At 36.4% G+C, this 230,686-nt stretch carries 239 protein-coding genes, 1 tRNA gene, 3 pseudogenes, 2 riboswitches and 1 other annotated feature (2 of these 246 only partly in view); of the genes and pseudogenes, 170 read left to right on the top strand and 73 right to left on the bottom strand.

The features are described 5' to 3' along the window. A protein-coding gene (locus BN990_RS14300; RefSeq protein ID WP_031335773.1) for a DUF418 domain-containing protein crosses the window boundary here: on the top strand, positions 1 to 688 show its 3' portion. It extends 500 nt beyond the left edge of the window; only the last 688 of its 1,188 coding nucleotides appear in the window; its start codon lies off the left edge, out of view; its stop codon occupies positions 686 to 688. A gap of 16 nt (positions 689 to 704) precedes the next feature. Here BN990_RS14300 and BN990_RS14295 read toward each other — a convergent pair whose 3' ends face one another. Continuing rightward, positions 705 to 1,901 (bottom strand): ornithine--oxo-acid transaminase, encoded by a 1,197-nt coding sequence (locus BN990_RS14295; protein WP_021292250.1) that lies wholly within the window; start codon positions 1,899 to 1,901, stop codon positions 705 to 707. A 157-nt stretch (positions 1,902 to 2,058) separates the two neighbouring features. Here BN990_RS14295 and BN990_RS14290 point away from each other — a divergent pair, with 157 nt between their 5' ends. The 3 genes from BN990_RS14290 (at position 2,059) to BN990_RS14280 (ending at position 5,208) form a co-directional block, all read left to right on the top strand. Beyond that, positions 2,059 to 2,424, top strand: coding sequence for a YisL family protein (locus BN990_RS14290; RefSeq protein ID WP_021292251.1), 366 nt, complete (start codon positions 2,059 to 2,061; stop codon positions 2,422 to 2,424). A 242-nt stretch (positions 2,425 to 2,666) separates the two neighbouring features. Then, positions 2,667 to 4,157, top strand: coding sequence for an alpha-amylase family glycosyl hydrolase (locus tag BN990_RS14285; RefSeq protein ID WP_038246033.1), 1,491 nt, complete (start codon positions 2,667 to 2,669; stop codon positions 4,155 to 4,157). A gap of 208 nt (positions 4,158 to 4,365) precedes the next feature. Next, the gene (locus BN990_RS14280; RefSeq protein ID WP_038245632.1) at positions 4,366 to 5,208 is read left to right on the top strand and encodes a glycerophosphodiester phosphodiesterase; all 843 of its coding nucleotides are present in this window, start codon (positions 4,366 to 4,368) and stop codon (positions 5,206 to 5,208) included. Between the two features lie 165 nt (positions 5,209 to 5,373). Here BN990_RS14280 and BN990_RS14275 read toward each other — a convergent pair whose 3' ends face one another. The 3 genes from BN990_RS14275 to BN990_RS14265 form a co-directional block, all read right to left on the bottom strand. Then, on the bottom strand, positions 5,374 to 6,246 hold the full coding sequence (locus tag BN990_RS14275; protein ID WP_021292254.1) for an SDR family oxidoreductase: 873 nt from the start codon (positions 6,244 to 6,246) through the stop codon (positions 5,374 to 5,376). Positions 6,247 to 6,432: 186 nt separating this feature from the next. Continuing rightward, positions 6,433 to 6,657, bottom strand: coding sequence for a YppF family protein (yppF, locus tag BN990_RS14270; RefSeq protein ID WP_021292255.1), 225 nt, complete (start codon positions 6,655 to 6,657; stop codon positions 6,433 to 6,435). A 516-nt stretch (positions 6,658 to 7,173) separates the two neighbouring features. Then, complete coding sequence (locus BN990_RS14265; RefSeq protein ID WP_038245631.1) at positions 7,174 to 8,037, bottom strand: DegV family protein; 864 nt, start codon at positions 8,035 to 8,037, stop codon at positions 7,174 to 7,176. Between the two features lie 137 nt (positions 8,038 to 8,174). On the opposite strand from BN990_RS14265, the gene BN990_RS14260 reads away from it, so the two are divergent. Both BN990_RS14260 and BN990_RS14255 read left to right on the top strand, forming a co-directional pair. Further along, positions 8,175 to 9,017 (top strand): YitT family protein, encoded by an 843-nt coding sequence (locus BN990_RS14260; protein ID WP_021292257.1) that lies wholly within the window; start codon positions 8,175 to 8,177, stop codon positions 9,015 to 9,017. Positions 9,018 to 9,039: 22 nt separating this feature from the next. Beyond that, positions 9,040 to 9,456, top strand: a complete 417-nt coding sequence (locus tag BN990_RS14255) for a hypothetical protein (RefSeq protein ID WP_021292258.1) — start codon at positions 9,040 to 9,042, stop codon at positions 9,454 to 9,456. Between the two features lie 65 nt (positions 9,457 to 9,521). Here BN990_RS14255 and BN990_RS14250 read toward each other — a convergent pair whose 3' ends face one another. The 4 genes from BN990_RS14250 to BN990_RS14240 form a co-directional block, all read right to left on the bottom strand. Further along, a complete protein-coding gene (locus BN990_RS14250; protein WP_021292259.1) occupies positions 9,522 to 9,785 on the bottom strand; it encodes a NifU N-terminal domain-containing protein in 264 nt (87 codons plus the stop codon). Positions 9,786 to 9,971: 186 nt separating this feature from the next. Beyond that, positions 9,972 to 10,187 carry a DUF3813 family protein gene (locus BN990_RS14245; protein WP_021292260.1) on the bottom strand — a complete coding sequence of 72 codons (216 nt, stop codon included), beginning with the start codon at positions 10,185 to 10,187 and terminating at the stop codon, positions 9,972 to 9,974. A 1-nt stretch (position 10,188) separates the two neighbouring features. Further along, on the bottom strand, positions 10,189 to 10,338 hold the full coding sequence (locus BN990_RS22945) for a hypothetical protein (RefSeq protein ID WP_021292261.1): 150 nt from the start codon (positions 10,336 to 10,338) through the stop codon (positions 10,189 to 10,191). 187 nt (positions 10,339 to 10,525) lie between these two features. After that, a complete protein-coding gene (locus tag BN990_RS14240; RefSeq protein ID WP_187370471.1) occupies positions 10,526 to 11,359 on the bottom strand; it encodes a Cof-type HAD-IIB family hydrolase in 834 nt (277 codons plus the stop codon). Positions 11,360 to 11,502: 143 nt separating this feature from the next. Here BN990_RS14240 and BN990_RS14235 point away from each other — a divergent pair, with 143 nt between their 5' ends. Then, positions 11,503 to 12,264, top strand: coding sequence for an alpha/beta fold hydrolase (locus BN990_RS14235; RefSeq protein WP_021292263.1), 762 nt, complete (start codon positions 11,503 to 11,505; stop codon positions 12,262 to 12,264). A 76-nt stretch (positions 12,265 to 12,340) separates the two neighbouring features. Further along, positions 12,341 to 12,652: a metal-sulfur cluster assembly factor gene (locus tag BN990_RS14230; protein WP_021292264.1), complete on the top strand. Its 312-nt coding sequence runs from the start codon at positions 12,341 to 12,343 to the stop codon at positions 12,650 to 12,652. Positions 12,653 to 13,031: 379 nt separating this feature from the next. Here the strand turns inward: BN990_RS14230 and BN990_RS14225 are convergent, their stop codons facing one another. Continuing rightward, positions 13,032 to 13,859 carry an undecaprenyl-diphosphate phosphatase gene (locus BN990_RS14225; RefSeq protein WP_021292265.1) on the bottom strand — a complete coding sequence of 276 codons (828 nt, stop codon included), beginning with the start codon at positions 13,857 to 13,859 and terminating at the stop codon, positions 13,032 to 13,034. A gap of 87 nt (positions 13,860 to 13,946) precedes the next feature. Here BN990_RS14225 and BN990_RS14220 point away from each other — a divergent pair, with 87 nt between their 5' ends. Further along, a complete protein-coding gene (locus BN990_RS14220; RefSeq protein ID WP_021292266.1) occupies positions 13,947 to 14,264 on the top strand; it encodes a hypothetical protein in 318 nt (105 codons plus the stop codon). Between the two features lie 148 nt (positions 14,265 to 14,412). On the opposite strand, the gene BN990_RS14215 is transcribed toward BN990_RS14220, so the two are convergent. After that, entirely contained in the window at positions 14,413 to 14,595 is a 183-nt protein-coding gene (locus tag BN990_RS14215; RefSeq protein WP_021292267.1) for a DUF2929 family protein, read from the bottom strand. 112 nt (positions 14,596 to 14,707) lie between these two features. On the opposite strand from BN990_RS14215, the gene BN990_RS14210 reads away from it, so the two are divergent. The 6 genes from BN990_RS14210 to BN990_RS14185 all read left to right on the top strand — a co-directional run bounded on the left by BN990_RS14210 (position 14,708) and on the right by BN990_RS14185 (position 19,252). After that, positions 14,708 to 15,292 (top strand): hypothetical protein, encoded by a 585-nt coding sequence (locus BN990_RS14210; protein ID WP_021292268.1) that lies wholly within the window; start codon positions 14,708 to 14,710, stop codon positions 15,290 to 15,292. Positions 15,293 to 15,344: 52 nt separating this feature from the next. After that, positions 15,345 to 15,659 carry a hypothetical protein gene (locus tag BN990_RS14205; protein ID WP_038245629.1) on the top strand — a complete coding sequence of 105 codons (315 nt, stop codon included), beginning with the start codon at positions 15,345 to 15,347 and terminating at the stop codon, positions 15,657 to 15,659. Between the two features lie 101 nt (positions 15,660 to 15,760). Further along, positions 15,761 to 16,702 carry a beta-ketoacyl-ACP synthase III gene (locus tag BN990_RS14200; RefSeq protein ID WP_021292270.1) on the top strand — a complete coding sequence of 314 codons (942 nt, stop codon included), beginning with the start codon at positions 15,761 to 15,763 and terminating at the stop codon, positions 16,700 to 16,702. A 22-nt stretch (positions 16,703 to 16,724) separates the two neighbouring features. Next, positions 16,725 to 17,963, top strand: coding sequence for a beta-ketoacyl-ACP synthase II (gene fabF / locus BN990_RS14195; protein WP_038245628.1), 1,239 nt, complete (start codon positions 16,725 to 16,727; stop codon positions 17,961 to 17,963). A gap of 128 nt (positions 17,964 to 18,091) precedes the next feature. Next, positions 18,092 to 18,301: a hypothetical protein gene (locus BN990_RS14190; protein ID WP_021292272.1), complete on the top strand. Its 210-nt coding sequence runs from the start codon at positions 18,092 to 18,094 to the stop codon at positions 18,299 to 18,301. Positions 18,302 to 18,490: 189 nt separating this feature from the next. Continuing rightward, positions 18,491 to 19,252 carry a YjbA family protein gene (locus BN990_RS14185; RefSeq protein WP_021292273.1) on the top strand — a complete coding sequence of 254 codons (762 nt, stop codon included), beginning with the start codon at positions 18,491 to 18,493 and terminating at the stop codon, positions 19,250 to 19,252. Positions 19,253 to 19,312: 60 nt separating this feature from the next. Here the strand turns inward: BN990_RS14185 and trpS are convergent, their stop codons facing one another. Next, the gene (trpS, locus tag BN990_RS14180; RefSeq protein WP_021292274.1) at positions 19,313 to 20,311 is read right to left on the bottom strand and encodes a tryptophan--tRNA ligase; all 999 of its coding nucleotides are present in this window, start codon (positions 20,309 to 20,311) and stop codon (positions 19,313 to 19,315) included. 57 nt (positions 20,312 to 20,368) lie between these two features. Then, positions 20,369 to 20,549, bottom strand: a binding site (T-box leader). A gap of 140 nt (positions 20,550 to 20,689) precedes the next feature. Here trpS and BN990_RS14175 point away from each other — a divergent pair. Continuing rightward, a complete protein-coding gene (locus BN990_RS14175) occupies positions 20,690 to 21,640 on the top strand; it encodes a ketopantoate reductase family protein (RefSeq protein ID WP_038245627.1) in 951 nt (316 codons plus the stop codon). Positions 21,641 to 21,683: 43 nt separating this feature from the next. On the opposite strand, the gene panD is transcribed toward BN990_RS14175, so the two are convergent. Next, positions 21,684 to 22,073 carry an aspartate 1-decarboxylase gene (gene panD, locus BN990_RS14170; RefSeq protein ID WP_021292276.1) on the bottom strand — a complete coding sequence of 130 codons (390 nt, stop codon included), beginning with the start codon at positions 22,071 to 22,073 and terminating at the stop codon, positions 21,684 to 21,686. Between the two features lie 50 nt (positions 22,074 to 22,123). Further along, positions 22,124 to 22,948 carry a 3-methyl-2-oxobutanoate hydroxymethyltransferase gene (gene panB / locus BN990_RS14165; RefSeq protein ID WP_038245626.1) on the bottom strand — a complete coding sequence of 275 codons (825 nt, stop codon included), beginning with the start codon at positions 22,946 to 22,948 and terminating at the stop codon, positions 22,124 to 22,126. Positions 22,949 to 23,152: 204 nt separating this feature from the next. On the opposite strand from panB, the gene BN990_RS14160 reads away from it, so the two are divergent. Both BN990_RS14160 and BN990_RS14155 read left to right on the top strand, forming a co-directional pair. After that, complete coding sequence (locus tag BN990_RS14160; RefSeq protein WP_021292278.1) at positions 23,153 to 24,361, top strand: putative glycoside hydrolase; 1,209 nt, start codon at positions 23,153 to 23,155, stop codon at positions 24,359 to 24,361. A 286-nt stretch (positions 24,362 to 24,647) separates the two neighbouring features. Then, a complete protein-coding gene (locus BN990_RS14155) occupies positions 24,648 to 25,229 on the top strand; it encodes a GNAT family N-acetyltransferase (RefSeq protein ID WP_038245625.1) in 582 nt (193 codons plus the stop codon). A 56-nt stretch (positions 25,230 to 25,285) separates the two neighbouring features. Here BN990_RS14155 and BN990_RS14150 read toward each other — a convergent pair whose 3' ends face one another. Beyond that, a complete protein-coding gene (locus tag BN990_RS14150) occupies positions 25,286 to 26,659 on the bottom strand; it encodes an ammonium transporter (RefSeq protein ID WP_051739212.1) in 1,374 nt (457 codons plus the stop codon). Positions 26,660 to 26,682: 23 nt separating this feature from the next. Continuing rightward, positions 26,683 to 27,024 carry a P-II family nitrogen regulator gene (locus BN990_RS14145; RefSeq protein WP_038245624.1) on the bottom strand — a complete coding sequence of 114 codons (342 nt, stop codon included), beginning with the start codon at positions 27,022 to 27,024 and terminating at the stop codon, positions 26,683 to 26,685. Between the two features lie 395 nt (positions 27,025 to 27,419). On the opposite strand from BN990_RS14145, the gene spxA reads away from it, so the two are divergent. The 4 genes from spxA to pepF all read left to right on the top strand — a co-directional run bounded on the left by spxA (position 27,420) and on the right by pepF (position 32,375). Next, positions 27,420 to 27,815, top strand: coding sequence for a transcriptional regulator SpxA (spxA, locus tag BN990_RS14140; protein ID WP_021292282.1), 396 nt, complete (start codon positions 27,420 to 27,422; stop codon positions 27,813 to 27,815). A gap of 393 nt (positions 27,816 to 28,208) precedes the next feature. Beyond that, positions 28,209 to 28,895 carry an adaptor protein MecA gene (gene mecA / locus BN990_RS14135; RefSeq protein WP_021292283.1) on the top strand — a complete coding sequence of 229 codons (687 nt, stop codon included), beginning with the start codon at positions 28,209 to 28,211 and terminating at the stop codon, positions 28,893 to 28,895. A 358-nt stretch (positions 28,896 to 29,253) separates the two neighbouring features. Continuing rightward, positions 29,254 to 30,429 (top strand): competence protein CoiA, encoded by a 1,176-nt coding sequence (locus tag BN990_RS14125; RefSeq protein ID WP_038245622.1) that lies wholly within the window; start codon positions 29,254 to 29,256, stop codon positions 30,427 to 30,429. 134 nt (positions 30,430 to 30,563) lie between these two features. Then, positions 30,564 to 32,375: an oligoendopeptidase F gene (pepF, locus tag BN990_RS14120; RefSeq protein ID WP_038245621.1), complete on the top strand. Its 1,812-nt coding sequence runs from the start codon at positions 30,564 to 30,566 to the stop codon at positions 32,373 to 32,375. 48 nt (positions 32,376 to 32,423) lie between these two features. Here pepF and BN990_RS14115 read toward each other — a convergent pair whose 3' ends face one another. The 4 genes from BN990_RS14115 to BN990_RS14100 all read right to left on the bottom strand — a co-directional run bounded on the left by BN990_RS14115 (position 32,424) and on the right by BN990_RS14100 (position 34,978). After that, on the bottom strand, positions 32,424 to 32,603 hold the full coding sequence (locus BN990_RS14115; protein ID WP_021292287.1) for a hypothetical protein: 180 nt from the start codon (positions 32,601 to 32,603) through the stop codon (positions 32,424 to 32,426). Positions 32,604 to 32,928: 325 nt separating this feature from the next. After that, on the bottom strand, positions 32,929 to 33,819 hold the full coding sequence (locus BN990_RS14110; protein ID WP_051739210.1) for a ClpXP adapter SpxH family protein: 891 nt from the start codon (positions 33,817 to 33,819) through the stop codon (positions 32,929 to 32,931). Between the two features lie 17 nt (positions 33,820 to 33,836). Next, positions 33,837 to 34,217: a globin domain-containing protein gene (locus tag BN990_RS14105; protein WP_021292289.1), complete on the bottom strand. Its 381-nt coding sequence runs from the start codon at positions 34,215 to 34,217 to the stop codon at positions 33,837 to 33,839. Positions 34,218 to 34,411: 194 nt separating this feature from the next. Beyond that, complete coding sequence (locus tag BN990_RS14100) at positions 34,412 to 34,978, bottom strand: CYTH domain-containing protein (RefSeq protein WP_021292290.1); 567 nt, start codon at positions 34,976 to 34,978, stop codon at positions 34,412 to 34,414. Between the two features lie 145 nt (positions 34,979 to 35,123). On the opposite strand from BN990_RS14100, the gene BN990_RS14095 reads away from it, so the two are divergent. From BN990_RS14095 to BN990_RS14085, 3 genes are read left to right on the top strand one after another with little or no spacing between them, the layout of a single operon-like run. Then, positions 35,124 to 35,732 (top strand): GTP pyrophosphokinase, encoded by a 609-nt coding sequence (locus BN990_RS14095; RefSeq protein ID WP_021292291.1) that lies wholly within the window; start codon positions 35,124 to 35,126, stop codon positions 35,730 to 35,732. 49 nt (positions 35,733 to 35,781) lie between these two features. Beyond that, entirely contained in the window at positions 35,782 to 36,585 is an 804-nt protein-coding gene (locus tag BN990_RS14090) for an NAD kinase (RefSeq protein ID WP_021292292.1), read from the top strand. 26 nt (positions 36,586 to 36,611) lie between these two features. After that, complete coding sequence (locus BN990_RS14085; RefSeq protein WP_038245620.1) at positions 36,612 to 37,493, top strand: RluA family pseudouridine synthase; 882 nt, start codon at positions 36,612 to 36,614, stop codon at positions 37,491 to 37,493. Here the strand turns inward: BN990_RS14085 and prpE are convergent. Continuing rightward, the gene (gene prpE, locus BN990_RS14080) at positions 37,477 to 38,217 is read right to left on the bottom strand and encodes a bis(5'-nucleosyl)-tetraphosphatase PrpE (protein WP_021292294.1); all 741 of its coding nucleotides are present in this window, start codon (positions 38,215 to 38,217) and stop codon (positions 37,477 to 37,479) included. The two genes, BN990_RS14085 and prpE, sit on opposite strands and share 17 nt — an antisense overlap. A 180-nt stretch (positions 38,218 to 38,397) precedes the next feature. On the opposite strand from prpE, the gene mgtE reads away from it, so the two are divergent. Both mgtE and BN990_RS14070 read left to right on the top strand, forming a co-directional pair. Beyond that, positions 38,398 to 39,783: a magnesium transporter gene (mgtE, locus tag BN990_RS14075; protein ID WP_021292295.1), complete on the top strand. Its 1,386-nt coding sequence runs from the start codon at positions 38,398 to 38,400 to the stop codon at positions 39,781 to 39,783. Between the two features lie 401 nt (positions 39,784 to 40,184). Further along, positions 40,185 to 40,655 (top strand): CotO family spore coat protein, encoded by a 471-nt coding sequence (locus tag BN990_RS14070; RefSeq protein ID WP_038245619.1) that lies wholly within the window; start codon positions 40,185 to 40,187, stop codon positions 40,653 to 40,655. Positions 40,656 to 40,793: 138 nt separating this feature from the next. Here BN990_RS14070 and BN990_RS14065 read toward each other — a convergent pair whose 3' ends face one another. Beyond that, complete coding sequence (locus tag BN990_RS14065; protein ID WP_021292297.1) at positions 40,794 to 41,252, bottom strand: CotY/CotZ family spore coat protein; 459 nt, start codon at positions 41,250 to 41,252, stop codon at positions 40,794 to 40,796. A 228-nt stretch (positions 41,253 to 41,480) separates the two neighbouring features. Here BN990_RS14065 and BN990_RS14060 point away from each other — a divergent pair, with 228 nt between their 5' ends. The 3 genes from BN990_RS14060 (at position 41,481) to BN990_RS14050 (ending at position 42,368) form a co-directional block, all read left to right on the top strand. After that, positions 41,481 to 41,765, top strand: a complete 285-nt coding sequence (locus tag BN990_RS14060) for a hypothetical protein (protein WP_021292298.1) — start codon at positions 41,481 to 41,483, stop codon at positions 41,763 to 41,765. Between the two features lie 59 nt (positions 41,766 to 41,824). Beyond that, a complete protein-coding gene (locus BN990_RS14055; protein WP_021292299.1) occupies positions 41,825 to 42,028 on the top strand; it encodes a hypothetical protein in 204 nt (67 codons plus the stop codon). An 82-nt stretch (positions 42,029 to 42,110) separates the two neighbouring features. Beyond that, positions 42,111 to 42,368, top strand: a complete 258-nt coding sequence (locus BN990_RS14050; protein WP_021292300.1) for a hypothetical protein — start codon at positions 42,111 to 42,113, stop codon at positions 42,366 to 42,368. Positions 42,369 to 42,399: 31 nt separating this feature from the next. On the opposite strand, the gene BN990_RS14045 is transcribed toward BN990_RS14050, so the two are convergent. The 13 genes from BN990_RS14045 to BN990_RS13985 all read right to left on the bottom strand — a co-directional run bounded on the left by BN990_RS14045 (position 42,400) and on the right by BN990_RS13985 (position 57,072). Further along, complete coding sequence (locus BN990_RS14045; RefSeq protein WP_021292301.1) at positions 42,400 to 43,107, bottom strand: DUF421 domain-containing protein; 708 nt, start codon at positions 43,105 to 43,107, stop codon at positions 42,400 to 42,402. 125 nt (positions 43,108 to 43,232) lie between these two features. Further along, positions 43,233 to 43,658: a GNAT family N-acetyltransferase gene (locus tag BN990_RS14040; RefSeq protein WP_021292302.1), complete on the bottom strand. Its 426-nt coding sequence runs from the start codon at positions 43,656 to 43,658 to the stop codon at positions 43,233 to 43,235. Next, positions 43,655 to 44,173 carry a YjcG family protein gene (locus tag BN990_RS14035; protein ID WP_021292303.1) on the bottom strand — a complete coding sequence of 173 codons (519 nt, stop codon included), beginning with the start codon at positions 44,171 to 44,173 and terminating at the stop codon, positions 43,655 to 43,657. Before BN990_RS14035 ends, BN990_RS14040 begins: the two co-directional genes overlap by 4 nt. Before the next feature lie 206 nt (positions 44,174 to 44,379). Further along, a complete protein-coding gene (locus BN990_RS14030) occupies positions 44,380 to 45,105 on the bottom strand; it encodes an alpha/beta hydrolase (RefSeq protein ID WP_021292304.1) in 726 nt (241 codons plus the stop codon). Positions 45,106 to 45,158: 53 nt separating this feature from the next. Next, positions 45,159 to 46,982, bottom strand: coding sequence for an ABC transporter ATP-binding protein (locus BN990_RS14025; RefSeq protein WP_038245615.1), 1,824 nt, complete (start codon positions 46,980 to 46,982; stop codon positions 45,159 to 45,161). Continuing rightward, on the bottom strand, positions 46,972 to 48,702 hold the full coding sequence (locus tag BN990_RS14020) for an ABC transporter ATP-binding protein (protein WP_038245614.1): 1,731 nt from the start codon (positions 48,700 to 48,702) through the stop codon (positions 46,972 to 46,974). Before BN990_RS14020 ends, BN990_RS14025 begins: the two co-directional genes overlap by 11 nt. A 287-nt stretch (positions 48,703 to 48,989) precedes the next feature. Then, entirely contained in the window at positions 48,990 to 49,814 is an 825-nt protein-coding gene (locus BN990_RS14015) for a carbohydrate ABC transporter permease (RefSeq protein ID WP_021292307.1), read from the bottom strand. Continuing rightward, complete coding sequence (locus BN990_RS14010) at positions 49,814 to 50,722, bottom strand: carbohydrate ABC transporter permease (protein ID WP_038245613.1); 909 nt, start codon at positions 50,720 to 50,722, stop codon at positions 49,814 to 49,816. Before BN990_RS14010 ends, BN990_RS14015 begins: the two co-directional genes overlap by 1 nt. Positions 50,723 to 50,749: 27 nt before the next feature. After that, complete coding sequence (locus BN990_RS14005) at positions 50,750 to 52,006, bottom strand: ABC transporter substrate-binding protein (protein ID WP_038245612.1); 1,257 nt, start codon at positions 52,004 to 52,006, stop codon at positions 50,750 to 50,752. 43 nt (positions 52,007 to 52,049) lie between these two features. After that, positions 52,050 to 53,072 carry a LacI family DNA-binding transcriptional regulator gene (locus BN990_RS14000; RefSeq protein ID WP_021292310.1) on the bottom strand — a complete coding sequence of 341 codons (1,023 nt, stop codon included), beginning with the start codon at positions 53,070 to 53,072 and terminating at the stop codon, positions 52,050 to 52,052. A 207-nt stretch (positions 53,073 to 53,279) separates the two neighbouring features. After that, positions 53,280 to 54,578, bottom strand: a complete 1,299-nt coding sequence (gene melA, locus BN990_RS13995; RefSeq protein ID WP_021292311.1) for an alpha-glucosidase/alpha-galactosidase — start codon at positions 54,576 to 54,578, stop codon at positions 53,280 to 53,282. Between the two features lie 108 nt (positions 54,579 to 54,686). After that, on the bottom strand, positions 54,687 to 55,565 hold the full coding sequence (locus BN990_RS13990) for an AraC family transcriptional regulator (protein ID WP_021292312.1): 879 nt from the start codon (positions 55,563 to 55,565) through the stop codon (positions 54,687 to 54,689). 37 nt (positions 55,566 to 55,602) lie between these two features. Further along, positions 55,603 to 57,072 (bottom strand): flavin monoamine oxidase family protein, encoded by a 1,470-nt coding sequence (locus BN990_RS13985; RefSeq protein WP_038245611.1) that lies wholly within the window; start codon positions 57,070 to 57,072, stop codon positions 55,603 to 55,605. Positions 57,073 to 57,272: 200 nt separating this feature from the next. Between BN990_RS13985 and BN990_RS21575 the strand changes: the two genes are divergently transcribed. The 6 genes from BN990_RS21575 (at position 57,273) to BN990_RS13950 (ending at position 64,067) form a co-directional block, all read left to right on the top strand. Beyond that, positions 57,273 to 57,974 (top strand): hypothetical protein, encoded by a 702-nt coding sequence (locus BN990_RS21575; protein WP_051739208.1) that lies wholly within the window; start codon positions 57,273 to 57,275, stop codon positions 57,972 to 57,974. Positions 57,975 to 58,666: 692 nt separating this feature from the next. Then, the gene (locus BN990_RS13970) at positions 58,667 to 59,122 is read left to right on the top strand and encodes a YrvL family regulatory protein (protein WP_038245610.1); all 456 of its coding nucleotides are present in this window, start codon (positions 58,667 to 58,669) and stop codon (positions 59,120 to 59,122) included. Positions 59,123 to 59,607: 485 nt separating this feature from the next. Continuing rightward, a complete protein-coding gene (locus BN990_RS13965; RefSeq protein ID WP_021292318.1) occupies positions 59,608 to 60,294 on the top strand; it encodes a response regulator transcription factor in 687 nt (228 codons plus the stop codon). Continuing rightward, positions 60,291 to 62,075: a sensor histidine kinase gene (locus BN990_RS13960; RefSeq protein WP_021292319.1), complete on the top strand. Its 1,785-nt coding sequence runs from the start codon at positions 60,291 to 60,293 to the stop codon at positions 62,073 to 62,075. Before BN990_RS13965 ends, BN990_RS13960 begins: the two co-directional genes overlap by 4 nt. A 415-nt stretch (positions 62,076 to 62,490) precedes the next feature. Then, positions 62,491 to 63,342, top strand: coding sequence for a polysaccharide deacetylase family protein (locus tag BN990_RS13955; protein ID WP_051739205.1), 852 nt, complete (start codon positions 62,491 to 62,493; stop codon positions 63,340 to 63,342). Between the two features lie 38 nt (positions 63,343 to 63,380). Then, a complete protein-coding gene (locus BN990_RS13950; protein WP_038245609.1) occupies positions 63,381 to 64,067 on the top strand; it encodes an N-acetylmuramoyl-L-alanine amidase family protein in 687 nt (228 codons plus the stop codon). Between the two features lie 485 nt (positions 64,068 to 64,552). Here BN990_RS13950 and BN990_RS13945 read toward each other — a convergent pair whose 3' ends face one another. Next, a complete protein-coding gene (locus BN990_RS13945; protein ID WP_038245608.1) occupies positions 64,553 to 65,572 on the bottom strand; it encodes an alpha/beta fold hydrolase in 1,020 nt (339 codons plus the stop codon). Positions 65,573 to 65,715: 143 nt separating this feature from the next. On the opposite strand from BN990_RS13945, the gene BN990_RS13940 reads away from it, so the two are divergent. The 6 genes from BN990_RS13940 to BN990_RS13915 all read left to right on the top strand — a co-directional run bounded on the left by BN990_RS13940 (position 65,716) and on the right by BN990_RS13915 (position 69,985). Beyond that, complete coding sequence (locus tag BN990_RS13940) at positions 65,716 to 66,624, top strand: LysR family transcriptional regulator (protein ID WP_038245607.1); 909 nt, start codon at positions 65,716 to 65,718, stop codon at positions 66,622 to 66,624. Positions 66,625 to 67,168: 544 nt separating this feature from the next. Then, entirely contained in the window at positions 67,169 to 67,912 is a 744-nt protein-coding gene (gene map / locus BN990_RS13935) for a type I methionyl aminopeptidase (protein WP_038245605.1), read from the top strand. A 95-nt stretch (positions 67,913 to 68,007) separates the two neighbouring features. After that, positions 68,008 to 68,241: a hypothetical protein gene (locus BN990_RS13930; protein WP_021292325.1), complete on the top strand. Its 234-nt coding sequence runs from the start codon at positions 68,008 to 68,010 to the stop codon at positions 68,239 to 68,241. 128 nt (positions 68,242 to 68,369) lie between these two features. Next, positions 68,370 to 68,678, top strand: coding sequence for a DUF3784 domain-containing protein (locus tag BN990_RS13925; RefSeq protein WP_038245604.1), 309 nt, complete (start codon positions 68,370 to 68,372; stop codon positions 68,676 to 68,678). Positions 68,679 to 68,698: 20 nt separating this feature from the next. After that, a complete protein-coding gene (locus BN990_RS13920; RefSeq protein ID WP_337588258.1) occupies positions 68,699 to 69,337 on the top strand; it encodes a GNAT family N-acetyltransferase in 639 nt (212 codons plus the stop codon). Positions 69,338 to 69,445: 108 nt separating this feature from the next. Next, positions 69,446 to 69,985 carry a GNAT family N-acetyltransferase gene (locus BN990_RS13915; protein WP_038245603.1) on the top strand — a complete coding sequence of 180 codons (540 nt, stop codon included), beginning with the start codon at positions 69,446 to 69,448 and terminating at the stop codon, positions 69,983 to 69,985. 135 nt (positions 69,986 to 70,120) lie between these two features. Here BN990_RS13915 and BN990_RS13910 read toward each other — a convergent pair whose 3' ends face one another. Then, entirely contained in the window at positions 70,121 to 71,317 is a 1,197-nt protein-coding gene (locus tag BN990_RS13910; protein WP_038245602.1) for an IS110 family RNA-guided transposase, read from the bottom strand. Positions 71,318 to 71,790: 473 nt separating this feature from the next. On the opposite strand from BN990_RS13910, the pseudogene BN990_RS22010 reads away from it, so the two are divergent. The 4 genes and pseudogenes from BN990_RS22010 (at position 71,791) to BN990_RS23205 (ending at position 73,529) form a co-directional block, all read left to right on the top strand. After that, positions 71,791 to 72,178, top strand: a pseudogene (locus BN990_RS22010) (NUDIX hydrolase). Between the two features lie 84 nt (positions 72,179 to 72,262). Next, entirely contained in the window at positions 72,263 to 72,832 is a 570-nt protein-coding gene (locus BN990_RS13905; RefSeq protein ID WP_021292329.1) for a non-canonical purine NTP pyrophosphatase, read from the top strand. 188 nt (positions 72,833 to 73,020) lie between these two features. Continuing rightward, complete coding sequence (locus tag BN990_RS13900; RefSeq protein ID WP_021292330.1) at positions 73,021 to 73,329, top strand: TIGR04104 family putative zinc finger protein; 309 nt, start codon at positions 73,021 to 73,023, stop codon at positions 73,327 to 73,329. A 98-nt stretch (positions 73,330 to 73,427) separates the two neighbouring features. Beyond that, entirely contained in the window at positions 73,428 to 73,529 is a 102-nt protein-coding gene (locus BN990_RS23205; RefSeq protein WP_162178605.1) for a glycogen/starch/alpha-glucan phosphorylase, read from the top strand. A gap of 308 nt (positions 73,530 to 73,837) precedes the next feature. On the opposite strand, the gene BN990_RS13895 is transcribed toward BN990_RS23205, so the two are convergent. Beyond that, positions 73,838 to 75,076 (bottom strand): CynX/NimT family MFS transporter, encoded by a 1,239-nt coding sequence (locus BN990_RS13895; RefSeq protein WP_038245601.1) that lies wholly within the window; start codon positions 75,074 to 75,076, stop codon positions 73,838 to 73,840. A 225-nt stretch (positions 75,077 to 75,301) separates the two neighbouring features. Here BN990_RS13895 and BN990_RS13890 point away from each other — a divergent pair, with 225 nt between their 5' ends. From BN990_RS13890 to ppsA, 7 genes and pseudogenes are all read left to right on the top strand, one after another. Continuing rightward, complete coding sequence (locus BN990_RS13890; RefSeq protein ID WP_038245600.1) at positions 75,302 to 75,730, top strand: RDD family protein; 429 nt, start codon at positions 75,302 to 75,304, stop codon at positions 75,728 to 75,730. Positions 75,731 to 75,855: 125 nt separating this feature from the next. Next, positions 75,856 to 76,494 carry a hypothetical protein gene (locus BN990_RS13885; protein ID WP_021292334.1) on the top strand — a complete coding sequence of 213 codons (639 nt, stop codon included), beginning with the start codon at positions 75,856 to 75,858 and terminating at the stop codon, positions 76,492 to 76,494. A gap of 253 nt (positions 76,495 to 76,747) precedes the next feature. Beyond that, positions 76,748 to 77,536: a phosphotransferase gene (locus BN990_RS13880; protein WP_038245599.1), complete on the top strand. Its 789-nt coding sequence runs from the start codon at positions 76,748 to 76,750 to the stop codon at positions 77,534 to 77,536. Between the two features lie 61 nt (positions 77,537 to 77,597). Next, the gene (locus BN990_RS13875) at positions 77,598 to 78,035 is read left to right on the top strand and encodes a GNAT family N-acetyltransferase (protein ID WP_021292336.1); all 438 of its coding nucleotides are present in this window, start codon (positions 77,598 to 77,600) and stop codon (positions 78,033 to 78,035) included. Positions 78,036 to 78,514: 479 nt separating this feature from the next. Then, positions 78,515 to 79,102, top strand: a complete 588-nt coding sequence (locus BN990_RS13870) for a DUF1062 domain-containing protein (RefSeq protein WP_021292337.1) — start codon at positions 78,515 to 78,517, stop codon at positions 79,100 to 79,102. A 344-nt stretch (positions 79,103 to 79,446) separates the two neighbouring features. Next, a complete protein-coding gene (locus BN990_RS13865) occupies positions 79,447 to 80,709 on the top strand; it encodes an Nramp family divalent metal transporter (protein ID WP_021292338.1) in 1,263 nt (420 codons plus the stop codon). A 183-nt stretch (positions 80,710 to 80,892) separates the two neighbouring features. Beyond that, positions 80,893 to 83,519: pseudogene (gene ppsA / locus BN990_RS13860) on the top strand (phosphoenolpyruvate synthase). A 299-nt stretch (positions 83,520 to 83,818) separates the two neighbouring features. On the opposite strand, the gene BN990_RS13855 reads toward ppsA, so the two are convergent. After that, positions 83,819 to 83,891: transfer RNA gene (locus BN990_RS13855), tRNA-Val, on the bottom strand. A gap of 371 nt (positions 83,892 to 84,262) precedes the next feature. Here BN990_RS13855 and BN990_RS13850 point away from each other — a divergent pair. Both BN990_RS13850 and BN990_RS23630 read left to right on the top strand, forming a co-directional pair. Beyond that, positions 84,263 to 84,727 (top strand): GNAT family N-acetyltransferase, encoded by a 465-nt coding sequence (locus tag BN990_RS13850; RefSeq protein WP_021292363.1) that lies wholly within the window; start codon positions 84,263 to 84,265, stop codon positions 84,725 to 84,727. 289 nt (positions 84,728 to 85,016) lie between these two features. Next, the gene (locus BN990_RS23630) at positions 85,017 to 85,337 is read left to right on the top strand and encodes a TIGR04104 family putative zinc finger protein (protein ID WP_074436688.1); all 321 of its coding nucleotides are present in this window, start codon (positions 85,017 to 85,019) and stop codon (positions 85,335 to 85,337) included. Between the two features lie 86 nt (positions 85,338 to 85,423). On the opposite strand, the gene BN990_RS13840 is transcribed toward BN990_RS23630, so the two are convergent. Beyond that, positions 85,424 to 85,756 carry an MFS transporter gene (locus BN990_RS13840; protein ID WP_038245597.1) on the bottom strand — a complete coding sequence of 111 codons (333 nt, stop codon included), beginning with the start codon at positions 85,754 to 85,756 and terminating at the stop codon, positions 85,424 to 85,426. A gap of 243 nt (positions 85,757 to 85,999) precedes the next feature. On the opposite strand from BN990_RS13840, the gene BN990_RS13835 reads away from it, so the two are divergent. After that, positions 86,000 to 86,965 carry a nuclease-related domain-containing protein gene (locus tag BN990_RS13835; protein ID WP_021292366.1) on the top strand — a complete coding sequence of 322 codons (966 nt, stop codon included), beginning with the start codon at positions 86,000 to 86,002 and terminating at the stop codon, positions 86,963 to 86,965. Between the two features lie 391 nt (positions 86,966 to 87,356). Here the strand turns inward: BN990_RS13835 and BN990_RS13830 are convergent, their stop codons facing one another. Then, positions 87,357 to 88,229: a DMT family transporter gene (locus BN990_RS13830; RefSeq protein WP_187370475.1), complete on the bottom strand. Its 873-nt coding sequence runs from the start codon at positions 88,227 to 88,229 to the stop codon at positions 87,357 to 87,359. A 181-nt stretch (positions 88,230 to 88,410) separates the two neighbouring features. On the opposite strand from BN990_RS13830, the gene BN990_RS13825 reads away from it, so the two are divergent. Further along, positions 88,411 to 89,391, top strand: a complete 981-nt coding sequence (locus BN990_RS13825) for a M23 family metallopeptidase (RefSeq protein ID WP_021292368.1) — start codon at positions 88,411 to 88,413, stop codon at positions 89,389 to 89,391. A gap of 369 nt (positions 89,392 to 89,760) precedes the next feature. Next, entirely contained in the window at positions 89,761 to 90,114 is a 354-nt protein-coding gene (locus tag BN990_RS13820; RefSeq protein WP_021292369.1) for a SpoIIAA family protein, read from the top strand. A gap of 129 nt (positions 90,115 to 90,243) precedes the next feature. Here the strand turns inward: BN990_RS13820 and BN990_RS13815 are convergent, their stop codons facing one another. Both BN990_RS13815 and BN990_RS13810 read right to left on the bottom strand, forming a co-directional pair. Beyond that, a complete protein-coding gene (locus BN990_RS13815) occupies positions 90,244 to 91,110 on the bottom strand; it encodes a Cof-type HAD-IIB family hydrolase (protein WP_021292370.1) in 867 nt (288 codons plus the stop codon). A 13-nt stretch (positions 91,111 to 91,123) separates the two neighbouring features. Continuing rightward, complete coding sequence (locus BN990_RS13810; protein ID WP_021292371.1) at positions 91,124 to 91,882, bottom strand: DeoR/GlpR family DNA-binding transcription regulator; 759 nt, start codon at positions 91,880 to 91,882, stop codon at positions 91,124 to 91,126. Between the two features lie 157 nt (positions 91,883 to 92,039). Here BN990_RS13810 and BN990_RS13805 point away from each other — a divergent pair, with 157 nt between their 5' ends. The 4 genes from BN990_RS13805 (at position 92,040) to BN990_RS13790 (ending at position 95,203) form a co-directional block, all read left to right on the top strand. Then, the gene (locus BN990_RS13805; protein ID WP_021292372.1) at positions 92,040 to 92,345 is read left to right on the top strand and encodes a putative quinol monooxygenase; all 306 of its coding nucleotides are present in this window, start codon (positions 92,040 to 92,042) and stop codon (positions 92,343 to 92,345) included. 58 nt (positions 92,346 to 92,403) lie between these two features. Then, the gene (locus BN990_RS13800) at positions 92,404 to 92,760 is read left to right on the top strand and encodes a YqfO family protein (protein WP_021292373.1); all 357 of its coding nucleotides are present in this window, start codon (positions 92,404 to 92,406) and stop codon (positions 92,758 to 92,760) included. 231 nt (positions 92,761 to 92,991) lie between these two features. Continuing rightward, positions 92,992 to 94,557 (top strand): BCCT family transporter, encoded by a 1,566-nt coding sequence (locus tag BN990_RS13795; protein ID WP_038245596.1) that lies wholly within the window; start codon positions 92,992 to 92,994, stop codon positions 94,555 to 94,557. A gap of 211 nt (positions 94,558 to 94,768) precedes the next feature. Continuing rightward, complete coding sequence (locus tag BN990_RS13790; protein ID WP_021292375.1) at positions 94,769 to 95,203, top strand: VOC family protein; 435 nt, start codon at positions 94,769 to 94,771, stop codon at positions 95,201 to 95,203. A gap of 212 nt (positions 95,204 to 95,415) precedes the next feature. Here the strand turns inward: BN990_RS13790 and BN990_RS13785 are convergent, their stop codons facing one another. From BN990_RS13785 to ytvI, 3 genes are all read right to left on the bottom strand, one after another. Continuing rightward, positions 95,416 to 95,880, bottom strand: coding sequence for a hypothetical protein (locus BN990_RS13785; protein ID WP_038245595.1), 465 nt, complete (start codon positions 95,878 to 95,880; stop codon positions 95,416 to 95,418). A 104-nt stretch (positions 95,881 to 95,984) separates the two neighbouring features. Beyond that, positions 95,985 to 96,764 (bottom strand): 2-keto-4-pentenoate hydratase, encoded by a 780-nt coding sequence (locus BN990_RS13780; protein WP_038245594.1) that lies wholly within the window; start codon positions 96,762 to 96,764, stop codon positions 95,985 to 95,987. A 573-nt stretch (positions 96,765 to 97,337) separates the two neighbouring features. Further along, the gene (gene ytvI, locus BN990_RS13775; protein ID WP_038245592.1) at positions 97,338 to 98,459 is read right to left on the bottom strand and encodes a sporulation integral membrane protein YtvI; all 1,122 of its coding nucleotides are present in this window, start codon (positions 98,457 to 98,459) and stop codon (positions 97,338 to 97,340) included. Between the two features lie 175 nt (positions 98,460 to 98,634). On the opposite strand from ytvI, the gene trhA reads away from it, so the two are divergent. The 12 genes from trhA (at position 98,635) to BN990_RS13715 (ending at position 106,442) form a co-directional block, all read left to right on the top strand. Beyond that, positions 98,635 to 99,285, top strand: a complete 651-nt coding sequence (gene trhA, locus BN990_RS13770) for a PAQR family membrane homeostasis protein TrhA (protein WP_021292380.1) — start codon at positions 98,635 to 98,637, stop codon at positions 99,283 to 99,285. Positions 99,286 to 99,469: 184 nt separating this feature from the next. After that, positions 99,470 to 99,847: a steroid Delta-isomerase gene (locus BN990_RS13765; protein WP_038245590.1), complete on the top strand. Its 378-nt coding sequence runs from the start codon at positions 99,470 to 99,472 to the stop codon at positions 99,845 to 99,847. 229 nt (positions 99,848 to 100,076) lie between these two features. Beyond that, positions 100,077 to 100,889, top strand: coding sequence for a YihY/virulence factor BrkB family protein (locus BN990_RS13760; protein ID WP_021292382.1), 813 nt, complete (start codon positions 100,077 to 100,079; stop codon positions 100,887 to 100,889). 274 nt (positions 100,890 to 101,163) lie between these two features. Further along, complete coding sequence (locus BN990_RS13755) at positions 101,164 to 101,673, top strand: YfiT family bacillithiol transferase (RefSeq protein ID WP_031335794.1); 510 nt, start codon at positions 101,164 to 101,166, stop codon at positions 101,671 to 101,673. Between the two features lie 100 nt (positions 101,674 to 101,773). Further along, complete coding sequence (locus tag BN990_RS13750; protein ID WP_021292384.1) at positions 101,774 to 102,304, top strand: hypothetical protein; 531 nt, start codon at positions 101,774 to 101,776, stop codon at positions 102,302 to 102,304. Positions 102,305 to 102,458: 154 nt separating this feature from the next. Next, positions 102,459 to 102,944: a DinB family protein gene (locus tag BN990_RS13745; protein ID WP_031335795.1), complete on the top strand. Its 486-nt coding sequence runs from the start codon at positions 102,459 to 102,461 to the stop codon at positions 102,942 to 102,944. A 162-nt stretch (positions 102,945 to 103,106) separates the two neighbouring features. Further along, positions 103,107 to 104,087 (top strand): alpha/beta fold hydrolase, encoded by a 981-nt coding sequence (locus BN990_RS13740; RefSeq protein WP_021292386.1) that lies wholly within the window; start codon positions 103,107 to 103,109, stop codon positions 104,085 to 104,087. A 143-nt stretch (positions 104,088 to 104,230) separates the two neighbouring features. After that, a complete protein-coding gene (locus tag BN990_RS13735; protein WP_038246003.1) occupies positions 104,231 to 104,497 on the top strand; it encodes an SRPBCC family protein in 267 nt (88 codons plus the stop codon). A 241-nt stretch (positions 104,498 to 104,738) separates the two neighbouring features. Further along, the gene (locus BN990_RS13730) at positions 104,739 to 105,260 is read left to right on the top strand and encodes a hypothetical protein (RefSeq protein WP_232620935.1); all 522 of its coding nucleotides are present in this window, start codon (positions 104,739 to 104,741) and stop codon (positions 105,258 to 105,260) included. Continuing rightward, on the top strand, positions 105,261 to 105,854 hold the full coding sequence (locus tag BN990_RS13725; RefSeq protein ID WP_038245587.1) for a hypothetical protein: 594 nt from the start codon (positions 105,261 to 105,263) through the stop codon (positions 105,852 to 105,854). It begins immediately after the preceding gene. A gap of 121 nt (positions 105,855 to 105,975) precedes the next feature. Beyond that, positions 105,976 to 106,224 carry a hypothetical protein gene (locus tag BN990_RS13720; RefSeq protein ID WP_038245585.1) on the top strand — a complete coding sequence of 83 codons (249 nt, stop codon included), beginning with the start codon at positions 105,976 to 105,978 and terminating at the stop codon, positions 106,222 to 106,224. Between the two features lie 32 nt (positions 106,225 to 106,256). After that, positions 106,257 to 106,442 (top strand): hypothetical protein, encoded by a 186-nt coding sequence (locus BN990_RS13715; protein WP_021292390.1) that lies wholly within the window; start codon positions 106,257 to 106,259, stop codon positions 106,440 to 106,442. 243 nt (positions 106,443 to 106,685) lie between these two features. On the opposite strand, the gene BN990_RS13710 is transcribed toward BN990_RS13715, so the two are convergent. Beyond that, positions 106,686 to 107,108, bottom strand: a complete 423-nt coding sequence (locus BN990_RS13710) for an SgcJ/EcaC family oxidoreductase (RefSeq protein WP_021292392.1) — start codon at positions 107,106 to 107,108, stop codon at positions 106,686 to 106,688. 127 nt (positions 107,109 to 107,235) lie between these two features. Between BN990_RS13710 and BN990_RS13705 the strand changes: the two genes are divergently transcribed. The 8 genes from BN990_RS13705 to BN990_RS13670 all read left to right on the top strand — a co-directional run bounded on the left by BN990_RS13705 (position 107,236) and on the right by BN990_RS13670 (position 113,894). Then, complete coding sequence (locus tag BN990_RS13705) at positions 107,236 to 107,736, top strand: MarR family winged helix-turn-helix transcriptional regulator (protein ID WP_021292393.1); 501 nt, start codon at positions 107,236 to 107,238, stop codon at positions 107,734 to 107,736. A gap of 109 nt (positions 107,737 to 107,845) precedes the next feature. Beyond that, positions 107,846 to 108,658 (top strand): pentapeptide repeat-containing protein, encoded by an 813-nt coding sequence (locus tag BN990_RS13700; protein ID WP_038245584.1) that lies wholly within the window; start codon positions 107,846 to 107,848, stop codon positions 108,656 to 108,658. A gap of 175 nt (positions 108,659 to 108,833) precedes the next feature. After that, positions 108,834 to 109,055 carry a DUF3953 domain-containing protein gene (locus BN990_RS13695; protein WP_021292395.1) on the top strand — a complete coding sequence of 74 codons (222 nt, stop codon included), beginning with the start codon at positions 108,834 to 108,836 and terminating at the stop codon, positions 109,053 to 109,055. 78 nt (positions 109,056 to 109,133) lie between these two features. Continuing rightward, the gene (locus BN990_RS13690) at positions 109,134 to 110,387 is read left to right on the top strand and encodes an MFS transporter (RefSeq protein ID WP_038245583.1); all 1,254 of its coding nucleotides are present in this window, start codon (positions 109,134 to 109,136) and stop codon (positions 110,385 to 110,387) included. A 636-nt stretch (positions 110,388 to 111,023) separates the two neighbouring features. After that, the gene (locus BN990_RS13685) at positions 111,024 to 111,413 is read left to right on the top strand and encodes a YrhK family protein (RefSeq protein WP_021292397.1); all 390 of its coding nucleotides are present in this window, start codon (positions 111,024 to 111,026) and stop codon (positions 111,411 to 111,413) included. A gap of 231 nt (positions 111,414 to 111,644) precedes the next feature. Next, complete coding sequence (locus BN990_RS13680; RefSeq protein WP_038245582.1) at positions 111,645 to 112,361, top strand: ferredoxin reductase domain-containing protein; 717 nt, start codon at positions 111,645 to 111,647, stop codon at positions 112,359 to 112,361. Between the two features lie 266 nt (positions 112,362 to 112,627). Then, positions 112,628 to 113,224 carry a DJ-1/PfpI family protein gene (locus BN990_RS13675; RefSeq protein ID WP_021292399.1) on the top strand — a complete coding sequence of 199 codons (597 nt, stop codon included), beginning with the start codon at positions 112,628 to 112,630 and terminating at the stop codon, positions 113,222 to 113,224. Between the two features lie 130 nt (positions 113,225 to 113,354). Continuing rightward, complete coding sequence (locus BN990_RS13670; protein ID WP_038245581.1) at positions 113,355 to 113,894, top strand: GNAT family N-acetyltransferase; 540 nt, start codon at positions 113,355 to 113,357, stop codon at positions 113,892 to 113,894. A 265-nt stretch (positions 113,895 to 114,159) separates the two neighbouring features. On the opposite strand, the gene BN990_RS13665 is transcribed toward BN990_RS13670, so the two are convergent. Then, positions 114,160 to 115,263 (bottom strand): esterase-like activity of phytase family protein, encoded by a 1,104-nt coding sequence (locus tag BN990_RS13665; RefSeq protein WP_238323679.1) that lies wholly within the window; start codon positions 115,261 to 115,263, stop codon positions 114,160 to 114,162. 575 nt (positions 115,264 to 115,838) lie between these two features. Here BN990_RS13665 and BN990_RS13660 point away from each other — a divergent pair. The 3 genes from BN990_RS13660 to BN990_RS13650 all read left to right on the top strand — a co-directional run bounded on the left by BN990_RS13660 (position 115,839) and on the right by BN990_RS13650 (position 119,568). Beyond that, positions 115,839 to 117,668, top strand: coding sequence for a MotA/TolQ/ExbB proton channel family protein (locus tag BN990_RS13660; protein WP_038245580.1), 1,830 nt, complete (start codon positions 115,839 to 115,841; stop codon positions 117,666 to 117,668). Beyond that, positions 117,658 to 118,350, top strand: a complete 693-nt coding sequence (locus BN990_RS13655; RefSeq protein ID WP_021292403.1) for an OmpA family protein — start codon at positions 117,658 to 117,660, stop codon at positions 118,348 to 118,350. The genes BN990_RS13660 and BN990_RS13655 overlap by 11 nt, the downstream gene beginning before the upstream one ends. 84 nt (positions 118,351 to 118,434) lie before the next feature. Continuing rightward, complete coding sequence (locus BN990_RS13650) at positions 118,435 to 119,568, top strand: NAD(P)/FAD-dependent oxidoreductase (protein ID WP_038245579.1); 1,134 nt, start codon at positions 118,435 to 118,437, stop codon at positions 119,566 to 119,568. 70 nt (positions 119,569 to 119,638) lie between these two features. Here BN990_RS13650 and BN990_RS13645 read toward each other — a convergent pair whose 3' ends face one another. Then, positions 119,639 to 120,484 carry an aldo/keto reductase gene (locus BN990_RS13645; RefSeq protein ID WP_038245578.1) on the bottom strand — a complete coding sequence of 282 codons (846 nt, stop codon included), beginning with the start codon at positions 120,482 to 120,484 and terminating at the stop codon, positions 119,639 to 119,641. Positions 120,485 to 120,935: 451 nt separating this feature from the next. Here BN990_RS13645 and BN990_RS23400 point away from each other — a divergent pair, with 451 nt between their 5' ends. The 4 genes from BN990_RS23400 (at position 120,936) to BN990_RS13625 (ending at position 124,064) form a co-directional block, all read left to right on the top strand. Further along, positions 120,936 to 121,061, top strand: coding sequence for a hypothetical protein (locus BN990_RS23400; protein ID WP_267903319.1), 126 nt, complete (start codon positions 120,936 to 120,938; stop codon positions 121,059 to 121,061). Between the two features lie 251 nt (positions 121,062 to 121,312). Then, positions 121,313 to 122,323: a permease gene (locus tag BN990_RS13635; protein ID WP_021292408.1), complete on the top strand. Its 1,011-nt coding sequence runs from the start codon at positions 121,313 to 121,315 to the stop codon at positions 122,321 to 122,323. Positions 122,324 to 122,332: 9 nt separating this feature from the next. Next, positions 122,333 to 123,259, top strand: coding sequence for a TIGR03943 family putative permease subunit (locus tag BN990_RS13630; RefSeq protein WP_038245576.1), 927 nt, complete (start codon positions 122,333 to 122,335; stop codon positions 123,257 to 123,259). Between the two features lie 145 nt (positions 123,260 to 123,404). Further along, the gene (locus BN990_RS13625; RefSeq protein ID WP_038245572.1) at positions 123,405 to 124,064 is read left to right on the top strand and encodes a cyclase family protein; all 660 of its coding nucleotides are present in this window, start codon (positions 123,405 to 123,407) and stop codon (positions 124,062 to 124,064) included. A 269-nt stretch (positions 124,065 to 124,333) separates the two neighbouring features. Here BN990_RS13625 and BN990_RS13620 read toward each other — a convergent pair whose 3' ends face one another. Genes BN990_RS13620 through BN990_RS13610 form a run of 3 tightly spaced genes read right to left on the bottom strand, consistent with a single transcriptional unit; the run spans position 124,334 to position 126,295 of the window. Beyond that, positions 124,334 to 125,059 carry a hypothetical protein gene (locus BN990_RS13620; protein WP_021292411.1) on the bottom strand — a complete coding sequence of 242 codons (726 nt, stop codon included), beginning with the start codon at positions 125,057 to 125,059 and terminating at the stop codon, positions 124,334 to 124,336. Beyond that, on the bottom strand, positions 125,056 to 125,931 hold the full coding sequence (locus BN990_RS13615; RefSeq protein WP_038245570.1) for an ATP-binding cassette domain-containing protein: 876 nt from the start codon (positions 125,929 to 125,931) through the stop codon (positions 125,056 to 125,058). The genes BN990_RS13620 and BN990_RS13615 overlap by 4 nt, the downstream gene beginning before the upstream one ends. After that, positions 125,924 to 126,295, bottom strand: a complete 372-nt coding sequence (locus tag BN990_RS13610) for a GntR family transcriptional regulator (RefSeq protein WP_021292413.1) — start codon at positions 126,293 to 126,295, stop codon at positions 125,924 to 125,926. The genes BN990_RS13615 and BN990_RS13610 overlap by 8 nt, the downstream gene beginning before the upstream one ends. A 549-nt stretch (positions 126,296 to 126,844) precedes the next feature. Here BN990_RS13610 and araD point away from each other — a divergent pair. The 4 genes from araD to BN990_RS13590 all read left to right on the top strand — a co-directional run bounded on the left by araD (position 126,845) and on the right by BN990_RS13590 (position 132,393). Continuing rightward, positions 126,845 to 127,531, top strand: a complete 687-nt coding sequence (araD, locus tag BN990_RS13605; RefSeq protein ID WP_038245568.1) for an L-ribulose-5-phosphate 4-epimerase — start codon at positions 126,845 to 126,847, stop codon at positions 127,529 to 127,531. 21 nt (positions 127,532 to 127,552) lie between these two features. Further along, positions 127,553 to 129,235: a ribulokinase gene (locus BN990_RS13600; RefSeq protein WP_038245567.1), complete on the top strand. Its 1,683-nt coding sequence runs from the start codon at positions 127,553 to 127,555 to the stop codon at positions 129,233 to 129,235. 21 nt (positions 129,236 to 129,256) lie between these two features. Further along, the gene (gene araA, locus BN990_RS13595; protein WP_038245565.1) at positions 129,257 to 130,744 is read left to right on the top strand and encodes an L-arabinose isomerase; all 1,488 of its coding nucleotides are present in this window, start codon (positions 129,257 to 129,259) and stop codon (positions 130,742 to 130,744) included. A 248-nt stretch (positions 130,745 to 130,992) separates the two neighbouring features. Continuing rightward, the gene (locus tag BN990_RS13590) at positions 130,993 to 132,393 is read left to right on the top strand and encodes a sugar porter family MFS transporter (RefSeq protein WP_021292418.1); all 1,401 of its coding nucleotides are present in this window, start codon (positions 130,993 to 130,995) and stop codon (positions 132,391 to 132,393) included. Positions 132,394 to 132,457: 64 nt separating this feature from the next. Here the strand turns inward: BN990_RS13590 and BN990_RS13585 are convergent, their stop codons facing one another. Continuing rightward, a complete protein-coding gene (locus tag BN990_RS13585) occupies positions 132,458 to 133,078 on the bottom strand; it encodes a helix-turn-helix transcriptional regulator (RefSeq protein ID WP_038245564.1) in 621 nt (206 codons plus the stop codon). A gap of 256 nt (positions 133,079 to 133,334) precedes the next feature. On the opposite strand from BN990_RS13585, the gene BN990_RS13580 reads away from it, so the two are divergent. From BN990_RS13580 to BN990_RS13545, 9 genes are all read left to right on the top strand, one after another. Further along, complete coding sequence (locus tag BN990_RS13580) at positions 133,335 to 133,955, top strand: superoxide dismutase (protein ID WP_021292420.1); 621 nt, start codon at positions 133,335 to 133,337, stop codon at positions 133,953 to 133,955. A gap of 70 nt (positions 133,956 to 134,025) precedes the next feature. Then, positions 134,026 to 134,574 carry an NADPH-dependent FMN reductase gene (locus tag BN990_RS13575; RefSeq protein ID WP_021292421.1) on the top strand — a complete coding sequence of 183 codons (549 nt, stop codon included), beginning with the start codon at positions 134,026 to 134,028 and terminating at the stop codon, positions 134,572 to 134,574. 338 nt (positions 134,575 to 134,912) lie between these two features. Beyond that, positions 134,913 to 135,086, top strand: coding sequence for a hypothetical protein (locus tag BN990_RS22625; protein ID WP_158295242.1), 174 nt, complete (start codon positions 134,913 to 134,915; stop codon positions 135,084 to 135,086). Positions 135,087 to 135,462: 376 nt separating this feature from the next. Then, on the top strand, positions 135,463 to 136,527 hold the full coding sequence (locus tag BN990_RS13570; RefSeq protein ID WP_021292423.1) for a putative 2-aminoethylphosphonate ABC transporter substrate-binding protein: 1,065 nt from the start codon (positions 135,463 to 135,465) through the stop codon (positions 136,525 to 136,527). A 16-nt stretch (positions 136,528 to 136,543) separates the two neighbouring features. Beyond that, positions 136,544 to 137,548 (top strand): ATP-binding cassette domain-containing protein, encoded by a 1,005-nt coding sequence (locus BN990_RS13565; protein WP_021292424.1) that lies wholly within the window; start codon positions 136,544 to 136,546, stop codon positions 137,546 to 137,548. Positions 137,549 to 137,825: 277 nt separating this feature from the next. After that, positions 137,826 to 139,604 carry a putative 2-aminoethylphosphonate ABC transporter permease subunit gene (locus tag BN990_RS13560; RefSeq protein ID WP_074436686.1) on the top strand — a complete coding sequence of 593 codons (1,779 nt, stop codon included), beginning with the start codon at positions 137,826 to 137,828 and terminating at the stop codon, positions 139,602 to 139,604. Beyond that, entirely contained in the window at positions 139,597 to 140,409 is an 813-nt protein-coding gene (gene phnX / locus BN990_RS13555) for a phosphonoacetaldehyde hydrolase (RefSeq protein WP_038245563.1), read from the top strand. The genes BN990_RS13560 and phnX overlap by 8 nt, the downstream gene beginning before the upstream one ends. Next, the gene (gene phnW, locus BN990_RS13550; protein WP_038245562.1) at positions 140,406 to 141,521 is read left to right on the top strand and encodes a 2-aminoethylphosphonate--pyruvate transaminase; all 1,116 of its coding nucleotides are present in this window, start codon (positions 140,406 to 140,408) and stop codon (positions 141,519 to 141,521) included. The genes phnX and phnW overlap by 4 nt, the downstream gene beginning before the upstream one ends. Before the next feature lie 32 nt (positions 141,522 to 141,553). Continuing rightward, positions 141,554 to 142,324, top strand: coding sequence for a DeoR/GlpR family DNA-binding transcription regulator (locus BN990_RS13545; RefSeq protein ID WP_038245561.1), 771 nt, complete (start codon positions 141,554 to 141,556; stop codon positions 142,322 to 142,324). Between the two features lie 54 nt (positions 142,325 to 142,378). Here the strand turns inward: BN990_RS13545 and BN990_RS13540 are convergent, their stop codons facing one another. The 4 genes from BN990_RS13540 to BN990_RS13525 form a co-directional block, all read right to left on the bottom strand. Next, a complete protein-coding gene (locus tag BN990_RS13540; protein WP_021292429.1) occupies positions 142,379 to 143,005 on the bottom strand; it encodes a metal-dependent hydrolase in 627 nt (208 codons plus the stop codon). 120 nt (positions 143,006 to 143,125) lie between these two features. After that, entirely contained in the window at positions 143,126 to 143,713 is a 588-nt protein-coding gene (locus BN990_RS13535) for a class I SAM-dependent methyltransferase (protein ID WP_038245560.1), read from the bottom strand. A 31-nt stretch (positions 143,714 to 143,744) separates the two neighbouring features. After that, complete coding sequence (locus tag BN990_RS13530; RefSeq protein ID WP_038245559.1) at positions 143,745 to 144,161, bottom strand: RrF2 family transcriptional regulator; 417 nt, start codon at positions 144,159 to 144,161, stop codon at positions 143,745 to 143,747. A gap of 211 nt (positions 144,162 to 144,372) precedes the next feature. Then, positions 144,373 to 145,578 (bottom strand): MFS transporter, encoded by a 1,206-nt coding sequence (locus BN990_RS13525; RefSeq protein WP_038245558.1) that lies wholly within the window; start codon positions 145,576 to 145,578, stop codon positions 144,373 to 144,375. 154 nt (positions 145,579 to 145,732) lie between these two features. On the opposite strand from BN990_RS13525, the gene BN990_RS13520 reads away from it, so the two are divergent. The 5 genes from BN990_RS13520 (at position 145,733) to BN990_RS13500 (ending at position 150,486) form a co-directional block, all read left to right on the top strand. Next, on the top strand, positions 145,733 to 146,314 hold the full coding sequence (locus BN990_RS13520) for a TetR/AcrR family transcriptional regulator (RefSeq protein WP_021292433.1): 582 nt from the start codon (positions 145,733 to 145,735) through the stop codon (positions 146,312 to 146,314). A gap of 372 nt (positions 146,315 to 146,686) precedes the next feature. Further along, complete coding sequence (locus BN990_RS13515; RefSeq protein ID WP_101953558.1) at positions 146,687 to 147,883, top strand: iron-containing alcohol dehydrogenase; 1,197 nt, start codon at positions 146,687 to 146,689, stop codon at positions 147,881 to 147,883. 22 nt (positions 147,884 to 147,905) lie between these two features. Then, complete coding sequence (locus BN990_RS13510) at positions 147,906 to 149,249, top strand: GntP family permease (protein ID WP_038245557.1); 1,344 nt, start codon at positions 147,906 to 147,908, stop codon at positions 149,247 to 149,249. 127 nt (positions 149,250 to 149,376) lie between these two features. Beyond that, positions 149,377 to 149,973 carry a lysophospholipid acyltransferase family protein gene (locus tag BN990_RS13505; protein WP_038245555.1) on the top strand — a complete coding sequence of 199 codons (597 nt, stop codon included), beginning with the start codon at positions 149,377 to 149,379 and terminating at the stop codon, positions 149,971 to 149,973. 153 nt (positions 149,974 to 150,126) lie between these two features. Beyond that, positions 150,127 to 150,486: an MFS transporter gene (locus BN990_RS13500; RefSeq protein ID WP_038245549.1), complete on the top strand. Its 360-nt coding sequence runs from the start codon at positions 150,127 to 150,129 to the stop codon at positions 150,484 to 150,486. Positions 150,487 to 150,576: 90 nt separating this feature from the next. On the opposite strand, the gene BN990_RS13495 is transcribed toward BN990_RS13500, so the two are convergent. The 4 genes from BN990_RS13495 to BN990_RS13480 all read right to left on the bottom strand — a co-directional run bounded on the left by BN990_RS13495 (position 150,577) and on the right by BN990_RS13480 (position 155,712). After that, positions 150,577 to 151,458 carry a TetR/AcrR family transcriptional regulator gene (locus tag BN990_RS13495; RefSeq protein WP_021292438.1) on the bottom strand — a complete coding sequence of 294 codons (882 nt, stop codon included), beginning with the start codon at positions 151,456 to 151,458 and terminating at the stop codon, positions 150,577 to 150,579. Positions 151,459 to 151,798: 340 nt separating this feature from the next. Next, entirely contained in the window at positions 151,799 to 153,016 is a 1,218-nt protein-coding gene (locus BN990_RS13490; RefSeq protein ID WP_038245547.1) for an IS110 family RNA-guided transposase, read from the bottom strand. Positions 153,017 to 153,320: 304 nt separating this feature from the next. Then, a complete protein-coding gene (locus BN990_RS13485) occupies positions 153,321 to 154,565 on the bottom strand; it encodes a serpin family protein (protein ID WP_081856153.1) in 1,245 nt (414 codons plus the stop codon). A 244-nt stretch (positions 154,566 to 154,809) separates the two neighbouring features. Next, complete coding sequence (locus BN990_RS13480) at positions 154,810 to 155,712, bottom strand: LysR family transcriptional regulator (protein WP_021291962.1); 903 nt, start codon at positions 155,710 to 155,712, stop codon at positions 154,810 to 154,812. Between the two features lie 266 nt (positions 155,713 to 155,978). On the opposite strand from BN990_RS13480, the gene hpaB reads away from it, so the two are divergent. The 20 genes from hpaB to BN990_RS13380 all read left to right on the top strand — a co-directional run bounded on the left by hpaB (position 155,979) and on the right by BN990_RS13380 (position 176,656). Further along, on the top strand, positions 155,979 to 157,445 hold the full coding sequence (hpaB, locus tag BN990_RS13475; RefSeq protein WP_038245542.1) for a 4-hydroxyphenylacetate 3-monooxygenase, oxygenase component: 1,467 nt from the start codon (positions 155,979 to 155,981) through the stop codon (positions 157,443 to 157,445). Between the two features lie 132 nt (positions 157,446 to 157,577). Next, positions 157,578 to 158,396 (top strand): FAD synthetase family protein, encoded by an 819-nt coding sequence (locus tag BN990_RS13470; RefSeq protein ID WP_021291960.1) that lies wholly within the window; start codon positions 157,578 to 157,580, stop codon positions 158,394 to 158,396. A gap of 23 nt (positions 158,397 to 158,419) precedes the next feature. Further along, on the top strand, positions 158,420 to 158,893 hold the full coding sequence (locus BN990_RS13465; protein WP_031335678.1) for a flavin reductase family protein: 474 nt from the start codon (positions 158,420 to 158,422) through the stop codon (positions 158,891 to 158,893). A gap of 60 nt (positions 158,894 to 158,953) precedes the next feature. Next, entirely contained in the window at positions 158,954 to 160,456 is a 1,503-nt protein-coding gene (gene hpaE, locus BN990_RS13460; protein ID WP_021291958.1) for a 5-carboxymethyl-2-hydroxymuconate semialdehyde dehydrogenase, read from the top strand. Positions 160,457 to 160,504: 48 nt separating this feature from the next. Beyond that, positions 160,505 to 161,485, top strand: coding sequence for a 3,4-dihydroxyphenylacetate 2,3-dioxygenase (gene hpaD / locus BN990_RS13455; RefSeq protein ID WP_021291957.1), 981 nt, complete (start codon positions 160,505 to 160,507; stop codon positions 161,483 to 161,485). A 41-nt stretch (positions 161,486 to 161,526) separates the two neighbouring features. Next, entirely contained in the window at positions 161,527 to 162,447 is a 921-nt protein-coding gene (gene hpaI, locus BN990_RS13450) for a 2,4-dihydroxyhept-2-ene-1,7-dioic acid aldolase (protein ID WP_021291956.1), read from the top strand. A 251-nt stretch (positions 162,448 to 162,698) separates the two neighbouring features. Beyond that, a complete protein-coding gene (locus BN990_RS13445; protein ID WP_232620900.1) occupies positions 162,699 to 163,487 on the top strand; it encodes a fumarylacetoacetate hydrolase family protein in 789 nt (262 codons plus the stop codon). After that, entirely contained in the window at positions 163,484 to 164,245 is a 762-nt protein-coding gene (locus BN990_RS13440) for a fumarylacetoacetate hydrolase family protein (protein ID WP_021291954.1), read from the top strand. Before BN990_RS13445 ends, BN990_RS13440 begins: the two co-directional genes overlap by 4 nt. A 17-nt stretch (positions 164,246 to 164,262) precedes the next feature. Beyond that, complete coding sequence (locus tag BN990_RS13435; protein ID WP_021291953.1) at positions 164,263 to 164,646, top strand: 5-carboxymethyl-2-hydroxymuconate Delta-isomerase; 384 nt, start codon at positions 164,263 to 164,265, stop codon at positions 164,644 to 164,646. Positions 164,647 to 164,767: 121 nt separating this feature from the next. Next, positions 164,768 to 165,445, top strand: a complete 678-nt coding sequence (locus BN990_RS13430) for a GntR family transcriptional regulator (RefSeq protein ID WP_021291952.1) — start codon at positions 164,768 to 164,770, stop codon at positions 165,443 to 165,445. A 109-nt stretch (positions 165,446 to 165,554) separates the two neighbouring features. Beyond that, positions 165,555 to 167,459 carry a XylR N-terminal domain-containing protein gene (locus BN990_RS13425; RefSeq protein WP_038245538.1) on the top strand — a complete coding sequence of 635 codons (1,905 nt, stop codon included), beginning with the start codon at positions 165,555 to 165,557 and terminating at the stop codon, positions 167,457 to 167,459. 141 nt (positions 167,460 to 167,600) lie between these two features. After that, positions 167,601 to 169,118, top strand: a complete 1,518-nt coding sequence (locus BN990_RS13420; RefSeq protein ID WP_038245536.1) for a 4-hydroxyphenylacetate 3-hydroxylase family protein — start codon at positions 167,601 to 167,603, stop codon at positions 169,116 to 169,118. Positions 169,119 to 169,290: 172 nt separating this feature from the next. Beyond that, positions 169,291 to 170,325 carry a TRAP transporter substrate-binding protein gene (locus tag BN990_RS13415; RefSeq protein ID WP_021291949.1) on the top strand — a complete coding sequence of 345 codons (1,035 nt, stop codon included), beginning with the start codon at positions 169,291 to 169,293 and terminating at the stop codon, positions 170,323 to 170,325. A gap of 17 nt (positions 170,326 to 170,342) precedes the next feature. Then, positions 170,343 to 170,831 (top strand): TRAP transporter small permease, encoded by a 489-nt coding sequence (locus BN990_RS13410; RefSeq protein ID WP_021291948.1) that lies wholly within the window; start codon positions 170,343 to 170,345, stop codon positions 170,829 to 170,831. Next, complete coding sequence (locus BN990_RS13405) at positions 170,821 to 172,125, top strand: TRAP transporter large permease (RefSeq protein ID WP_021291947.1); 1,305 nt, start codon at positions 170,821 to 170,823, stop codon at positions 172,123 to 172,125. The genes BN990_RS13410 and BN990_RS13405 overlap by 11 nt, the downstream gene beginning before the upstream one ends. A gap of 336 nt (positions 172,126 to 172,461) precedes the next feature. Further along, complete coding sequence (locus BN990_RS13400; protein ID WP_021291946.1) at positions 172,462 to 173,253, top strand: STAS domain-containing protein; 792 nt, start codon at positions 172,462 to 172,464, stop codon at positions 173,251 to 173,253. Between the two features lie 60 nt (positions 173,254 to 173,313). After that, positions 173,314 to 173,360: riboswitch (PreQ1 riboswitch) on the top strand. Positions 173,361 to 173,451: 91 nt separating this feature from the next. After that, positions 173,452 to 174,114 carry a 7-cyano-7-deazaguanine synthase QueC gene (gene queC / locus BN990_RS13395; protein WP_038245533.1) on the top strand — a complete coding sequence of 221 codons (663 nt, stop codon included), beginning with the start codon at positions 173,452 to 173,454 and terminating at the stop codon, positions 174,112 to 174,114. Next, positions 174,114 to 174,548, top strand: coding sequence for a 6-carboxytetrahydropterin synthase QueD (gene queD, locus BN990_RS13390; protein ID WP_038245531.1), 435 nt, complete (start codon positions 174,114 to 174,116; stop codon positions 174,546 to 174,548). Before queC ends, queD begins: the two co-directional genes overlap by 1 nt. Next, a complete protein-coding gene (gene queE / locus BN990_RS13385) occupies positions 174,549 to 175,271 on the top strand; it encodes a 7-carboxy-7-deazaguanine synthase QueE (RefSeq protein WP_021291943.1) in 723 nt (240 codons plus the stop codon). 209 nt (positions 175,272 to 175,480) lie between these two features. Beyond that, a complete protein-coding gene (locus BN990_RS13380; protein WP_038245526.1) occupies positions 175,481 to 176,656 on the top strand; it encodes a hydroxymethylglutaryl-CoA synthase in 1,176 nt (391 codons plus the stop codon). Positions 176,657 to 176,709: 53 nt separating this feature from the next. On the opposite strand, the gene BN990_RS13375 is transcribed toward BN990_RS13380, so the two are convergent. Beyond that, positions 176,710 to 177,162 (bottom strand): CoxG family protein, encoded by a 453-nt coding sequence (locus BN990_RS13375; protein WP_021291941.1) that lies wholly within the window; start codon positions 177,160 to 177,162, stop codon positions 176,710 to 176,712. Between the two features lie 205 nt (positions 177,163 to 177,367). Here BN990_RS13375 and BN990_RS13370 point away from each other — a divergent pair. After that, positions 177,368 to 178,319, top strand: a pseudogene (locus BN990_RS13370) (ring-cleaving dioxygenase). Between the two features lie 157 nt (positions 178,320 to 178,476). Here BN990_RS13370 and BN990_RS13365 read toward each other — a convergent pair. From BN990_RS13365 to BN990_RS13355, 3 genes are all read right to left on the bottom strand, one after another. Further along, positions 178,477 to 179,835, bottom strand: a complete 1,359-nt coding sequence (locus tag BN990_RS13365; RefSeq protein WP_038245524.1) for an FAD-binding oxidoreductase — start codon at positions 179,833 to 179,835, stop codon at positions 178,477 to 178,479. An 89-nt stretch (positions 179,836 to 179,924) separates the two neighbouring features. Continuing rightward, positions 179,925 to 181,307, bottom strand: coding sequence for a YjiH family protein (locus BN990_RS13360; RefSeq protein ID WP_021291936.1), 1,383 nt, complete (start codon positions 181,305 to 181,307; stop codon positions 179,925 to 179,927). Positions 181,308 to 181,319: 12 nt separating this feature from the next. Then, positions 181,320 to 182,624, bottom strand: coding sequence for an aspartate aminotransferase family protein (locus BN990_RS13355; protein WP_021291935.1), 1,305 nt, complete (start codon positions 182,622 to 182,624; stop codon positions 181,320 to 181,322). Between the two features lie 574 nt (positions 182,625 to 183,198). On the opposite strand from BN990_RS13355, the gene BN990_RS13350 reads away from it, so the two are divergent. From BN990_RS13350 to BN990_RS13265, 20 genes are all read left to right on the top strand, one after another. Continuing rightward, positions 183,199 to 185,295, top strand: coding sequence for a BglG family transcription antiterminator (locus BN990_RS13350; RefSeq protein ID WP_038245522.1), 2,097 nt, complete (start codon positions 183,199 to 183,201; stop codon positions 185,293 to 185,295). An 11-nt stretch (positions 185,296 to 185,306) separates the two neighbouring features. Continuing rightward, positions 185,307 to 185,573, top strand: coding sequence for a PTS sugar transporter subunit IIB (locus BN990_RS13345; protein ID WP_021291932.1), 267 nt, complete (start codon positions 185,307 to 185,309; stop codon positions 185,571 to 185,573). Positions 185,574 to 185,605: 32 nt separating this feature from the next. Beyond that, positions 185,606 to 186,967 carry a PTS ascorbate transporter subunit IIC gene (locus tag BN990_RS13340; RefSeq protein WP_021291931.1) on the top strand — a complete coding sequence of 454 codons (1,362 nt, stop codon included), beginning with the start codon at positions 185,606 to 185,608 and terminating at the stop codon, positions 186,965 to 186,967. A gap of 149 nt (positions 186,968 to 187,116) precedes the next feature. Continuing rightward, entirely contained in the window at positions 187,117 to 187,281 is a 165-nt protein-coding gene (locus tag BN990_RS22620) for a hypothetical protein (protein WP_158295241.1), read from the top strand. Positions 187,282 to 187,797: 516 nt separating this feature from the next. Next, positions 187,798 to 188,451, top strand: a complete 654-nt coding sequence (locus BN990_RS13335; protein ID WP_038245519.1) for a YjbE family putative metal transport protein — start codon at positions 187,798 to 187,800, stop codon at positions 188,449 to 188,451. Between the two features lie 93 nt (positions 188,452 to 188,544). Further along, the gene (locus BN990_RS13330) at positions 188,545 to 189,291 is read left to right on the top strand and encodes a sulfite exporter TauE/SafE family protein (protein ID WP_021291928.1); all 747 of its coding nucleotides are present in this window, start codon (positions 188,545 to 188,547) and stop codon (positions 189,289 to 189,291) included. A 15-nt stretch (positions 189,292 to 189,306) separates the two neighbouring features. Next, complete coding sequence (locus tag BN990_RS23515; protein ID WP_021291927.1) at positions 189,307 to 189,657, top strand: nucleotidyltransferase domain-containing protein; 351 nt, start codon at positions 189,307 to 189,309, stop codon at positions 189,655 to 189,657. A gap of 160 nt (positions 189,658 to 189,817) precedes the next feature. Continuing rightward, complete coding sequence (locus tag BN990_RS23510) at positions 189,818 to 189,946, top strand: hypothetical protein (RefSeq protein WP_337588257.1); 129 nt, start codon at positions 189,818 to 189,820, stop codon at positions 189,944 to 189,946. Positions 189,947 to 190,241: 295 nt separating this feature from the next. Continuing rightward, on the top strand, positions 190,242 to 190,973 hold the full coding sequence (locus tag BN990_RS13320; RefSeq protein ID WP_038245516.1) for a ZIP family metal transporter: 732 nt from the start codon (positions 190,242 to 190,244) through the stop codon (positions 190,971 to 190,973). Positions 190,974 to 191,037: 64 nt separating this feature from the next. Then, positions 191,038 to 192,003, top strand: coding sequence for a bile acid:sodium symporter family protein (locus BN990_RS13315; protein WP_021291925.1), 966 nt, complete (start codon positions 191,038 to 191,040; stop codon positions 192,001 to 192,003). Between the two features lie 164 nt (positions 192,004 to 192,167). Continuing rightward, the gene (locus BN990_RS13310; RefSeq protein WP_038245515.1) at positions 192,168 to 194,207 is read left to right on the top strand and encodes a helix-turn-helix domain-containing protein; all 2,040 of its coding nucleotides are present in this window, start codon (positions 192,168 to 192,170) and stop codon (positions 194,205 to 194,207) included. A gap of 273 nt (positions 194,208 to 194,480) precedes the next feature. Next, entirely contained in the window at positions 194,481 to 196,646 is a 2,166-nt protein-coding gene (locus BN990_RS13305) for an acetate--CoA ligase family protein (RefSeq protein WP_038245514.1), read from the top strand. A 7-nt stretch (positions 196,647 to 196,653) separates the two neighbouring features. Then, complete coding sequence (locus BN990_RS13300) at positions 196,654 to 197,097, top strand: MaoC family dehydratase N-terminal domain-containing protein (protein WP_021291921.1); 444 nt, start codon at positions 196,654 to 196,656, stop codon at positions 197,095 to 197,097. A 20-nt stretch (positions 197,098 to 197,117) separates the two neighbouring features. Further along, complete coding sequence (locus BN990_RS13295; RefSeq protein ID WP_021291920.1) at positions 197,118 to 197,546, top strand: MaoC/PaaZ C-terminal domain-containing protein; 429 nt, start codon at positions 197,118 to 197,120, stop codon at positions 197,544 to 197,546. A 30-nt stretch (positions 197,547 to 197,576) separates the two neighbouring features. Next, complete coding sequence (locus BN990_RS13290; RefSeq protein ID WP_038245513.1) at positions 197,577 to 198,737, top strand: thiolase C-terminal domain-containing protein; 1,161 nt, start codon at positions 197,577 to 197,579, stop codon at positions 198,735 to 198,737. A 65-nt stretch (positions 198,738 to 198,802) separates the two neighbouring features. Further along, complete coding sequence (locus BN990_RS13285; protein ID WP_021291918.1) at positions 198,803 to 199,222, top strand: Zn-ribbon domain-containing OB-fold protein; 420 nt, start codon at positions 198,803 to 198,805, stop codon at positions 199,220 to 199,222. Between the two features lie 49 nt (positions 199,223 to 199,271). Then, positions 199,272 to 200,468: an acyl-CoA dehydrogenase family protein gene (locus BN990_RS13280; protein WP_038245512.1), complete on the top strand. Its 1,197-nt coding sequence runs from the start codon at positions 199,272 to 199,274 to the stop codon at positions 200,466 to 200,468. Positions 200,469 to 200,488: 20 nt separating this feature from the next. Further along, the gene (locus BN990_RS13275) at positions 200,489 to 201,619 is read left to right on the top strand and encodes an acyl-CoA dehydrogenase family protein (RefSeq protein ID WP_038245510.1); all 1,131 of its coding nucleotides are present in this window, start codon (positions 200,489 to 200,491) and stop codon (positions 201,617 to 201,619) included. A gap of 228 nt (positions 201,620 to 201,847) precedes the next feature. Beyond that, positions 201,848 to 203,332, top strand: coding sequence for an aldehyde dehydrogenase family protein (locus tag BN990_RS13270; protein WP_038245973.1), 1,485 nt, complete (start codon positions 201,848 to 201,850; stop codon positions 203,330 to 203,332). Between the two features lie 233 nt (positions 203,333 to 203,565). Beyond that, on the top strand, positions 203,566 to 204,999 hold the full coding sequence (locus BN990_RS13265) for an MFS transporter (RefSeq protein ID WP_021291914.1): 1,434 nt from the start codon (positions 203,566 to 203,568) through the stop codon (positions 204,997 to 204,999). Between the two features lie 207 nt (positions 205,000 to 205,206). Here the strand turns inward: BN990_RS13265 and BN990_RS13260 are convergent, their stop codons facing one another. Then, positions 205,207 to 205,626: an Hsp20/alpha crystallin family protein gene (locus tag BN990_RS13260; protein ID WP_051739199.1), complete on the bottom strand. Its 420-nt coding sequence runs from the start codon at positions 205,624 to 205,626 to the stop codon at positions 205,207 to 205,209. Positions 205,627 to 205,948: 322 nt separating this feature from the next. On the opposite strand from BN990_RS13260, the gene BN990_RS13255 reads away from it, so the two are divergent. The 5 genes from BN990_RS13255 (at position 205,949) to BN990_RS13235 (ending at position 211,030) form a co-directional block, all read left to right on the top strand. Further along, positions 205,949 to 207,109, top strand: coding sequence for a hypothetical protein (locus tag BN990_RS13255; RefSeq protein ID WP_038245508.1), 1,161 nt, complete (start codon positions 205,949 to 205,951; stop codon positions 207,107 to 207,109). A 12-nt stretch (positions 207,110 to 207,121) separates the two neighbouring features. After that, on the top strand, positions 207,122 to 208,390 hold the full coding sequence (locus BN990_RS13250; RefSeq protein WP_038245506.1) for a metal-dependent hydrolase family protein: 1,269 nt from the start codon (positions 207,122 to 207,124) through the stop codon (positions 208,388 to 208,390). A gap of 408 nt (positions 208,391 to 208,798) precedes the next feature. Next, positions 208,799 to 209,320 (top strand): diaminobutyrate acetyltransferase, encoded by a 522-nt coding sequence (ectA, locus tag BN990_RS13245; RefSeq protein ID WP_021291910.1) that lies wholly within the window; start codon positions 208,799 to 208,801, stop codon positions 209,318 to 209,320. 42 nt (positions 209,321 to 209,362) lie between these two features. Further along, complete coding sequence (gene ectB / locus BN990_RS13240) at positions 209,363 to 210,607, top strand: diaminobutyrate--2-oxoglutarate transaminase (protein ID WP_101953569.1); 1,245 nt, start codon at positions 209,363 to 209,365, stop codon at positions 210,605 to 210,607. Positions 210,608 to 210,643: 36 nt separating this feature from the next. Continuing rightward, positions 210,644 to 211,030: an ectoine synthase gene (locus tag BN990_RS13235; RefSeq protein WP_021291908.1), complete on the top strand. Its 387-nt coding sequence runs from the start codon at positions 210,644 to 210,646 to the stop codon at positions 211,028 to 211,030. 110 nt (positions 211,031 to 211,140) lie between these two features. Here BN990_RS13235 and BN990_RS13230 read toward each other — a convergent pair whose 3' ends face one another. The 3 genes from BN990_RS13230 to BN990_RS13220 are packed head-to-tail and all read right to left on the bottom strand — an operon-like array spanning position 211,141 to position 212,491. Then, entirely contained in the window at positions 211,141 to 211,488 is a 348-nt protein-coding gene (locus BN990_RS13230) for a DMT family transporter (RefSeq protein ID WP_021291907.1), read from the bottom strand. Between the two features lie 22 nt (positions 211,489 to 211,510). Then, positions 211,511 to 211,834: a DMT family transporter gene (locus tag BN990_RS13225; RefSeq protein WP_031335669.1), complete on the bottom strand. Its 324-nt coding sequence runs from the start codon at positions 211,832 to 211,834 to the stop codon at positions 211,511 to 211,513. A gap of 15 nt (positions 211,835 to 211,849) precedes the next feature. Further along, positions 211,850 to 212,491 (bottom strand): TetR/AcrR family transcriptional regulator, encoded by a 642-nt coding sequence (locus BN990_RS13220; RefSeq protein ID WP_306465033.1) that lies wholly within the window; start codon positions 212,489 to 212,491, stop codon positions 211,850 to 211,852. A 75-nt stretch (positions 212,492 to 212,566) separates the two neighbouring features. Between BN990_RS13220 and BN990_RS13215 the strand changes: the two genes are divergently transcribed. The 5 genes from BN990_RS13215 to splB all read left to right on the top strand — a co-directional run bounded on the left by BN990_RS13215 (position 212,567) and on the right by splB (position 217,094). Then, a complete protein-coding gene (locus tag BN990_RS13215; RefSeq protein ID WP_038245503.1) occupies positions 212,567 to 213,403 on the top strand; it encodes a metallophosphoesterase in 837 nt (278 codons plus the stop codon). 194 nt (positions 213,404 to 213,597) lie between these two features. Further along, positions 213,598 to 214,413, top strand: a complete 816-nt coding sequence (locus tag BN990_RS13210; RefSeq protein WP_038245498.1) for a lipid II flippase Amj family protein — start codon at positions 213,598 to 213,600, stop codon at positions 214,411 to 214,413. A gap of 76 nt (positions 214,414 to 214,489) precedes the next feature. After that, complete coding sequence (locus BN990_RS13205) at positions 214,490 to 215,701, top strand: DUF819 family protein (protein ID WP_021291902.1); 1,212 nt, start codon at positions 214,490 to 214,492, stop codon at positions 215,699 to 215,701. Between the two features lie 114 nt (positions 215,702 to 215,815). Next, a complete protein-coding gene (locus tag BN990_RS13200; protein WP_021291901.1) occupies positions 215,816 to 216,073 on the top strand; it encodes a transcriptional regulator SplA domain-containing protein in 258 nt (85 codons plus the stop codon). Beyond that, positions 216,066 to 217,094, top strand: coding sequence for a spore photoproduct lyase (gene splB, locus BN990_RS13195; RefSeq protein ID WP_038245497.1), 1,029 nt, complete (start codon positions 216,066 to 216,068; stop codon positions 217,092 to 217,094). The genes BN990_RS13200 and splB overlap by 8 nt, the downstream gene beginning before the upstream one ends. A gap of 37 nt (positions 217,095 to 217,131) precedes the next feature. On the opposite strand, the gene BN990_RS13190 is transcribed toward splB, so the two are convergent. Beyond that, positions 217,132 to 217,527 carry a TIGR02328 family protein gene (locus BN990_RS13190; RefSeq protein WP_021291900.1) on the bottom strand — a complete coding sequence of 132 codons (396 nt, stop codon included), beginning with the start codon at positions 217,525 to 217,527 and terminating at the stop codon, positions 217,132 to 217,134. 86 nt (positions 217,528 to 217,613) lie between these two features. Between BN990_RS13190 and BN990_RS13185 the strand changes: the two genes are divergently transcribed. The 10 genes from BN990_RS13185 to BN990_RS13140 all read left to right on the top strand — a co-directional run bounded on the left by BN990_RS13185 (position 217,614) and on the right by BN990_RS13140 (position 223,220). Next, positions 217,614 to 218,240: a DUF1361 domain-containing protein gene (locus BN990_RS13185; RefSeq protein WP_021291899.1), complete on the top strand. Its 627-nt coding sequence runs from the start codon at positions 217,614 to 217,616 to the stop codon at positions 218,238 to 218,240. Beyond that, positions 218,230 to 218,532, top strand: coding sequence for a hypothetical protein (locus BN990_RS13180; protein WP_021291898.1), 303 nt, complete (start codon positions 218,230 to 218,232; stop codon positions 218,530 to 218,532). The genes BN990_RS13185 and BN990_RS13180 overlap by 11 nt, the downstream gene beginning before the upstream one ends. An 83-nt stretch (positions 218,533 to 218,615) precedes the next feature. After that, positions 218,616 to 218,948 (top strand): hypothetical protein, encoded by a 333-nt coding sequence (locus tag BN990_RS13175; RefSeq protein WP_021291897.1) that lies wholly within the window; start codon positions 218,616 to 218,618, stop codon positions 218,946 to 218,948. Positions 218,949 to 218,964: 16 nt separating this feature from the next. Then, positions 218,965 to 219,225 carry a metal-sensitive transcriptional regulator gene (locus BN990_RS13170; protein WP_038245492.1) on the top strand — a complete coding sequence of 87 codons (261 nt, stop codon included), beginning with the start codon at positions 218,965 to 218,967 and terminating at the stop codon, positions 219,223 to 219,225. A 100-nt stretch (positions 219,226 to 219,325) separates the two neighbouring features. After that, positions 219,326 to 219,805: a DsrE/DsrF/DrsH-like family protein gene (locus BN990_RS13165; RefSeq protein WP_021291896.1), complete on the top strand. Its 480-nt coding sequence runs from the start codon at positions 219,326 to 219,328 to the stop codon at positions 219,803 to 219,805. Positions 219,806 to 219,865: 60 nt separating this feature from the next. Then, positions 219,866 to 220,165, top strand: a complete 300-nt coding sequence (locus tag BN990_RS13160) for a rhodanese-like domain-containing protein (protein WP_021291895.1) — start codon at positions 219,866 to 219,868, stop codon at positions 220,163 to 220,165. Between the two features lie 10 nt (positions 220,166 to 220,175). Beyond that, positions 220,176 to 220,748, top strand: coding sequence for a sulfurtransferase TusA family protein (locus BN990_RS13155; protein ID WP_021291894.1), 573 nt, complete (start codon positions 220,176 to 220,178; stop codon positions 220,746 to 220,748). 154 nt (positions 220,749 to 220,902) lie between these two features. Further along, a complete protein-coding gene (locus BN990_RS13150) occupies positions 220,903 to 222,033 on the top strand; it encodes an MBL fold metallo-hydrolase (RefSeq protein ID WP_021291892.1) in 1,131 nt (376 codons plus the stop codon). 124 nt (positions 222,034 to 222,157) lie between these two features. Beyond that, positions 222,158 to 222,385 carry a sulfurtransferase TusA family protein gene (locus BN990_RS13145; RefSeq protein ID WP_038245489.1) on the top strand — a complete coding sequence of 76 codons (228 nt, stop codon included), beginning with the start codon at positions 222,158 to 222,160 and terminating at the stop codon, positions 222,383 to 222,385. Between the two features lie 49 nt (positions 222,386 to 222,434). Beyond that, entirely contained in the window at positions 222,435 to 223,220 is a 786-nt protein-coding gene (locus tag BN990_RS13140) for a sulfite exporter TauE/SafE family protein (protein WP_021291890.1), read from the top strand. 33 nt (positions 223,221 to 223,253) lie between these two features. Here the strand turns inward: BN990_RS13140 and BN990_RS13135 are convergent, their stop codons facing one another. Then, positions 223,254 to 224,834: a catalase gene (locus BN990_RS13135; protein WP_021291889.1), complete on the bottom strand. Its 1,581-nt coding sequence runs from the start codon at positions 224,832 to 224,834 to the stop codon at positions 223,254 to 223,256. Positions 224,835 to 225,079: 245 nt separating this feature from the next. On the opposite strand from BN990_RS13135, the gene BN990_RS13130 reads away from it, so the two are divergent. Beyond that, positions 225,080 to 225,898 carry a ZIP family metal transporter gene (locus BN990_RS13130; protein ID WP_021291888.1) on the top strand — a complete coding sequence of 273 codons (819 nt, stop codon included), beginning with the start codon at positions 225,080 to 225,082 and terminating at the stop codon, positions 225,896 to 225,898. A gap of 268 nt (positions 225,899 to 226,166) precedes the next feature. Here BN990_RS13130 and pabB read toward each other — a convergent pair whose 3' ends face one another. From pabB to BN990_RS13115, 3 genes are read right to left on the bottom strand one after another with little or no spacing between them, the layout of a single operon-like run. Beyond that, positions 226,167 to 227,918 (bottom strand): aminodeoxychorismate synthase component I, encoded by a 1,752-nt coding sequence (gene pabB / locus BN990_RS13125; protein ID WP_038245486.1) that lies wholly within the window; start codon positions 227,916 to 227,918, stop codon positions 226,167 to 226,169. A 35-nt stretch (positions 227,919 to 227,953) separates the two neighbouring features. Continuing rightward, a complete protein-coding gene (locus tag BN990_RS13120) occupies positions 227,954 to 228,574 on the bottom strand; it encodes an anthranilate synthase component II (RefSeq protein ID WP_021291886.1) in 621 nt (206 codons plus the stop codon). A 56-nt stretch (positions 228,575 to 228,630) separates the two neighbouring features. Beyond that, on the bottom strand, positions 228,631 to 229,743 hold the full coding sequence (locus BN990_RS13115; protein ID WP_038245478.1) for a methionine biosynthesis PLP-dependent protein: 1,113 nt from the start codon (positions 229,741 to 229,743) through the stop codon (positions 228,631 to 228,633). A gap of 86 nt (positions 229,744 to 229,829) precedes the next feature. Further along, positions 229,830 to 229,929, bottom strand: a riboswitch (SAM riboswitch). A gap of 153 nt (positions 229,930 to 230,082) precedes the next feature. On the opposite strand from BN990_RS13115, the gene BN990_RS13110 reads away from it, so the two are divergent. After that, a protein-coding gene (locus tag BN990_RS13110) for a copper homeostasis protein CutC (protein ID WP_021291884.1) crosses the window boundary here: on the top strand, positions 230,083 to 230,686 show its 5' portion. It continues 107 nt past the right edge of the window; only the first 604 of its 711 coding nucleotides appear in the window; it begins with the start codon at positions 230,083 to 230,085; its stop codon lies off the right edge, out of view.

Here is a 230,686-nt window from a genome sequence, read left to right as displayed (position 1 = left end):
TCAGTTTTTAGATACGTATGATCAAATGTTAATAAGTCAAGCCTTTGAAAATTATCAAAGCTCATCTATGGCAGCCATCCTATCGCAAAACTACCAGGATTGGATGTATGCAAATGGAGGCATAGGCCTCATTCTTTCTATTTCAACTATCTTGCCGTTATTCTTATTTGGGATGTATGTAGCTAGAAAACGTTGGCTGCATCAACCAACACAGCATCGTTCGATATTATTTAAACTATGGTTTTATTCATCCATTTTATTTTTGATACTTAAATTGGGACCATACTTTTACGGGAATCCTGCTTGGTTCTCCATGATTCAAGATAATATCGGTGGAACCTTTTCGGCATTATTTTATATTACATCGGTTACCTTAATAGCTCAAACATCCGTAGGTGAATGGTGTATGAGACCTTTTGTTTATGTAGGGAGAATGGCACTATCCAATTATATTTCACAATCCGTTATTTGTTTTTTATTGTTTTATGGGATAGGAATTGGATTATATGGAAAAGTGTCACCTATTTTAGGGATTGTAATGGCTATAGTTATTTATAGCTTACAGGTAGTCTATAGCAAATGGTGGTTTACACACTATCAATTTGGTCCACTAGAATGGGTATGGCGAAGTCTTACGTATAAAAAGAAACAGACTTTTAGAAGACGAAATAAAAGCAGCTTGAAATAGTCAAGCTGCTTTACGTCTATGCGCTTAGTACTTCACGAATTTGGTCGATTGCCCAATCTAAATCTTCTTTATCAATGATTAGTGGTGGCGCAAAGCGAATCACATTTTCATGGGTTTCTTTACAAAGAAGTCCTTTTTCCTTTAATGCCTCACAATAAGGGCGAGCAGCCTCATGCAATTCTACTCCAATAAATAATCCTTTGCCACGTACCTCTTTAATTAATGGATTGGAAATTGCGTTTAATTCATCCATCATATAGTTTCCTAGTTCTAGTGAACGGTCGGCTAAATTTTCTTCTTCTAACACTTCTAAAGCAGCAATTGATACAGCGCACGCTAGTGGATTTCCGCCAAATGTTGAACCGTGTGAGCCGGGGTTAAATACACCAAGTATATCTTTATTAGCAACTACACAGGATATTGGAAATACGCCGCCACCTAATGCCTTTCCAAGTATTTGGACATCTGGGGTAACATGTTCCCAGTCACATGCGAACATTTTTCCAGTTCGAGCAAGTCCTGCTTGAATCTCATCAGCAATATATAATACATTATTTTCTTTACATACTTCGTAAGCTTCCTTCAAAAATCCCTCTGGTGGAATAATGATGCCAGCTTCTCCTTGAATTGGTTCAAAAAGAAAGCCTGCCGTATTTTCGGTAATAGCGCCCTTTAACGCCTCAATATCTCCATAAGGAATTGTCTTAATGCCTGGAAGCATTGGACCAAAGCCGCGCTTATATTCTGCCTCTGATGATAAAGATACTGCAGTCATCGTACGACCATGGAAATTACCTTCACAAGCGATAATTTCTGCTTTGTTTTCATCTACACCTTTTACATCATATGCCCAGCGTCTTGCTGCCTTAATTGCAGTTTCCACTGCTTCAGCCCCTGTATTCATAGGTAGGACCATGTCTTTATTCGTTAATTTACAAATCTTTTCAAACCAAGGGCCAAGTTGATCGTTATGGAAGGCACGTGAAGTTAATGTTAACTTATCAGCTTGTTTCTTTAGTGCTTCTATAATTTTAGGATGACGATGTCCTTGATTTACTGCAGAATAGGCACTGAGCATGTCCATAAATCGGTTTCCTTCTGGATCTTCTACCCAAACACCTTCCGCTTTTGAAATGACAACGGGAAGGGGATGATAGTTTTTTGCACCGTATTCCTGTGTCTGATCAATAATTTCTTGACTAGTCTGTACCATATGATCCCTCCGAATTTTAAAAATAATCTACAAAAACAGTATAACAGTTTTTATTCAGAAATTGATACAGAAATTTGTCACGATTTTTTCGAATGATTTATGAGATGTAACATGGTATGATAGCTGTAGTCACTGATATTGGACAGGAGGTAAAGAAATGAATACACATATGCATATCACTGCATGGGCTCTTGGATTTATTTTATTTACAATTGCATACGTCATGTACAAACAAGGAAAGATGAAACCTGGAAAAATTACGCACATGATTCTCCGATTAGATTACTTATTTATTCTGTATACGGGTGGAAGCCTAATCACTCCTTATTTCAACGGGAGTCCGCTTATGCCTGAGGCAATCGTTAAAGGATTAGCTGGAATTTGGATGATTGCCATAATGGAAATGCTGCTCGTTAGATTGCCAAAACAAAAACCATTAAAGGGGTTATGGGTGCAGTTTGTTATCGCAATTATTATTCTGCTAGCATTAGGTTTCTTTAGATTACCAATGGGGCTTAATTAAATGAACAAGAAGTGTAAGGTTGTCCGTAACAAGGGCAATCTTTTTTTCTATAGAACGAGGTATGACCGATTGCATTGCTACGATTTCTTATGATAGCAATTAATGAATAGCTATCATTGGAAGGAAGTGAAGGGCCTCAAAATTATGAATGATTTCTAACAAAGCTTTATTCCATGTTGACTAATTAGATGAAAGATTGATAATAGTACAAGAGGTATTATGGAATGATGGAGGAAGTAAATATGAAAAGAACAATTGGTATACTATTTATTGCTGTATTTGTGCTCTTCGTTCATTCACCAAGTTATGCTCAAGCTCAAACTAGTGAAATAGAAGAAGAAATCTTATATAGTATCATCATTGATCGGTATAATAACCTGAATCATGATCGTGACAAACAAGTTCAATTAGATGATCCAAACGCTTATCATGGTGGAGATTTGGAAGGGATTACAGCGAAACTCGATTCTTTTGAGGAACTTGGCTATACAACGTTGGTTCTTTCCCCGCTAATGAATAATGCGTCTGGAGGATATCATGGGTATTGGATTGAAGATTTTTATAGTGTGGAAGAGCAATTCGGAAATATGGAAGATTTACATACCCTAATTGAAGAAGCGCATAAACGGGATATAAAAGTAATTATGGAATTCGTAACAAATTATGTTGCAGAAAGTCACCCGATTATAGAAGATAGTGACAAAACAGATTGGGTCGACGAAGATAATCAAATAAATACAGCTTGGGGAGAAAAGGCAGTCAGATTAAATCAACGTAATGCTGCTGTTCAACAATACTTAATCGATGTAGCCAATTATTGGATGAGTGAAACAGATATTGATGGCTTTAAATTACATGCAGCTGATCAGTCATCTCAGGAATTTATTACGAACTTAACGCGGGCAATTAAAGCTAAAAATGAGGATTTTTATTTACTTGCAGATGTGCTACATCAACATGCTGATACGACGTCATTACAGGAAAATAATCATATCGATGCAGTTGATAATTACTCCTTGCAAGAGAAGATGGCGAAAGTTTTTTCTAAAGCAGGAACCCCTGTATCGGATTTAAACCAATCGTTGGGGACTGGGAATGCTTCTCAGATGATATTTATCGATGACAAGACAACAGAACGCTTTACCCAAGCCTTAGCCGAAAATGGGAGGAATGCACTGACTACGTGGAAGCTTGCATTAACCTATATGTATACATTGCCAGGCGTACCTGAAATATATCAAGGAACCGAACTACCTATGTATGGAACAGGTTTAGAAGAAGTCCAGCAACTTGTTCAATTTAATAGTGGAAATCCTGACTTAACAGAGTTTCATAATCGTATATCCTCTCTGCGCATCCAGTTTCCAGTACTGACGCATGGTGATTACCAAATGGTAGCTTCGAAGGGAGCCATGACGGTATTTAAACGTAGTTATGAAGGGGAATCCATGTATATTGCAATTAACAATGATGAGGAATCTCAATCTGTTTCTATATCTGATTTGCCATCGGGTGTAGAATTACGAGGATATTTAGGTGACAACACAGTTAGGGAAGACGAAGATGGAATATATAAACTTGGTTTGGCACGAGAAACTGCTGAAGTATATACTGTCGAAGAAGATAACGGTTTGAATTGGCTGTTTATCGGATTTGTTGTTGGGATATTTATTCTATTTATTATCGGAGTAATTGTACTTAGTGCCAAACAGAAACATCGAAAAACAAAATAATCGATAATCGATAAAAAATACTTGTGAAGAGATACCGCAAGTATTTTTTATTTTATCGCTCTTTTTATCGTGCCAATGGTAATGATGAAAATTTTCCCATTACTATCGATGTGTTTTTCCTTACAATCTCTTAATCTCGCCTTTAGTTCGAATTAATAATGTTTCCATACAATAGAATTAAATACATTGCAAAGGAGAGGGAGATTGAATGAAACGCATGTTTTTAATTTTTGTTATGGTATTGGTAATGATGGTGATGTACACCGTATCTACGTCTGCAGCTAGTAATTCAATGGGGAAGAGACATCATGTAGAAAACATCGCACATCGAGGAGCATCAGGGCATGCTCCAGAAAACACGATGGCTGCTTTTCATAAGGCTTTTTGGATGAAGGCAGACTACATCGAGGTAGATGTCCAAATGTCAAAAGACGGGGAATTAGTAATTATTCATGATACTACTTTAGATCGTACAACAGATGGATCTGGACTAGTTAGTGAGCATACGTTAGAAGAAATGAAGCAGTTAGATGCTGGAAGTTGGTTTAGTAATGAATATGCTGGAGAAAAAATTCCTACATTGGAAGAAGTGTTGGATGAATTTCGTGGGAAGATTGGAATTCTTATTGAATTGAAGTCACCTGAGCTTTATCCAGGTATTGAGGAAAAAGTAGCAGAAGCACTGAAAGATAGAAATATGGATAAACCTAGAAATAATAAAATTATTATTCAATCGTTTAACCATGACTCGGTAATCAAAACAAAATCACTTTTACCGAGGGTTCCTTTAGGTGTATTAGCAGGGATGAGTTGGCAGGATGTAACAGATGAAGAGCTAGAGGAGTTTGCTACATATGCGGATTATTTTAATCCAAATCAAAACATTTTAAACCCTGAGTTAGTTGAGCGAATTCATGATAAGAAACTAAAAATCTGGCCTTACACAGTAAGGGAACAGGAACAAGCTGACCGATTATTGAAGCTTGGGGTTGATGGGATAATTACAGACTTTCCAGAATATGTTTATCATCACCCACGTCCACGGAGATAACCATAAAAAGCTGCTGTCACGAAAGTCACGACAGCAGCTTTTTTTATTGTCTAGGAATTTATATTGTAGAGTAAAGAATGAAATAATTAATCAATTACAAAGTTTTATTAGAAAAAACTCCTAGGATTGGAAGCAAACATGTAAATTACAAAATTAAACGTATCATCAACCATTTATTATGGTTCCACCATTTACGTGAATCATTTGCCCCGTTACATAACTAGAGTCAGCACAAGCTAAATAGACATAAGCGGGAGCTAGTTCTTCTGGCTGTCCTGGACGCTTCATAGGTGTATCTCCCCCGAAATTGTCGACCTTGTCCTCTGTGAATGTAGAAGGAATAAGTGGTGTCCAAATTGGACCTGGCGCGACACCATTGACACGTATACCTTTGTCCGCAAGCTGTTCCGCTAATGAACGCGTGAATGAAGTAATCGCCCCTTTGGTTGCTGAATAATCAATTAAATCTTTATTTCCTTTATATGCGGTTATAGAAGATGTATTAATAATCGAATTGCCTTTTTTAAAGTTAGGGAGAACAGCTTTTGTAAGATAAAACATACTGAAAATATTGGTGCGGAATGTCTTTTCCAATTGAGTGCTTGTTATGTCTAAGAAGTTTGCCTGTGGGTGTTGTTCTGCAGCATTATTAACTAAAATATCAATTTTGCTGAATTTTTCTAAGGCCTCCGTGACAGCAGCTTCACAGAATGATTGATTCCCAACGTCGCCATCCATTAGAAGACACTTTTGCCCTTCTTGTTCTACGAGACGTTTGGTTGCTTGTGCATCTTCATGCTCATTTAGATAAATAATTGCGACATCTGCACCTTCCCGTGCAAAATGAACACTAACAGCTCGTCCTATTCCGCTATCTCCTCCTGTTATTAGCGCTACTTTGCCATGTAATTTATTACTTCCATTGTAATTCGGACGTATATATGTTGGTTCTGGCACCATTTTAGATTCTATCCCAGGTTGTTTAGTTTGGTGTTGGGCAGGGGGGGTTAACTTCCCATTTTCTTTGTCCATCTTCATTTTTCTCTTCCTCCTCAACAAGAAATGTTTGGTTTTATATTCCCCTAATGATGGAATTCAATCCTTTATAATTTAGATGGAAAGGAATAAAATTGACTGAACAGCAAGCAGACCTGTACTCACTTAGAAACAAAAAAAGAGCTTGTAGAAAATCAATCTCTACAAACTGATAAGCACTAGAATATGTTAGTGAAAAGAGGTAGGAAATATCTGTTTTGGTGACTCATACGAAAATTCGTGGGCAGATATTGCTCCTTGAATTTTTAAAAAAGAATAAATTTCCCGATATTTCACAATATCGATTTCACCCGTTATATACTTTTTTTGGTAATGATCTAGAATATCATTCATCGAATTGGGTAGTTGATTTTTTTCATGATGATACATTTGAATGAGCTGATCGATGTACATGTCATCCTCTCCTCATAATAAGTGTACAACCTACTAATATCAGTTTATGAGTTATTGTTAGAATTCATGTTAGAAAAAGTAAAACCAATAATTTCTATATCCATTTTCTATTTGCTTGGTTGGTTTTGAATGAAAACAGGCTTATGTTCAGTCCATCGGTTTGTACGAGTGGCTCTTACCCAGACTTATTTTCAATCCATTTTGTTGGAGGTATCAGCAATGAAAATGGAAGTACAACTGGAGTATAGGGCAGAATATTAAAAGTCCTTTTTCAATTTGCTTTACTTGATTTACGTATTGGTTTGGAACGATGGCCTATACTAATAAGGGATCGACCTTGTATGTATTTTGTTGGGGATGAATTTCTCTTTAGAAAATTGATGGATAATTCGAGGTTTATTTCGGTATAAACACGTATTTTTATAGAATCCTTCCAATTTTCATTTGCGTAGTCAGTTAGACGAAAAGGAAAGAAGTAGGTTACAATATCATAATAAAAAAGCTTAACCCAAATGGTTAAGCTTCGTATTGCTTATTAATAAAGAAAAGAGCGATTGTTCCAGGGCCGGAATGTGATCCAATCGCTGAACCTACCATTTCAATGACGACTTCATTTACATTCAATCGTTCCTTAATCATGGAGGCTAACTGTTCTGCTCGCTTGAGATCATCTCCATGGGAAATTCCAATGGTATGATTGGAAAAATCACCACCGCGTTCTTCCATGATTTCAAGCATACGATTAAACAATTTTTTTGAGCCCCGTATTTTTTCTAAGGGGATTAGTTTTCCATCTTCTACATGAAGAATTGGTTTGATTTTTAATAAGGATCCAACAAACGCTGCGGTACGACTGACACGTCCACCGCGATATAAGTATTCCAAATCATCAACAGTAAAGATGTGTTCCATCTTCGACGCATAGTTATGACTCGATGCAATGATTTCTTTGGGATCATCGCTTTGCTTAGCAAGTTCAGCAGCGTGTAAAACAACAAGACCATAACCTAGGGATGCACATTTTGTATCAACTACATGAATGGGGGCATCCGGATAACTTTCTTTTACTTCCTGTTCCATCATTTTAGCTGTTTGATATGTACCTGATAATTCGGATGAAAAAGCAAGATAAATAAGTGTTTGATTCGTTTCAGCGTATGATGTGAAAATAGATTTAAACGTTTGAGGGGAAACCTGTGAAGTTTTAGGGCTTTTCCCTTCACGCATTGCATGATAAACTGTTTTAGGGCTAATGGATTTTCCATCTTCATAGTCCTCGTTATCTAAATGAACAGTCAAAGATACCATTTCTATATCGTATTTGTTGTAATAATCTTTGGATAAATCACATGCGGAATCCGCAAGTATTTTAATCGCCATAAATTTCACCTGCATTTCATAAACTAGTCTTGTTTTTAGTTTAAAGCGATTTGTTAAGATAGTCAAAGTATATTGATGTAAAATTTCTAAAAATGGAAAAATAATTGATGATTGTCACAATCGAAGGAGGGACACCTTTGTTTATATTTGAAGCTAAACGGATAATTGTTGTAATTTTTGGTGCACTATTAAATGCATTATCTTTGAACTTTTTCTTAGAAGGAGCAAATGTTTATGCTAGTGGCTTTACTGGAGCTGCACAGTTAATTTCCAGTGTATTTAATGACTTTCTAGGCATTGGAGTCAGTACAGGTATTTTGCTAGCATTACTTAATATTCCAGTCGCTATCTTAGGTTGGTTTAAAGTCGGAAGAGGATTTACTGTTTACAGTATTATTTCGGTGCTCTTTACTACTATATTTCTAGAACTTACTCCAATGTTAGTCATTTCGGAAGATATTATATTAAATGCGGTGTTTGGTGGTGTTATTGCAGGTACAGGTGTCGGGCTTACATTAAAAGTCGGCGCATCTACTGGTGGGATGGATATTGTTGCCATGGTGCTGTCGAGAATGAAGGATAAACCAATTGGAACGTATTTCTTAATGCTAAACGCTGTTATTATTGCTATGGCTGGCGTTCTTTATCAACCGGAAAATGCGCTTTATACTCTATTAACATTATATGTAACGACAAGAGTAATTGATGCACTTCATACTCGACATGAGAAAGTGACAGCAATGATTATTACACATAAAGCAGATGAATTACAGGCTGAAATTCATAAAACAATGGTTCGGGGAATCACGATACTTCCAGCTAAGGGAGCTTACACAAAAACAGACAAGCATATGATGTATTTAGTTGTTACCAGATATGAATTATATGATTTGGAACGAATTATTAATGAAGTTGATCCAAATGCGTTTACAAATATCGTCCAAACTACAGGGATTTTTGGCTTTTTCCGTAGAGATTAAATGAAAGATAAAGGGGATTACAATGAAATATTTTGGTTTCGTAATAATATTGGCATGTATTATGGTGGCATGCAGTAACCAAGAATCAGAAAAGTCGACGCAGACGGAAAATCAACAAGATGAAACAATACAACATACAACGGCAGTTAGCTTACGTAATGTGGATGTAAAAGTGGAAAACGGCAATGCTGTCATTAATGGTGAAGTTCAAGCGAGCAATACGAATGTTTACTATATACTTGAATATAACAATCAAACAACGATAGAGGAGCAAGAAGTTGAGCTAGAGAATATGGATGAAAAATGGCAAGACTTCTCCATTAAAATGAAGCTTCCAGAGGATTCGACTTCGAGAGACGAGCCTCCTATTATTACATTTTATGGTAAGAATGATCAAGGAGAAAAAGTGAACGCGAACTATATTCCTGTGGATATGTGAAAATAAGCGATGTAAACAAAAAGGTCACGCATTTAAATTGCTGACCTTTTTTTATACATTATCTATTAATAACCATGTTTTTCTAAAACTTCAGTTACCTTAGGGGTCACATCATCCCATTCAGCATCGAATTGTTTGTTAACCGTAATGAAATTCTGATATCCAAATACATTATCGACACCTTCTAAGTGCATAAGATCGTTAAGAATTTCATGATCACTCGTTTGTCCTGGCATTACAGATACACTATTTGTTCCTTCAAAAATCAATTTGTCTGTAGTGAATTTCAGTGCATTTGGGTTTGGGGTGGCTTCTACTCGAATTCCCATTCGTCATCCCTCCTAGATCATACTTATCATCTATATTAGCAGAAATAGCAGGCATACAAAAGCATTTTGTCGAATAATCGTATTTAAAATAATTATGTAATAACCACTCCTAGCACATGAGGCTAGAAGTAGTTATTTGTTTCACATAGTTCTTTATAGAAATTACGTTGACAAAATTAGCAGAGGTTACTGTAATTGATTATGCTGCTTTAATTGATTTTCCAATTGCTGCAATTGCTGTTTTTCTTGAGCAGTTGCTTCATTATATGCAGCTTGAATCGCATTTTGGGCAGCTTGCTTATCTTGTGCATTCGCTGTATTTCCTTGCTGATTCATAAAATTGGATACAGCATTTTTAGCTTGTTGGAATAAATTGTTGTTATTATTTGTGTTATTTTGCAACCTAAAAACCTCCTACTGTATGGGTATCTGTTTCTGCACGCTTTCGTTCTGCTTCGGAGAATCGATCACGGTACGGAAAACGTTCATCATGTTTTTTTACTGAATCTGCACTTTGTTGACTAAAACGCTTCGATTTACTTCCTTTTCCCACGATACTTCCCCCTCAATTCGAAAGAATCATGCTGCATTATCGAAAGTTTAATTAGCATATTGGTCGGACTATGGCCATAATCCTTTGATTCATGCTCTTAATAAGAAGTTAAAAAAGCGAACGCATTTTGCGTTCACTTCTAGTATGGCAGCAATCGTTGAATTCTATAGTAGGAAAATTTTGCGAATCAAACGGATTTTGCTTCAAGGTTTAAGTAAGATTCTAAAAATTTTCCGATTCCATCAGCTTCATTTGTGTCTGTTATGTGATTACTTACTGCTTTAAGCTCGTCAATTGCATTGCCCATGGCTACACCCACTCCAGCATAATCAATCATTTCTAAATCATTATCCTCATCACCAAAAGCAATAATACGCTCTTTCGGAATATGATAATAATGTGCAATTTTTTGCAATCCAACTGCTTTGTTCATACCTTTACGGACGATTTCAATAATATTCCAAGGAGCTCCCCATTTCCGATGTTCAATTAAGTCGGCGTGGTAATCATCAAGATGATCACGTAATGTTAAAATATGATCTTCCTTTGGGTGTATTAGCAGAGAAGTAGGATCCTCTGTTAATTTGTTCTTGAGACTTCCAATAGTAAATGGAGGATCGTTTTCTGTCATATGAAAGATATCAATTATGGCTTGGTCGAACTGATCGAGATAAACCTCATCCATGACTTCTGCTAATACATTATGAACATTCAGTTCATAGCAAGCGTCAATAATTTTATGTGCTGTTCGAATGGACATGGGGCTATGTAATGCATCCCATCTTGAATCGGCTGGATGGTGAATTAATGCTCCATTAAAATTAACCATTGGCGTTGTTAATCGAAGCCGATGATAGTATTCAATGCTTGCTCGATGTGGTCTTCCTGTTGCGATAACAACAATATGACCTGCTTCTATCGCTGTTTCAACAAGTTTCTTCGTATGTGGACTGATGACTTTTTTATCCGTGAGAAGAGTTCCATCTAAATCTAAAGCAATTAAATGTCTGTTTGTTTGCATAATTATTTCACCTCATCTGTCAATAGTGTATAGTTGATATGTAGAGATGTAAAGTAAAAATTCCTTTGCATTAGTTGCAATTTATTTCTTATGGGTAGTAAAATAATTTACATGACTGAAAACGTACATAAGGAGATAATGGCATGATCGGAGTATATAAAGAAGAAATTAAAACCATTCCAAGCCTAATAGTTGTTGATGCCGAAAACGAAAATAAAGCTTTACCAGTAATCACCTTTTTCCATGGGTTTACGAGTGCAAAAGAACATAATTTGCCATTAGCATATTTACTTGCAGAAGAAGGGTATCGTGTTGTTCTCCCAGATAGTAAATACCATGGTGCAAGAGAAAATGAAATATCTGAGATGAGAAGGCAGGTTTCTTTTTGGGATATCGTCATGCAAAATGTTATCGAATTAAAGGATATAAAAGATTATTTGGATAGCACAGGTTTATTATTAGATAACCGTTTTGGAATTGCCGGTACTAGTATGGGAGGAATTACAACTTCAGCAGCTCTCACGCAATATCCTTGGATTAAGACAGCAGTAATATTAATGGGGTCTCCTAAGATAACCACTTATGCGAAGACACTTGTAAACAGTTTCAAGAAAATGGGGAATTTGCCTATAACTGATGAAGAAATTAGCCATTTGTACGATCAATTAAAACAATATGATTTATCTGAACAGCCGGAGAAACTGAATCAACGACCACTCATGTTCTGGCATGGAGAAGACGATCCAGTTGTGCCATTTGATCATTCTTATACATTCTATGAGAAAGTGGCATCGGAATATACAAATAAAGATAATATTTTCTTTATTAAAGAGGCTAATCGTGGCCACAAAGTAGGTCGGTTTGCTATATTAGAAACTGCGAAATGGTTTACCAAACATTTGTAAGTTTTAAAGCAGTGTTATTTAAAATCAATTAAAAATATGTTTAAATAGTAATAACAAGATAGAGGAGGTACAGGGTATGGATGAAGCGCTTAAGGAAAATCTAATGGGTGCCCTAGAGAATGTTATTGACCCTGAATTAGGCATTGATATTGTTAATTTAGGTTTAATATATGATGTTGATTTGAATGAAGAGGGCATTTGCAATGTCACCATGACATTAACCGCGATGGGATGCCCATTAGCTGCACATATTGAGCAAGATGTAAAACATGCGCTTGCGGATATTCCAGAAGTAAAAGAAACAGAAGTAAATATTGTATGGAATCCTCCTTGGGGAAAAGAAAGAATGTCTCGTTATGCTAAGATTGCATTAGGGATTCCAGATTAATCGGTAAAAGGTTCATTCATGAGGTTGTAATCATGAATGAACCTTTTGTACATTTAAATTGTACAAAGTTACATTGTTCACATTGATTGCATTTTTAAATGGTCGAAATCGTAAATAACAATCTTTCCGTGATGAATTGAAATAATCGATAGCCGATTGACTCACTAAGTAATCGGTTTACACTTTCTATTTTGTTATGGTTTGTAAGAGGCAGATGAATGCATACTCCTTGAGTCTTTCTAACCACTATAAATAATTAGGGTCTTTCAAAAATGGTTGCAGGTTAGCTGCATACGTTTGTTGATACAATCAAATTCCTCCAATATTTCCATTAAGCATTATAAAAACAGCAGTCATTGAGAACTGCTGTTTTAACTATTTATAGGAAAATAATAACAAGTATTCCGACGATAAAGCAATAAAAGGCAAAGTATTTTAAATTACCTTTCGCCATAATATTAGCAAACCATTTAAGAGCAAAATAGGATGCAATAATGGATGCTAAGAATGCAATAGCATATGGTATCATTAATGTGTCGAAATTAGGATCTGTAAATATGTCGGTTATTTTTAATACGGTTATTCCTAAGCTTACTGGAATATAAAGTAAAAAGGAAAAGCGAAAAGCTGTTTCGCGTTTCATGCCAACTAACATTGCTGCAACAATCGTTGCTCCAGAACGACTAATACCTGGAATTAACGCAATCGCTTGAGCAGCTCCGACAATCAAGGCATCTTTAATTGTTAATTCCCCATCATTTTTCTTCCCTCGTAAATTACGAATTATCCACAAGGCAGCCCCAGTAATAAGTAACGTGTAGCCGACAATGACAACTCCACTTAATCGCTCACTAATCATATCTTCAAATAGGAGTCCGAGGATACCTGTAGGGATTGTTGCAATGACTAAGAATAGGATAAATCGAAAATCTTCCTTCGCTTCTTCATCTCTATCCTTTTGAACAATGAATCGAAGGCCATTGCGAATTAAGCGTGCGATATCTTTACGGAATACGATAAAAACAGCAATCAATGAGCCAAAATTGACGAGTATCTCAAAAGATAACCCTTTAATTTCTAATCCAAACAGATCCCGTAAGATTACTAAATGACCACTTGAAGAAATTGGAATTGGTTCTGTAAAACCTTGAAATAAGCCAAGAATTAAATACTTAATTAACAAACCTAGTTCAGTTAATGTTTCCATAATGTATCTCCTTATAGAATTATTAATTTTTTATGTCACCAACCCATGGGCGAATGAATAGGCTAGCTGGTGAGGAGGTTGATAGGAATGACGGACCGAAATCAACAAATATACGATGTATGTAAAGATCATATGCATGCCTATGTGCTTATAGAATTAGTCGATGGCTCAAGTGTAGACGGAATTATTACTGGACTGGATAATGAATCCGTTTATCTTGCTGTACCACTTGAACCTCATGAACAACTTCAGGGTGGTGGGTCACATCATAGACAATTCGGTTATGGTTATCCTGGTTATGGTGGTCCAGGGTATGGATACGGCTATGGACCTGGACCACGATTTAGAAGGCTAATTCTGCCTTTAACTGCTTTAGCGGCATTGAGTATACTTCCATGGTATTAACATTATTACATTAACAGGGCCTAAAATGGGAAACCCTTGCCCTGTATAGTAAGAATGGGCAAGGGTTTATTTCAATCATACAGCTGGTCTCTGCCATAGAGAAATTGAGTTACCTAATATTATTACAGGTAGGATATATCAGTTCGGTTTAGTTCTCAGCGTTATCATCGTGGATAGCACTATCACCTAAAATGACAATAGCTATAAACATGATAACTGCGAAAACAATTGTACCCATCATACTAAAGCTGTCACCGCGCATACTTGATAAAACATAAGAAAGTACGCCACTTATTACAAGTGCCCAGATAATTGTTGCAATGTACCTCATGTATACACCTCATTTTTACATTTAACTCTAGTTTATCTTGTTTTAGTTTACCAAAACCAATCGTAAAAAAAAAGGATAATTTTATAACAAAGGGGAAGGGGGAATGTTATTGATGACATGTTTAGTTGTAAATTGTAATCATTGGATAGGATATCATATTGTAAATGGATTATTAGAGGATGATTGGCTGGTAGAAGGAGTAATCGATAAAGAAGAGAAGGATACACTAAGTATGTTTTTTGGTCGAAATAGCAATTTCTCATTTTGCGAGAATGTGGAAAAGAAAGTTTATGACACAGTGATTTCCGTTGGTGTTCCATTGAAAGAAATAGATCATGTACACACGAATCGTTCTGTTATCATTCATCCAACTGTTCCTGAAAACATGAAGGAAGATACAATATTAATAAAAGCTCCGCTATTGTTTGGAGAATGGATGCCAATGAACGAAAATGGAATGTATCGCAACCACCTGTTTATCCCTTTTGACTCGACATATTTTCTTACCGAAGCTGTTTATATTGAGGATTTTGTTTCTTATTTAGTGAAATGGTTAAACGACGATATTGCTGATAACAAGAAAAGTGCAATAATAAAACTTGAACATTCAACATATACTCGGGACAATAGACCTATTGAAAAGAAATTAGAGCAAGTAAAAGAACATTATCATCAATTTAAAAAGTATACGGAATAATACTCGCTTTGGTCTAGTTTATTTTCTCTTAAAGAAGCCGGGAGTGCCTACATTGCATAAATCGTATGTATCGTATACCCTAGTAATCCTTTTTGCAGCCATCTTTATAAGTGGTTGCAGTTCAATGATGGACGAGCCAAATCGAATTCATAGTGTAGGTATGGTACAAACGGATTCAAATACAGATCAAGCTTGGAATGATACAAATGTCTACTTTAGGGAACACCTAACCACTGAGCGAGCGATTACAGAGGCAGTGGAAGAATTTTTGAATCATGCAGCGATTAGGGAGATTCCACCAAGGCTTCGAAAAGAATTAAAAAAGATAATCAACGATTACCGAGGAGCTAATTTACTCCCACAGTGAAACTGCATAATGATTAGGTTCTTGCAAATTAGGGCTAAATGAATTAAAATTAGTACCAAGTCATAAGAATAGATATTAATACTTTTTAAGGAGATGGAAAAATGGATGTAGGTGTTCTAGGAGTCGGTCACTTTGTTCCAGAGAAAGTCGTGACTAATAAAGACTTAGAAAAAATTGTAGAGACGAATGACGAATGGATTCGTACTAGAACCGGTATCGAAGAGCGAAGAATTGCAGAAGACAACATGGATACCTCAGATATGGCATTTTTAGCTGCTAAGGATGCACTAGCAAATGCGGAAATGCATCCGGAAGAAATTGATCTTATTTTAGTTGCTACTGTAACACCAGACACCCCTTTTCCGTCTGTAGCATGTATAATTCAAGATAGATTAGGGGCAAAAAATGCAGCTGCAATGGATGTTAGCGCTGCTTGTGCTGGATTTATGTATGGAATGGTAACAGCAAAACAATTTATCGAAACAAATACGTATAAAAATGTACTTGTTGTTGGAGTAGAAAAACTTTCAAAAATTACAGATTGGTCCGATCGCAGTACTTGTGTTTTATTTGGTGATGGAGCAGGAGCAGCAGTTATGGGCGAGGTATCTGAAGGCAGAGGAATTCTTTCCTTTGAACTAGGTTCAAATGGCGCTGGTGGTAAGGAGCTATATCAAGATAAAGATAGTGGCTATATCTATATGAACGGACGTGAAGTATTTAAATTTGCTGTTCGGCAAATGCCAGAGTCTTCTGTCAATGTAATAAAAGCAGCTGGACATGATAAAGAGGATGTTGATTATTTAGTTCCACATCAAGCGAATATTCGAATTATGGAAGCTGCAAGAGAAAGACTTGAAATTTCTGATGAGAAGATGGCAAAGACGGTTAAAAAATACGGAAATAATTCCGCTGCTTCTATACCAATTGCTTTATCAGAATCGGTAAAAGATGGTAAAATAAATGACGAGGATTTGGTCGTTTTAGTAGGCTTTGGAGGCGGATTAACGTGGGGAGCCTTAGCATTACGTTGGGGAAGATAAATGTAAGTAGGAGGACAACCTTATGGAGCAAAGAAGAGTAGTTATTACTGGACTTGGGGCAGTAACCCCAGTAGGAAATAATGTAAATCAAATGTGGGAAAGTATAACTAACGGGAAATCCGGAATTGATTTTGTGACAAAAGTAGACAGTCAACAATTCACTGCAAAAGTAGCTGCAGAAGTAAAAGATTTTGATGCTACCAAGTATATAGAGAAAAAAGACGTACGTAAGATGGATTTATTCACGCAATACGCTGTAGCGGCATCCAAAATGGCAGTAGAAGATGCCAATTTGATTATCGATGAAACGAATACAAACCGTGTTGGTGTATGGATTGGTTCTGGGATTGGTGGTATGCAAACTTGGGAAGATCAACATCGTAAATTCATGGAAAAAGGACCGAAGCGTGTTAGTCCATTCTTTGTGCCGATGATGATTCCAGATATGGCTGCTGGTCAAGTATCTATTCAATTAGGAGCAAAAGGAATAAATTCTTGTACAACAACTGCATGTGCTTCAGGTGCAAACTCCATTGGAGATGCGTTTAAGGCTATTCAACGTGGAGATGCAGATTATATGATTACTGGGGGGGCAGAAGCTCCCATATCTAATATGGCATTTGCGGGCTTCTCTTCAGCCAAAGCGCTATCCTTGAATGAAGATCCACAAACCGCGAGTCGCCCTTTTGACAAAGAACGAGATGGTTTTGTAATGGGGGAAGGATCCGGTATTTTAGTCTTAGAAGATTTAGAGACTGCACTTGCTCGAGATGCCCATATATATGCAGAAATTGTTGGGTACGGAGCGACTGGAGACGCATACCATATAACAGCTCCAGCTGAAAACGGGGAAGGGGCAGCACGGGCAATGCAGCATGCGTTGGATGACGCTTCGATTACTGCTGGACAAATTGACTATATCAATGCGCATGGAACGAGTACGGCATTGAATGATAAATTTGAAACAGCTGCAATTAAAGCTGTAATGTCAGAAGATGCGTATAATGTTGCCATTTCATCTACCAAATCGATGACTGGACACTTGCTTGGAGCAGCTGGGGGAATTGAGTCTGTTATAGCTGTTAAATCAATAACAGATGGTATTATACCTCCGACAACCAATTATGAAACACCAGATGCTGATTGCGACTTAGATTATGTTCCAAATGAAGCTAGACAGCAAGATGTAAATGTTGTTCTCAGCAACTCACTAGGATTTGGCGGCCATAATGTTGCTTTAGTATTTAAAAAATATGAATAAATAGCAAATCGATCCCATGAAGGGGTCGATTTTTTGTTTATCAATTGTAAAAGCTTGTACAATTTTTTTCATGTAATAGGTAAGACAAGCATACTCTATTAAAAAGTGGACAAGGTAGGCGACAATTTATGGGGTATGTATTTCTGTTTTTAATGGGATTCGGTTTTGCTGTAATGGGTGGAGTAACTATCATTGCTTATATGAACTTTCTTCCAGCTGGTCTATCATGGGGAGAATATTTTAGTTTTATTTTGAGCCGAATTGAATGTTACTTTTTACCAATAGGAATTGTTATGATGAGTCTGGTTATCAGCCGTTTACCAAATAAACTTAAATGATAAGTGAAAGATAAAGGTTTTCAATTGAACCATTTCCATGCATGAATTACCTTGCTTGATAATTACTACCAAGAAGAATACTATATTTTGGAAAAAATATCATGCCGCAAATATGGCAGACTTAGAATATTTTTCTAAATCATGGTCATAATGTATGTTAAGTTCTGATTGAAAAGTGAGGGTTGTTTTATGCTATATATGCATGATGTATGGGTGAATTGGTTTGAAGGAGAAGAAAATGGCTATAATGTTTGTTATTTTCAAGAATGGCGCAAGGAGGACGGCATAGAATTACTCGATCAGGTGCCATTACTATACATAACAAAGGACTTGTATAACTTTATTGAAAATGATATGCATGAACTGCCAAAAGCTTTATTAGATGCTATTTATAAACGTGCTTATATGCGAAAAGGGCAAGAAAGAACCGTTTTAGACTATGCTTGTATTGTGACAGATGGTAATGACATGTTGGCATTTGATACAATCGGCTATAAAATTCCAGTTCGAAAAAGTCGTTTAATTCCCAGACAAGAACAGTTGGTGTACGACATGATTAAGAACACCAAACCTCAGTCATTTAAATATGATAATAAATATTATAAAAAGGAATACCATATGTTGTCGATGCCGCCCGAACTCGTTTTTGGGTTAACGAGAAGAGAAAGACAGCTGAAACAACTATTAATGATGGCACTTGATCAGCTACGGACGGCTAATCATTTAGAAGAACTTCGTTACTGGTTAACGGAATGGGACCCAAAAAATTATCCATATATCCGGTTTATGGATGAAGAGAAAGTTTGGACAGCTTTATATGAGGGTGTCAGACAAGGTTGGAGTACAAGGCATGAGGACCTGTGTGCGAAGTTAATAAAAGGACAGCCTTTCCTAGAAAAAATGTGGGAAATTGAAAACGGTCAAGAACAAAATACATCGAAGCAAAAATAAGGGATAGATATAATAAACAAGAGGAGGGTCTCATAACAAAGATCATCCTCTTGTTTACGTTTACTTTTTCTTCTTTTTAACTCTACCTAACCCCATTGCTTTTTTTGCTTTAGCAACGGTGCGATTTGCTGTCATTCCTGCCTTATCTGCTCCACGATCTAAAATATTATCAAGATCTTCAGAGTCAATCAATGCATAGTATTTGTTTTGAATTGGTTCTAATAAATGAATAACAGCATTAGCCACATCTTGCTTGAAAACACCATAGCCCTTACCTTCATATTTTTCTTCCAATACATCAATGGATTCACCTGAACAAATAGAGTAAATCGTAAGTAAGTTCGAAACACCAGGTTTATTTTCTTTATCGTACTTTACTTTTCCTTCCGAGTCGGTGACCGCACTTTTAATTTTCTTTTCAATTTTCTTTGGTTCATCAAGCATTGAAATAAATCCTTTTTCATTCGAATCGGATTTACTCATTTTCTTCGTTGGATCTTGTAAAGACATAATCCGAGCACCAACTTTTGGAATACTGACCTCTGGAACCGTAAAGATATCATTATATTTGTTATTAAACCGTTGGGCTAGGTTCCTTGTTAACTCTAAATGCTGCTTTTGATCTTCACCGACCGGGACGATATCGGTATTATATAAAAGAATGTCAGCAGCCATTAGTGTTGGATAGGTCAGTAAACCAGAAGAAATAGCTGTTTCTTTGTTTGATTTATCTTTAAATTGTGTCATTCGTTCAAGCTCACCCATATAACTAATAGATTGTAACATCCAACCTAACTGCGTATGTGCTGCAACTTCAGATTGAATAAACAGTGTTGATTTCTCTGGATCAATGCCAGAAGCTAAATAGAGAGCTGCTAAAGAACGTATATTGTTTCTTAGCTTTAATCGATCTTGTGGAACGGTAATAGCGTGCTCATCAACGATACAGAAAAAACAGTCATGATCCTCCTGTAATTGAGTGAAATGCTTTAATGCTCCTAAATAATTTCCTAATGTTAAAGTACCACTTGGTTGAATCCCTGAAAAAATCGTCTTCATCTTGCTCACTCCATTTCTTAGTAATACCCATATAAAAAAGTCCATTCATCCCCATACAACAGGGACGAATGAACCGCGGTACCACCCTTATTATCTTATTATATAAGATCACTTTTGATTATAAGCTCCAAAGGCCCAATTCCAATTATCCATAGTACTTGTTTCCACCTACCACAAGCTCTCTAATTAACCTAATCTAGTGAATAATTGTACTTTCATACTTTTTCATAGCTCATACGTATTTATTTGACACTATTATATAGGATTTGAAAGGTTAAAATCAAGTTTTGCTGTTGAAAGAATTACCGATTATACGTATGGTAAGGATAGTACAAGTGAATACGAAATGGTGAAAAAGCCGTAAAGGAGTAAATTCACATGAAAATATTAATTCTTGGTGCTGGTGCAATGGGGAGTCTTTTCGCTGGAAAATTAACGAAATGTGGATTCGATGTCACGCTGTATAATAGACCAAATAACCATGTAGAAATAATGAAGCAGCAAGGTGTGCAAATGGTTCATGAAAAAGGTGATTTTGCTACCCTCCATGTACCAGTTTATACGAACCCTGCCGATTTATCTGGAGATTACGAGCTTATGCTTGTATTGATAAAATCTTTTGCAACTAAGGCTGTATTAGAAAAGGTATTACCAATGGTCGATGACAAGACCCCAATCCTTACCTTGCAAAATGGAATAGGTAACCTTGAATTAATTCAACAATTAGCACCGACACATGAAGTTTTTGTTGGTGGAACTAGTGCTGGGGCAGGTTGGGTGAAGCGGGGAGTAATAGAACAACGGGCTTGGGGGAAAACATTTATTGGATCAACGAAACCGACTAATGAGAATGTCGATTTTTTAAAGAAGGTTGCTGCTACATTTTCCGAAAGTGGATTGGAAACGTTAGTGTCTGACAATGTACAATCTATAATTTGGAGTAAATTGGTAGTAAATATAGCTTATAATGGACTAACTGCTGTAACACGTTTGAAAAACGGGGAGGCTATTGAGTATAAGGAAGGGAAAGAACTTGTTTCAAAGCTAGTAGAGGAAGCTGTTGAGGTTGCACATGCAAAAGAAATATCCTTATTGTATAAAGATCCTGTTCAAGAATGTATACGCTTAGGGATTGAAGAGATTGGGAGAAATATATCATCTATGCTTACAGATGTTCTTCATCAGCGTAAAACAGAAATAGAAGTTATCAATGGTGCGATTGTTAAAGAAGGAAAAAGGCTACAAATTGCTACTCCATATAATAATATGATGTATAAATTAGTGAAAATGATAGATCAGAGTTATCCACGTACAATTCTACATCCTTAATATGTATAGAACAGTCTGATTCTAGATTCAGACTGTTCTTTGATTAAGAATTTATTGTTGTTAATGGCGGTTCTTGTTCCAATAGGTTTGTAACCTCGTTTTTGTCATTCATGATTGCAACTAATGGACGATGGGAATGAAGCTCTTCACCTGAAAGGAGTGCATAGGAGACAATAATGACGACATCATCTTTTTGAACAAGTCTTGCTGCAGCTCCATTTAAGCAAATTACGCCAGAGCCTCTTTGTCCTGCTATAACGTACGTTTCTAACCGAGCGCCATTGTTATTGTTTACAATTTGAACCTTTTCATGTGGCAATATATTTACTTTATCCAAAATATCTTGATCAATTGTAACACTACCTACATAGTTTAAATTAGCTTCTGTGACACGTGCACGATGTATCTTACTTTTCATCATTGTTCGGAACATGTGATTAACTCCTTTTCATTCATTGTTAATCAAAATTGAATAAGTGAACCTCATTCTGGGAGGAGGTCTTTACTTTTTATGAAGAAGGAATGTTCGTCCGACGGGAAGTTTTGAGTTTTTACATCGGATATATATCCTTTAATCGCTTCTAATCCAATTTGATTAACATCACTATAAGGTTTAACGAATCTTGGTAGGCGATCGACACCATATTTTAGAATATCGTGATAAACAAGGACTTGTCCATCACATTTCGAACCAGCACCTATTCCAATAGTTGGTATATCAATAGATGCTGTTATGATGTCAGCTAGTTCTTTTGGAACGCATTCCAAAACAAGTGCTACAGCACCAGACGCAGCCACTTTCTTAGCATCATGTAGTAGTTTAGCTGCAGCTGCTTTATCTTTCCCTTGAACTTTAAATCCTCCTAATACATTAACGGACTGCGGTGTTAAGCCCAAATGACCAATAGCCGGAATACCTGCCTCTGTTAATCGTTGGATAAATTCAATAATCCCTGCTGAGGCACCCTCAATTTTCAAGCTTTGTGCATTGGTTTCCTGAAAGATTTTGGCTGCCTGACGTAATGAATCTTCTGTGGAAATATGATAGGACATAAACGGCATATCGACGACAGCAAAAGTATTTGGTGCGCCTCTCTTTACAGCTTTTCCATGATGAATCATGTCTTCTACTGTTACTTGTACCGTTGAATCATATCCAAGTACGACCATTCCTAATGAGTCACCGACAAGTATCGTATCAATGCCTGCCTGTTCTGCTTGTTTAGCAGAAGGATAATCATAAGCAGTAACCATGGTGATTTTTTCATGATTTTGTTTCATTTTTTTTAAATCTAATATGGTAAGCATAAATAAACTCTCTCCTCAATTAAGTTATAGAGGCTATTCGTGTTTGTTTTTACTGGATTTGATGATGTTTATTATACAACAAAGGGGGAAAAGAATAAATCAAGCCTGATTATTTTCTTCAAAATCTTGTATTTTTCGTTCAAAATTGACATGTTTTCCTTTATACTAGACTCATATTAGAATGAAATTGGGGATTGATTGCTTATGCAGAGAAAGCGAGGATTAATTGTAGCCATACTTAGTACAGTGCTACTAAGCATTCCGGCAATTGTAAGTGGGGAAGACGCTCAGGAAATAAAGCCACATCATGAGAGGGAGATCAGCTTAAAGCCACTTGAACTAGAAAATACGATGAAACGATTTGTACATACCTCAAGTTATGATTTCGAATATCCTGATGCGGTAAGAGGAATATATGTGACTGGAAATTCTGCTGGTGGCAGTCGGTTTAATTCCTTGGTTGATTTTGTCGATGAAACCGATTTGAATACCATGGTAATTGATATTAAAGAAGATAATGGTCACTTAACGTTTAAACCAGAAGAAGGTTCCCCATATGAAGATATGGCAAAAAATTTAATTGATGATCCTGAACAAATGATGAAAGTATTAGAAGAAAAACAAATTTATCCAATTGCACGAATTGTAGTATTTAAGGATTCGGTTTTAGCAGAAAAACGTCCAGATTTATCGTTTACCAAAGATGGGGAAGTATGGAAAAATGGTAAAGGAGAAGCGTTTGTTAGTCCGTTTCAAACCGAAGTTTGGGAATATAACGTTGAGGTTGCCAAAATGGCAGCAGCAATGGGATTCCAAGAGATACAATTTGATTATGTTCGTTTTCCTGAAGGTTTTGAGACAAGAGATAAGGAATTGGAATATTCTTTAGGAGAATATGAAAACCTAGAAATGAACAATATTAAGAAACGAGTTAAAGCAGTAACTGACTTTGTGCATTTTGCAAGTGAAGAATTGTCTAATTATGATGTTGATGTCTCTGCTGATATATTTGGATATGCTGCTACTATCGAAGAAACGCCTGGTATAGGACAAAATTTCTCTAAGATTGCAGATAATGTTGATGTAATTTCGTCGATGATTTATCCAAGCCATTGGACACCTTATTTTGGAATTGAAAAACCAGATGAAGAACCATACAAATTAGTTAATGCGTATGCAAAGGTGGAAAATAAAGTCTTAGATAAATTAGATAACCCACCAGTTTCTAGACCTTGGATACAGGACTTCGAAGCTCCTTGGCTTTATTCAGGAGCAACAAAGCAGTATGGTAAAGCTGAGGTGGAAGCCCAAATTAAAGCCCTAGCAGAGAATGATATCCATGAATTCTTACTTTGGAATGCTGGTAATACGTATACGGAAAATGTAGATTATACAGTCGGAATGAGCAAATAACAAATAGAGCAGACCAATTAAAAGGTCTGCTTTTTTAAAGCTATTAATTTAGAAACCTACAACCATTTTTGGAGAGGATTGCGTATACTTTTTTGAAGCAAGAAACCCTCTGAGGGGACAAGCTCCTTGTTGGGAGAACGTAATCCTTCAAGGATCTTCTCTTTTTTTCTACATGATATATCCTATCTTGGGAAATCTAAAATAACACAATATTGTGGCTTCTATTTAACAAAATTTTATTTTTTCGTTATACTAAATAGGACTACTAAAAATAAGGAGTAGATCAATGAATTGGTATGAGAAATTGAATAAGTATTTTCCTGTAGAAGAGATGAAATCCAAAAAACATATGGAAATGCTCTTAGAGGAAAAAGGTGACGTCTATTACAAAGACGAGAGTGATAAGCATGTTTTGATGTATGCTGAATTTGACACATTTCTGTTTATCGACTATTTATGGGTATCAGCAAAAACAAGGGGTCAAGGTATTGGTCACAAATTAATTGAGAAATTAAAAGCCAAAAACAAACCAATTATTCTCGAAGTAGAGCCTGTTGATTATGAGGATTCAGATACAGAAAAACGACTACATTTTTACAATAGGGAAGGGTTTCGTCATGCCCAGGCTATCGGTTATACCCGTAGATCTTTAGCGACAAATGAAGATACACCGATGGAAATCCTATACTGGTCCCCGAATGATGAATCGGAAGACTTTATTTATGAACAAATGAAAAAGATGTATGAAGATATACACACGTATAAAGATGAAGAGATATACGGAAAAGCTTATCAGGGGGTTGATGAAGTATTAACCTATGATAAAAATCGATCCTCCGCTAACATCTTAGATAATTTGAAAAGTTAAACAAAAGCCTCTTATTCCTCGTAGAATAAGAGGCTTTTTAACAATTGTTTTGTTAATTACGAGGATTTTTGCTGTGGCTCCCCTGTAGTAGTCAAATTATTTAAACGATCTGCCAAGCCAAGGTTATTTAATAATGGTTCTTCATCATCAGAGATCAGAGCTTCTTTTAGTTCATATGCGTTCGAACCATGTTCAGCAAAGTCTAATCCTGCGATTTCTTCTTCTTCAGAAACACGTAATGATGTAAATTGTTTTACAATGAATAAGAATACACCTAATGTGATCATTGTCCAAGCAATAACTGCTGCGACACCAATCCCTTGAATAACGAGCTGTGTAAAACCATTCCCATAAAATAAACCAGTTGAAGTAGAGAATAAACCAATAGCTAGCGTACCCCAAATACCACAAATTCCGTGAACAGTTATTGCCCCCACTGGATCATCAATACGTAATTTCGTATCCAATAAGTGAATCCCTTCCACAAGGATAATTCCTGAAATAAGGCCAACGGCGATGGATCCACCTAAAGAAATTTCAGCACAGCCAGCCGTTATACCAACTAGTCCTCCTAAAACACCATTTAACGATAATGATGTATCTACCCGTTTAAAACGTAATTTTGTATATGCAGCAGACGACACCAGTGCGGCGGAAGTCGATAAGAGCGTTGTTCCAATTACCATTGGTACAAGTGCTGGATCGGCTACCAGCGTACTTCCCCCATTGAAGCCAAACCAGCCAAGCCATAAAATGAATACTCCTAGAGCACCAATTGGTATATTATGCCCCTGTATAACATTAACTTTTTTACTAGAGTACTTTCCAAGGCGTGGTCCTAAGAACAATACTGCTGTTAAGGCTCCGACTGCCCCGGTTAAATGAACCACTGTAGAACCTGCGAAATCGCTAAACCCTAGATCGGTCAGCCAGCCATCACCTTGCCATACCCAATGGCCAACTATTGGATACACAAATGCTGTCATAGCAACAACAATCAGTACGTAAACACCTAACTTCATTCGTTCAGCAACAGCACCAGAAATAATTGTTGCACAGGTTGCTATAAACATTGCCTGGAAAACAAAAAACCCGATATCTTCAACCCCGCTTAGCATGAAACCATCTGTGCCTATAAATGAACCTCCTGAAGTCCCAAACATAATTCCATAACCAACAACAAAAAATAGGATAGCAGCAACACTAATGGTTAAGAAATTTTTAATTAATATGTTTAGTGAGTTTTTGGCACGAGTAAATCCTGATTCCACCATAGCAAAACCTGCATGCATAAAAAATACAAGGAAAGCTCCAAGCATAACCCATACGAGATTAATGGATAATTCCAAGGAAGCGGTAGTTGGTGCAGCGTAAACAGGAGATGCGATGAGGAAAAGGATGAAAAATAACAGTAAACTCTTCTTAATCATGAATAAATCCTCCTTCAATTTTTTTACAAGACAGCCTCTTTGCCTCGTTCACCTGTACGTATTCGTATTGTTTCTTCAATTGGAGAAACAAAGATTTTACCGTCTCCAATGTTGCCAGTGCTGCAATTTTTAATGATGATATCTAGAATTTCATCCAGTCTCTGCTCTTCCACAATTGTCTCTACTTTAATTTTTGGAAGTAGCTGTAATTGAAAAGTAGTTCCTCGGAATATCCCTTTTTGCCCCTTTTGTTTTCCTGTACCAGCGGCCTCAGTAACAGTTAATCCACCAATTCCTGCTGCAGATAACGCCTTGCGTAGAGCTTGGAACTTTTCTGGACGAATAATAGCCTCGATTTTTTTCATTTATATCACCCCTTTTTATTATGTTAGGAAACCTTACATTATAAGTTATGTAAAATATCATAATAGGAAAATAGTTAAAAATCAAGAGGTTTTGGCTAATTTTTTAGAAAATTTTGAAGTAAACGCTTGCAAGAAATAATTGCTGTGATTTGAAAAATTTTTTCAAATAAAAGGTTTAATTAAAAATGATTAGGGGTAACTTACATATATAATGAAACAATTTACATTTCGTAAACATCTATAAAAAACTCGATTTTTTCTGAATATCCTCTACCTTTCGCTTGACAATTGTAGTATAATTTACATATAGGGTTATTTAAACTTATTTTAATTTGATAAGTACTCAATGTTTATGAAATGAATAAACCCATATTAGAATGAGGAGTGAAGTTTTAATGGTTACACTTTATACCTCACCAAGTTGTACATCTTGCAGAAAAGCAAAAGCATGGTTGGAAGAGCATGATATCCCGTTTACGGAGCGTAACATATTTTCCGAACCACTTACACTGGATGAAATAAAGGAAATTTTGCGTATGACGGAAGATGGTACGGATGAGATCATTTCAACTCGGTCAAAGGTTTTTCAGAAGTTAGATGTTAATATTGATCAATTACCGATGAAAGATCTTTTCAATTTAATTCAACAAAATCCAGGTCTTTTGAGAAGACCAATTATTTTGGATGAAAAGCGCCTGCAAGTAGGATATAACGAAGATGAGATTCGCCGTTTCTTACCGAGAACGGTGCGGACTTTTCAATTACGTGAGGCGCAACGAATGGTCAATTAAATCCATTTCATATATAAAAAAACGCAGATCGAAATTTCAAGATCTGCGTTTTTTTATCGCTTCGCTCCGTATCAAGAATACGACAAATCGTTACTAATTTCGTCACAAAAATATGGGTGACAAATCTTTAAGAATACGTTAAAATATGTTACTAATTAAATAGGCATATATGTTTCCAAGTTGATAAGTGCTATCATACAATAGAAATAGAATGATGTAACCACTCATTTCTGAAACATGAATTACAGGAAGGATAGCATCACCATTAATGTGGAAGCATAGATTAAATAATAATGATTATTGCATATCAATTTAGGGTACATGTTATAACAAGAAGTTATATTTGGTGAAGCTAATCTTCCACCTACCTAAAAAGAAGGGGGAGAAAACGTAATGGAAATTGAAAGAATTAATGAGAATACGATAAAGTTCTACATTTCATATATTGATATTGAAGATCGCGGTTTTGAACGTGAAGAAATTTGGTATAACCGTGAAAGAAGCGAGCAATTGTTCTGGCAAATGATGGACGAAGTTAATTATAAGGAAGATTTCAATGTGGAAGGTCCATTATGGATACAAGTCCAAGCATTAGAAAAAGGGCTAGAAATCATTGTTACAAAAGCCCAAATCTCTAAGAATGGAGAAAATATCGAACTACAGACGGAGGATGGAAATACCGTTGACTTTCCTGTAGATAAGAAAATTGAAAATATGTTAGAAGATAAATTCGGTAAACATGATGATGAAGAGACAGAACAGGAAGATGAAGAAGATAAATTGTGGATTATTGCTGATTTTAGTGACTTTGAAGATGTTATTCAATTAAGCCATTACTTTAGAGAAAATCATGAAGGTACAAAAGAAACACTATATCATTATAACGATAAGTATTATTTATATATGGAATTCTCAGAAGAAGAGCTTGATGAAAAAGAGCAAGAAGACATTATAAGTAAAGTATTTGAATTTGGTAATGATTCGGATATTACATTCCATTTGCTAGAAGAATATGGGAAAAAGATTTTTGTGAACGATACATTTGTTCAAATTAGATCACATTTCCCGGTACAAGTATAGACACTCTTTATGAAAGGGTGTCTTTTTATTTATCCATTATATTGACTTCTAAGTTTCTGCTTCAGCCTTTCTTTTATCAACAATTTTGATAAAATGGAGAAAATGAGGTGAACTTATGAAGAATCTTCCCTTATACGGTAAGGTGTATTGTGTTGCAGGTATTCTATTTTTCATTTTTGGCATTTTCTTATTTGTTCAGCGAATAGGTGATCCATTTCAATGGCGAGATCATTATCTTCCCATATCATTTATTTTCCTAGCATTATTTTTTATGTTAACTTCTTATATGACATCTCGCAAAAGGAATAAAGGAAATAACTAACCTCTGTCGAAATTATTCAGACGGAGGTGTTTTTTTATGTTGCAAGCGATTACCCATCAAGGCGATCAAATAATAATCGCTGCAAAATCACATGCAGCCATTCAGAAATTAAAAGCGAGCAATCAGAAGTACTATTGTCCTGTTTGTCATTCAGAAGTACGTATTCGTGCAGGAACAGAGGTAATTCCTCACTTCGCTCATCATGCTAATGCAAAATGTTTCTCAATAGAAGGTGGGGAAGGGGAATATCATGAACAAGGTAAGTTAATGATATATCAATGGTTAGAGAAGCAACAGCTAGATGTAAAGCTAGAACCATATCTTTCCCTAATTAAGCAGCGTCCTGATATGTTGGTAGAGATCGGAAACAAACAAATAGCAATTGAATTCCAATGCGCGACGATTCCAAAAGAGGTAATAAATAATAGAAGTAAAGGGTATCAATCTAGTGGTATCCAACCTATTTGGATTATTGGAGCTAACCAATTGAAAAGAATAACAGCAACAACGCTTCGTATTTCTCCTTTTTTATTATCAATGATGCATCAGTTTCCTTCTTCTACTTCTAATAAGCTCTTCTTCTTTTGCCCCGATACGAAACAGTTTGTAATTGCTCAACATGTATTTATTATCAATAAACGATCTGCTATAGCAAAATTCAGGGTAAGACAACTAATGAAAACAACCATAGTCGACCTGTTCCGTGAAAAATTACTTGCAGATCAAGAATTACTTAGCTTGTGGATGCGTGAAAAAGAAAAATTTCGAACAAAGCCAATCCATGTTTCAAGACTTGGCCATCTTTGGCAGCAGTGGTTATATCGTAACCAAACTTCTATTATATACCTCCCCTCAATCATACACTTACCAGTAGAATCTCAATACTTCATGAAAACTCCTCTTTGGATTTGGCAGAGTAAATTGGTCATGGAGTATTTAGTAAAAATTTCGGTCGGTTCCTACCTTGAACGTTCTCGCATTAATGATTTATTTCAATCGGAGGATCATTACTCAAAAAAGGATTTTCCGCTTATTTATCAAGTAAAAGACCCAATTAATCAATATTTACAACTTCTTTGTAAGCTTGGAATCATAAAGCAATACAATTTATCTTTGTACAAAAAGCAAAAGAACATTATCTTCCATGCAAATCTAGAACAAGCAATCAACGCAGATCGAATACTCTTAAAGCAGTTGATGAATGCAAAATAAGAGCATGTTTTAGAAAGAATAAGCTATACTAAATAATAGATGTTTCAAAAAAGAAGATTTTGTTTGCTATTTACAGGATTTTAATGCCATTATCAAGAAGTAGTAGTAAATGATAGAAAAAGGAGGAATTAGCTTTGGCAAAAGCAAAAAAAGAGTTACCAAAACGAGAAGAAATTCCGGTGGAATCCACATGGAAACTCGAAGATATATTCGAAACGGATGATGCATGGGAATCAGAATTAAAGAGTTTACAAGCAGATATTCCGGAGATAGAAAAATACCAAGGGACATTATCTGAATCAGCTACGACTTTATATGAACTTCTAAAACTCCAAGATAAGCTTTCTCAACGATTAGGAAAGCTGTTTACATATGCGCATATGCGTTATGACCAAGATACAACCAATTCTTTTTATCAACGGTTAAACGCACAGGCTGAGAGTGTATTAACTGTAGCATCAAGTAAGATGAGTTTTATTGTTCCGGAGATACTATCCATTGATGAAGAAAAACTAAATCGTTTTTTAGAAGAAGAGAAGGGATTACAGGATTATCAAAAGACATTAGATGAGATTACCAGGCAACGTCCACATATTCTAAGTGAGCGAGAAGAAGCAATTTTAGCAGAAGCATCTGAGCCTTTATCTGCGCCATCGCAAACATTTAGCATGCTAAATGACGCAGATCTCACGTTCCCTTCCATAAAGGATGAAAATGGAGAAGAAGTGGATGTGACACATGGTCGTTATATTCGTTTCTTAGAGTCGAAAGACCGCAATGTACGGGAAGCTGCGTTTAAGGCTGTTTATCAAACATATGGTAAATTTCAGAACACCTTTGCTTCAACATTAAGCGGAAACATTAAAAAAGATAATTTCGTTGCCAAGGTTAGAAACTATGATTCAGCAAGACAATCCGCATTGGATGATAATCATATTCCAGAGCAAGTACACGATAATTTGGTCGAAGCAGTAAATGAACGTTTGCCATTACTTCATCGTTATGTGAATCTGCGTAAGAAAGTTTTAGGCTTAGATGAGCTTCATATGTATGATTTGTACACACCGCTTGTTAAAGATGTAGATATGGAGATTACTTATGAAAAAGCACAGCAATATGTATTAGACGGGTTGAAGCCATTAGGTGACGAGTACTTGTCAAAAGTCAAGGAAGGTTATCAGAACCGTTGGATAGACGTAGAGGAAAACAAAGGTAAACGCAGCGGTGCTTATTCTTCTGGAGCATATGGTACGAATCCATATATTCTATTGAATTGGCAGGATAACGTAAATGATATGTTTACATTAGCCCATGAGCTTGGTCATTCCATTCATAGTTATTACACGAGGGAAAACCAACCATTTCGCTATGGAAATTATTCGATCTTCGTAGCTGAAGTTGCTTCAACGTGTAATGAGGCCTTACTAAATGATTATTTACTAAATAATCTAGATGATGAGAAACAAAAGCTATATTTACTCAACCATTTTCTTGAAGGGTTTAGAGGTACTGTATTCCGTCAAACCATGTTTGCTGAGTTTGAACATGTGATTCATGTAAAGCAACAAGAAGGAGAAGCATTAACGGCTGAGAAGTTAACGGAAATTTATTATGATTTAAATAAAAAATATTTTGGAGAAGAAGTTGTCTCAGATGAAGAAATTGGCTTAGAATGGGCAAGAATTCCCCATTTCTATTACAATTATTATGTATATCAGTATGCTACAGGTTATTCAGCTGCTACAGCGCTAGCAAGCCAGATTTTAGATGAAAAAGAAGGTGCGGTAGAGCGTTATATTGATTTCTTGAAAGCGGGAAGCAGTGATTACCCAATTGAAGTCTTGAAAAAAGCTGGTGTCGATATGACACAAAAGCAAGTGATTCTAGATGCTCTTGATGTATTTGAAGAAAAACTAACACAAATGGAGCAATTGCTTGCAGAGTAATCTCCAATAATAAAAGCAGGATGACCTCTATAAGGTTATCCTGCTTTTTTAACGCATGCCACGGTATAAACGTTTGTTTGTAAACGAATAAATGGTCAAATAGATCGATACAAATAAAAGTGGTAAGGTTATATATAAAGGGATAACTTGCATTAAACCTAGAATATTTAGAAAGAAAGCAAAAGCAGTCATTAGTAAGAATAGGAATGGTTGAACAAAATGTTGCACTTAATCACCTCTTATCAGAAAGAATGCTAGTATAGCTTATGAATGTCGTTATTCATTTAGAAGTGACATTTTTGTGAAATCATGAACATACTACTTGAATCTCAAAAAATAACTTGGTATATTATTATTGTAAGTTAAATACAAACAAAAACCCCTTTGTTTGATCATGAAACTTTCTCCCATCCCCCTTTGTTATTACAAAGAGAGACTAGAAGGATATACGCTGCCCCGTATATCCTTCTTTTTTATCCATGCGGCAAGTAAACGTGAAACATAGAATTGTTATTCTTAGGAAAATAAAAAAAGCCTCAAATAAGGCTTTGAATTAATCTTCATATTTCCAAAAATCACCGTACTTTACTGGAATTCTCTCTACTTTTTGTTTTAATTGAAGTTTTTTCATTTCTTTTTCGGCCTTTGCTATGGACCAATCATATACAACAGCAATTTCTTTTGTGCTAACTGTTTTAAAAACGGAGAGAAAATGTTCCAATGTCGGTTTTTCCGAAGGAATAGGTTGCTTCTCTAAAATTTCTCTTAGTACACGTACATAAATATCATATGGATAAAGACCAGAGATTTTAATACCTTGTTCCTCCGTTACTTGATTAAAAAACACAATGGTGGGAATGTAATCTACTTCCATTTCTTGTGTTAATTTCAAATCACATTGAAATGCTTTCTTTGCCGATGAAGAATAAAGGTCTGTTGAAAATTCCTCAATATCTAAGTTAGCAGCTTTTGCACAAGAATAAAGTATTTCTTCGTCCGAAATATCTTGTTTATATAGAAATGCACTCTCTTGAACTTTACGAAGGAAAATCCTTCCAGATTTTTTGCCCTGTAACTCTGCAGCTTTAATTGCCAAGGATGCGATCCAAGGAAATGAGACTGGGTTTTCTAGCCATAAATCACCATCACAACACATACCTGTTCGTTTTGAAGTTTTTTCCCATATATCTTTAATTTTTCTGGGGCGGTCAAATTGATCTTTGTTAAGTGTGTTTAAGTGACCACTTATAATCGGTCTGATTGTGAAGAAACGCCCATATTCCATCGATAATTTTTTTAGGAATGGCTCCAATGACCAGCATTCAGGACATAACGGATCTACAAAAACGTAAATCTCAATTGGTTTTTGAACAAGATTAAAGCTATATTTTTCAGATGTGTTTGATTGATAGATGGATTCAACTCCAGAATGTTCCCAATTCACACCGATTCTCCTTTCTCCTATTCTGGCGTGTTCATCATGTGGTTCGCAGTTAAGGTTAATTTCTCAAATATAGCTGTGCGATAAGGTTCATCGATTTCTGCTTCTACTAGTGCATGTGCCATACAATCAAGCCAAGCATCCCTGCGTGTAGGTGTAATTTCAAAAGGTAAATGTCTTCTACGTAACATTGGATGCCCTCGTTCTTCAGCGTATAGTGAAGGTCCCCCAAAGAATTGGGTGAGAAAAAGTTTCTGTTTGTGGATTGTCTCTGTTAAGTCTTCTGGAAAGATTGGAATTAAATCGGGATGGTTTCCTACGCGCTTATAAAAAGCATGAACAAGCTTTTCAATCGTAGTAAATCCACCAATTGCTTCAAACATTGTTCCAGTCTGTTTCATTGTTATCTTTCCCCTTGTTTGTTTCTATATATTGTAGCAACGTAATGGTTACTGGGCAAATAATCTGATTAGAAAGGCTGGGCTGAAAGTCCTGATAGTTGTAATTCAGTTACTGCCAGATGCACCTTCCCCACAATATTAATGCAAATAAATAAATGATTTAAATATCCTAGTCTGAATATTTTATAATGATTTTATAAACTAGTAAAAAAACGTTTAATCTTATTCGGTGTTTCCCGTTTCGGTATTTTATATTTAGACAGCAATTCATTGAATTTTGCTTTTCCGTTCTCGGTCGATGTAGCTTCCAATTCTAGTTCATAATCCGATTTCCCATTGTACGTACTATAATCCAGTACTAAAAGAATATCCTCTCTTTGAACCTCGCGTCGTTCGGTTGATAAACTTCCATAGCATACGAGTGAATCAACAGAAATTCCTAATTGTTCTAGTTGAGTAGCTGTATCTTCTTTCTTCAAAATAGTTCCGTTAATACTTTGCAGTGCTTCGTTTTTTGTTAAAAAATCATGTGTTTCTAAAAGTCCGTGTTCATGCGGTTCTTTTAATGTTAGACGATAATAACCATTTTTCTCTCTAATTCGCAGTGCACAGCCTAACTCTTGCAAAGCCAAATCCTTTGTTTCAAAATAATAATTGGTTTGAGTATCACTATATGCAGGAAAAGGTATTTGATTCAATAATCGATGATATTCTTTTTGTGTTAATAAATTTTTAAACTCAATTTCTATTTCTTGTCCCATCGTGACCCTCCACATAAAAAAAATTAGGCTATTACCGATTATCGCGAATTTGTAATTATTTTGCAAAGATTAGTCATTGAACGATTCTATGATACAATAATAGATGCTTCATACATAAGATGATTTCAATTAGGTGGTGTCGAATGTGAACTGGAAATCAATGCTTGCCCCATACGCGCAAGTGGTAGAAGAATTAAAAGTTAAATTAAAAGGAATACGAAAACAATTTGAATATGAATCCGAACATTCACCTATCGAATTTATTACTGGCCGTGTGAAGCCAGTACCAAGCATCTTAGAAAAAGCAGAAAATAGAAAAATTCCACTTGAAAACATTGATACGGAAATCCAAGATATAGCTGGAGTGAGAGTGGTATGCCAATTTGTGGATGATATATATGCGATTGTTGAAATGATTCGTGCAAGGAAAGATTTATTGATTGTGGAGGAGAAGGACTATGTCTCTAAGAAAAAAGATAGTGGATATCGCTCATATCATCTTATAATTGAATATCCTGTCGAGACCATTGATGGGATGAAGAAATTGCTAGCTGAGATACAAATTCGTACATTAGCTATGAATTTTTGGGCGACAAATGAACACTCGTTAAATTATAAATATAAAGGAAGTATACCTGCTGATATAAAGGAACGATTGCAAAAGGCAGCTGAGGCTGCTTTTAAATTAGATGAAGAAATGTCAATGATCAAACATGAGGTACAAGAAGCGCAACGTATATTTCACAGAAAATAGAATGTGATTGGAAGATAGGGAAATCATAGGTAATGGAAGGGGGAAAAGCATGAAGTTCGCAATTGTATCAAAAGGAGATAATCGCTCCGAACAAATTATGGCTACAATGAAGCAATATTTAACTGATTTTCAATTAGAATATAATGAAGTTGAACCGGACCTTGTAATATCTGTAGGAGGAGATGGGACTTTTTTAGAAGCATTCCACTCCTATGTACATCGACTTAATGAGACAGCCTTTATTGGGGTACATACTGGACATTTAGGTTTTTATGCAGACTGGGTACCGGACGAAGTAGAAAAATTAATAATAGAAATTGCTAAAACACCTTTTCAAATTGTTGAGTATCCTTTATTGGAAGTTACGATTCGTGCAAAATCAGGAGGTAGTGAGGATCGCTTCCTTGCGCTTAATGAAGCGACCATAAAAACTGCCGATGGATCTGTTGTTTTTGATGTGGAGATTAAAGGAGAACATTTTGAAACCTTTCGAGGGGACGGACTTTGTGTTTCCACTCCTTCCGGCAGTACAGCTTATAATAAAGCATTAGGCGGTGGAATTATCCATCCTTCTCTCGATGCTATTCAATTAACAGAGATGGCCTCAATAAATAATCGAGTTTTTCGTACAATTGGCTCTCCGTTAATTTTACCGAAACATCATACATGTTTATTAAAGCCAATTGTTGATCGCAGCTTTTTGATCGCAATTGATCACTTCACCACCAATTATACAAATGTAAAATCAATTCAATGTCGTGTTGCAGAAGAACGAATTCGATTCGCGAGATTTCGTCAGTTTCCATTTTGGAATCGAGTAAGAGAATCATTCGTTTCAGATGATAATAATTAGCAGAATAGAAAGAGAAGAAAAAGTATATGGAATGGACGATTAAGAAGGCACATGAAGGAATGCTTATACGTGAATTCTTACGCGAAGAACAAGGATTTTCGCGTAGGATTGTAAAATCCATCAAATTTGATGGTGGAAGAATTATGGTAAATGGAAAGACGCAGACGGTGCGTTATTCTTTAGTAGCAGGAGATAAGCTTACTGTCATTTTGCCAGAAGAACAACACGGCAATCATATGCAGCCAGAACAGCTTGATTTAGCCATTATGTATGAAGATGCAGATATTATAGTTATTAATAAAGCTGCTGGTATGGCTGTTATTCCTTCGCTTCATCATCCGACCGGAACCGTTGCTAATGGCTTATTGGCTCATTATAGCAAGCAGGATATTCACTTTACGATTCATATTGTGACAAGGTTAGATCGTGATACATCTGGATTAATGCTTGTTGCTAAACATCGATACAGTCACTCCATATTGGCTGAATCGCAAAAAATGGGGGAAGTGAAGCGGCATTATCAAGCAATTGTTCAAGGGAAAATGGAACAAAAAAAGGGAACGATAAATAAACCTATTGGTAGAAAACCAGGATCCATTATTGAACGGGAAATTAGAATGGATGGAAAATCAGCTATAACCCATTATTTAGTAGAGAAACAAGCGGATGCATTCGCATTAGCTGATGTTCGACTAGAAACGGGCAGGACGCATCAAATCCGTGTTCATTTCTCAGGTATTGGTCATCCCCTTTGTGGTGATACGTTGTATGGTGGGAGTAAACAATTCATCGATCGTCAGGCTTTACATTGTTATCAACTATCTTTTAACCATCCTATTACGAAGGAACCTTTCTACTTTTCTGCCAACATGCCAGCTGATATGACCGCAATTATGCAAAATAAGTAAACTTTTCTTCGATAAACGGTTGCTTCGATGGGACGGACGTTATTTTTTCCTCTGGAAGACGAAATGCTGTTAGTTTATTGCCAAATACACATCCTGTATCAATATTAATGGTCTGATGAACAATACGTGGCTGTAGAACAGGCGTGTGTCCATATATAATCCAAGTACCTCCGTAATATTCCTGTGCCCAATCCCGACGAATTGGTCGCCCATCGGGATGTATTTCTCCAGTAGTGTCTCCATACAAAACAAAGGATTTCACTTGTTTATCGGTTCTGCCAATGTACGCTTGCTTTATTCCTGCATGGGCAATAATTGCATTTGCTTGAGGAAGCTGTAAATAAAGTGGCGCTTGTTCATATAGATGCATAAATTGAGAACGAACGGTGTCTTGTTGATAGGAAGTAAGCTTTTCATATTCTGCAACTGTCGTTTCTAATCCATGGCGCTGTTGAACGGGATTGCCTGAAAAATAACGGTATAACTTATTGCAATGGTTTCCTGGTACATACAAGGCATTCTGATTTGCAATTACCATTTGATAAACAAGGTTGATAACATCTATAGAGTGCGGTCCACGATCGGTTATATCACCAACAAAAACAGGAATACGTCCATCAGGGTGAGTGAAATTTGAATGGACTTTAGTATATCCTAGTTTTTGGAATAAACGTTCTAGTTCCTCTAAACAGCCATGTACATCGCCGATTACATCAATTTTCATCAAATCGCTCCTTGATTTGTATCTTTTTTTTGGATATGATATGTTGCGGGAATTATCGTCTGCCTTTGAACGGAATTGTACTATATTATATAAAAGGAACTACCATAATCCAAGTAACTTTGTTTGATTGTACATGCGACGGGTAAACTTTAAGATAGGGAAGAAGAAGGATGTGATCATATGGAATCCAATAATCGTTTTGATAAAGAGTATGAAGTACAGTATGAGCATCATTGGGAGAAATTACAGCAAGCGCTGGCACAAGATCATATGGAAGGATTTCGTAGCGAGTTTCTTGATATGCATCCCTATGATCAAGCCATATTTTTCATGGAGCAGGAAAAGGAAGCACGTCTACAAATCTATACCTATTTATCACCAGAAGAAGTCGGAGACATCATGGAAAGCATGAATGAAGAGGATACGCAAGTTCTGATGGGTGAGATGGATCCACGATTTGCATCGATGGTGTTAGCTGAGATGTCTGCCGATAATGCAGTGGATATACTTAATGAGTTAGAGAAGGATCAAGTTGCCAGTTTTTTAACGATTATGGAGAAAGAATCGGCAGAAGAAATTAAACAATTACTCCATTATGAAGAAAAAACTGCTGGAAGTATTATGACGACAGAGTTTGTAGCTACGTATAAAAATTACATGGCCAAACAAACGATGCAAGCTTTAAAAGAAGAAGCGCCGGATGCTGAGACTATTTATTATTTATATGTACTGGACGAAGAAAAACGGTTAGTTGGTGTACTTTCGTTAAGGGATTTAATTGTAGCAGATGAAGAGACGTTAATTGAAGATATTATGAGTGAGAAGATTGTAGCTGTCTCAGTAGGCAAAGACCAAGAGGAAGTTGCCCAAATGATGCGGGATTATGATTTCCTCGCTTTGCCTGTTGTTGATTTTCAAGACCATTTACTAGGAATCATTACAGTTGATGATATTTTGGATGTTATGGAAGAAGAAGCGAGTGAAGATTATTCGAAATTAGCCGGGGTCTCCGACATGGATAAACCAGATGATAATGCATTTGTTTCCGCTCGTAAACGACTACCATGGCTCGTTATCCTCTTGTTTTTAGGGATGTTTACTGCAAGCCTAATTGGCCGCTTTGAAGAAACACTTAATCAAGTCGCAGTACTAGCTATTTTTATTCCATTAATTGCGGGGATGGCCGGTAATACAGGTACGCAAGCCTTAGCTGTTGCTGTCCGAGGTCTAGCAAATGGAGACTATGGAAAGCAAGGAAAGTGGAAATTAGTAATGCGAGAAGCTTGTACAGGCCTAATCAATGGTATTGTATGTGGCATTGTTATAACCATTGTGATTTATTTATGGAAAGATGATATTTATTTAGGGTTACTCGTTGGTATTTCGATTGCTGCTACTTTGTTAGTCGCTACATTAGCGGGAGCACTTGTACCTATGCTTATGGATCGTATGAAGATTGATCCAGCTGTTGCATCAGGACCGTTCATTACAACGATTAACGATATTATCTCTATTCTCATCTATTTTGGTATGGCAACTGCTTTTATGGGGTTTCTGATTCAATAGTGTTTTCGTAAGGCTGTCGAGGAGAAATACTCGACAGCCTTATTTTAGTTCTGACACTAAAACAACAAATTTGAAACATAATATTCTCACAGATGTTCATGTCACTTTGGAAAATGTGCACGATTCCAAGCCTTATCTATCCTTCACCTATCCAGGTTGAAGTCTTTTTCTGTGTTAAAGGAACTTCCAAGGCAAATCTGCGAGGCTTCTCTACAAGCTGAACTAAACCGCATAGTCTTTGTTATATGTATTCGAGATTTATCGCTCTTTTTTTTGATTATTTTAATCTCGCTATTTTTTTAGATATTAAAATAAACAAAGAAAATTAGTAGGGGCAACACATTTCCAAAAATGGGTTCATATAATGGTTTGAGGAAGACTGGAAGGAGGAGAGATAAAGGATGGGAAAGAAGTACGCAAAAAACCCATTGCTTTTTATTCATCAACCTAAGGAAGTCGATTTGCAAGCGCCTATGCAGCATATGTATGTAACCCCTAAAAACAAAAAAGAAACAGGAAATGAAAAAGTAGAAAACTTCGATAATAAAGGAACTCAAGAAGTCGTTAAAAAAGGGGGAAGGCATCCGGCATTTGATGAACAAAATGAAGTGAAACGAAATAATGATCCAAAAGAGGAAACGAAACAAACAAAATTCAAGGATATGTCCATTGAAGAAAAAGTGGACTATTTTGTTAATTCTCCAAGCTATGCACCAAAACTACGCTGTGAAATTAAAACAGAAGAAAGAACTTTTCGTGGAGTCATTACGGGTTCGGAAGGCAATTATGTGTATATAAGAGTCGGAAATCGATCATCAAGTACAAAGGTTTCACTTGATGATATAAAGCATATAAGATTACTAGGATTTTAATGTTATATTGAAAGTATCCGCCGGTGGTTGTACCGGCGGTTTTCGTTTATTTTATATGATTGGTGTCCTATGTTCTCTAACTATAAAATTGATAAAAAAACACTGAGGTGAAGCCACCCCAGTGTTTTGTTTATGCAATTAGTTTAGTGCATTAATTGCTGGTAAGCAAGTTACGTGACAGAAGCAGTTTAAGTCAGCAGTGATACAGATGCCTGTTGCGCAAAGTGGATCTGTTTCTTGGTCACAAGGATCTTTAGGACATGCATATTCATCTTCTGGATCTCTTAATAGTTCTAGAACTGCGCAGCAATCATCGGTTATTTTCTTAACTCGGAAGAAAAAGCTTCCAACTACATCGCCGATATCGCTTGGGTGAGCACCGAATCCTTTGAAAGGTTTGCAGTCCCCTTTGCAATAAAGTATTACTGGTACTGTATCAAGACCATTCCCGTTATCATTGTCTCCCAACAAATCATGAATGGATTGTTCGCAACTTGAGTCACAGCAATTCTCAACGATATCATTTTGTGCCTCTACAATTTCTTTTAAAATATCACATACACAGTTACCTGTATCAAAATCTTTTCCACAACCCATGAATTATTTCTCCTTTCGAATTGGAATTGACTCATTTGTCCTTAATAGAATATGTGCGTTTATAAGGATTGTGTGGGCGCTCACACTAATTATTGAGATTGATTCGTGATATTTATCCTGTGGGGCATGTATACTGTATTTTTGCTAAATTCCGGGCGGATGTCTATACCTCATCGGCATACATACATAGACTAATAACGATCATATGTATAGAAGGAGTGAAAGTGAATGTCGGAAGGTAAGAAACAGGTAATCCATGTGAAGGATCTTGTTATAAAGGCGGATAATGTTAGAATTGAACCATCTCGAGAGTCAAGACCTCAGCCCCGCCCACCTCGTCATCGAAGGGATCCATTTTTAGGAAGACGTCCGATGAACGAGGAAGATAGGGAAGAACATGAAGATAAAGAGTTTGAAAGTAGCAGTGAAGAACAGCATCATGAAGATGATCGTAGGGAGGAAGAACGTGACGACCATGACGATAGGAAACGGGGACCATTCTCTTTGTTTTAAATAATTGGGGGTTTGAAGCAGCTGTATTAAGCTGCTTTTTTGTCTCTGAGGGGGATAATATGAAAATTTCAGAACCAGAATGGATGAGACATTTTCATGCAATTGAGAAGCATTTAGGAAAAAACGAAAAGTGGCTTCAGTTTCCTGAAAAAAAGGTGAAAGCTTTTGAGGAAGAAATGGACCAATGGAATAGTGACTTTTTATCAATGATTACAAATGTTGAAGATCTAATAAAAGAATTAGAAAAAAAGATGGAAGAGTAGGATTAACTTTTTGAGAAAAAGGGTATATGAATAGTCGTAAACAAAATTTTCAGACGAATGGTATAAAAAGGAGCTGATGGTGATGGGGTATATTTTGCCAATTCAGCATTATCAATATCAACAATATCACCGTAGAACTGCTACAACAGATGAAAACGCATTTCATATTGAACGTCCTTTTAAAGTAATGCTTGAACAACAACATCAGCAGTTATCCAAGCAGTATGAACGATTCTATCCAGCTGGTTATGATCGTTATCTTATTACACCTGTTAAAGCTAGTGAAAACATATTTGCCTCATTAACGGGAAAGGGAAGACGAATTAACAGAACCATCTAATAATACCAATTGATGCTTAGCCTAATGTTTGCTAAGCATCAAATTTATGGTGTTCCCTATTAACAAATGGAAGAACGAACAAATCTTGCCCCTTCATATATTCGGCGTAAAATACATCTTTTATATGATCATAATCCTGTGCTTTCAATTGCTCTTGCAGCCATTCCTCTGTTAAATTTTTTTCTTTCAGATTATCGTAGACAATTTCACCATCATTAATTAATGTAGTCGCAAGATTAATTTCTTGAGGAGAGACATGAAGGTCTTGTTTATTCGGCATTTGATACTCGGGTTTACGAATAACGGATATCGTCCCGTTTGTTTCTATAAATGCAAATTCCACTTCACGTAAGGAAAATACGTCCTTTGTACGGAGTAAACTTTGTAATTGATTCACATCTAAGCTATTTTTTTTCATTACGTCACGAATTAATTTTCCTCTATAAATAACAAAGTCCGGTCCACCTTCAATAAGATGCCTAGTACGCTTGATTTTTTGGGTAATTACTTCAGTTATATAAATCAATGCTCCCCATAAAAGAATAACAAACGCAATTTCAGGAATACCGGCTTCTTTATCAAATAAGGCATTCCCAACTAATTCACCTAGAATTAGTGAAGAGATAAAGTCAAAGGGAGTTAACTGGGTGATTTGCGTTTTTCCTAATACTTTGGTTAATATAAATAAGGCAAAAAAGCCGAATACTGTATCACCAAACATTTGCAGGTATGGATCCATCAATTGTGCCCCCTTCAAACAAGATCACCATTTAGCATTGCCTGTAATGGGAAATTCATTCATGAAAAAGGATATGTTAAGAAAACGTAACATGAAAAAAGCATTTCTAAAAAGAAATGCTTTTTCTATGTTAATTGCTTAACCATGGTTACATGAGGGATACCTGCATCCATGAATTGTTCCGATATAGTCTGATAACCCAATCGTTGATAAAAAGCTTCTGCATGTGTTTGACCATTAAGCTTTGCATGCTGGTAACCTTCTTCAGCAATTACTGCTTCCATAGCTTTAATAAGCTGTTTGCCAATGGATTGCCCACGATACGCTTTTAGAACACATATTCGTTCAAGTTTCCCATATTGATCGACAAAACGAAGCCGGCTTGCTGCAATCGGCTTGTCCTGGTCATAAGCAACAAAATGAATGGCCGTTTCATCGTAGCTATCCAGTTCTTCTTCAGGGGAAACCTTTTGTTCGTCTACAAATACAACCGTACGAATGTGATAAGCTTGCTCAATTGCTTCTTTTGATGTAACGACTTTTATATTCACACAAATTCCTTCCCGAATACAAACGAATCATGAACCGTCCATGAGCCGTTGTCTAATTGATACATTAGTTGAAAACGATCAACGGTATCTTCAATTTGGATATCTTTCATTTTCATACTGCCAAAAATATCGGAGTATTCATCATGGGAAAGCTTTTGAGCAATTGTAATATGCGGGACAAACGCATACTCTTGATTTTCTGAAAAGGTACCAGAATGCATTTTTTTATATAAATCATTAAGTTCTTTAATTGGTTCAATCTTGAAGTATATCGTATTGGTAACTGGTGCAAACGTACTTACTTTGTTAATGTTTATTTTAAAAGGTTCTGTTTCATTTGCAATGTGCTTAAGCTCTGTAACTACTTCCTCCAATTGATCCCCATCTGCTTCAAATGCTTCTTTCAACGTAATATGTGGAGGAATTAACGCGTAATGCGGGTCATAACGTTTTCTGTATGAATTTGCTTCATCCTGTACGGCCTTCGTTGGAAAAATAACAATACCATATTTCATAATAAAACCTCCTATTTTATCAAACACTTTGATTCATTTGTAATGGTTTGGTTCATATGTTGCTAAAAGCTAGATAGGTTTTTTACTACTTTCCTATTGCGTTTGTTAACAATAAGTATAGTTTTTTAAGTTACCCTTTATTATAACAAAAAATATGGCAAAATAAGAGATTTTTTTGCACTATCTGAAAAATTAAATGTAATTACCTAATCAAACATTGTTGTCAGTGCACGCTTCATATCTTTTTGCCAGTATTTCCAAGTATGTTCACCTTGTAATAGCTCATGATATTCATAACTAAACCCCTTATTCGTTAAGATTTGATACAATGCACGATTTGGTGTTAAAAAGTCTTGCGTTTTTCCGTCAGTAGTAGTTACCTTTGTTTCTTCACTTCCGATTGTATGATAAATATCGATAGCATCTAAATTCGTTGCTTGATTGGCTGCTTCTAATACGGTTTCATCCACATAAGGGGACTGCATGATCACATTCCCGAATGTATGTGGGTATCGAATTGCAGTCATAAACGCCAATGTCCCTGCTAACGAATCGCCCATTAAGGTTCTTGATTGTCCCATATGAAAGGTGGGGAGCAGCTCATCTAAAAAAGGCACAACTTCGTTAACTAGGAATTTTGTATAGGATTGATTTTGTTCCCCTTGTGGGTGGTATTTTTTACGACGATCGAATTTGTCTTGATAGTGAATGCCAACAAAGATCGTATTTGTCATGTCTTCATTTTCATGAAGTCGATCGCTTAGCGTCGCAATTCGGCCCATTTGATAATAGTCATTGCCATCTTGCATAATGCAAATATGATACTTATAAAGCGATGAGAACGATTGAGGCTGATAGATCTTTAATGCTATCGTTTCATCTAAATAGTTGCTATTGATTTGTTTTTCTATCATGGAACCTTTTCTACCCAAGTTGATCTCCCTTTCTCTGTAAAAATTCCCCGTATTTACATAGATAAACCATTTTAATTAGCTTTGCTTTGTTGCATTTGGTTCTGGTTTAATTGGTAGTATTTCCCCTGCTGTGCTAGCAATTGATGATGGTTGCCTTGCTCAATAATCTCTCCGTGCTCTAGCATAATAATATGGTCCGCCTCTTGGATCGTATTCAATCGATGAGCGATTACAAAACTTGTGCGTCCTTCCATTAATCGTTTGAGTGCCTCTTGAATTTTTAATTCAGTAATCGTGTCAATATTACTGGTTGCCTCATCTAAAATCAAGATGGTAGGTTCTGCAAGTAAAGCACGAGCAATTGTTAATAATTGTTTTTGACCTTGGCTAATTCCACTCCCTGATTGATCTAACATCGTATTATAGCCATTTGGTAATTTCTCTATAAATTCATGAGCATTAGCATTTTTGGCTGCTTGCATTACCTCCTGATCAGTAGCTGCTAATTTCCCATATCGAATATTCTCACGGATAGTAGCATGGAATAAGAAAGCATCTTGTAGGACAAAAGCCATATGTTGACGCAAATTAGCTCGTTTAATGCTTTTTAAAGATGTTCCATCTATCCTGATATCCCCTTCGTCATAGTTATAAAACCGAGCAAGCAAATTAATGATGGTAGTTTTTCCTGCTCCAGTATGTCCTACTAGAGCAACGGTTTCTCCCGGGTTTGCTTCAAAGCTAATTCCTTTAAGAATGGCAGTATCCTCATATCCGAAGTAGACATGGTCAAAGATAATATGACCGGTTATTGAATGTAGTTCCTTGGCATCTTCTTCATCCGTTTCTTCTTGTTTCTCGTCGATCACACGAAAGACACGTTCTGCTCCTGCTACCGCAGATAAAAGAATGTTAAATTGATTAGATAGTTCATTTAGGGGGCGGGTAAATTGTCTCGCATACTCGGTAAAAATAACAATTACACCTACCGTCACAAAACCTTTAATAGCTAATAGTCCACCAACCAATGCGATGAGCCCGAAGCTTAAAAAATTAAGCATATTCATGACTTTAGGAATAAATCCAGAAATGGTTAGAGCCCAGAATCCAACATGATTTAAGTCTTTATTTCGTTGCTCAAATTCGCGCATGACCCGGTTTTCTTGAGAGAAGGTTTTTACAATATGCTGTCCGGATACAATTTCTTCTACATAGCCATTGACCTCGCCAAGGTTCCGCTGTTGCAATTTATATAATGGACCAGTGCGTTTCGTAATCCAACGTATACCTAGAAACATAACAGGAATAATGGTCATGGTTACAAGCGTTAAAAGGGGGCTAAGGTAAATCATCACGCCTATTGTCCCAATTAGTGTTAACACACTAGAGAATATCTGTATAACGGATTGATTAAGCGTGTTATTTACATTATCAATATCATTGGTAATTCTACTCATCAGTTCACCATGTTGGCGTTGATCAAAATAAGCGATAGGTAGTCGATGAAATTGAGAGAATAATTCCGATCTTAAAGAAAATACAGTTTGTTGTGCGATACCAATCATCCAATAATTTTGTAAAAATACCGAAAGGGAATGACCGAGATAAATGACGACTAACCAGATTAGTAAAGTAGTTAATCCTGCTGTTTCTTTAGTGACAATAAAGTCATCTATCGCCATACCGATCATAAAGGGACCAAGTAAGCTTAACCCAGAGCTTGCAATAACCATTAATATAACAAGGACTAATTTCATTTTCTCTCTTGCTAAATAAGACCATATGCGCTTAACTGTTCCTGTTGTATCTTTGGCACGTTTTTTTTTATCTACGTGAATCGAGTCGATTGGAATTTTCTCATATTGAAAAGGTTGTTTTAATGAATTACTCGACATTTGCATACTCCTTTCCAAATTGAGACGTAACGATTCGTTGATATAGAGAGGAGGAATGAAGCAATTCCTCATGCGTTCCAATTGCAAGTACTTTTCCTTCATCAATTAATAATATTCGATCAGCCCGCATTGCCGTCGAAATTTTTTGGGTAATAAGTAACGTTGTACATTCATAGGACTCCATTGCGTGTAGCAACTTTGATTCTGTCGTGAGGTCGAGGGCGCTCGTACTGTCATCCAACATTAGAATCTTCGGATTTCGAATAAGTGCTCTGGCAATGGAAATTCGCTGTTTCTGACCACCAGATAAGTTGACCCCTTTTTGCCCAACTTTCGTTTGATATTGGTTGTCAAGCTCCATAATCGCATCATGGATTTGTGCATCTTTGGCTGCGTGAATAATTTCCTTAGTAGAAGCATGTTCTTTCCCCCAAGCAATATTCTCAGCTACTGTACCGGTAAATAATAGCGGGCTTTGAGGTACGTATCCAATACTTCTCCGCAAATTATCTAATGTATAATCAGTCGTTGGTCGATGATCAATCCGTATTTCGCCTTCTGTTGCATCATAGAGGCGTGATATTAATTGAAATAACGATGTCTTACCTGATCCAGTAGAGCCAATAACTGCTAAACGTTCACCTGGATTCACAGAAAAACGAACATTACTTAAAACAGACTTCGTTGTTCCTGGATAAATAAATGAAACATGATCAAATGTAATAAAACCTTGCTTAACACGAAGAGAGCTATCTGCTTCATCATGATCTTTTAGATCCACATCAACGTTTAATACCTGATCCACACGATCAGCAGAAGCTTTCATTCGTGAGATTCCCATGATAATAAAGGTAAACATAGAAATAGACATTGCAACCCGCATCGCATAATTGATGATCGCAACTACATCTCCGACACTAGTTGTACCGGAAATCGTCTGAAGGTTACCAAACCAGATAATGAAAATTAAACTCAGGTTCATAACGAATAAAAGCACAGGCATCGACGACTCTATGAACCGAAAAGTATAGCGGGTACGATTTGCTAAGGTTTGGTTTGCTTCAGTAAACCGTGTTTCTTCATGGTTTCTTCGTGAAAAAGCTTTAATTAGCCGCATCCCGGAAAGGTTTTCTTGCATCACGCGATTTACTTTGTCAATACTATTTTGTATCTTATTGAATAAACCGCTGGCTCGTTTTAATACCCATAAGATAAACCCTACTAATATTGGAACAGTAATTAAAAAGATAAGTGCAAGTCTAGCATTAACGACAAAAGCCATGATTACACCACCGATCACTAATAATGGTGCTTTTGACATAATTCGCAATATCATATAAATCGTATTTTGAATTTGCCGTACGTCGTTGGTGAAGCGAGTCATTAACCCAGAAGTTGGATACTGATTTAAATTAGCGAAGGAGAATGCTTGAATCTTAGCAAATAATTTTTTGCGTATATCATGAGCAAAACCCCATCCGACATGGGATGAATAAAATGAATTGATAATTCCTGCAATGAAGGCTATAAAAGCAAGACCGATCATAATCACACCCCACATCATGATGGTGTCTATGTCTTGGTTTACCACCCCTTCATTGATCATTTTTCCTAGAAAGAAGGGAAGCATTAACTCTACCGTAAGCTCGATTAACATGAGTAAAAAAGCAACAACGGCCGGGAGCTTATACGGTTTTAAAAAAGCTAAGACTGTTTTCATGATGACCCTCCACCCAGCATACAGTTTTCTACTATTATAAATGGAATAAAATTTTTTATCCAACATCCTATTCCGCAAGTTATTACCATTTAAGGTTATACCCTATACCTTGCATAATAAGTAATCCAAGATCTTTAGAAGCAAGTCGAGGCCAGCTCTGGCATTTGCTTGTTTTAAAAAGAGAAGGGGAGCAAGCAAGAAGAAAAAGCTTGATGCAGTTGGTTCGCATCAAGCCAATAGAAGTGGAAAACAGGTAATAACTGCTAAGTTATCCTAAAAAATAACGGTTATTCTTTGACAGATCCTGATGCAAGACCTTTAATAAAGTACTTCTGTAAGAATAGAAACAGAACTACCATCGGCAGCATGGCAATAATTGCTGCTGCACCGACAAGGTTGAGATTATTCGCATTTTCGCCGAAAAAGCTTGATAATGCTACAGTCATCGTTTGAACATCTTTATCTTGTAGGAAGAAGATCGCAAATTGATAATCATTCCAAATGAAGACACAAGAAATTATTAAGATAGATGCCGTGACCGGTTTTAGTAATGGGAAGATAATCCGAAAGAAAATGGTTGCTGTACTTGCACCGTCTATTCGAGCTGCATCTTCTAACGATTTAGGTATTGTTGAGCGGATAAAGCCAGCATATAAGAAGATCGTTAAGGGTAGATATGCAGCTACGTTATTAAGAATGGCTACAAGATGGGTATTCATTAAGCCGATATTAACAACGAGCTGATAAAGCGGGACGAGTGCCGCTAATGGGGGCACTACCATAATAGCGATAAACAACATATACATCCATTTATTCAATTTCGTTTGCCGTCTAGCTAATGGATAAGCGGCTAGTGAGCCAATAAATATAAGCAATAATGCAGCGAAAAAAGTAATTATTGTTGTATTAAGGAGTGCATGACCTAAATTGGCTTGCTGCCAGGCAAGAGTAAAGTTCTCCCAGCTTATATCCCTTGGGAAAATCCATTTTGAACTGAAGTTTCCCCTTGCCTTTAAGGAGGTTGTCACAAGGATATAAAAGGGGAGAATATGCAATGCGACGATAAGGAGTGCTATGATCGTAAACAGTCTTTTTTTTACGATGGGATGCATTATGCCTCAACCTCCTTCCTACGAAAATACAATAATGCTGAAAGACTTAGTAGCAGGACAATTACCATCATTAACACCCCTTGTGTAGCTGCGTATCCAGCATCTTGTCTGGAAAAATATAGATTATACATAAAGGTAGACATAGACTGGGAGGCGTTACCAGGACCGCCGTTCGTTAACGAAATAATGACATCAAATAGCTTCAATCCCCCAATTATATTGATAACCATATTAATGGTTATGGATGGCATTAATAGTGGAAGTGTGATGTTTTTAAATCGTTGAAAGGGGCTTGCTCCATCTATTTCGGCGGCTTCATAGTAATCCTTCTGAATACTTTGTAATCCAGCCAAATAAATGATCATTGCGATTCCAACAAATTGAAATGTATTTACGAATACGATAATCCAAATATTCATGTCAGGGTTGCCTAATATATTAACTTTCTCCAATCCTAACCAAAGGAGCACATCATTAAATGCTCCGCCTTGGTAAGCAAAAAAGAAATACCAGATATACCCCATCACTAAGGGACTAATAATAACGGGCAAGTAAATAATCGTACGTGTCAATGTTCGAAAGTGGAAGCTCTGGTTTAATAATAGAGCATAAAGCAGTCCAATAATATTCTGCAACAATGTACTCCCAATTCCATAAATTAATGTATTTCGTACAACTAACCATGTATCGGGATCAGAAAGCATTCGCGTATATTGTTTGAATCCAATAAAATCATACATTTGAGAAAAACCATTCCAGTTTGTGAACGAGATGCGAATCCCATTGATAAATGGATAGATAATAAAAAGTCCAACAAATAACAATGCAGGTAGATACATCCACCATAATGAAGAAATCCGTTTCGTCTTAGTATTCGACTGTTGGAGAGAATGCGTGTATGCTTTCATTTAAATCAACTCCTATTAAGCGCAATTCTACTTCCCTTGATCCCGTAGTCGTTCAAATTCACTTCCTGTAGATTCGGACACTTGTTCAGGAGTTAAAGCACCGGATAGCAGTTCTTGTGCTGTATTTCCTAATACATCCCACATCCCACTTGGCAAATAAATTCGATCAAAATAAGGCTCTACTTGGACATCCGCGTACTTTTGATAATCGTCTGAGTAATAGACATCTGCTGTGGCATTGGTTAATCCGGCAGGTAGGGAGGTTCCTTCAGCTATCGCTTTAACTATATCTGGCTGTGCTAAGAATTCAATAAATTTGCGAGCCGCTTCAGGGTGTTCCGTATCTTTCCAGATTGCCATCGTATGACGTTCGCCTCCAATCCAACTTTGTTCCCCGCCTTCATGAATCGCAGGTACAGGAATAACTCCTAATTCTGCATCCGGGTTTAATTCCTTTACGGATTGAATCGGCGTTGTGGCCATAACAAACCCAATCTTATCTTGAGCAAGTAGTTGAGGTAGTTCATGAATTTGTGCGGTAAGCACGTCTTCATTTAATAGTTCTTTATTTTGCATTTCTTTTAGTTTTTTAGGTAAAAAAGTGTATTTCGACCAATCGAAGCTTCCTGTTTCTAATTCCTTACTGAAATTGTGTTCCGGATGTGTAATGAGTAAAGGAGTAGCGAATTCGTCAAGAAATTGCCCAAGCTGTGACTTTTCTGATCCTGCAAACCAAAGAGGAGTAACTTCTCCATTACTTTTTTCTTTTATTTTTTCAAGCGCATCCATGAATTGATCAAACGTTTCAGGAGGTTTAATACCATATTTATCCAAAACATGTTTATTGTAAGTTAAACCGTCTTTTGCTTGGTTGAGAGGATAGGCATAGACCTTTCCTTGATCATCGGTGAAAATAGATTCTAAGGCAGGATCTAAATCAGCTACCCAATCCATATCGGATAAGTCCATCACATATTCGCCATAACGTTGCTGTGCCCATCCGTGTGTGTCAAATAAATCAGGCATATCATTAGCTGCCATCTTCACTCGAAGCATGTCTTCATAATCACCACCAGGAAAATTATAATCAATCTGAATATCTGGGTTCGCTTCTTCGAATTTAGCTGCTGCATGTTCGATTGCTTGCTGATCTGATTCATTTGTGACAGTAGAAAATAACGATAAAGTGACCTTTCCGCTCTCTTTATTAGAACCGTCAGAGCACCCGATTAATACAATGATGCAAATGAGAAGTGTAAAGCTAATCTTTAAAAGCGCTTTCATAATATCAATCCTTCCGCTATTTTAATGGAAAACATCATTTAACTTACGTTGTCATCTTCGTGCTTTCACGTTGGATTAATGTTGTAGGTACTGTTACCTTTAATGGTAGATCACGCCCTTTTAGTCGTTCGACTAATAATTTCACACCGATTTTTCCCATCCATTCGGTTGGAACATGAATGGTAGAAAGAGGAGGGTTTGCAAATTGAGCCATTTCAATATCGTCAAAGCCAATAATTTTTATATCTTCTGGAACACGTAATCCGGATTCTCGTAGTGCACGTAATGCTCCAATCGCCATTGGATCACTTGCAATAAAGAAAGCATTTGGCAACCCGCCTTGTTCAATTGCTTGTTTCATAAGCCGATAACCTGTCGTCATTGTGAATTCCCCAATATGCACATGACGCTTGTCGTATTGCTTTATTTCACGCATACGTTGTTTGAATGTTAAATAGCGTTCGTCCTCATATGTGTGGGAAAGTTGATTATTCGTATATTCGGTTTGCCTCCCTCCGATAAACCCGATTGTATTGATATTACTCTCCAATAAATGATCCAATGCTAGATTCGTAGCTTTCTGAAAATCAATTACAACTGAATCATACGTATCTTCGTCTGGAGAGCAATCAATAAACGTGATACATTTCATTTTTCCTCGAATATACTGTATTAGTTCGGTATCTACTTTTCCAATTATGATCAAGCCATCCAAATTAGGATTTAATTGAGTAGTATTAAAATTATATTTTCGGTATATTTCCATGCTTTCAATTCCAAGTGCTTTACATTCCTGCTCAACTCCTTGCCGTATCGAAAGAAAATACGGATCATTTAATTCTTCTTCTTGCGATAAACATAAGAAAATACCAATTCGGTAGGGAGCTTGGCTATAAGTATGTTGTTTGCGAACACGGATCGTCTGATAGTTTAATTGTTTAGCTGCATCAACGATACGGTTTCTTGTATCCGCCGAGACAGATAGGGTATGATCATGATTTAATACACGGGAAACGGTAGCCTGTGATACGTTAGCTAAATTAGCGACATCTTTTATGGTTGCCATTGTCTTCACCTTTTCTTGTATTTAGTAAAAAATGAGGTGGTTGAATAAAAAAATAATGAAATAGAAGCGATGTAAATAGGATGATTTTTTACGAAAGTTTACTTGATTTGAGTTCATTTTATGTGTTCATGGGAGAAGATATAACTTAAAAAACTAATTATTTTACTAAAAAATCTCTCGCTGAACCTAAGCGAGAGATTTTGTTAATTACGTATAAGCTGGTAGCCAGCTGCCATGTGCTTCAATCAAGTCATCACAAAGAGAAACAATATCATCAATCGATAATTCAGCAGCGGTATGTGGATCTAAAAGTGCGGCCTGATAGATCTTTTCTTTCTTCTTCGTAAGAGCCGCTTCGATTGTTAATAATTGTGTATGGATATTTGTCCGGTTGAGTGCTGCGAGCTGCTCAGGAAGGTCGCCTACATGAGTTGGTGTAACCCCGGATGCGTCGACCAGGCATGGAACTTCCACTACAGCTTTTTCTGGTAAATTACGAATGAGGCCGCCAGTATTTAGGACATTACCGCCAATTTTAAATGGCTGATTCGTTTCCATTGCCTCGATAATATACGAACCATATTCCATGGTACGTTCATGATGTAAATGTTTATTATGAACAAGATCTTCTCGCATCTGTTTCCATCCTTCTATTTGATTCACACAACGACGAGGATACTCATCTAACGGAATATTATATTGTTCTATCAGTTCTGGATAGTTCTTTTTAATAAAGTATGGATGATATTCTGCATTATGCTCGGAAGACTCCGTAACATAATAGCCGAAGCGTTGCATTAATTCAAAACGGACCATATCATCATGTTTTTCAGATTGCTTTTGGCGGGCACGTTGTTTGATTTCTGGATAAAGGTCTTTGCCATTTCTTGTAATCTCCAAAAGCCAAGCCATATGATTAATTCCAGCAATCTTCCATTGAATATTATCGAAGGGCATATCTAATGATTCTAATAAATGGCTTGCACAGACTTGCACGCTATGACATAAGCCGACTGTCTTAATTCCTTCTTGGAGCAAAACATTGGTTAATACAGCCATTGGATTCGTGTAATTAAGAAACCATGCATCTGGACAAACTTCTTTCATGTCTTTAGCAAATGCTTGTATAACTGGTATGGTACGGAGGTTACGAAAGATTCCTCCAATTCCGATCGTGTCTGCGATTGTTTGGCGAAGTCCATACTTCTTTGGCATCTCAAAGTCGGTAATTGTACACGGATCATAACCGCCTACTTGAATAGCATTAATTACATAGGTTGCATTTCGCAGAGCTTCTTTTCGGTCATGATAGGTAATAATAGTTACATTGGATTGTAGGTTCTTTTTCATTGTATTTAACAATAACTCTGAATCTCGTAAACGTTCATGATCGACATCATACAATGCGAACTCAAACGATTGCAACGCATCGACAGTCATGCAGTCGCCTAGTAAATTTTTAGCAAACACCGTACTGCCTGCACCTAAAAAGGTAATCTTAGACATCAACATTCCCCCCTGATAAATAATTGCCTTCTTGAACTACATGTTATGCGAAGAAATGTAGCTTTACAATCGTAAAAAAAATAAAATGAGGTAAATTATTGCTTGTATTTAATCGATAAAAAAATGATCAACAGGCATATAGGATTGGTTTTTTCGATATTCACTAGGAGGGACATTGATCATGTTTTTAAAAACTTTACTAAAATAATTACCACTACGAAAGCCAACCGCTGTTGCAATTTCTGCAATGGTTAGATCACTATTCTTTAGTAAAAAGATGGATTGATGTATTCGTAATTTTGCAAGGTATTTCATCGGCGTCTCTTTTACTGTGTGATGGAAGAGTCTTGTAAAATGATACTTTGATAAACCAGTAACAGCAACAATATCATCCAAGACAAGATTTTCCGCAAACTTGCTTTGCATAAAGGAGATGGCTTTATAAATCGTGAGGGGGAACGGGCTTTGACTCTGCTCTTCATATTCTACGTATTGCAGATAATCCATTAGAAAGCTGTAGGCGTATTGCGATGCTTTATATGCTTGTTCAATTCCTGAAGTCGCAATTTCCTCTAATAAATGAAAGATGCGCTTAATAGGTTTCGCATGAAGGGGAAACGTAAATAGATGTCCATGTTTCGTGGTGATCTGTTCAAAGAAGCGGGTTACTTCATTTCCAAATAACGTAATAAAGATAAATTCCCAGCTAGAAGATTGATCAGGTAAATAATAACAGTGATCACTCGGGATCTGCACAAGAAATGCGTGTCCTTTTGATAAATCATACGTCTGCTCTCCAATTCGGATAGCACCTTGTCCATGTAATGTATATTGAAATACCCATCTTCCTTCTTCACTCCGTTCTAAGCCATTCCATTGATAAGAAGGGCACGTTCTTGTTTCTTTTCCAATGGAGTGAAGGCCGGCAATCCGCATTTGCAGATCGCCTTTGAATTTAAAACCAAAACTATTCGTTGAAGAAGTCATTTCGTATGCCACCTTATTTTATAATTAGTAGTAATGATTATTCTCTTGCATTGATCTCATACGCAGTACGAATACCAGACTCAATTGCTCCTTCTATCCAGCCGTGAAAGGAAGAAGTATGCTCTCCAGCGAAGTGTAATCGTCCCTCAGGTTGGCGAATAACCTCTGAAAATTCTTTTCCTTGTCCAGGGGTAAATAACGTAAATGCCCCTGCTGAGTATGGATTTAGGCTCCAATTATAGGATACAGCCTGAATATATTCTTGGAAGACGATATTGCCGTAGATTTTTGCTATGTCTTTTAACAATGCTCGAGCTAACTGCTGTGGTGGTAAACTCGCCCAGAGAATTGCATCTTCGCCCCAACTGTAGCTAGCTAACAAAATCGCTGGTCCTGGCTCACCTATTCCATGGCTTGGGATATAAGAAAAACGCGTAGGGATATCTGAAATAGCATTCCCGAGATGAAGTTTTTCCCAGAATCGGTGTTTAAATTCAATTCCAATTTTAACCGAGGGTACATTGATCAGTTCCCGAATAATTTGCCATTTTTCAAAGGAAATGGAGTTATAAGGAATAACATCGATAAACTGAAAAACAGGAAAGGGAATGGTGACAATCGTATAATCTCCATCAACCCATGTTGTTTTATGAGTTAGCGGATTCCACGACTGAACTCGTACGCCATGATTATGTTGATAGATTCGCTCTACTTTTTGATTGACGTACGTATGTGGTTGAAGCTGATTTAGAAAGGCATATGGAAGTCGATCATTACCACCATCTATTTCCAGAAACTCAACGGATTCACCAAATATAGGATACGTAATATCTGTCAGAATATCGACAAAGGAAGCTTGAGGAAAACCTTCGATTCCTAGCATAACACCAATGCTGCGAATGGCGGGTATAGATAGTGGTCGACCAATAGGATTATATTGTAGAAATTCGCCCATCGAGTATTCACTAAATTCCTCTTCTAGCCGTGCTTGTTCTTCAGGTGAACTATTATTATATAAGTCAAGAAATGGCTGTGTTGCCTCTAAAAATAACGCTGTTGCTGTTTTTCCCTTTTCATTTTCATTCACCGGAAATTGTAAAATATCAGGGTTTTCTTCATATACTGCTCTTGTTGTTAATACATTATTGACATAAATTATATCTTCGGGAGTCGTATTTAGAAAATGATTGACTGGTAGATGGAATCGTTTCATGTATTCAAGGACCAACGCATGATTATCCGGAATCCGCATTGCCCCCACATCTAAATAATTTCCTGCTGAAAAAGGTTCTCTCAGCGTATAAACCCTTCCACCAATGCGATCATTACCTTCCAGGATGGTTACTTGGTGTCCCGCTTGTTTTAATAAGGAAGCAGCAACAAGGCCCGCCATACCTGCACCAATAATAATTACACTCTTCGGATGTGAAGAAGTCGTTAATCCATTGCGAATAATGGATAGCATATCTTCTGGGTAACGGAGGGAAGCAAAATCAGAATTGTTCATGTCAGTAACCACCTTTCTTCCTTCCTATAACTATGTGAAAAGAAGGTGGGATATGTAAGGCTAAAGGAGAGCCCTCGGCTAAGTATGATGGATTCATACATTTTGCATGACGTAATTACCCTGTATCTTTAGTTATGTTTACTGTCTTGCTGTTAGGGAAAATGTTTCCTATAGAGGACTTCAGGAAAGGTGGAATGACGATGCATGTCAGAAGCATAATGATGGGAATCCTGGTTGTTAGCATCACCCTAGCTGGATGTAACACAAATCTTGAAGCAGCAGATGATGATCCGAATGCAACTACGAATGAAACAAATGAAGCTGCTAATGACAAGCAACCCAATGAAGCAGCTGGTACTAGCTCGGAATCCAATGTGGAACAATCACATAATGATGACAACTCTGCAGCCAATGAATCAAGTAGGAATAACGATGATAATTCAAGCAAACAACGTTCCATTCCGGATGAACTAGAAAAGCATACATTTAATACTTCGGAAGAAGCAGCTAATTACATGGAAGGCTATCGTAACATAAAACAAACAAACATTGACCTAGGTTTTGGTATTGAAGGATCTAGAGATGCAGGTGCAGGTCACCAGTATATCTCTTGGAATGAAGGCCGCTGGTTTATTGGATTGGATTATCCTACTGATACCCAATATGTAACAGAAAAATATCCTAATAATACAGCGCTTGCAAAACAAATGGTTAGCTATTTAGAAAGTCACTATTTACCTGCTCCTCAAGATAAAGGAGTCATAAAAGTTCGTGGTTTTAAAGATTCTCCTCAAGTGAAAATACAATGGCAGGTAGATAAAGTCGTCTATGAAATTAATTCAGATAAGAATAACCCAATAGAAGCCATTCAAAAAGCAATTGATGCTGGCAAATCACTTTAAGTCATTTGTAAGAGATGAAGGCAGAACGTAGTAATGGCATGTTCATTTACAGGAAGCTAAGTGAACATGCCTTTTTTAATTTCCAAGGGAAAATAGGAGGCCGCCTGTACAAGTTAGCCAACCATCACAGGTTGGATGAAAATTCCAGTATTATTATTTTTTTGTAGAGAAATTCTGATACAATATACTATTCAGATTAAGAAATTTATTATTATCAGGGGATTTTTTAGGGAGGTAAAAGATTAAGAGGTTATTGCTACTTACCGACGTTATGTTTGTATTGTCCCAATCGTTAACCTGCATAATGTTATTCAAGTATAGATAACATCAGATAAATTTATGTAAGTATCCGGTTTATAAAAATTTTTATAGGTTGGCATATTTGTCTTTTAATTGGAATGGTTCTTCTCAACCTAGATAGGGAGGCATAGGTAGCATTTTGAAATCTTATCATTTTCTGGTTATGGATTAATAACTGATTATATAAGTTCTTGCCACTTTGATGTTAGTGAGAGGATAGAAGAGATGAAGAAAAAACAAAAAGCATGTGGTTGGCTGTTTATAATTATTTTTGTTTTATATTATATGTATCAGCTTAAACCTTTTATTACGATACGTGGTAATTTACATATAGGGAGATTTTCTTTAATGGAGTTTGGAAGTTGGATTTTAACTGAAGGAGAAACAAATTTATGCCAGAACACAAAAATAATTTATTCCGTGATATGAATATAAGAGAAAAGACGGCAACAATTGTCGGAATTGGATCTCTTATTATTTTAGTTCTGAGCTTTGTAATAGGGCTTTATTTCTTTGGACTAGCAGGGATTTTTGAACTGCTTGGCGTTCAGTATAATTCAATTTGGTCTTTGGCTATTTTTGTTATAAGTTTTTTGATTCTAGGAATCATTGTTGAAATTTTTTTCAAAGTAATTTATAAGCTGTCGGTTCGTAATATAACGGGGAGAATCAAAGTGTTTTTCGTCCGAATTAGCGTTGCGGCCTTATCCAACTGGCTCGTTCTGTTTACAGTGGATGAATTTATGAAAAGTATGATACTCTCCATAAGATCAGAAATTATTATTGCGTTGTTGCTTGCGATACTAGAAGTTGTATTTGATGATGATAAATATAAAAGAAAAGAATGATTGGCTGATGCTTACAAATGAGAAAATGCTTATCATTAATGAAATGATAAATGTCTTGTCTCTTAAAATAGAGGAGAGTTAACACAATTTGATAAAAGGATGAGTAAAATGAAATTACCTTCTTTGAAGAAGGTAATGATTTTATCGTGGAGTTTAATACTATTAACATTTTCACTTTATGAATGTAAAACTACTGATATTGCTTCTTACGAAGACAATATCGAAAAGGCACAAGAAAAGGATATATCCCTATGCGGTTGGTGACAGCTTCGCTGGTATTACCCCAACTAAGGGTTGCAAATACGTTCATTTCTAATATTGCTTTTGTATGGATAAAATAAAAATGTGGGATGTGCAATTAATTGACAACGATCCTAAAGAGGGTTTATCAATTATGATATCAAGTTAACTTCTTTATCTCATCTTTATATCGTTATGATATTCTTTCATAGGTACTTACCTTTTTGACATTGCGAGGGAGAAAAATGCAAAAAACATTACTAATTGTAGAAGATGAAGACATTTTACGTGAAATAGTGAAAGATTATTTATTGAATGAAGGATATGAAGTATTAGAAGCAGTAGATGGAAATGAAGCTTTGGCTATATTTGAAGAACGTGAAGTACATTTAATAATTTTAGATATTATGCTGCCAGAGTTAGATGGATGGTCTGTTTGTAGACGAATTCGCAAATCATCGAATGTGCCTATTATTATATTGACAGCTCGTGTGGATGAAGACGATACGTTACTTGGTTTTGAATTAGGGGCTGATGATTATGTTACAAAACCTTACAGTCCACCAATTTTATTGGCGAGAGTGAAACGATTAATGGAAAGTCGATATGCTTATACAGGAGAGTTATCTAATGAAGATATCTTAACTAGAAATGGTATCCATGTCCATTTCCCTTCACGTACCGTGACAGTAGATGAAGAAAAGATAGGTTTAACACACACAGAATATGAAATATTAACATATTTAATGCAAAATCCAGGGATTATTATTACGAGAGAACAGCTAATCACTAAAATTTGGGGGTATGAATTTGCTGGTGATGATCGTACAGTCAATAGTCATATTCGTAATTTACGTCATAAATTAGGAAATAAAGCAAATAGTATTGTAACTGTTATTCGAGCTGGTTATAAATTTGAGGGTAAGGCATGAAAATAGGAATTGTATCAAAATTATTTATACTTACAACATTATTATGTATGCTCATTTTAACGACAATTTTTATTGGACAAACTATATTTTTTAAGCAATATTATGCAAACCAAAAGGTAAATGATATTGAAACAAGTATTCAATCTTTTAAAAAAGAGTACATAAAGGCAGGAGGAGATGTACAGAAAATTCAAAAGCTAGAGCAGGATTTCTACCAAGAAAATACGACGTGGATTACAACATTAGATAGTGTAGGAAATATAAAATATGCAAATGATTTTTCTGTAAAAGTTCAATTAGATCCTTCTCGAAATAAGGATTTCTCCAATCGTGTCATTAACATCCCATTGTATAGCTTCATTGGATTAGAAGATTTGCAAAGGGTAAGGTTTGAATTAGAACAGGGAAATCGTATTATGATTGATGGAGTAAAAAAAGATGATAAAGTGGTTCCTGCTATATTAACGGTCGAAAATAGGAATGTTGCATTGGATAATGGGCAACTATCAGAAAAGTTATATGGCAAAAAAGATGCACCAGAGCCTATTCCAAAGGGTAGCTCGCAGATATTCTTAAAGGGAGTCATTAAGAAATTACAATTACCAGTAGGGACCTTCGGTTCGAACATTTATACGAATCGTGTGTTTATAGATAGAGTAAAACAATTTCAAGTAAACCTACTATTAAATAAAAATCAAACTAGCGATGCTGAAACATTGGACTATGAGGAAAATAATATTAATTACAAAATATTTATTAGACCCATAAAAGATACTACAGGTAAAACTATTTATATTTTTGCTATGACATCATTACAACCAGTTGATGAGGCTGTACAAATGTTAGAAGGTTATTACCCATACTTAGTTATATTTGTACTACTTCTTATTGTTCTGGCATCATTTTATTATTCAAAAAAGATTGCGAAACCGTTGTTACAAATAAACGATACTACAAACAAGATGGCAAATCTGGACTTTTCAGAGACAATACCCATTACCTCTAAAGATGAAATTGGTACTCTATCACACAATATTAATACTCTCTCTACTACTTTGCATTCGTATATTAATCAATTGCAACAAGATATAGAGAAAGAAAAACAATTAGAAAATACACGTAAAGAATTTATTTCTAGTGTTTCACATGAATTAAAGACACCTTTAAGTATTATGAAGAGTTGCATCTCCATTTTGGAAGATGGTGTTGCTAGTAATAAAAAAGATTATTATTTTAAAGCAATGGCTAATGAAGTAGATAAAATGGATATGCTCATTGTTGATATGCTCGAATTAGCAAAATTTGAATCTGGTACGTATAAAATGAAAATGGATGTCTTCTATATTGACCAAGTCATTGAGTATATATGCGAGCAATTAGATTTAGACATAGCGAACAAGCAATTACATGTTCATAAACAACTTTCTAAGATTATGGTGGTTGCCAATCAACATCGAATAGAGCAAGTGATTACGAACTTTATTACCAATGCGATTCGCTACACGCCAGAAAATAAAAGCATTATTATTTCCGCGATAGAAGAGCCGGAGCGTGTAAAAGTAAGTGTGGAAAATAAAGGCGCTCATATTGCGCAGGAACATTTAGAGAAAATATGGGATCGTTTTTATCGCGGAGATACGTCTCGCAGGCGTTCGAATGGTGGAACAGGATTAGGGCTTGCTATTTCAAAAAATGTTTTAGAGCTGCATGAGTCGCAATATGGTGTATCGAATACTGAAGATGGAGTGCAGTTTTTCTTCTATTTAAACAAAAAAGGATAGATATTTTATTTAGTAACCTATTCAATTTGCCAAACTTAAGGGATAATATTGAGTTTTTAATTTATTTGAGCCATCCGATCAATAGGCCTTTACCAAAGGTATCGAACGGATGGCTTTTTTTCACAGACAAGCTCATAGACCATATTCATTCTAGTCAAAACACCATTAAAAAATTTAATTAATCCTAATAGAAGCCTAAATTACTGTGAAATCCGTAAGTCAAATAGCCGTTATATCGCGGGTATTTGACTTACGGATTTTTTATGCCAGGTTATAGAATACACTCACATTTCTGAGGGCTAGCCTCATTTTTAATTCTTTAAATGATATTGATATTATCTTCACCTAATCTTTATCTGCCTCTATTAATCTTTAAACAGTACAAAGATGCTTTGAAAAAGAAGGGATAAAAAAAATGGCGTTAAAGCGGAAAAGTCAGTGGATAAAGAGGTTAAAAAGGAAAAAAATCATAAGTTTGGGACTCCTATTAGTAACTATTTTCCTATCATTCTTTCTAATAAGTACAGTTACTTCTCCTTCTCCAGTGAAAGAGGTAGAAAAATTTGTGAAAAATGATGCAGCAAAAAGGAAAACAGGGAAATTAGAATCACTGCCAACCAATTCAAAAAGGGCTGACGGGAAAGTCGTTTACTTAACATTTGATGACGGCCCATCTTCTGCAACAGACGATATCCTTGAAACCTTAAAAAAACATGATGCTAAAGCGACGTTTTTTATGCTTTCACCTCATATGAAGGAGCGTCCTAATGTAGTAAAACAAGTGGTTAAGGAGGGGCATGGCGTTGGGATACATGGTGTAACACATGATGTCAATCGATTTTACCTTTCTAAACAAACGGCTCTCAGTGAAATGAATGAAGCCCAAAAAGCACTCGAAAGTATTACTGGAATTCATTCCGTACTTATTCGAACTCCGTACGGAAGTGTACCGTATTTAACCAAACCGTTCAGAGAAGCTCTGAATGCACAAGGCTACGAATTGTGGGATTGGAATATCGACAGCAATGACTGGGACCTGCCAGAGGGGGAATATGTGGAAAACCTTATTGAACAAATTCAATCATTGGAAGGAAATGACGCCACACCAGTTGTGTTGTTGCATGATCAATCCAAAACAGCGAAATATTTACCGGAGCTATTGAGCTATTTAACAAAACAGGGGTTTCTAATGAAGAAAATTGAAGCTTCTGTTGAACCGGTACAATTCAATTGCTATGACCGTTGCCATCGTCTTGATGCTTCATAGCACTCCAGAACTATATTAAAAAGAAAGAAGGCAGAAACATGAAAAAAAATATGTTATTTATTACATTGTTCTTATTTTCAACTTTAATATTATCGGCTTGCACTAGCAATCCCGACAACAATAACGTTAAGCATAATAACAGTAAAAACAGTAATACAGCTTTTAAGGTTGTCATTGATGCGGGACATGGCGGTAAAGATGTCGGGGCGTCAGGCGAAAGTGGCCAGTATGAAAAGGATTTTACTTTGAGTGTGTCAAAAAAGGTGGAAAAGCTATTGGGACAGGATCCTGCAATAGAAGTTTTTATGACGAGAACGGACGATAGCTTTCTATCACAAGAAAGCCGATACAGGCCCAAATATGCAAATGATATAGATGCAGATTTATTTATATCTATACACGGGAATACTTTTTCTGATCCCAATGTTTCGGGTACGGAAACATTTTATTATCACAACAATTCCCGCCTTTTTGCTGAAACCTTACAGAAACATGTGGTTGAAGCAACTGGATTTAGGGATAGAGGGATAAAGAAGCAAGATCTATTTGTTGTAAAGGATACGAAAATGCCGGCGGCTTTGATAGAAGTAGGTTATCTGACGAATCTTGATGATGAGTCTAAAATGTGGAAAGACGATTTTCAAAATCGAGTTGCCACTTCAATTGTTGAAGGGATAAAAGAATACCAAGAGAAATCAGAAAAACAGGGAAATTGGATCTTTTAAAGGGTAAAAATCTTTCTCATAACTTCTTATTCTAATCGGCTTTCCCGCAATTTTTTAGTGCGTACAGATTGTGCTGGTTAAAGCTTCTCTCTAGAAAATTTAACATACCCCCATCCAAGTAGGACGGGGGTATGCATGTTAAAGTATTTAACTTAAATGTAGCTTTGAAATAATGTTTGATCAAACATACCTCGCAAACCCACGTTTTACGTAAAATTAAAAGAATCCGTTTTGAAAAAAGATTAATCAAAACGAATTCATTTATTGTGAAGAACTATGCATTTTTCATAAAAAAGTTTGATCATTTTCTATTTGTGTTGTTCCACTATCAGCCTTTAATGGAATCTAAAACATAGTTTGAATTCTAAAATCACTTATTTCTATTAATCTATCCTATAATTTAATACAATTCTTCACAATTGTCTTTAATTGTAGTATATGTTTTTAGAATAGTGGACAACAAAAAATATAAAGCTACTTTTCATTTATCCGTTCGTACTAAGTGCCAACAAGCGTTTTAGGTTGTCATCAATAAATTTATTATCGACACTGTTAATTCCGCGTCCGGCAAAATGGCCCCAGATCGACTCGATAGGATTAAAAATAGCATTAGGTATAAGCTTAGCCTCGTATTTGTTATCTTCAGCTGTACAGAATAGATCCGTGCTCCCTGGCATGACACAGGCTAGCGCTTTAATGCTTTTGAGCGTCTCATCGAAATCTCCGTTATATGCGGGGTTTGCACTAAGATCTGCATGTTGGCCTGTCCATAACATGGCCAGAACATTGTGCGGATCCATCCTCATAAAGCTATCTTCCCAGACGCCAACTACAAAATCTGGCAATGAGTCAAATCCCAGCTCACGATAAAGTTCCTCTTTGTAAAAGGCCTGCGATACGCCCCATCCCGCATATACGCGGCCAACGGCGCGCATGTCTGCTGAAGTCAACTGGTTTAGTTTACTTGAATCGAAGCCAACTGCAGCCATGAGCGCAGCTTTCATTCCGTCTAGGACCACATACGTTTGCGGCCAAGTCTTTGCACCTCCGCAGAAAGGTGCTATTCGTTCCACTATGTCGGGATAACTTGCCCCCCATTGGAATGATTGAACGCCTCCCATTGACCATCCAACTACGAGAGCAATCTTTTGAATGCCGAATTTTTCGGTCATCAGCCGATGTTGTAATTTGACGTTGTCATAGATCGTTACCTGAGGGAAATTAGCCCTGTCGAATGGGGGAGGCGTGTTACTAGGAGACGAAGATAATCCGTTCCCCAGCAGATTTGGAACGATAATGAAATATTTCTGCGGATCTAGTGCCATGCCGTTTCCAATCAACCATTCATTCTGAGCATGCTGGTCGCCAAAAGCAGTTGGATAGACGATGACATTATCTTTCTTTTCATTCAATTTTCCATAAGTTTTATAAGCAAGAAATGCGCTCGGTAACGTCACTCCTGATTGCAAGGTTACGTCACCCAAATCAAAAATCTCATAATCCATTGTATTGTCTCTCCCTTCAAAATGAAATCATACATTTAGAATGTATTTCTTGTACTTAGTATAAACCTATGGTACTCTCAAAAAAAGTGAATAAAATTAAAAACTGTATTCAATAATACTGAAAGTGGAATGGGGGTAGTATGATGGAATTACGCCAACTGAATACGTTTCGCACGGTTGCATCAACTTTAAACTTCAGTCGGGCTGCGGAAGCGCTGAACTACGTCCCCTCCAACGTCACGATGCAAATAAAAGCATTGGAGGATGAACTTGGTGTTCGTCTCTTTGACCGATTGGGCAAGCAGCTCGTTCTCACAACTGCGGGTAAGCGCTTTTTAACTCATGTCCAAAGTGTTCTAGACAAATTGGACGAAGCTCGCAGTGCCGTTCATGACAATGAAAATCTAAGTGGCACTCTGACGATAAGTGCCAACGAGGTTCTTTGCGCCTATCGGCTTCCAGTTGTCTTCCAGCTATTTCGTTCGCGCTATCCAGGGGTTCGTCTCATCTTCCGTTCTGTTCCAAATCAGGAACTCAAGCAAACGCTCTTTGAGGGAACCGCGGATGTCGTCTTTATGCTGGACGAAACCATTCTCTCAAGCGGACTTGCAGTGGAACCGTTAATGGAAGAAACTTTCCGCTTTTTCGTTGCTCCAGATCATCCCCTCGCGAAACGAACTGTACTACAGTTGGAAGATTTTCACGGAGAAGTGTTCCTGGTCAATGAAAAAGGTTGTACCTATCGAACTATGTTTGACCGGTCATTTGAGAAAAAGGGCATTGATGATATTACTTATTTAGAGTTTCAAAATGCCGAAGCCATTAAACAATGTGCAATTACGAGAATCGGCATTGCTTTTCTTCCAGAAATAACAGTGAAAGCCGAAGTTGAACGGGGGGAACTTGTTGCTCTTCCATGGCAGATTCCGGACTTGCACGTGTATACACATATGGCATGGCATAAAGACAAATGGCTTTCACCAATCATATTATCTTTCATAGAAGCAGCAAGGGAAGTTATAGCTATAGAGGAGGAGAATAAAACGGTTTAGTCCATTTATCGATATTTTCCTAAACTAGTAAGGCATCTTGGTGTGATAACTAAGGTGACTTACTTATGATCCTCTATAAATAATGAGCTATATTTTACAGTATTATTTAATAGAGGATTCTAACAGTCGTTTACTAAGGTTGCGTGAAGAGTCTTTAGATAATCATATCCAAAGGGGCAAAACGGTTTAACTTTTTTATAAACGGTACAACTTTATTTTAAATCTACATTAAACAACTTGATTGCAGTCTTGACATTTCCTTATTGGTTGGTGACAGCTTCACTGGTATTCCCCCATAAACTGGCCTAATAAAGATAGCAAACAACAAAAAAAGATAGACAGTAAAATTCGTAAATATATAGTTAAAAAGCAAGATGAAAATCTACTTCTCAATTTACGCCAATTAGCTTATTAAGCAATCGGGCGCGTTCATCGAATAATGCCTCCTTCTGTTATAGAGCCATATTGTTGCATGAAAATCTGTTCCGTTTAGAAACTAAATGGAATACTAATCATAAAATACATTAAAAAGTGAGGATATATAATGGTTGCAAAGACTAAAAAGGATTTTGATGGATTGAGAGTAATTGGTGAAATTTGTGGGGCAATTCGAGATGAATTAGTCCATAGTACGAAACCTGGAATTACCACAAAAGAACTCGATGAAATTGCGAGAGAGATGTTTGAAATAGCAGAAGCTCAATCTGCCCCAAAAGGAGAATACGATTTTCCTGGATATACGTGTATTAGCATAAATAATGAAGTAGCGCACGGGATTCCGAAGAGGAAACGGACCATTCGAGAAGGGGACATAGTAAATATTGATGTTTCAGGTTCAAAAAACGGGTATTTTGCAGATACTGGAATTTCCTTTGTAGTTGGGAAAGGAGAGGCAACTTTACAGAAAATATGTGACGTTGCTAAGGAAGCATTCGACGCCGGACTTAAGAAGGCAAAGCCAGGTTTGAAAAAAAGCGCGCTCGGAAAAGCTGTACACAACGTAGCGAAAAAGCATGGCTTTACAGTCATAAAAAACCTTACTGGACACGGTGTTGGGCGTTCGATTCATGAAGAACCAAAACATATTTTCAATTACTTCGCCCGTTGGGATGATGAAATTTTAAAAGATGGTATGGTAATTGCCTTTGAACCTTTTATCTCTACATTTGAAGAAGAAGTCTTCCAATCCGAAGATGGATGGACTTTCCTAACCAATGAAAGCGCTGTTGCTCAATACGAACATACGATTATTCTTACCAAGGAAGGACCAATTATTACTACATTGTAAAAGCGCTAATGCCACAAACGGGCGCAGTTATGGAACAAGGCTATACTTCAAAATGGGTCAGATTGAGAAATACTTGTATGCATAGGGGGGAATAAATGTTCAATGGAAAATTAGCAAGTGCTGAAGCTGTAAAGTGTTATGATGATGTACTCAAAAGTATAAATGATTTGAATGAAGATAACGCAAAGGCACTTTTGAAACAAGTTTATGCTAGATTGGATATCGTTCAAAATGGAAATGGTGAATATAAAAGTGAACAATGCGTTACGGATTTAATATCAAGTTTTACAGAACTTGTTAGGTTTGCAAACAATAAGGAAGAGAATTAGGGTTGCTTTTTATCAAGGTTACGCCGCTATAGGGGCGCATTTCCGGAGTAAGAATTTGCTCTATTTTGGTATAGGATTCCAATGTTTAACAAGCTATTGAAATATTTTATTTCTTACTGGGGGTAAAAATGATTGTATTGATGTTTGTCATTGGGTTGTTTATTGTGTTAGGAATTTTACTGATCAATGGCAAAGGCTCTTCCTTAATCGCAGGCTATAATACAATGCCTCCGGAAGAAAAGGAAAAATATGATACAGTTGCCCTGTGCAAGTTTATGGGGAAGATGATGTTCACTTTGTCATTTAGTATGTTGTTTTGGGTACTTAGTGAAGCATATGAGATTGGCGCGTTATTCGCCTTTGGTCTTGTCTTATTTATTGGCATAATTGTATTTATGCTTATATACGTTAATACAGGAAATAGATTTAAGAAGTAATATAATTATCAATCATTTCGATGATGAATATTGGATTAATAAAAATGTTACAGTTCGACAAACGTGCGCAATTCTGGAGTAAGAATCTGCGCTTTATTTATGAATCAGTCCATTTAATGGAAAAACTACTTTTTGAACTGAGGTGTGTTATGGAGATTAGAAAAGCTAATTCAAACGACGCTTTAGGTGTTGCAAAGGTACAGGTGAATAGTTGGAAAACTACATATAACAATATTGTTCCAGATGAGTATTTGGAACAGATGACTTATGAAAACAGAGAAAAAAAGTGGAAAGATATTATACCTAAGCAGGATGTATTTGTTGCGGAAAATAATAAAGGTGAAATAGTTGGTTTCTCCAATGCTGGAGAGGAAAGAACGGGTAAATACCCTGATTATAAGGGGGAATTATATGCAATTTATATCCTTAAAGAACATCAAGGAAAAGGGATAGGCAAATTATTGCTTAATCCTGTCGTTGAAAGCTTAAAAGACAAAAACATTTTTTCAATGGCAGTATCAGTATTGGAAGAAAATAAATCAAGGCTATTTTATGAGCATCTTGGAGCAAAGGAAATAGATAGCGTAAGGATTGAAGTATTAGGAAAAGGGTTAAACGAACTTGTATATGGTTGGGACGATATTAAGACTATATTTTAGTCTTTTTATCAAATTAATGGGCGTAGTTGCGTAATAGATTTGTCTGTCAGTTGGACCAGATTGTTGCATGTTGGTAAATTTGATTGCAGAAAAGATGGGGGAAGAAAAATGAATCAAGCCAACTTACCAAGTGTTAAATTAAGGGATTTAACGTTGAATGACGTTGAAGACCGTTATCAATGGTGTCTGGATAAAGAAGTAACAAAGCATTTAAATATGCCGAAGAAATATCCACCCTTCAGTAGAGAGGAAACTCAAAATTGGATCCAAAAGTGTATTAACAAAACAAACGGATACGAACAAAAAGCCATCATTACCGATGATGGGAAACATATAGGATGGATAGACTTAAAAAACATTGATAGGTTAAACAAACATGCTGAATTAGGGATAGCTATCGGGGATAAAAACTATTGGGGCAAAGGATATGGTCTATCTGCAATGAATGAAATGCTGCTAAGGGGATTCAATCAGTTAGAACTAAATAAAATCTGGCTTAGAGTGGAAGTAGATAATGAAAAGGCAATTAAGTCCTATAAGAGAATGGGGTACGTTGAAGAAGGTATATTAAGTCAAGACCGTTTAAGAAATGGTGAGTTTGTTGATCGACTAAGGATGAATATATTAAAAAATGAGTTCCTCAATTAATACCAGCTAATATAAGTCAATACTTTTTAAGTAATCATACTAGATTAAAGATGGTATAATAAAAATGTGCATCACAAAGAAGCTTCAATATTTATAATTGAATTTTTTGTAAGTTGTGTAATTATTTGTATGGGTTTATGCGGTATATATTTGCTTATGCTTTAATATGGCATAAATCCAATGCAATAGCTTGTTGGCGCAAGCTATGATGGCTACTTTGTGAGGCTTGCCCTCACTTCTTTTTTTGTCATAATACTCTCGAATTTTCACATTCCGGTTATTGGTTAGTCCACACTGAACAGCTGAATAGATGGTCTGACGTAGCTTCGTAGATCCTCTTTTGGTTATCCGGTTTATCGTAGCTGTAAACTTACCTGATTGGTATACCCTTGGATCAAGTCCTGCATAGGCTACTAGTTTCTTAGGGTGACTAAATTGTGTGACATCCCCTATTTCTGAAATCAGAGTGGCTGCAATTTTAGTACCTACTCCGGGGATGGATGTAAGAATCTCATACACCTCAAATTGTTTCGCTAACGTCTCAATCTCCTGCTCAAGTACGTTCAGAAACTCTCGTTGTTGAAGAATCATTTGAATATACATTTTTAGTGTAACCAAGTGGCTTTGATACAGCGTTTTCTTAAAGGGGTTTCGTTCTGCTGCTTCTTTTAACTTCAAAGCCTTTTCATAAAACCAATCATACGACCTCTTTCCTCCTAGTCCATGCATCTCCTTAGCTAATTCATCCGTTGGAACCTTTAATACTTCATGAGAAGTAGGATAGAGGAGTAACGTTTTTAAGGAAAGAGGTGCGTATAAATTACTATAAACTCCTTTATATTCAGGGAATACTTGATCCAATATCGTTTGGAACTGAAGTTTCAGTTGTACATAGTTACGTGTTAAAGAATCGTGTTGTCTACATAAATTTCTCAAATTCATCGTTTGAACACATTTTCGATGATAGGCTACTAAGTCCTCTTTGTAATACATTTCACACAGGTGTTTCGCATCGGCTGGGTCTGACTTTACTTTTCGAAGACTACTTTTTTTCGTTTCGTAAGAAACTACAGGATTCACTAAGTAGTAAGTAATCTTTCTTTCCTCAAGGTACTGTAAAATAGGTTCATGATAGTGTCCTGTCGACTCAAACACAACAACCGGTTTAGATTCAGCTTGGAACTCCACTTCTTTGTAAAATATAAAAAAATCACTCATACCATTGGTATCATGCTTAAACTTAAAGGTCTTCCCGAAAGGCTGCTTTCTTGCCAGGAAAGCTTGAACTTGGCTTTCTCCTTTTGCAACATCCAGGCCAATCACTGGATCCATAATTTATCACATCTCCTTTTAGTAGATTTGTCGGTAGCCCCTGTCTATCTTGTAGTGTCATAGCTTCGCTTGTTATGCGGGGTCAGTGCCCCAACCAGCCTCAAACATGTTTCTACAAGTAGGGGGTGGACAGTATTACGGACGGGATCAAGTCCCACGGGCGCTTACGTCCTACCCCGACTACCTAAAGAATAACCTATAAAACATAAGGTCAACCAGAAAAATATCATATTTCCGGTTGACCTTATAATACGAACGGGCGCTTTAACGGAATAAAAAAGCGTTCAAATTTCATTATCGGGCCATTATCTGGAATAACTTATTGTGGAGCGATGCCTTTAAAGAAAATTAGATTTGTAGGTTAAAGGTTGTGAAAATTTTGTATTTAAAGTAACGGGTAAAAGAATTGAACAAGGAATTTTAATTCTAAACAGAGAATGTTAAATGTTTTCCAGACGAAAGGGGATATTTATATGACCAAATGGTTAGGGTCTGCAGGAGTTTGTGTTATAGAAAAAAAGTACTGATGGTACTTCAGGGAACAACGGATGAACCAAAGCGTTGATCTGTTCCTTCTGGTAGCTTAGAAGAGGGTGAAACTTTTGAAGAATGTTGTGTTAGAGAAATAAGGGAAGAAACAGGTTATGATGTTGAAATACTTCGACCTATTTTTAAAAAGGAAAGTCAATACGGAGAAGCTAAATATTTTGAAGGGAAGATTATTGGTGGAAAAGCAAAAATTCAAGACCCTGATAATCTAATTTATGATATAGCTTGGAAATCAGCAGCAGAAATAGAGAACTAGATTTATCATTTCCAGAGGACAAAAATTTTTTAATCGATTACATTCAAAAAATATAATATTCAGCTAATGGGGGGCGATAGTAGGGACAATAAATCCCATAATATAGTTATTATTTTGAACAGGAAAGGAAGTTTATAGTAATGAAAGAAATAATGTTTGTTACCACTAATAAAGGGAAGATTGCTTCTGCTCAGAAAGACTTAAATAATATAAAAGTATTACCTATTGAAGCAGACTTGATTGAACCTAGAAGTGATGATATCAAAGAAATTGCTAAACATAAAGTTTTACAAGCGTATGAAATTGTAAAACAACCTTGCATAGCCCTAGATTCAGGTTTTTTTATATCCGAATTAAACGGATTTCCCAAAGCTTATGTAAATCATATGTTGGACACTATTGGAATAAAAGGAGTTCTAAAATTGATGAATAATGTTCAGAACCGATATAGTGAGTTTAGATCTTGCTTAACTTACTATGATGGAGAAATAATGGCATTCTTTGAAAGTAAATCTCCTGGTATCATATCAAATGAAATTAAAGGAATTGAAAATGACAAAAAATGGTCAGATCTTTGGTATATTTTCATTCCAGAGAACTTTGGTAAAACATTAGCTGAATTTAATGAAGAGGATTTTATGAATTATAAAAATGTAAAAGAAGACTCTTGTATGATTAAATTTAGAGAATGGTATAACGATACCTTTTAATTAATAGCTTTATTAAGTAAACGGGGCTTTTCAGGAATAAAAGTGCAGCCTACATACAGTAAAACACTCTTCCGCAAAAGTTTAACCAGAAATATCTGGTTAACCTTATATTACGAACGGGCGCAAATAAGGAATGAGCGCCCTTTCTTGCAGAAATAGGCAATTTTGCAAAACAAGGGGGGATTAAAATGCCTACTTGCGAGAATTGCAACAATAAATGGAGCTGGAAACAAACCATCAAAAAAACTGCTACATTGGACTCTGCAATAACCTGCCCTTATTGTGGAGAAAAACAATATCAAACACAAAAATCAAAAACAAAATGCGCTTTATTAACTCCTGTTATTCTACTACCTATGCTATTGAACTTTTTCTTTGAACCAGGAGTACATGTGCCAATTTTACTTGCTGTTCTCTTCCTGTTAGCTATGTCGCTTTTTCCGTTTTTAGTGGAGATAGGTAATAAGGAAGAGTACATTAACTTTTTCGATAAGTAAGGACAAGAAAGACGGGATTTCCGGAATCGGGCTATATTGTCGCGCATATAGTGGTCATTTATTTTCAGGAAACGTTGTAAAAAGTCTAAAATAATTGAGTGGGTGAATTTATGAGGGCTAGCCTTGTTAAAGCAACAGAAAATGATGCAGAATCTATTTTTGATATTCAAGTTAAGGCATTTACACCATTGTTAGGGTAGTACAGAGAATAAAAAGACCTAATGGTGGTTTTTTATAAGATATTAGTTGACGGTGAAATTGTAGGCGCTATCTGCATTTTTTGGAAAGAGGATGCATAGTTTTGGATTAGTCCAATGCTTATTTTACCTTCATATCAAGGCAAAGGAATAGGGACGTACGATAATGTAATTGGGATACGATGATGTAGCTGGTTCCAAGTATCATAAAGGAAATGATACAATTGCTTTATTAGTCGAGAAATAAGTCAAAAGGACAAAAGGTCATACGACAGTATTATTGTACTAAAACCATAGAAAAGGTGAGGCGGTTAAACCTCACCTTTTGTTGATTTTGGTTCAAAAGAGATCTTTTCATTTTTACCTGCAATTGTACCAAAAAAGGCAATACATAAGGAAGCTGTCATTAGAATAGCTAGCGGCACAGCCCAACCGTTTGTCCATTCCGCAATCGATCCAAGAAGAAATGGTCCAAGTGCTGCAATCATATATCCAATCGATTGTGCCATACTTGATAACTGTGAAGATTCCGAAACGGTGTTCGTACGGAGAACAAAGAACATCATTGCTAAGCTAAATGTTGTTCCAGCACCGATACCAGTTAATATGAGAAAAGCAATGATTACATCAGATGATGTGAGAGTAATTCCCAATAAGCCAAAGAAAAAGAGTAGACCAGAAATACATGCAATCAGGCGCTGACTTTGAAGTCTTGCAGCAATAATTGGTGCTATAAAAGTAGTCGGGATGAGCCCTAGTTGATAAATAGCAATGAGCCATCCAGCTTCACTCTCAGTAAATCCTTTTGTTAGTAAAATATCTGGTAGCCATGTAAATAAACTATACGGTATTAAAGATTGTAGTCCCATAAAGAATGTTACTGCCCATGCAATTTTTGATTTAAATATAGCTTTAGATGGTTGGCTTTTTACTTCCACAAACACTTTTTTATTCGATGAACGAATCGCTGGTAGTCGAAGCAATAACACAATTATCGAAAGAAAAGAAAGTAAACTCCAAATTTGCATTGCATTTCGCCAATCTAATGTAGCTATTGAAGCTATGGGTACGGAAACGCCGGAAGCGAGCGCACCAAAAATATTCATAGAGACGGAATAAAGTCCTGTCATCAACCCGATATGAAAGGGAAAACTGGATTTTATTAACCCTGGCATGAGGATATTACCAACCGCAATCGCCATCCCAAGCAAGAGTGTACCAAAAAGTAAGATGGAAATGCCACCTAGTGATCGAATAACGATACCTAAGGATAAAAATATCATGGCAATGAAAAGCGTTATCTCCATTCCAAATTTACTTGATAATTTTGGAACAAATGGTGAGAAAATTCCAAAAGCAAGTAATGGAAGTGTATTGACTAGACCGATCATGGAATTGGAAGCCGATAATTCCTCACGAAAAAAGGGAATGAGTGGTCCAACAGAAGTTATCGGGGAACGTAATGTTGCAGCAATAAGTAAGATAACTAAAATTAATAATATTGTATAATAACGTTGTTTTGTGTATGTTGAAAAGGTAAAGCGAGGCATATAGATACTCCTTTAACAATAAACTTAATTTTGATAATAAGAATATAATCATAACAAAAATCAAGGACTTGCGGAAGAAAAAGTTTATTTACAATTCGTGAGGATCATTTGTTGTGGAGATTGAGGAAGCAACAGGGGCACTGCGCTATTAAATGGAGTTACTATTGTATATACTGGTATAAGAGAAATGCTTCGTTCCACAGTTAGAAAAAAGGAGGTTTAATATTGGAATCAAAAATTCATGCTCATTTTTTAGAAAGATTGTTTGCTCGTTTTTTAGACTTCAATATCTTAACCGTTTTCATTAGTTTATTATTTTTTGTGTTAACAGGAGATTTCTCCATTGATTGGAGAAGCGGGATGACTTGGGATATATTTTACGCATTGTATTTAGTTATTACTCCGGTACTTTGGTCAGGATTTATTATTGGAAAACGTATTTGTAAAATTAGATTAATACGTACCGATGGTAATAGTGTTCAGCTTGCAAATACTTTTTTTAGAGAAGTTATTGGTTTTCATCTAATTGGCATACTTACACTTGGATTATCGTTATTTATAAGTGTTTTTATGGTTCTATTCCGAACAGACAAAAGGGCTATTCACGATATGTTGGGCGGGACTTACGTAGGTAAAGCTTATCCATCTTTTTAAAATCAATGAAAATTTGTAAGGGTTGATCCAAATGGAGAAAATGAAGAACGATTAAAAATTTGGAGAACTTCTGAGCTTTTTAATTTGTGCTAACGCTTTTGCAGCATTAAGAAAGGAGGGATAGTATGAACAAAAAATTCTTACGAACGGTTCTTTGGTCACTATTTGTATCGATCTTATTACTAGCATGTATATGGTTGTTTTTTAAAAATATGGAATTAGAAGATGAAAACGAAAGATACGAAAAATATATCGAAAATATTGCTATTCAATATATGGAAGAAGTGGATCAATCGGTTTTATTCTTAGATGATATTGTGCAGGAAGTGTCCAAACAAAATAGCTTAACTCAACATCAAAAAGAGGACCTTGTTGAAACGTTTAATAATTTTTCATTGCATATTCAAGATATGCAAGAACTACTTGTTGAAACCACTCCTATTGAAAAAGAAGAACTTCCAATTCAAGAAACAGTTAAGAAAGCCAAGAAGTACTGCAACCATTTCAATCGAGTAGAAATGTCTACGAAAGAAATCTCTTTCGATTATATGGAAATATCAACGTTAGAAGAAGTCAAGGATTTTACAGAGCAATTATCTAAGGTTGCAACAGTAAAAGAAGAAGAGAAAGAGAATACATGGACAAGTACCTATTGGAAAAGTAAGCTAGATTCGTATGAGAGAGCTACGTATGAATTTAAAAACAAGTATCACTTTTTAGATGCAGGCGATTTTTGGACGGAAACAAACAAGACTTGTGGTTAATGGGCTTACTAGAAAAAAGAACAATATGGCATCGATACAAAGGACAATCTATAGGAATAAGTAGTAATGGAAGGATGGAAGAAGGAAATGAAAATATAGTTATAGAATAGAAGAATTGGTTTATACCCATTTGCCATTCCCATTTTTAAAAAGTTCACCGTCTCCTATTGCTTCCATAATGATCAATATAAATTATAATTCATCTAATAGATAAATTTATCAAGAAATCGATTTTGAAAGGAGGAACAGCCAGATGTCAAGTGGTCAACCGGAAGAAAAGCTATCAGGAGGGAATATCTCTAGTGTCTATCGTTCTGGAGAAACGGTGAAACGAGACTTGAACCCAAATAGTACAAAGATTCATAAGTTATTAAAGCATTTGGAGGACAAAGGTTTTAGCTATTCTCCAAGATTTTTTGGAATGGATGAACAAGGAAGGGAACTATTATCATTTATTAAAGGGGAGGCAGGAAATTATCCTGTAAAAGAATACATGTGGGCGGATGATGTTTTAAAAGAAATAGCCAGCATGCTCCGTCTATATCATGATTCGGTTCGTGACGTTTCATTTAATGATTGGGAGTCAATCGATAACACCCCACAACCATATGAAGTTCTATGTCATAATGATTTTGCAATTTACAACATTATCTTTGACGATGAACGACCAGTAGGAATTATTGACTTTGACGTTGCTGGACCTGGTCCAAGAATGTGGGATATAGCGTATACCCTTTATACTTGTGTTCCCTTAAGTAGATTTTATCTTACAGAAAAAGGTGAAAAAGTGTATTATCATGCATCAAAGCACGCCGACCGTATAAAACAGCGAGTTCAATTGTTTCTTGAATCATACGGCGAGCGAATAGAAGATAAGTGTTTGGAAATGGTATTGTTACGATTAGAAGGATTAACCCAAACCATTATTAGAAAAGCTAATGAAGGTGATCGTGCTTTTCAAAAGATGATAGACGAAGGGCATCTGGAACATTATTATAAGGATATTTCCTTCATTCGTGAATATGGGAGAGATTGGATATAACTGAACTTCATTGGAGAATAGTAATACAATAGGTTAGCCAAATAACAAGGGGGATTAAAAGTTGGACACGTTAACTATAAAAGAACTTCAGTCAAAACATGAAATGATGGAAGCTTTTCCTGTCATGAAACAATTACGAACTCACCTAGATGAAGAAACCTATTTGGAGCTTAGCTTAGAAGCAAAAGAGAAAGATAGATATAAAATGTTTGCATTATTAGATGAAGGCGAAATAATCGCAGTAACTGGATTTAAACCGATGGTAACACTATATTATGGCAGATTTGTTTGGGTTTGTGATTTAGTAACAGACAAGAATAAACGTTCTAATGGCTATGGTGAAAAACTGCTTTCATATGTTCATAATTGGGCAAAAGCAAACAACTATGAAAGTGTTGCGTTATCATCGGGGTTACAACGCACGGATGCACATCGCTTTTATGAGAATAGAATGGACTATGACAAAGTCAGTTATGTATTTAAAGCAGCTATGGAGTAATATCAATTTTTGACCTTTTGCTTAAAGATAAATACGAATGGCTATATCTTAGTAGAGTTACATATGTAGGGGTAATGAACGCTAGTATTAAAAGATCCAAAAAAGGACACCTTTGGATAGCCAACAGGGGGAGAGCAAGCCAATAGTGATATTTCGGAATATTATCATTAAAATAATAATTATTATTGATATAAAGTATAATGATGGTATACTAATATATAGGAGAAATACGGAAGGTGGAATTGGAATTGCCAACATACTTGTAATGGTTTAGCAACTAAATAGTACATTTCTTTTTTGAATATTATTATTCAATGACAGGAGAAGTGTGCCTATTTTTAACCATTACAGGGAACGCAGGAAAGTCAGTTGTTTTACTTCCAGCGGGATGCCTATAAGGTATTCCGCTTTTTTATAGGAAATCTTTCTCCATTCAACCGTATTTTGCGTTCCTCTGAATAAATAGGAGGAATGAGTGTATGGGTTTCATTAATTTATTCACTTATGAGATTATTGCTCAGGAAACGCCTTTTATAAGAAGAAATTGTAATAAATGTAAAACGAACACAGAATTTTATTGTAGTGAGAAATTCAGGATGAATGCGAATCAAAAAATAGTTGATATTTGGCTTATTTATAACTGTATACATTGTGAGGGGACTTGGAATTACCCCATTTTATCGAGAGTAAATATTAATAAAATGGACTCTAAGGTAATTCGAAAATTTATGAATAATGATAAAGAGACAGTCTGGTACTATGCTTTTCAAATCAACAAATTAAGGAAACGATGTAATGGCGTTAATACAGATATACGATTCGAGTTAAGAAAAGAAAAGCTCGCCATACTATCTAATGAGATTACTATTAAACTTTGCTATAAATATGATTTTGGTCTTAGAACCGATAAGCTACTAGCAGAAATTTTTGGCATTTCAAGATCAAAACTAAAAAAATTGTATCAGAATGGAACTATTCTGCTAAATCCAAACATTAATATAAAGAGCAAAGTTATCGATAATTTACAAATTACAGTCATAGGTGATGGTACAAAGTTGATGCTTTGACAAAATAGTTTAAAAGGAGGTTGAAACAGCAAGGCATTCTCTAAAAAGGGGGTCAGCCAGTTTATATTGAGCAATCAGATGCGATAGTTACAAAGCGATCATCAAAAATGTTCGCTTTGTTTCTTTTTGTGAAAGTTCTATCGTATGTTTGGGTCATTCTGTTGAAATTAAATTAGCACAGCAGAATAGTTGGAGAATGTTGTTTAACTTGTGTCAACGATAGCTGTATTACTTCCTTTAAGTATATTATGCAGATATTTTTAAAAATTAATTCTTGTGATAATATATGGAATAATAAAATAATGTAGATATATCATTGAAGGCTAACAGAGGAGGAATATAATATGGCTATTCACGCTAGGGGTGACCTCGAAGGTTCATCTGAATTAGGTAAAAGCAAACTAGCATTAGTTGGACCAGGATTGGTTGTTGCGGCGGCAGGTGTAGGATCAGGAGATTTAGTTGCTGCACTTATCGTAGGTGCCGATTTTGGTTTAGTGTTGATATGGGCAGTTATCCTAGGAGCTATTATAAAATATTTTTTGAATGAGGGAGTAGGGCGTTGGTATTTAGCCACAGGTCAAACCATTTTGCAAGGTTGGCGATCATTAGGGCGTTGGGTATCTGGTTATTACGTACTTTATGTCGTCTTATTTGGACTAATTTATGGTGCCGCGGTCACATCAGCATGCGCATTGTTTATGTCAGCCATGTTTCCGATTCTTCCAATATGGGGGTGGGCTATCATTCATGCCCTCGCCGGGTTGGTTGTAGGATGGTTTGGTCGTTATAGGAAGTTTGAACGGATCATGCAGGTTTTAGTGGTAGTCATGTTTATTACAGTAGTAGGGTCAGCTTTACTCGTATTTCCAAGTATAGGAGGACTAGTTAACGGACTCATACCTAGGATGCCTGAGGGATCTTTTATTCAGACGCTTGGACTCATTAGCGGTGTAGGCGGTGCTGCTTCAATCCCTTATTATTGCTACTGGATTCGTGAAAAGGGGTGGCGTGGCAGTTTGTGGATATCTGTGATGCGTTTAGATTCCGCTATAGCATATATTTTTACTGCTATTTTTTGCTTTTCACTTATAATAGTTGCAAATGAATTTTTACATGGTAGAGGGTTGACAATTAGCGGTACTGAAGGTCTTGTCACAATGGCCAATATTTATGGTGAGAGGTTTGGAACAGTGGCTACTTGGCTGCTACTCATTGGTTTTTGGTCTGCTTCATTTACGTCATTATTATCTGCTTGGAATGGTCTTCCTTATATATTCGCAGACTTTGTACAGATATTAAAAAACAAAAATTCAAACAAGAATATTTCAGAAAAGGATCCTGCCTTTCGGGCTTATCTTTTATGGCTTACATTTCCTTCCATGCTGTTTTTATTTGTTAATGATCCTATATTGCTTGTTTTTATAGGGTTAGCATTTAGCGCAACCATTTTGCCCTTTCTTGCGTTTACTTTGATGCTACTGCTAAACTCAAAAAAAGTAACGGAAAAATATAAAAACGGAGTAATCAATAATCTTATTTTAGGGGCTATAGTCATTCTATTTATAACTCTATCAGTTATTGAATTGTATCATTCTTTAGTATAAGTCCTGTTTTAGCATGTAACTGGCAGTACCCTTCTTTTTAACAGGAAAAGGCATAAAAAGGTAGCTAGAGCCTATCGATTCATCCTAATGATACTTCCTAAGCGCCTCCTGGAAGAAAGGAAGGCTTATTTGAAAATATGATTCGATATGGCATCGAACGATAAATAAAGGGGGGAATTACCGATGGGAAACTATGTTCTCAATTTTAAAGAAATCAATGAAGGTGATCTACTGTTCGTCGGTGGTAAAGGGCTAAACTTGGGGAAGTTATCAAGGATTGAAGGTATCCAGGTTCCAGAAGGTTTCTGTGTTACGACTGATGCCTATAAAAAAATAATCAGTCAAAATGCAGAGGTCAATACCTTGATCGATCAGCTTTGCACGTTAAAGGTAGAAGATAGGGAGCGTATCACAGAAATCAGTCGAAAAATTCGATATGTGATCGAAAGTCTAAAAATTCCTACAGTGATAGAGGAAGAGATTTTCTACAGCTACACAAAGCTTGGCGAAGATGAGGCTTTTGCAATCCGATCGAGCGCAACGGCTGAGGATTTGCCGAATGCCTCCTTTGCAGGGCAACAGGACACGTATTTAAACATCGTTGGGAAAGAGGCAATCCTGAAGCATATCAGCAAGTGCTGGGCCTCTCTTTTTACTGATCGGGCAGTGACCTACCGTATGCAAAACAACTTCGATCACCGTAAAGTCTATCTGTCTATTATCATTCAGCGAATGGTTTTTCCAAAAGGATCTGGGATTTTATTTACTGCAGATCCAGTCACTTCGAACCGGAGGGTATTGTCTATTGATGCAAGCTTTGGCTTGGGAGAGGCACTCGTATCTGGGCTAGTGACAGCCGATAATTATAAGGTTCGTGAAGGTGAACTGATTGAAAAAATGATTTCTACTAAAAAAATCGCTATATATGCATTGAAATCTGGCGGTACGGAAGAGCGTGAACTTGACCATGCGCAACAAAATCAACAAACGTTAACCGATGCTCAAATCGTAAATTTGGAACGTATGGCAAGGAAGATCGAGAGCTATTTCGGATCGCCGCAGGATATCGAATGGTGTCTGGCTGGATGATCTATATCGTCCAGAGCCGACCCATCACGACATTATACCCACTTCCTGAGAAGAGTGATGACCAACTAAGGGTTTATATGTCGGCGGGACATCAGCAGATGATGACAGAGCCGATCTATCCACTGGGGATGTCCTTTTTCGAATTCATGAATTACGAAGTGATTACTGCAGGTGGAAGACTGTTTATCGATTTGACGCATGATCTCGCGTCACCGATTGGACGTAAAATCGGCCTTAAAACGATGGGGAAGAACGACCCCTTGATGTATCACGCCCTGTTCAATTTGCTGAAAAGGAAACAGCTCATTAAATCTCTTCCTAAAGGGAAGCGGATATTCAAGTTAGGTTCTGAGGAACTTTCTTGGTCATTGCTCGTTCATGCAATAAAGGTTTACCAGAGGAAGGATCATTCGCTCGTCAAACAGCTTATTGCTAAAAGTGAAGACTCGATAAAGACTGTTCAGAGCGAAATCACAAATAAATCTGGGGATGAATTGTTTGCATTCATAATAGAAGATCAAAAACAGCTGAAAAGAGACATGTTTGATCCACGGAGTCTAGGCGTTATCATGACCGCGATGATCACAGCGTACCGGATCAATAAGAACATGGAAAAATGGCTGGGGGAAAAGAATGCAGCTGATACTCTATCCCAATCGGTCCCTAATAATGTGACGTCTGAAATGGGGCTTGCGCTTCTCGATGTATCGGATGTCGTACGGAAATACCCGGAAGTTATCGCCTATTTTGAAAAGATGGAAAACGGAGACATTTTTGATGAACTTCCGAAGCTGGAAGGCGGGGAGGCCGTTCGTGATTCGATGCAGGCCTTTCTTGATAAATATGGTATGCGCTGCTCTGGTGAAATCGATATCACGAAAACCCGATGGAGTGAACAGCCTTCTTTACTCGTTCCTGTCATTTTGAACAACATTCAGAACTTCGAGCCAAATGCGCGTATAGCGAAATTTGAAAAGGGGCTACTGGAAGCAAAAGCGAAGGAAGGTAATCTCTTAAAACGCTTGGAGAATCTGCCCAAAGGAAAGAAAAAAGCCAAAAAGACAAAGAAAATGATCTGTGTTCTGCGGAATTACATTGGTTATCGGGAATATCCAAAATATAACTGGATCTTCCGTATGTTTGTCTATAAAAGAGCATTGATGAAAGAGGCTGCCAAATTAGTCGAAAAGGGCATCATCAATGAAAAGGAAGACGTCTATTGCTTATCTTTTGAGGAATTCAGAAATGCAGTTCGCACCAGTCAGCTTGATTATAAGATCATCGCCGAGAGAAAGGAATCATACGAGTATTTTGAAACATTAACACCTCCACGGTTGATGACATCCGAGGGGGAGGTCATTTTTGGCGAGTACAATATGGAAAATGTGCCAGAAGGCGCATTGGCGGGAATTCCGGTTTCATCCGGCATGATCGAAGGCAGAGCCAGAGTTATAATGAAAATGGAAGATGCTGAAATCGAAAAGGGGGATATCCTCGTAACAGCGTTTACCGATCCGAGTTGGACGCCGCTGTTTGTATCGTTGCAGGGGTTGGTTACAGAGGTCGGTGGAATGATGACGCACGGTGCCGTCATTGCACGCGAATATGGTCTCCCGGCAGTAGTCGGGGTCGAAAGCGCTACGAAGGAAATCAAAGACGGACAGCGGATCCGCATTAATGGGACAGAAGGATATGTTGAAATTTTAGATGAAACAGATTAACCTAAGTTTTATTGTAATTCCGAATAAACTCCGTCGTGTGTTGGGATTAACATAGAAATTATATTGACTTTTTACGAGATTTTATATGGGGAATATATCCATTATCCCCAAAAAGTATTCGATGTGTTTTCGATATAGTGATCGATGCCTATTTAGTATATAACGGCTACTAGACGTATTTGAGAAAATCATAAAGACGCTGTGACTACTGAAGAAAAATAGAGGTTTTAGGCCTGTACCAGCAAGTGAAAAAAGTCTGTATCCCTGATACACAGGGGATACAGACTTCTGCTTTATAATGATTCCGATTGGGCTCGAACCAACGACCTCCACCCTGTCAAGGTGGCGCTCTCCCTGCTGAGCTACGGAATCATAAATATGAAAAGATTAGATACTCTATTAATATACCTTCTAAATCATTATACTGTCAATTAGTATCTATCAGTTTTTATTAGCGCAGGATACTACGCTTTTTCTTCTAGTTTCTTTATTCGCTCTTTTAACCTTTTGGTTTCAGATATATTGGATAGAGAAAAGACAAAAGCAATGATTGCGAAAACCACCCACACCGTATCCATAATACAAAGTCCCTCCTTATTTATAAGTTGATCTTAATGTATATAGGAACTTTTTACAAGATAGTTAAATAATTGAAACAAACATAATCGATTATTTGTTATACTATTCCTAATAAAAAATATTTTTAAGTGCTTCTAACAGACGATATGGAGATGGGATATCGAATGAAAGTAAGGCTTGCTGAAGTGGAAGATATAAAACAATTAATAAAAATGAGATGGGATTTTACTGTTGAGTATGATAAAAGTAAGGGAGATTCGTCTTTTCGTGCATTTGAAATGGAGTGTCACTCTTTTTTAGAAAAGGCTCTTATTAACAATGATCAATGGTTCATTTGGATTGCGGAAGTTAATGAGGAAATTGTTTCACATATTTATATAGAATTAATAGATAAAGTACCTCGCCCTGGAAGAATAACATATCCTTTTGCATATATGACAAATGTATATACAATACCTAAGTATAGAAATAAGGGGATTGGAAGTAAATTACTTCAAGTGGTAAATAAGTGGTCGAAGAAAAATAATTTTGAGTTTATTATGGTATGGCCAAGTGAGGATAGTAATCATTTTTATCAGAAAAATGGGTATACTCCTTGCTCTGAACAAATGGAATTTTTTCCTCGCTAAGCAATAAGCTACTAAATTTGGAAAAGGAGCTTAAATCATGCATGCTGTCCTTTTTGGTTTAATAGGGATCTATATGTTCATGTGCCTTATTTTGTTCATCACATTAATAAAAGCAGCACAAACAAAAAACACTCCCAATAAAAAGTTAGCTTTGCGGGCTCTATTTACTATGTTCAGTGGTGGTGTATTGGGGTATCTTTTTACTAATGCAATCAGTTAGAAAAATTAAAGTATCATAGTTAAATGAGAATGGATAATTAAACTTAATATCGATATATTTACATCTACGATGATAGAAAGGGAGAGTACATTGGCAACTTGTCAGAATTGTAAAAGTAAATGGACGTGGAAGCAAGTGTTTAAGAAATCTTTTACACTAGATACCGGAATGTATTGTTCGTATTGTGGACGGAAGCAATATGTAACCTCTCATTCAAGAAAAAGATCCATGCTGATTACTATGGCCGTATTAACATTTGTGTTTATAATGAATATTTTGTTCGGTCCATCTACCTTTTATTTAATCCTGTTGTTGCTTTCTATTCCTTTAATAATGTTGCTTTATCCCTATTGGATAGAACTATCCAATAAAGAGGAGCATCTTTTTTAGCAAGCTTCCATTTAACATATTTTTGGGAATTTAAGATATATGTAGAGAATGAATAAAAAGGAGGGCGTTGTCCCCTCCTTTATTTATTAAACAGGCTTTTTAGTGTTCAAAATAACTTTGTCTGCCTCTTTATTATCCTTTTTTACAAAGAAAGAGCAGATAAGTCCAATAATCGAAATGCCTGTGCCTGTAATAAAATAGAAGGCATATTTAATTCCAGCAGCTAATATTTCTAGTTGAGAAGCGGCTGGAAAATCAATAGCAAAATTATGTTGACCTGCTGTAAATATCGTATTTGCTATTGCTGTACCACATGCTCCAGCTACTTGATTTAATGTATTCATAGCGGCTGATCCATCCGCAAATAACTCACGCGGTAACTGATTAAGTGCATTCGTTTGTAAGGGCGTGGTCACCATGGTTTGCCCAATGAATAAAATAACAAACGCGAGAATAATTTGCCAAACAGAGGTTGTTGCTAAAAACAGGATAAAGTTTTATAAGTAGAATAAGGTATTGCTGTCTTGTTCATGCAATTTCCAATTAGTTGTAAAAGTAGGTATAATTAATTATCTAGCGATTAATTAATAGAATTCAATATTCACCTAACAGGAAAAATGTTTATTTTGTCGTATAGTTACTATGAAAGGAGAGCTAAGGATTTGGAAGTAATTTACATCACCCTTATTGTCTTATTATTAGCCCTTTGTATATATATGATTGTTAAACAGAAGAAACAGAATAAAAGATATTTTGAAGAGTTAGCAGAGAGCCAGTCCCAAGCGGCAGCAACGATGGAGCGAACTGCACAGATGCATCAAATGGAATTTGAAACGATGCAGCAGCAATTAATAGATAAACATGAGAGTGAAATGGATAGAAAGAATGAAATATTTGCTGAAGAAATCTATAAGAAAGATCGTTATATACACATGCTTGAAAACTTCTCAATTAATAGAGGCGAGGTACAAACGCATAAGCTGCTTGTTAAAATAAAAAAAGATCTAATACAGCAGGGGTTAATTAATCAAGAGGAAATGATCTTATTAGGTAACCTGTTTGTTCCATTTTGGGTGAATGGAAATATACGTACGAGGCAAATGGATCATGTCGTTTTATTACCTACAGGGGTTTACATTATTGAAACGAAATATTGGTCAGGTACGATTTTACACGGCGTTTCCTATCAAGGAGAAGATCGTCTGTCGCCTGTTTTAGAAGCAATGTTCACTGCAAAAGAGTTGATAAAAGAAAAAACACTTGTCTTAAAAAGAATCGATAACAGAGATAAAGAAATAGATGACAAAACAGAAGTGAAGGTAGTCTCATACGGGGATCCAGCATCACAAGTGATGAAATCAGCTCTACAATTAAAAGAGCTTCTTCATAAAAAAAATGAAAAATATAATTTTGTGACTCCAATCGTGTACTATGGTTATCCAGCTGGCAAAGAGAATCGAGTAATTAATTACTCCAGTGATGAAAATGTAAATGTCTGTACAGACGAGAATCAGTTATACCACTTTTTTGAAAGAGTAATTGATCAAGATCAACATAGATATACCTCCTGGGAATTAAGCGACATAGAACAAATCATTAAAAACGAAAATGCTATTGCTGATAGTTAACAGTGTACTCGTAGAGGTGCTTGTTTAACTTAAATTTAACGAATTTGAAAGGCACGGGTGTTATAATGAACGGTATGATGATTGTTTTCGTATTTGTTATTTGCATGTGTATTAGTTCTATTTTAAATATCCTTTTAAAAACTACAGAGAAAAAGCACTGGGTGACTTCTTTTTTCGTTAGTCTAGCATTAGCAATTATATTTGTTATGTTAGATAGATGATACATTAAACAATGGTGGAAGAATCTTTAGTTATAAGCGAAAAAATTCCTTGAGCAAATGATCACTTACACTATCTATACAAAAACGAGACACGAAGGGTCTCGTTTTTGTATTCCATATTTAGGTATCTGAACTTACCGAGGGCATGTTCGCAAAAAGTATGACCTATTTCAGGCCTTTTGTTCACTGTTGTGGTCATTCTTGTTATTTTTCATAAACATATAGAAAGATGCACCAAAGATGATAACATAACCGATAATACTTAATATGTCCGGAATTTGATCAAAGAGAATAATACTAATTAATGCTGAATATACAACTGTTGAATAGAAAAAGATCGATATTTCTTTAGCGGGTGCGTACTTATACGCAATGGTAATGCCAAATTGACCAACGGTTGCGAAAACCCCAGCTGCTAGTAAATAAACCCATTGTTGCCATGACATGGTTTGATAAAACAAAATCACGAATGGGAGCAAGATCATTGTTGTAAAGAAAGAGAAATAAAAGACTACGGTATAGTATTGTTCTTTACTTCCGAGAACACGTAATACCGTGTAAGCTCCCGCGGCAAATACTGCTGATAGGAAACCTGCTAAGTACGGAACGGTATCTAAGGAGAATTCGGGTTTAATTATAAATAACGTACCAATAAAAGCAATAATAATCGCGACAACTTGGAATACCCTTGTCCTTTCCTTTAAGAAAATTGCTGCAAAGATGATGGTAAGGAATGGGCTTAGCTTATTTAACATATCCGCATCTGATAAAACGAGATGGTCGATAGCGTAAAAATATAAAACAATACCAATTGCACCTAAACTTGACCGAAGTAATAGTATTTTTTGATTCTCTTTTCTACCAAAAAGACGTTCTTTGTAATATTTAACGAAACCAAAAGCGATAATCATCGAAATGGCGTTTCGGAAAAAAGTCTTTTGAACAGTTGGTACATCTCCAGATAGTTTTACAAAAGCTGCCATCATTGAAAAGCCAAAGGCACTAAATAGTAATAAAATAATTCCTTTATTTCGATTGCTCAAATTACTCATGATGTCCTCCATAGTAAAGGTTGATATAAACAAACATATTCTTACATAAACAAGTTAGCTTGTCTAATAAAAGGGGTTAGGCTATAGATGATTGAATAATTAAAATTATATGAAACCCAATCTCCTTCATTTCCGTAATTATAATAGGTTATCACGAAAGGGGATTGTAGAGATGAAAATGTATGTAAAGTTGTCGATCCTGTTGTTGCTGATAGTCATAGGACTCATTGCATGTTCAGGAAAAAATAATAAGGAAGACGATAAAAGCGATTCTTCTAATGAAGCAACCATTCCTCCAAAAGATCTCCCCGACGCTTTCTTAGCTGGAGATTTTGAAAAAATTTATAATCAGACTAGCGAAGGTTTTCAATCACAATTGACTTTAAAGGAATTCGTTCAAACTACAGAAGCGTTCCATAAAGATATACGTAATTACTCGCTTGTTTCAACGATGCCATTACAAGGAATGTCAGAATATTTATGGAGAAATACGAAAGGTAATAAAGGGTTGCGAGGAATTTTTGCTGAGGATCATACTATTGAAGGATTACAAGTAATGCCACTTACATCAAATAAGGATACAGATAATCAATATACCGAAAATACGTACCAGTTGCCAATGGAGGGAGAATGGCTTGTTTTCTGGGGTGGAACCAATGAACTCGTCAACTATCATTATGCTACTGTATCACAACGATATGCATATGATTTAGTTATTCAACAAGAGGGTACAACGTTTAAAGGGGATCCGACTAAAAATAAAAATTACCATGCCTTTGGCAAAAAAGCCGTTGCACCTTTTGATGGGGTCATTGTTTCCAGTGAAAATACGATTCCAGATAATACACCTACCATCGACACGAATACGGAACAGCCATTAGGGAATCATGTGGTTATTGAGCATGAAAACAATGAATACAGTTTTATCGCACATCTTCAGGAAGGCAGTCTAATGGTGCAGGAAGGAGACGAAGTATTTTCTGGAGAGGTAGTTGGTTTGGTTGGTAACTCTGGTAATTCGAGTGAGCCGCATATTCATTATCATGTTGCAGACAATGAAGAGCTGCAAGAAGCAACGTCAATACGGATACGTTTAACCCAAGATAGGGAACCAATTCGCGGAGATATGACTGAAGGGTTTAATTTGGAGTAGGCAGACTTTAGTTAGGGGCAAAGTGTTAGAATTTAATTATCCTTTCCGTCTCTTTACTACAAATATTGGGGAAGAGTAAATGTGATGTAATTACGTATCTGATAAGTATGGTTATGGTGACTATTAGCCTTATTGGTGCTGTTTTATCTGCTAGGGAGGTATTTAAGGCGAAAGGCATCACATATAAGATAACGTTCACGGTTTTCTTATTATCCACTATATTCAATTATATGATAGGAACAACTAAATGATTAATTTTCATCCGCATGCAAAAAATGAATATGCTTTCCTTTAAGTTGTCTATGTTTGATGTCTTCGTTTTCTGGGAAAAAAATAGATACCAAGCTAGATAGAAGGAGAGATTCAAAAATGATTAAAATGACTCCAGCAGAATTCGAGAATGCGATTGAAATTGAAATACAAGGAAAAGTGACAGAAGAAGATATTCATAACTTTGAAGAGTTCTTCTTATTAAAAAGACAGCATCATGATAAAGTGAATATTCTAATGGTTTATAATGATTGGGAAGGGATTTCCTTGAAAGGATTACTGGAAGACTTAAAACTAATGAAATATACGCGCGATATTAATAAGATAGCGGTAGTTAGTGATAAGAAATGGATCGAGAAGGGAGCGAAGTTAGAGGGACTGATCCCAAGTATTTCAATGGAACATTTTCTCCCGGAAAATAAAGCACAAGCGAATCGGTGGCTAGCCACTTAAAATTTAAAAAGAGCTGATCGGTCAGGTGCTGCCGATCAGCTCTTTTTATCTTGCCAGTAGTCTATTTATTTCCAGTATACCTAACTTGTCACGCCGCCAAATTACGTCACGCCAAGCGGGGTATACTAGTTATTTCATCAAAGAGAAAATAAAATGGGCAACGCCATTTTCTGTATTTGATAAGGTTACTTGTTGACAAGCCTCTTTAATTGCTTGTGGTGCATTTTCCATTGCTGCACTTTTGCCCGCGATACGTAACATGGACAAGTCGTTGAAACTGTCGCCCACTGCAGCTGTGTCAGTTAGATTAAGTTGAAAATGGTTAGCAAGTAGTTCTAAAGCTTGCCCTTTGGATGCATGCTTATGTTCTAGTTCAAAATTATGATCAGCTGAAGAAACAATGGACATGTCCTCAAATTGTTTAAAATACTCCCTACCTTTTAATAATCTATCTTGAAAGAAGGAAAACACTAAAATGTTATAGATATTTATATCCTTATTTTCTAGTTCTTTATAAGTTGGAATAAAAGAAAAGCCAGTTTGACTAAATTGTTTGTTCGCAGCATCGGATAGTTGGTCAACATCTATATCTGGATTTGCACTTTTAATTCTATCCACTTCAATTGCCAGTAAATCTCTTCCGTTCTCTGGTGTGTAAATCGCGCTATTACTAAAAATTTCATAATAAAAGTTATGCTTTTCTAGCCAAGCTAGACTGTTTAACGCAACTTGTTTGTCGATTGGTACAGAATGAAATACTGCACCATCTGGCTGATGAATGGTTGCACCATTTGCACCAATAATCCATGGCCGGAAGTTTGTATGTTCAAAGAGCGTTTGAACATCAAATTGGGCACGCCCGGTAGCAATAACTACTTCACTGCCTTGAGACTGTGCGAATGAAATTGCCTCTAAATTTTTTTCGCTTATCTGCTGCTTTTCATTAAGTAGCGTGCCATCTAAGTCAATTGCGATTAATTTTGTCAATTTAGTCATTCCCTTCATCTTGTTAATTCGCAGTTAGTAATTCTACTTTATATTTAATTAATAAGTCTCGAAACGATGGGGGCGGGATTTGATCGGTAATTAAAATATCAATGTCTTGTAAATCAGCAAACCGGTAAAAATCGGTAATTCCTAATTTGGTGCGATCGGCTAACACAATCACCTGTTTTGCCTGTTCCATCATTTTTCTTTTAACAACACCGTCCTCCTCATGAGCAATGGTTAAACCATGTTCTGATATACCAACAACACCAATAAAAACCTTATCAACAAGGTACTCGGATAGTTTATCAATAACCGTAGAACCATAGAGATACCGATGATCCTTTTCCAGTGTCCCTCCGAGTAGATGAATGTTTAATTTTGATTTGTTTGATAGCACTTCTGCTTGATTAATTGAATTTGTAATAATCGTACAGTTCAAATTCTCTAGCTGCTCGGCACAGGATTGTACGGTGGTTGATGCATCTAATATGACTCGATCACTGGGAAAAATTAATTTGGCAGCTGTTCTGCCAATCCTTTTTTTTTCTTCTGATACGAAGTTTAAGCGATTTGAATAACTCTTAATTTCGTCACGATAAGATGGAAGAATGGCACCACCTCGAGTACGTAAAATTGCTTTCTCTTCTTCCAAGCGGACGAGATCCCTTCTTGCAGTGTCTCTTGAAACATGAAATAAAGAGCATATTTGGTCTACAGAAATGCGATTATGCTGTTTAAGAAACTCGATTATCGAGACTAATCGTTCTTCCTGATACAAGTAAATCACCACCTATCAGTCATTATACATTATTAATAAGTGTTTGTAATTATTTATAAGTAATTTTAAGTAAAACTAGGTGTTGGTTAGATAGGGAGGGGAAAAGGGAACAATCGTCGAATACTTAAGTGAGAAGGATTGTAAAGGAGGAGAAATGTTGAGTGAATTTGGCTTAATTAATAAATTTACAGCTGTAGCCGGAAAAAGAGAGGTATTAGCAGAATACTTCATAGATGCTGCGAGTACAATGAAGGAATTAAACGAATGTATTTTATATGAGGTGGGTCTGTCTGAAGAGAATACCGAGGACATTTACGTATATGAAGTATGGATTAACAATAAAGCGCATCGTACTTCCCTGTCTATGGGAGCAACCCAAAAATTAATTCAAAACGCAAAGCCTTACATTCATGAAATAGAGAGAATCACTACATTTAAGCCTGTTGGTGGAAAAGGTATATAGGTACGTAAGAAGTAGAAGCTAAGCTTAGGTTACATATAATTCTTGGAATAGGGGGTCGATGGAAATAAAATTAGTACCCATTTATCGGATTAAAACCTATGTGCCACCTGAATATTTACAAAAAGTGATGGAGGGTATTCTGCAGGTTGATTCGTTGCGTTACGGAAATTATCAACAAGTCATGTGGCATTCAAATGGTGGGGCAGAACAGTTCGCTCCATCTGAGGATGCAATACCGACACAAGGTGATATTGGTGCGACAACAAAGCTAACATCCATACGCTTAGAGTTTTCTATTCCTAGAGAACAACCATTACTAGTGAGTATAATTGAAGAAGGGATCTATCCGAATCATCCCTGGGACGAACCTGTAATTCAAGTTGCAGAAGAGTTGGAAACGAGAAAATGGGAATAAGCGTCAGTTGGAATCATTTTGCATGCAGGGGAGGTTTCAGCATCCATTGATTCTGTTGATATTTACACACATATTATTCCAATGTAACTACTTTATCTACGTACTGAAGTAGAGGAATGACACCTATGAAAATAGGTGTCACTTTTAGTTAAATCAACTTTCAATTACGTTTACAATGATTTTTAACGTGGTATTACAAAAAATGTATTAATCATCTTGGAGGTAATTGATGTGAATGAAACAGGAAAAGAATCGAGAAAACGAAAACTAATTGATCACAAGATTTTTGCCCCTGCACTTATTATTATTATTGCAATCAGCATTCCATTATCCATGTATGAAGACGAATCGCTGCAATTATTAAATACTATTTTTGATAAACTTGTAGACGTATTTAGTTGGGGATATCTCTGGTATGGGCTTATTTTACTAGGAGCTGGACTCTACCTTTCATTTTCAAAATATGGAAAAGTTGTATTAGGTGATCCTACGGAAAAACCACGGTTTACTTTGTTTGAATATGCTTCTATTTTAATTGCGATGGGATTAGGATCCACCATTATGCGTACAGGCATAATTCAATGGGCAAATGTTGCAGTTGATCCACCTTTTGGTGTAGAACCGCAATCGACAGAAGCATTATTATGGGGGAATTCGTATAGTATGTTTCTGTGGAGTTTCCAAGTATTTGCTGTTTTTGTTATGGCTGCTCCAGCAATGGGGTATATTTTGCACGTGAAAAAACGTCCACTTATGCGTATCTCTGAAGCATGTCGTTCCATCTTTGGCGATCGCTTTACAGATGGTCTAGGTGGAAAAATTTTAGATATTATTTTTCTCATTAGTATTTTAGCAGGAGCAGCAGTGACCTTAGGATTGGGTGCGCCTATTGTGATATATAATCTGGCTGAATTATTAAATGTCGAATTAACTTTCGGATTAACCTTGATTGTGACCATTGTATGGGTATTTTTATTTTCAATAAGTGCCTATTTAGGAATAGAGCGTGGAATAAAACGATTAAGTACATTGAATATGTATCTAGCTGGGGCATTTGCTTTATTTATTATGTTTGTAGGTCCAGGAGTTTTTATTCTTAATTACTTTACAGACAGTGTTGGTTTTTTATTATCGCATTATATTGATATGTCATTTCATACAAATGCTTTAAATCCTGGGGAATCCTCCCATATTGAAAGTCATACTATATTCTGGTTTGCTTATAATGCGACATGGGCAATGTTGCATAGTGTTTTTGCAGCAAAAATCTCTCGTGGTAGAACGATTAAAGAGATGATTTTAACATACCTTATGGCACCAACATGTATTTCTTGGATTGCGACTGGTGTTCTTGGTGGTCTTGGTATACACAGCTATCAATCGGGTGAAGTGCCGGTGTTAGATATCGTCTCTAATCAAGGTGCAATGACAGCGATCCCGGCAATTTTAACATCATTGCCATTATCGAATATTATTCTAGTGTTGTTTATTGTCATCGCAATGATTTTCTTAACCACAACACTAGATTCAACTACTTATACGATTGCTTCCTATGCGGGTACTGAAAATATGAGTAAAGCAGAGCCATCAAAGCATCTTCGGATTATTGTAGCTGCGGTAATCGCTGTGTTATCACTTATTTTAATGAGAATCGGTGGTTTAGCACCATTAGAAGTCGTCTCAGGTTTGATGGGAATACCGATAATTGCAATTCAGTTACTAACCATTTATGCAGCTAAAAAAATGATCGATGAAGATAAAGCTTGGCAAACAAATGTGAGAGCAAAGAATAAGTAATAAAAACTTCTCGTTGGTGGGACGATACTGCCAAATGAGGATTAGTCTTTCTGAATGTGCTCGTTTCAGTAGAATTCTGCTTATTAGCATACAGATGAGGTCACGCTATTATAATCGTTTTATTAGTATCGTATTATTGGTATACTCTAAGTGACAAGCTAGAAAAATGGTAAAGTAAAGAATTCACTTATAAAAGGAGAGTGTGCTCATATTGGTTGGCGTAGAAATTGATATGGTTGTTAAAGATAGTTTAAAAGCATTGGAATTATACGAAAAGATATTTGACATTGAACGTGTTGAGGTTTCAGATTTACCCAAAGGTGAAAACGAAGTAATTTTTAGCCTTTACGGTGTACGCTTTCACATGTTGGATGAAAATGCTGAATTTCAATTGATTGCACCAACCCAAGATGACCCAAAAACAATTTGGTTCAATGTCTCTGTTCCTGACATCAATGAAACGTATACAAAGGCAATAGATTTGGAGTGCACGGAGATACAACCGGTCACGGAGCTACCTGACTACGGAGTATCAAATGCAATATTTATGGATGCTTTTGGATATGTATGGATGCTTCACCAAATCCATAAAGTAGTGAGTCATGAAGAACGTATAAGACTCTGGGAGGAAAAAAGGGGTCGTTAATATTGGGATGATAGAATAAAAAATTGGTTCTTCAAACAATGGGTGCAAATATCACTATACAAGAATAGAACTTCCAATTTTATGGAAGTTCTATTCTTTGCGTAAAATAACTATAACCTTAACAGGATCTAACTATTCATAAAGCCTATTCCCGAAGGAGTGAGTTTTTCATCAACTTAATCGGTTTATAAAGAATAAGAGGTATAGAAGCTCTACTCTTTCTCTTTATCCGCTAATCGTACAAATCCTTCTTGTTGTAAGTAATCTGCAGCGCTTCTGTATGTCTCAAACGTTCCATCAAGCATATCACCAGCATACACATTCCACAAATCAAAGTCATGTACCAAGGAAAGAGTTTGTTCTTCTCTATTTACCCATGTTTCTGTAAACGGTTCGGCTTCCGAAAGTGAATCAATCGATTGTTGGATAATATGACGCAGTTCCTGTTCGCTGAAATTACGAATATTAACCATCCCTTTAGCGTCCATTGGATATTCTTCACTAATCATTCCTGCATAAACAAACCCATTTCCATTTGGATGTAGACGATAGACAACAATCTGCTTATCCATCACACTCCCTTCATAATGAAAATTCACTCGACCAAGCGACACATGATGACGTGTTAACGCAGGAAAAGATTCAATAATTTTTAGTTTTTCTTCAAATGTAAGCATGTTACCTCCAACGACTTGTTATTGTTCAATTTTTCATTATAGCATGTAGCAGGTCTGAAAGACGAGAGAAAGCTAATTCTCAAGTACAAAACGTTATGTTCGTATTAAGGTTCAAATGTGATTCTCACCTCACCTATATTGGTGAAAATGGCATTATAAGTTCCTATTTCTACAGGTACGGGTGAAATAAACGTCCCAGAGGAAATTACCATTCCTTTTTTTAAGTAAACATTACGTTGAGCAAGTTTGCTTGTTAACCAGGCAACAGAGGAAGCTGGATTGCTAAGCACTGTCGCAGAAAGACCTTCATTTATTTTTTTCCCATTATGGTATAGATCCATATGTATGGTTCCTAACCTGTCAAAGTTAGGCGTATCAATAGGGGATGATAGAACAACATGACCTGTAACACCATTATCGCAAAGCAGATCAGTAAGATTAAAGTTTGGAAACCAATTTTTATATCGAGAATCAGGAATTTCCAGGCCAGCAGCAATGGTGCTATTTGCTATAATTTCATCTTCTTGAGCACCAAGTGATAAGTCATTCGTAAGTACAAACATTAATTCAGGTTCCACAAGCGGCTCATTCATTTCCGCAAGTGAAAGCTTTGATGCATGATGGAGAAGATTAGTGCTTGTTAATGTACCATAAGCTGGTTCGTGCGTATCTGCCAAAGCTTGTGTTTCTGGACTAGTCATACTTATTTTATAACCTGCAATTTGCTCATTAAATAGTTTACATTTTTTTAGGATCAATTGATCTTGAACATCATAAGCTAAATTTTCATCCAAGGTATGATTGTTTCTAATAAAATCGATTGGAATCCTAGATTCATATGCTTGTAGTATCTTCTCGGCAACTAATTCTATATTTTTTGACAATCCAAACACTTCCTTTGTTATGAAATAGCAGTAGTAGTTTTTAAATATAACATACATATGATTTGAAATGTTTCTCTCTAAAAATATTTATTCATTTTCTAAATATAAGTCAACCAATATTGAAAAGTTAGAGCAGAAGGTTATATTCGTTATAAAAGAAAAGTAGAACCTTACCAATCGATGTATCTGTGCTTGATTACGTAATTTGGAAGTGAACAATTGTCACAAGTGGACGAGGCTGATTATGAGCGAGGTTTCAAGCTACTTGTAAATGATGAAGTGATTGCTCATCAGCAATTACAAGCGGAAAATTCGGGTATTTAATCTGTGTTATCCAATTCCTACAGCGTTAACAAAAGGGAAAAAAAAGTTGCTGGAGGTATATATGAAATTCGTGTATAAATCGATATGCCACTTTTAACATGGAATAGCTTAACATGCGTTAATAACTGCTACCTGATTGACTTTACTTCATATTCATTCAAGGAAAGGTGTACTAATAAAACGAGACCGCTGAAGAGCAGGTCTCGTTTTATTATAAAATAGCTTATAATCTTACTTGCTTCCCCCGTTTTATTCTTCTTTAAAACCATTTTTTATAAAGTTTCCAAGGTCGTTAAGTACCCCGATATCTTTAAAAATAACACCGATAATCAAGATCAGTGGACCTAGGAATATACCTACACCACCAAATATTTGCAGCCCTACAAATAGTGAAATTAGAATAGCCAGGGCATGGAGATTCAAGCTCGTCGATAATATTTTGGGTTCAATAATTTGTCGAACTGCTGCGGTGATTCCGTATAGTAAACCTAATCCAATGCCCATTCCTATATCTCCGGTAAACAACATATACACCGCCCAAGGAATCAAGATTGTACCAGAACCTAAATAGGGAATGATTTCTGCAATGCCAACGATAATTGCGATTGTCAAAGCGTGTTCAGCTTTTATTATTAACAGCCCAATGAAAACAATAAAAGAAGCGATAAACATTAAAATTATTTGTGCTCGAATAAATCCAAATACACGATGTTTAAGAATATTCCAGAATGAAGTTGCTTTTTCCATTATCGATGTAGGAATGCTTTGATGAGCGCGATAGAAAATACGTTCCCAATCCTTTCCGATAAAATAAAATGCAATAAATATAAATAAAATAGCAAGCAAAAAGGAAGGGACAATTATAAACAATTGTGTTAATCCATCAACTATGCTGCTGCCTATTTGGGTTAACGAAGCTGCTAAACGGTTCCCTAATGATGCGATGCTGTCCTGAAGTTGGGCTTGTTGTTTAGGTGTAAACACATCCATCGCATTTCCAATTTTTTGCCATAATGGAAAAATAGAATCATTAAAGAAATGCTGTGCCTGTGTAGATGTTGTTTGAATCCATTGTGGAAGCACTTCAGAAATTCTTCTTACTCCAAAGATGATTAAGAAAACAATTCCGGTAATTGCACCAAACAAAACTGCTAAACTGATTAGTAAAACAACAAATACGGCCAATCCATTAGGAACGCGTACTTTAGAACGGATCAACCGAACCAGCGGATAGAACATCCAAACGAGAAGAGCAGCTATCCAAAAAGGGTAGGATACTTTAAATATCCACGTAGCAACCCAAGAAAGTGAAAGTATAGAAAGAAGCACGATTGTAAATCGTAATATAATCATCGCATGGTCTCTTGTCATGATATGCCCGCCTTACATAGTAAATTCATTGATGTATACTATGATATCAGATAATTGGTTTGTAGAATATTTTCAAGTTCGTAAGGGAAATTATTTAAGAACAGGTGTATGATTGGTATACTACGATAATAAAATTTAATGGTCAATATCTAACGAAGTAAGGAATGATGAATCATTGGCACAAACACATATATTTACGAAAGGTGAGGAAATAGCAAATGCGATAACACATGGCATAGGCGCATTATTAAGTATAGCAGCTTTAATTGTGCTTATTGTATATTCATCCTTATATGGTACGGCATGGCATGTTGTTAGCTTTACAATATTTGGTACGACGATGGTGATTCTTTATTTCTCATCGACCCTCGTCCATGCCTTCCCACCAGGAAAAGCGAAAGATCTGTTTGAAATCTTTGATCATTCATCCATATATTTGTTTATTGCGGGTACGTATACACCATTTACTTTTCTAGTCATTCAAGGAACTTTAGGTTGGACAATGTTTGGCATTGTTTGGGGACTTGCAATTGCTGGAACCGTATTTAAAGCATACTTTGTAAAAAAGTATTTGTTTACTTCAACCATGCTTTACATTGCTATGGGGTGGATGGTGACATTGGGTTGGAATCAGATCATTGAGAATTTACATCCGGGTGGGGTAAAACTGCTAGTTGCTGGAGGTCTCTGTTATACGTTTGGGGCTGTCTTTTATGTTTGGAGAGGATTTAGTTATCACCATGCAGTTTGGCATCTATTCGTTATTGCTGGAACAACAGCTCATTTCTTTTGTGTATTACTCTATTTATTGCCAATAAATAGTTGAAGAAGAATGGAAGGGGTATAATAAAGCAAGAAAATTTTTATATACGATGTACGATGTAAGTAACTTCTTCTAAATAGAAATCTATTGCCTTAAACCTGACTAAGGAATGGATCCATGCTGTAAGTGTTGCTTGACGTATAAATAGGTAATAGAATGAAAATAAAAACAGAAAGAAGTGAGATACATGCTTACAGAAGCAGAGATGAAAGCAAATATGCAACGTTACTTAGATGGTTTCAATAAAAATGATCCTGAGAAGGTAATCTCCCTTTTCGCAGCGGATGCTCAGGTAGAAGACCCCGTAGGAAGTGAGAAACTAATCGGAAAAGGTAGCCTCGCAGATTTTTTTCGCCAGTCAGTAGCTTCCGTTAAGCAATTAAAATTAGAAGCTCCGATTCGGGGTTCACATGGTAATTCTGCAGCGATGGCTTTTAGCATTCATGTAGAAAAGGAGGGAATAAAGACCATTATTCATTGTATTGATGTCATGACTTTTAATGATGCAGGAAAAATAATTGATATGAAAGCATATTGGGGACCAGAAGACGCTCAACAATTGTAATTGATGATTTTAAACAAACAGCAATATGATGCGTAACGAGAAAATCAATACTTTAATCTAGGATAGATATTGTAATATGGCTTTCCAACTAGCTTTGGGATACCTCTATTATCATTATAAATAATATGTCTAAAGGAAGGATATCAATAATAGTATAAAGTAGGAGGAAGGTAAGACGTGAAAAACGCCCTTCTACTGAATCGCACAAGTTATTTAAGGGGTAATCATCATGGCTATTATTAGGGTGCTACGTGAACTGTTGAGCCGTTATTTTTCTTTTAAGGTATATGATCTGTCTGCACAAATGGCCTATTATCTTCTGTTGTCTATTTTTCCATTTCTAATCGTAATCTATTCTTTACTTCCATATCTTCCATTAAGTGAAGATTATATTATTGAATTGATTCGGCCATTTGCACCACAAGGGACATATAGTCTTATTGAGGGGACAGTATCAAATATATTAGCAAATCAGCAAATGGCTTCACTTAGTCTCTTAATTAGTGTTTGGCTGTCTTCCATGGGCGTACAATGTATGAAACGAATCTTCAATGATATCTATGCTATTGAAGAAAAAGAACCTTTCCTTAAGCAAATTGTAGAAGGTCTTTTATTAACAATCGGATTAATGTTTGCTATTTTATTCACGGTTGTCATTCCTGTTGTTGAACGTATCATGCGTCAATATTTGCAGGATGTTCATTTTATGGAACGATTTCAAGGATATTGGTTTGTCATTCAATGGGGAGTAGGGAGTGTATTTATTCTCATTTTCTTCATTGGTTTATACTATTTTGCCCCAAACCTTATATTAAGAGTAAGGCAAGTGTTGCCAGGAGCAATATTTTCAACGATCGGCTGGCAAGTTGTCTCTATTATATTTTCTACTGTTGTCAGTCATAATAATTATTCGGCTTTTTATGGGCAGTTAGGGAGCATTGTTATTTTAATGCTTTGGTTTTATTTTTCTGCAATGATCATAATTACTGGTGGATTGCTGAATACGATTATTTATCCAGTAACCTCCAGCGATCGAATTTGATACTGAACTTCGGATAAGTAATCATAAGCTATGTATGCATTCAACTATAAAATGCGCGTACAAATTCTGAAACTTCCCCATTAGGTGTACGTAGTCTAATGGGGTTTTTTAGGTTAAAAATAACATCATGATATTTGAATCTTGAGCCATATTGTTGAGGAAATGGATGTGGCATTGAAAAATTTACAGTTGTTCATACTTACGGTTTACAAGAACGAAGCCAGTTAGTTATATTAAAAGTAAGATTTGGAATAGGGGGGAAAGAGAATTGAAAATGGATGTGAGATACCCAATTGGTAAATTACAGGTTCCTGAAAAGGTAACATTTGAAAACATTAAAGAATGGTTAAAGCAAATCGAAACATACACGATTCGATTAGGGGATACTGTCAACGCATTAAGTGATGAGGAATTAAGCAAAACGTATCGTGATGGTAGCTGGACAGTTCGACAACTTGTTCATCATATTGCTGATTCTCAGTTGAACATGTACCAGCGTTTGAAGCTGGCTTTAACAGATGAGAGTCCAACAGTACCAGCCTTTGATGAAGAAAAATGGGCTATTCAACCGGATACAAAGCTTCCCGTAGAATGTTCTATAAAAATGTTGGAAGGTATCAATGAGCGCATCGTATCTTTGGGTCATCGTTTAACTAAAGAGCAGTTAGATCGAGCTTTTGTTCATCAGATGAATGGTAAAATAACAGTTGCAACAAAGGTTGCAAAATTAGCTTGGCATGAAGAGCATCACTTGGCCCATATAAAAATCGCATTATCAAAATAGCATCTTAGTTAAAAATTGGTTTATCAAACTTGATAAGCCAATTTTTAAAATGGGGAAAGAAAACAGTAGTTCTATTCAATGTCCTTGAAGGGGTGTATGTATGCGAAAGTTGTTTGTTTTACTTTGTTATTCTGGTGCTCTTCTATTTTTAGTTAGTGCTTGTGGAAACACAGACGAGGATGCTTCAGATTCTACAAATACTGCAGTGGGGCTTGGTCAGCGTTTTATTGAAGAATTATATAGTGTTGACAACTCTAGTTTTGATTATAATGGTATGACTGCTGAATCACTTATTCATGCTCAAAACGAATTTTCATCTTATTTTACAGAAAAGGAATTTGAAGAACTAGCAAACAAACGATTTTTTTTAATGCCATTAGAGGCGGCAAGCAATCAAAATAATACCATTTCCGTTCAAAATATTGAATTCGAAAAAACTGGCGGTGATCCAGAAGAAAGTAATTCACTTGATTTTGATCATTCCTTCACGTTGATATTTAAGGATCAAGAAGGAAACGAACAAGATAAGGTGAAGATTGAGGGGCAGATGACTGTTATAGATACAGAGAATGGATTAAAAATAGATAGATACCATGATAGTGAAATTCCTATTGAGAAGCTAAACCATTAAAGTTGCCATTATTGTGATAAATATCGGTGAGTTATAATGACACCAGATAAACCAGATAAGGACATAAATAGAGGGATCTTAATGATATAAATAGAAATTAGTAATAAAATTTACTAATAAGTTCTGTGTACCTTTATTATGGAGGAGATGAAATATATTGCAGGTTCAAGATGTTCTATTGGATCAGTTTTTAGCAAATGCCAATGACCCAAGCTGGTACCTTCCATTTACAGGATCAGTTCAAAATTTATCAGAGGAAGAAGCATTTTGGAGGCCTACTGAAGATAGTCATAGTATCGCTGAAATTGTACAGCATTTAATCTACTGGAATGAAACATGGCAAATAAGATACCAAAAATCAGATTTTAAAGCTGTTCCGTCTATGGAAGATAACAGTAAAAGCTTTATTGTTCCAGATCACAAAATGTTTCATGAATTAAGTGGGGAATTATTAGAGGTACTGTTACAATGGCAAGGTCTGCTTACAGAAAAACAACTCGAGAGGGATGTAAAGGGATTCCCTGTATCCGCTAAATGGTATGAGTTACTTGGAAATGCGATTACTCATAATGCCTATCATATTGGTCAAATTGTTTATATACGGAAGTTGCAAAAAGGTTGGAAGCGTAGTGATAAGTAATTTTATTAATTCTTCTACTAGTGGGGGTAGCAATTAGGCCATTTCATCTATTTTAGCGTATCCATCTTGAGACGGAGTGATTACTACAACTTAAGTTTATTGTTCAAGCTTTTTATTTAGGATATATTCAACTTAAAAAGAATATATAGAGAAGGTAATCATATGAAGAAGAAAAATAAAATGAGTCTCTTGAAAATGATTGGATTTTTTTTGCTATTCATCATTTTAATCAGTCTATTATGGTTCATTTCCCATCAGGCAATGAACATATATGAAAAAAATTATTATCCTCCCATTGGTCAATTAGTCCGAGTGGACGGAGATCGAATGCATGTCTATACGAAGGGGGAAGGGGAAAACACAATTGTGTTGCTGCCCGGTCTGGGGACAACTGCTCCTGCATTAGATTTCGAGCCATTGGTAGATGAAATATCTAAACAGCATAGGGTTGTAATCGTAGAACCATTTGGATATGGGTGGAGTGATATAACGAACAAAGAACGAACTGTAGAAAATATAGTGGAAGAGATTAGGTTCGCTTTGCAAAAAGCGAATATAGAAGGTCCATATATATTAATGCCTCACTCTATTTCAGGGATTTATAGTGTGTATTATTCAAATAAATATCCGGACGAGATCGAAGCAGTAATTGGAATCGATGCTACTTTGCCGAAAGCAACAGCGTATTTTAATGAAGATCTACCTGCAATGCCTAGTATTATGAGATATGTTGCACCGACAGGAGTGGCAAGGTTATTATTATATATCGAAGCAGATGCTTATCTTCCTTTAGCGGAGACCGGAACATACACCGAAGAAAACCTACAGAAAACGAAAGTAATATCTGCTTGGAAGGCTTATAACAAGAACGTTGTTGATGAAGCAAATGAACTAAATAATAATATTGATAAAACAGATAATTTGTCATTCCCGATAGATATGCCAGTTTTATTTTTTACTACTAAAAAAGATAACGTAAATGATGAAGGCAAATCAAATGTAACCTTTTATCAATCCCAGTTAACAAAATGTCCTTTGAGTAAAATAGTCACTATAGAAGGGCATCATTATCTTCACTGGACTCACTATAAAGAGATGAGCGTTGAAGTAAACGAGTTCACAGAATCATTTAATGATAAGTAAGTATTATCTTAGGGGCTTTCCTTCAGAAATGTCTTCCAAATGATCTGCACCTGTTTAGAATTGTAAGATTGTTGAAGAACACAAGAATGATTTATTATTATATAAATGTTTGGTACTATAAAACCATGAAAATAACTATGTTGATGTTATTTCTATTAAAGAACCCCCATACTTTTGAGTTCCGTGAAGTTGATGATCTTATACGAATCTCATTACTGGAAGAGGATGAAGGATGCCAAATGGTCTTCACCCACATTTTCGATGATAAGGAAATGGCAATGTATATTGCTGCAGGATGGCATAGATGTCTGGATGCGCTTCAACAAATAGTTAACAGACAACCAGTTGAATGGAAAGATAATTCAGCTGAGTTAAGGAAATTATATCGAGAAGCATTTGATAGATTTTGATAAATAGTATAGAAAAATCGTTATAGGAAGTTTCATTCTATATAAGGGCGCAATTCCAGAATATGAATTGTGCTCTTTTATATTAATATGTTCTCATATAATAGAGGGGGATTTATTTCGTAGTGATAATCAAAATGAAACAAATATAACTAAAAGTCTAGTATGAAGAATATTTCAAAAGTCTGATGAAGAGCTGCTAAATATCCCAATTTTCTTATACAGTAAGCGAGGGTTTTTGAAAGTGAAACATTATATATTTGTAAGCTTAGTAACGTGGTTGTGTTTCGGTTTAATACTATCTGCCTGTAAAAATCAAGAAGATGCTAACAATGATTACTTGTTACTAATGGGTGAAAGTGAAAGCTGGAACTTAAATAGTTATGAAATTGAGATAACACAAAAGGAGTTTAAAGCAGGCCATGGAACACTAAAAATGAAAAATAACAAAGAATACAATACAGATTCTTTTCAATTCGAAACACATGCTATCATTAATGACGAAGATAAAACGGTTCATTCTGGTTCGGTATCAGGGTTAGGGATTGACATAGCAGAAAAAACCACGGGAACCATTGAAGGTGGTACATACCTAAAGGAAAATGGGGAACTTATTTCACTTGACGACGTCAATGATATATATATGATTATTGAGTGGTGGAATCCGATCAAAAACAGAAAGGTTAAAGAACGGATCGATTTATATCATTCAAAAAATAAATCTATTAGTTACAGCAAACATGTTGAAAACAACGAGGGGGAGTAAATGGATCCGAATGATTTAAGAAGAATGAGGACCCAACAAATGGCTATTACAAATGGTTTATTAATCATTTTTCTAATGCTTCTTTTTGTTATTACCTGTATTATGGATGTATCACTTTTTGTATTTGTTGGTGTTTTCCTACTGATTCAATCAATTATGGACTTGTTAAAGGGGGAGTCTACAAACAAATTCATTCCTGTTTTTGAACAGATAACAATTTATGAGAAACAAAAGATGGGAAAAGAATGGCTTAAACAACGGAAAATGAGCTATATATGGAATTTTATCCTCAGCAGTTTTATGTTTTTGCAATACTACTTTTACAGGAATTCGGAAGAGGTTCTATTTGAAGTAGATGTTACTTTTATGTTCATAATCACCTTTACTGTTATTATTCTAGTAAACATTAGTCTCCTTCTACATTTCAGAAAAGTTGATAGAGCTAACTCAGAGGCAGATTTGCAAGGTTATACATGGAAAACAATTCTTCTATCTATTGCTATAGGTGCTGTACTTGGGCTTTTATTATTTTTTATTATTCTATTTTATATCCATTCATCTATCTCATATTTTAGTATAAAAGGAACTAATTAAAGTAACTGCTTGCTAATCCATGCTTAGACTGTCTAAATTAAATGGGCTTGTTTCTCAAATGCATAAATGTGCCTTTGTATCATTAATGACAAAAAGTGACGAAGAAAAGGGAGGGGGAAAAATGAGTACACATAAACTTTTAAATGTAATTGGTTTAGTAACAATAGTGTCAGTAATCATTTATTTTATGGCTTATAACCACGAATATAGTAAAGATAAAATCATTTCAGGATTAATTTTTTACTTAGCAGCAACCGTGATTTATTTTTTATTTGTGTATCTTTATCACAAAAGTAAACAGGGACAAAAACTCGTATTATATGGGTTAGGAATCATTACTTTGATTCTAATTTTTCTTATCTTAGGATGATGAAATTCAAAGCTTTTAGGGGGAAAGACATTATGTTTAAGAAAAGCTTGAGATTTAGTTTAATATATTTTGCCATATTAACTCTTTGGCAGTTATTTGAAAATAAAAAGGTTAATTGGTTTGATAATATAGGGATAGGTTTTACGATGTTTTTAATTCTTCTATTTTATAATTGGTCAAAAGTTCCTTATAAATGGAAGAAACGCAAAGAGGAATAAGTGCATCTGAAAAGAGGGGAAGCAGGAATAAGAATGAAGCTATTTTTTAAATCAACTGGGCCTGTTACCGGAATAAAAGGAAAGATTCTGGATGTAAATAGAGAGGAAAGGCCTTGTAAAGCTAAGTAAACTGTATGAACAAAGCTGAAGTTCTTATTTTCCTTGGATATAAAAAATAAAAACCCCAATTACTAAGTATAAAAATGAAGAAATTGGGAGTCTAGTGGTGACATAAAAAAGGTTTTAATTGTTGTTCGAAGGCTCTTGAATTCGACAATTGTGGAATGCTGTTATCTTCCATTCTCCTCTATTTTTTACGACAACATTTGTGTTAATTGACTCTCTCTCGTCTGAATCGTGATTAGGGTCAGCAAGTTTCACTTCTCCCTCGCCATGAACAATGGCTACATCGGAGGTCACAAATCGAGGTTGTAACTCCATAGTAGAGCCTAGTTCCATCTTAGACCCTTTAAGTGGACCATCAAAAAGCCATTGATGAACATCGGAAATTTGTTTTCTCCCTTTTAAGTGCTGACCCATGAACGTAACGTAATCTGCGTCTTCAGTAAAACAATCTCCATATAGTGTACCATCCCCTTTGTTCCACGCCTCACCAAGATTTAAAAATAAGGTCTCGATATCCATGATATCTTTTTGCTTTGCCATATTTGGTGAACCCCTTTCTGTATTAAATTTGAATGCACATACGCGGTGTGATATAGTGAAAAGTATCTTGATGAATCAATTATCTCGATTAATCAAGATAATCTTATTATATGTAGGGAGGTACATTATGTCAAGTAATCATTTTTCTTCCGCGGAACTTACTTCAACACAAAGAGAGTTGATCCATGAATTACGTCTAAACAGCGGACGAGCTGTTATGTTTCACGAACTCCTCTCAGATAAATTAGGTTTGAATGCCACCGATCACAAATGCCTAGATTTTCTAAATCGCAGTGGACCAGTAACTGCAGGGCAGCTTGCTCAATTGACTGGTTTAACTACTGGGTCAATTACCAGTGTAATCGACAGATTGGAAGCTTCGGGATATGTTGGTAGAGATAAAGATCCTAAAGATCGTAGACGTGTTATAATTAAGGTGGTTCCCGAAGAAATGGAGAAAATTTCACCTATGTTCCAATCAATCTTTGAATCCACTGTTAAGATTTTATCTCAGTACAACGAAAGAGAAACAAAACTTATTCACGATTTTATCAAGCAATGTAATGAAATGACTTTAACTGTTATGAATCAATTTAACCAAGGGGAAAACGAGTCTCGTAAATGTTAAAGAGCCGCCGTTTCATTACATATCGAATGAAGTAATTTAAACTGTGTTAAATAAAGGTTTTTCATTTATACTAGAAATAAATCTAAGGGGAATGTGGAAGTGCATACTAATGTATGATTATTTAAAATCAGATTGTAATAATTGTTTTGGTTTATGTTGTGTAGCCTTACCTTATGCCAAATCGGCAGATTTTCCATTCAATAAAGACGGCGGAGAACCATGTCGAAATTTATGTTTAAATAATCGTTGTAGTATACATGATCAATTGAGAGAAAAAGGGTTTCGTGGTTGTGTTACTTATGAATGCTTTGGAGCAGGACAACATGTATCACAGAATATCTATGATGGTGGTGATTGGAGAAATAACTCAGAGCGTGCTAAAGAAATGTTTGCGGTATTTCCAATCGTTCAACAACTACATGAAATGCTTTGGTATCTCAATCAAGCTCTAAGCTTAAGGGAAACACAGTCATTTCATTCAAGTCTGCAAAACATTTATAAGGAAACGTTAAAATTAACGAAGAGAGCGCCTGAAGAAATTTTAACGTTAGACATTGCTGCACATAGAAGTAAAGTTAATGTTTTATTACTGAAAACAAGTGAATCGTATCGTATAGATCTAATTAATAAAGGTCAAAAGAAAAGAATAAAGAAAGGTTTAGATTACTTGGGAGCAAATCTAAAAGGGGAAGATTTACGAGGGATTAGTTTTCGAGGAACACTATTAATAGCAGCTGATTTAAGTCATGCTGATCTAAGAAAAGCTGATTTTATTGGTGCTGACCTCAGAGATGCAGACCTAAGTCATGCGAACCTAGCAGATGCTATTTTTCTGACACAATCTCAAATAAATTCAGCTAATGGAAATATCCATACGAAAATACCAAGCTTCTTAGAAAAACCAGAACATTGGTTGAAATAAAATTGCGTCACCGCATAACTATTATCGAACCATTTTTTAATTACAATCTTAAACAAAAAGGCGGAATAAGTTTTTAGTATAGAAAGGTCTATCTGAAATAAGGGGCAGCACCTCTATTGCTTATAGGGCCATGTTGTAGAGGAGACTTAATTTTATTTCTTGGGAGGAAGCACTGGTGAAACTAGTTCGAATAATTTTGGCGATAGTCGGGATCGCTTTATCCAGTTATGGTTTGATAACTGGTAAAACTGGAATAATATTACCTTATGTTTTATTGTCAATGGGAGTCATGCTTCTTGTGATGGGGATGACTGAATTTCAAAAACGAAAACCAATCGCTTTTACAACATTCCTTGCAGCTGGATTTAGTCTTTTCGTTGGAATCTATACTTTATAAAGCGATCGGTCACTTTTCCTGCATAAGGATCCGTGCTCTATTTTAGAGCCATATTGAATAATATAGGGAGTCACGTTTATGATAGAAAACGTAAAGAATTGGAAACATCCTTCCATATTGTTGTCTTCGATTGGAATTTCAAATATCGGCGACTTTATATACTTAGTAGCGATAAACATCATTGTTTTTCAGCTTACCAATTCAGCAGCGGCGGTTGCAGGGCTTTGGATTATCGGTCCAATAACGAATATCATAACAAAATTCTGGACAGGTAGTTTTATCGATTATCGAAGCAAGCGGAAAGTAATGGTGATAACTTACATCGTTAGAGCGGTGTTCATCGGTATGATTCCATTTACTTCAAACATGGTAATAATCTACGGGATTCTCGTTGTTTTAAGTGTGGCAAATGCTTTTTTTTATCCATCATCAATGACATATGTTACACTGCTCGTTTCGAAAGAAAAAAGAAAGCGCTTCAATTCAATTCGTTCATTTGCGAGTTCTGGAGCATTTATTATCGGACCTGCGATCGGTGGTTCGCTTATATTATTAACATCTGTGGAAACAACATTATGGCTCAATGCAACATTATTTGTTATCTCTGCGATTTTGTTATTTTTTCTCCCTGAAATTGAAAACATTGATAAAGGAACCATACCGACATTGACAGTTTCACAAGTAATTCATGACTTTAGGGTTGTTGGTAAGTTTATTTTTAACCATAAATATGTATCTTTTATTTATTTTGGTTTTATGATGATCATGATTTTTTCATTTGTCATGGATACACAAGAAGTTGTTTTTACTCAACAAGTAATTGGACTTTCTGAATTTGATTATAGCTTGTTAATTAGCATAACCGGGATTGGTTCTGTTGTTGGTGCCATTTTTCTGTCGATTTTTTCGAATACATTTTCACTCAGGTATATGATTTCAATTGGTCTAATCATGATGACTATTGGTTATGTCATCTATGCATTCTCGTGGTCTTTTTCATCAATTGTTGTCGGCTTCGTAATCTTGGGCTTTTTTAACGTGTTCTTAAATGCAGGAATGATGACTTTCTATCAAAACAACGTCCCTGTTGAAGTAATGGGAAGAGTCACAAGTATTTATCAGTTAGTCCAAAGTGCTATTCAGGTAATTTTTGTTCTTGCCATTGGAGTTGTAGCAGATTTTGTTCCCTTGCGGATTACGATTGTCACCTTGGCACTTGTTATGTTAATTTTATCTTTTATCTTTTCAATTTTAGTGCTAAAGCCAAATAAAAAATCGATTTACCGAGAAGACGATAGAGGAAAAGAGAAATTATATAAAGTAGTAAAATAGATTGTTAAATCAAAAGGCCACTTAACATAAAAACAAACAGGTTATGAATAGCGCTTTGTTAAGTATATGAACGTATGAAATCGCAGATGGATCCAACAACTATAACTAATTTAAATTCCTTGCCCCTGACGTTACGTTAGGGGTTATGCTATGTATAAAAGATATGATGGAGGGGAGGTAATGATGGAGAAAAAAGCGTATGATACACCGAAAGTGATTTAGTTAAGCTACAAGACACAAAACCTGCTTCCTGTAGATACATTTTCCATTGTTGCACCTAAACCTAAGGGTGTGGAAATGTCCATTACGACTCAGGAATTTAAATGTATCACTTGTGAACCACTCTATCGTTTAAGTTGACGGTTAATTGAAGGAAAGCAGCATTATCTGTCAAGAATGTTTAAAGGAGTAGACTAAACAAGTGCTACAAAAAATCAATAACGTTTTGAGTTAAAAGTTTAGGGAAGATATTTATTGATTAAGAAGTATTTGAATGCCGTTTGAAAAACAGTGTTTATAAAAGACTTAAGAATCAGTATAACTGTAATTGGAATTAAAATTAGGTTCCTGTTTTTAAAGGGAAGTTAGTTTTACCGTTTTCATTATAAATCTTTTGGAGTTAAGGATGGTATGGAAATGAATAATCAAGAAAAAAAGAAGCAAAATTACAATTCAGAAATTGATATTGATATTGGAGACCATGAAATTATTATTAAAAAACGTTATGAATTCTACTACACGTTGAATGACATTCTTATTGCCGTTTGGTTTATAATTGGAAGTACGTTCTTTTTTTGGGAAGGTACTAAAGAGGCAGGAACATGGTTATTCCTTATAGGAAGTCTTGAACTTCTTATTCGACCGTTCATTCGTATTAGTCGAAATATCCATTTGCAACGCATTAGTACCAATGGTTCCGATTCATCCGCAAATGACTGGAAGATTTCAGAGATGATGGAAGAGACACAACAAAAAGTTAACAGCCTTGAAAGAGAAATCAGAAATCTAAAAAACAATAACAAATGATGTGATATTAACATTAAGGGGATCAAGAAAGGGATAAGGACTTGCACCAGCTTTACATTAATGTGAGAACGAGTAGACTAAATGAAGTCTACTCGTTTTTCATTCGCCAATAGACTGGTATTAACAGAAAAAATTAAGTCGAAATAATTCATCCATTTAATTGAGAATCATTATCATTTATAGTATATTAGATAATAACAATACAAATTCAATAAGTAAGGAGAATATATCATGCAAATATACTGGACTAAAATAAATAAGATTATTGAAGAAACGCCTGAGGTTAAAACGTACATGCTAGACTGCCCGGAAGACTTTACATGGGAAGAAGGTTCACACACCCACTTTGCAATGGAAGGATTTAATGCCGGAGAGAAACCAAACCGGAGCCTGGTTCGCCACATGTCCATCTCCACTTTGCCCTACGAAAATTCCATCGGTATTACAACGCGTATCAGAGAGCAGTGCTCTGAGTTTAAAATAATTTTAAGAAATCTTGAGGTCGGCAGTGACGTTGCCCTATTTAAAACGCATTCGAATGTACCATTGAAAAGAGAAGATAAAAATGTGTACCTGCTGTCATCAGGTGTTGGCCTGGCAACTTTCAGACCGTTAGTACTTGATTATTTCGAGCGTGCTGACAACGTTAATCAAATGCATTCATTGAACATCGATTCATCAAGTAATTTCTTATTCACTGACATATTTAAATCTGCACCTGACAAGCAGTTCACATCACATTTCGTTGATAACCGTAAAGACTACTATAATGAAGTGAAAAATCTTGCTGCGGACAAGGACGGCCTCTTCTATGTTGTCGGCAGCGACGAATTCCTCGTGCAGAATATTGAAGTATTGCATGATCAAGGGATCAAGCCGAAACAAATTATGCTAGACAAGCATGAACAACAACTGCCTGAGTTTTTGTCATTTGATTTGTCAATTTAAGTGAGACAAAATAGTTTCTTCGTAATCACTAAAAAGATGTTCCATTAAAGCGTAGCAGATAATCAATGAAAGGGTGGCTACATGGGTGTTTTTTAAAGAAAAGGGTGCATATCCGGAGGAGGGATATGCACCTTTTTTGCATGAAAGAGTCAGATTGTTGAAGGAATTTTTTGATCGGACCAGATTTGTTTGGAAGATTAAGTTGAAAAATTGCTGATTTTACTGTTAAATAAACAAATATAAAATTTTAAAAGGAGGAATCCCATATGAATAAAAGACAGTGGAGAGTAGGAATTTTTTTATTTGATGATGTAGAGGTTTTAGATTTTGCAGGTCCATTTGAAGTTTTTTCTGTAACAACATTAGAACATGATGTAAAGCCTTTTATTGTTGAAACGGTATCCGAAAAAGGCAACTTAGTATACGCTCGAAATGGTTTAAAGATACAACCAGATTACAGCTTTGATTATATACCACAATTTGACATTCTCATCATTCCTGGCGGACTAGGGGCAAGAGAACGAGAAATACATAATGAGATTGTAATAAAGTGGATTGTAAATCAAATGCAAAAAGTTCAATTAATGACATCTGTATGTACAGGTGCCTTACTGCTAGCAAAAGCAGGTTTACTACAAGGAAAAAAATGTACAACGCATTGGGCAAGTCTTGATAGACTAGAAAAAGAATTTCCGGAAGTAGAAGTACAGCAAGGAGTTAAATTCGTAGATGAAGGAGATTTAATTACATCTGGAGGAATTTCAGCAGGGATCAATATGTCTTTTCATATAGTAAAACGATTACTAGGTTCCAAAATAGCTCAAAGCACGGCTAACAGAATGGAATACGATATGGTCATTTAAATCATTAATAACAATCGAATACGCTGATCGAATCGTGCATCCTTCTGAATAGGTCAATTAGGAAGGATTTTTACATTGAAGATTGAGCATTTCTTAGTGAGATTGTAATTAAAAAATTGGAGGTCTGATAATGAAAATAAGATTAGTCCATGAAGAAGAATATAGTTTTATTGAAGACTTTGTATATGAGATATTCCAAAATACCAATTATTCGGACGGATTAGCTGAAAAAGCGTTAGTAAGAGAGATCCGAGAAAAACACTATTATATTCCCCAGCTTGATTTAGTGGTTGAGAAAGAAGGTGTGATCATAGGTCACTTTATCCTATCAAAACTTCCAATTAGTAATAAGTATAAAAATAAGATATTGATGCTATCCCCGGTTTCAGTAGCAATTAATCATCAACGTCAAGGAGTTGGTAAGTATATGTTGCAGGAAGGTATTAAATTAGCTGCTAAACTGGGATATAAGGGAATAATTGTTGAAGGAGATAATCATTACTATCATCGCTTTGGATTTAGAACATCAACTGATTTCGGAATATATGCATCCGAGAAAAATCTTCCACCTTCTGAAGAGAATTTAATGGCTATGGAGTTATGTGAAAATGGTTTGGCCAATATTTCAGGTGAAGTGGATTATTCGATTTATGATGCATTGAGACATTGACAAGCAGTACGCAAGTTCCTTTTTTATTTTTTGTATTCATTTTTTGATCTAATTCATTTCCGTAAACGGAATTTTTGTGGATGATCATAGGAAGAGAATGATCAAACTAAAGTTAGTTGTTGGCTTCGCACAGTTGCCTATGCCCTAGAAAAAATACGTTTTAACGAACTTTCTGGATTTAAAAACGATATAAAGTTAGAAGAAGCTTTGTTGACAAACACAGAGCTTCTTCTTTGTTGTATTTTTCCTAATAATGTTTTTTCCTTTATTTATTTTCGGGTATAACTTCCACAGCGATTATCTGTGTGATTTGGCTTCGATTGAAGTTATTGTCTGAAACCAAAATTAAGGTTTCATTTCCGTTTGGAAGCTTTTTGCCCCAGCTCATTGCCTCTACATTGTCCACTTTATCAAGGCCAAGGGTATTTAAGTTAACGACCAGTTCCTTCTGCAATGGATTGATATTCTCTTTGTCTATTGTTTCCATGCTGCTGATGTCCGTTGCTCCGTTTACATTTATTTTATAAACCCTTATATCGTTGCTAAAGCTACCATCTTCTGCTTGAATACTGGCACGTTCTAGCACTAAAAGTTCCTGATCATTGATAGCTAAAATCTCAGTCACACCATTGTCTGCATGCTTGCCTTCGCCTGGTTGTTCAGGAATAGCATCAATCGGGTAGGCATATTCACCCAATGTATTCCCATTTCTGTCATACTGGGTGATACGTGATAATGATCCTGATCTAGTTGTTGGGATGGAATCATCTTGCAGGAGCGGCCCTTCCATTGCCGTCCAGTAAGTTTTCCCATCCGCAGAGAATGTGCTTCCCTCCAATGCTAAGTTATTCCGAAAGCCTCTTTCATTTTGTTCATCCATTTTTATAGTCCCTGTTAAAGGCAATTCGGAAAGAAAGCCGCCATTTGGTGTGGCTTGATGAACCAATGGATCCAAACCAAGGGAACGATCGCCTTCACTCGTATACCAGATACTGCAGTCCATTGGATCAAAGCGAATGGACTCTGGGTCTAAAACAATGCCATCTGCACCGTTAAGATACTGATTTTTATTCGGATAAACGGTCTCATCTGACTGTTTTAAGTAATTTACATCAACGAATCGAATTTTTTGAATATCTCTGGAATTGTAGTTCACTCTTGCTTCATAAAATCTTGCTGGATTATGGGCAGACCTATCATCGCTAATAATTAGCCATTTATTGTTGTAAGGGTTGTACGTGATACCGGAAAAACCGCCAACCACCGTCCCTTTGTAGGTCATTTCATGCGGGAGATTATAGGAGCCGATTAATCTTACATGGTTAATAGTTCGGGCCTGCTCTTCTTTTTTCTTGCTACCTAATTGCATGGCGGATTGAATTTCTTGGCTGCCGTTGGTTACTGAGTGAGATAGTGCAGAGGTCATCACTGCGTTTTGCCCTGAAAGGAACAAAGCTATCAAACCCATCAATACATACTTGCAAAACTTAATCATAACATCACTCCTCTATTAAACTATGATTGAAAACCATTATAGCGGAATGATATTAATAGTATTTAACTTTTTATTATAAATTGTGTAAAGCTAGAGTTAGGACTCCTTATACTTATGAACTTGAAGAAGGGGAAATAGAAATAACAAAACTGAGAAAAAAACGATTGAAGAAAAGTAAGTAATTCTAATGAAGGAGTAGTACAATAAAAAAATTAATACTTATATCGCCTCCGGTTATCCATACAGACAAAGAAAATTGCAACAATGATCTGAATTCTTGCGTTCGCTTAGCAGAAAATGGGTGATTTAATTGTTTGTTTGTGTAATGTGAAGGATTTTTATTTTGTTTCAAATTCTCCTCTCTCCATTAACTTGTACACATGATTCCTTCTACCCTTGAATAGCAATAGTATAGAGATGTGAAATACATGCTATAGGGAGGAAATCAAATGGTGCAAGCCATTCTTGAATTATTTACAAGTGAGCAAAAAGCAGAAACAATTCTTACTAATCCGATGATAGAGTTTATTTTTATCGTTTTGTTTGTAACGTTTCTTGCCGCTTTGTTCATTCATTTGTCGTTGTTTAATAAGTTGAAGAAATTAAGAAATTACTTAAAAGATACCGATCGGATGGATATCGAACCGTTAGCTTCTTTTAAAGATCAATATAATAAGAAACAAAAACAGGAATCCGTAAAGGCAGAAACGTTTGTACAAGAAAAATTCTCAAGCTGGCGCTTGTTTCATATGCCAGTGGTCAGCTTAATTAAAATGATTCAAATGACTGTGTCGGCATTTATTCTCATTGGGGTATTAGGAACATTTATTGGGTTAACATCATCATTAGGCAGCATTGATATCGAAGGGAATGATCTAGTTGAAGGGGTAGCTGGTGTTCTAGCTGGTATTGATGTTGCATTTTATACCAGCATTGCGGGGATGGGTTTTTCATTGGTTATGACAGTATTGATGAAAGTCCTTAATACAGAATTTATGCTGACAGATATTATGTTAATGACAGAATCTAAGCTAGAAGGACATAAACAACATGGCATGAATCGACTAATTGATGTATCGGAAATGATAAATGATTCCATACGTAGTTTGCAAGAAACCAATCAACAATCATTATCAAATATGGAAGCTGCATTTTCTGGGTTTCAGGAGTATACAACAGGACTTCAAAAATCTGCAGAAGACTTAGCGGCATTTAATGACGGACTTTCTGAAAACCTTCATCAATTCCAACAATTGTTTGACTATATGACAGATGTTACGGATGGTTTTGCAGAAGGAACGAAGCATTTGAACGAGAATTTTGATTCGTTATTTTCCTATTTCAAACGTATGGACGGTAGAAATGAACGAATGGCAAAAGCGTTTGAGAATACGTATGAGAAAGTAAGAGAAGTATCTAAAGCTCAACAAGAAACATTACAGCAATTTGATGATTCTGTTGGCGATATAAAACAATTTACTTCTTCGTTATTAGAAGATCAAAGCGGAATGCAGTCTAGATTTGAACAAATACAGGAAAAAAGCAAGCATCTTGTTGATCGCATGGTTGAACATAACCATACATTTAGAAAAGTATTTGGTGAGGATGTTTCAACAAAATTAACAGGGATAATGACACAGTTACGGGAACTTTCCACAGAATTTGATAAGATGGGACACTCTATGGTCAAATTACCAGAGGCACTTCAGGTAATTAATCAAACACAGTCCGAATACAAGCATCTACTATCTGATCGGTTTACTGAATTAAAAGAATTTAATCAGCAGTTTAACCAACATTTAAAAGCTCATTTGGCTGATTCTATGACATTTGAGAAGCATATGCAAGAAGCTGCAAGCACCTATGAACAGATGGGGATGAAGAATAATCAGTTTATTCAAGAAATAAACGCAACAATGAATCAAATGAGTCAAGCTTTTCAACAAAGAGAGAACCAACTAGAAACGAGTGTAGGAATGATGAAAGATACCTTAGCTAATTATGTTAGTAATTTAGAAGGTTCGCTTGGTAATAAGCTGGATAAAGTTGGTCAGGTAATCCGCGATTATATGCAAGGGGCCAATGATGGAATTCGTAATGAGTTTCAAGAATTACGTCGGGTATCCGATGCAAATGAGCAAAATCAGGCCCGGTTTATTCAACAGACATTACAAGATTTAAATCGCGAAATTCAAATCTTAAATCAGCAGTTGACGGCTTTTGCACAACGGACAGCAACATCGAATAATCCGATAAGGCTGAGTCAAAATGAATACTAAGTACCAACGTCTGTTTAAACAAGACCAGGAGGATGGGCATTTCTGGCCCTCTTTTACGGATTTACTGACGACGATTTTACTTTGTTTTATGCTCATTTTTATTTGTATGATGGTGATTAAATCCTTACAAATTGAAGAAATGAAGGAAACGTTAGATCAAATTATGGGTGTGCGTGCAAAACTGGTGAATGATTTGAAAGAAGAGTTTAGTGGATCTGAACTCGGCGTAGAGGTTGATGAGAAGACGGGGGCAATTATTTTTAATACAGAAATTCTCTTTGAATATAATGAAGATAAATTAAAACCGGAGTCTTTTACTTTTTTAGATGAATTTGTGCCGAAATATTTGGACATTTTATTGCAAAGCGGTTATGAAGAATATATAGCGGAGATTATTATCGAAGGCCATACCGATCGAGATGGGACGTATTTGTACAATTTAAAACTCTCACAGGATAGGGCGTATAGTGTGGCATCGTATATATTAGGAGGTGACTTTCCGTATAAAAATATACAACAACATCTAAAAGATAAGCTTACTGTAAATAGTAAATCATTCTCGGATATTCGTACGGATAATAATGGTGATTATAGTGCAAATGCATCTCGCAGAGTAGAATTTAAATTTCGCTTAAAGGATGAAGAAATTCTTGAAAAAACACGAGAGATTTTAGGGAAATAAGATTGATAGATGCATATAAGAATTGTAGACTATAAGAAAATAGTTTTGCAATTCAGAATAAACATTGGTGCGGGAGTGGTTGGATTGAAAGTGATTGTTGTAGGTACGGGAATTGTAGGAGCAAGTGCTGCTTATCAGCTAGAAAAAGCAGGCGTCGATGTAACAATGATTGACCGGGTTCAAGAAGGAAAGGCTACATCAGCTGGTGCGGGTATTGTCTGTCCTTGGATTTCGAGTGTAGAGAATCCAGATTGGTATCGTATTGCAAAACGAGGGGCAGCATTTTATCCGTCATTGATTGAGAGTCTTCAAGCTGACGGTGAAACAGAAACTGGGTATAAAAAAGTAGGTGCGCTAAGTGTTAGTACAAGTATGGACATATTGGATAGTATAGAGCAGCGAGTAAGAGAAAAACAAAAAACGGCTCCTGAATTAGGTGATATTCGACGATTAAACAAGACAGAAACACAAAACTATTTCCCTATGTTAGCTGATGAGCTCGAGGCAGTCTATGTATCTGGTGCAGCAAGAGTAGATGGACGTTTCTTGCGAGAAGCATTAAAGAATGCAGCACAAAAGCATGGAGCACAATTGATTCAAGGTACAGCAGGGTTAAAAGTTGAAAAAGGTCAAGTGACAGGAGTTGTAGTAGAGGGAGCGTTTTTCGAAGCAGATGCCGTACTTCTTACAGCAGGAGCATGGGCACCTGAATTACTAAAAGACCTGGGGTTGGAATTACATATAGAGCCTCAGCGTGGACAAATTGCCCATATTAAACTATCAAATCAAGATACCTCTAGTTGGCCAGTTGTGTTACCACAAACGAGTCATTATATGCTCGCTTTTGATGATTCGCGTGTAGTAGCCGGTGCGACAAGAGAAACTGGGTCAGGATTCGATCATCGTCTAACGGCCGGAGGTGTACATGAAATACTGCAGGAATGCTTGGAGATAGCACCTGGTCTACAGGAAGGCACATTACAAGAAATACGTATTGGTTTCCGGCCAATGGGACCCGATATTCTACCGTTAATTGGATCGATTAATAAGGTAAAGGGTTTATATATCGCAAATGGACTTGGGGCTTCTGGTTTAACTATGGGACCTTACGTTGGGGCTTTGGTGTCAAAATTAATCATGGGCGAAAGTTTAAGTATTGATTTAAGACCTTATGATCCAATGCGCGCCATCATTACAAAACCCGAGAGAGTTAATTGAAAAGTGCTGTTTACTGCCTCTTTGGCGCAGTAAACAGCACTTTTCTACTTCATCTAGTATAGGGATCGATTTAAAATTCTTCATATGTCGCAGGATCTTGGTCCTTATTTCTACCATCTGGACGAGTTAATTCTGATATAGCGTTCATATCACTCTCTGCTAATGAAAAATCGAAAATGGAAATATTCTCAAGCTGCCGATTATGGGATGCTGATTTAGGAATGGCAATTGCTCCGAGTTGATAGTGCCAACGTAGAATAACTTGAGATATGGTTTTCTGATGCTTGGCTGCAATTTTTCCGATTGTTTCATTTTGTAGTACTTCATTTGCCCGCGCTAACGGACTCCAAGATTCAGTCACAATATGATGCTGTTCATGCCATTTTCGCTGTTCTTCTTGATTAAAGAAGGGATGCAATTCGATTTGATTTATACTTGGCAGTACTCCAGTTTCTTTCTTCAGTCGTTGCAAATGATCGGGGAGAAAATTGCATACTCCAATGGAACGAATCAATCCCCATTTTCTGGCATCGATTAATGCTTGCCATGCTTCAACATACATGTTTTGTTTCGGATTAGGCCAGTGAATGAGGTACAAATCATAATAATCTAATTTCGCTCGATATAATGACTCTTGAATGGTAGTAAGTGCCTTATCATAGGCTTGATAACGACCGGGCAATTTTGATGTTATTTTTAACTCTTCTCTTGGAATAGCGCTTCGGCGTATCGCTTCACCTACTGTCCCTTCATTTTCATAGTTATACGCTGTGTCTATTAATCGATAGCCTGCTTGAATGGCATTACTGATTCCATTTGCACCTTCATTCCCATTTAATTTATATGTACCAAATCCAACCATAGGTACACGTAAACCATCATTTAGTGTGATTTCAGGAATTATTTGTTGAACCATGTAGAAACCTCCTTCTGCATTAAGCGTACACATTTAAGGATAAAAGTTCCAACTATTTAACTGCGACAATTCTACGAAAATAAACAATCGTAATGATTACTATTTACAAAATAGGGATCAGCAACTATAATGATAAAATCGTAATTATTACGATTCGCCTTTTAATAGAACAAAGAGTGGTAGGATATTTTAACAAAGAGAAGACGCATAGTGAAAAATCAAAGGTGGTTAAAGGTCAAAACACCAAGCCATTAAAACTTTGGAACTGCGAAAATTCAGGATGTTCCGATAGGCATTTAGAGAACATCTCATCAAAGGCAAGTTCCTGGGGGAAAAGTAACCTAGGTAAAGGTAAGGATATGTAAATGGTCAATATCATTCATTTTTGAGTTATTTCTTGCATATAAATCGTAATGATTACGAATTGATTTTTGATGATGGGGAAGTAAAAATGAAAAATTACGCTCGATTTAGTTTGTTTGTTGGTTTGGTTATTCTACTTTTGACTTGTCGTGGCAATGCAGTGAAAACAGCAACTGTAAATAAAGAAAATATGCATGATGTATTACAGATATAAACAACAATGTATCCGTTAGGATATTTCATGAATGAAATTGGAGGGGGAAATCTCCTCGATTATATCATTTGACGCTGATGCCCATACATATACACCAAATTCTCATATCACAGGTGCAGATGGCTTTATCTATAAAGGTCCGAGAGGAATCTAGAAGTATGACCTACAGCCTTAGAAGATTCGTATTTTAGTAAATGAAAAAAACATACATAAGAATGATTGTCCTAAAAATTGAATGAAGGAGGAAAGAAATGCTTGGTAAAATTAGATCAACAGTAATTGATGTAACAGGGGTTCTTATTATTGGGTTAGCAATCTATTTAATTTCAATCAGTGGAACGATTCAAGGGGGCATTACATTGCCGTCCTCGATTTATAATATGAATACAATCTTTCTAAGTATTTTGATCGAGGCACTTCCCTTTGTATTAGTAGGTGTTTTAATTGCTGGGGGGATACAGATATTCATAACCGAAGACCATATTAAGCGATGGATACCAAAAAATCGATTCGCAGCAATTTTAATGAGTTGTGTAGTAGGTGCATGTTTTCCCGCTTGTGAATGTGGAATTGTTCCGATTGTTCGCAGGCTAATTGCCAAAGGGGTGCCAATTTATGCTGGTATTGGTTTTCTTCTCACTGGACCACTTATTAATCCAATCGTTATCCTGTCTACGTATATGGCATTTGGAAATGATTTGAAAGTTGCCCTGTCACGTATGATTATCGGGTTTATTGTCGCTGTTATTGTTGCATTTTTAATTAGCCTATTGTTTCGTACCAATCAACTGAAACAAGAGCTTAAAAATGCAAACCATTGTGAACATGGAACCGCTGCGGTAGGACAACCTGTTACAATGAAAATTTTCCATGTACTGACACATGCTGTGGATGAGTTTTTCGATATGGGAAAATACTTAATAATTGGTGCTTTACTGGCTGCTTTTGTACAAACATATGTATCTTCAGAATCGCTTGTAGCTATTGGAAATGGCCAGATTGCTTCTTCGACAATCGTGATGATGGGGCTAGCATTTCTATTATCTCTTTGTTCTGAAGCAGACGCTTTTATTGCCGCGTCATTTAGTAATTTATTCGCACCTACTGCAATATTGGCCTTTCTTGTATATGGTCCGATGATTGATTTAAAGAACATGATGATGATGTTAAGTGTTTTTCGGGCAAAATTTGTTTTTACCTTTGTAAGCATTGTAACCATTGTTGTTTTTGTAGTATTCATACTTTTAAACCAATTTTATTAGGGGGCAACCATGCGTTTTTATTTCCAACAGGCTGTACGAGCCTTCATATTAATTTTATTTACGATATATATCGTTAAATTGCACTACACAGGAGATATTTTAAAACTAATTAATCCAAAATATGGAACGATCAGTATGATTGGAGTAGTCATCTTACTTATATTGTTCGTCACTCAGCTTCATCGTGTGTTTTCTAAACACGATGAACACAAGCATAACCATGACCATGAAGACCATCATCATGACCATGGTTATTCACCACTAAATGGGAGAAAACTCGTTTCCTATTTTATTATTGTATTGCCACTAATTACCGGATTTTTACTACCACCCAGTACTTTAGATGCTTCCATTGCTGCCAAAAAAGGAGCAATGTTGTCAATTACGAATAACGCGATGCAAGAGCAGAATTCAGGTCAACCACAGGAAAAAGAAGAATCAGCAGATGAGAATATGGAAAATGAACAACCGATCCACCAAAATGCACCCGATCCCAATCTCGATTCCAACACGATAAGTATGGAAAAATATGACCAAATCGTTAATCAATTAGGGGAACAAGATTCCATTTTAATGTCAGAACAGGTTTATTCAACGTATTATGAAATGATTAACAAGGAAATGGATTCGTTTGTAGGAAAAGAAATTTCATTAAAGGGATTTGTCTATAAAGAAGATGACTTTAAAAGTAACCAACTTGTTTTGGGCAGGTTCTTAATTACTCATTGTGTAGCAGATTCAAGTATTATTGGTTTTTTATCTTCGGTGGAAGATGCGACAGAATTAACCGAAGATACATGGGTGGAGGCAACAGGAACAATCTATATCGAAGAATATAATGGTACACGGATGCCGGCAATAAACATTTCCGATTATCAAGTAATTGATGAACCTGAACAGCCGTATTTATATCCCATCACGATCAAATATAAATAAATGGGAAGCCTCTATTCAGATTTACTGGAAGAGGCTTTTACCGTAAAATTAAATTAACAGCAATAAAAATATCCTTGAATTAGACTAGTCTGAAGTACATGTGGAATATGTTTAGAATGAGAATATATAGGGGGGAAAGACGCATATGAAACAGTATATTGATTTAAGTCATACAATTGAGGATGGGCTTGTAACATATAAAGGATTACCCGCACCAATTATCTGTGACTATTTAAGTAGAGAAGAATCTCGTAAGCACTATGCGCAAGGCACCGAATTCCAAATTGGCAAAATTGAAATGGTGTCAAATACGGGAACATATGTGGATGTACCATCTCATCGCTATTCCGATGGGAAAGACCTAAATGAGACAGCAATAGATAAGCTGGCAGGTTTGGATGGTGTTCTCTTCCAGATGAACCATAGTCAACAAGCAATTGATGAAACAGTATTTTATAATTTTGATTTAAAGGGAAAAGCTATATTAATTTCAACCGGCTGGGATAGATATTGGAATACAGAACAGTATTATGAGAGGCATCCCTATTTAACGGAAAACGCCGCAAAGTATTTAGTAGAACAACAAGCAGCAGTAGTGGGGATTGATTCTGTCAATATAGATGATACTTCAGGGAATACCAGACCTGTACATACGGAGTTATTAGGTAATGAAATATTAATTGTGGAGCATCTATGCAATTTAAATAAGTTGTTGGATAAGCAGTTCTTGTTCTATGCTGTCCCCCCTAAAATAAAAGGAATTGGTACATTTCCTGTTCGTGCATTTGCCGAAGTAGTATCTTAATGAAAAATTATACAATACAAGAATAATCGTGTAAGCCAACAATGATAAAGGTTGAAGATAATTGGATTTTTCACAGATGACTTCTGGATAACAAATGAAATAGGCATGACTCCAATGGAACAGCACGGTTTGTGATGATCCACTCGGGTAAACAATCGTAGTTAACCCGAGCTAGCTGAAGTCATGCCCAGAGGAGCATGCTCTATTTCAGATGTAACGAATAATTCAATGATTCGAAGTTAGAGCTACTTGTGCTAGTATCCATGATATTAATTGGATACTACTTTATTGCGAAAGAGTCTCACAGCACCTCGTTCTATTGGACCATCTTTTATGAGGAAATATGAAATAATGAATGCTACAATACCAAATCCTGCAACGATATGAACAAAAGCCAAATGATCAACTACAATAAATTGGATTACCTTACTGATGTCACCGAATGTAACATACGTAATTAGAAGTAAAAGTACAACGGTGCTGCCCATTAATAAGCGGAATGTTCCAAAGTATTGCCATACACTATTAATAAGAAAACCAATACCAAACAGAAAAATTCCCCACAAAATATCAACCCACAAATAGAGGAAAAAGCCTGACTCATTTACTAAATCTCCCATATGGAATAATGTGCCTGAGCTAATTCCCTGTTCAATTAAATAATTATTTAAAACGTAAAGCCCATTTAGGACAAGCGATCCAATAAGGATAAAGATCCCCGCGTTGATAAATGCGCTGAACAAGAATTGTTTTCTTGTACCGCCAAACGAGATGATATATTTAAATCCTTTTGTGAAAATAAAAAATGGATATATAAGAAACATGCCGTAATACGGTCCAAAGCTAGCTCCTGCGTTAAATGAACCGTCTGATGAGAATAACATACCTAAAATGATATAAAAAATAGATAATACGGCTGTAATTGTAGTTAAAATATAAAATTGGACACGTAAATCTTCAAACATGACGCGGAAAGGTCCTTTAAATGTGTTCATTTCTTTACCGGCTCCTTTTTAGAAGTTATATTTACGAGATAATCTTGCAGTGGTGCCTTTTCAATATTAACTTTTGCTAGTTTGGCGCGAGCGATCCAATCTTCGTTATAAGGTACATCTAGCATGACATGTACTTGATTGCCTAATTTTCGTTCTTCTAAAATGGTGCTACCAGTAGTTAATTCATCTATTGCGTTTTTTGGACCGTTCAGAATAATTCCTTGCATTTTAAAAGATTCGGTTTCTTCATAACGTGTGATTGTTTGATTGTCGACAATGGCAATCATCTCACATAATGGTTCGATTTCATCAATATGATGTGATGATAAAATAATTAATCGTGGCTGCTCTTCATACGTGTCTAACAGTACATCATAAAATAGTTTTCGCATATGTGCATCAAGTCCATTTGTAGGTTCATCCATAATTGTAATTGGAGATTTGCTAGCTAAACCAATTACAATGCTTATCATTGTTTGCATTCCTTTCGAAAAATGCTTAATCTTCTTTTTCCTTGGTAATTCAAATAAAGACACAAGCTCATCTGCTAAGGCTTGATCCCAGTTTGCACTAAAGTAAGAACCGAATCGCAGGGCATCATTTACATTCCATAGCTCTGAAAAAGGATGATTCTCTTGAATATACGTTACTTCTTTCATTGTATTATTATTGTTATAAGGTGAGATTCCATTAACACGTATTTGTCCGCCATTAGGATTTTCTTGACCTGAAAGGAGTTTCATTAATGTGGTTTTACCAGCTCCATTTCTTCCCCAAAGCCCCATTATAATTGGTTCTGTTTCATGTAAATTCACCTGCTTTAATGCTAGGGAATCCCCATATGAAAAAGTCATGTCATGAATATCAATCATTGGAAGTAGCCTCCTTGATAAATTGAATAATTTGTTCTTCTGACAAGTGAAGTCGTTTTGCTTCAGCCACTAAGGGTTTAACATATTGTTTAAAAAAGTCTTGCTGACGTTCTAAAAGTAATTGACGAACTGCACCTTCAGCCACAAACATGCCTACACCTCGTTGTTTGTAGACTAAACCGGCATCAACGAGCATCGTCAATCCTTTTTGTGCTGTAGCCCGATTTATCTGATAAAACTTGGATAATTCTGTTGTTGAAGGAATCTGATCTCCTTCTGCTATCTCGCCATCAATGATGTCATCTGCAATCATTTCTGCGATTTGCTGAAAAATTGGTTTTGTATCATCAAAATTAGATTGCACATCTGTCTCCTTTCTACAACAAGACATACATAAGGTTGATATGTTGATTGGTTGATCACTCGTGTAATCAACTATACATTGATAATCAAATTTTGTAAAGTTCTTTCGTATATTTCCATATCTTTCTTTAGATATAAAAATCCAGTAAGGTTTGGAATTCCCTTACTGGCAGCAAAGATAAATTTGATTACTGCAACGTATGGGCTCAACCGTCTTTCTGTATTCCGTAATCGAAGCACGTCATGAAATCATTATTATGTACTAAAGCAGGTGCTATCCTATAAAAAAGGAAGGGACCTGTTTGAATACCTGTCATTGCTATCTTTAGTCCCCCTTTCCCTAATGAGTACCTAAGAAAAGAAAATTCTTTACTCTAAAAATGCTATTCACCTAGGTTAAATAAGATTTTATATCTTCCATTTATCATCCAATTCAAAAAATACTAAAAAAACATATTGAATGTACGTACGTTTTGTATTATTATTAATTAAAACGGAAAATATATACGTACAAGTGTATATTTGGTTTAGGAAAGGTGTTGAATTTAGGATGCTTTACCAATTGAAGGAACAAGTACTTGAAGCAAACTTGGCTTTACCAAAACATAAATTGGTAACGTTTACTTGGGGTAATGTAAGCGGTTACTGCAAAGAGGAAGGAGTAATTGTAATCAAGCCAAGTGGCGTGCCATATAAAGATTTGACGGTAGAAGATCTTGTTGTTGTTGATTTAGAAGGAAACGTTGTGGAAGGGAACAAAAACCCATCTTCGGATACACCGACGCATTTGATGCTATACAAAAGTTTCCCCAATATTGGTGGAGTTGTTCATACACATTCGCCATGGGCAACGAGTTGGGCTCAGGCTGGAAGGGATATACCAGCTTTAGGGACGACACAAGCTGATTATTTTTATGGAAGTGTTCCTTGTACGAGAAAAATGACTGATGATGAAGTAAAAGGTTCGTACGAGTTGGAAACAGGGAAGGTTATTATAGAGACATTTGAAAATAGGGATCATCTTGCTGTTCCCAGTGTTTTGGTTCATAGCCATGCGCCGTTTAATTGGGGAAAAGATCCTCAAGATGCAGTACATCAAGCAGTTGTATTAGAGGAAGTGGCAAAGATGGCGTTGCATACGTACCAAATTAATCCAGAAACGCCAGTGATGCAACAAAGTCTATTAGATAAACATTATTTAAGAAAACACGGGAAGCATGCGTACTACGGGCAATAAACGATAAGGAGGGAGTTTCTAATGAAAGAAAAATATACAATTGGTATTGATTATGGAACCGAATCAGGGCGTGCTGTATTAGTCTCTTTAAAAGATGGTAAAGAAATCGCAGACCATGTAACTTCATATCGACATGGGGTAATAGATGATAGATTACCTGAAACAGGAGAAAAACTAGGGCATGAATGGGCGCTTCAACATGCTCATGATTATATAGAAGTCATACAGACCTCCGTTCCAGAGGTTTTACAACAATCTAATATCCACCCAGATGAAGTAGTTGGTATTGGTATTGATTTTACAGCATGCACGATTTTACCTGTTGATAAGGATGGACGCCCGCTTATGTTCGATCCAAAGTGGAAAACGGATCCCAATAGTTGGGTGAAATTATGGAAACATCACGCTGCACAAGCTAAAGCAAATAAAATAAACGAAATAGCGGAACAACGTGGTGAAGAATTCTTACCACGGTATGGTGGAAAAATCTCATCCGAATGGATGGTTGCAAAAATATGGCAAGTTCTAGATGAGTCTCCAGATATTTATTATGCAACCGACAAATTTGTTGAGGCAACCGATTGGGTTATTTCCCAATTATCTGGAAATCTTGTTCGAAATAGTTGCACAGTAGGATACAAAGCAATTTGGCATAAACAAGATGGTTTTCCAAGTAAAGAATACTTTAAGGCATTAGATCCACGCCTAGAAAATCTAGCAGAAACGAAATTACGTGGAGAAATCGTTCCATTAGGGACAAATGCAGGTGGTTTAACTGAAGAGATGGCTGATGTTACAGGGCTAAATCCAGGGATTGCCGTTGCTGTAGGAAATGTGGATGCTCATGCTTCTGTTCCAGCGATGGGGGTGACATCGCCTGGGAAAATGGTAATGGCAATGGGAACCTCTATTTGCCATATGGTATTAGGTGATAAAGAGAAAGAAATAGAAGGCATGTGTGGAGTTGTAGAAGACGGAATCATACCAAATTATTATGGATATGAAGCAGGCCAGTCAGCAGTAGGAGATATTTTTGCTTGGTTTGTTGATACATCGGTGCCAGCTTATATTAAAGAAGAAGCTGCACAAGCTGGATTAGATGTTTATCAATATTTAGAAAAAAAAGCAACAGGATATAAACCAGGAGAAACGGGGTTATTAGCACTAGATTGGTGGAATGGAAATCGTTCTGTTCTTGTTGATACGGAACTAAGTGGTCTTCTGCTAGGTATGACCTTACAAACAAAACCGGAAGAAGTATATCGTGCCTTATTAGAAGCCACTGCATTTGGTACAAGAATGATTGTCGATGCGTTTCATCAAAATGGTGTTTCGATTGATGAACTCTATGCATGTGGTGGGTTGCCCCGAAAAAGTAAATTGCTCATGCAAATTTACGCTGATGTTACCAACCGTGAAATTCGAATTGCTGATTCTAAACATACGCCAGCTTTAGGTGCTGCCATGTTTGGTGCTATTGCGGCAGGTTCTGAAAATGGGGGATATGATTCTGCCATTGAAGCTGCAAGAAATATGGCCCGGATAAAAGAAGAGGTTATTAAACCTATCCCTGAAAATGTATTCATTTATGACGAATTATTCCAAGAATATAAGCAGCTACATGATTACTTTGGACGCGGTACAAACAATGTAATGAAGCGGCTAAAAACGCTAAGAACATTTGAGGAAAAAGTTACTATATAGAAGATAAATGGAGGTACGAATATGATAACAAGGAAGCCCTATACTTTTTGGTTTGTAACTGGAAGTCAGCCTTTATATGGTGAAGAGACATTAAAGGAAGTAGAAGTTCATTCAAAGCGAATGGTTGAAGGTCTGAATAAAAGTGAGGAATTACCTTTTCCTATCACGTTTAAAGAGGTAGTGACGACAGCTAATAATATTCAAAATCTAGTAAGGCACGCAAATACAGATCCTACCTGTGCAGGCGTAATTACCTGGATGCATACATTTTCACCAGCCAAAAATTGGATTGCTGGTTTAAAAGAATTGCAAGCACCACTGTTGCATTTGCACACGCAATATAATCAAAATGTTCCATGGGATTCGATTGATATGGATTTTATGAATACGAATCAGTCGGCACATGGAGATCGCGAATATGGATTTATGGTATCACGCTTAAATCTTTCCAGAAAAGTGGTAGTTGGTCATTGGCAGAATAAACAAGTCATTAGAAAAATTGCAAGTTGGATGCATACGGCAGTGGCAGTATCAGAAGGTTCAACTATCCGTGTTGCGCGATTTGGAGATAATATGCGAAATGTAGCAGTTACCGATGGTGATAAAATTGAAGCACAAATTAAATTCGGTTGGACCGTTGATTATTATGGAATTGGCGATCTCGTAGAAGTTATGAATGAAATTGAAGAAACAGAAGTTAATAAATTGTTTAAAGAATATCAGCAACGGTATCAATTCCCGCAAGAAGCAGCATCCAATTCTGCTATTGGTGAGGCAATTAAGTATCAAGCGAGAATTGAGTTAGGATTAAAATCATTTCTCGAAGAAGGAAATTATAACGCATTTACAACAAATTTTGAAGATTTACATGGGATGAAACAGCTTCCTGGTCTAGCAGCACAACGATTAATGGCTGAAGGTTATGGCTTTGCGGGTGAAGGAGACTGGAGAACGGCGGCATTATTACGAATGATGAAAATCATTTCTCAAAATCAAGACACATCTTTTATGGAAGATTATACGTATCATTTAGAGCCAGAAAATGAAATGATTTTAGGTTCGCATATGCTTGAGGTCTGTCCAACAATATCTGCTACGAAGCCTAAAGTAGTTGTTCAACCATTGGGAATGGGGGGAAAGGAAGCCCCTGCGCGCCTGGTATTTGATGGGAAAGGTGGAGATGCAATTAACGTTTCATTAGTAGAAATGGGTGGTAGATTTCGGTTAATTATTAATGAAATTAAGGCAGAGCAGCCTGAAAAACAAACACCGCATCTTCCTGTGGCAAAAGTTTTATGGAGGCCGCAGCCAACCTTAAGTGAAGCTACAGAAGCATGGATTTACGCGGGTGGTGCTCATCATACGGTTTTATCTTTTCAGGTAACCACAGAGCAGTTATATGATTTTGCTGATATGACAAATATTGAATGTATTGTTATCGATAAGGATACCAAGCTACGAGAATTAAGAAATGAATTGAGATGGAATGAGGCTGCTTACCGCAAATAGAGTGAAAAGAAACATTGAATGTGAATAAATGATAATGAGAGGACGGGGTATTTTTATCCCACCTCTTCCTACTTACCAAACAAGTACAAGCTATCTCTAAGAATGATTAAGAAAAGATATTAGTTTATTAGTGAAATGAAAGCGGAATCACAATGTGAAGTTTGTTATTAAATGGTAGGTGACAAATTTCCTTCCTTTTACATGCTTACATTGATTCATATCATAACCGATATAAGAGGAGGAGCATCATGGTAAAAAAACATTCATTTTGGTATGTACTTTTACTTTCTGTATCTGCAGGTATGGGAGGGTTATTATATGGTTTTGACACGGCAGTTATTTCAGGCGCTATCGGATACTTACAAGATTTATATGATTTAAGTCCGGCTATGGAAGGTTGGGTAATTTCTTGTGTAATGATTGGTGGTGTAATCGGTGTCGCCATGTCAGGCTTTTTAAGTGATAAGTATGGAAGAAAGAATATATTGTTGGTTTCGGCGGTGTTCTTTATTATATCTGCCCTGGCTTCTGCATTTGCAACAAGTATAACCATGTTAGTTTTTGCAAGAATTTTGGGTGGATTTGGTATTGGGTTTGCTTCCGCATTATCTGTGACTTATATTAGTGAATGCGCGCCACCAGCAATTAGAGGCAGGCTTGGATCGTTATACCAGTTGTTCACTATTTTAGGGATAAGCATCACGTTCTACATTAACTATGGTGTTGCTAATAGTGGTACGTATCAATGGGGCTTAGAGGCAGGCTGGCGCTGGATGCTCGGCTATGGTACGATACCTGGGATCATCTTCTTAGTCTTGTTATTTTTTATTCCGGAAAGCCCTCGTTTCTTGATTAAGAAAGGGAAGGATGAGGAAGCGTATCGTATATTGACTCGTATTAATGGGGAACAAGTAGCTAAAAGAGAAGCGAAAGAAATAAAAATGTCCATTGAAGCAGAACAAAACTCCTCTGCAAAGCAATTATTAAAACCAGGTTTAAGAATGGCCTTAGGGGTCGGAATCTTTCTGGCTTTATTCAATCAAGTCATTGGTATGAATGCAGTAACCTATTATGGACCTGATATTTTTAGGAGTGTAGGATTTGAAAATAATACCGAGTTTTTAGCTACAAGTATTATTGGCAGTGTACAAGTTGTTTTCACAATTGTAGCTATTTTGTTAATTGATCGTTTAGGCAGAAAGAAATTAATGGCGATTGGTTCAAGTCTAATGGCAATTTTTATGCTGCTGATTGGAAGCGTATTCTTCTTTGAACCTGAAAATAGCGGCATATTACTTATTTTGTTTATTGCCGGATTTACCGCTGCTTTCTGCGTTTCCATGGGGCCAATCCCATGGGTTATGATTCCGGAAATCTTTCCGAATCACTTACGAGGGAAAGCGGTAGGAATAGCAACCATTTTCCTTTGGGGAGCAAATTGGGCAATTGGACAATTCACGCCAGTATTAATTAATAATATGGGCGGAGCGTTCACGTTTTGGATGTTCGCGGTCATTAATGTCATTTGCTTCCTTTTCGTAATGACGATCGTTCCCGAAACGAAAAATAAAACATTGGAAGAAATTGCAATGCTTTGGAAACCGAAGAAAAATAAAGAAAAATTTTCACAGAAATTAACCAATATGTAATTTAAAGTTTTGTTATCCTTTGTGATTACACTAGATATACAAAAGGAAATGATCAATACCGGGTTTAAAAAGCAATTAAAAACCGGCAGTGATCATTTCCTTCTGTTTTACAGCTTGTTCGAGTTACCTGATCGGTTTGAAGTACTTGTTGAAACATCGAAGTTTCACAGCGACAAGCGACTTTGTATTCATTCGCAATGGCCATAATTGGACAATTATACTCAATTAGCTCATACGTATTCTCATCCAATTGGGTAATGTCTGCCATATAACCTTTCTCATTTTGAATAGTTTTCATTTCTTGTATCCTTTGTTTTGGGACTTTCTTGTTCATGCGAATCGCGTATTCACTGGTTAATCGGCTTTCACGCTTTTGGAACAATTGTTGGATGGAATTTTCGCCGTATACTTCCTCTATATCTTTTAAAAACTCTAAACTTAGTCCTTCGTAACTTTTGGGAAATAACAATTCACCTTTTTGTGATAAAGAATATGTTTGTGTTGGTCTCCCCATTACTGGTTTAACCTCTTTTGAAGTAATAAGATCATCCTTTTCCATCATTGAAAGATGCTTTCGAACGGCCATATCGGTAATTTTTAAATGATTGGTCAATTCACTTACTGTTAAGCGGACTTCTTTTTTTAAGATAGTAAGAATTTTGTCCTTCGTTGTGGTTCTTTTCAAATTATCACCTCACAAGATTGGCGTCATTTATATGGAGATTTCTACGAGTGATTGATGTTATCCCTTTGGTTTCCTACGCTTATATTGTATAAAAACTACAAGTAAGTTGGAAGTAAAATGTTTATTTCTGTATTAAAAAGGAAAATTTTTCGAGCAAATAAGTTGATCTTCTTCATTTGATACGGTATTCTTTCTGTATACTTATTATACCAATAAGTATAATAAGTGCAAAATAAAAAGGGTGGAGGAATTTTTTATGGCAAAATTTGAATTACCTGAACTACCATATGCAACAGACGCATTAGAACCGTACATCGATCAAACAACGATGGAAATACATCATGGAAAACATCATCAAACATATGTAAACAAATTAAACGCTGCACTGGAAGGAAAAGCAGAACTAGCTGACCAATCATTAGCATCCATTATTAGTAACCTAGAGGCAGTTCCAGAAGATGTGCGTACAGCAGTACGTAATAATGGTGGTGGACATTTAAACCATACGCTTTTCTGGGAAGTAATTGCACCAGGTAAAGAAGCTGCAGCACCTGCTGGTAAACTTGCGGAAGCAATCAATGAGGCATTTGGCAGCATTAGCAGTTTTGAACAAAAATTCGCTGATGCAGCGACCACACGTTTTGGATCTGGTTGGGCATGGTTAGTTGTTAATCAAGAAGGTAAGCTAGAAGTAACAAGTACAGCAAACCAAGATAATCCGATTTCAGATGGCAAAACCCCAATCTTAGGAATCGATGTTTGGGAACATGCCTACTATCTTAAATATCAAAATAAACGCCCAGAATACATTGAGAACTTCTTTAATATTATTAATTGGGACGCTGTTGCTGAAAAATATGAAAAAGCAATTAGCTAATTGACAGAAAAGGAGAATAAGGTACTCGAGGGAGTACCTTATTCTAGAGAATGAAGAGGAGGTAGCACCAGTGAAGCTAGTTGGAATCGCAGGATCATTAGTAGGAGAAAAGACATCACAGGCCGTTCATGATGTGCTACTTGAGGCTAAACGAGTGGATGCAAGTTTGGAAACTGCATTAATTGACCTTCGCGATTATGAGGTTGAATTTGTTAATGGTGCTCCTTTAGCTTATTATAACGAGGATACATGGCATGTTGTAAATACGATTCTGTCAGCTGACATGTTAGTTGTCGGGTCACCTATATACCAAGCATCCATTTCGGGAGCATTAAAAAACCTTTTTGATCACCTACCTGTAGATGCTTTTAAATCAAAAGTCACTGGAATGATCACAACAGGAGGTTCTGAAAAGCATTTTCTAGTGTCAGAGTATCAATTAAAACCCATCCTTTCTTATTTGAAAGGAATTGTGCCTACTTGCAGTGTATTTATTCATAATGATGATTTTAATGATGATAAACAAATTGTAAATCGGAATGTGATGGAACGAATAACCACACTTGCCAAAGAAATGATTTCGATTCAGCGACGTGTACAAGTTGAAAATAAAAAATAGGGATTCACACATACATACTTTCATAATAAGTAGTAGGAAACGGAACGATGGAAAAGGAGAGTATTTCTTAAATAGGAATGCTCTCCTTTTTTATCATGGATATTATCTTGGGGTTTCTCAACCGATTTGTTTCCTGTAAAATCATAGGAAAGGTATAGATCGATTACTTTATTGTATGAATTTAGGAGAGACCAAAGATAAAAACGAGGATTTATCTATCCGTTACTTAGAAAGGAGTTGGTATTTCGAATTCCTCCTTATAAGCCTATGTTTATAATGACAGTGGGATTGACGAATTCAAGTTTTCCTTGTTTTTTAAAGAAAGGAAGTGAAGCGACATGTTTGACATCGCTTTAATCGTTATTATTGCTCTTATTGTAAGTGTTGTAGCCATGTTAAGTATCATTGGGATGCTAAGAAAACGAATCACCGAGCCTAAGAAAAAGCTCCGTAAGAGGATAGATAAGCTGGAAATGGAAATGGAAGCATTAAAAGATCGTAAGGAATTATGAACCGTTAGCAACGAAGCTGCTAACGGTTTTTTAATGTCTAGGAGGAATATATTATACAATGAAGTATTACCAACCAGCGCGTTTAATGAGGGACTTCCCTCAACCTCCGTTATGTTGATCTCTCTATCATGCTTTGCCATTCATTATAGTGTCCTGCTTGATGTCAACTTCTTAGTTTTCACTTTCTACGGGTAATAACCTTTCGATAAAACCACATAAAACAAAATGAAATAACAAAAAACAATATCTTAACAATGGCTTCATATTCACTTAATAAATTTGTTTTATAGTGTGGGTGTAGGAGAAAGGTGTTAACAGCAACTTAGTGAAACAACATAACTCAACACCATCGTTGAATTAGAAAGGTGGATAAAGGATGAAGAAGGTCATTGTACCAATTTTACTTATGCTTATAAGTATAGGGATACTTACTGCTTGTGGTAAGGAGACTTCTAGCAATGCAAATGAAGGGTTAAAGGGAGAGTTAACGGTATATACAGCAGTTGAAGAAGAATTGTTACCAAACTATCTAGAGTCCTTTGAGAAAAAATATCCGAATGTAGAATTGAATATAGTCCGTGATTCTACAGGGATTATTACCGCAAAACTTTTATCAGAGGGAAAGCATACGAAGGCAGATGTAGTTTGGGGAGTTCAAGCTTCTAATTTATTAAAATTAGATCAACAGAATTTACTTCAATCATACTCGCCTGAAGGGATAGAGGAAGTACCAGGAATATTTAAAGACAAAAACCAAGAATCGCCGAAATGGGTAGGGAATGTTGTTACAGCTTCTGGGATTACAGTAAATACAGTAGAACTAGAAAAAATGGGATTAGATGTACCTAGAACGTATGAAGATTTAACTGATCCGAAGTATAAGGGATTGATAGCAATGGCGCATCCTGCTTCCTCTGGGACAGGCTACTTGCAGGTTTCCACTTGGCTGCAAATGATGGGTGAAGAACAAGGTTGGAAGTACATGGAAGATTTGCATGAAAATGTTGGTATGTATACCCATTCTGGTTCAAAGCCAATCCAAATGGCTGCGACAGGAGAGTTTCCAATCTCATTAGGGCTTGTTTATAGTGGTGTGCAAGAAAAGCAAAAAGGTGCGCCAGTAGAAGTTCATTTGCCGAAGGAAGGTCTAGGTTGGGATGTAGAAGCCAATGCCATGATCAATAAAGAAGATACAGAGAGTGATAAATTAGCCAAAGCTTTTCTTGATTGGGCAATTTCTGATGAAGCTATGAAGGAATATCACCAAGCTTATGGTCTAGCAACAAAACATGAGAACCTTCCAACTGCCGAAGGATTCCCAGAGAATTTTGAAGATCTGTTGTATGAAAACCATGATTTGAATGTATCCGCGAAAAACCATACAGATATTATTAATACTTGGGAATCAAAATTCGCTGAAAAAGCAGAACCTAAAAAATAATCAAGGAGTGAATGGGATGAGTAATACAGACAGAAGTTATTTGTCGATAAGCCATGTACAAAAGAAGTTTGGACGTTTTACAGCTTTAAATGATATTTCTGTTGACATAAACAAAAGTGAATTTGTTTGCCTATTAGGTCCGAGCGGCTGTGGCAAAACAACGCTTCTACGAATTATTGCCGGGCTTGAGGAACCATCAAAAGGAACTATCATCATGGCTGATAAAGATATGACCAATGTTCCGCCCGCAAAGCGAAATTTTGGGATTGTCTTTCAGTCCTATGCACTCTTCCCAAATTTAACTGCGTTACAAAACGTAATATTTGGTCTAAAAACTAAGAAGTTAACACAAAAAGAAATAAAAGATCGTGCTAGGGAGGCATTAGCACTTGTTGATTTAGAACAGGTAGGTCACCGCTATCCTGCTCAATTGTCAGGAGGGCAACAACAGCGAGTTGCTCTTGCAAGGGCAGTAGCCTTATCTCCAGATTTCCTATTGCTTGATGAACCACTTTCTGCCCTCGATGCAAAGGTGAGGGAGCGACTTCGCTATGAAATTCGCTCGATTCAAGAAAAGCTGAAGATAACAACGATAATGGTAACACATGATCAAGATGAAGCATTAACAATGGCGGATAAAATTGTTGTAATGAATGAGGCAAAAATTATGCAAGTTGGTACACCGTTAGAAGTATATGAGCGCCCAATAAATGCGTTTGTAGCCGATTTTATTGGTTCAATTAATTTCTGGAAGAATCAGAATCAAGAGAAATTGGCGATTCGACCTGAACATATACGCCTTGCTAAGTCGGGAGGGATAAAGGCACAAGTAGAAACAATCGAATTTCGTGGTCCTGTTTTTCGAGTTCAGTTTATAGTTTATGATCGGAACTCTGATTTAAATGGATCAAGTATAAAAGCAGATCTTACCATGAAAGAAGTACATGAGTTTCATTTACAAAAAGGGTCAGAGATTCATTTGGATCTATCACTGGATCGCATTCTGGCTTATGACGCCTAAAAACAAGAGCATAAGTGTTCGTTAAGCAGTGTGTCTGCTAGAGCTGGCAGTGAGGAGATTCTATTAAGCTTCCATTTTGTCTCGGGTTAAGAAGCCATCATGCCCACATCTAAGACTTGATGTGGGCCAAGAGGTTTAGATAGGGAGTGCATTTTGCAGTACGAACAAATCCTCGTAGAATGAAGTTTCATATTATATGTTCCTAGACGATAGGAAAAGTCGTATATCAAATAATTAACGTCTCACAGACATCATCGTAGAAGGAGGCAGGAAGGGAATGAAGCAAGAATATGCTATACCTGCAAATACAGCAAGACAACCGTTCTTTTTCAACAGAGAAAATTGGCTGAAACGTAGTTTACTGCTTGTTATGCTAGTGACGTTTCTTGTAGTACTTGTGTTGCCATTAATGACGCTGTTTGTAAAAGCTTTTCAAAGTGATGACGGTGTGTTTGTAGGGATTGATAACTTTATAAATTATTTTCAAACACCTGCGCTGGTTCAATCTTTACAAAATACATTTTTCATTGCAGCCATGACTACAGCGATATCTGTTAGCCTAGCATTTGCTTATGCTTATTGCTTGGTTAGAACGGATATAAAAGGGAAAACCTTCTTTCGTTATGCTGCATTTTTGCCTTTGTTTGCACCAACGATGATGCATGGTATTGCCCTTGTCTATCTATTTGGTAATCAGGGGATCTTTACAAATGGTTTTTTTGGACTGTTGCCGGCAATGGATATTAACCTTTACGGACCAGTTGGCATTATTATTGCCGAAGTCATTTATACATTTCCACAGGCGTTTATGATCATGCTTGTTGCCCTTGGTAATTCGGATTACCGATTATATGAAGCTGCAGAAACGCTAGGTGTAAATAAGGCTAAACAGTTTTTTACCATTACACTTTCTAATGCAAAATATGGCCTGGTTAGTGCGATATTCCTTGTGTTTTCTCTTAGTTTCACTGATTATGGTGCACCTAAAGTAGTAGGTGGACAATACAATGTACTTGCAACGGATATCTACTCCCAAGTTGTTGGGCAGCAAAATATGAGTATGGGAGCAACTGTAGGTATTTTATTAATGATTCCAGCGTTACTAGCCTTCTTTTCAGATCAGCTGGTGAATCGTAAACAAAGTTCATCCTTATCAACAAAAGCAATCCCATTTCAAGTGAAGCAGAATAGGAAGCGTAATGCTCTGGCATTTTCTTTTGTTACAATCATTACCATTTGTGTGTTCCTTGTATTTGCAGCAGTAATTATAGCGGCGTTGGCACCTGGCTGGCCATATAATTTATCTTTTAATCTAGCTAACTTTCAATTAGAAAGTTATACAGGTGGTGGTTTCACAGCTTTTAAAAATAGTTTGCTAGTAGCAGCATTATCTGCTGTGTTTGGCACGATCTTTACATTTATCTATGCTTATGCAATTGAAAAAATTCGAAAGATGACGGGACTGCGAAAGGCAGGAAAGTTCTTCTCTATTTTGCCGGTTGCGGTACCAGGTTTAGTAATTGGGATAAGTTATGTTCTATTTTTTAGTCAACCAACAATTGAATTATTTGGGAGTCGTTTCACTAACCCATTTAACTTCTTATACGGGACAATTGGAATTATTGTTCTTGCTAACATATTGCATTTCTATTCTGTCGCATACGTTACGGCAACAAGTGCATTAAAGAAGTTGGATAAAGAATTCGAAACCGTATCTGAATCAATGGGTGTACCCATGTATAAGACATTTTTTAAAGTAACTGTGCCAATGTGTATGCCAGCAATATTGGAAATGGCGATGTATTTCTTCGTCAATTCAATGGTCACCATTTCAGCTGTTGTGTTTCTGTATACCGCAGAATTCAACTTAGCAGCAATTTCTATTGTCAATTTAGATGATGCCGGAAACTTAGGGCAGGCAGCAGCACTTAGTGTGCTTATCATTATCACGAACATTGCAGTTCGAATACTCTATGAGCTTGTCGTTTACTGGATTCAACAACGACGTAAGTACAAACAAAATCAACTAACGGAAGGAATGGTCATGAATGAATAAGGTAGAGGCAGTAATATTTGATTGGGCTGGTACAACAGTGGACTATGGATGTTTTGCACCACTTGAGGTGTTTTTGGAGATATTTCGTAAAGAGGGAGTTAGCGTTTCAGTGGAAGAAGCGCGTGGACCAATGGGAATGTTGAAAATTGAGCATATTCGCACGATGCTTGCAGAGCCACGGATTCGACAAGAGTGGATTCGTGTCAAGGGGGAGGAACCTTCAGAAACTGATGTCCATCGAATGAATGATGCCTTTGAGGACAATTTATTCCAGGTGCTTTCACATTTCACCGAACCGATTCCTGGAGTCGTCGATTTAGTCACGTTACTACGCAGCAGAGGAATAAAAATTGGGGCAACGACAGGTTATACAAAAGCGATGATGGAAATTGTAGCACCGGGTGCCAAAGCGCAGGGCTATGCACCTGATTGTTATTTTACTGCAGATGACGTAAAAGCTGGACGTCCTTATCCATGGATGTGCTATCGTAACGCAGAAGAGCTAGAAGTATTCCCTATGAATAAGCTGATAAAAGTAGGTGATACCCCAACAGATATGAAAGAAGGAAAGAATGCAGGAATGATAACCGTTGGTGTTGTACTTGGTAGCAGTGAGTTAGGACTTACGAAAGAAGAAGTTGAAGTCACGAAAACAAATGAATTGGAAGAACGTATTCGTTTTGTTTCAGAGCAACTAAAAGCAGCAGGTGCAGATTATGTTATTAAACAAATTCGTGATCTAGAAGCAGTAGTTAATGATATCGAAGGGACCCCTTTACCTAAGGAGGAGGGTAGTCTGTTATGAAAAATGATTACTTGTTATTAACCCCTGGACCTCTATCGACATCGGAGACGGTTCGAAAAGTGATGCTAAAAGACTGGTGCACTTGGGATGCTGAGTACAATCAACTTGTGCAAGATGTACGGAGCCGTCTTGTTCAATTAGCGACAACAACTGTAGATAAATATACAGCAGTATTGATGCAGGGGAGCGGCTCTTTTACAGTGGAAGCAGTCCTTGGTACGGTTATACCGAAGCAAAGAGGAAAATTGCTGATTTGTACGAACGGTGCATACGGAGATCGGATCGTGGAAATGACAGAAGTACTCGGAATAGCTACTACGGTTGTTTCAACAGAAGAAAGCGAAATACTGGATGAACAACGAATCGCAGCTGAATTAAAACGAGACCCGGCCATTACGCATGTTGTCGTTGTGCACTGTGAAACGACAACTGGTGTATTAAATCCTGCGAAAGCTATTTGTCAGCTTGCTAAAAGCTATGGCAAAATCACAATCGTAGATGCCATGTCAAGCTTTGGTGGAGTAGAGATGGATGTATTTGATTGGAATATTGATTTTTTAATTAGCAGTGCTAATAAATGTATTCAGGGAGTCCCTGGTTTCGGGTTTTGTATAGCGGACCGTGATAAATTAGAAGCGTGTAAAGGAAATGCGCGCTCTCTTTCTTTAGACCTTTATTCGCAATATAAAAAAATGGAAGAAGCAAATGGAAAATGGCGCTATACATCACCAACACATGTAGTTCGAGCTTTTCACCAAGCACTTATAGAATTAGAAGAAGAGGGGGGGATTACTGTTCGTAACCAACGCTATGCAACAAATCAAGAACAATTGGTAAAAGGTATGGAAGAACTTGGATTTCATGTGCTTATTCCAAGAGCGTATCAATCACCAATAATAACATCCTTTCTTTATCCTAAACAAACCAATTTTACGTTTGAGCAATTTTATCAATCATTGAAAAAGCAAGGTTTCGTAATTTATCCAGGAAAAATATCAAAGGTTGATACATTTCGAATCGGAAATATAGGTGAGGTTTATGTAGAAGATATTCATCTTCTTCTCGGTGTTATCAAGAGCTTTATTGTAGATAAACAAGAACTTTTTGCATAGATTCAGGACTTGTTCGAAGGGGAGATATATAAATGGAACTATTGTCAGACGAGCGAAAACACAAAATCTTGAACCTCATCGATCAACATGGAAAGGTCAGTGTACGTCAATTGGCATTGGATTTCAACGTGTCAACAGAAACCGTTCGCCGAGACCTTGATGAATTAGCAACGAAGAATCTTCTAAAAAAAGTGTATGGTGGTGCGCTAAGGATTGAAACAACTCGTAATGAACCAACCATTATGGAACGTAATATAACGAATCAAGTTGAAAAAAAACGGATTGGAGAGCAAGCAGCATCAATCACCGAAGATGGCGATGTTATTTTTATTGATGAGGGGAGCACTACCCTGCAAATGATTCCCGCCTTAGTGGGAAAAAGCGGACTAATGGTTATTACGAATTTTTTTCCAATTGTAAAAGCATTGATGGAATATGAACAAAAAAAACAGTTTGATGGTGATATTATATTTTTAGGTGGGCATGTTCATAGTGCACATGGTCGTACAGGTGGCTCATTTACAAAAACAATGGCCCAATCATTTTTTCCTGATAAGGCTTTTATATCCTTAGATGGAATAGAACCAAAGATTGGAATGACGGGGTACCACCCGGAAAAATGTTCACTTTCAGAATTATTCATTTATCAAGCTAAACAAGTTTACGCATTAGCGGACCATTCAAAGCTTGGTGTAACCGCAAATTATAAAATTGAATCACTTACAGCATTTGATCATGTCATCTGTAATGCTGACGCACCCGCTAACTGGGATATAAAGGGTCTCGATTGGATTACTTGTTAAAGCTACTTATAAAAAAGTGGAAAAGCTTCTAATATAGAGCTTTTCCACGTTTTTTTAAAAATCCTTGGACCAAATTGGCAGAAGAAGTTTAACCCCGCGTTTATTAAATGGTAACACCTTACTATCAGCAATCAAATGACTAATATAAGCGATAATGCATGTATAATAAACACCTTCTATTGCAAGAGAAGTTTCTAGTTTAGAAGCAATAAATCCAAAAAAAATAACTCCTAGAATCGAATGTGTATAGCTTCGATGAGCTACAAAGGAGGCAATAAGTATGTAAATTCCTAACAGCATTAACCATATTTCTTGCAAGGATATTCCGCCTGCTAATACACCAATTCCTGTAATTGTTAGCATATGGCGTTGTTTTATGGAAGAGGATAAGGCTAGTAAACCTAATCCAATCCCCATACCGATGAATCGCTCATTTTCCGTTCCTTCATAAAAGCTATAACAAATAAGTAATATACCAATGAACTGTGCAACGGTGCGAAACATCTTATGAGACAAGGTAATTTTTCCTCTTAATTTTCCATCAATATCAAGATCTGGTATTAATCCAGAAACGGTTCCTAATCCGACGAGTAAGAGTGTTTCAGAAGGAGTCCCTTGAACATTATTTGCTACAATAAATCCTGTTGCTGCTCCAATTGCTGCATGTGCTGTACCGTTCATGTTTTCACCCCTTCCAATCGTTATCTTGTGGAAAACAGCTTTTTATATTGTACAACAAAATGTATGTTCTGTTTAGGGGGTGAATAAAAAATAGAGATACAACCGATCTCCGTACATGGGTTATGTTGCTTTGAATGGAGTTTTAGCAATAATGATATATAACAATTCATTTGGGGAAAACTTTTCAGTTATATGGAAGCCTGCATTTATTAATGCTTGCTCCATATCCGATGATGAGATTCTTGGTGGTCCATTTGGAGAAAATTCTTTCTCCTCAAATTCCACACATACGAAATAACCATCTTCTCTAAGCACTTGTTTTATTTGCTGTAATGCGTTGGATAGTGGTTGAACCTCATGTAAAACAATGGATGCTAGGACGATGTCAATAGAGGCATCTGCTAATGGTATATTATCGATTGTTCCTCGGATGGTATGAACATTTTCAATAGTGTCCTTTTCGGTTTTGGTTTTTATCAATTCCAACATTTTAGGATTTATATCTAGTGCGTATACCTGGCCATCTACTAGGTTTGCTGCTGGAATTGTTAAATAGCCGGTACCTGCACCTACATCTAAAATAGTATCTGTCCTTTTGATGGGTAGCATGTCTAATAATCTTTCTGGAGGGAAAGATTCTCTTCTTTTAGGATTATCTAAATCGTATACTATATTTGAAAAGGGTTTGGAATGATTTTTATGGTTCATATTCAACCTCCTAGGCTTCATGATTTGCTTTTCAAATAATATTATCGGTGCATTTGTCTTCCATTGTATTAGCAATATCAATTAAAAACTTATTATTAAGCTCATTTTTCATATTATATTCGGCATCGATCATCACACGTTCAATGAGACAATCTGTATTATGATTCAACGAGCAACTAAATAAATTGGAGTCTCCCTCGATGGAAGTAATTACATCTAGAAATGAAATTTCATTCTTCGGTTTAGAAATTTGATAACCACCTTTAACTCCAGGTGTCGATTCAATCAGTCCACCTTTAGCAAGCTTTGTTAAGATTTTTGACAAATAAGTAGGTGATAGATTTTGTATTTCCGCCAAACGCTGGACACCTATTGTTTTTCCCTTAGGAAGAAGAAGTAGATACGCCATCGTGTGCAGGGCGTAGTTAGTAGCTTTCGAATATTTCATTATGTCCTCCTTGCAGTATTAAGGTTATTAAAGAGTGTCTTTATCTTTAATTAGATTTAGATTATCACTTTAAGAAAATCATGTCAACTTTCAGCGGCTATTACTCTCACTATCCTTCATTTACAGGACAATCTGTAAAGCTCTACATCTAAAATAAAAAAGAGGTATGAAATACAGAATCCATACCTCAAGCAATACTACTCAATCAAAACTAAACCTGTTGGTAGGGTTTCGATGTGAAGAACAATACGATTGTAATCATCAGTCCAATTACACCCAATCCAAACAAGATGAATTGGATAGGGATTTGGATAGCAGCTAGACCAGAAACAAGTGCATATGCTACTGGATCAAACCCATTCATTGCTAGGAAAATTAAGCTCATCACCCGCCCCATTACATGAATATCGGTTGTTTCTTGTGCGGCAGTAAAAAATGGCACAAATACAAAGGACATAGACAAACCAATAAAAAATACAACGACGGTTAATAGTATTAAGTTAGGAACCCAGCTAAAAATGATAAAGGCAATTAAAGCGCATACCAGTCCGGATAGAGAGGTTTTTCCTCTTCGTTTTATTGGTATCATGCTAAGAAATCCAGTACCAACAACTAACCCAATTCCAAGGCTTACTTCCATATAACTTAGATTTAAAGGTGTTCCACCATAAGCATCTACAAGTAACGGAATAGCGACATGAAGTGCTCCAAATACAAAGAAATTAAGGATAATTAAAACCAGTAACCCTGTTAATAAAAAGTTTGAATGACGAATATAAGAAAAACCAACCTTTAGATCTTGCAAAGGGGTCTGTTTTGTTCCCTTTTCAACAGGCGATTCTTTAATATACGGTGGAAAGATTAATACCGCTGATAAGAATACCAATCCTGTAGCAACCAAATAACTACCAGACACACTTACTTGTTCCATCAGGAAGCCTGCAAGAATAGGCCCAATTACAAATGATATTTGATCTACACCTTGAAAAACAGCATTTGCTGGTTGTAAAAGTGTACGATCAACAATTTTTGGAATCATGGAAGAACTAGCTGGCCCAAAGAAAGCGTCGAGCATTCCAAACAAGCCGGATAAGATTAGCAGTAACGCTAACGTCATGTTGTCTTGCGATACAAGTATAAAAATAATTAACAATAATATCGACTGAATAAGATTTGTACTAAACATAATTGTTGTTTTTTTATATTTATCTGCAAGTAATCCTCCGAAGGCCATCATAAGGATACGAGGCACGGTGGCAGCGATGAGCACAAGCCCAAGTGTTCCAGCAGATCCTAAATCGGTGATAACATACCAAGTCGTAGTGGTTAAAAACATACTAAACCCAACAACAGCGAATATACTAGATGCGAATAAAAGAACAAAGATTCGATTATTAAATAGAAATAATGGTGACATAACGCAAATCCTCCGAAGTAATAAAATCTGATTCTTCTACGTAGGGTAGCTTTACATGTTTTAGGTATCATGTTATAGTCATTTTACATTAACTACCGAACGGTCGTTTTAAAATTTTAACCTAGCAATTATTGTTTGTCAAAGGAGGAAAATAATGCAAACAAAAGAAAAGCTATTACTTGAAAGTATGGAACTGTTCGCCGCGTATGGCTATGAGGGAACATCAATGGCAAAAATAGCGGAAAAAGTTGGGCTGAAAAAGTCATCGTTATATGCCCATTACACGAGCAAAGAAACGTTGTTTTTAGATGTAACAGAAAAAATTACAAATGAGTATGTACATCTTATAGCACAATCTATCGATAATAACGAACAATCGAGTGAGAAACGTCTTTATCAATCTTTTATGATTCATGTAAAGGACCTAGTAAGCGACGATGCAAGTATTCAATTCTATAATCGCTTCGTTCAATACCCTCCGCAGAATTTAGAAAAGGAGTTATTTGCATATCTGGAACGTAGTGAAGAGGAAGCGTTACGTATCCTAGTTAAAGAGATTGAAAACGGCCAAACGGTAGGAGAAATTAGTAAAGATCTAGAAGCAAAGCAAATCGCTCATACTTATTTTTGTTTACTCGAGGGATTGTCAAATGAAATCATCTTTTATGATTATCCGACATTACAACATCATGCAGAGCGTATATGGGAAGTGTTCTGGCGTGGTATTCGTATGTAACAAAGTGGATGAGGAACGTGGCAGGATGCTGTCGTTCCGTTTTATACAATTGATTGAAGCAGTATGAGCGTATGCCAAAAGAATGAAAGAAGTCATTCTTCCGTTTTTATTTTTTAAATGAAGCTACAACTAATCTATTTATCTCATAAAAAATCTTGCCATTCATAAAATAGGAGTAGCCATGAAATTATGTAATTGATATGGTCAGTCGTCAACTGTTAAGTGTAGTAAAAGAATGGAATCGTCGTGTAGTCACTACAATACAGTTGTCAAATAGTAGTCGTAAAGGTAGGTAGAGGAAGGATATTTTTCTGGCATGATTTTCGCTTGTAAACTCAAGAGTATATAAAATTTATTAGGGGAGGAAGGAAGTTGGACATGCTTGCTGTTTTTCGAATGCCAAGAACCATTCATTATGGGAGATCTGCCTTAGAACGGATAGGTGAAGAGACTGCTCATTACGGAAGCAAAGCTTTAATTATTAGTGATGAAGTAATGAGTAGCCTTGGATACATCAGTAATGTACGTGATTATTTAGCAACAGCGAAAGTAGAGAGTGTTACATATCTTGGGGTGGCATCTGAACCTACTGATGTATTTGTTACAGAAGCCCTAGAGTTAATGGAGGAGAAATCATGTGATGTAATTATTTCAATAGGTGGCGGGAGTTGTATTGATACTGCGAAAGCCGTTTCTGTACTGGCTGCAAATGGTGGGTATATTGGGGACTATACGAACAGAAACAAAACAATAACGAAAGCACCTATTGCGCATATCGCGATACCGACTACTGCAGGAACGGGTTCTGAAGCTACGGATGCCACTGTTATAACCAATACAGCAAACGATGTGAAAATGATGATTAAACAGCCAGCATTTATGCCGGAAGTTGCTATTGTTGATCCGCTATTAACGATTTCATCTCCAAAGCATGTTACTGCAGCAACCGGTATTGATGCGCTCAGTCATGCGATAGAAGCATACATTTCAAGACAATCACAACCTATGACAGACACATTGGCCCTTTCAGCGATGAAATTAATTGTAGACCATATTGAAGCAGCTTATGAACATGGAGAGAATTTAGATGCAAGGGGAGCAATGGCATTAGGTGCACTACAAGCAGGGATTGCCTTTACGAATGCATCTGTATGCTTGGTTCATGGGATGTCAAGACCAATTGGAGCTTTGTTCCATGTACCTCATGGTTATTCCAATGCAATGTTGTTACCAGCAGTGCTAGAATTTAGCCAAGAACATTGTAGGGAACGTTTAGCTGATTTGGGGAGGTTTTTTGTTCCTACTAAAGAGAAGGTCGATAATCAAACTGCTGCGGATATTGCAGTAAATGAGGTTAAACGCTTATGTAAGGAGTTACAAATTCCGAATTTACGTGGTTGGGGAATTGATGAGAGATCTTATGAAAGCGTTATCAAAAAGATGGCATTAGATGCACTTGACAGTGGCAGTCCAGCAAATAACCCAAAGGTTCCAACCAGATTAGAAATTGAATCACTATATCGAATTTGTTTCGATTACAATTATTCAACAGATAATGTTATGAAATAGATCGTAAGGGAGCGTGTCGATTATGGATGTTCTTGGTATGGTTGGTTTAATTGGGGCGGTAGTATTACTCATTTATTTAACGATGAAAGGAATTAATATCATTATTGCTGCTATCCTTTGTTCGATTGTAATTGCAATCACTGGTGGACTTAATCTGGAAACAGCGTTAATGGATAATTATATGTCTGGGTTTACTAGTTATTTTGCATCTTGGTTCTTGGTATTTTTGCTTGGTGCAATCTTTGGGAAAATCATGCAAGAAACGAAATCAGCAGAAAGCATTGCACAATGGATCAAGAAAGTAATAGGAGAGAAACGTGCGGTACTAGCAGTTGTGGCAGCAGCTGCAATTATGACTTATGGTGGTGTGAGTTTATTTGTTGTAGGCTTTGCTATTTATCCAATTGCTGTTTCATTATTCCGTGCAGCAAATTTACCTCATCGATTTATCCCGGGGGCGCTTGTTTTTGGCTCGATCTCATTTACAATGACATCACCTGGATCACCAGAGATCCAAAATATTATTCCTACTGAATTCTTTGGAACAACTCCAACAGCTGGTGGTTGGATAGGTTTGTTAATGGGGATTTTTATCATGGTAGTAGGCGGTTTATGGCTTGGTTCCATGGTGCGAAAAGCATCGAGGAAAGGAGAAGATTTCGCGTTGCCAAGTGCTTCTCCAATCAAAGCAAATGAAGAGTTGGCAGCTGCTTTAGCACAAGAACAAACAGAAGAAAAGCAGGCAGACTTGCCAAATATCATTGTTTCAATTCTTCCATTAGTCTTGGTGATTGTTATTTTAAATATTTTAGGTCAATTCATGAATCCAACTACAGCGTTGTTAATAGCAATGACTGTAGGAATCATTGTTGCATGTTTAACCATGCATCGTTTCTTAAAGGAATTCTGGGACTCACTAGCTGTCGGAACACAAAATGCACTTGTGGCATTGTCAAATACATGTGGCGTCGTAGGTTTTGGTAGTGTTGCGGCTCAAGTGTCTGCATTTGATGGATTAGTAAATGGTCTTGTTAATTTACCAGGACCACCCTTGTTAGGATTAGCATTAGGTGTTTCAATTATTTGTGCCATTACTGGATCTGCTTCAGGAGGGCTCGGAATCGCTCTTCCGATTTTAGCTCCAATTTATATGAGTCAGGGATTAGACCCTGGTGCAATGCACCGTTTAGCTGCTCTTGGTTCAGGAGGTCTTGATTCCATGCCGCATAATGGTTATGTTGTTACAACAGTCCGTACTATTTGTGGAGAATCCCATAAACGAGCATATACACCAATACTTTATTTAAGTGTCATTTTGCCTATGGCGGCAATGTTCATTGCTGTTATATTATATTCTATATTATAAATAAGCATTTCTTCATTTAGCCTCAGTCAGTTTCAAGGGCTGGGGTATCTATTTTTCAAATATTTAGTACCTGGTTCTAATACTTTGTGTTAAAATGAAATATAAGTTATTCAAGGGGGTTATCGTATTGTATTATTTAGCAGCATATTTATTAAAAATAATTTTAAGTTTATTTGGAAGAATAAACGTTTATCAGAAGGAGAATGCAGCGATACCTGGTGGATTTGTTATTGCTTGTACCCACACAGGCTGGGTGGATATCTTGTGGCTGGGTGTTTCTATGCTTCCTAAGAAAATTCATTACATGGCAAAAAAAGAATTATTTCAATCAAAGTTATTAAAGTGGCTAATGGAACGGTTAAATGCATTTCCTGTTGATCGTGAAAACCCAGGACCAAGTACGATTAAAGTTCCGAGAAGGCTGCTTGCTGAGCAGAAAGTGGTAGGTATTTTTCCAAGTGGAACAAGAACAAGTGAAGAGGTTCCATTAAAAAGAGGTGCTGTAACTATTGCTGGACATGCAAAAGTACCGATTGTTCCTGTAGCATATAAAGGACCTAATAATTTTACAGACCTCTTTAAACGAATAAAGCCTTCTATTATTTACGGGAAGCCAATTTATATTTCGGAACATTTACCAAGAAAACAAGCAATGGAAGAGATGATGGTCCAATTGAATCAAGAACTTAGTAATTTACAAAACCGATTGGATGAGCTGAATTAATGGTTCGTGTTCCAACTTTAGTTAAGTTAAAATGCTTTTCCCAGACAATGTTTTCACCTATGATAGAAATATTCTTCGTTAAAATTTCTATCATAGGTGATTGGCATGTCAGGGGTGAAACATAAATGAGGCTTATTTAACATCACGATTGGATTGGGGATATTATTATATCCATTAAACTCCGCCATGATTGCGATTGCATTGACACGACTTCAACATGATTTTAACTTCACTTACTTAGATGCTCCTGGTTTATCTCTGTTTCTTTATTTGGTAAGTGCAGCTGGACAGCCCATAATGGGAAAACTAAGCAAGCGATATGTTCGGTCAAAACGATTATTTATGGCAGAGCTTACAATTGTTTCCTTGGCTTCAATACTAGCTCCTATCTCCCCAAACTATTTATTTCTACTAGTATGTCGAGCTTTACAGGCGATGGGAAGTTCTAGTGGTATGAGTATGATAAGAACCTTTATTTCGGAAGGCCAGGGCAGGGCCATAGCTATTTTGTAGCTATCTTCAGCTACTCAAGTTGTCCCCGCGGAGCAATGCCTAGTTATTTGCTATGAGTTAGGAACATATAATATTCCCCGTAAACGAATCTTAATGGTTGTCAAGATAACTCCATATTTTTGAGGCAATTTCTCTGGCTTCTGATTCATCAGAAGTACCTGCAAATGTTTCCATAAACGAGCGAGAAATTGATTCAATAAGAGAAAACCGTGGGGATGTTTTTGCTAATTCCTCTAATAAAAAGAGAATATACTCTTTGCCACGCTCCGTTTGTCCGCGGTTAAGATTGCTAAGAAAACCTTCCAATTGTTCCGCAATTTCTTGGCTAGTATAGACCGTATCATCCATATTATTTGTTAAGATAGTATATGATTCGTCACCTAAAAGTTGATCATTGGTTTCTATTAAATGTGGAATAATAGCATCTAATCGCCGAATGACATATTGAATGAGTTCCTGAATACTGCCTAAATGCTGAGAAGATGTTGAACCAATATGATTAATATGCTGCATCATACCTAGTAATAGTACGCCCGCATCTAATGCGAAGGGCGTCGCTAAATGTCCATATACATCAACAATTCGGTTTCGAAGCCAGAATAACTCCTTGAAATGATTTTTCTTTACAAAATCTCTTAACTCTTCATCACCTGAATGGAAAATTGCTTCAAAAAGCATGAATAGATTCTGTTCTTTATTTACTTGCATACGTACCGCTATTTGTTCAGCCAATACCTGCTTATCTGAAGGATCTTGTCCAATTAGAAGTTCTCTTCTTCGAATAAAGGTTTCGTCGTTTACATGTTCTAAGATAGCAATTAAACACTCATTCTTAGATGAAAAGTAATTATAGAAGGTTCCTTTAGAAATAGTAGATTCTTCTAAAATGTCTTGGACAGAAGTGGCTGAAAAGCCTTTTTCTATGAAAAGTCGTTGTGCTGTCAACAATACTTGTCGTTTTCGTTCATTCATTCGATCATTCACCTTTATTACATTAAGATAAACCTATCGTACCCTATAATACATGCATAAGCAAAGCGTAAGATATTGAAAATATTGTAAGGAAACTCCTTTTGATCATAAGAACCGTATCCCTGTTAAAAAAATCACCTCAAAAGCTAAAGAGTAAACTTTCTAACTTTTCTTACCTCCAGTCAAGTGTTTTACACAATTTATTTGAATTATTTACCTTGATTTATTCAGGGGGGATAAACCTCCTGAGTAAGTCAAAATTTCCGCATGACTAATAGACCTAACGTTTTTCCATTTTTTTCGCAAGGTCTTTATGGTATAGTGAGATTAGCCTAGGTGATTATGAATGAGTAGAAGCAATTTCATAATCGTATGGTATGTTGTGTGAAATAAGGTGAAATGCCACTTTCAAGAACTTATTTATACACGCTATCACCGCAACCTTATGAGGTTTCCTCTGAGGTTGTTTTTTTAATTTGTCATAGTAATCAACGATGTGATTCTGTCCTTTTTTTCGTAATGAAATCATGGAAAAAATCATGAAATATAATATTTTCCGTAGTTTCTTATTGCCACGTTTATTGATACGATCTCTATATTGTGTATTACCTGACTGATATCGCATAATATCAATTCCAACGTATGCATTCAGCTGTTTGGCATTTTTAAACCGTCGTATATCTCCTAGTTCACCAATAATTCTACATGCCGTCGCATCACCAATGCCAGGGAATGAACGAAGGATATGATATTCCTTTCTATCAAGAGATAAGGCAACCATTTTTGCGATAATTTCTTCTTTCTTATCTCTTAAGTCTGCAATTCTGCTTGCGTAATCCCTTACTTGTTCACAACGTACATCCGATGCATCGATAGCTGGGTATGAGTTTTTGGCAACTAGTAAAAGCTCTTGTGCCTTCTTATCTGCTAGTTTAAGAGAAAGATTTTTTTTGGTATTCTTTTTCAGGCTATTTCTAATTACTGTTTTTGAATGTACCAATAAAAATGATGGCTGCGGATACAATTGAACGATGTTCAAAAAGAGTGCTGAGCTTGGTGTAATCATTCGTTCTAGTTCCGGAAAAGATAATTGTAAAATCGCATGCATTTTGCCCCGTAGTTGGATTAATTCTTCATCAACTTCGTCGTAATAACGTGATAGGGCACGCATTTGATTATAATAGGTGTCTTGTTGAAATATTGGCTTACGGTTTATTTTAAAGTGTGTTTTAGCCAACTCATGCGCATCGCTTTTATCGGTCTTATTTCTTCGCATAGCTGCTGTCTGAAGTTTTGCCTCAAGTGGATTTAAGCGACAATATATGTATCCACGATCTTGAAGAAATTTTTCCAAAGCCATTGAATAAACCCCAGTCGCTTCAAAAACAATTTCCGGTCTTTGACCCTTTTGTTGTTCTAACAATATCATTCGCTTACGAAGTGATTCGAAGTCCGCTTGACAATGATTTATTTCCCCTTCAAATATACAGCGTTTTTGATCATAAATAACTATCGTACTTTTGCCTTTACTTACATCGAGCGCAACTACAGGTTTCATTTCGTCTCCTCCAATTAATTACTCATAGAAGTCTTCACATAACCTTATCGATTCCACTTTCTTATACACGATCTCTATGGACCCAACATACTAAATTGATTCAAATAAGGGTGTGAAGTGAGCCTGTTTGGGGTGCGGATTCAATATTGATCCCAAAGTTAGATCGGCTTTTCTTCACTCCTACTATAAAAAAATAGTAGCACAAAACCATGGCCTTGGTTTTGTACTACTAATCTTAGTATGTTTGGGGTGATTATTTAGAAGTCTCACAATCCACTGCGACTAGGAAATACTTCTTTTTTATTTACGATGGATTATAAATTGTGCCCATAAAAAGTATGCTATTTGTTTCATGATCTGTAATAGTAAAGAAGAATGGTCGATTTACTTCCATATGAAATGGAGGATCTATTGGGGCCGAAGTCGTTTCCATTCCGATAGAAGTAGCACCAGCCGCCTCTGTACCCTGTTCAGTTACTTCTATATATGTTTTCTGTTTAATATCACTAATCCAGAGTTGGTTATTTTCTTGAATCATCTTCTGGAAGTTTGCGTTTTGCTTGTCGAAAGCCTCTGTCATTCCAAGTTGTTGTAGAGCATCATTTAATGTGGTTTCATATTCGATTTGAAATTTTGGCAACTGCACCGTTCCTTCTTCTTCTTGGAATTGTGACTGCCATTGCTGCCAAATGTCACTGGTTAGCTTTGTTTTTAGTTCAGACAGACTGGTATTCTTTTTAGGAAGGAAAATATTCATGCTCATCTTTTTTTCTTCACTATAAGGAAGGGATACAGCTTGCACATATTTATTCTCTAGATAGTTTAGTTTTTCTTTAAGCAGCATCATAGGCACTTGTTTGGTATCTCCATTTTCAAGATGAAAGTTCCTGTTTGTTGTTTGCGCTTCATTAAACGCATAGGTCCATTGTCCATTAAAATAAATAGCGTTGATGAGCATCGTTACTAAGTTAGGATCCAAAGGGCTGTCTGTAATTTCAGTAATCTTGTTATTCGTCGATTTCTTTATCCAGTCATTTATCTTTTGAGCTGCGTCTGGATTGTTGATGTCAATTTCCTCAATCTCCGCATTAAAGTAATCGGTATTTTTGTCCGTGAAGGCTTCCTGAAAATGAAATTGGTCATTCAGCCAAATTGAGTTTCCAATCTGCAATTGAATTCCCTCTGGTTGCTCCATAAGTGAAGATAGCAAGGAAGCATTCGCTCGATTTAAGTCCGTCGAACGTTTATTTTCTAGATGTAGAATTTGGGAAATTTCATCTTTGGTTGTTTCTTCCGCACCATTATAAACCATAGATAGTGCGATAAATAGACTAGTAGGAGAGAATAAGGTGTTTCCTTTGTCATTTGGCTTCACCCTATTCAATAATTGAAAGCCTAGTTGGTTATTAGCGGAAGTGATTTTTTTGTAATCTTGTTTGTCAAAACTAGCATTGATTACCGAATCGGTTCCTGTTTTACTCGTACCACATCCACTTATATAAAAAATTAGTGCTGCCAAAAATACAAGTATCACGTATTTTTTTGACATGTTTATCACCACCCTTACTCATTAGTCCGTATGCTATAGGAAAATGTTACATTGTGTTTCGTGTGTAATTAATAAACTTAGTCCATGATGTTGTTTGAAATATCCATTATTTAGAAAAGGATATATCTGTAAATTAGTCTTTCCCAGATGATGTAAAAGGTATACAAACGAATAAAAGGCGGGGTACATCGTAAAGTAATTTGGTCGCATACATCCGAATGATATAATCTTTTTTTAATAAAAATTAGCTTGGAACTTCTTCTTCCAACGCTGCAGTTTGAAATAATTCAATAAAGTTTCGTGTGCTTTTTGAAAGATACCTTTCTTTAAGCCAAATAAGGGATGATTTAGAGATAATTGTATTATCTTCAATCGTTAATGTTCTAACCCCGCGTAATGGATGGCCAGATAGAGTCGATTCAGGGACAATTGTTGCTCCAACCTCCTCACTGACTAACTGAAGAATCATATCTACGTCAGGGCATTCACAAACAATGGTGGGAGATAGCCCGAAGTTCTCGAATTGATCAAGTATTAGTTCATATTGTCCTATACCGCTTATACGATGTAATAATAACAATGGGAAGGCATTTAATTGTTCCATTGTAGTTGATGTTATAGATGGATTACACCATTCTTCAGGCAAAACTGCGACATATTTTTCTTCAGGAAGAGCAAGAGAATCGAATGCATGCATTTCTAGCGGTAATCGAATAATGGCAAGATCAATATCTCGATTATGAAGCTGTTCCGCAAGCAGATAGGAATCGCCTTCTTTTAAATGAAAACGTATGTGAGGAAATTTTTGTTGGAATCGTTTCATTTGTTTCGGTATTTGTGAAAAACAGGTTTTTACACAACCAATTGAGATCGTCCCCTTAGTTCCTTCCCCAGTTTCTTTTACTTCGGTAATCGTTTCCTCTAATGTATGAAATAATTTGTCTACATGATTATAAAGAACAGTTCCAGCATCGGTTAACTCCATTTTCCGTCCATGACGCTCCATTAATTTAACACCTAACTCTTCTTCTAATGATTTGAGGCTTTGACTCAATGGCGGCTGAGCCATATGTAACTTATTGGCAGCTTTCGTAATTTGGCCTTCATTTGCTATTGTCTGAAAGTAACGCAAATGTCTCATTTCCATAGAAGATAAACATCCTTTCTTTCATATAACCATTTATGAAAACGCTTCCTTATAAAGAATTATATATAATTTTATATATAAGGACAATGCGATTATCAAAATAGTATATTTTTTTTATATAGAATACGAATGTAATAGATATTATTAATATAGTTATAACCGTGCTATTATTCAAATAAGCACAAGTATTCAGATAATTGAAAAGGAGGAAAGGTCTGTTCTGATATGACATCGCTTACATTAATATGGTTATAGGAGGAATTAGAATGCCCGCCAAAACAGGACAACAATATATAGGTCGATTAAAGCAAGCAAACAATAATGTGTATATTCATGGAGAACGTGTTGATGATGTAACAAAGCACCCAGCATTTAAAAATGCAATTCAGTCAATGGCAAAATTATACGATATCCAATATGAAAAACCAGAAAAAATGCTTTATACTTCACCAACTACTGGAGATAAAGTAGGGAAGACATTTATGGTACCAACTACTATCGATGAATTAATTGAACGACGTGAAGCAATTATGGAGTGGCAAAGTTTTACAAAAGGGTTAATGGGGAGATCTCCTGATTATTTAAATGCTGATGTTATGGCCATGGGGCCAGCAAGTGAATTCTATGCTGAAGGAGACCCTGCGTTTGCCGAAAACGCTAGGAACTATGCTGCCTTTGCTAGGGAAAATGATATTAGCTTAACTCATACCCTAATACATCCACAAGTGAACAGGGCAAAAATTCAGGCAGATCAAAAAGATGCCAATGTTGCTCTTCATGTAGTTGAAAAAAATGATCAAGGAGTCATAGTTGATGGGATCCGTCTTTTAGCAACACAAGGTGGTATTACCGATGAAATATTAGTATTTCCATCTACGGTTAAGAAATCAGGGGAGCTGGATGATCCGTATTCATTAGCTTTTGCGATACCGAATAACACCCCAGGGTTAAAGTATTTAAGTCGCGAGTCATTTGAATATGGGGAGAATCGCTATGATCATCCCCTAAGTTCAAGATTTGAAGAAGGAGATACCATTGTTGCATTTGATCATGTACTTGTTCCTTGGGATCGTATTTTTGTTTTAGAAAATTCATCGATATGTAACCGAGCTTTTGCTGAGACAAACGCAGTTGTGCATATGACACATCAGGTGATAACAAAAGATATTGCTAAAACAGAATTCTTGTTAGGGGTGGTTTTGACATTAATGGATACAATTGGAATTGATGGGTTCCAGCATGTGAAAGATAAAGGAACTGAAATCATGCTTACCTTAGAAACAATGAAATCCCATCTATTTCGAGCAGAGCACAATGCGAAATTGGATAAATGGGGAATGATGACACCAGATTTTCAAGCATTGGATGCTGCGAGAAATTGGTTTCCGCGTATTTATCCGAGAATGGCTGAAATTCTAAGAATTTTAGGAGCATCTGGAATGATGGGAATACCTACGCATGCTGATTTTAATAATAAGGAAATTGGTCCGATTTTACATCGTGCCATGCAGGGGAAAAACGTAGAAGGCTACGAACGTGTCCAAATTTTCCGATTAGCTTGGGATCTAACCATGAGTGCCTTTGGCAGCCGACAAACACATTATGAATATTATTTCTTTGGGGACCCAATTAAGATGGGGATGGCTTACTTTGATAAATATGAGAAAGAAGTTTATAAATCTCAAGTTCGTGATTTCTTAAGTAGTCAACAAATCCAACAAGTGAACATATAAACTGGAGGAACAATGTAATAATTTCTGTCTGAATTCTAGTTCGCACGAAACAATTTTTGTTGTAGACGCTATATTTCTCATTTAGTAAGATAAGCTTAAGATTTAGAATATGGTGTGGAGGAGGTAAGTAGATTGAAAGTCATTCGTATAGATCCATTTATCAAGGTAACGAATTTTCAGGATCATGTGATGGCGATAGGGTTTTTTGATGGTATTCATTTAGGGCATCAGCAATTATTACGCCATGCAAAAAACATAGCTGAACAGCAAAATCTGTTGTTTACCGCAATGACATTCGATCCGCATCCAGATGAGGTAATCAACAATGAGAAAGCACGGAACTATTTGACGCCGCTTTCAGAAAAAATTGACAAGATGGAAAAGATGGGTGTAGATGCTCTATTTGTTATACATTTTGATCGTACATTTGCTTCTCTTTCTCCAGCTGATTATATTCAAAACTATATTCTTGAGCTAAATACGAGGCATGTTGTGGTTGGTTTTGATTTTAGGTTTGGTCATAAAGCACAAGGGAATACACAGGTTTTGGCACAGGCTGCAAAACAGAGTGATTTTGGTTTGAGTGTGATACCTAAGAAAATGTACGACAATAAGAAAATTAGTTCAACATTAATTAGGGAATGCATTCAAGCAGGAAGAGTAGAAGTCATTCCATTTTATCTCGGCGCTAATTATCAAATAAAGGCTGTTATTTCCAATACACATACAATTGGTATCTTTCAACTCGATCCAATAGAAAATTTCATCTTTCCTAAAGAAGGAAGCTATAACATTTTACTAATGGTAGATGCCAGGTCTATTCCAGCAGTATTACAATGTGATCGGGGTAAATGGATGTTGATGGTTAGAGAAAGGATAACGAACCACCAGCAAACAGTCACCATCGAATTTCTAAGCCAGGCGATGGTTAAAAAAACGATGACGATGTAAACCTATAAAGGAGGATGATCATGATGGAAAGTAGAACTTTTCGTAATGCAATGGGTCGATTTGCCACGGGAGTTACAGTGATCACTACAAAATCAGGAGAAGATCATCATGGTATGACAGCAAATGCATTTATGTCCGTTTCGTTGGACCCAAAATTGATTACAGTTTCCATTGATAACCGAGCAAATATGCTTCATAAAATTAATCAATCTGGCAAATTTGCTGTTAGTTTCCTTTCTGATAAGCAGCAGGATATCTCGATGCATTTTGCAGGTCAGGCAAATTCAGGTGAAGAAATTCAATTTGATTATATCCAGCAAATTCCAGTCATTCAAAACGCTCTTGCTTCAGTCGTATGTGATTTAGATCGCAGCGTTGAAGTTGGAGATCATACCTTGTTTATTGGTAAGGTGGTTGATATCAATTTAACAGATGGCAATCCGTTAACATTCTTTGGTGGGAAATATGGAAAACATGAACCTGTAGAGTATGTGTAGCTACTTATCATAAATATTATATATGATTTAATATATTATTCATAAAAGGAGTGAATTCATATGGCTAACCAATTAGCGGATGAACATATAGAAATGAAACAGCAAACAAAAGATATCAAGCTGTATATTAATGGAGAATTCGTTGATGCAGCAAGCAAGCATACATTTGAAAATATCAGTCCTTATACCAATGAGACCATTAATCACGTTGCCTCAGGAGATAATGAGGATATTAAAAAAGCTGTCCAGGCAGCAAGAGCAGCGTTTAAAGGAGAATGGGGGAAACTAAAAGTAAAAGATCGACTTGCATATGTTTATAAAATTGCTGACCTCATTGATGATCATATCGATGAAATTGCCCCTTTAGAATCATTTGATACCGGTTTGCCAATAGCACAAACGAAGAAGATGGTGAGTAGAGCAGCCTATAATTTCCGTTTTTATGCTGAAATGGTCTCTACACGTATGGTGGGAGAAGCATATCAAGTAGATGATGAATTTTTAAATTATACCATTCATAAACCAGTTGGTATTGCTGGATTAATTACTCCATGGAATGCACCATTTATGTTAGAAACTTGGAAAATAGCACCTGCGCTGGCTACTGGAAATACGGTTGTCTTAAAACCAGCAGAGTGGTCTCCGCTAACCGCAAATCGATTAGCAGAGATTATTGACAAAGCAGGACTTCCAGACGGTGTATTCAATGTCGTTCATGGCTACGGAGAAACCGCAGGTGCTTCACTTGTGGCGCATCCTGATGTTGAGTTGATTTCATTTACTGGTGAGACCACCACTGGCTCAGAAATTCTTAAAAATGGTGCGGATGCTTTGAAGCGTTTTTCCATGGAATTAGGTGGAAAATCACCGATTATTGTTTTTGATGATGCTGATTTTGAACGTGCACTTGATGCATGTACATGGGGAATATTCTCGTTTAATGGAGAGCGCTGTACGGCGAATTCGCGTTTGTATGTGCATGAACATATTGCAGAGAAATTTATTGATAGATTAAAACAACGTATTAACAAAATTAAAGTAGGTGACCCATTGAAAGCTGATACACAAGTGGGTCCACTTATTCATAAAAATCATTACGATAATGTCAAAGATTATCTTGAAATTGCAAAAGCCGAAGGATGCGAAGTAATTAGCGGAAATATTCCAGATGGTAAAGGGAATTACATTGCACCAACCCTTATCCTAAATGCAACAAATCAAATGCGTGTGGTACAAGAAGAAATATTTGGACCAGTTATTGCTGCAATGACTTTTACAGATGAACAAGAAGTAATTGAATTAGCTAACGACGTTCGCTATGGCTTAGCCGGGTATGTTTGGACGCAGGATATACAACGGGGACATCGTGTCGCTCAAGCAATTGATTCTGGCATGTTATGGGTGAATGCACAGAATGTTCGTGATTTAAGAACTCCATTTGGAGGGTCTAAGCATAGTGGAATTGGCCGTGAAGGGGGACATTATGCCTTTGAATTCTATACAGAAACGCAAATTATCCATGTTGCCTTAAAGGATCATCATATTCCGCAGTTCGGAAAGTAATTATTGTAATTCATTGATACCATTTTATATGGAGAGGAGAATACCAGCATGATGTTTGATATTATTCGTTCCGGACGTGCTATCTTGCATGTAACAGACCTAGAACAGTCTAAAAGTTTTTATGAAGCACTCGGGTTTATTGAGTCAGAAGCAGATGAGGAGAATATTTTTTTCCGAGGGCTGGAAGAACATAACCACCATAGTCTTTGGTTAAAAAAGAAACCAGAACCTGCTGTAGAGGCAATAAGTTACAAAGTTATTTCTGAGCAGGACCTTGATGAACTTGAGAAGTTTTTTATTAGCCAAGGAAATGATATCAAATGGTTGGAAAAGGGGACTCAACGATCAGTTGGGCGAGCTTTACGAGTTCAAGATATTTCGGGGTTGCCGTTAGAATTTTACGCTGAAATGGAAACTGTTGATCGCCTATTGCAGCGTTATGATTTATACAAGGGTGCAAAAGTTCAACGAATTGATCACTTCAATTGTATGGTTCCAAATGTAGAGCGAGCTTATGATTATTATATTAAACACTTAGGATTTGCATGTTCAGAATATACGGTTGGTGAAGAAGAGAAAGTGTGGGCTGCCTGGCTCCACCGTAAGCCATCTGTTCATGATGTAGCATTTATGAATGGGATCGGCCCGAGACTTCATCATGTCGGTTTTTGGCTAAAAGATCCAATGAGTCTAATCGATGGCTGTGATGTGCTTGCTGCTTTAGGTTACGGACCGAACATTGAACGCGGTCCAGGACGTCATGGTTTATCAAATGCTTTTTTCTTATACTTACGAGATCCAGATGGTCACCGGATTGAATTGTACAATGGGGACTATTTAACGAGTGATCCTGACTTCAAACCAATCAAATGGGATTTAGATGATCCAATGCGCCAAACGTTCTGGGGACATGAAGCACCAGATAGTTGGTTCGATGAAGCATCTGAAGTATTAGATATACAAACAGGAAGAAAATTGCCGCAGCATGAACCAAAATTAAAGAAAAGAAAACCGCAATTTGTGATATAAATTTAATACAATTCAGTTATTGAAAAGAAAGGATGGTCCAAATGAATAAGCAATATGATGAAATTAAACAACGATTAAGAGGTTCTGTGACACCAGTTATTACACCGTTCCAAGCTGATTTTTCTATCGATTATGAGAAACAATCCGAACTGATAGAATACCAGTTAGAGAATGGCACTCACGCGATTTCAGTTACGGGAACATCTGGTGAACCAAGTTCATTGACTGTTGAAGAACGTGTCAAAGTTATGGAAAATGCGAAAAAAACAATAAATGGTAGAGTACCCTTTGCACCGGGTACAGGTTCGACAAATCATGATGAAACAATGTATTTAACAAGGAAGGCACAAGAAATCGGTGCAGATGCAGCGATGGTGATCGTTCCGTATTACAATAAACCAAATCAGCAAGCGTTGTATAAACATTTCAAGAAGGTTGCAGATTCTGTAGATATACCAATCATTGTATATAATATTCCAGGGCGTACAGCATTAAATATGGAAGTTGAGACATTGGCTAGATTAAACGAAGATTGTCCAAATGTTGTAGGAGTAAAAGAATCAAATAAGGATTTTGAACATGTGAATCGAGTGATGCTTCACTGTGGAAGAGACTTTTTATTGTATTCTGGTATTGAATTACTCTGTTATCCCATGTTGACAATAGGTGGGGCTGGGTCCATTAGTGCAACAGCGAATGTAGAACCTGCGAAGGTGGCTGAAATGCATGATGCATGGAAAAATGGGGATGTGAAGCGTGCTCAGGATCTGCATTTTGAATTAATGAAACTAAATGATGTCTTGTTTAAAGACACGAACCCCGCACCAGTAAAGGCAGCGTTGGGAATGATGGGCAAAATTGAGCCAGTATTACGTCTGCCAATGGATTTACCATCGGATTCATTACAAGAAGAAATACGTAAAACTTTGTTAGAATACGGTAAATTAGTGCAACATGCTTAAAATAAGGGGGAGATGCCGCATAATAACTACGTTGACTTGGCTAACATCCAATAACGAAACAATGGTGGCTCATTTTGGGTGTCTCCCCAAGCCTATTGCTTCCTTTAAATCCGCGTTGATAGGAGAATGTAAACTTTCTTTTTCCGTACAATCGCAGTCCTTAAGCAATATCCCTTTGTGGCAAGGTTGTCATCTCGGGTATTGCTTAAGTTGTTTCCTAGATCTGATCTAATTAAGAAGGGATGATGTTTGTGCAAACCGTTTATTTAAAGCAGTCCGGCGTACATCCGTTTAAAGAAGCGAGGGTAGACTTAGAAAATGACACCATTGTAATTGCGGGAAAAACATATGTCAAAAAGGATATCTCCTACGACATTCCTGTCAATGGAACGGTTTATGGTACGCTATTAAACTATCGCGGCGCTTATCAGAAATTAGAAAAATCCATGTATGAGCCGCCGTACCAAGCACCTCCAAAGGCACCAATTTTATATATCAAGCCTGTAAATACGTTTGCTTCAGCTGGTTCAACCATTGTACTTCCAGAGGGTGTATTCGAATTAGAAATAGGTGCTGCATTAGGGGTTGTTATTGGTAGAACCGCAACAAAAGTAACTACATCAGAAGCTCTATCTTATGTTGAAGGATATACGATTGTGAATGATGTTAGTATTCCTCATGATAGCGTCTATCGTCCAGCAATTAAAGAAAAAGCTCGTGACGGGTTTTGTCCAATTGGTCCCTGGATAGTAGCATGTGATTCTATTAATAATCCTAATGACTTGCAACTTCGCGTAAAAATTAATGGGGAATTGAAACAAGAAAACACGACAAAGAACCTTATTCGATCTGTCGAAGAACTTATTGCTGATGTGACAGCATTTATGACGTTAACAAAAGGGGATGTATTATTAGTAGGCGTACCTGAAAATGCACCATTAGCTAGAGAAGATGATATGGTACAAATTGAAATCGACAAAATAGGGACTTTAGAAAATCAGGTAATTTCTGAAAAAGCATTTATAGGAGGGAGAATATGAAGCATGCTCGAATTGCTTACCAAGGTCTAGCTCAAGAAGCAATTGTGACAGAAGCTGGTATTCAACTCAATGATGGCAGGTTTGTGAACAAAGATGAGGTTGTATGGCTGCCGCCTGTTGAACCAAAGACAATTTTTACACTGGGTTTGAATTATGCTGATCATGCGAAAGAGTTATCTTTTTCAGCAACTCAAAAAGAACCACTTATTTTCTTCAAAGGACCAAATACGCTTATTGGTCACAATGCTCAAACGATGCGCCCAAGTGATGTAACTTTTATGCATTATGAATGTGAATTAGCAGTCATTATTGCGCGCGAAGCAAATCAAGTAAGCAAAGAAGCCGCGTACGATTATGTTAAAGGCTACACGATTGCAAATGACTATGCATTACGTGATTACTTAGAGAATTACTATCGACCAAACTTAAGAGTGAAAAATCGTGATGGTTGTACGCCAATCGGCCCGTGGTTTGTTGATAAAGAGGATGTGAAGGATCCCATGAATCTGACCTTACGTACATATGTCAATGGAAAGAAAACACAGGAAGGGACGACTGCTGATATGCTTTTGGGAATTCCAGAGCTAATCGAATTCTTAAGTGGATTTATGACCTTACATCCTGGGGATATTATTCTTACTGGAACACCGAAAGGTTCTGTGGATACGAAAATAGGCGACGAAGTGGTAACAGAGATAGAGGGGATTGGGCGTCTTGTTAATACGATCGTAGGAGAGAATACATTCCAAACGAATTGACGAAAGGAGGAGCATACGTGCCGCATTTAATCATTGAATATACGAATAATCTTAAAGAAGAAGCAGATATCCCTAAATTACTACGAACAGTAAATAACACATTATTGGAACATCAAGATATTATTCCAATTGGTGGATTACGCTCTAGAGCCATTGAATTGTCAGATTATCTTGTAGCGGATGGCACCGAAGATGATGCTTTTGTTCATGTGACATTAAAACTAGGTAAAGGAAGGTCGGAGGAAGAAAAACAAGATTTATGTGATAACTTATTTAAGGCGATCGAACAGCATTTTTCAATAATCTATCAAAATCGTTATCTTGCATTGTCTATGGAACTCTATGAATTTACATCACCTACGTATAAACGGAATAATATTCATCCGCGTTATAAAGAATAGTATAAAATGATATAGTCGCTGTTACTATGGTTTAGCATCCAGAGACGGAAAGATAACGTAATAGAATAAGGAAATAACATGCTTTGACATCATATATGATATAGTATATGATTAATCCACTATGGAAAATAAAACGATTACTAAAAAACAAAAAGCTTATGATTACATGAAATCGCGAATTATTGAAGGGCACTATGCACCTGGACAACGAATTGTAATTAATCAATTAGTTAAAGAATTATCAACGAGTGCAATACCAATACGTGAAGCCGTACGCCAGTTAGAAGCAGAAGGTTTAATTGATTATCAAAATAATATTGGTCCGGTAGTTACTCCGATTGATAAAAGTGAGTATTTAGATACGATTTCTGTATTAGCAGTTATGGAAGGGTATGCAACAGCATTAAGCAGCCAACATGAATTTTCACAAGTGAAAATCATAGAGCTGACAACTAAAAATCAACAAATGAAGGAGGCAATTGAAGCATTTGATCTACAATCTTTTGGTCAACTGAATCGGGAGTTCCATGAATTAATCTATTCCCAATGTGAAAACACTTTTTTGGTTGAGGAGATTCGGAAATCTTGGAGAAAATTAGATTCGATTCGAAGAACGGGTTCTGCATTCCATCCTAAACGAGCATTTGCTTCGATTCAAGAGCATCAACAACTCATTGACTTACTTAGTAAAAATGCTGATTTTGAATTGATTGAGAAGGCAGCACGTACACATAAATTAAATACAAAGGAAGCATTTAACAATCAAAATACCCAAATTCGTAGCGAAGGATTTAAATAGCTAGGAAACGACTGTTGTATCCTTATATCAAGGATTGGATAATCCAGCTTTTCTAGAGCTGCCATTGAGGACAGCTCTTTTCTTTTTATGAAAGCGTTATCGATAAGGGGTGAGGGAGCATATTGATAAGATAAATACTGAGAGAAAGCTTGATTTTGCAAATTTACCGAGTTTTCAAGATTTGACGGATAAGGAGGGAAGGATCTATTTAAACGGGGAACGAATTATTTTAACTTCTTCCTCTGTGTTTGGCATTTTACGGAAAGATTTAAAAGAAAATATCTCTGAGCAGCGTATGAAAGGTTTTCTGATTCGGTATGGATGGAACCTAGGGAAATTAGATGCACAAAGGGTATTAAAACAAAGGTTATCTTCTATAGAACAAATTTTGAGGCAAGGTCCGGTACTACATATGATACGTGGATATACAAAAGTGCAGCGAACCAATTTAAATATTGATTACGATCCATCAGGAAAGATAAATGCTGTCCATGTTGAAGGAATATGGACGGGTTCATATGAAGCAGAAGAGCATCTAAGACAATTTGGTGTCACAAATGAATTTATTTGTCATACCCTTGTTGGTTACGCTAGTGGTTATTATTCAGAGATTTGCAGGAGAAAGGTCATTTTTAAAGAAACGAGTTGTAAAGCTGCAGGGTCAAGTTATTGCTATTATGTAGGAAAAACAATTCCGGAGTGGAAAGATGACATTGTAGAGGAATTAAAATACTACGAAGACAATCCAATTGTCGAGGAACTGGCGATCACCTATGAGAAACTATTAGAAGAACGCAATAATCTGGCGAAGACGTTTATTGTTCATCAACAATTAACGGAAAAATTAGTAGAGGGCGAAGATATACCGTCCATTGCAGAATTAGTCCATCAGAAAACCCAATTACCAATTATGATTGATAATACGAAGCACAATCTGATTGCGCATGCTGGATTTGGTTTGATAAATTCGCTTCAACATTATCAAACTTTTTTGGAGGCTTTACAACAAGAAGAAGCGCAAGATTGGTTTAAAATAAGGCGTGTTTCTTATAATGGTTGTCAGTTTTTAACAAGCCCAATAATGCTTAAGAAAAAATATATTGGTTCTTGTACTTTTGTATATGGAGAAAATGAACAGCCTACAAAAGTGGATCAAATGATATTAGAGCGTACAGCAACGGTTTGCTCTTTATATATGTTAAATGAAAAGACTACATTTGAAGCAATGGAACGAATGAAGGGTCATTTTTTAGATCAAATTATTGACGGGAGCATCGCATCCAAAAAAGAAATGATTAAACGAGGCAGTTATCTGCAAGTTGATTTGGACCAAAACTATTTTATAGTGGCAATTAATTACGAACACACGAAGAATCATTCAAGGAATGAGTTAGTATTTCATGAGCAAGTGATGGAACATGTTTTGAATTACTTTAAGACTCGGTCAAACATGTTAATTGGACAGCGTTCTTCCACAATTATTTTATTAATACAAATACAGTCGTCTGCTAGTGAAGTATGCACCCTATGTTCACATCTGAAGGATAATTTACATGAACATTTTTCTAATCGCATGTTTACATTCGGAATAAGTACAATAGGTCTGGATGTAAAGTTAGCAAACGATCATTATCATGAAGCATTAACAGCCTTATCAATGGCTACTCGATCGAAATCGGTTATGTTATTTGAAGATCTAAGTGTTGTTGGAATGCTAATCCATTCAAAAAACAAGGATGCGATTAAACAAAAAGCGAAACATTTACTTGGTCCATTATATCAAGATAAAGATAGGTATAAGGAACTATTAAAAACGTTATATGTATTTTTATCGAATGGCGGCAATTTAGAGAAATCAATGAAAGAACTGGCTTTATCTATGAGCGGATTAAGATATCGTGTTAAACAATTAGAGGAAATACTTGGTGAACAATTAAGAGATCCTGCAGTAAGTCATCAATTATTACTTACATTAGAAGTGTTGCTTGCTAAAAGCGAATTATCATTTGAATAAAACAATGATTGTCAGTTAGCAGATTATTCACCAACAACCATTGTCGTAGCTGGAACAAATACGATTTGCTATCCTAAATCTACAAGAAAATTACTTGAAAATTCGATAAACGAGCATTTCAAAAATTGGAGGTAGTATCATATGATGGATGGCAAGCAATATTTAGATAGTTTGAAAGATGGTCGTGCTATTTATTTAAATGGAGAGAAGGTAGACGATGTAACTACACACCCGGCCTATCGAAATGCAGCTCGATCAATTGCAAAACTGTATGACGCATTACATGATCCGGCAAAGGAAGCTATTCTGACGACAAAATCTGAATTTGGGTTCCGTACACATAAATTTTTTAAAGCTTCTACTAGTTCTGAAGAATTGCTAGGGGCAAGGGATGCAATGGCGGAATGGACAAAATTAAGTTATGGCTTCATGGGGAGAACCCCAGATTATAAGGCAGCGTTTACCGCATCATTGGGTCCATATGCTTATTTTTATAAAGGTTTTGAGGATAATGCAAGAAGATGGTATAAAAAAGCTCAGCAAGAAATTCCATTTTGTAATCATACTATAGTTAATCCACAACTGGATCGGGATCAACCACTTCACAAGAATAAGGAGGTATTTGTTCGTGCAGTAGAAGAGCGGGATGATGGTGTTATTGTTAGCGGCGCCAAAATGGTTGGAACGTCAGCAGCATTAACGCATTATAATTTTGTGGCTAATTATTCTCCTCAAGATTTAGGGGAAGGGGATAAGAGTCACGCATTAATCTTTTTTGTACCAATGAATGCACCGGGGTTAAAAGTGATCAGTCGCCAATCCTATGAGGAAACGGCAGCAATAATGGGGACACCTTTTGACTATCCTTTATCTAGCAGGTTTGATGAAAATGATGCAGTAATTGTGCTGGATAATGTATTTATACCATGGGAAGACGTACTAACATATAACAATGTTGACATTGCGAATGGATTCCGACCTAAAACTGGATGGCTCAATCGTTATACTTTTCAAGGATGTACACGCTTCGCGGTAAAATTGGATTTCATGGTAGGGTTACTTTTGAAGGCGACTGAAATGGCAGGTACAAATAAGTTTAGAGGCGTTCAAGCGAATATAGGTGAAGTTATCTCTTATCGTAATATGTTCTGGGCGATTTCGGAAGCTATGGCAGCAAATCCCGAAACTGGTCCAAATGGGGTGGTCTTACCTAATGCTACTTATGCAACAGCTTACCGGACATTCGCTCCTAGTGTTTGGCCAAAGATTAAGCAAATATTTGAGCAAGTAGTAGCTGGAGGGCTGATCCAGCTTCCTTCCAGTGCAAAAGATTTCCAAAACCTGGAATTACGTCCGTATCTCGACCATTATTATAAAGGTTCTGGTGGAGTAAGTGCTGAGGAACGTGTTAAGGTCTTGAAATTAATATGGGATGCAATTGGTACTGAATTTGGAGGCAGGAATGAACTATATGAAATTAATTATGCTGGTAATCATGAAGGTATTCGCTTAGATGCGTTGAAAATGGCTGATAATTCAGGACAGACAGCTAAATATAAAGCATTTGTAGAACAAGCATTAAGTGATTATGATCTTACAGGCTGGACATCGGATACATGGATTAATCCGGACAAACATCAAGAAAAAGTGTTTAACTAGATGCAGCAAAAAAAAAGCACTTATATCCTGTTTATAGGTGCTTTTTTCTTTAAATAACAACATTAAGCTATGATTAATTGACATCATATATGAAATCATATATAATTTTATAATAAATGTAAGCGTTAACATATGGTGGATTACTACACTCCATTCCTTAGGGGGAGAAAATATGTATCGAAAGATGATGAGTTGTTTAATTAGTGTACTTCTCTTAGTTGTCCTTTCTGCTTGTTCTAGAGGTATAGCCTCTACTGGTTCTTCACATAATTTAATTATTTCTCACTTCTTACCGGGGAATCATCCGATTCAAACACAAGTATTCCAACAGATTGGGAATGATTGGAAGCAGAAGTCAAATGGGGAGATTACGTTTGAACTGTATCCATCCAATGCTCTAGGTAATGCCGGTTCACAGTATGATATGGCTGTTACAGGGGAGGCAGATATTGCATTAAGTGTACATGGGTATTCTCCTGGGAGATTTCCATTAGTCTCTGTTATGGAGTTACCATTTCTTGCAGAATCAGCTGCGCATGGTTCAGAAGTCATAGCCAATCTATATGAAGAATTTCCAAGTATACAGGCAGAACATGATGATACGATACCGTTATATTTATTTACTGCTGAACCTGCCCAGTTAATTATGAAAGACCATCAAATTGAATCACCAGACGATTTAAAAGGATTACGTGTTCGCTCTCCATCACCATTGGCTAATGATATATTGGAGGCTTTAGGAGCCGTACCCATTTCTATGCCGATGGGAGACGTATATGAATCACTGGAAAGAGGGGTTATTGATGGAGCAATGGTGCCTTTGGAAGCGCTTTACAATTATAATTTGCATGAAATAGCATCCTATATTACAATTGGAAACTTTTCAGCTACGCCATTTTTTACTGTTATGAACAAAGATACATATCAGCGTTTCACAGATTCAGAAAAGGAGCTTATTAATGAATCGACAGATATAAATACTGCTATTAAGAGTGGACGTGTTTTTGACGTAGATGGTCAAAAAGGAAGGAAATTAGCAGTTGAAAATGGCGCAAAAGTAATTGAACTTAGTGAACAACAATTAGTGCCATGGAGGCAGGCGCTAAATTCACTTGTACAATCATGGATAGAAGAGATGGAATCGAAAGGGTTACCAGGTGAAAAAATCTATCAGCGGGCGAAAGCATTAAAGGATGAAGTGAAGTAGCGGGAGAGGTGAATGGTGTGGAAAGAATAATACAGCGATTAAGTAAGATGTTGCATGTTTTTGCTCAGATTATCTTATTATTCATGGCAGTGATGATTACGTTAGATGTGCTTGGGAGATGGCTCTTTAAAACTCCAGTAACGGGCACTGTAGATTTTACAGAGTTAGGTCTATCTGTAGTTATCTTTCTAAGCTTAGCATATACACATGTCAAAGAAGAACATATTACTATTGACTTTGTTGTTGAGCGGTTTTCTCAGCGTATCCAGTGGATAGTTGAATCGATTATTCATTTATTAATCGCTGTTTTAATGGTACTTGTTTCTTGGAGTACTTGTCATTATGCGATACGACTTTTTCATGCTAATACAGTAACGGGGGATTTAAGTATCCCACTTTATCCAATTGCTATATTAGCAGTTATTGGTTCCATTCTCTTTGCATTCATTGCAATCCTGCATTCCATTTACTACTTGCAAAAGGTGGTTCATCAAAATGAGTCCTGAAATGATTGGTTTTATTGGGATTGTACTATTATTGATCTTATTTTTACTAAAAGTTCCAGTTGGTATTTCTTTGTTATTCGTAGGCTTAGTAGGTACAACCTTAATCAGGGGATGGGATGTAGCGTTTGCTCAACTAGGTAGAACTCCTTTTGATACAGCAAGTTCGTATTCATTAAGTGTTATTCCATTATTTATACTAATGGGGATGATTCTGTCGTACACAGGGTTAGGTAAGGACTTATATCGAGCGGTAGATAGCTGGATTGGTCATTTTCGAGGAGGATTGGCGATGGCTACAATTGGTACTGCAGCTATATTTTCTTCTATTTCCGGTTCCCTTAATGCAACAACTGCAACAGTTTCTAAAATAACCTTACCAGAAATGGATAAATATAAATATAAACCAAGCCTTTCCACTGCTTGTGTTGCAGCTGGGGGTACATTAGGTATTTTAATTCCCCCAAGTGTTATCTTAATATTATATGGAATACAAACAAGAGAACCCATTGGGGCATTATTAATTGCGGGTATTATTCCAGGAATTTTTCAAGTTATTATATTTATGATCATTATTGCCATTCTTGTTCGACGGAATCCTAATTTGGCACCAGCTAGAACAGAGCAGGCGACTATTAGTGAGAAGCTACATACATTAAAAAATGTTTGGCCATTTATGGGGTTATTTTTTATAAGTATTGGCGGGATATATTTAGGGGTATTCACTCCAACTGAAGCAGCCGGGGTTGGAGCAGTTGGTGCAATTATTTTTGCACTATTGTCTAGGCGTTTAGACTGGGATAAGTTAAAGCAATCGTTTAATGAATCAGTAAGGTTGACTGCTTATATTTTTCTAATTCTAATCGGTGCTACTCTATTTAGTCAATTTTTAACAATTAGTAGGTTGCCAGTCATGCTTACCAGTTTTGTAGGTGGGCTAGATCTCCATGCATATATCATACTTGTATTTATATTGATTGCTTTATTTTTACTAGGTTGCTTCATTGAAGGTCTTTCCTTAATTGTTTTAACGCTTCCAATAATTTATCCAATCATTATGGAACTTGGTTTTAATGGTGTTTGGTTTGGAATTATTATGGTGATGGCAATTAATATTGGTTCTTTAACACCACCGCTTGGGATTAGCATTTTTGTAATCAAAGGCGTTGCAACAAATATTCCAGTACAAACCATATTCCGGGGAACAGTACCGATGATTATTGGAATGATTATCTGCATTTGTTTATTAATCCTATTTCCACCGTTGGTAACGATCTTACCAAGTTTGATGAAATAATTCCTTATATATAATAGGAGCCTTTTTACAGGCTCTTTTTTATATAGCAGAAGATCAATTATTTTAATTGGAAATAACTGTAACCAATTGATAATAGGGAACATTATATTCTAGCAGAATTTTTATGGTAGAGTATATAAATAAAGGAGTCGAGTAGGTAATTGCAGAATTAAAAACGTATCGAGATCGATAAAATAGACGGATCGAACAGAATAGATTAGCAAGTTAAGGGATATAATTAAGCCTTATCATATGATTTATCAAACAGGGATTGTATAATGATAGAAATGAGCAATTGAATGTTATATGTAACATAAGAAAAAGGATGGAATGACTGTGAAAAATAATAAGGAAAGATTATATTTATTGGAGAAGGCATTGAATTATACAGAGGTCGGTTTAATAATTACAGATCCTTCTATTGAAGATAATCCGATTATTATCGCTAATAAAGGTTTTTTAGAGCTAACAGGCTATAATGAAGAAGAAGTGATTGGAAAGAATTGCAGGTTTTTGCAGGGGGAAGAGACCAATAAAAAGCGTGTGAATCAAATTTGCGAAGCTGTCGATGCTAACGAATCGATTTCTGTGCAATTATACAATTATAAAAAAGATGGTACGGGTTTCTGGAACGAATTATCCATTGATCCGATGTGGATAGAAGAAGATCAAAAACTCTATTTTGTTGGAGTGCAAAAAGATGTTACAGATGAAAAACAAAAGGAACGCCTGCTTCAAGAAAGCTTGGTAGAAATTGAAAAGATTTCTACTCCAATTGTTCCAATAAGGGATGATGTTTCTATTTTGCCGCTTATTGGCAATATGAGCGACCATCGATTAGAAGCTTTGATGACTTCATTATCTGCTTATTTGGAGCAATCGAATGAAGAATATTTGATTATGGATTTATCTGGATTGTATGAAGTGGATACGTATACCGTTTCACGCTTTTTAAAAATTCATCAATTTATATCACTTATGGGGAAGCAGCTATTAGTAGCAGGCATTCGCCCAGATATGGCGATAAAAACGGTATCCATTCAAGATACGTTTAAAGATATGAAAACATTCAAAAACGTTAAAATGGCAATTGAACATATTGATCGTGTAAAAGAAAAAGAGGTATAGGTTTTAGCCAATTTATGGTAAACTAATGATAACAAGTAAAAATAAGAATTCTGTAAAATAGCAGGAGAGGTTCGAAATTCCATCCCTCTATAAAAAACTAAGGAGATCAAAACAACACACCTTCTTAGTGTTGTTTTTTTGATGGAAATTTTAGTAACGAACGCTCTTCTTTGTTGTAAAAAGGGAGGAGAAGAGTCGATGAACAACCAAAAAGCAGTCGTTGTATTCAGTGGTGGTCAGGATAGTACTACCTGTTTGTTCTGGGCATTGCGTGAGTTTGAACATGTGGAGGCTGTAACATTTCAATATGGACAACGGCATCTAGAAGAATTACATGTTGCGAAAAACATTTGCGATCAATTAAAAGTAACGCATCATGAACTGGATATGAATCTATTAAATCAGTTAGCTCCAAATGCATTAACTCGTAAAGACATAGCGATTACTGAAGGAGATGATGGCTTGCCATCTACATTTGTCCCCGGAAGAAACCTGCTGTTTCTATCTTTTGCAGCAATATTAGCTAAGCAAATTAATGCAAAGCATGTGGTAACAGGGGTGTGTGAAACAGATTTTAGTGGTTATCCTGACTGCCGAGATATATTTACCAAGTCCTTAAATGTGACATTAAATTTAGCAATGGATGATCAATTCGTTATCCATACTCCGCTTATGTGGCTGGATAAAGCAGGAGTATGGGAATTAAGTGATCAATTAGGAGCTTTTTCGTTTGTGAAAAATAATACATTGACTTGTTATAACGGATTAAAAGGTAGTGGATGTGGGGAGTGTCCTGCTTGTCAATTACGTCAAACTGGTTTAGAAAAGTATGAAGCAAATCGAAAAAAGGTGAGAACGTAATGATCCAACAAATCTATCCTTTCATAAACCATAACTATACATATGAAATCAATAAAGACTTTCATTTTGCTGCGGCCCATTATATTCCCCATCAAGACACTGGAAAATGTCAATCGATGCATGGGCATACGTATTTTACAAATATTACTATTGTTGGTGAAGAACTCAATCATACAGGGTTTTTAGTAGATTTTAAACAAATAAAAAATCTTATTCATAAACGTTTTGATCATGTTGTCATGAATCAGGATGTTGCTTTTTCCGATCATAATCCCAATGCTTTTCCAACTACTGAGATTGTGGCACGGACGATTTATGAACTTGTGCAGGAATACTTAGATACATTATCCCATTCCCCCCGCTGTATGCAAGTATATTTACGAGAAACACCGTCCAGTTATTGTGTATATCGTCCAAAGAAAGGGGATAGGTAAGTGAAAATACCAGTAATTGAAGTTTTTGGGCCGACGATTCAGGGGGAAGGAATGGTTATTGGTAGAAAAACCATGTTTGTCCGAACTGCTGGTTGTGATTATTCCTGCTCATGGTGTGATTCAAAATTTACTTGGGATGGTACAGAAAAACATCACATTCAAATGATGGAAGCAGAAGAGATTATGCAAGATTTAAGGGAAAAAGGTGCTGATCAATTTGGTCATGTGACGATCTCAGGTGGGAATCCTGGATTACTCCCCCAAATCGATCAACTGATTGATATCCTGCATGATCACGATCTGGAGGTAGCGCTCGAAACACAAGGGAGTAGATGGCAGACATGGTTTACAAAGATTGATGATCTAACACTTTCTCCAAAACCTCCAAGTTCAGGGATGAAAACAAATTATCAAACCCTTGATTTTATTATTGATTCATTGAAACAAAAGCAACGTGGAAAATGCAGTTTGAAAGTAGTCATCTTTAATGAAGATGATTTAGGATACGCAGAAAATATCCATCAACGCTATCCAGATGTAAGCTTATATCTTCAGGTGGGAAATGATGAAATTACGATGGATAATGATCAAGCATTGTCGTTATATTTACTGCAAAAATACGAGGAGCTGATTGACCAAGTAATGGTTAGCACTATTCTAAAGGATGTCCGAGTGCTTCCACAGTTACATACATTTCTTTGGGGAAATAAGCGTGGAGTATAGGGATAAATTAATACAAGAAGAGCCCAGACTGTTTCTTTACAGAACTGGGTTTTTTTATGTCGTTAACACACGATGATTGTGTTTAGAAGTAGATTATATTATCATTTAATATATTGGTATGTAAAAAGAATTAATTGTGAATAAAATCACTAATGGTAGGAAAGCGATACTTTTAGGAATTCTAACTATGGTAGTAAAGGAGCAGAACATTGAAGATTGGTATAGACAAAATAGGATTTTATGCACCACATTTATTTTTAGATATGAATAAGTTAGCAGTCGCTAGAGATGTTGATCCAGCAAAGTATACGATTGGTATTGGACAAGAGAAAATGGCAATCGCTCCGATTACACAGGATGCAGTCTCACTCGCAGCGAATGCCGCTTTAAATATATTAGACGATAAAGATAAGGAAGACATTGACTTTGTCATTTTTGGTACAGAATCTGGTATTGATCATTCAAAATCAGCTGGGGTATATATCCATGATCTATTAGGGCTGAACCCAAAAGCGAGAACAATTGAGGTGAAGCAAGCATGTTATGGTGCTACTGCTGGAATTCAAATGGCGAAGGGTCATATTGCTTTACATCCAAAAAGCAAAGTGCTTGTTTTAGGTGCGGATATTGCAAGGTATGGATTGAACTCTGGTGGAGAAGCAACGCAAGGAGCAGGTGCAGTTGCAATGGTTATTAGTGCAGACCCACGTATTCTAGCTTTAGAAGATAAAAGTGCTTATTTAACAGCCGATATTATGGACTTCTGGCGCCCTGTCTACTCAGATACAGCAATGGTCGATGGCAAGCTTTCAAATGAAAAGTATATTTCTTTCTTTGAGAGTGTATGGGAAGATTATAAAGTACAATCAGGGTTCGGTTTAGAAGATTTTACAGCTATTTGTTTCCATCTTCCTTATACGAAAATGGGTCAAAAAGCGTTACGTGCGATCTATGAACAAGGAACGGAAGAAGATAAGGAAAGATTAGTGGCCAATTTAGAAGCTAGTAAAACGTACAATAAGCAAGTTGGTAATATTTATACAGGTTCTTTATACTTAAGCCTTCTATCATTACTAGAACAGCAGGAAGAGTTACAGGACGGTGCAAGAATCGGCTTATTTAGTTATGGGTCTGGTGCTGTTGGAGAATTCTTTACAGGAGTACTACAGCCTGGTTATCGTAAGTATTTAAATACTTACGATCATGAAGAATTGCTTGCTTCTCGAACAGAATTATCGGTGGATGCTTATGAAACAGTTTTTGAAGACACCTTGCCAGCAGATGGCTCAACTGTCGAGCTTGAAATTGAATCAGATCCTGCCAAAATAGCGTTATCAGGAATTAGTGGTCATATGCGACACTATGTTCACAAAGACAAAAAATAAGTATATAAAAACGGATTTCGAAACCGCAAACGAAATCCGTTTTTATTTTACAATTAATTAGTTGCTTCGATTTTAGTGATCTCTTCAGCGATGGCTTCTGTTAATTCCTTGGCTGTTTTAGGAACAAAGGATTTAAGGACAGGATTAATCATTTTAGCCATCAGCCCACCTGCAGTAATGGAAAGATTTCCTGTAATTTTTGTTGTTGATTCAGCTAGTGCCTCTGCTTTAAAATACCCTTCTCCGTCAAAGTTTTCACTCAATCCTTTTAAGTCAAAGGTTACTTTTGTTGGTTTCTGCCATTCCGTAATAATTATTTTCAAGTTCACCGTTTTTTGTATGATTCCAAGGTCGCCTTTGAATTTCCATGTGGATTCTCTGTCATTAAGAATGTCATGTTCAATATATCCTGGAACTAAAGGTGCCCAATGATTCATATCGCTCACGAATTCCCACACGTTTTCAATTGGTACGTCAATTTCTACTTCGTGTATTCCACTTGGCATACCATTCATCTCCTTTTCATCAAATACGTTATCTTCGAAAATAGAATAACATGTTTATTCTTTTCCACAAAGCTATTTCAACTAATCATTTTTTAAATAACAATAGAAGAAGGATTGACAGTATAAGAAGAACATTTTATAATTATATTTAATTAAAAACAAATGAATTAAATATATATAAATTAAATATGAGGTGAGCGGTTAAATGAAAAAGACAGCTGGAATACACCATATAACCGCTATCGTTGGTCATCCACAGGAAAATGTCGATTTTTATGCAAGTGTGCTTGGTTTACGATTAGTTAAGAAAACCATTAACTTCGATGATCCTAGTACTTACCATCTCTATTTTGGAAATGAAGGAGGAGAACCAGGTACGATTATTACCTTCTTCCCATGGTCACATGCATTTAAAGGTCGAATTGGCGATGGCCAATTCGGAACCATTTCCTTTGCTATACCAGTTGGGTCTTTATCATTTTGGAAAGAGCGCTTTTATTAATTGGCTATTGACTTCACTGAAGCGGAACGTTTTGGGGAGACGTATCTTTCGTTCAAAGACCCTCTCATGGACTTCAATTAGAATTAGTAGAGAAAGAAGCGGGAGAGGCCAATCATTGGATGATTGGAGATGTTACATCAGAAGTAGCGATTAAAGGGTTTGCGGGAGCTGTTTTATTATCCGCTAAACCTGCAAGCACAGCTGAGCTGATGGAAGATATTTTGGGTTTTGAAAGAGTAGGAGAAGAAGGTGATTTCGTTCGTTTTACTTCCTATGCTGATATAGGGAATACGATTGATATTAAATTAACCACAAACGGAGGATCGCAAATGGGTGTTGGCACAATACATCATATTGCATTTCGTGCCAAAGATGATAAAGATCAATTAGATTGGCAAGGCTATATTGCTAACCATGGGTATGCAGTTACCCTGTAAAAGATTGAAATTACTCTCAAGCGATCTACTTCAAAGAGCATGGCAATTTACTGTTTGAAATTGCAACAGATCCTCCAGGTTTTGCTCATGATGAGTCGTTTCAGGAGATGGGAAGTAAATTGAAACTACCACAACAATTTGAGATTTATCGTAATCGATTGGAGAATACCTTAATTCCAATCGAAGTAAAAATGAAAAATGAAGATGATGAGGGTTAAGTAGTATTCCATTATGTGATAAACATTTGTTCAAGTTTAATAAGAGAATCCGTTAATTGGTAGAAAGATCCAACGATCAATCGCCTTTACAGCAATACACCTGTAGAAGAAGTGACAGGGTGAATGGATGCTGAATAACCCATGGAATATCAATGGGTTATTCAATAAATATTTTTCCTGGATTAAGGATGTTACTTGGGTCAAGCAATTGTTTTATTTGGTGCATAACTTCTAATGCAGTTCCATGCTCCTTTTGCTGATATTTTCGCTTGCCTATTCCGACGCCATGCTCACCAGTGCATGTTCCACCAACATCAATAGCTAGTGTTGCCAATGCTTCATTTGTTGCCTCGGCTTTTTCGCGTTCTCCAATTACAGCAGGGTCAAATAATACAAGTGTATGGAAATTCCCGTCGCCTACATGCCCCCAAACGCCGCCAGTTAGTCCGCTGTTATCTATTAATTGCCTCGCATAAGTAACTAATTTAGGCAGTTGTGATAGCGGTACACAAACATCAGCGCCAACTTCATCTATTCCATCCGTATGCTGAAAAGCGTAAGATAAGTTATAACGTGCCTTCCATAATTCTTCTTGTTCTACTGGATCGGTAGCTACTGTCCAGTGTTTAGCCCCGAGCGTTTTAACTATCTTTGCAGTCAGTTGAACATCAGCTTCTACCCCGTGTACAGATCCAGCAAATTCAAAGAATAAAGAGTGTGCAACAGGAAAGGAGTATACATTTTGTCGGTTAACTTCAGCAATACTAGCCGCATCCATCAGTTCCATTCGCTTAATAGGGATTGTTTGTAATAAGATTTCTTTCGCTGCTATGGCACATGTTTCCATGGACGCAAATGTACAACGTGCCATTACTGTATACTCTGGGATTCCGTGTAGTTTAAGTGTAATTTCAGTAATAATTCCTAATGTCCCCTCTGAACCAGCAAAGAGGTTTGTCATTAGGTAGCCAGAAGAGGATTTCTTTGCTTTGGTTCCTGTATGAATAATTCTGCCATCGGCCAGCACGACTTCTAGATCTAATAATTGATCTTTCATAGCACCGTATCTAACAGCGGTTGTACCACTTGCATTAGTTGCAACCATACCACCGATGGTTGCGTTTACCCCAGGATCAACGGGGAATTGTAATCCTTGTTCACGAATGACATCATTTAACTGAAAACGAGTGACACCAGGTTGAACAGTGATCGTCATATCATCTGGCGAGAATTCAATAACCTGATTCATTCGGCTGAAGTTCATGGAGATTCCATTCTCAACAGGTATGGCTTGCCCTTCTAAACCGGAGCCTGTCCCAAATGGAGTGATTGGGATATGATAGTCTCGTGCTACTTCTACGATCAGTTGAACATCTTCAGATGAATTTGGATAACAGACGACTTCAGGCAGTACGGCTGAATGAGGTGATTCATCATAACTGTGACGAATAAGATCATCTGTTTGTTGACTTACCTTCTCTTTTCCTAATTTCTCAATTAATACATTGATATACACATTTATCACCTCAGGCAGTTTTTATATTTTCAAGAAGGCAAGGGAAGAGGAATACATTGTTATCTCCTTAGCATTCTAGGGTTTATATATTAATAAATTAGATGTGCAATGATTACGATAATGGGTAGTGAGATAATAGTACGCTCAAGAAAGATGATAAATAAATGCCAAGCTTTCACTGGAATTTTTGAGATTAATAGCAATGTGCCCATCTCGGTTAAGTAAATAATTTGCACTAACGACAATGCCCCGATAACAAATCGAGTAATTTCCGCTTCAATTCCTGAAGCTAATACAGCTGGTAAAAACATATCAATAAAGCCGATAATAGTCGCTGGTGCTGCATCTGCTGCATTAGGAAGCTGCATTACTTCAAGAAGTGGAATAATTGGCTGCGAAATAATTTCAAAAAATGAAGTAAACTCAGCAATCACTAAAGCAATTGTACCAATTGCCATTACTTGTGGAAGTAACACAAATGCAATCCCTAAGAAAATAGAATTCCCCTGTTTTACCTGTTCTTTAAACGAACCAGCACTTTCTGCACGTTTGACTGCTTGGTGAATTCCCCATTTGAATTTGCTTATGTTGGCTGGCACATCTTCTTGATAGTCATTATTTGTATAATATTGATCTGGTATGTTAGCGATAGGTGGAATTCTTGGAACAATTACAGCACTTACAATTCCAGCCACTACGATGGCTAGATAAAAGAGTGGGAACATATGATCAACCTCTAGCATACCAGCGATCACTAAACAAAAAGGCAAGGACACGGTAGAGAAGCAGGTTGCGATTGCTGCAGCTTCTCTACCAGTGTAGAACCCATTCTGATACTGTTCTCTTGTAATCACTACACCAACATTTACATTTCCAATCCATGAAGATAGGAGATCAATTGCTGAACGCCCTGGTAACGTAAAAAGGGGTTTTATGATGCCGCGTAGTATCGAGCCAAAGAATTCCATAACTCCAAAGTTGATAAGATATGGCATTAAGAACGATGCGACAAAGAACCATACAATTAAACTAGTTAATAATCCAAACATTACTTCACCAGTAAGCTCAGAATAAATGATTTCCATACCAGCTCCAAAGTATGTCATTATTGCAAATATCGTCCCAAGAATTCGTAAAATGGTCCAGAATATGGTTACGTTGAATAAAGACATGAATAGTGCAGACTTTTGAATAAATCTTGGTTTAAAAATGGCTTGTACCACAGTAAATACAGTAGAAATCACCATAATCAAAGTGACAATTGCAGGTAACCAATTGGATAGAATATCAATGATATACTCCGTAATAATACCTAATGGTATATTAAATGTACCCCCATCAAAAATGGGAAATAAAAAGATGAATACTCCAAATAATGAAGGGAGGAGGAACTTTAACAATCCACGTGTATGGACATTTTCTTCTTCCTGGCTTTGTTCATGTTCCTGTAAATGTTCTGGATAGTCACTCATTTTATTTTCCTCCTAAAGGCGGGCAAGGACGTTGTCTAGTACATTTAGTCCTTGGTCTATTTGTTCTTTGGTTATCGTTAATGGTGGAATCATACGAATGACTTCACCTTCGTTTCCGCAAAGGTAGAATAATACGCCTGCTTCTAAACAGCTATTTAATACGTTCATAACAGCTTCACCGTCAGGTTTCCCATTTACTGGATCCCTTAGTTCTATACCGAGCATTAAGCCAATTCCACGCACTTCATGAATCACATCATATCTCTGCTTCATCTCTGTTAATCTGGTTAATGCATAAGAACCCATTTCCGATGCGTTTTCAAGCAAGTTTTCTTCCTTTATTACGCTTAAAGATGCTCTAGCAGCTGCACATGCAATAGGATTTCCGCCAAATGTTGTACCATGAGATCCAAGTGGCCATTGTTCCATAAGTTCTTTAGACGCAACAGTTGCACTAAGTGGTAAACCAGCAGCAATACCTTTTGCGATTGCCATAATATCTGGCGTTACACCAAATGATTGTGCAGCAAACCAATTACCTGTACGTCCAAAGCCTGTTTGTACTTCATCAAAGATGAGTAGGATACCATGCCGATCACATATTTCACGTACTTTCTTTAGCCACGACTTTGGAGGAATGATATAACCGCCTTCCCCCATTACAGGTTCCAAAATCATACATGCAACCTCTTCTGGATCTACTTGATGTTTAAATAGAGACGTAACATCCTTCTCCAGTTTAGCAGCAAAGAAGGTATCAGGATCTTCATCACTCGGACAATCTTCTGGTAAAGCATACGGGAGTTGGTAAGTTAGCCAAGATGGTTGCTGAAATTTCCGATACTTACTCTTCGATGTGGATACACTTAACGACCCGATTGACCTTCCATGAAAGTTTCCAGTAAATGAAATAATGTATGGACGCTTCGTAACATGTTTTGCTAATTTCAATCCACCTTCAATTGCTTCCGTTCCACTATTTGAAAAGAAGAAATTATCTAGATTACCTGGCATTATTTCTTGCAATTCTTCAGCTAGTTTTAATATAGACTCATAGATAATTACCCCTGAAGGTCCATGTACAAGATGGTCAGTACTATCTTTAATGGCTTGTACGACTTTTGGATGACGATGTCCCACATTTTCTACCGCAATACCAGAAGTGAAATCTAAATATTGCTTTCCATCTGTTCCATAATAATAACAGCCCTCCGCCTTGGTAACTGGTAAGTTCGGATGATCTTTAGCCATGCTAGGTGCTAAAAAGTTCCCAATAGAATTTGTAAGTTGTTCCCAATTATTTGTAGGTGTTGTCATTTCCATGCTCCTTTGGTTTATCTTTTTATTATTAATGTATATTTATAAAATTATTTGCATAAAAATTATATACTAAATTTCGTGAATTTAGAAGAGGTAATCGAAATTTCTTATCATCTATGAATAAAGCATTTTTTTCCAAATAAAACAAAGGATTGGTGTACATATAAAAAGGCCGATGAACTTAACAAATTGTTGCTAAGTCATCGAGCGCTCCGTACAAATGGAATAGGTGGTGCAGCTATAACTGTTTTTTTCTCCATAAGAATGTATATAAATCAACAAAAAATGAAAAAAGCAACACTACAGGGCGAAAGAATAAACCCTATTACGATAAAAGCTTGATTCGTTTGGATCGGCGGTTTTGGTATCGTGTTGCCCATGAGCATACCCCCTTCACTATTCTAATTAGAAAGTTGACTGTTTTATTTTGCAAATTTATAGCCTTACAATTTATACCTAGTGAACCCCCTTACTATTGTTGAAATAACAGATTATAATAAGGTTGCAAGTTAGATGAAATCATTTAACAGTTAGTTATTGCAATATTTCTTTTCTGGAAAGGAATCTAATGATGGTATTAGATAAAAGACGTGCGCACTTATTATCTTTGTTAATTCAAGAGGAAAATCCTATTCATGCAAACGCATTGTCAGAAATAATAGGGGTTTCATCACGTACAATTTATTATGATCTGCAACAAGTTAATGATTGGTTAGAGAATCAAGAACTGCAACCAATACAATCGATTTATGGAAAGGGTTATTTATTAGTAAGTGATGTGAAGGAGGAACTACAGGGTCAAGGTATTCATATTACGGATGAATACGAATATCAACTGGCGGAGAGTGAACGTCAGTATCTTCTAATGATTAAATTATTGATTGAAAATCAACCATCTACGATGAACCAATTTATCAAGTTGACACAGATGAGTAGAAGTTCCCTGGTTAAAGATTTAAAAACGGTAAGAACGTATATAGATGACTATGAACTTACACTTACTTTTACACGTCCAATAGGCTATCAAGTCAATGGTTTAGAAGAAAATAAACGAAAACTATTATTAAGTATTCTTTCACGTACGATCTTACAATCTAACTCAGTTATACTTCATAAAAAAATCTATCAATTATTATTTGCGAACAGTCAAGATAAAATACGTGACATGCTTTTAACCATTATCCATAAGGCAGAAAGCAAGTTACATCTCACTTTAACGGATGAAATGGAGGAAATGTTAATTGTTCAACTGCTTATTATGATCAAGCGTATAAAGGTTGGTCAAGTCGTCGAAGTAGATAGCCAAGAAAAGGAGGTATTGAAACAATCCACCTATTTTAAAGCATCGCAGTTTATAACCAATACGTTAGCTGAGCAATTCGAAATGCCGGTCCCATTCAATGAAGTTTGTTTTCTAACCATGAATTTATTAGGTTTAAAAGTTCATCATGATGATTTTAGGAACTATACAGAAAGAGAGCTATTCGGTTTACAGCATGTTGTGCATCGAATGGTTTCAGATTTTCAAAAAAATGCTTGTGTTATTTTCAACGACCGAGAAGGTTTAGAAAAAAATCTTATTTCCCATATGAAACCATCCTATTATCGTCTGAAGTATGGGGTGCCATATTCGAATCATTTAACTGAAAATATTCAAAAGAATTATACAGACATCTTTCATTTTACCAAACAAGTCGTCATTCATTTACAATACTATGTTGGTAAACCTATTCCAGATGATGAAGTTGCTTATATTTCTCTACACTTTGGTGGTTGGTTAAAGAAAGAAAAGAAACAAGTAAACATGAATTATAAGGCAATTATTGTATGTGAGAATGGGATTGGGACGTCGAACATGTTAAAGACTCAATTAGAAAGTTTGGTTGCAGGATTAGATGTAGTAGCAATTCAATCCATTCGTGAATTTCATATTAATCACTATAACGTGGATGTCATTTTCTCTACAAATTATTTAAAGGAGAAGGAAATTCCTGTTATTCATGTAGCTGCTATCCTAACCAACTATGAGAAAGAAAGAATTTTGAAGCAAATAAATGACATGTTCCATATCTCTTCTGTGAATAAAAATAATACAGAACATTTAATGGAAGTAATTGAAGAATTTGCTGTCATACAGGATCCGATAGGTTTGAAAACAGCATTAGCAAACCTTATTGAAAATCGAAAGCAATTAGTAAAGGAGATAAGGAAACCAATGCTAAATGAGTTGTTAACAGCAAATACCATACAATTCCGAGATCGAGTGTCTAATTGGCGAGAAGCTATTACAGTTGCGGCAGAGCCTTTATTACACCAAAAGTCGATTCGCTCTGAATATATACAAGCGATGATCGATAATGTGAACGAACTGGGACCCTATATTGTAATGGCACCTAATATTGCATTGCCACATGCAAGGCCAGAAGCTGGGGTAGAACGCTTAGGGATGAGTTTTCTTAGATTAAAAGAACCTGTTTACTTTTCAGATGAAGAAAAACATCGTGCCCAACTTATTATTGTATTAGCTGCAATTGATAATGAAACCCATTTAACAGCTTTATCACAATTAACGGAACTGTTATCGGAGGAAGAAAAAGTAACGCATTTAATAAAAGCTGAAAGTATAGAAGATGTACAACATATGATGAAACAAGTTATTAAGGAATAGGGGGATAAAAAATGAAAAAAGTATTAGTTGTCTGTGGAAATGGGTTAGGAAGCAGTATGATCGTCGAAATGAATGTAAATGCTATTTTAAAAGATATGGGAAAGGATGCAAATGTTTCTCATACTGACTTAGCTACAGCAAAAACAGAGCAAGCAGATATATTTTTAGGTTCTGAAGATATTGTTGATAGTTTAGATGACGGTCATAAAAACGTAATAAAGTTAAAAAATCTTATGGATAAAGGCGAGCTTCGTGAGGCATTGGAAAAACATTTTTAAAATATAACGTGAATGAGAAGGGGAGTAATTCAATGGTAGACTTACTTATGAATGATGTGCTAGGTACTCCTGCGATTCTTGTTGGACTGTTCGCTTTAATTGGCTTACTTGCACAAAGAAAGAATATTGCTGACGTTGTTTCTGGAACATTAAAAACAATAATGGGATTCGTTATTTTAGATGCAGGTGCAAACGTGATTGTGTTGTCCTTGGGACAGTTTTCAAATATGTTTAATGAAGCTTTTTCCGTAGATGGCGTTATTCCGAATAATGAAGCTATTGTAGCAGTGGCCCAGCAAAGCTTTGGTACAGAAACCGCGATGATTATGCTTTTTGGTATGGTTGTAAATATCATACTTGCAAGAGTAACACCCTATAAATATATTTTCTTAACAGGTCACCATACGATGTTTATGGCTTGTATGATTGGTGTCATCCTAACAACAGGCGGGATTACGGGTATAACATTAATTGTTGTTGGTTCCATAATCTTAGGGTCTTTAATGGTACTTTCACCAGCAATGCTGCAACCATTTACTAGAAAAATTACTGGTTCAGATGACTTCGCAATAGGACACTTCGGATCCTTTGGGTATTTTATTTCTGCGTTAATTGGAAGGTTCGTCGGAAAAAATTCAGCGTCTACAGAAGAATTAAAGGTTCCGAAGTCACTAGGGTTTTTACGTGATACATCTGTATCTGTCTCATTAACCATGGTTATCTTATTCTTTGTTGTGGCACTGTTTGCAGGTCCAGCTTTTATTGAATCCGAATTAAGCGAAGGTCAACATTTCTTAGTATTTGCATTTTTGCAAGGCTTAACGTTCGCTGCAGGTGTTTATATTATTCTAGCTGGTGTACGTATGCTCTTAGGAGAAATTGTACCAGCTTTTAAAGGTGTTGCTGATAAATTTGTTCCCCATGCAAAACCTGCACTAGATGCACCAGCAATATTTCCATTCGCTGGTAATGCTGTAATTATAGGTTTCTTGTTTAGCTTTATGGCTGGATTAATAAGTATGTTCTTGTTACCTGTATTTGGTTTAAAAGTAATTGTACCTGGATTAGTCCCGCACTTTTTTACGGGAGCTGCAGCAGGTGTATTCGGTAACGCAACGGGCGGACGAAGAGGGGCAATTATTGGTTCCATGTCAAATGGTCTTATTATAAGCTTCTTGCCAGCATTGCTTTTACCTGTATTAGGAACAATTGGTTTTGAAGGTACGACTTTCGGAGATGCTGATTTTGGAGTGGTAGGAATTGTTTTAGGAAACTTGATTAATGTTATTCCATCAACTGTATTATTTATTATCATTACCTTTGTAATTCTAATCATCCTTTATATGATTGGATGGAAAGCAATGAAGAAAGTGGAGAAGGAAGACGCAGCATAGTTTATTGTAAACAGGTATTCTACAAAAGAGTACCTGTTTTATAATAGAGCAGGTGCTTAAGATAAATTAATTTGACAATGAAGTGAAACAGACATAGACTTAAGACCTATACGTACAAAATAATCAGAAAAGTAACAAGGGGTTTCGTTATGCTTCGTAAAGTAAAAGAATTATTACCAGTGTTATTTGATTCAAAACCAATGAAAATAATTGGTGATATCTCCCTAATTTTACTGGTTTTCGTTTTGTTTATTGGACTAATTATATTTGTCTATTTACTGGTATCAAGCCTATTATATAATGGGGCCGTGTAGCCTGGATTATTGAAATGGAATTCCTGTTATTATTTTAGTCTAATAAATGCTAGTGAAAATATAAATAAAAATACTAAACCAGCACCTATTAAAATACTGATAATATCCATAAGAAAAAACTCCCAGTTTTAGTATTGAATAGCGAAGAGGAAAGTTGCTATAAATGCATCGTATAAGAATAGTGCGATAATTGCAATACGTATTATAATTTCTAGTGTATAGCTTGGGGATAAACCAAGCTTTTTTTACTTTAGGAAATGATTACTTTTATGCTGGAGGTTACCTAACCAATTAATCTAACTGTCTGCAATGATCCGTCCATGACACGCGAACACAGACATGGTTATATGGCACTGATGCCTTTGTTCTGTAATGGTATGCTATTTGTTTATAAAAGGTCTGTTACTACTTCCCTTATCATAATGTATTAATAAAGCGGAAAAAAGATGCTTTAGAAAATCTGGTCAAAAAATGATTCATTTCATTTAGGTACCAGTCTCGTTGGAGGTAGTAAACATGGAATTTATTGAGGCCATTCTAAAAATTTTGTTAGTTAACCTTATATTAAGTGGAGATAACGCTGTTGTAATAGCTATGGCAAGTAGGAAACTACCCAATTATTTGAAAAGACAAGCAGTTGTTTGGGGGACGATCGGAGCTATTACGTTTCGGATTATTTTCGTATTTCTAGTGATCTACCTCCTGAAATTGCCTTTCATCCACTTCATCGGAGGCATCCTCTTGCTTATAGTTGCTTATAAATTATTGGTGGACAAGCAAGAAGAACAGCAGATAAAAGGTGGCAGTTCACTTAAAGAAGCAATCGTTATTATCATTTTTGCTGACTTAATTATGAGCTTAGACAATGTATTAGCAATTGTTGCAGTTTCGAATGGAGATATATTATTGATTATGATCGGAATTATAGTAAGTATCCCCATTATTATTCTGGCAAGTCAATATATAATGGAATTAATGGAGGATTATGCTTCCATTGTCTATGTTGGAGCTTCAATTCTAGCGTGGACAGCAACAGAAATGCTGCTCAAAGAACAATTGATGGTTGATCTTCTTGCTTTTATGCATATCACAGATACCGTTTTATATACCGTAATTATCTTATTTATACTAGTATTCGGCGGATATAAACGAAAAAAATATAACGCCTAATCAGAACGAATTCTCTTTTAACCACGATTAGAAATATATGATAATATGAACGTATTGTATTTTCAGTATTCGTGATAAAAGGGGAGAAGATGAATGTTTGACTTGGCGGTTATGGAATGGCTGATTGTGATCTTATGTGCATTATTTATTGGTTTTTCTAAATCTGGTTTGCCAAACCTCGTCATATTGGTTATAACCATGATTATGTTTGTCTTCCCAGCAAGAGATTCGGTAGGCATCTTATTGCCGATGTTGTTAATTGGAGACTTGTTTGCAGTTACATACTATCGAAGAAATGTTGTTTGGAAGCATCTGAAGGATTTGATACCTTGGGTTCTAATTGGTATTGTAGCAGGGTATTTTGTTTTAGAATATGTGAACGATCAACAATTAAAACCAATTATCGGTATTATTGTGTTAATAATGATCGCATTAAATTTCATTCGCGAACGATTAGGTACGAAATTTAATCAAATGCTTCCTGCTTCCAAAAGTTTTACATTGTTAATGGGAATCCTTGGGGGATTTACGACAATGGTGGGGAATGCTGCCGGGGCAATTATGACGATTTACTTATTGGTTAAAGGCTTACCGAAGAAAGAATTCGTTGGAACAAGTGCATGGTTTTTCTTATTGGTAAACGTGATAAAAGTGCCTTTTTATATTCATTTGGGATTAATTACAACGGATTCTGTCATCGTTAATATAACAATGGCACCGGTCATTATACTCGGAGCATGGATCGGTGTTAAAGTATTACCGTTAATTCCGCAAAGAGTGTTTACTATTCTTATTCTATTATTAGCTGCTTTAGGTGGAATTAATTTACTCTTGAATTAACGAGGAGGGAAGAAAATGACATCCTTTCCGGCAATAAAGGCAGCTAAGCAATTTATTAGAAACGAATTTTCAACTTGTGATGCAGCTCTCTTAGCTGGGAGTACAGCAAGAGGTGAGGGAACAGAGACTTCTGTTTTAGATCTTGTGGTTTTTGATAGAACTGTTCGGTTAGCGTATAGAGAATCGGTGAAAGCTATCAATTGGCCAATTGAAGTATTTGTACATAATTTATGTTCTTATAAAAACTTTTTTAAAAAAGATTGTGATCGTGCGAAGCCATCACTACTTCGAATGGTGGTTGAAGGCATCGCGCTTCAAGATAATGGGATCATTCATTCAATAAGAAGGAAGCGGCTATCCTTTTAAATCATGGTCCACTAATCTGGTTAACAAGTAAGATCAACCACCAACGTTATCTCATAACGGATATAGGAGAGCAGGTGAAATCATAATTGCTAATCGATTACTAGATTTAGAATTTGCTTTACGAACGAATAAGCATTGGCTGGTTACATCTAAATAGCTGATGCGATCTTTAGAGTCTTATAATGAGATATTTGCTAAGAATTTTATCAATGGATTTGACGATTTACATATGGTAACAAAGAGTAGTAATGCAATTAGTGGAGCAAGTATTAGCACCATATGGTGGTAGGTTATTTGAAGGGGATTCAATTGGAAAGTAAGGTAACTGTGAATTACACATAATAAATGATCATAGCTACAAGACAAATAGTTAATTTGGCAAGAAACTTCATATTGGCTTCACCTCCAATACAGTCCATTTATTAAGGTTTGGTTTAAGTATAAAATACAAATATTAAACCGGTATGAATACATCGTAAACGATATGTAAATGTAATACGGATAGCCCCAGCAATAGCATCAATTATTTGTACATAAATCATTCTAGATACGTATAAAATGTATCGACGGAGGAGGTTGTACAATTGGATGCTATCTTAGAGATTAGCTTATTCATTTTTATTGGGCTAATAATGGGCGGGGTATTCGCATGGTTAATGCTTAAAATAGGGAAGCAGCAAATAATAAATCTTTATTTGTTTGCTACAGGAATTCTAATAGGTGTCGTCGGTTTCATGTTAATACCAGATGCCTTATCGCATTATAGTATTCCCGGATTAATGATTGGGACATTAGCTGGACTTTGTTTCATGATGTGTTTAGATGAATATGTAGTTAAAATTATAAAAAGAAAACAGATTCATCCCCGATTTGTTAGTGGTTCATTATTTTTAGTACTTGGTATCATATTCCATACGTTGCCGGCAGGGATTACAATAGGTACGGAACTCACCGGAAGTTCATGGGAGATGAATTCGTTAGTCGGCACATTTTTGCTTCATCAGATTCCTGAAGGTATGGCGTTATTTGTTTCTTTTTTAGCTTGGACTGATTCCCTGACTCCATTTTTCTTTGCTGCACTTCTAGTAGCATTAAGTTTGTTTTTATCCATTCTTATAGGAAACTATGCGCTTGCATTTACTTATAAAACAAAATCAATAACTATGGGGCTAGCAATTGGAACCCTTAGCTTTGCAAGTGTACATAGCATATATCTCCAACAAGTAAAAAAACAGAGGAAGTTTGTACATATCCTTTTAGGGGTTATGTTTGTACTTCTCTATATGATGGTATTTCTTGAACATGGAATAAGATGAGGGCTAGTGTAATTATCAGATTTTTGATATTATATTGAAATATCATTGGATAGGGGGAGTAGAAATGCGCGTATTAGAAAAAATTAGTTCAATAGCTGGAAATACATTTGCAATATGGGTTGTTTTATTTGGAATTATCAGTTTTATCTTACCTGATGGATTCACTTGGATTGCTCCACATATATCGGTCTTATTAGGAGTGATTATGTTTGGTATGGGTTTAACGCTTTCTCCTGCTGACTTTAAGGGGGTCATGCAAGCACCAAGAAGTGTATTAATAGCGGTTCTAGCGCAGTACACGATTATGCCATGCATAGCTTATGGATTGGCGGTTGCATTTCAGCTCCCTCCCGAAATAGCAGTTGGGGTTATCTTAGTAGGTTGTTGTCCAGGAGGGACTGCTTCCAATGTGATTACCTTTTTAGCAAAAGGAAACACTGCTCTATCTGTATCAGTAACTACGGTATCTACGTTACTAGCACCAATATTAACACCGGCATTAACCCTTCTATTTGCGAGTGAATGGATGTCCGTATCATTTGCAGAAATGGTCATGTCCATAGTTAAAATGGTATTATTACCAATTATATTAGGTGTTATTATTCGAATGCTTTTCCGTAAGCAGGTTGAAAAAAGTGTAGCCGTATTGCCGCTCGTTTCAGTCATTGGCATTGTAGCTGTTGCAGCAGCAGTTGTATCAGTTAATACAGATGCGATTGCATCCTCCGGTTTACTTATTTTTGGTGTAGTCGTGTTACATAATGTATTAGGATTAATGTTAGGGTTTATGTTAGCAAGGATCTGCAGGCTAAATTTCCATGATCAGAAAGCAGTTTCGATTGAAGTAGGAATGCAAAATTCAGGACTTGGTTCTACACTAGCTCTTACTTATTTTGCGCCAATTGCAGCTGTACCAAGTGCTATTTTCAGTGTATGGCATAATATTTCTGGACCGGTTTTAGCAACCATTTGGGCGAAGAGAAGTCAAACTATTGATCCGCCACAAGATAAGGGAGAAAAATTAGCATAAGTGGATAAAAGGAGAATGTCTCAAAGGCATTCTCCTTTTATTATAAAGAGCTTGAAATAAATTAGATTTGATTAGATCTAATTTATTGATGAATTAGAAAATAAAGAAATTAATAAATAAATGTGTTAAAATAATAAAATAAATACCTTCGGAGGGAATGTATATTGAAAAAGAGTTATTTTAATAATGACAATGTATATTCTGAGAATTTGAAATACCTATCTAGTATTTGGTCTGAGAAAATAGATAACTTCTATGTATTGTGCATTTATGATGAGGGGAATTTTAATAACCCGAGCTATCGGTTATTCAATAACAACATCTCAATTGTGGAAGGTAGTAAGTCATCTAATACGTTCATTATTTGGGAGCAATCCTATCAAAAAAATAAAGATTTATTTTTTAAATTACGTGTTGCCTCAAGAAATGAATTGATGAAACAAATAGCAAAATATATTGTAAATTATTTATTGAAGGAATATGAATCGTATTCCAGCGCTCCGATTGAAAGTCACCAAATTCTTAATAAAAAAAGTTATATTAGCAAATTAATTGAGAAATTCGAAATTATATTGAAAAGAGATACATTCCTCGTAAACCATAGAGTTTGGGAGGATTTTTGCAAATGGTTTAAAGCATACTTAATAAATTGGGTACTTGAGGATATCCAAGAATCAATTGGTATTCCGACAATGAATACGTTAAATGAAAAACAACTAAATGAATTATTTTATCATTATATAACTAAAAACTTTACGGAAAATAACGATTTCACTGTAAAGTTTACAAATATTATCGACGATTATGTTCAAAAATGGGTAGAAAAAATTATTGCTTCACTGAAACTTAAGAATATATCGATTGATAAAATCATTCAATTGCTTGAACTAACTGAAGATCCAATAACAATCAAAGGCAATAATTATCAAAAAGATATCTATTATACGTTAATTAAGGATGGATGTATACGTGTAATGAGTAATGCTCCATATCAAACTGTAAGAGAAGCATTATCACTAAATAGGTTCCAGCATAATCCATCTTTACCTTGGCCCAGTGCGGTTCTACATAATGGTGTGATTGATGGAGTGGTGCAAATAAAGCCAATTCGTTTTCAGAAAAAAGCGAAGAATAGTGATGTACCCAAGGTGGTATCGTTGAAACAAATCGAACGGTTATTTGAATTAGCAGTTGATGTATATGATGCATTATGCAGTTTTTATTTATCAAGAGCCCAGCATCACAGCGATATTGTAGAAATTCGAATCGATGATCTATTAGCTTTAAGAGGTCTAAAACCAAAACTTGGAGGAAGTGGTCGAAGAGGAGGATATGAAAGTGAACAGCGCAAAAATATTTTGGAAGCGCTTTCTGTTATACAGAAATTATGGATTAGCTTAGAGAAGGCTACCGTGTATGAGAAAGGGAAGCCTGTTCAATTGAAATTAGAGGGAAGCGCATTTAAATTTTTAGATGACCGTAATAAAGAGCAATTCATTGATAGAAAATTACGAGTTCAAACTATAAGGTTTACGGTAGGTGAGGTATTTGAAAAGTATTTATATGGTACCGGCAGGCAAATCGCATTGTTACCAATTCAAACTTTACAGTATAACGTTTATCGTAAAAAATGGGAAAAGAAATTAATAAGATATTTGAGTTGGAGATGGAGAACGCAAGCCAGAAAGGGAGAATACTTACAACCTCACAAAATAAGCACATTATTAAGTGCTATAGGGGAGAAGGTAAATGAACGAATACCATCTAGGTCAAGAGATAGATTGGAACAAGCATTTGATGCATTATTGGAAGGTGAAGTAATCGCATCGTGGCAATATGAGCAGTGGAATGAATCGATTGCATCAAATAAAGGATGGTCACGAATATGGTTGAATTCGACGGTTATTATCGAACCTCCGGATGCCATTAAAAAGCATTATATTTCAATAACGAAGCAGCGAGGGAAAAGTAACAAATTTACAATTAATCCAAAATATTCAAAATCAATAGATGATGAACGTAATATTGGAAAAGAATTAAAGGTTATTCGGAAAGATCAAAAGCTTACGATATCACAATTGGCAGAAGAATTGGAGATATCTGCTGCGTATTTGAGTACGATCGAAAGAGGTATCAATATACCATCGAAACGAGTAGAAACTAGAATAATACGCTGGATGTATAGTTATGAAATTAAAAAATAAAATAGCACTTCACCCTCATACATGTTTGGTGTATGAGGTTTTTTTGATTAACTATGCGTTTAAACAATTCACATGTCGGGGTTATCATGAACTGTTGTCGGGTTTGAATAGGTTAGAAATTTTTTTATGAGCTTTTTGCTTCTTGTATGAAGGCAACTTTTGAAATTAGTTAAAACCTAATAATTAAATAAATTTGATATTTAGTTTAATAATAATATTTTTACCTCTCGATTTATCATGACGAATAACATAAATAAATCGAGGTGATGGATATTGGTTTATCAAGAGGAATCCTATTTAGAGCTTGAAAATCTGTTTAATCCACAATCATTAGCTATACTGGGTGCTTCTGGAAACAAAAACAAGTTAGGAAATATGCTAATTAAATCCTTAATAGAAGGAGGTTTTAAAGGAGAGATCTATCCAATAAACCCAAAAACTGAAAGCATAGAAGGTTTGGATTGCTTTGCTTCTGTATTAGATGTACCAACTGAGATTGATTTAGCAATCTTTTGTGTAGGTGCAGACAAAGTAATAAATGGCCTACAAGAATGTGCAAGAAAAAATGTGAAATCCGCAATTATATATGCTTCGGGGTTTTCGGAAATAGGAGAAGCAGGTGAAAAAGAACAGCAGCGAGTCAATCAAATCGCAAAACAGGCAGGAATTCGACTAATAGGCCCTAATTGTGTAGGAATTGTTAATACTTCTAATGGATTAATGGCAACGTTTTCGCCTGGTCTTACAGGAGTTCCAGAAAATAAACAGAGAGAAGTAGGGTTTGTTACACAAAGTGGAGCATTTGGTGTATTGACTTATATTGCAGCAGCACAAAACAGGCTAAGTTTTAACTACTTTGTAAGCGTTGGGAATGAAGTTGATACCGAGTTCTCCGATGTAATTGAGTACATGCTTCATGACTCAAACACTAGTGTGATTAGTGGATACTTAGAAGGGGAGAAAAGCCCTCATAAGTTACGTCAATTAGCAAAACAAGCATTAGATAAAAATAAGCCAATCGTCATAATGAAGGCAGGGAGAAGTAATGCAGGTAGTAAGGCAGCTGCTTCACATACTGGATCATTAGCTGGTTCGGACAAAATTTATGATGGTTTATTTAAACAGACAGGTATTATTCGGGTAGATGATTATGAGGATATAATTGCTTTTACAAAGCTCTTTTTATCCAAAAAACTACCTACAGGTAAAAATACAGCTATTGTTACTAGTTCCGGTGGACGAGGAATTAATGAAGCAGATCGATGCGAAGCATTTGGTCTTAAAATAAATCCATTAAATGAAAAAGTTAAGAAGGATATCGAACAAAATATTCCATCTTATGGAAGCGCTTTAAACCCAATAGACCTAACTGCAGCTGCAGCAGTATCTAATCCAGAATTATATATTGAACCACTTAAGGTTCTTGCTAACGACCCTGAGACAGATATAATCATCTTCACCGAATTTCCAATGGGCTGGACGGAGGATAATCCATCCTTAAAAGAGTTTGTGGATATATGTAGAAATACGGATAAATTTATTCTTATTGCTACGTTTCCGTTAGAAGGTATGTCGATTCCAAAGTCAGCTGATTATCTTGAACAAAATGGGATACCTGTAATACCTGGTGATTTAAACCCTATTAGAGCACTGAAAAAGTTAGTTCAATATAGCGAGAAATATGAAAAAAATAAACGAGCAAATGAACAAACATCACCTAAAATTAGCAGAAAAAACGAATTGCAGTTACAACCAGGAGCAACTCTAAGTGAGTCTCAAGCAGCTGATATTTTAGATCTTTACGGAATTCAAACAACGAAAAGAGCGATCGCTTTATCATTAGATGAAGCTGTCAATCAGGCAAATACAATTGGTTATCCAGTTGTCTTAAAAGTTGACTCGCCTGAAATTCCTCATAAAACGGATGCTCATGCAATTGCGTTAAATATAAGCAATGAACAACAGTTAAGGAAAACATTTAATCAGATTTTAAAAAATGCTAAGGAATATAACCCTGATGCCCAAATTAACGGAATATCTGTACAAGAAATGTTACCTGAAGGAATTGAGGTAATTGTTGGAGTCACGAATGATTCCGTATTTGGTCCAGTTATTATGTTAGGACTAGGTGGGGTATTTGTAGAAGTTTTCCAAGACACTTCATTTAGAATTGCACCTTTAACTAGGAATGACGCCATCGAAATGATAGAAGAGTTACAAAGCTTTCCAATTCTTAAAGGATTTCGAGGAAGGGATTCAGTTGCTTTAGAGCCTATTATAGATACGTTGTTAAAGGTATCAGCATTTGCTTCTGATTATGGAGATGCTATCAAAGAATTGGATATTAATCCTCTTATTGTATATGAAAACAAAGTTGTTGCGGCTGATGCAATGTTGGTGGTACAAGATTCCAAAAAAGTATTGAAGATTGGTGGTTAATAAAAGTATGGAATTAGATAAAAGTGTAATTGGCTTACAAGGGAAAGTTTATAACTTTGAAGTGGAAAAAAGACATATTCGCCAATTTGCAGAGGCGATAGGTGATCCGAATCCTTTGTATAAGGATGAACAATATGCCAAGGATACACCCCACAAGGGAATTATCGCTCCTCTAACTTTTCCAATTACGATTGGTGCAGATGGAGGAGATCTGCCACTTCAGCTAGATACAAAACGAATGCTACATGGGGAGCAAGAATTTATCTATTATCAATCGATTCGTCCTGGTGATCGGCTCCAATGTCAAATGAAAGTGACTGATTTGTATGAACGAGAAGGAAAAAGTGGACGTATGCAGTTTTTAGTAATAGATACGGAAATTAAAGATGATGAAGAACAGATGGTTGCTATCAGTAGGATGAATATTATTTACAGAAGCTTAACTACGTAATGCCAGGAGGAGAAATGGTGATGTTAAAAACAGAATTAAATTTTGACTCACTAATTGAAGGACAAGAGCTTGAGTCTTTAAATAAGCCACCTATTTCAAAGGTCCAATTAGTGAAATATGCAGGTGCATCTGGTGATTTTAATCCGTTACATACGGATGATGCATCTGCACAAAAGGTAGGTATGGATGGCGTAATTGCCCATGGAATGCTAATTATGGGATTTCTTGGCCAATATGTAACGGAACTTGCAGGTGATCGTGCAGAGACAAGGAATTTCCGTATGAGATTTGGAGCAATTACTAAACCAGGAGACGAGATTACTTGCTCCTCTACTGTAGAAAAACGATATGAAGAAGCTGGGGAAAAGTTTGTATCTTTAGCATTAGAAGCCAAGAAGCCTACAGGGGAAGTAGTTGGAACTGGCACAGTACTACTACGCTTTCAATAATACCAAGTGAAAAAATAAGGAGGTTTATAGATGAGTAGAATAACTGACAGATATGCAATTGTAGGTGTAGGTGAAAGTGAGCGTTCGAGAAATTCTGGTACTACACCGCTGCACCTTGCGTTAGATGCTTCAAAAGCTGCGCTTCAAGATGCTGGTCTGCAAGCAAAGGATATTGATGGATTTATGAGTTATAACGAGAATGATTCTTGTACATCACATCAATTAGCAACTCATTTAGGTGCTCGGCCAAAATATGTAAAAGATATTCATGGTGGTGGAAGCAGCACGGAAATGTTAATTAGTGACGCTGTAGCTTTAATTGAGGCAGGCTTACTAAACACAGTATTAATTTTTCGTTCGATGAATGGTAGTTCAGGACAACGTGTAGGACGTGGCTATGATCCAGATATGTTACAAACAGCTTTGCCTGAGGGGAGTTTCATTATTCCATATGGTTCTGCTAGCCCTTCACAATGGTTTGGTATGTTTGCTACGCGTCATATGTATGAAACAGGAATTACAAAGGAACATTTAGGTCATGTCTGTACGAGCTTTTATGAGCATGCGCAAAAGAATTCAAGGGCATTTTTAAATGGAAAGCCATTGACCATGGAAAAATACCTGGAAACACCGGATATTAGTTATCCATTCAATATTCATGATTCCTGTGTGGAGCTTGATGAAGCAAATGCAGTAATCGTAACATCTGCAGACAGAGCAAACGATGGTAATTCAAAACCTATCTATATCATGGGATTATCTGCAAGACAAACGCATTCACACGCCCATTATTGGTCCGACTTAACTCAAGTAGCTTCTGACTTTGCTGCTCCTGAAGTATATCAATCAGCTGGTGTAAAACCTGGGGACATTGATGTTGCAGCCATTTATGATTGTTTTAGTTGGGTAGTCCTTCGTCAATTAGAGGCATTTGGATTCGCGCCACGTGGAGAAGTTGGAGATTTTGTAGCAGATGGAAATTTAAGAATTGATGGAAAATTACCGACGAACACTGCTGGTGGCATGCTGTCAGAAGGATATACACATGGAATGAATAATACGATTGAGCTTGTTAGACAGTTGCGGCATCAGTATAAAAATACAGATCGTCAAGTTAATGATTGTGAGATTGGAATTTGTACAGGTTGGAGTGGTCCAGACCTTGCTGGAGCGATGGTACTTAGGGGATAACAGTATATTATTAAATGGATTACTAGATTCATAGTCAGGCTTAACTATTAATGAGGAGGGATAGAATGGAATTTCAAAAACCAATTCCACTTAAAAATCAAGATAACAGCCCTTATTGGGATGCAGCAGATCGTCACCAATTAAAAATTCAAAAATGCAATGACTGCCAAGCGTATGCACACCCACCTGGACCTACTTGTGCAAAGTGTGGAGGAGGTCGACTTAGTTGGATAGACTTCGGTGATCATGTGAAAGCAACCATCTATTCATATATTGTGTCGTATCGTCCTTTTTTACCGGGTTTTCAAGATGATCTACCACTGGTTATCGCTCAAGCTTCCTTGGAGGATGTCCCAAGTGTAAGGATTATGTGTAATGTTCTAGATTGTAAACCAGATGATATGCATATTGGAATGCCTGTAAAAATGGTTTGGGATGATATCACAGAGGATAGAGCTCTTCCACAATGGAAGCCAATCGATTAATAGAATACGTTGCCACTAAATCCAATACAATCGATGAGGATGTGAATGAATGGAATTTACAATATCTAAAAAAGAAGAAGCTTTTCGAGAAGAGCTAAAAACATGGCTTAGTGAAAATCTTCCATATGGATGGATGGAAGGAAAAAGAGAAATCCCTACAACTAAGGAAGAGTATTCAAAATTTCTAAGAGATTGGCAAAGAACGCTATATGAAGGGGGATGGGCAGGTATTGCCTGGCCAAAAGAGTATGGCGGACGGAATGCAACCATTATGGAAGAAATTATCTATCACCAGGAAATGGTTCGTGTGAAGGCACCTCCTCTTATCAACTATATTGGCATTCATATGGTTGGACCAACATTAATTCGGTCAGGAAGTGAGCAACAGAAGCAGAAATATATACAAAACATACTCACAGGTGAAGAAGTATGGTGTCAAGGGTATTCAGAACCAAATGCTGGTTCAGACCTTTCCGCTATTCAAACAAATGCTACGAAAGACGGTGATTGCTGGATCATTAATGGTCAAAAAGTTTGGACCAGTTATGGGCATTTAGCGGACCGCTGTTTTCTATTAGCACGTACAAATAATCATCCAGAGAAAAAACATAAAGGAATTACTGCCTTTTTATTAGATATGAAACAATCTGGGGTAGAAACGAAACCAATTTTACAAATGGATGGTAATCAAGAATTCAATGAATTATATTTAACCGATGCTATCGCTCATGATGCTGACATCATTGGTGAGGTTGATGAAGGTTGGAAAGTAATGATCGAGCTAATGCTGCATGAACGTGTCGGAATTGGAGCAGAGTTATTTAGTTTAGAAATGCGCTTCAATGAGATGGTAGAAATAGCAAAGGAACATCATGTTAATGAGAAGCCATTACTTGAAGATAGATTCGTGAGACAAAAAATGGCTGAATTCTATGCACGATATCGAGGATCACTATTAAATTACTATCGCAATCTTACGAACACACTTAAGAAAGGTCATCCAGGTCCAGAAAGTTCCATTGATAAATTGCTTGTCAGTGAATTAAATAAAGAAATGGCAAGCTTTATGATAACGATACAAGGGCATCATGGCGTTTTATGGAAGGAAAATGCGCCTGTCGATACGGTTTGGCAAGATGAATTTTTAGCTTCGTTTGGACAGACAATTGGTGGTGGGACGAGCGAAGTCCAACGAAATACGATAGGAGAAAGAGTCTTAGGTTTACCAAAAGATAGAGGTCGTTAATTGAAAGGGTGGTAAGTAGAATGGATTTTGCTTTGAATGAAGAACAAGAAATGTTTCGTGAGTACTTAAGAAAATATCTAAATGATGTTGGTCAGACCAAAGTTGCTCGTAATTTTATCAAAGGTGATCTACAAGGATTTCTTGACATTCATTCAGGATTAACGGATCTTGGGTGCACTTCTATTAATATATCAGAAGAATATGGAGGACTTGGACTTAGTTCTCTTGATTTAGTTCCTTTTTTTGAAGAAATTGGTCGCTCTCTATTACCGGGGGTTTATTTGGAAACAATGGCTTTTGCTGTACCTTTATTAGAATTATATGGAACGACGGAACAAAAAGAAAACTATTTGCCGCAAATAGCATCTGGGTCAAAAAAAATTACACTTGCATGGCTCGAACCAAACAAGAGTTTTAACCCAGACGAGGTAGAATGTTCAGCTGAAATTAACGGGGATTCACTTATTATTAATGGGGTGAAGACATTAGTATCTGATGGAGATATTGCTGATATCTATATTCTTTTAGTACGTACAGGTGAGGAAGTAGAAGAAGGATTATCGTTAGTCCTAGTTGATCATTCAGAAGAAATTAAACGAAACAATCTGAAGTGTGTAGACGAAAGCAAGCACTTAGCAGAACTTAAATTCAATAGTTTGGCGGTACCTATAAACCAGGTGGTTGGGCCTATAAACCAAGGATGGTCTTTATTACAAGAAGGGTTGCTCTACTTAAATGCTGCACTTAGCTCTCAAATGGTAGGAGGAATGGATCGGGTAGTAGAAATGTCAACGGAGTACGCGAAAATTCGAGAACAGTTTGGTCAGCCAATAGGTCGTTTCCAAGCAATTAAACACAGAATCGTAGACATGAAATTGGAATTAGAAACAGCTCGTTCATTAAGTTATTATGCCAACTGGACACTGGAAAACAGTTCTGATGATCGAGCAGCTGCAATCTACAGTGCAAGGTCATTTGCAGCAGAAGCTTACATTCGTTCAGCTTCACAAAATATACAGATTCATGGAGGAATTGGTTTTACAGAAGAGATAGATTGTCATTTATATCTAAAACGAGCTCGCTATTTTGAAAATTATTTAGGTTCATCCCAAGATTATAATGAGCAGGTTGCATTAGCTTTGGCATGGTAATTAAAGAAGGGGATTAAATTACGTGAACCTTCAATCAGTGGAGGGGTTTCTTTTCACCCACTGATTGTTAGTGCCGCGAGGTTATGACCTAAAGGCCTCTGAACAGAATCGGACTTTTGACTTTCAGTTGGATCCCCCGCTTATCCTTCTGGGCCTCACATCGTAGGGTTGAAGAGGGGGTCTTACTGCCAGTTATATCCGGGATAAATGAAAGGACAGGTGGTACGAATGGTAGAAGTTCAAAATGAAATTAAACAGTATCATAATATTATTAATGGAGAGCAGGTATCTTCTTCAACTAGAGCAACAATGGATAGTATCGATCCTTCTACAGGAAATGTATGGGTAGAGATTCCATTAAGTACGAAAGATGATGTTGAGCAAGCTGTTAGTGCAGCTAATGATGCTTTCACAAATTGGTCAAGTCTTTCATCTAGAGAAAGAGGAGATTATTTAAGGAGTATTGGCGATTTAATTCCTCAATATGGTGAAGAACTACTAACATTGGAAACTAAGAATAACGGTTGGGTGCTAGATGAATTCCAATACTTAACTATCGTTTTAAAACAAATTTGGTATGACGCAGCTGGATCTGCTTCTTTAATTGGCGGTAAAGGAGAAACTGTACAGTTAGGAACCAGTAGTTTTGGTTATACGTTACGGGAACCGTTCGGAGTCGTATTAGGGATTCTTCCTTGGAATGCACCTCTTTTTACATTTACGATTAAAGCTGCATATGCACTTGCTGCAGGAAATACAGTGGTTATCAAGCCTTCTGAACATGCAGCTGTTGCTTCTCTAAGGTATGGTGAAATTCTTGCTGAAGTACTTCCACTGGGAGTTATTAATGTTATATCAGGTTTAGGATCTGAAATAGGGGAGTCTCTTGTTAGTCATAAGCAAGTGAAGAAAGTAAGTCTCACAGGTTCAAAAGGGACAGCACAAGCTATTACAAAAGCATCCGTTTCTACACTAAAGCCACTAATCTTTGAATTGGGCGGAAAGTCACCCAATATCATTTTTGAAGATGCGAATTTTGAGCAAGCGATTAACGGTGTAATTCATGCAATTTATACTCCGAATGCTGGACAAATTTGCGCAGCTGGGTCACGAATTTTAATTCAACGAACGATTTATGATGAATTAATAGCACAAATTAAAGAGAAAATGCAGACTCCAGGAGCAGTAAAATATGGAGATACATTGAATACTGTAAATACGATGGGACCGATTGCTAATTTACCTCAATATCACAAAGTGTGTTCATATATTGAGTTAGGTCAACAAGAAGGAGAAATTGTTTTTGGGGGTCGGACTGGTGGTCATACGTTGCTGCCTGACAAACCTGAATTTGTTAATGGTTATTGGGTAGAACCAACTTTGTTCAAAGTCGATAGTAATTCTTACCGAATTTGCCAGGAAGAGATATTTGGTCCAATTGCGGTAGCTATACCTTTTGATACAGAAGAAGAGGCAGTAAAGATTGCAAATGATACGAACTTTGGCTTAGCTGCAGGTGTTTGGACTAGCAATTTAGGCCGAGCCCATCGGATGATTAAAAACATTGAGTCAGGTAACGTGTGGGTTAACACTTATAGTAGAGTGGGGGCAGATTTGCCGTTTGGTGGTTTTAAAGAAAGTGGCTATGGTACAGACACTATTTTAGAGTACACAAGGGAAAAATCATGTGTCATAGAAATTGAAGATAAATGAATAGGGACAGTCTCATAAGATTAGCTTCTATTCGACAAAATGTGAGACTTCTATGTGCTCGGTCAGGGTAAAGTCAACGTAATGAGTGGTTTTCACTCACGAGTAGGGCTGAACCGTTACCCGTGGAAAGTAGCATATTCCAGTTGTGTAGGTAGGGAGCTGTCTTAGGACAACAGCTCCTTTTACACGTTAAAAATGTTAAGAGATTTAATGGAAAATGGGGAGGGTTTTTATTGAATAGGAAAGAGTCTGAAACGGAGTCGTTAAGAGGTCTATATGTTATCTGTATTGGAGCATTTTTTATTATGCTCAGTTTAGCAACGCATCTCCCAGCATACCCACATATGTTAGAGGAATTTCAATTGACTGCTGGATCAGCCGTATGGATGCAGCTAGGCCTTGCTCTCGGTCTTACGGGATTTCAGCCACTTCTCGGCTGGTGTGGAGACGCTTTTGGTATTAAAGGAGTTATTCTAATGGGCGCCTTATTTATGGTCGTTGGTTCTGTCTTGGTAGCGTTATCCCCTGCATTTTGGTTACTGGTTGTTGGACTGTTTTTTAAAGGATTAGCTGGAGCGGCCATTGCTCCTGCTGGTGTAGCATATGCAGGAACGCTTTTTACAGGAAAGCAAAGAGGGAGATCTATTGGCTTATTTACTTCTATTATGACCATTGGTGCATTGTTTGGTCCGCTTTTAAGTGGATCGTTTGTTGACCTTTTTGGTTGGGATTCAACCTTTTGGGTAACTGCGCTATTTGGAATGATAGCATTCTTCTTATTTTGGCTTGGGGTACCTAATGTAGAAACTCCAGGTACGAGGAAATTAGATGTAATGGGTTTATTATTTGTATTGATTGTCTTAGTTGGGATATTGACCATTCCAACATTTATTAATCGGTACGGATTTTCTTCAGGATCCTGGCTGCCGTCATTAGCAATTTTTGCAATTGGCTTGTTTAGTTTAATAATCATTGAAAGAAAGCAAAGATATCCCCTCTTAGATATTAAATATGCTGCAAATAAAAATTTTTGGGTGCCTACATTAATCGCTGGTCTAATTTTTGTAGGCTATTCTGGGGTTATGTATTTATTAACGTTTTTTGTTCAAGACATTCAAGGTAAGTCTGCTACTACGGTTGGGTTCTTACAAATGGCAATATTTCTTGGTTCGGCAGGAGCAGCAATAATCAGTGGGAAAATAATGGGTAGATTTACAGTTCGGAAGATGCTCGGCGGAGGGATTACATTATTTGCACTAGGATTAATAATGCTCATTGCGGTGAACATATTAACGTCAAATTTACATTTGTTTATTTCGATGATTCTAATAGGTGTTGGTTCTGGTTCTTTAGCACCTGTCTTAAAATCGATTGTTGTTTCAAAGGCTGATACTGCACGTATTAATGTCGTAACATTTACAAATACCGTTATAGAAAACGTCGCACAACGACTAGGCGCTTCTTTTGCATTAGTTGTTTTTACTATGTTTGCAGCTAAAGGAGATGGTGTAAGCGCGATATCCAATACAACATGGATTTATATAGCCTTAGTGGCCGTATCGCTAATCTTGCTATTACTAATTCCTAAAAGAATCGAAGGGATTCATAAGGATCATACTACTTCATCTAGAGTAGAGGAAATAAAAGGAACAGAAAAAGCTCGGTAATAACCAATAGTTTTACATTTTGTATCATAGATTGAGCACCCTTGTTTGTAATTACAGCGAATAACATAATCAATCCACCTAGATAATGTGAAAATTTATTTATTCATTTTTGCGAAATGGGTACAAGAGGATCTGAAATTATGTAATTACTGTTCATTATATCAATAAAAAACACCATTTTAACGATAAAATGGTGTTTCTTATGACTTAATCATTAATATCAATGAATCGTCTACTTGAATTCTTTTTAGGAATAGTTATGCGTAATATTCCATTGTTTAAGTCAGCCTTTGTTTCTTTTTCCGATATTGTGAATGGAATCGTAATTGTTCGTTCTGCACGTTGTCCACGGTAGTTTTTTTCCTGCTCATTAGATGAAAAATCTTCAACTGCAATACGTAATTGGTTTCCTATAATCTCTAATTGAATTTGGTCACGTTTATATCCAGGTAATTCTGCTTCAACAATTAGATTTGATTGTGTTTCATAGGTGCGAACGTTAATGGGGCGTCTGACTAGCGTATTAAAATTCTTTGCTGACTCGTTAAAAAACGCATCCATTTGCTCCATCAAACCATGAAATGGATTACGCTCCGGACGTACTGACCGATTATCTTTATTATCCACGAACGATCACCTCTTTTTGCTACTATCTACACTAATAACCTATGCAATTATTGCTATTGAGTAGTGGGCTCCTTGCTATACTTTAGAAAGGAGATAAAAAATTTTTGGTCATCTATTGTCATTTTTTAAACTTTTTTGTTGTTTTTGTCCTATTTTTAAGTAACCGCTTACGAAGGTGGTATGTAAGAATTTGTGCAGATAAATTAAAAAAATAAATTTACTTTTAATATTAAAATTGTAATAAATTGTCTAAAAAAACAGTATAGACAAAAAAATATCGCAGTGATATATTAAATAATATTATTTTCAAGGAGGGGTTCTCTTGTTAAGTAATCCACTTATTGCTACTGCATTTATCTTTGCATTAATTGCCCTAGGAGAATGGCTCTCCATTATTTCAAGAGCAAGAATTCCGATGCTGCTAACAGCAATGGTAGGTTTTTTAATTTGTGTATGGACAGGCATTTTTCCAAGCGATATATTGGATAAATCACAATTTGCAGCACTTGGGGCAATTCTAATAGGACCAGCTATTTTGCATATGGGGACGATGATTCCGCTATCTTTGTTAAAAAGCCAAGTAAAAGCGATATTGATTGCACTTGGTGGAGTTATTGTATCAGGAATTATTATTCTTGTTATTGTTTCGCTCGTATTTGATTATGGCACGGCGATTGCTGGGGTGGGTCCATTAAGCGGTGGAATTATTGCGCTGCTCATTACTTCTGAAGAACTTGCATCTATTGGGAGATCAAGTTTAGTTGTTATTCCGGCTTTAATCGTAGCTTTTCAAGGATTGTTGGGGATGCCTCTTGCACTAAATTTCATGCGCAAATATGCAGTGAAAATACAGAGCCAATTGGATAATGGAACTTTTGTTCCAATGGCAAATGAGGTTGCTGCAACCAAAGAGAAAGCAAAAGTTAGCCCCTTAAGAGAAAGCGCGGTACTTAAGTTATTTTATATATTCGTAGGTGCAGCTATTGGTACTGCTTTAGGAGAAGTAACTCCTATTCATGCTACACTATGGTGTTTAGCGATTGGTATAGCAGGACTAAAAATTGGTATTTTCGAAACAAAGACATTAGAAAGAGCAAATTCATTTACAATTACGATGATTGCGATTATTTTTGTAGTAATTGGTACAATGGCAGATGTAACACCACAAGAAGTGCTCACCAATTTACCAAGTATTCTTTTAATGCTAATTTTGGGAACATTCGGTATTGCGTTGGGCGGATTTATTGTTTCTAAGATGGTCAAATGGGATCCATTAAAAGGAATGCCAGTTGCATTGACTGCATTGTTCGGCTTTCCAGGTGACTATCTTCTATGTGAAGAAGTTAGTCGAAGTGCTGCACGAAATGAAGAAGAAGAGAAAATTATATTTAATGAATTACTAGCTCCTATGCTCATTGGTGGCTTTACAACTGTTACAGTTGCATCTGTAGTTATTGCAGGGTTTTTGGTTCAAACACTATAAGGGGGAAGTTAAATGAGTAAAATAATTATTGAAAATGGTCTTGTAATTGATGGTACTGGAAAAGAACCATTAAAAGATTCAATCGTTGTTATTGATGGTCAGCAAATTATCTATGTAGGTAAAAGAGAAGGCTATGCGAAATCTGGAGATGAGGCAGTAGTAGATGCTCAAGGTGGCAGTATATTACCTGGTTTTATTGATACACACGTGCATATGATGATGGAATATTCGCCGATTGCTGACCGATTAGCAACTCCTTTTTCTTTTATGTATTACCAAGCAGCCAACTATTTAAAAACTACATTGCATGCTGGTATTACTTCTGTAAGAGATGCATTAGGTACTGACCTCGGTGTAAAAAAAGCGGTCGAAGATGGGCTGATTGAAGGTCCAAGGTTGCAATTAAGTATCAACGCATTAACGATTACAGGTGGACACGGAGATGGTTATACGGTATCTGGTAATGAATTTGATTTACTGCCTTCTGGTTACCCTGGCATGCCTGGTGGAAAATGTGACGGTGTGGAAGAAGTTCGTAAAAAGACACGGGAAATGTTACGAGCTGGTGCAGAGGTAATTAAGGTTCATGCCACTGGCGGAGTTTTAAGTGCCACAGATCACCCTGAATTCACTCAATTTTCCTTAGAAGAATTAAAAGTGATTGTAGAAGAAGCACGCTTCCGTAAAGGTGTCAAAGTAATGGCTCATGCGCAGGGAGCTGAAGGAATAAAGAATGCGATTAGAGCAGGAGTCCATTCAATTGAACATGGCATTTTCCTTGATGATGAAGCAATTGAATTAATGATTAAAAATGATACGTATCTTGTTCCGACATTGCTTGCACCACTAGCAGTATTGGAAACAGCTGAAGAAGCAGGTATGCCAGAGGCCTCCGTACAACAATCAAGAGAAGTAATTGAACAGCATAATGCGAGTATTGCTAAAGCTCATCAAGCAGGAGTGAAGATTGCAATGGGGACAGACGCTGGAGTAATGAAACATGGTACCAATCTACGTGAGCTTGGGTTAATGAAAAATATTGGAATGCGTCCGATGGATACCATCGTAGCTTCAACTAAAACAGCGGCAGCTTGTTTAGGTTGGCAGGATAAACTTGGCACATTGGAAGAAGGAAAGCTTGCAGATATTATTGTTGTACAAGGAAATCCTTTAGAGGATATTCACTCATTAGCAAATAATGATACGGTACAAGTAGTTATAAAGAATGGGAAGGTAGAGAAAAATACATTAACAAAAGAACCTCTTCCTACAATCTCATAATAGAAAGGAGTAACCATTTCTTGTTAAAAAATGGTTACTCCTTTTCATTTATATACATTCTATTAACTTAGGTTAATAACCTTGAAATGTATGCTCATCTGGAAGGATTCTTAATTATATACCGTATAAATCCGTATATTACGGTATTTTAAGAGGTTTTTAGCGAATTTAAAGTTTTTTTGGAATTGCTACTAATTGAATATAGCTAACCATCGTATTTTTTAGAATTTTTGGTAGCTATTCTTAAAAGATTGGGTTTTATTTAACTGTCAGTAAAGCTGACTACGTTTAATCAAGCTATATAAGGATTAACGCGTTTTGACGCTAGCTCTGATTCTTTATAAGCTAATAAAGTAGATTATTTACCAAACTTTGGGAGGTGAAAGCATCCAAAACACTGTAAGTACGATGACAAAAACAAGTGTAATTGAACAAGATCTTAAGTTTCGTATGCCTACAAAAGATGATGGGGCAGCTGTGTGGGAACTAATCAATGAAATTGGTAACCTAGACCTTAACTCTTCTTATAGTTATATTCTTTGGTGTGATATGTTTTCTGAATCATCCATTGTTGTGGAAAGTGAAGGGGAAACGGTCGGATTCATTTCCGGGTTTGTACATCCGAATAAACCGGATACATTATTCATCTGGCAGGTTGCTGTTCGAGAAACTCAGCGAGGTAAGGGGTTAGGAACGAGGATGTTGATGCAGCTACTAGAGCGTGAACAATTAACAAATATACGATATGTAGAGGCAACTGTATCACCATCTAATTTACCATCTCAGTACTTATTTTTAGGTCTTGCAGAAAAGCTTGACACGGAATGTGTGGTTGGAAATTATTATCTATCGATTGACTTTCCAAGAACAGGACATGAAGATGAACAATTGTATAAAATCGGCCCTTTTCAAAAGGGAAATAATGAATAAAAGGATGATTTGGTGACTACAGCAGTATTAAATAATGATCTAATGAAAACATTTGAAGAATTAGAATCAACCGTTCGAAGCTATAGTAGAGGTTGGCCGACTATATTTGAAAAGGCCAAAGGATATAAGCTATGGGACGTAGATGGAAACGAGTACATTGACTTTTTTGCTGGTGCCGGTGCTTTGAATTATGGCCATAACAATGATGTTATGCAGCAGAAGTTAATTGAATATATCCAGAATGACGGAATCATTCATAGTCTAGATATGGGTACAAACCCTCGGAAAGACTTCTTAGAACGCTTTAATGAAGTGATTCTAAACCCTCGTCACTTAGACTACAAAGTTATGTTTCCGGGACCTACAGGGACAAATACGGTAGAAAGTGCATTGAAGATTGCTAGAAAAGTGACTGGTCGTGATACGGTGATCAGCTTTACGAATGCGTTTCATGGTATGACAATTGGATCTTTATCTGTTACTGGTAACTCATTTAAACGTCATGGCGCAGGCATTCCACTTCATCATAGTGTTTCTATGCCATTTGATGATTATGTTGAGGATCAAGATTCCATTGCATATTTAGAGCGCTTTCTAGAGGATAGTGGAAGTGGTGTGGCATTGCCAGCTGCTATTATCCTTGAAACGGTTCAAGGAGAAGGCGGTATAAATGCTGCAAGTATGGAATGGTTGAAAAAAGTAGAAGCAATTTGTAAACGCTGGGATATTCTGTTAATTATAGACGATGTCCAGGCGGGATGTGGACGAACAGGTACTTTCTTTAGCTTTGAACCAGCTGGTATTAAGCCTGATATTGTCTGTCTCTCTAAATCCATAGGCGGTATTGGATTACCGATGGCGATTACTTTAATTAAACCTGAATATGATCAATGGGGACCAGGTGAACATAACGGTACATTTCGCGGTAACAATTTAGCCTTTATTGCAGCTACCGAGGCTCTATCTAATTGGGAAGATAGTACATTTAGTGAAGCTATTCAACAAAAAGCCAGTCTTATTCAAGAACGAATTGAATCAATTATTACTAAATTCCCATCCTTAGCAGGCGAAGCAAGGGGAAGAGGATTAATGCAAGGAATTGCTATTCAAGAAGATGATCTTTCCAATCAAATATGTGCAGAAGCTTTTAGCCGCGGACTAATTGTTGAAACTTCTGGGCCAAATGATGAAGTTGTTAAATTCCTTCCACCATTAGTCATTGATGAAGAAGGGATAAATAACGGTTTTGATATCCTTGAAGATGCAATTAAACAAGCAATAAAATAAGCACAATATAAACAGACAGAAAAGAGGAGAATATGCATGATTGTAAAATCACTTGAAGATATTATTGGAACAGAAGACGAAACATCTGGCGAAAATTGGTCAAGCCGTCGTTTTATCTACAAAAAAGACGGAGTAGGTTTTAGTATGAATGATACCGTTATAAAAGCTGGCACGAATAATTTCTTTTGGTACAAAAACCATATTGAACTCGTCTATTGTATCGAAGGAGAAGGCGAAATTGAAAAATTAGAAACTGGAGATGTTTATCAACTAAAACCAGGAACGATGTACCTTCTAGATGAACATGATAAACATGAGCTTCGTGCTCGTACGCAGATGCGTATGGTATGTGTATTCAACCCACCATTGGTTGGTAGTGAAACACATACAAAAGAAGGATATTATCCTTTATTAACAGAATAGAAGTAAAAAGGAACGGCCATTTTAATATGGCCGTTCCTTTTTAAATGATTGATTGGATAGGGGCAAAAATCATATGCTTATTATGCGCAATAGTAAAAATTCATCATACATTAGCTTGATGGATGAATCACTTTTTCTCTTTTATTAGAGGTATTAAGGAGAATAACTCCACCGATAATAAGGAGTAACCCAATTGCTGTTAAGGAGCTGAATGGTTCACCCCAAAAGAGTATTCCAATAAGGGCAGTGATTGCGGTACCAGTACCTGCCCATACAGCATAGGCTAAACTCAATGGAACGGTTCTTAAACATAGGGAAAGAAAGTAAAATGCCATAGCAAATCCAACTACAACCCCGATCGTTGGTAGAGGATTAGAGAAACCGTCAGACAATTTAAGCATCGTTGTACCAAATACTTCACTAATAATCGAAATTGCTAATAATAGATATCCTTTCATAGGAAAATCCTCCAATCATCCATTAGGCTCCACTGGATAGTTTTAATGAAACAACTCCTGCAATAATGCAAACCAATCCAATGAATTTTTTAAGATTAAATGTTTCTTTGTAAATCAAAATGCCGATAATCGCAGTCAATGCAGTCCCAGTTCCAGACCATAGAGCATATGTTGTACTTAATGGAAGGGCAGTTAGCGTAAGCGATAGACCATAAAAAGCTATCCCCATCCCAAAGATAACGCCTAAAGAAGGGAATAGCTTTCTGAAGCCATTGGATTGCTTCAACATCGAACTACCAAAAACTTCACCTAGCACAGCAATAATTAAGATAACAAATGGATTAATCAAAGGGATCGCCTCCTATTCAGTCATACGAAATAACTTTTCAATGACCTGTTCACGTAAATTTATATTTAAAGGCGCCATATCTAAAAGTTCCGAATAATAAAGTCCATCGATAGCAAGGCGTATAATACTTGCATCTACTGGATCTATCTTATCTTGTTCCACCTGATTTTGCATATATTGATAACCTTTAGATACACCTTCAGAAATATCAGGGTTAAGCATGGAAGTGGCCATAATCCCAACATTTAGCTTTGCATTATTATCTAAATCCCATTTGGAAACTTTGATCAATGCACGAGTCCATTTTCCCTTTTCAATTGGGTCCTCAGCTGCATACTGATTAAATAATATTGTAAATTGCTTAAAGATATAATCGGAAAGACCCTTTAATAAAGCGTCTTTATTTGGAAAATGATACAGTAATCCACCTTTACTAATCCCGGCATGATTGGCCACTGCATCTAGTGTCAGAGAATTAAAGTCGTTCTCAAGAATAAAGTCTGTTCCAGATTGTAAAATATGCTCTCGTTTTTTATCTGCTTTTGATTCCATTAGCACCTCTCCATTAACAGTGATATCTTTAAAAAGACCAACCAGACGGCTTGATTTAATTATACCGTCCAGACGGTTTTTTGTCAATAGTGATTTAAACATGTATGACTTCATCCATATATTACAAGTTACTATTCGTCATCTAGCCTTTATAATAGAACTAGGAGGGATAAGTAAATGTATATAAGTTTAGGAATCATCACATTACTAAGCTATTTCTGTTATAAAGGCTATCGTAATACAAAATCAGTGGTTGTCAATCAGATTCAAGTAACGGAAGATAGACAGACGAAGAAAACAAATCCTCTAAGCATATTACAAATTTCTGATATGCATATTGAAAATATTTCTATAACCCCAGAACATTTGCAACAGCAACTCACCTCGCACGCTATTGATATCATTGCATTAACTGGCGATTTTCTAGATCGTAAGCGCAGTATACCCAAGCTTATTCCGTATTTAAAAACGCTAAGTGAGCTAAATCCTAAATATGGTGTATATGCTGTTTTTGGTAATCATGATTATGTATTAGATGAACACAATTTTGTCCAATTAAAGAAGTTATTAAATCAATATGGCATAAAAACACTTCAAAATGAGAATGAACGAATTGATATAGAAGGACAAACAATCAATATTATTGGCATTGATAATTTTAGTACGAATCATAGTAATATTAAGAAGGCTTATGAAGGTGTGAAGGAAGGTTGCAATTTAGTATTAACGCATGATCCAAATGTGGTACTGAAAATGGATGCCTACCCTTTCGATTATTTGCTTTCTGGACATTTCCATGGCGGACAAATTCATTGGCCGAAACCGTATCATCTTCGTAAAATGGGTGAATTAGTAAAAATGAATATGGTTAAAGGGCTTCACAAACTACATGGGCGCCCATTTTATATAAGTGAGGGGTTAGGCCAGACTGGTGTCAATCTCCGTGTCGGCAGTCGACCAGAGATTACGATACATCATATGTGTGTAGATAATCAAATAAAAGAAGTCATCTAAATAAAATGCCATCAGCAACATGTAAGCTGATGGCATTTTACCCTTTCATTACTTGACACTTCCACCGTAGCAATGATCTTTCAGCAAAAATTTAAATAGAAATATTGATAGATTAGTTATACAATTACACATAGAATTCATGCGATGTTTTGCGATAAATTCAATTCATGTTGTAATTTGGGGGAGGAGTTGAAATGGGATTTATTACTGGAAATCTAATGCTTATCTTCTTGTTTATATTTATTATACATAGTATTGAAACATTAGCATATGCTGTAAGACTTTCCGGAGCGAGGGTGCGGATGATTGCCTCGGCATTAGCATTGTTTAATGTGATGGTGATCGTTTCTAGACTAGCAAATATGATGCAGCAGCCGTTTACAGGTAGCTTAATAGATACGGCGCCACATCAACATACATTGCAATTTGTTGAATACCAATATCGGATGCTGATTGGTGCATCAACCGCTGGAACAGTCGCAGGTATTCTTCTATTTCCTACGTTTATAGCCTTGTTTTCTCGGGCTATCATACATTTATCAAACGAAAAAGGGTCAATACCAGCATTAATTCGAAAAGGCATATCGGTTGAATTTTTCTTTCGCGGGATAAGGCATATGCGTTTTCCTAGAATTTCTGATATGAAAAATGTTCATCTGAAGAACATTCCCATAAAATTATTTTTTATAAATATGCTCATCACGGCCATTTATACAATCGGAGTTTTGTCAGCGTTGTATGCATCCTTGATTATTCCAGAACGAGCTACTACCGCAGTGATGGCATCTGGACTTATCAATGGCGTGGCAACCATTCTGCTTGTTATATTTGTCGATCCGAAAATATCTGTTTTAGCAGATGATGTAGTTAATCAAAAAGGCAGTTACCATACATTAAAAGGAGTATCATTAATGATGATTACTTCTAGACTATTGGGAACCTTATTTGCGCAATTCCTATTTATACCAGGAGCAAAATACGTTGCTTGGTTTACGCAGTTTATTGTGTAAATCAAGCATTAAGAAAAAGCCATTTCTAATATTATTTGAATTTTAGTACAATTAATACAGAAAAGGGGGAAAATAAATGATTACTTCTATTATTAGTTCAGAGGATACATGGTTATTATGGGCATTTATGGCAGGATGGGCTGCCGTAAGTATTTACTTAGAGCAAACCTATCAATGGGCGTCTAAGATAACAGGAGCTATTATTGCTCTTGTTGGTGCGATGATTTTAGTTAATCTTAACGTAATCCCTAGCCAAGCTCCAGCATATGATACGGTTTGGAATTATGTCATTCCGCTCGCAATTCCGTTATTACTTTTTCAAGCAAATTTAAAAAAGATTTGGAACGAAAGTGGGAAGTTACTCATGCTATTCTTAATTAGTTCCATTGGCACAGTGATAGGTGGTTTTATAGCTTATTTTTCGATGCATCAATGGATACCTGAGGCAGCAAAAGTTACTGGTATGGAAACAGGCTCCTATACAGGTGGTGGTGTTAATTTTGCAGCGCTATCGGCAAAATTGAATGTTCCGGGAGAATTGGCTTCATCTGCAATTGTGGCGGATAATATATTAATGGCACTTTATTTTTTTGTTTTGATTTTAATGCCTACGTTAGCTTTTTTTCGGAGAAACTATCCAACACCATATATTGATGAGATGGAACAGAAAACAAAACAAACAAAGGGGAATGTTGGGGAGTATTGGAAAAGAAAGGATATATCACTTAAAGATATTGCCTTTGCAATTGGCTCGGCTTTTGCTCTCGTTGCAATTTCATTTAAACTTGCAGAAGTAATAGATGGATTGATTCCTGCTGGAGAAGAAGTTCATTTCTTGTTTAATTTGTTAAACGGCTTATTTGGAGATGGCTATTTGTTGTTAACGACAATTACTGTAATTGTTGTAACCGTTTTTAATCGTTTCTTCGAGCGAATACATGGAGCACAAGAACTTGGTACCTACTTCATTTATATTTTCTTTGTTGTCATTGGGGTACCAGCATCTCTGCCATTGTTAATCAGCAATGCACCATTGTTACTATTGTTTTTAGCTATTATGGTTTTGTTTAACATGTTGGTTACATTTACGATAGGTAAGCTTTTCAAATTTAGCTTAGAAGAAATGATCGTTGCAAGCAATGCAAACATAGGTGGACCAACCACAGCAGCTGCTTTTGCTATCGCTAAAGGCTGGACGAAGTTAATTGTACCAATTATGTTAGTTGGAACATTAGGGTATGTAATTGGAAATTATTTAGGAAGTATGGTGTATTACTTCTTACAATAGTTGGAATGACAAACTGGTCTAGTTAAGCATTGATGGTATGTTTCTTATTTTAAGTTATAAAGTAGTCATACTTGAGCATAATGAGGGTAAACAATCAGGAAGTAAGGTGATTTTATGGATATCAATGATACGTTTCAACCAGGTGAGGTTGTTTACGTTATTATTCGAAACCCACATGCACAAGGTGTAGCGCAGGTCCAACAAGCAGCTGTAGTCGAAAATCCTGAACAACCACAAGATTTAGCGTTATTTTTATATGAAACATATTACCCGCTAACGGATGAAGTGGCTGTCTATAAAACTGCTGATGAAGCTGAAGAGGCATATCAAGCCGCATTTGGATTGCCGGAGCAAGAGGATTATCATGGTTAAGCCTTTTGTGCCGCAACTCGTATATGTAGAACCAAAAGCTTTAGATTATCCGCTCGGAAAAAAATTAATTACTAAATTTGAAGACATGGGGATCGAAATTAGAGAAACGACTTCGCATAATCAAGTTCGGAATTTGCCTGGAGATAATCATTTTCAAAAATACCGGGTTGCTAAGTCAACATTGGTTCTTGGGCTTCGAAAAACATTAAAGTTCGATACTTCAAAGCCATCTGCTGAATATGCTATTCCATTTGCTACTGGTTGTATGGGCCATTGCCACTACTGTTATCTGCAAACAACAATGGGAAGCAAACCATATATTCGTTCTTATGTTAATGTGGATGAGATATTTGATGCTGCAGAACAATATATGAGTGAACGAGCTCCGGAAATTACACGTTTTGAGGCTTCGTGTACATCAGATATTGTTGGTGTAGATCATTTAACGCATACATTAAAACATGTTATTGAATATTTTGGAAAATCAGAACACGGACGCTTACGATTTGTAACGAAGTTTGCTCATGTTGATCATTTATTAGATGCAGAGCATAATGGTCGAACACGTTTCCGTTTTAGTATTAATGATGACTATATTATTAAATATTTTGAGCCTGGTACATCAAGGTTGAATGAGCGAATTGAGGCAGCTGTTAAGGTGGCTGAGGCAGGTTACCCGCTAGGGTTTATTGTAGCACCAATTTATTTACATGAAGGTTGGAAACAAGGATATCATGAGATGTTTGAAAAGCTAGAAGCTGCTTTGTCAGAAAAGACAAAGAAAGATCTTACGTTTGAAATGATTCAACATCGCTTTACGAAGCCAGCTAAGCGAGTTATTCAAGAGAATTACCCAATGACCAAATTGGAATTAGATGAATCAAAGCGGAAGTGGAAATGGGGCAGGTACGGAATTGGGAAATACATATATAAAGATAATGAACAGGAAGATATAAAAGATACACTTGGTGGATATATTAATCGGTATTTTCCCAATTCCAAAATTGAATATTTTACGTAATAAAATTGCCCGATACATCTTAGAGTATCGGGCAATTTCACTCGTTACTATCAACTACAATTCCCTTCTCATGCAAGTTTTCCAAACAGGTTTGTAAATAAGCTTCATTATGTTCTGGATAAAAAGGAAATTCATGAATTGAATACCTATGATCATGCATATAAAGTGTTTCGCTTGAATGCGGTTCACTAATTTTTCCGCGATAATAGGGATCTTCCCAAAGTGAATCTACATGATAACCTCGTTCTTTCATTTCATCCATAATATGCTGATGATAGAGGTAAAGTCGATACGGAGAATAATTGAATACATAATTTACAATAGAATGTTTCTTTCCCCAGCCATTTCCTCGTAGTGCACAACACTCACGATGCTGGCCTAATAATTGTTGTCTTGGTAATACAGGTATTAATTTTTCGTGCCAAAGTCGCATGGTCATCCTTCCTTTTTTGCGATTTATTTCTTTACATTGTAATATAGGTGAATATAGAAATGCTACGATTAGTAAGGAGTATTTATATGAATGAACGAACGAAAGCGCGTATAAGTTTCTTTATATATATTGGTTTATTAATAGTGTTTGATACATCTTACTCGTTTATGATCTTGAATTTGTTCTTAGCTTTTGCTGCACTTGAGTTATCCTTTTTATTGAGGCTATTTCACGTACAAAACAAACGGGAAATTCCAATGAGTGTTTTGTTTTTTATTGTGTTTCTTTTGCTCTCACCAAATGCCATTTATGTCGTAACCGATTTGATTCATTTAAATGTGTTTGCATTCGATTTTAAGGAGGGACTACAATTAAATGAGTGGTGGAACTTCACGATTTTGGTTTCGGGGGTAATTTTAGCGATATATTATTATGTAAATATGATAAAACAAGTTTACTTTTACAGTAATGATATCACAAGTGCAAAATGGTTATTCTTCGTATTTATACTTTTATCAAGCATAGGTGTCTTTATTGGCAGATTCTTACGCTTCCATTCTATTCATCTCTTTACCGAACCAGTAACTCTAATCGTACGTTTCATAGAAGCGATTGATTTTTCAGCTGTACTTTTTATTAGTTGGATGAGTATATTGCAATTCCTAATTTGTTGGCTTTTTTTGGATGGAACAGGTGAAGCACATGATAAATGATCTACAATTATATCTTACTACAGGATTTATTCTTTTATTTGTATCACAATGTTATATTACCTATATACTTTACCAACAACAACATTCGAAGTTATGGTTTTTCATTGGAATGATGCTTCCCCTTGGCATGAATCTTTATATCTACCAGATTTGTTACATTGAAAAACAGGTAGATAATGATTTTGGTCAATTAACAGGAAAAGAAAGGAAGCAATTACGAAAAGCCTATCTCTTCGTTTTGGCTCAATATTTAGTGCTTTTTGCTTTATTTGGTGGATATGTTACTCCATAATAGAAAAAGTGAGTTATTAACAGTTGACAATATACCTATAGGGGTATAATATATGGTTGTAGTTACTATTCAAGGAGGGCAATATGTACGTAGCTCTAATTATTATTGTTAGTCTGTTCATTTTCTTTTTGTATAGAAGATATATACCTGTATTTGGCATTCAGAAAATAAACCTTCATCCGTTATCGAATAGCGTTTCATATACAATTGTTGATACAAGGGATTATCAAATTTCATCACAAGATAAGATCGATGATGCTTGCTGTCTCCCAATTCCATACTTGCATCGACATTATAATGATTTGCCCAATTGCAATTTAATTATTGTTGCCAAAGATCATGTAGATAAAAATTTGAGTTCTCGGATTCTACGGAAGAAAGGCAAGCATATTATTGGTTATCATTTAAAAAAATAGACAAGGAGAGTGGCTTATGAAATATGATGATCATCTTAAAAACAGATTGAAACGAATGCAAGGGCAAGTTAATGGTTTGATTAAAATGATGGAAGATGAGAAAGACTGTCGGGAGATTGTAACGCAGATGTCAGCGGTCAGAAGTGCGATTGATCGAACAGCTGCGCTGGTTGTCAGTAAAAATCTCGAACAATGTATAAGAGATGAAAAAGAGAGTGGAGAAAGTTCGGAGGCGCTTATTCAAGAAGCAGTTGAACTTCTTGTCAAAAGCAGATAATAAATGAACTACAATAGGATGAAAATGGGTTGTATAACCCTATTTTTAAAACAAATTATAATACCCATAGGGGTAACTGTATAATGGAGGAGGATTCAAAATGACAGAAACCAAGAAAACGACAATTGTATTATTTAGCGGCGATTATGACAAAGCTATGGCAGCTTATATTATTGCAAATGGTGCTGCTGCTTACGATCACGAGGTGACAATTTTTCATACTTTTTGGGGGCTTAATGCGCTGCGGAAAGAAAATCAAGCACCAGTTAAAAAAGGTTTTTTAGAAAGCATGTTTGGAAAAATGATGCCCAAAGGAACTGATAAAATGGGATTGTCAAAAATGAACTATTTGGGAATGGGACCAAAAATGATTAAAAGCGTCATGAAGAAGCACCATGCCATGCCACTCCCTCAGCTTGTTGAAATGGCTCAGGAGCAAAACGTAAAATTAATAGCTTGTACAATGACGATGGATTTACTTGGACTCCAAAAGGAAGAATTACTTGACGACATAACGTATGGAGGGGTTGCTGCCTATATTGGGGATGCAGAAGATGGTAATGTAAATCTTTTTATATAATTTTTTGTTTTATATTATACCTATACGGGTATATGTTGATGGAAGTTAGGAGGAAATATGATGAATGAAATTACAACCGATGAATTAGCTAAAAAGCTAAATAGTGGAGAAAAGCTAAGCATTATTGATGTTCGTGAAAATGAAGAGGTAGCCGAAGGGAAGATTCCTGGTGCAACACACATTAAATTAGGGGAAATACCTGATCGGCTAAATGAACTAGATTTAGCAGAGCATCAGTATATGGTCTGTCGCTCCGGTGGTAGAAGTGCGAAAGCTGCTGCATTTTTAGCAGAAAAGGGTTATAAGGTGACAAATGTTGCTGGTGGCATGTTGGATTGGAAAGAAGAAGTAGAAAAATAGGAGGCCCAAAATGAGTATACAAGCAAATAAAGTACTAGATGCTAAAGGACTGGCTTGCCCCATGCCAATTGTGAAAACAAAAAAAGCAATTAAGGATTTGGAACCCGGTCATGTAATTGAAGTTCAAGCAACAGACAAAGGCTCGACAGCTGATATTGAAGCTTGGGCAGAAAGTACAGGTCATCACTATTTAGGTACGGTCGAAGAAGAAGATGGTTTAAAACATTACTTGCGTAAAGCGAGCGACGTTGAGTCTCGAGGAGAAAATAACCATCAGAAGGTAGTCAATCTTGATCATTTACAGCAAAAATTAGATGGGCATGCATCCGTGGTTATTCTTGATGTTCGAGAACCCGCTGAATTTGCATTCGGTCATATCCCAGATGCTATTAATATTCCTTTGGGTGAACTATCTGATCGGATGGATGAATTAAATAAGAATGAACAGATATATGTCATATGTCGTACAGGGAATCGAAGTGATTTAGCTGCTAAAAAATTAAGCGAAGAGGGATATGACCATGTAACGAATGTCGTACCTGGGATGAACGCTTGGGAGGGTACTGTTGAAGAACAAAAATAGGAAGCGTAAATGATGTCAATCACAGCAATAATAGCAGCAAATGGAAGTCCTGTTTGATGCTTATAAAGTATTTAAATGGCACTGCAGCATCAATTATTGATTATGCCAAAGCTGCCAATATCTCATTATCATTTGAAGTAGGAGGGAGATAAACATGGCACAAACCATGTCAACAACAGAGTTAGCTGAAAAAATCATTAATTATGAAGAAACGACGATTTTAGATGTTCGGAATACAGAGGAGTTTGATGATTGGAAAATTGAAGGTGGCAATGTTGAAATCATTAACGAACCTTATTTTAATTTATTAGATGGTGTTGAATCCATCGGTGATAAATTAGATAAAGACAAGGAAATTATTGTTGTCTGTGCGAAGGGGGGTTCATCAGAAATGATTGCTGATCTTTTAGAAGAAGCAGGATTTACGAATGTGTATAGTTTAGAAGGTGGTATGAAAGCCTGGAGTGAACACTTAGAGCCAGTTAAAATTGCCGATCTAAAGGATGGCGGAGAATTATATCAATTTGTACGTCTTGGTAAAGGCTGCCTTTCTTATTTTGTAGAATCGAATGGAGAAGCAGCAGTAATTGACCCTGCTAGAATGATCGATGTATATATAAGATTTGCTGAAGAAAAAGGGGTACAAATTAAACACGTACTTGATACCCATTTGCATGCGGATCATATATCAGGAGGAAGAAAGTTAGCTGAAGAGACAGCAGGATCTTATTATCTACCTCCAAAAGACGCAACGGAGGTTACATTTAATTATCAACCTCTTCAAGAAGGCAATGATATTATGGTTGGCAATACCCAAGTAAGTGTTCAGCCTGTATATTCACCGGGTCATACAATAGGAAGTACCTCATTTATTATCGATGATGCTTACCTATTAACTGGAGATATTTTATTCGTGAAATCAATTGGTCGGCCGGATCTCGCAGGATTCGCAGAAGACTGGGTTGGGGATTTACGTGAAACACTTTACTCAAGATATAAAGACCTATCAAAAGAATTAATTGCATTACCCGCCCATTATACTTTTGCAGAAGAATTAGGGAAAGGTGGACAAGTAAGTGCCCGTCTAGGAGATCTTTATGAAAAGAATACCGGTTTACAAGTGGAGAATGAAAATGACTTCCGTAAAATGGTTACAGAAAATCTACCGCCACAGCCGAATGATTATCAGGCTATTCGAGAAACAAACATGGGGAAAATCAATCCCGAGCATGAAAAACAGAAAGAAATGGAGACAGGTCCTAACCGTTGTGCGGTAGAAGGCTAAAATGAAAATTTTTACCACTGTCGAGGTATATACAAACTAAGCGAAGCTCCTTCATATACTCAAATAATTGAAGTGAAGGTCTTACAATAGTGCTATGATAGATAATTTAAAGGAGGAAATAAAGATGGAGTCAACTAAAATATTAGATGCAAAAGGTTTGGCATGCCCAATGCCAATTGTTCGAACAAAGAAAGCAATGCAAGAATTGAATGTTGGTGATGTATTAGAGGTTCATGCAACAGATCAAGGTGCAAAAAGTGATTTAACTGCTTGGGCAAAAGCAGGTGGTCATGAATTATTACAAGACACAGAAGAAGATGCGGTATTAAAATTTTGGATAAAAAAAGGATAAGGGCGGCTCACTTAGGTGAGCCCCTTATATGTTAAGGGGGGAGAAAAGAATGGAATATAGTCTATTATTTATGATAACTATTTTTCTCATTGGCTTTATCGGTTCATTTATTTCGGGAATGGTTGGTATTGGAGGCTCAATCATTAAATATCCGATGCTTTTATATATCCCTGGATTCGTAGGACTAACGGCATTTACGGCACATGAAGTAGCCGGAATCAGTGCGGTACAAGTATTATTTGCTACGATAGGTGGTGTATGGGCATATCGTAAAGGTGGGTATTTAAATGTATCACTGATTCTTTATATGGGGATAAGCATTTTAATTGGCAGCTTTATAGGTGGATACGGATCACAATTTTTGCCTGATAGTGGGGTTAATTTAATTTATGGTGTGCTTGCGACACTTGCAGCTATCATGATGTTTGTACCGAAGAAAGGGATCGATGACATTCCGATGGACCAAGTTATATTTAACAAATGGCTGGCAGCATTGCTTGCTTTGTTTGTTGGAATAGGAGCGGGGATTGTTGGTGCTGCTGGCGCCTTTATTTTGGTTCCAATTATGCTCCTTGTGCTTAAAATACCAACTCGGATGACAATAGCAACTTCACTAGCTGTCACATTCATTTCATCGATAGGAGCAACAACAGGAAAACTATTAACCGGTCAGGTTTTATTTATACCAGCGATTATTATGATTGTTGCAAGTTTAATTGCTTCCCCATTAGGAGCTAATCTTGGGAAAAAAGTAAATACAAAATTATTGCAATGGTTCCTTGCATTGCTGATTTTAGGAACAGCAATTAAGATTTGGTTGGATATTTTACTGTGAAACTATCAACCTATTTATTATTGGAAAGACCCTTTATTCTTCAAAGGGCCTTTTTGATTGCATGTGTATTTGTCTATTCACTCGATTTTCTAATTCAGGAGAAGCTTTAGATAGATAGTTCAAAACAATTCTTCTAGTAGAAAAAGATATACCAGCAAGATCAGCAGCCAAATTGTTTACTAAATGCTCTTGCTGTATTGCAGAAAGCGATTGATAATAATCACCAGCTTGAGAAAAATCATCTTGCTTCAGAATATCCGACCTTACGAGTTTCCCCTCTACATATCTTCCCTTGCCACTTGTAATAAGATTGCCTGGCCACCAATCCTTCTGATGATTGACCGGTACATCTCGGAAGTTAGGTCCAATTCGTCTACGTTGCGAGTCCCAATAGATATTAGCGCGTCCTTGTAACATTTTATCATCCGATAATTCTGCTCCTTCTAGGAGATTGGAAGGAGAAAAAGAAATTTTTTCCACTTGTTCCATATAATTATCTGGATTACGATTTAAGACCATTTTTCCAATAGGTAGTAATGGGTATTCTTGTTCATTCCAAACCTTGGTATCATCTAGTGGATCAAAGCTGAGGTTAGCAGTGTCATCAGGATCCATAAGTTGAACGTATAATCCATATTGAACGGTCTTCCCGGCAGCGAGCGTATTGTACAAATCTTCTCCAGCAATATCTGGTTTTTCTCCAGCTAATTTTGTTGCTTCCTGGCTATTTATATACTCTACTCCCTCAAAAGGAATCCAATGGTATTTCAAGAAACGACGAACTCCCTGGGCATTTCTCCATACGTACGTATTTACGCTATGACCAGGTATATGACGAAAGCTTTTCACTGTTCCTGCATCAGAATAGATTCGTACAACAAAATGTATGGATTCAGGAGCTCTCGCGACGAAACTCCAGAATCTTTCAGGATCGATGAGATTATTTTTAGGGGAGGGTAAGAAAGCCTTGATGGATTCTGGGAAACGGATAGCATCTCGTACAGAGAATACAGGAATGTGATTACAGATTAAATCAAATATACCTTCATCTGTATAAAACTTTGTGGAAAATCCGCGTACATTACGGGATGTATCTGGTGTACCTTTTGTGCTTACAGCAAGCGAAAATCGAACAGCAACTGGAACTTTTATCCCTGATTTTTGTAAGAATGGCAGCTTGGTATACGCAGACATAGGATGCATCGTTTCAAAATAACCAAATGCTCCAAATCCTTTAACATGTACTGGTCTTTCGATAATTTTTTCGTGCACAAATGATTCCAATGTTTCATGTAAAATATTATCTTGTTCTAAGACAGGTCCCTGTTTACCGACGGTTTGTGAATGTAATTCGGCAGGTATATCTTCTGCCCACTTTAAGTGATCCCGATTATCTGCTGATTCATTTTTCTTGGTTTGCTTCAGTAGTGGTTGTTGAGGAGTTGTTTTACGGTTTTCTGTTTTTTTATTGCCAGGTATTTTTTGTCCGCTTGATTTTTCTTCAGCGTGAGCTGAAGCTGTTTCATTGATCCAGATTTTTGCGTTAGGCGATGTATGATTCGAGTTATTTCTCTCAGCTTGTGTTTGAGGTGTTTCTTCATGATGTTCATGCATACCGTTACCTCCATGTATCTGTTTGAACTTCGTGCCATACGGTATTATTTATGTAGATCTCAATTTAATTATGTATGGACAAACAATAGGAAGGTAACAGTTAGCATATCATGAATCAAGTTTCTAGAAATTGCGTTCATCCACTTGAAAATTACTTGTTACTAGGAGTAAGCTATGTTTGTAACCGAAAAAGGTTAAATGGTAATAATTAATAGCATATAATGGGTATTGAAAAAGGAGCGTAGATGATAGTGGAATATTTCTTATCTTTGCATCCAGTGGCACAGGCAGCTGTTGCAACGCTATTCACTTGGGGAATGACTGCACTTGGTGCTGCTTTGGTTTTTACAACAAAAAATTTTAATCAACGATTATTAGATAGTATGCTTGGATTCGCTGGCGGTGTCATGATAGCAGCAAGTTTTTGGTCACTGCTTTCTCCAGCATTGGATATGGCAGAAGAGAGCGGGACAGTACCGTGGATCCCAGCTGCTGTTGGGTTTATGCTTGGTGGCATATTTCTGTGGGGAATTGATAAGATACTGCCGCATCTGCATCCGACATCTCCAATGAAAGAAGCGGAAGGAATACATGCAACAAGGAAGAAACGTAGTACTTTGTTAGTTTTAGCAATAACATTACATAATATCCCAGAAGGATTAGCGGTAGGTGTTGCCTTTGGTGCAATTGCACAAGATTTGTCTACTTCTACCATGGCGGGAGCAATCGCATTAGCTATTGGTATTGGGATACAAAACTTTCCTGAAGGGCTTGCGGTATCAATGCCACTGCGGAGAGAAGGAATGTCTCGACGAAAAAGTTTTATGTATGGGCAGTTTTCCGGTATGGTAGAACCAATAGCCGGTATTATTGGAGCTGTTGCAGTTACATTTATTCAGCCATTATTACCATATGCATTAAGTTTTGCTGCGGGTGCGATGATATTTGTTGTTGCGGAAGAAGTTATTCCAGGATCACAAGAAGAAGGTAATAAAGATCTTGCATCTATGAGTTTAATGGTCGGGTTTACCATCATGATGATACTAGATGTCGCACTTGGATAGGGACATAAAAGAGAGACAACACAGTAATTTAGCTAAATAATAATCCAAACGATTATCTGCATATACATAGTTATATTCGGATAGTAGTTTGGATTATTATTGTTTTTTTATGGTGGTGATTACCTCAAGGAAAGGGAAGCATTGGCCATGAAGCATAGTACATGAACTGCTGCTGCGGAAACAAAAAGCGTTAATTACTACTACTACCTAGCCCATAGAAAGCATGCCGTATTATTTAACAGGTTAGAGCTATTCTTTCCAGACATTTTTATATCATCTGAACTGGAACCCATTGCCTGACACTATTAATCATCCATATGTTGCTTATTTGTGACAGTTCCTCCAAGTGAAGCACTTTCTCTTTTATTACTCCTTCATCCAATAGCTTCTGTCGAAACGTCCCCGCTAATAATCCACACTCAATAGGAGGGGTATAAAACATACCTTTCATTTCAACTACTAAATTTCCAATTGTAAATTCAGTTAATTCTCTCTGATCATTCCATAATAAAACGTCAGATACCTGAGGTTGTTTGGATAAAAAGTCATGGTACATCGAACGATTCGTCGTTTTATGATAATAGAAAATATCCTGATTATTAATAGGAGAATCTGCTAAAGTTGCATATGTTATTAGATTCGAATGGTCTTGTGAAAATATTTGGTTTTCAATTAGGATGGCTCCGTTTTTTGATACGCGCACGCGTATTTTATAGCTTCCATTTAGATGTGTCTGAGCAATATTTTGTAATTGTTGGGTTAATTCATTGATATCAAGTGTAAAGTTAAAATAGGCAGCGGAGGATTGAATCCGAGCTAAATGATAATCTAATAAAAAGAACGTTCCATTCGATAATTTTATCGTCTCAAGTAATTCAAACGTAGATTCTTGTATTTGCAAGAAAAGAGCTTTTGTAAGTGTTTCTTCATATTCATCTTCTGAATTAGAATCCCAAGTAATTCCACCACCGACACCATATGTAGCATCCCCAGTTGAATTATCTATTAGCACAGTACGAATTGGTACATTAAATACAGCTTCTTTCTCCGGGGTAATATAACCAATCGTGCCACAATAAACATCTCGTGAAGAGGATTCTACGTCATGAATTATTTTAGTTGTATTAATCTTTGGAGCTCCGGTAATGGATCCACATGGAAATAACGCTTGGAAAATAGGAACAATATCAATATCATCTTCTACCATAGCAGTAACAGTTGAGGTCATTTGCAGAACAGTTGGGTACCGTTCAATGGTAAATAACTGTGGTACCTGTACACTTCCAGGTTTAGCAATGGCACCTAGATCATTACGCAGTAAGTCTACGATCATTACATTTTCTGCACGATTTTTCTCAGAATGATGAAGCCAATTTGCTAGTTCAGCATCTTCTTTCTGCGATCTCCCTCTTCTGATCGTTCCCTTCATTGGTTTTGTTGTGATTTTTCCATCCTTTAAATGAAAGAATAGTTCTGGTGAAGAAGATAAAATGGAATGCGAACCAATGTTTAAATATGCGGAGTAATTGGCAGATTGTGCTTGTTTCAACTGCTGATAGTAGCCAAGTGAATCACCATAGAAGTTACTCTTTAAGCGGATGGTATAGTTTACTTGATATGTTCCCCCATCTTCAATATGGTTTTTAATTTTGGTTATGTTAGTTTGGTATTCCTCAACGGATGTAGTCGGTTGCCATTCGTCGATAAAGTAATTTCCTGTCTCTATTACAGGTTGCTCTACAGGTTTATTAAATATTCCAAACCATAACAATGGCATGTTATACGTTTGATGCACATGAAATGCTGATTCAAATGCAGGTGCTGCTTCATAGGAAAGATAACCAGCTGCATAATATCCAGCGTCTACATATGCTTGGACAGATTGTAAAGCAGACATAACCTCTGTATCTGTAGAAGTTTCAATAATGGCTATTGGGTCTTTGAATAGTAAAGGATGTTTCTTACTGGAATCGGTTAAAAAATCAAATAATAGGAACGGTTGGGTTTTATTTGGTTGCATGTAGTATCTTCCTTTTTATACAATCTATGTTTATATCAGGGTTGCAAGGTATTAGCAACAATTTTTTCTGACAGATATGTGGATGTTTGCGAATGCGTTACGAAAAAATTTTGCAATAATAATAAGCCTTGATCAGACAGAATAGATTCTGGATGAGCTTGTATGCCTTCAATCGAATATTGTTTATGCCGAATAGCCATGATTTCACCATCCATTGTTGTAGCACTGATATCAAAACAATTAGGGAGGGAGATATCATTGACAATTAATGAATGGTATCTAGTAACCCGAAGCGGATTATTTAAATTTGTAAATATCCCTTGATTATCATGATAAAGCTCTGATACCTTTCCGTGCATCGGTTGCTGCGCTTTTTGAATCGCTGCTCCAAAAGCTTGCGCAATAATTTGATGACCTAAGCAAATCCCGATAATCGGGATCTCTTGATGTAAAAAATGTACAAGGTCTAAACAAATCCCTGCATTATCTGGTGTTCCTGGTCCAGGTGAAAGGAGAATTGCTGAAGGCTGTAATTGTCTAATCTCTTCTATTGTAATGGCATCATTTCGTATAACTTTTACTTGATGATCAAGTTGTTTTACATATTGAACAAGGTTAAATGTAAATGAGTCATAATTATCGATGACGAGAATCATAGTTGTTCCTACTCTCTTATTTACTACTTTAAAGGTATTATAGCAGATTTAGCTAATTACGCATAAGCTTGTACAGCATAAAGTGCTTGCTGCAAATCTTCAATAAGTTCGTCTGCTTGTTCAATACCAACAGAAAAACGCAATAGGCGATCGTCAACACCTCGTTTTATCCGTTCTTCTTTTGGAATATCTGCATGGGTTTGGGTCGCAGGGTATGTAATAAAGCTTTCTACTCCTCCTAAACTTTCCGCGAATATAATTAATTGAAGCTGTTGCAAGAAGTGATCAACCCACGCACTATTGTGAAGCCGGAAGGATAACATACCACCTTTTCCAGGGTATAAGACATCATTAATCATTGGATGTTCTTCTAAAAAGGAAACCATTGCTTTGGCATTTGATTCCTGTTTTTCAATACGTAAAGCTAATGTTTTTAACCCCCTTATCAGTAACCAAGAATCGAAAGGGGATAGTACTGCCCCTGAGGCATTATGGAAATTAGCGAGTTTTTCACATAGGTCTTTCCCTTTTGCAATCACTAAACCAGCTAACACATCGTTATGCCCTCCAATATACTTGGTTGCACTATGAATAACAATATCCGCTCCTAGTTCAAGAGGACGTTGTAATAATGGCGTATAAAAAGTATTATCAACAATGAATAATAAGTTGAATTGTTGTGCAACTTTTGCAATATGCGCGATGTCCATTTCTTGCATTAGAGGGTTAGTGGGTGTTTCGATAAAAATTGCTTTCGTCTTTTGTGAAATCCGTTGTTTAGTTTCCGTATCATCTTTTAAATTTGTATACGTTGTTTTAATATCGTAAGCTTCTGCATAATGCTGTAACAACCGATAAGTTCCGCCGTAAACATCATCCAATACTAGTAATTCATCACCAGCACGAAACAATGAAAATACTAATTGAATTGCAGCCATACCAGAACTACAGGCGTAACCATGATCACCTGATTCTAAGTTTGCTATGCCTTCTTCCAGTAAGGATCGAGTAGGGTTTTTGGTTCTTGTATAATCATAACCTGTTGATTGACCTAGACCTTGATGCTGGAATGCTGTAGATAGGTAAAGCGGAGGATTTACTGCTCCTGTTTTTTCGTCGCTTTTGTTCCCCAATTGTACTAACTCCGTTTCTATACTTCTTTTTTTCATGTATAATCATCCCTTCATTTCAACAAATAAAAACCCTCTTCTCACGGATTAAGAAGAGGGTTTTTGCAGTACAATAGATTTAACTCTTCTTATCTTTATGCTATGCTGCATCTGGAATTGGCACAGTACTAAAAGTCTGCTGCCGAGGCTTCAAAGGGCCAGTCCCTCCACCTCTCTGGATAAGAATACAGTATATAATTGTTGAAAATAGATTACATGGGTTTAATGCAATTGTCAAGGTTGCTTGTAGCATTTATTAGGAATAAGAATCATGATAAGATAACAGAGGAAAAGGGATTGCTATTTTTCAAATATACTTAGAAAAGGTTGGAGAGATTGATGTTAGAAGTGATTGTTCAAAACGGTGAGGAAGCAATACATGCTGAAAATTTTGGTGCTAATCGATTAGAACTCGTAACAGCTATAAGTGAAGGTGGTTTGACACCCAGTTATGGTACAATCAAACACGTACTAAAGAACGTATCTATTCCAGTTCAAATTATGATCCGCCCGCATAGCTATCATTTTAATTATACCTCTTCTGATTTAGAGATTATCATCGAAGATATAAGACAGCTTGCTAAACTAGGGGGATTAAGAATCGTGTTTGGGGCTGTAACAGCTGATTATAAAATCAATACTGCAATTCTAGATCAAATAATACAAGCAGCACCGAATATAGATATTACCTTTCATCGTGCATTTGATGAAGTCGAAGATCAAGTGAACGCCTATTACACATTAACCCAATATAAACAACATGTAAAAAGAATTTTAACATCTGGTGGAAAGGAAAATTGCCAAGCCGGTCAAAATAATTTGGAATCATTAGTTAACCTTGCAAACCAATTACAAGGTCCTGAAATCATGCCAGGGGGAGGCTTGACACCTTCTAATCTGGAACCTATTCATAAGCAAGTACAAGCAGGTCAATATCATTTTG

This window comes from Virgibacillus salexigens, assembly GCF_000723585.1.
In the GTDB taxonomy this organism is placed as follows: Bacteria; Bacillota; Bacilli; order Bacillales; family Amphibacillaceae; genus Virgibacillus; species Virgibacillus salexigens.
Note: the sequence above shows the minus strand (reverse complement) of the source record. Positions and strands in the feature narration are given on the sequence as shown.

Bases quoted from the DNA above. Each gene is read 5' to 3' on its own strand.
- BN990_RS14295 (WP_021292250.1), bottom strand. From the start codon at position 1,901: ATGGTACAGACTAGTCAAGAAATTATTGATCAGACACAGGAATACGGT.
- BN990_RS14290 (WP_021292251.1), top strand. From the start codon at position 2,059: ATGAATACACATATGCATATCACTGCATGGGCTCTTGGATTTATTTTA.
- BN990_RS14285 (WP_038246033.1), top strand. From the start codon at position 2,667: ATGAAAAGAACAATTGGTATACTATTTATTGCTGTATTTGTGCTCTTC.
- BN990_RS14280 (WP_038245632.1), top strand. From the start codon at position 4,366: ATGAAACGCATGTTTTTAATTTTTGTTATGGTATTGGTAATGATGGTG.
- BN990_RS14275 (WP_021292254.1), bottom strand. From the start codon at position 6,246: ATGAAGATGGACAAAGAAAATGGGAAGTTAACCCCCCCTGCCCAACAC.
- yppF (WP_021292255.1), bottom strand. From the start codon at position 6,657: ATGTACATCGATCAGCTCATTCAAATGTATCATCATGAAAAAAATCAA.
- BN990_RS14265 (WP_038245631.1), bottom strand. From the start codon at position 8,037: ATGGCGATTAAAATACTTGCGGATTCCGCATGTGATTTATCCAAAGAT.
- BN990_RS14255 (WP_021292258.1), top strand. From the start codon at position 9,040: ATGAAATATTTTGGTTTCGTAATAATATTGGCATGTATTATGGTGGCA.
- BN990_RS14250 (WP_021292259.1), bottom strand. From the start codon at position 9,785: ATGGGAATTCGAGTAGAAGCCACCCCAAACCCAAATGCACTGAAATTC.
- BN990_RS14240 (WP_187370471.1), bottom strand. From the start codon at position 11,359: ATGCAAACAAACAGACATTTAATTGCTTTAGATTTAGATGGAACTCTT.
- BN990_RS14235 (WP_021292263.1), top strand. From the start codon at position 11,503: ATGATCGGAGTATATAAAGAAGAAATTAAAACCATTCCAAGCCTAATA.
- BN990_RS14230 (WP_021292264.1), top strand. From the start codon at position 12,341: ATGGATGAAGCGCTTAAGGAAAATCTAATGGGTGCCCTAGAGAATGTT.
- BN990_RS14225 (WP_021292265.1), bottom strand. From the start codon at position 13,859: ATGGAAACATTAACTGAACTAGGTTTGTTAATTAAGTATTTAATTCTT.
- BN990_RS14220 (WP_021292266.1), top strand. From the start codon at position 13,947: ATGACGGACCGAAATCAACAAATATACGATGTATGTAAAGATCATATG.
- BN990_RS14215 (WP_021292267.1), bottom strand. From the start codon at position 14,595: ATGAGGTACATTGCAACAATTATCTGGGCACTTGTAATAAGTGGCGTA.
- BN990_RS14210 (WP_021292268.1), top strand. From the start codon at position 14,708: ATGACATGTTTAGTTGTAAATTGTAATCATTGGATAGGATATCATATT.
- BN990_RS14200 (WP_021292270.1), top strand. From the start codon at position 15,761: ATGGATGTAGGTGTTCTAGGAGTCGGTCACTTTGTTCCAGAGAAAGTC.
- fabF (WP_038245628.1), top strand. From the start codon at position 16,725: ATGGAGCAAAGAAGAGTAGTTATTACTGGACTTGGGGCAGTAACCCCA.
- BN990_RS14190 (WP_021292272.1), top strand. From the start codon at position 18,092: ATGGGGTATGTATTTCTGTTTTTAATGGGATTCGGTTTTGCTGTAATG.
- BN990_RS14185 (WP_021292273.1), top strand. From the start codon at position 18,491: ATGCTATATATGCATGATGTATGGGTGAATTGGTTTGAAGGAGAAGAA.
- trpS (WP_021292274.1), bottom strand. From the start codon at position 20,311: ATGAAGACGATTTTTTCAGGGATTCAACCAAGTGGTACTTTAACATTA.
- BN990_RS14175 (WP_038245627.1), top strand. From the start codon at position 20,690: ATGAAAATATTAATTCTTGGTGCTGGTGCAATGGGGAGTCTTTTCGCT.
- panD (WP_021292276.1), bottom strand. From the start codon at position 22,073: ATGTTCCGAACAATGATGAAAAGTAAGATACATCGTGCACGTGTCACA.
- panB (WP_038245626.1), bottom strand. From the start codon at position 22,948: ATGCTTACCATATTAGATTTAAAAAAAATGAAACAAAATCATGAAAAA.
- BN990_RS14160 (WP_021292278.1), top strand. From the start codon at position 23,153: ATGCAGAGAAAGCGAGGATTAATTGTAGCCATACTTAGTACAGTGCTA.
- BN990_RS14155 (WP_038245625.1), top strand. From the start codon at position 24,648: ATGAATTGGTATGAGAAATTGAATAAGTATTTTCCTGTAGAAGAGATG.
- BN990_RS14150 (WP_051739212.1), bottom strand. From the start codon at position 26,659: ATGATTAAGAAGAGTTTACTGTTATTTTTCATCCTTTTCCTCATCGCA.
- BN990_RS14145 (WP_038245624.1), bottom strand. From the start codon at position 27,024: ATGAAAAAAATCGAGGCTATTATTCGTCCAGAAAAGTTCCAAGCTCTA.
- spxA (WP_021292282.1), top strand. From the start codon at position 27,420: ATGGTTACACTTTATACCTCACCAAGTTGTACATCTTGCAGAAAAGCA.
- mecA (WP_021292283.1), top strand. From the start codon at position 28,209: ATGGAAATTGAAAGAATTAATGAGAATACGATAAAGTTCTACATTTCA.
- BN990_RS14125 (WP_038245622.1), top strand. From the start codon at position 29,254: ATGTTGCAAGCGATTACCCATCAAGGCGATCAAATAATAATCGCTGCA.
- BN990_RS14105 (WP_021292289.1), bottom strand. From the start codon at position 34,217: ATGAAACAGACTGGAACAATGTTTGAAGCAATTGGTGGATTTACTACG.
- BN990_RS14100 (WP_021292290.1), bottom strand. From the start codon at position 34,978: ATGGGACAAGAAATAGAAATTGAGTTTAAAAATTTATTAACACAAAAA.
- BN990_RS14090 (WP_021292292.1), top strand. From the start codon at position 35,782: ATGAAGTTCGCAATTGTATCAAAAGGAGATAATCGCTCCGAACAAATT.
- BN990_RS14085 (WP_038245620.1), top strand. From the start codon at position 36,612: ATGGAATGGACGATTAAGAAGGCACATGAAGGAATGCTTATACGTGAA.
- prpE (WP_021292294.1), bottom strand. From the start codon at position 38,217: ATGAAAATTGATGTAATCGGCGATGTACATGGCTGTTTAGAGGAACTA.
- mgtE (WP_021292295.1), top strand. From the start codon at position 38,398: ATGGAATCCAATAATCGTTTTGATAAAGAGTATGAAGTACAGTATGAG.
- BN990_RS14070 (WP_038245619.1), top strand. From the start codon at position 40,185: ATGGGAAAGAAGTACGCAAAAAACCCATTGCTTTTTATTCATCAACCT.
- BN990_RS14065 (WP_021292297.1), bottom strand. From the start codon at position 41,252: ATGGGTTGTGGAAAAGATTTTGATACAGGTAACTGTGTATGTGATATT.
- BN990_RS14060 (WP_021292298.1), top strand. From the start codon at position 41,481: ATGTCGGAAGGTAAGAAACAGGTAATCCATGTGAAGGATCTTGTTATA.
- BN990_RS14055 (WP_021292299.1), top strand. From the start codon at position 41,825: ATGAAAATTTCAGAACCAGAATGGATGAGACATTTTCATGCAATTGAG.
- BN990_RS14050 (WP_021292300.1), top strand. From the start codon at position 42,111: ATGGGGTATATTTTGCCAATTCAGCATTATCAATATCAACAATATCAC.
- BN990_RS14045 (WP_021292301.1), bottom strand. From the start codon at position 43,107: ATGGATCCATACCTGCAAATGTTTGGTGATACAGTATTCGGCTTTTTT.
- BN990_RS14035 (WP_021292303.1), bottom strand. From the start codon at position 44,173: ATGAAATATGGTATTGTTATTTTTCCAACGAAGGCCGTACAGGATGAA.
- BN990_RS14025 (WP_038245615.1), bottom strand. From the start codon at position 46,982: ATGTCGAGTAATTCATTAAAACAACCTTTTCAATATGAGAAAATTCCA.
- BN990_RS14020 (WP_038245614.1), bottom strand. From the start codon at position 48,702: ATGAAAACAGTCTTAGCTTTTTTAAAACCGTATAAGCTCCCGGCCGTT.
- BN990_RS14015 (WP_021292307.1), bottom strand. From the start codon at position 49,814: ATGCATCCCATCGTAAAAAAAAGACTGTTTACGATCATAGCACTCCTT.
- BN990_RS14010 (WP_038245613.1), bottom strand. From the start codon at position 50,722: ATGAAAGCATACACGCATTCTCTCCAACAGTCGAATACTAAGACGAAA.
- BN990_RS14005 (WP_038245612.1), bottom strand. From the start codon at position 52,006: ATGAAAGCGCTTTTAAAGATTAGCTTTACACTTCTCATTTGCATCATT.
- BN990_RS14000 (WP_021292310.1), bottom strand. From the start codon at position 53,072: ATGGCAACCATAAAAGATGTCGCTAATTTAGCTAACGTATCACAGGCT.
- melA (WP_021292311.1), bottom strand. From the start codon at position 54,578: ATGTCTAAGATTACCTTTTTAGGTGCAGGCAGTACGGTGTTTGCTAAA.
- BN990_RS13990 (WP_021292312.1), bottom strand. From the start codon at position 55,565: ATGACTTCTTCAACGAATAGTTTTGGTTTTAAATTCAAAGGCGATCTG.
- BN990_RS13985 (WP_038245611.1), bottom strand. From the start codon at position 57,072: ATGAACAATTCTGATTTTGCTTCCCTCCGTTACCCAGAAGATATGCTA.
- BN990_RS21575 (WP_051739208.1), top strand. From the start codon at position 57,273: ATGCATGTCAGAAGCATAATGATGGGAATCCTGGTTGTTAGCATCACC.
- BN990_RS13970 (WP_038245610.1), top strand. From the start codon at position 58,667: ATGCCAGAACACAAAAATAATTTATTCCGTGATATGAATATAAGAGAA.
- BN990_RS13965 (WP_021292318.1), top strand. From the start codon at position 59,608: ATGCAAAAAACATTACTAATTGTAGAAGATGAAGACATTTTACGTGAA.
- BN990_RS13960 (WP_021292319.1), top strand. From the start codon at position 60,291: ATGAAAATAGGAATTGTATCAAAATTATTTATACTTACAACATTATTA.
- BN990_RS13955 (WP_051739205.1), top strand. From the start codon at position 62,491: ATGGCGTTAAAGCGGAAAAGTCAGTGGATAAAGAGGTTAAAAAGGAAA.
- BN990_RS13950 (WP_038245609.1), top strand. From the start codon at position 63,381: ATGAAAAAAAATATGTTATTTATTACATTGTTCTTATTTTCAACTTTA.
- BN990_RS13945 (WP_038245608.1), bottom strand. From the start codon at position 65,572: ATGGATTATGAGATTTTTGATTTGGGTGACGTAACCTTGCAATCAGGA.
- BN990_RS13940 (WP_038245607.1), top strand. From the start codon at position 65,716: ATGGAATTACGCCAACTGAATACGTTTCGCACGGTTGCATCAACTTTA.
- map (WP_038245605.1), top strand. From the start codon at position 67,169: ATGGTTGCAAAGACTAAAAAGGATTTTGATGGATTGAGAGTAATTGGT.
- BN990_RS13930 (WP_021292325.1), top strand. From the start codon at position 68,008: ATGTTCAATGGAAAATTAGCAAGTGCTGAAGCTGTAAAGTGTTATGAT.
- BN990_RS13925 (WP_038245604.1), top strand. From the start codon at position 68,370: ATGATTGTATTGATGTTTGTCATTGGGTTGTTTATTGTGTTAGGAATT.
- BN990_RS13920 (WP_337588258.1), top strand. From the start codon at position 68,699: ATGATGAATATTGGATTAATAAAAATGTTACAGTTCGACAAACGTGCG.
- BN990_RS13915 (WP_038245603.1), top strand. From the start codon at position 69,446: ATGAATCAAGCCAACTTACCAAGTGTTAAATTAAGGGATTTAACGTTG.
- BN990_RS13910 (WP_038245602.1), bottom strand. From the start codon at position 71,317: ATGGATCCAGTGATTGGCCTGGATGTTGCAAAAGGAGAAAGCCAAGTT.
- BN990_RS13905 (WP_021292329.1), top strand. From the start codon at position 72,263: ATGAAAGAAATAATGTTTGTTACCACTAATAAAGGGAAGATTGCTTCT.
- BN990_RS13900 (WP_021292330.1), top strand. From the start codon at position 73,021: ATGCCTACTTGCGAGAATTGCAACAATAAATGGAGCTGGAAACAAACC.
- BN990_RS13895 (WP_038245601.1), bottom strand. From the start codon at position 75,076: ATGCCTCGCTTTACCTTTTCAACATACACAAAACAACGTTATTATACA.
- BN990_RS13885 (WP_021292334.1), top strand. From the start codon at position 75,856: ATGAACAAAAAATTCTTACGAACGGTTCTTTGGTCACTATTTGTATCG.
- BN990_RS13880 (WP_038245599.1), top strand. From the start codon at position 76,748: ATGTCAAGTGGTCAACCGGAAGAAAAGCTATCAGGAGGGAATATCTCT.
- BN990_RS13870 (WP_021292337.1), top strand. From the start codon at position 78,515: ATGGGTTTCATTAATTTATTCACTTATGAGATTATTGCTCAGGAAACG.
- BN990_RS13865 (WP_021292338.1), top strand. From the start codon at position 79,447: ATGGCTATTCACGCTAGGGGTGACCTCGAAGGTTCATCTGAATTAGGT.
- BN990_RS13850 (WP_021292363.1), top strand. From the start codon at position 84,263: ATGAAAGTAAGGCTTGCTGAAGTGGAAGATATAAAACAATTAATAAAA.
- BN990_RS23630 (WP_074436688.1), top strand. From the start codon at position 85,017: ATGATAGAAAGGGAGAGTACATTGGCAACTTGTCAGAATTGTAAAAGT.
- BN990_RS13840 (WP_038245597.1), bottom strand. From the start codon at position 85,756: ATGGTGACCACGCCCTTACAAACGAATGCACTTAATCAGTTACCGCGT.
- BN990_RS13825 (WP_021292368.1), top strand. From the start codon at position 88,411: ATGAAAATGTATGTAAAGTTGTCGATCCTGTTGTTGCTGATAGTCATA.
- BN990_RS13820 (WP_021292369.1), top strand. From the start codon at position 89,761: ATGATTAAAATGACTCCAGCAGAATTCGAGAATGCGATTGAAATTGAA.
- BN990_RS13815 (WP_021292370.1), bottom strand. From the start codon at position 91,110: ATGACTAAATTGACAAAATTAATCGCAATTGACTTAGATGGCACGCTA.
- BN990_RS13800 (WP_021292373.1), top strand. From the start codon at position 92,404: ATGGAAATAAAATTAGTACCCATTTATCGGATTAAAACCTATGTGCCA.
- BN990_RS13785 (WP_038245595.1), bottom strand. From the start codon at position 95,880: ATGCTTACATTTGAAGAAAAACTAAAAATTATTGAATCTTTTCCTGCG.
- ytvI (WP_038245592.1), bottom strand. From the start codon at position 98,459: ATGACAAGAGACCATGCGATGATTATATTACGATTTACAATCGTGCTT.
- BN990_RS13765 (WP_038245590.1), top strand. From the start codon at position 99,470: ATGCTTACAGAAGCAGAGATGAAAGCAAATATGCAACGTTACTTAGAT.
- BN990_RS13760 (WP_021292382.1), top strand. From the start codon at position 100,077: ATGGCTATTATTAGGGTGCTACGTGAACTGTTGAGCCGTTATTTTTCT.
- BN990_RS13755 (WP_031335794.1), top strand. From the start codon at position 101,164: ATGGATGTGAGATACCCAATTGGTAAATTACAGGTTCCTGAAAAGGTA.
- BN990_RS13750 (WP_021292384.1), top strand. From the start codon at position 101,774: ATGCGAAAGTTGTTTGTTTTACTTTGTTATTCTGGTGCTCTTCTATTT.
- BN990_RS13740 (WP_021292386.1), top strand. From the start codon at position 103,107: ATGAAGAAGAAAAATAAAATGAGTCTCTTGAAAATGATTGGATTTTTT.
- BN990_RS13735 (WP_038246003.1), top strand. From the start codon at position 104,231: ATGTTATTTCTATTAAAGAACCCCCATACTTTTGAGTTCCGTGAAGTT.
- BN990_RS13725 (WP_038245587.1), top strand. From the start codon at position 105,261: ATGGATCCGAATGATTTAAGAAGAATGAGGACCCAACAAATGGCTATT.
- BN990_RS13720 (WP_038245585.1), top strand. From the start codon at position 105,976: ATGAGTACACATAAACTTTTAAATGTAATTGGTTTAGTAACAATAGTG.
- BN990_RS13715 (WP_021292390.1), top strand. From the start codon at position 106,257: ATGTTTAAGAAAAGCTTGAGATTTAGTTTAATATATTTTGCCATATTA.
- BN990_RS13710 (WP_021292392.1), bottom strand. From the start codon at position 107,108: ATGGCAAAGCAAAAAGATATCATGGATATCGAGACCTTATTTTTAAAT.
- BN990_RS13705 (WP_021292393.1), top strand. From the start codon at position 107,236: ATGTCAAGTAATCATTTTTCTTCCGCGGAACTTACTTCAACACAAAGA.
- BN990_RS13700 (WP_038245584.1), top strand. From the start codon at position 107,846: ATGTATGATTATTTAAAATCAGATTGTAATAATTGTTTTGGTTTATGT.
- BN990_RS13690 (WP_038245583.1), top strand. From the start codon at position 109,134: ATGATAGAAAACGTAAAGAATTGGAAACATCCTTCCATATTGTTGTCT.
- BN990_RS13685 (WP_021292397.1), top strand. From the start codon at position 111,024: ATGAATAATCAAGAAAAAAAGAAGCAAAATTACAATTCAGAAATTGAT.
- BN990_RS13680 (WP_038245582.1), top strand. From the start codon at position 111,645: ATGCAAATATACTGGACTAAAATAAATAAGATTATTGAAGAAACGCCT.
- BN990_RS13675 (WP_021292399.1), top strand. From the start codon at position 112,628: ATGAATAAAAGACAGTGGAGAGTAGGAATTTTTTTATTTGATGATGTA.
- BN990_RS13670 (WP_038245581.1), top strand. From the start codon at position 113,355: ATGAAAATAAGATTAGTCCATGAAGAAGAATATAGTTTTATTGAAGAC.
- BN990_RS13665 (WP_238323679.1), bottom strand. From the start codon at position 115,263: ATGCAATTAGGTAGCAAGAAAAAAGAAGAGCAGGCCCGAACTATTAAC.
- BN990_RS13660 (WP_038245580.1), top strand. From the start codon at position 115,839: ATGGTGCAAGCCATTCTTGAATTATTTACAAGTGAGCAAAAAGCAGAA.
- BN990_RS13655 (WP_021292403.1), top strand. From the start codon at position 117,658: ATGAATACTAAGTACCAACGTCTGTTTAAACAAGACCAGGAGGATGGG.
- BN990_RS13645 (WP_038245578.1), bottom strand. From the start codon at position 120,484: ATGGTTCAACAAATAATTCCTGAAATCACACTAAATGATGGTTTACGT.
- BN990_RS23400 (WP_267903319.1), top strand. From the start codon at position 120,936: ATGAAAAATTACGCTCGATTTAGTTTGTTTGTTGGTTTGGTTATTCTA.
- BN990_RS13635 (WP_021292408.1), top strand. From the start codon at position 121,313: ATGCTTGGTAAAATTAGATCAACAGTAATTGATGTAACAGGGGTTCTT.
- BN990_RS13630 (WP_038245576.1), top strand. From the start codon at position 122,333: ATGCGTTTTTATTTCCAACAGGCTGTACGAGCCTTCATATTAATTTTA.
- BN990_RS13625 (WP_038245572.1), top strand. From the start codon at position 123,405: ATGAAACAGTATATTGATTTAAGTCATACAATTGAGGATGGGCTTGTA.
- BN990_RS13620 (WP_021292411.1), bottom strand. From the start codon at position 125,059: ATGAACACATTTAAAGGACCTTTCCGCGTCATGTTTGAAGATTTACGT.
- BN990_RS13615 (WP_038245570.1), bottom strand. From the start codon at position 125,931: ATGATTGATATTCATGACATGACTTTTTCATATGGGGATTCCCTAGCA.
- araD (WP_038245568.1), top strand. From the start codon at position 126,845: ATGCTTTACCAATTGAAGGAACAAGTACTTGAAGCAAACTTGGCTTTA.
- BN990_RS13600 (WP_038245567.1), top strand. From the start codon at position 127,553: ATGAAAGAAAAATATACAATTGGTATTGATTATGGAACCGAATCAGGG.
- araA (WP_038245565.1), top strand. From the start codon at position 129,257: ATGATAACAAGGAAGCCCTATACTTTTTGGTTTGTAACTGGAAGTCAG.
- BN990_RS13590 (WP_021292418.1), top strand. From the start codon at position 130,993: ATGGTAAAAAAACATTCATTTTGGTATGTACTTTTACTTTCTGTATCT.
- BN990_RS13580 (WP_021292420.1), top strand. From the start codon at position 133,335: ATGGCAAAATTTGAATTACCTGAACTACCATATGCAACAGACGCATTA.
- BN990_RS22625 (WP_158295242.1), top strand. From the start codon at position 134,913: ATGTTTGACATCGCTTTAATCGTTATTATTGCTCTTATTGTAAGTGTT.
- BN990_RS13570 (WP_021292423.1), top strand. From the start codon at position 135,463: ATGAAGAAGGTCATTGTACCAATTTTACTTATGCTTATAAGTATAGGG.
- BN990_RS13565 (WP_021292424.1), top strand. From the start codon at position 136,544: ATGAGTAATACAGACAGAAGTTATTTGTCGATAAGCCATGTACAAAAG.
- BN990_RS13560 (WP_074436686.1), top strand. From the start codon at position 137,826: ATGAAGCAAGAATATGCTATACCTGCAAATACAGCAAGACAACCGTTC.
- phnX (WP_038245563.1), top strand. From the start codon at position 139,597: ATGAATAAGGTAGAGGCAGTAATATTTGATTGGGCTGGTACAACAGTG.
- phnW (WP_038245562.1), top strand. From the start codon at position 140,406: ATGAAAAATGATTACTTGTTATTAACCCCTGGACCTCTATCGACATCG.
- BN990_RS13545 (WP_038245561.1), top strand. From the start codon at position 141,554: ATGGAACTATTGTCAGACGAGCGAAAACACAAAATCTTGAACCTCATC.
- BN990_RS13540 (WP_021292429.1), bottom strand. From the start codon at position 143,005: ATGAACGGTACAGCACATGCAGCAATTGGAGCAGCAACAGGATTTATT.
- BN990_RS13535 (WP_038245560.1), bottom strand. From the start codon at position 143,713: ATGAACCATAAAAATCATTCCAAACCCTTTTCAAATATAGTATACGAT.
- BN990_RS13530 (WP_038245559.1), bottom strand. From the start codon at position 144,161: ATGAAATATTCGAAAGCTACTAACTACGCCCTGCACACGATGGCGTAT.
- BN990_RS13525 (WP_038245558.1), bottom strand. From the start codon at position 145,578: ATGTCACCATTATTTCTATTTAATAATCGAATCTTTGTTCTTTTATTC.
- BN990_RS13520 (WP_021292433.1), top strand. From the start codon at position 145,733: ATGCAAACAAAAGAAAAGCTATTACTTGAAAGTATGGAACTGTTCGCC.
- BN990_RS13510 (WP_038245557.1), top strand. From the start codon at position 147,906: ATGGATGTTCTTGGTATGGTTGGTTTAATTGGGGCGGTAGTATTACTC.
- BN990_RS13495 (WP_021292438.1), bottom strand. From the start codon at position 151,458: ATGAATGAACGAAAACGACAAGTATTGTTGACAGCACAACGACTTTTC.
- BN990_RS13490 (WP_038245547.1), bottom strand. From the start codon at position 153,016: ATGAAACCTGTAGTTGCGCTCGATGTAAGTAAAGGCAAAAGTACGATA.
- BN990_RS13485 (WP_081856153.1), bottom strand. From the start codon at position 154,565: ATGTCAAAAAAATACGTGATACTTGTATTTTTGGCAGCACTAATTTTT.
- BN990_RS13480 (WP_021291962.1), bottom strand. From the start codon at position 155,712: ATGGAAATGAGACATTTGCGTTACTTTCAGACAATAGCAAATGAAGGC.
- hpaB (WP_038245542.1), top strand. From the start codon at position 155,979: ATGCCCGCCAAAACAGGACAACAATATATAGGTCGATTAAAGCAAGCA.
- BN990_RS13465 (WP_031335678.1), top strand. From the start codon at position 158,420: ATGGAAAGTAGAACTTTTCGTAATGCAATGGGTCGATTTGCCACGGGA.
- hpaE (WP_021291958.1), top strand. From the start codon at position 158,954: ATGGCTAACCAATTAGCGGATGAACATATAGAAATGAAACAGCAAACA.
- hpaD (WP_021291957.1), top strand. From the start codon at position 160,505: ATGATGTTTGATATTATTCGTTCCGGACGTGCTATCTTGCATGTAACA.
- hpaI (WP_021291956.1), top strand. From the start codon at position 161,527: ATGAATAAGCAATATGATGAAATTAAACAACGATTAAGAGGTTCTGTG.
- BN990_RS13440 (WP_021291954.1), top strand. From the start codon at position 163,484: ATGAAGCATGCTCGAATTGCTTACCAAGGTCTAGCTCAAGAAGCAATT.
- BN990_RS13430 (WP_021291952.1), top strand. From the start codon at position 164,768: ATGGAAAATAAAACGATTACTAAAAAACAAAAAGCTTATGATTACATG.
- BN990_RS13420 (WP_038245536.1), top strand. From the start codon at position 167,601: ATGATGGATGGCAAGCAATATTTAGATAGTTTGAAAGATGGTCGTGCT.
- BN990_RS13415 (WP_021291949.1), top strand. From the start codon at position 169,291: ATGTATCGAAAGATGATGAGTTGTTTAATTAGTGTACTTCTCTTAGTT.
- BN990_RS13405 (WP_021291947.1), top strand. From the start codon at position 170,821: ATGAGTCCTGAAATGATTGGTTTTATTGGGATTGTACTATTATTGATC.
- queC (WP_038245533.1), top strand. From the start codon at position 173,452: ATGAACAACCAAAAAGCAGTCGTTGTATTCAGTGGTGGTCAGGATAGT.
- queD (WP_038245531.1), top strand. From the start codon at position 174,114: ATGATCCAACAAATCTATCCTTTCATAAACCATAACTATACATATGAA.
- BN990_RS13375 (WP_021291941.1), bottom strand. From the start codon at position 177,162: ATGCCAAGTGGAATACACGAAGTAGAAATTGACGTACCAATTGAAAAC.
- BN990_RS13360 (WP_021291936.1), bottom strand. From the start codon at position 181,307: ATGAGTGACTATCCAGAACATTTACAGGAACATGAACAAAGCCAGGAA.
- BN990_RS13355 (WP_021291935.1), bottom strand. From the start codon at position 182,624: ATGACAACACCTACAAATAATTGGGAACAACTTACAAATTCTATTGGG.
- BN990_RS13350 (WP_038245522.1), top strand. From the start codon at position 183,199: ATGGTATTAGATAAAAGACGTGCGCACTTATTATCTTTGTTAATTCAA.
- BN990_RS13345 (WP_021291932.1), top strand. From the start codon at position 185,307: ATGAAAAAAGTATTAGTTGTCTGTGGAAATGGGTTAGGAAGCAGTATG.
- BN990_RS13340 (WP_021291931.1), top strand. From the start codon at position 185,606: ATGGTAGACTTACTTATGAATGATGTGCTAGGTACTCCTGCGATTCTT.
- BN990_RS22620 (WP_158295241.1), top strand. From the start codon at position 187,117: ATGCTTCGTAAAGTAAAAGAATTATTACCAGTGTTATTTGATTCAAAA.
- BN990_RS13335 (WP_038245519.1), top strand. From the start codon at position 187,798: ATGGAATTTATTGAGGCCATTCTAAAAATTTTGTTAGTTAACCTTATA.
- BN990_RS13330 (WP_021291928.1), top strand. From the start codon at position 188,545: ATGTTTGACTTGGCGGTTATGGAATGGCTGATTGTGATCTTATGTGCA.
- BN990_RS23515 (WP_021291927.1), top strand. From the start codon at position 189,307: ATGACATCCTTTCCGGCAATAAAGGCAGCTAAGCAATTTATTAGAAAC.
- BN990_RS23510 (WP_337588257.1), top strand. From the start codon at position 189,818: ATGCGATCTTTAGAGTCTTATAATGAGATATTTGCTAAGAATTTTATC.
- BN990_RS13315 (WP_021291925.1), top strand. From the start codon at position 191,038: ATGCGCGTATTAGAAAAAATTAGTTCAATAGCTGGAAATACATTTGCA.
- BN990_RS13300 (WP_021291921.1), top strand. From the start codon at position 196,654: ATGGAATTAGATAAAAGTGTAATTGGCTTACAAGGGAAAGTTTATAAC.
- BN990_RS13295 (WP_021291920.1), top strand. From the start codon at position 197,118: ATGTTAAAAACAGAATTAAATTTTGACTCACTAATTGAAGGACAAGAG.
- BN990_RS13290 (WP_038245513.1), top strand. From the start codon at position 197,577: ATGAGTAGAATAACTGACAGATATGCAATTGTAGGTGTAGGTGAAAGT.
- BN990_RS13285 (WP_021291918.1), top strand. From the start codon at position 198,803: ATGGAATTTCAAAAACCAATTCCACTTAAAAATCAAGATAACAGCCCT.
- BN990_RS13280 (WP_038245512.1), top strand. From the start codon at position 199,272: ATGGAATTTACAATATCTAAAAAAGAAGAAGCTTTTCGAGAAGAGCTA.
- BN990_RS13275 (WP_038245510.1), top strand. From the start codon at position 200,489: ATGGATTTTGCTTTGAATGAAGAACAAGAAATGTTTCGTGAGTACTTA.
- BN990_RS13270 (WP_038245973.1), top strand. From the start codon at position 201,848: ATGGTAGAAGTTCAAAATGAAATTAAACAGTATCATAATATTATTAAT.
- BN990_RS13250 (WP_038245506.1), top strand. From the start codon at position 207,122: ATGAGTAAAATAATTATTGAAAATGGTCTTGTAATTGATGGTACTGGA.
- ectA (WP_021291910.1), top strand. From the start codon at position 208,799: ATGACAAAAACAAGTGTAATTGAACAAGATCTTAAGTTTCGTATGCCT.
- ectB (WP_101953569.1), top strand. From the start codon at position 209,363: ATGAAAACATTTGAAGAATTAGAATCAACCGTTCGAAGCTATAGTAGA.
- BN990_RS13235 (WP_021291908.1), top strand. From the start codon at position 210,644: ATGATTGTAAAATCACTTGAAGATATTATTGGAACAGAAGACGAAACA.
- BN990_RS13230 (WP_021291907.1), bottom strand. From the start codon at position 211,488: ATGAAAGGATATCTATTATTAGCAATTTCGATTATTAGTGAAGTATTT.
- BN990_RS13220 (WP_306465033.1), bottom strand. From the start codon at position 212,491: ATGTTTAAATCACTATTGACAAAAAACCGTCTGGACGGTATAATTAAA.
- BN990_RS13215 (WP_038245503.1), top strand. From the start codon at position 212,567: ATGTATATAAGTTTAGGAATCATCACATTACTAAGCTATTTCTGTTAT.
- BN990_RS13210 (WP_038245498.1), top strand. From the start codon at position 213,598: ATGGGATTTATTACTGGAAATCTAATGCTTATCTTCTTGTTTATATTT.
- BN990_RS13205 (WP_021291902.1), top strand. From the start codon at position 214,490: ATGATTACTTCTATTATTAGTTCAGAGGATACATGGTTATTATGGGCA.
- BN990_RS13200 (WP_021291901.1), top strand. From the start codon at position 215,816: ATGGATATCAATGATACGTTTCAACCAGGTGAGGTTGTTTACGTTATT.
- splB (WP_038245497.1), top strand. From the start codon at position 216,066: ATGGTTAAGCCTTTTGTGCCGCAACTCGTATATGTAGAACCAAAAGCT.
- BN990_RS13190 (WP_021291900.1), bottom strand. From the start codon at position 217,527: ATGCGACTTTGGCACGAAAAATTAATACCTGTATTACCAAGACAACAA.
- BN990_RS13185 (WP_021291899.1), top strand. From the start codon at position 217,614: ATGAATGAACGAACGAAAGCGCGTATAAGTTTCTTTATATATATTGGT.
- BN990_RS13180 (WP_021291898.1), top strand. From the start codon at position 218,230: ATGATAAATGATCTACAATTATATCTTACTACAGGATTTATTCTTTTA.
- BN990_RS13175 (WP_021291897.1), top strand. From the start codon at position 218,616: ATGTACGTAGCTCTAATTATTATTGTTAGTCTGTTCATTTTCTTTTTG.
- BN990_RS13170 (WP_038245492.1), top strand. From the start codon at position 218,965: ATGAAATATGATGATCATCTTAAAAACAGATTGAAACGAATGCAAGGG.
- BN990_RS13165 (WP_021291896.1), top strand. From the start codon at position 219,326: ATGACAGAAACCAAGAAAACGACAATTGTATTATTTAGCGGCGATTAT.
- BN990_RS13160 (WP_021291895.1), top strand. From the start codon at position 219,866: ATGAATGAAATTACAACCGATGAATTAGCTAAAAAGCTAAATAGTGGA.
- BN990_RS13155 (WP_021291894.1), top strand. From the start codon at position 220,176: ATGAGTATACAAGCAAATAAAGTACTAGATGCTAAAGGACTGGCTTGC.
- BN990_RS13150 (WP_021291892.1), top strand. From the start codon at position 220,903: ATGGCACAAACCATGTCAACAACAGAGTTAGCTGAAAAAATCATTAAT.
- BN990_RS13145 (WP_038245489.1), top strand. From the start codon at position 222,158: ATGGAGTCAACTAAAATATTAGATGCAAAAGGTTTGGCATGCCCAATG.
- BN990_RS13140 (WP_021291890.1), top strand. From the start codon at position 222,435: ATGGAATATAGTCTATTATTTATGATAACTATTTTTCTCATTGGCTTT.
- BN990_RS13135 (WP_021291889.1), bottom strand. From the start codon at position 224,834: ATGCATGAACATCATGAAGAAACACCTCAAACACAAGCTGAGAGAAAT.
- BN990_RS13130 (WP_021291888.1), top strand. From the start codon at position 225,080: ATGATAGTGGAATATTTCTTATCTTTGCATCCAGTGGCACAGGCAGCT.
- pabB (WP_038245486.1), bottom strand. From the start codon at position 227,918: ATGCAACCAAATAAAACCCAACCGTTCCTATTATTTGATTTTTTAACC.
- BN990_RS13120 (WP_021291886.1), bottom strand. From the start codon at position 228,574: ATGATTCTCGTCATCGATAATTATGACTCATTTACATTTAACCTTGTT.
- BN990_RS13115 (WP_038245478.1), bottom strand. From the start codon at position 229,743: ATGAAAAAAAGAAGTATAGAAACGGAGTTAGTACAATTGGGGAACAAA.